This is a genomic window from Paenibacillus sp. FSL R5-0345 (assembly GCF_000758585.1).
Taxonomy (GTDB): Bacteria; Bacillota; Bacilli; order Paenibacillales; family Paenibacillaceae; genus Paenibacillus_AQ.
In genome coordinates, this window is sequence record NZ_CP009281.1 from 5,762,098 (window position 1) to 5,992,783 (window position 230,686).

197 protein-coding genes, 16 tRNA genes, 2 rRNA genes, 1 pseudogene, 2 riboswitches and 1 other annotated feature (1 of these 219 cut by a window edge) are annotated in these 230,686 nt (G+C 44.1%); of the genes and pseudogenes, 39 read left to right on the forward strand and 177 right to left on the reverse strand.

The features are described from left to right. The 24 genes from selD to R50345_RS25430 form a co-directional block, all read right to left on the reverse strand. Window positions 1-818 carry the 5' portion of a selenide, water dikinase SelD gene (gene selD / locus R50345_RS25320; protein ID WP_442950197.1) on the reverse strand. 244 nt of this gene lie to the left of the window's left edge, so the window shows 818 of its 1,062 coding nt (coding positions 1-818); its start codon is at window positions 816-818; the stop codon falls past the left edge of the window. Between the two features lie 369 nt (window positions 819-1,187). Continuing rightward, window positions 1,188-1,997, reverse strand: a complete 810-nt coding sequence (locus tag R50345_RS25325; RefSeq protein ID WP_042130958.1) for an alpha/beta fold hydrolase — start codon at window positions 1,995-1,997, stop codon at window positions 1,188-1,190. Window positions 1,998-2,103: 106 nt separating this feature from the next. Next, window positions 2,104-2,290: riboswitch (cyclic di-AMP (ydaO/yuaA leader) on the reverse strand. 221 nt (window positions 2,291-2,511) lie between these two features. Continuing rightward, window positions 2,512-2,685 carry a hypothetical protein gene (locus R50345_RS31760; protein ID WP_170880375.1) on the reverse strand — a complete coding sequence of 58 codons (174 nt, stop codon included), beginning with the start codon at window positions 2,683-2,685 and terminating at the stop codon, window positions 2,512-2,514. An 84-nt stretch (window positions 2,686-2,769) separates the two neighbouring features. Then, a complete protein-coding gene (locus tag R50345_RS25330; protein WP_231573931.1) occupies window positions 2,770-3,564 on the reverse strand; it encodes a Nif3-like dinuclear metal center hexameric protein in 795 nt (264 codons plus the stop codon). 104 nt (window positions 3,565-3,668) lie between these two features. Then, entirely contained in the window at window positions 3,669-4,688 is a 1,020-nt protein-coding gene (locus tag R50345_RS25335; protein ID WP_042130959.1) for an endo-1,4-beta-xylanase, read from the reverse strand. A gap of 42 nt (window positions 4,689-4,730) precedes the next feature. Then, window positions 4,731-6,266, reverse strand: coding sequence for a glycoside hydrolase family 43 protein (locus R50345_RS25340; protein ID WP_042130960.1), 1,536 nt, complete (start codon window positions 6,264-6,266; stop codon window positions 4,731-4,733). Between the two features lie 47 nt (window positions 6,267-6,313). Further along, window positions 6,314-7,216, reverse strand: coding sequence for a carbohydrate ABC transporter permease (locus R50345_RS25345; protein WP_042132472.1), 903 nt, complete (start codon window positions 7,214-7,216; stop codon window positions 6,314-6,316). A 59-nt stretch (window positions 7,217-7,275) separates the two neighbouring features. Next, a complete protein-coding gene (locus tag R50345_RS25350; protein WP_042130961.1) occupies window positions 7,276-8,247 on the reverse strand; it encodes an ABC transporter permease in 972 nt (323 codons plus the stop codon). 84 nt (window positions 8,248-8,331) lie between these two features. Beyond that, entirely contained in the window at window positions 8,332-10,035 is a 1,704-nt protein-coding gene (locus tag R50345_RS25355) for a type 2 periplasmic-binding domain-containing protein (RefSeq protein ID WP_042130962.1), read from the reverse strand. Window positions 10,036-10,150: 115 nt separating this feature from the next. Further along, a complete protein-coding gene (locus R50345_RS25360) occupies window positions 10,151-11,689 on the reverse strand; it encodes a response regulator (protein ID WP_042130963.1) in 1,539 nt (512 codons plus the stop codon). Window positions 11,690-11,704: 15 nt separating this feature from the next. After that, the gene (locus R50345_RS25365) at window positions 11,705-13,510 is read right to left on the reverse strand and encodes a sensor histidine kinase (protein WP_042132473.1); all 1,806 of its coding nucleotides are present in this window, start codon (window positions 13,508-13,510) and stop codon (window positions 11,705-11,707) included. Between the two features lie 25 nt (window positions 13,511-13,535). Further along, a complete protein-coding gene (locus R50345_RS25370) occupies window positions 13,536-15,068 on the reverse strand; it encodes a response regulator transcription factor (protein WP_042130964.1) in 1,533 nt (510 codons plus the stop codon). A gap of 207 nt (window positions 15,069-15,275) precedes the next feature. Continuing rightward, on the reverse strand, window positions 15,276-16,328 hold the full coding sequence (locus R50345_RS25375; protein ID WP_042130965.1) for a bifunctional transcriptional activator/DNA repair enzyme AdaA: 1,053 nt from the start codon (window positions 16,326-16,328) through the stop codon (window positions 15,276-15,278). A 7-nt stretch (window positions 16,329-16,335) separates the two neighbouring features. Beyond that, entirely contained in the window at window positions 16,336-17,124 is a 789-nt protein-coding gene (locus tag R50345_RS25380) for an isocitrate lyase/PEP mutase family protein (RefSeq protein WP_042130966.1), read from the reverse strand. 199 nt (window positions 17,125-17,323) lie between these two features. Next, window positions 17,324-18,250 (reverse strand): EamA family transporter, encoded by a 927-nt coding sequence (locus R50345_RS25385; RefSeq protein WP_042132474.1) that lies wholly within the window; start codon window positions 18,248-18,250, stop codon window positions 17,324-17,326. 223 nt (window positions 18,251-18,473) lie between these two features. After that, window positions 18,474-19,046: an S-layer homology domain-containing protein gene (locus tag R50345_RS25390; protein WP_042130967.1), complete on the reverse strand. Its 573-nt coding sequence runs from the start codon at window positions 19,044-19,046 to the stop codon at window positions 18,474-18,476. Between the two features lie 67 nt (window positions 19,047-19,113). Then, on the reverse strand, window positions 19,114-20,931 hold the full coding sequence (locus R50345_RS25395) for an FAD-dependent oxidoreductase (protein ID WP_042130968.1): 1,818 nt from the start codon (window positions 20,929-20,931) through the stop codon (window positions 19,114-19,116). 145 nt (window positions 20,932-21,076) lie between these two features. Beyond that, on the reverse strand, window positions 21,077-22,351 hold the full coding sequence (locus tag R50345_RS25400; RefSeq protein ID WP_042130969.1) for a MerR family transcriptional regulator: 1,275 nt from the start codon (window positions 22,349-22,351) through the stop codon (window positions 21,077-21,079). 198 nt (window positions 22,352-22,549) lie between these two features. After that, a complete protein-coding gene (locus R50345_RS25405) occupies window positions 22,550-25,237 on the reverse strand; it encodes a copper amine oxidase N-terminal domain-containing protein (RefSeq protein WP_052414738.1) in 2,688 nt (895 codons plus the stop codon). Window positions 25,238-25,449: 212 nt separating this feature from the next. After that, on the reverse strand, window positions 25,450-27,519 hold the full coding sequence (locus R50345_RS25410; protein ID WP_442950198.1) for an iron ABC transporter permease: 2,070 nt from the start codon (window positions 27,517-27,519) through the stop codon (window positions 25,450-25,452). Continuing rightward, window positions 27,516-28,538 (reverse strand): ABC transporter substrate-binding protein, encoded by a 1,023-nt coding sequence (locus R50345_RS25415; RefSeq protein ID WP_042130970.1) that lies wholly within the window; start codon window positions 28,536-28,538, stop codon window positions 27,516-27,518. The genes R50345_RS25410 and R50345_RS25415 overlap by 4 nt, the downstream gene beginning before the upstream one ends. Window positions 28,539-28,732: 194 nt before the next feature. Then, window positions 28,733-29,572 (reverse strand): BglG family transcription antiterminator LicT, encoded by an 840-nt coding sequence (gene licT, locus R50345_RS25420; protein WP_042130971.1) that lies wholly within the window; start codon window positions 29,570-29,572, stop codon window positions 28,733-28,735. 279 nt (window positions 29,573-29,851) lie between these two features. Then, entirely contained in the window at window positions 29,852-31,696 is a 1,845-nt protein-coding gene (locus R50345_RS25425) for a beta-glucoside-specific PTS transporter subunit IIABC (protein WP_042130972.1), read from the reverse strand. A 208-nt stretch (window positions 31,697-31,904) separates the two neighbouring features. Then, on the reverse strand, window positions 31,905-33,317 hold the full coding sequence (locus R50345_RS25430) for a glycoside hydrolase family 1 protein (RefSeq protein ID WP_042130973.1): 1,413 nt from the start codon (window positions 33,315-33,317) through the stop codon (window positions 31,905-31,907). Between the two features lie 113 nt (window positions 33,318-33,430). On the opposite strand from R50345_RS25430, the gene R50345_RS25435 reads away from it, so the two are divergent. The 10 genes from R50345_RS25435 (at window position 33,431) to R50345_RS25480 (ending at window position 43,704) form a co-directional block, all read left to right on the forward strand. Beyond that, on the forward strand, window positions 33,431-34,399 hold the full coding sequence (locus tag R50345_RS25435; protein WP_042130974.1) for a LacI family DNA-binding transcriptional regulator: 969 nt from the start codon (window positions 33,431-33,433) through the stop codon (window positions 34,397-34,399). Between the two features lie 330 nt (window positions 34,400-34,729). Then, window positions 34,730-35,227 (forward strand): DedA family protein, encoded by a 498-nt coding sequence (locus R50345_RS25440; protein ID WP_042130975.1) that lies wholly within the window; start codon window positions 34,730-34,732, stop codon window positions 35,225-35,227. Between the two features lie 36 nt (window positions 35,228-35,263). Further along, window positions 35,264-35,839 (forward strand): class I SAM-dependent methyltransferase, encoded by a 576-nt coding sequence (locus R50345_RS25445; RefSeq protein ID WP_042130976.1) that lies wholly within the window; start codon window positions 35,264-35,266, stop codon window positions 35,837-35,839. A gap of 19 nt (window positions 35,840-35,858) precedes the next feature. After that, the gene (locus R50345_RS25450; RefSeq protein ID WP_042130977.1) at window positions 35,859-36,539 is read left to right on the forward strand and encodes a response regulator transcription factor; all 681 of its coding nucleotides are present in this window, start codon (window positions 35,859-35,861) and stop codon (window positions 36,537-36,539) included. Next, a complete protein-coding gene (locus tag R50345_RS25455) occupies window positions 36,532-37,626 on the forward strand; it encodes a sensor histidine kinase (protein ID WP_042130978.1) in 1,095 nt (364 codons plus the stop codon). Before R50345_RS25450 ends, R50345_RS25455 begins: the two co-directional genes overlap by 8 nt. A gap of 162 nt (window positions 37,627-37,788) precedes the next feature. Beyond that, window positions 37,789-38,460 carry a response regulator transcription factor gene (locus tag R50345_RS25460; protein WP_042130979.1) on the forward strand — a complete coding sequence of 224 codons (672 nt, stop codon included), beginning with the start codon at window positions 37,789-37,791 and terminating at the stop codon, window positions 38,458-38,460. Then, window positions 38,457-39,536 carry a sensor histidine kinase gene (locus tag R50345_RS25465; RefSeq protein ID WP_042130980.1) on the forward strand — a complete coding sequence of 360 codons (1,080 nt, stop codon included), beginning with the start codon at window positions 38,457-38,459 and terminating at the stop codon, window positions 39,534-39,536. Before R50345_RS25460 ends, R50345_RS25465 begins: the two co-directional genes overlap by 4 nt. Beyond that, complete coding sequence (locus R50345_RS25470) at window positions 39,533-40,126, forward strand: GNAT family N-acetyltransferase (protein ID WP_081954191.1); 594 nt, start codon at window positions 39,533-39,535, stop codon at window positions 40,124-40,126. The genes R50345_RS25465 and R50345_RS25470 overlap by 4 nt, the downstream gene beginning before the upstream one ends. A 60-nt stretch (window positions 40,127-40,186) precedes the next feature. Next, window positions 40,187-41,944 carry an ABC transporter ATP-binding protein gene (locus R50345_RS25475; protein ID WP_042130981.1) on the forward strand — a complete coding sequence of 586 codons (1,758 nt, stop codon included), beginning with the start codon at window positions 40,187-40,189 and terminating at the stop codon, window positions 41,942-41,944. Next, entirely contained in the window at window positions 41,944-43,704 is a 1,761-nt protein-coding gene (locus tag R50345_RS25480) for an ABC transporter ATP-binding protein (protein WP_042130982.1), read from the forward strand. The genes R50345_RS25475 and R50345_RS25480 overlap by 1 nt, the downstream gene beginning before the upstream one ends. Before the next feature lie 72 nt (window positions 43,705-43,776). Here the strand turns inward: R50345_RS25480 and R50345_RS25485 are convergent, their stop codons facing one another. Next, window positions 43,777-44,565 carry a TrmH family RNA methyltransferase gene (locus R50345_RS25485; protein WP_042130983.1) on the reverse strand — a complete coding sequence of 263 codons (789 nt, stop codon included), beginning with the start codon at window positions 44,563-44,565 and terminating at the stop codon, window positions 43,777-43,779. A 333-nt stretch (window positions 44,566-44,898) separates the two neighbouring features. Continuing rightward, window positions 44,899-45,582 carry a potassium channel family protein gene (locus R50345_RS25490; RefSeq protein ID WP_331281342.1) on the reverse strand — a complete coding sequence of 228 codons (684 nt, stop codon included), beginning with the start codon at window positions 45,580-45,582 and terminating at the stop codon, window positions 44,899-44,901. 163 nt (window positions 45,583-45,745) lie between these two features. On the opposite strand from R50345_RS25490, the gene R50345_RS25495 reads away from it, so the two are divergent. Then, window positions 45,746-45,982 carry a small acid-soluble spore protein SspI gene (locus R50345_RS25495; RefSeq protein WP_042130985.1) on the forward strand — a complete coding sequence of 79 codons (237 nt, stop codon included), beginning with the start codon at window positions 45,746-45,748 and terminating at the stop codon, window positions 45,980-45,982. A 98-nt stretch (window positions 45,983-46,080) separates the two neighbouring features. Here the strand turns inward: R50345_RS25495 and R50345_RS25500 are convergent, their stop codons facing one another. Then, the gene (locus R50345_RS25500) at window positions 46,081-47,679 is read right to left on the reverse strand and encodes a peptide chain release factor 3 (RefSeq protein WP_042130986.1); all 1,599 of its coding nucleotides are present in this window, start codon (window positions 47,677-47,679) and stop codon (window positions 46,081-46,083) included. 1,478 nt (window positions 47,680-49,157) lie between these two features. Next, window positions 49,158-50,708, reverse strand: coding sequence for a glucose-6-phosphate dehydrogenase (zwf, locus tag R50345_RS25505; protein WP_042130987.1), 1,551 nt, complete (start codon window positions 50,706-50,708; stop codon window positions 49,158-49,160). Window positions 50,709-51,007: 299 nt separating this feature from the next. Here zwf and R50345_RS25510 point away from each other — a divergent pair, with 299 nt between their 5' ends. The 3 genes from R50345_RS25510 to R50345_RS25520 are packed head-to-tail and all read left to right on the forward strand — an operon-like array spanning window position 51,008 to window position 54,685. Continuing rightward, a complete protein-coding gene (locus tag R50345_RS25510) occupies window positions 51,008-52,435 on the forward strand; it encodes a spore germination protein (protein WP_042130988.1) in 1,428 nt (475 codons plus the stop codon). Window positions 52,436-52,466: 31 nt separating this feature from the next. Beyond that, a complete protein-coding gene (locus R50345_RS25515) occupies window positions 52,467-53,561 on the forward strand; it encodes a GerAB/ArcD/ProY family transporter (RefSeq protein WP_042130989.1) in 1,095 nt (364 codons plus the stop codon). After that, window positions 53,558-54,685, forward strand: coding sequence for a Ger(x)C family spore germination protein (locus R50345_RS25520; protein WP_052414739.1), 1,128 nt, complete (start codon window positions 53,558-53,560; stop codon window positions 54,683-54,685). The genes R50345_RS25515 and R50345_RS25520 overlap by 4 nt, the downstream gene beginning before the upstream one ends. A gap of 17 nt (window positions 54,686-54,702) precedes the next feature. Here R50345_RS25520 and R50345_RS25525 read toward each other — a convergent pair whose 3' ends face one another. The 22 genes from R50345_RS25525 to R50345_RS25630 form a co-directional block, all read right to left on the reverse strand. Further along, on the reverse strand, window positions 54,703-55,506 hold the full coding sequence (locus R50345_RS25525; RefSeq protein WP_231573933.1) for a YwmB family TATA-box binding protein: 804 nt from the start codon (window positions 55,504-55,506) through the stop codon (window positions 54,703-54,705). Window positions 55,507-55,677: 171 nt separating this feature from the next. Beyond that, on the reverse strand, window positions 55,678-56,331 hold the full coding sequence (locus R50345_RS25530; protein ID WP_036685532.1) for a response regulator: 654 nt from the start codon (window positions 56,329-56,331) through the stop codon (window positions 55,678-55,680). Between the two features lie 18 nt (window positions 56,332-56,349). Continuing rightward, window positions 56,350-57,384, reverse strand: coding sequence for a sensor histidine kinase (locus R50345_RS25535; protein WP_042130991.1), 1,035 nt, complete (start codon window positions 57,382-57,384; stop codon window positions 56,350-56,352). A gap of 30 nt (window positions 57,385-57,414) precedes the next feature. Beyond that, window positions 57,415-58,062: a cell wall-active antibiotics response protein LiaF gene (gene liaF, locus R50345_RS25540; RefSeq protein ID WP_042130992.1), complete on the reverse strand. Its 648-nt coding sequence runs from the start codon at window positions 58,060-58,062 to the stop codon at window positions 57,415-57,417. A gap of 286 nt (window positions 58,063-58,348) precedes the next feature. Then, a complete protein-coding gene (locus R50345_RS25545) occupies window positions 58,349-59,053 on the reverse strand; it encodes a PspA/IM30 family protein (RefSeq protein ID WP_042130993.1) in 705 nt (234 codons plus the stop codon). 2 nt (window positions 59,054-59,055) lie between these two features. Then, the gene (locus R50345_RS25550) at window positions 59,056-59,538 is read right to left on the reverse strand and encodes a PspC domain-containing protein (RefSeq protein WP_231573936.1); all 483 of its coding nucleotides are present in this window, start codon (window positions 59,536-59,538) and stop codon (window positions 59,056-59,058) included. Continuing rightward, the gene (locus tag R50345_RS25555; RefSeq protein WP_042130994.1) at window positions 59,522-60,199 is read right to left on the reverse strand and encodes a PspA/IM30 family protein; all 678 of its coding nucleotides are present in this window, start codon (window positions 60,197-60,199) and stop codon (window positions 59,522-59,524) included. The genes R50345_RS25550 and R50345_RS25555 overlap by 17 nt, the downstream gene beginning before the upstream one ends. A 44-nt stretch (window positions 60,200-60,243) precedes the next feature. After that, window positions 60,244-60,546, reverse strand: a complete 303-nt coding sequence (locus R50345_RS25560; protein WP_042130995.1) for a LiaF transmembrane domain-containing protein — start codon at window positions 60,544-60,546, stop codon at window positions 60,244-60,246. Window positions 60,547-60,774: 228 nt separating this feature from the next. Continuing rightward, complete coding sequence (locus tag R50345_RS25565; RefSeq protein WP_042130996.1) at window positions 60,775-61,797, reverse strand: sensor histidine kinase; 1,023 nt, start codon at window positions 61,795-61,797, stop codon at window positions 60,775-60,777. A gap of 2 nt (window positions 61,798-61,799) precedes the next feature. After that, a complete protein-coding gene (locus tag R50345_RS25570; RefSeq protein ID WP_042130997.1) occupies window positions 61,800-62,477 on the reverse strand; it encodes a response regulator transcription factor in 678 nt (225 codons plus the stop codon). 265 nt (window positions 62,478-62,742) lie between these two features. Further along, complete coding sequence (locus R50345_RS25575; RefSeq protein WP_042130998.1) at window positions 62,743-63,528, reverse strand: nucleotidyltransferase domain-containing protein; 786 nt, start codon at window positions 63,526-63,528, stop codon at window positions 62,743-62,745. Between the two features lie 245 nt (window positions 63,529-63,773). Next, complete coding sequence (locus R50345_RS25580; protein ID WP_042130999.1) at window positions 63,774-66,272, reverse strand: ABC transporter permease; 2,499 nt, start codon at window positions 66,270-66,272, stop codon at window positions 63,774-63,776. Then, window positions 66,272-66,946, reverse strand: a complete 675-nt coding sequence (locus R50345_RS25585) for an ABC transporter ATP-binding protein (protein ID WP_042131000.1) — start codon at window positions 66,944-66,946, stop codon at window positions 66,272-66,274. The genes R50345_RS25580 and R50345_RS25585 overlap by 1 nt, the downstream gene beginning before the upstream one ends. 217 nt (window positions 66,947-67,163) lie before the next feature. Continuing rightward, complete coding sequence (locus R50345_RS25590; protein WP_042131001.1) at window positions 67,164-67,991, reverse strand: MetQ/NlpA family ABC transporter substrate-binding protein; 828 nt, start codon at window positions 67,989-67,991, stop codon at window positions 67,164-67,166. 71 nt (window positions 67,992-68,062) lie between these two features. Next, the gene (locus R50345_RS25595; RefSeq protein ID WP_042131002.1) at window positions 68,063-68,725 is read right to left on the reverse strand and encodes a methionine ABC transporter permease; all 663 of its coding nucleotides are present in this window, start codon (window positions 68,723-68,725) and stop codon (window positions 68,063-68,065) included. Continuing rightward, window positions 68,718-69,479, reverse strand: coding sequence for a methionine ABC transporter ATP-binding protein (locus R50345_RS25600; protein ID WP_081954281.1), 762 nt, complete (start codon window positions 69,477-69,479; stop codon window positions 68,718-68,720). Before R50345_RS25600 ends, R50345_RS25595 begins: the two co-directional genes overlap by 8 nt. Window positions 69,480-69,852: 373 nt before the next feature. Further along, window positions 69,853-71,250 (reverse strand): ADP-ribosylglycohydrolase family protein, encoded by a 1,398-nt coding sequence (locus R50345_RS25605; protein ID WP_042131003.1) that lies wholly within the window; start codon window positions 71,248-71,250, stop codon window positions 69,853-69,855. A gap of 3 nt (window positions 71,251-71,253) precedes the next feature. Beyond that, complete coding sequence (locus R50345_RS25610) at window positions 71,254-72,207, reverse strand: nucleoside hydrolase (RefSeq protein ID WP_042131004.1); 954 nt, start codon at window positions 72,205-72,207, stop codon at window positions 71,254-71,256. A gap of 44 nt (window positions 72,208-72,251) precedes the next feature. After that, window positions 72,252-73,190: an ABC transporter permease gene (locus R50345_RS25615; protein WP_042131005.1), complete on the reverse strand. Its 939-nt coding sequence runs from the start codon at window positions 73,188-73,190 to the stop codon at window positions 72,252-72,254. Then, entirely contained in the window at window positions 73,187-74,233 is a 1,047-nt protein-coding gene (locus tag R50345_RS25620) for an ABC transporter permease (RefSeq protein ID WP_042131006.1), read from the reverse strand. The genes R50345_RS25615 and R50345_RS25620 overlap by 4 nt, the downstream gene beginning before the upstream one ends. Beyond that, a complete protein-coding gene (locus tag R50345_RS25625) occupies window positions 74,226-75,788 on the reverse strand; it encodes an ABC transporter ATP-binding protein (protein WP_042131007.1) in 1,563 nt (520 codons plus the stop codon). The genes R50345_RS25620 and R50345_RS25625 overlap by 8 nt, the downstream gene beginning before the upstream one ends. A gap of 102 nt (window positions 75,789-75,890) precedes the next feature. Next, the gene (locus tag R50345_RS25630; protein ID WP_042131008.1) at window positions 75,891-77,030 is read right to left on the reverse strand and encodes a BMP family ABC transporter substrate-binding protein; all 1,140 of its coding nucleotides are present in this window, start codon (window positions 77,028-77,030) and stop codon (window positions 75,891-75,893) included. 326 nt (window positions 77,031-77,356) lie between these two features. Here R50345_RS25630 and R50345_RS25635 point away from each other — a divergent pair, with 326 nt between their 5' ends. After that, complete coding sequence (locus R50345_RS25635; RefSeq protein WP_042131009.1) at window positions 77,357-78,106, forward strand: AraC family transcriptional regulator; 750 nt, start codon at window positions 77,357-77,359, stop codon at window positions 78,104-78,106. A 149-nt stretch (window positions 78,107-78,255) separates the two neighbouring features. On the opposite strand, the gene R50345_RS25640 is transcribed toward R50345_RS25635, so the two are convergent. From R50345_RS25640 to R50345_RS25730, 19 genes are all read right to left on the reverse strand, one after another. Further along, window positions 78,256-78,334, reverse strand: a tRNA-Leu gene (locus tag R50345_RS25640). A 14-nt stretch (window positions 78,335-78,348) separates the two neighbouring features. Further along, window positions 78,349-78,422, reverse strand: a tRNA-Cys gene (locus tag R50345_RS25645). Between the two features lie 12 nt (window positions 78,423-78,434). Beyond that, window positions 78,435-78,509 (reverse strand) — tRNA-Gly (locus R50345_RS25650). Between the two features lie 6 nt (window positions 78,510-78,515). Continuing rightward, window positions 78,516-78,590, reverse strand: a tRNA-Gln gene (locus R50345_RS25655). Window positions 78,591-78,609: 19 nt separating this feature from the next. Beyond that, window positions 78,610-78,685, reverse strand: a tRNA-His gene (locus R50345_RS25660). Window positions 78,686-78,725: 40 nt separating this feature from the next. After that, window positions 78,726-78,801, reverse strand: a tRNA-His gene (locus tag R50345_RS25665). Window positions 78,802-78,837: 36 nt separating this feature from the next. Further along, window positions 78,838-78,911 (reverse strand) — tRNA-Trp (locus R50345_RS25670). A 6-nt stretch (window positions 78,912-78,917) separates the two neighbouring features. Further along, window positions 78,918-79,003, reverse strand: a tRNA-Tyr gene (locus R50345_RS25675). 5 nt (window positions 79,004-79,008) lie between these two features. Next, window positions 79,009-79,084 (reverse strand) — tRNA-Thr (locus R50345_RS25680). A gap of 20 nt (window positions 79,085-79,104) precedes the next feature. Beyond that, a tRNA-Phe gene (locus tag R50345_RS25685) sits at window positions 79,105-79,180 on the reverse strand. A gap of 7 nt (window positions 79,181-79,187) precedes the next feature. Then, window positions 79,188-79,265 (reverse strand) — tRNA-Asp (locus tag R50345_RS25690). Between the two features lie 26 nt (window positions 79,266-79,291). Continuing rightward, window positions 79,292-79,368 (reverse strand) — tRNA-Met (locus R50345_RS25695). A gap of 17 nt (window positions 79,369-79,385) precedes the next feature. Beyond that, a tRNA-Val gene (locus tag R50345_RS25700) sits at window positions 79,386-79,461 on the reverse strand. A gap of 55 nt (window positions 79,462-79,516) precedes the next feature. Then, window positions 79,517-79,591: transfer RNA gene (locus R50345_RS25705), tRNA-Glu, on the reverse strand. Between the two features lie 18 nt (window positions 79,592-79,609). Beyond that, window positions 79,610-79,702: transfer RNA gene (locus R50345_RS25710), tRNA-Ser, on the reverse strand. 3 nt (window positions 79,703-79,705) lie between these two features. Further along, window positions 79,706-79,781 (reverse strand) — tRNA-Asn (locus R50345_RS25715). A 60-nt stretch (window positions 79,782-79,841) separates the two neighbouring features. Then, window positions 79,842-82,769, reverse strand: a 23S ribosomal RNA gene (locus tag R50345_RS25720). Window positions 82,770-83,001: 232 nt separating this feature from the next. Continuing rightward, window positions 83,002-84,559: ribosomal RNA gene (locus R50345_RS25725) — 16S ribosomal RNA — on the reverse strand. Together the 16S and 23S rRNA genes with 16 tRNA genes alongside form the textbook arrangement of a ribosomal RNA operon. Window positions 84,560-84,987: 428 nt before the next feature. Then, a complete protein-coding gene (locus tag R50345_RS25730; RefSeq protein WP_052414741.1) occupies window positions 84,988-85,872 on the reverse strand; it encodes a nucleotidyltransferase-like protein in 885 nt (294 codons plus the stop codon). Window positions 85,873-85,999: 127 nt separating this feature from the next. Between R50345_RS25730 and R50345_RS25735 the strand changes: the two genes are divergently transcribed. Next, window positions 86,000-86,365: a DUF2614 family zinc ribbon-containing protein gene (locus tag R50345_RS25735; RefSeq protein WP_042131010.1), complete on the forward strand. Its 366-nt coding sequence runs from the start codon at window positions 86,000-86,002 to the stop codon at window positions 86,363-86,365. Window positions 86,366-86,489: 124 nt separating this feature from the next. On the opposite strand, the gene R50345_RS25740 is transcribed toward R50345_RS25735, so the two are convergent. The 20 genes from R50345_RS25740 to R50345_RS25835 form a co-directional block, all read right to left on the reverse strand. Beyond that, complete coding sequence (locus tag R50345_RS25740) at window positions 86,490-88,205, reverse strand: glycosyl hydrolase family 18 protein (RefSeq protein WP_042132483.1); 1,716 nt, start codon at window positions 88,203-88,205, stop codon at window positions 86,490-86,492. A 315-nt stretch (window positions 88,206-88,520) separates the two neighbouring features. Then, a complete protein-coding gene (locus R50345_RS25745; protein WP_042131011.1) occupies window positions 88,521-88,952 on the reverse strand; it encodes a Fur family transcriptional regulator in 432 nt (143 codons plus the stop codon). Between the two features lie 126 nt (window positions 88,953-89,078). Continuing rightward, on the reverse strand, window positions 89,079-90,989 hold the full coding sequence (locus R50345_RS32110; protein WP_231573938.1) for a DUF4097 family beta strand repeat-containing protein: 1,911 nt from the start codon (window positions 90,987-90,989) through the stop codon (window positions 89,079-89,081). Window positions 90,990-91,036: 47 nt separating this feature from the next. Beyond that, window positions 91,037-91,507: a GNAT family N-acetyltransferase gene (locus tag R50345_RS25755; RefSeq protein WP_042131012.1), complete on the reverse strand. Its 471-nt coding sequence runs from the start codon at window positions 91,505-91,507 to the stop codon at window positions 91,037-91,039. 188 nt (window positions 91,508-91,695) lie between these two features. After that, window positions 91,696-93,141, reverse strand: coding sequence for an Asp-tRNA(Asn)/Glu-tRNA(Gln) amidotransferase subunit GatB (gene gatB, locus R50345_RS25760; RefSeq protein ID WP_042131013.1), 1,446 nt, complete (start codon window positions 93,139-93,141; stop codon window positions 91,696-91,698). An 11-nt stretch (window positions 93,142-93,152) separates the two neighbouring features. Next, window positions 93,153-94,610, reverse strand: coding sequence for an Asp-tRNA(Asn)/Glu-tRNA(Gln) amidotransferase subunit GatA (gatA, locus tag R50345_RS25765; RefSeq protein ID WP_042131014.1), 1,458 nt, complete (start codon window positions 94,608-94,610; stop codon window positions 93,153-93,155). 27 nt (window positions 94,611-94,637) lie between these two features. Beyond that, the gene (gatC, locus tag R50345_RS25770; protein WP_042131015.1) at window positions 94,638-94,925 is read right to left on the reverse strand and encodes an Asp-tRNA(Asn)/Glu-tRNA(Gln) amidotransferase subunit GatC; all 288 of its coding nucleotides are present in this window, start codon (window positions 94,923-94,925) and stop codon (window positions 94,638-94,640) included. Window positions 94,926-95,081: 156 nt separating this feature from the next. Further along, window positions 95,082-96,239, reverse strand: coding sequence for a DUF4179 domain-containing protein (locus R50345_RS25775; RefSeq protein WP_042131016.1), 1,158 nt, complete (start codon window positions 96,237-96,239; stop codon window positions 95,082-95,084). A gap of 24 nt (window positions 96,240-96,263) precedes the next feature. Next, a complete protein-coding gene (locus tag R50345_RS25780) occupies window positions 96,264-96,761 on the reverse strand; it encodes a sigma-70 family RNA polymerase sigma factor (RefSeq protein WP_042132485.1) in 498 nt (165 codons plus the stop codon). Window positions 96,762-97,104: 343 nt separating this feature from the next. Then, window positions 97,105-97,488, reverse strand: coding sequence for a hypothetical protein (locus R50345_RS25785; protein ID WP_042131017.1), 384 nt, complete (start codon window positions 97,486-97,488; stop codon window positions 97,105-97,107). A 244-nt stretch (window positions 97,489-97,732) separates the two neighbouring features. Beyond that, the gene (locus tag R50345_RS25790) at window positions 97,733-98,503 is read right to left on the reverse strand and encodes an ABC transporter permease subunit (RefSeq protein ID WP_042131018.1); all 771 of its coding nucleotides are present in this window, start codon (window positions 98,501-98,503) and stop codon (window positions 97,733-97,735) included. Then, the gene (locus R50345_RS25795; RefSeq protein ID WP_042131019.1) at window positions 98,500-99,414 is read right to left on the reverse strand and encodes an ABC transporter ATP-binding protein; all 915 of its coding nucleotides are present in this window, start codon (window positions 99,412-99,414) and stop codon (window positions 98,500-98,502) included. The genes R50345_RS25790 and R50345_RS25795 overlap by 4 nt, the downstream gene beginning before the upstream one ends. After that, window positions 99,414-99,605 (reverse strand): PLDc N-terminal domain-containing protein, encoded by a 192-nt coding sequence (locus R50345_RS25800; protein WP_042131020.1) that lies wholly within the window; start codon window positions 99,603-99,605, stop codon window positions 99,414-99,416. Before R50345_RS25800 ends, R50345_RS25795 begins: the two co-directional genes overlap by 1 nt. 52 nt (window positions 99,606-99,657) lie before the next feature. Further along, window positions 99,658-99,870: a hypothetical protein gene (locus R50345_RS25805; RefSeq protein ID WP_042131021.1), complete on the reverse strand. Its 213-nt coding sequence runs from the start codon at window positions 99,868-99,870 to the stop codon at window positions 99,658-99,660. Continuing rightward, window positions 99,867-100,202: a YxlC family protein gene (locus R50345_RS25810; RefSeq protein WP_042131022.1), complete on the reverse strand. Its 336-nt coding sequence runs from the start codon at window positions 100,200-100,202 to the stop codon at window positions 99,867-99,869. Before R50345_RS25810 ends, R50345_RS25805 begins: the two co-directional genes overlap by 4 nt. Then, window positions 100,189-100,734, reverse strand: coding sequence for an RNA polymerase sigma factor SigY (sigY, locus tag R50345_RS25815; RefSeq protein ID WP_042131023.1), 546 nt, complete (start codon window positions 100,732-100,734; stop codon window positions 100,189-100,191). Before sigY ends, R50345_RS25810 begins: the two co-directional genes overlap by 14 nt. 77 nt (window positions 100,735-100,811) lie before the next feature. After that, window positions 100,812-101,027: a hypothetical protein gene (locus tag R50345_RS25820; RefSeq protein WP_042131024.1), complete on the reverse strand. Its 216-nt coding sequence runs from the start codon at window positions 101,025-101,027 to the stop codon at window positions 100,812-100,814. Window positions 101,028-101,213: 186 nt separating this feature from the next. Next, complete coding sequence (locus R50345_RS25825; protein ID WP_042131025.1) at window positions 101,214-101,843, reverse strand: MBL fold metallo-hydrolase; 630 nt, start codon at window positions 101,841-101,843, stop codon at window positions 101,214-101,216. Between the two features lie 4 nt (window positions 101,844-101,847). Next, window positions 101,848-102,414: a thioredoxin family protein gene (locus R50345_RS25830; protein ID WP_042131026.1), complete on the reverse strand. Its 567-nt coding sequence runs from the start codon at window positions 102,412-102,414 to the stop codon at window positions 101,848-101,850. Further along, window positions 102,411-103,025, reverse strand: a complete 615-nt coding sequence (locus R50345_RS25835) for an undecaprenyl phosphate transporter UptA (protein ID WP_042131027.1) — start codon at window positions 103,023-103,025, stop codon at window positions 102,411-102,413. Before R50345_RS25835 ends, R50345_RS25830 begins: the two co-directional genes overlap by 4 nt. A 635-nt stretch (window positions 103,026-103,660) precedes the next feature. Between R50345_RS25835 and R50345_RS25840 the strand changes: the two genes are divergently transcribed. Together R50345_RS25840 and R50345_RS25845 are read left to right on the forward strand one after the other, a co-directional pair. Then, complete coding sequence (locus tag R50345_RS25840) at window positions 103,661-103,963, forward strand: autorepressor SdpR family transcription factor (protein ID WP_042131028.1); 303 nt, start codon at window positions 103,661-103,663, stop codon at window positions 103,961-103,963. Between the two features lie 2 nt (window positions 103,964-103,965). Next, window positions 103,966-104,619: an SdpI family protein gene (locus R50345_RS25845; protein WP_042131029.1), complete on the forward strand. Its 654-nt coding sequence runs from the start codon at window positions 103,966-103,968 to the stop codon at window positions 104,617-104,619. Here the strand turns inward: R50345_RS25845 and R50345_RS30530 are convergent. The 4 genes from R50345_RS30530 to R50345_RS25865 form a co-directional block, all read right to left on the reverse strand. Next, a complete protein-coding gene (locus R50345_RS30530; protein ID WP_052414742.1) occupies window positions 104,608-107,040 on the reverse strand; it encodes an O-antigen ligase family protein in 2,433 nt (810 codons plus the stop codon). The two genes, R50345_RS25845 and R50345_RS30530, sit on opposite strands and share 12 nt — an antisense overlap. Before the next feature lie 591 nt (window positions 107,041-107,631). Then, window positions 107,632-108,822: a class I SAM-dependent methyltransferase gene (locus tag R50345_RS25855; RefSeq protein ID WP_081954194.1), complete on the reverse strand. Its 1,191-nt coding sequence runs from the start codon at window positions 108,820-108,822 to the stop codon at window positions 107,632-107,634. 82 nt (window positions 108,823-108,904) lie between these two features. Continuing rightward, a complete protein-coding gene (locus R50345_RS25860) occupies window positions 108,905-109,714 on the reverse strand; it encodes a PhzF family phenazine biosynthesis protein (RefSeq protein WP_042131031.1) in 810 nt (269 codons plus the stop codon). Further along, the gene (locus tag R50345_RS25865) at window positions 109,714-110,385 is read right to left on the reverse strand and encodes a DUF6483 family protein (protein ID WP_042131032.1); all 672 of its coding nucleotides are present in this window, start codon (window positions 110,383-110,385) and stop codon (window positions 109,714-109,716) included. Before R50345_RS25865 ends, R50345_RS25860 begins: the two co-directional genes overlap by 1 nt. A 221-nt stretch (window positions 110,386-110,606) precedes the next feature. On the opposite strand from R50345_RS25865, the gene R50345_RS25870 reads away from it, so the two are divergent. Further along, on the forward strand, window positions 110,607-111,908 hold the full coding sequence (locus R50345_RS25870; protein WP_042131033.1) for an MFS transporter: 1,302 nt from the start codon (window positions 110,607-110,609) through the stop codon (window positions 111,906-111,908). Window positions 111,909-112,033: 125 nt separating this feature from the next. On the opposite strand, the gene R50345_RS25875 is transcribed toward R50345_RS25870, so the two are convergent. Both R50345_RS25875 and yyaC read right to left on the reverse strand, forming a co-directional pair. Beyond that, on the reverse strand, window positions 112,034-112,840 hold the full coding sequence (locus tag R50345_RS25875) for an alpha/beta fold hydrolase (RefSeq protein WP_042131034.1): 807 nt from the start codon (window positions 112,838-112,840) through the stop codon (window positions 112,034-112,036). 90 nt (window positions 112,841-112,930) lie between these two features. After that, the gene (yyaC, locus tag R50345_RS25880; protein WP_042131035.1) at window positions 112,931-113,458 is read right to left on the reverse strand and encodes a spore protease YyaC; all 528 of its coding nucleotides are present in this window, start codon (window positions 113,456-113,458) and stop codon (window positions 112,931-112,933) included. Window positions 113,459-113,601: 143 nt separating this feature from the next. On the opposite strand from yyaC, the gene R50345_RS25885 reads away from it, so the two are divergent. After that, window positions 113,602-113,826: a DUF1128 domain-containing protein gene (locus R50345_RS25885; protein ID WP_042131036.1), complete on the forward strand. Its 225-nt coding sequence runs from the start codon at window positions 113,602-113,604 to the stop codon at window positions 113,824-113,826. Between the two features lie 82 nt (window positions 113,827-113,908). Here R50345_RS25885 and R50345_RS25890 read toward each other — a convergent pair whose 3' ends face one another. From R50345_RS25890 to R50345_RS25905, 4 genes are all read right to left on the reverse strand, one after another. After that, a complete protein-coding gene (locus R50345_RS25890) occupies window positions 113,909-114,913 on the reverse strand; it encodes an asparaginase (protein WP_042131037.1) in 1,005 nt (334 codons plus the stop codon). 360 nt (window positions 114,914-115,273) lie between these two features. Then, complete coding sequence (locus tag R50345_RS25895; protein ID WP_042131038.1) at window positions 115,274-116,110, reverse strand: sugar ABC transporter permease; 837 nt, start codon at window positions 116,108-116,110, stop codon at window positions 115,274-115,276. Further along, the gene (locus R50345_RS25900; RefSeq protein ID WP_042131039.1) at window positions 116,107-117,411 is read right to left on the reverse strand and encodes a sugar ABC transporter permease; all 1,305 of its coding nucleotides are present in this window, start codon (window positions 117,409-117,411) and stop codon (window positions 116,107-116,109) included. The genes R50345_RS25895 and R50345_RS25900 overlap by 4 nt, the downstream gene beginning before the upstream one ends. A gap of 19 nt (window positions 117,412-117,430) precedes the next feature. Beyond that, window positions 117,431-118,765 carry a sugar ABC transporter substrate-binding protein gene (locus R50345_RS25905; RefSeq protein ID WP_052414743.1) on the reverse strand — a complete coding sequence of 445 codons (1,335 nt, stop codon included), beginning with the start codon at window positions 118,763-118,765 and terminating at the stop codon, window positions 117,431-117,433. Window positions 118,766-119,219: 454 nt separating this feature from the next. On the opposite strand from R50345_RS25905, the gene R50345_RS25910 reads away from it, so the two are divergent. The 3 genes from R50345_RS25910 to R50345_RS25920 all read left to right on the forward strand — a co-directional run bounded on the left by R50345_RS25910 (window position 119,220) and on the right by R50345_RS25920 (window position 122,073). Next, complete coding sequence (locus R50345_RS25910) at window positions 119,220-120,980, forward strand: glycoside hydrolase family 13 protein (RefSeq protein ID WP_042132488.1); 1,761 nt, start codon at window positions 119,220-119,222, stop codon at window positions 120,978-120,980. Window positions 120,981-121,086: 106 nt separating this feature from the next. After that, a complete protein-coding gene (locus R50345_RS25915; protein ID WP_042131040.1) occupies window positions 121,087-121,596 on the forward strand; it encodes a YtxH domain-containing protein in 510 nt (169 codons plus the stop codon). 144 nt (window positions 121,597-121,740) lie between these two features. Beyond that, complete coding sequence (locus tag R50345_RS25920; RefSeq protein ID WP_042131041.1) at window positions 121,741-122,073, forward strand: DUF5665 domain-containing protein; 333 nt, start codon at window positions 121,741-121,743, stop codon at window positions 122,071-122,073. Between the two features lie 215 nt (window positions 122,074-122,288). On the opposite strand, the gene R50345_RS25925 is transcribed toward R50345_RS25920, so the two are convergent. The 9 genes from R50345_RS25925 to R50345_RS25965 form a co-directional block, all read right to left on the reverse strand. After that, window positions 122,289-123,059 (reverse strand): sigma-70 family RNA polymerase sigma factor, encoded by a 771-nt coding sequence (locus R50345_RS25925; protein WP_042131042.1) that lies wholly within the window; start codon window positions 123,057-123,059, stop codon window positions 122,289-122,291. Beyond that, complete coding sequence (gene rsbW, locus R50345_RS25930; RefSeq protein WP_042131043.1) at window positions 123,056-123,508, reverse strand: anti-sigma B factor RsbW; 453 nt, start codon at window positions 123,506-123,508, stop codon at window positions 123,056-123,058. Before rsbW ends, R50345_RS25925 begins: the two co-directional genes overlap by 4 nt. An 18-nt stretch (window positions 123,509-123,526) precedes the next feature. Further along, a complete protein-coding gene (locus tag R50345_RS25935; RefSeq protein ID WP_042131044.1) occupies window positions 123,527-123,865 on the reverse strand; it encodes an STAS domain-containing protein in 339 nt (112 codons plus the stop codon). Window positions 123,866-123,964: 99 nt separating this feature from the next. After that, complete coding sequence (locus R50345_RS25940; RefSeq protein ID WP_042131045.1) at window positions 123,965-125,635, reverse strand: response regulator; 1,671 nt, start codon at window positions 125,633-125,635, stop codon at window positions 123,965-123,967. Window positions 125,636-125,656: 21 nt separating this feature from the next. Continuing rightward, entirely contained in the window at window positions 125,657-126,523 is an 867-nt protein-coding gene (locus R50345_RS25945) for a CheR family methyltransferase (protein ID WP_042131046.1), read from the reverse strand. Window positions 126,524-126,610: 87 nt separating this feature from the next. Further along, window positions 126,611-130,279, reverse strand: coding sequence for a response regulator (locus tag R50345_RS25950; RefSeq protein WP_042131047.1), 3,669 nt, complete (start codon window positions 130,277-130,279; stop codon window positions 126,611-126,613). Further along, the gene (locus tag R50345_RS25955) at window positions 130,276-131,448 is read right to left on the reverse strand and encodes a SpoIIE family protein phosphatase (protein WP_042131048.1); all 1,173 of its coding nucleotides are present in this window, start codon (window positions 131,446-131,448) and stop codon (window positions 130,276-130,278) included. Before R50345_RS25955 ends, R50345_RS25950 begins: the two co-directional genes overlap by 4 nt. 235 nt (window positions 131,449-131,683) lie before the next feature. Then, window positions 131,684-132,208 (reverse strand): hypothetical protein, encoded by a 525-nt coding sequence (locus R50345_RS25960; RefSeq protein ID WP_052414744.1) that lies wholly within the window; start codon window positions 132,206-132,208, stop codon window positions 131,684-131,686. A 60-nt stretch (window positions 132,209-132,268) separates the two neighbouring features. Next, window positions 132,269-132,775: a DUF948 domain-containing protein gene (locus R50345_RS25965; protein WP_042131049.1), complete on the reverse strand. Its 507-nt coding sequence runs from the start codon at window positions 132,773-132,775 to the stop codon at window positions 132,269-132,271. Window positions 132,776-132,964: 189 nt separating this feature from the next. Here R50345_RS25965 and R50345_RS30980 point away from each other — a divergent pair, with 189 nt between their 5' ends. Together R50345_RS30980 and R50345_RS25975 are read left to right on the forward strand one after the other, a co-directional pair. After that, complete coding sequence (locus tag R50345_RS30980; protein ID WP_042131050.1) at window positions 132,965-133,132, forward strand: DUF1328 family protein; 168 nt, start codon at window positions 132,965-132,967, stop codon at window positions 133,130-133,132. A gap of 126 nt (window positions 133,133-133,258) precedes the next feature. After that, window positions 133,259-133,633, forward strand: coding sequence for a hypothetical protein (locus tag R50345_RS25975; RefSeq protein ID WP_042131051.1), 375 nt, complete (start codon window positions 133,259-133,261; stop codon window positions 133,631-133,633). A 238-nt stretch (window positions 133,634-133,871) separates the two neighbouring features. Here R50345_RS25975 and R50345_RS25980 read toward each other — a convergent pair whose 3' ends face one another. Then, window positions 133,872-134,951 carry a C40 family peptidase gene (locus R50345_RS25980; RefSeq protein WP_042131052.1) on the reverse strand — a complete coding sequence of 360 codons (1,080 nt, stop codon included), beginning with the start codon at window positions 134,949-134,951 and terminating at the stop codon, window positions 133,872-133,874. 200 nt (window positions 134,952-135,151) lie between these two features. Continuing rightward, the gene (locus R50345_RS25985; RefSeq protein WP_042131053.1) at window positions 135,152-136,021 is read right to left on the reverse strand and encodes a cation diffusion facilitator family transporter; all 870 of its coding nucleotides are present in this window, start codon (window positions 136,019-136,021) and stop codon (window positions 135,152-135,154) included. 124 nt (window positions 136,022-136,145) lie between these two features. Here R50345_RS25985 and R50345_RS25990 point away from each other — a divergent pair, with 124 nt between their 5' ends. Continuing rightward, entirely contained in the window at window positions 136,146-136,331 is a 186-nt protein-coding gene (locus R50345_RS25990; RefSeq protein ID WP_042131054.1) for a hypothetical protein, read from the forward strand. Window positions 136,332-136,413: 82 nt separating this feature from the next. Here the strand turns inward: R50345_RS25990 and R50345_RS25995 are convergent, their stop codons facing one another. The 3 genes from R50345_RS25995 to R50345_RS26005 form a co-directional block, all read right to left on the reverse strand. After that, window positions 136,414-137,022: a histidine phosphatase family protein gene (locus R50345_RS25995; protein ID WP_042131055.1), complete on the reverse strand. Its 609-nt coding sequence runs from the start codon at window positions 137,020-137,022 to the stop codon at window positions 136,414-136,416. Window positions 137,023-137,137: 115 nt separating this feature from the next. Then, on the reverse strand, window positions 137,138-138,763 hold the full coding sequence (locus R50345_RS26000) for an ABC-F family ATP-binding cassette domain-containing protein (RefSeq protein ID WP_042131056.1): 1,626 nt from the start codon (window positions 138,761-138,763) through the stop codon (window positions 137,138-137,140). 156 nt (window positions 138,764-138,919) lie between these two features. Further along, window positions 138,920-139,885 carry an MBL fold metallo-hydrolase gene (locus R50345_RS26005; protein WP_042131057.1) on the reverse strand — a complete coding sequence of 322 codons (966 nt, stop codon included), beginning with the start codon at window positions 139,883-139,885 and terminating at the stop codon, window positions 138,920-138,922. A gap of 242 nt (window positions 139,886-140,127) precedes the next feature. Here R50345_RS26005 and R50345_RS26010 point away from each other — a divergent pair, with 242 nt between their 5' ends. Together R50345_RS26010 and R50345_RS26015 are read left to right on the forward strand one after the other, a co-directional pair. Continuing rightward, window positions 140,128-141,264 carry a virulence factor gene (locus R50345_RS26010; protein WP_042131058.1) on the forward strand — a complete coding sequence of 379 codons (1,137 nt, stop codon included), beginning with the start codon at window positions 140,128-140,130 and terminating at the stop codon, window positions 141,262-141,264. 103 nt (window positions 141,265-141,367) lie between these two features. Next, window positions 141,368-141,573: riboswitch (Lysine riboswitch) on the forward strand. Between the two features lie 201 nt (window positions 141,574-141,774). Then, complete coding sequence (locus tag R50345_RS26015; protein ID WP_042131059.1) at window positions 141,775-143,253, forward strand: amino acid permease; 1,479 nt, start codon at window positions 141,775-141,777, stop codon at window positions 143,251-143,253. A 475-nt stretch (window positions 143,254-143,728) separates the two neighbouring features. Here R50345_RS26015 and R50345_RS26020 read toward each other — a convergent pair whose 3' ends face one another. The 9 genes from R50345_RS26020 to xylA all read right to left on the reverse strand — a co-directional run bounded on the left by R50345_RS26020 (window position 143,729) and on the right by xylA (window position 158,685). Next, window positions 143,729-144,868, reverse strand: a complete 1,140-nt coding sequence (locus R50345_RS26020) for a transglutaminase domain-containing protein (RefSeq protein WP_042131060.1) — start codon at window positions 144,866-144,868, stop codon at window positions 143,729-143,731. Between the two features lie 140 nt (window positions 144,869-145,008). Next, window positions 145,009-147,381 (reverse strand): glycoside hydrolase family 95 protein, encoded by a 2,373-nt coding sequence (locus R50345_RS26025; RefSeq protein WP_156114874.1) that lies wholly within the window; start codon window positions 147,379-147,381, stop codon window positions 145,009-145,011. A gap of 115 nt (window positions 147,382-147,496) precedes the next feature. Further along, a complete protein-coding gene (locus tag R50345_RS26030) occupies window positions 147,497-149,254 on the reverse strand; it encodes an ABC transporter substrate-binding protein (RefSeq protein ID WP_042131062.1) in 1,758 nt (585 codons plus the stop codon). Between the two features lie 151 nt (window positions 149,255-149,405). Next, the gene (locus R50345_RS26035) at window positions 149,406-150,311 is read right to left on the reverse strand and encodes a carbohydrate ABC transporter permease (protein WP_042131063.1); all 906 of its coding nucleotides are present in this window, start codon (window positions 150,309-150,311) and stop codon (window positions 149,406-149,408) included. Between the two features lie 65 nt (window positions 150,312-150,376). Beyond that, on the reverse strand, window positions 150,377-151,312 hold the full coding sequence (locus tag R50345_RS26040; protein WP_231574304.1) for an ABC transporter permease: 936 nt from the start codon (window positions 151,310-151,312) through the stop codon (window positions 150,377-150,379). 643 nt (window positions 151,313-151,955) lie between these two features. Further along, window positions 151,956-153,500, reverse strand: a complete 1,545-nt coding sequence (locus tag R50345_RS26045; RefSeq protein ID WP_042131065.1) for a response regulator transcription factor — start codon at window positions 153,498-153,500, stop codon at window positions 151,956-151,958. Continuing rightward, complete coding sequence (locus R50345_RS26050) at window positions 153,497-155,284, reverse strand: sensor histidine kinase (protein WP_042131066.1); 1,788 nt, start codon at window positions 155,282-155,284, stop codon at window positions 153,497-153,499. The genes R50345_RS26045 and R50345_RS26050 overlap by 4 nt, the downstream gene beginning before the upstream one ends. A 250-nt stretch (window positions 155,285-155,534) precedes the next feature. Beyond that, on the reverse strand, window positions 155,535-157,031 hold the full coding sequence (gene xylB, locus R50345_RS26055; protein ID WP_042131067.1) for a xylulokinase: 1,497 nt from the start codon (window positions 157,029-157,031) through the stop codon (window positions 155,535-155,537). A gap of 337 nt (window positions 157,032-157,368) precedes the next feature. Beyond that, window positions 157,369-158,685 carry a xylose isomerase gene (gene xylA, locus R50345_RS26060; protein WP_042131068.1) on the reverse strand — a complete coding sequence of 439 codons (1,317 nt, stop codon included), beginning with the start codon at window positions 158,683-158,685 and terminating at the stop codon, window positions 157,369-157,371. Window positions 158,686-159,062: 377 nt separating this feature from the next. On the opposite strand from xylA, the gene R50345_RS26065 reads away from it, so the two are divergent. Both R50345_RS26065 and R50345_RS26070 read left to right on the forward strand, forming a co-directional pair. Next, window positions 159,063-160,223 (forward strand): ROK family transcriptional regulator, encoded by a 1,161-nt coding sequence (locus R50345_RS26065; RefSeq protein WP_042131069.1) that lies wholly within the window; start codon window positions 159,063-159,065, stop codon window positions 160,221-160,223. Between the two features lie 201 nt (window positions 160,224-160,424). Continuing rightward, complete coding sequence (locus R50345_RS26070) at window positions 160,425-160,625, forward strand: hypothetical protein (protein ID WP_042131070.1); 201 nt, start codon at window positions 160,425-160,427, stop codon at window positions 160,623-160,625. Window positions 160,626-160,767: 142 nt separating this feature from the next. Here R50345_RS26070 and R50345_RS26075 read toward each other — a convergent pair whose 3' ends face one another. The 7 genes from R50345_RS26075 to deoC form a co-directional block, all read right to left on the reverse strand. Beyond that, window positions 160,768-161,001 carry a glutaredoxin family protein gene (locus tag R50345_RS26075; protein ID WP_042131071.1) on the reverse strand — a complete coding sequence of 78 codons (234 nt, stop codon included), beginning with the start codon at window positions 160,999-161,001 and terminating at the stop codon, window positions 160,768-160,770. 72 nt (window positions 161,002-161,073) lie between these two features. Next, window positions 161,074-162,015 (reverse strand): thioredoxin-disulfide reductase, encoded by a 942-nt coding sequence (trxB, locus tag R50345_RS26080; RefSeq protein ID WP_042131072.1) that lies wholly within the window; start codon window positions 162,013-162,015, stop codon window positions 161,074-161,076. Between the two features lie 156 nt (window positions 162,016-162,171). After that, entirely contained in the window at window positions 162,172-164,136 is a 1,965-nt protein-coding gene (locus R50345_RS26085; protein ID WP_081954195.1) for a heavy metal translocating P-type ATPase, read from the reverse strand. A 344-nt stretch (window positions 164,137-164,480) separates the two neighbouring features. Beyond that, window positions 164,481-165,620, reverse strand: a complete 1,140-nt coding sequence (gene aroB, locus R50345_RS26090) for a 3-dehydroquinate synthase (protein WP_042131074.1) — start codon at window positions 165,618-165,620, stop codon at window positions 164,481-164,483. Between the two features lie 337 nt (window positions 165,621-165,957). Then, window positions 165,958-167,034, reverse strand: coding sequence for a hypothetical protein (locus R50345_RS26095; RefSeq protein WP_042131075.1), 1,077 nt, complete (start codon window positions 167,032-167,034; stop codon window positions 165,958-165,960). Window positions 167,035-167,246: 212 nt separating this feature from the next. Continuing rightward, window positions 167,247-168,539 carry a homocysteine synthase gene (locus tag R50345_RS26100; protein ID WP_042131076.1) on the reverse strand — a complete coding sequence of 431 codons (1,293 nt, stop codon included), beginning with the start codon at window positions 168,537-168,539 and terminating at the stop codon, window positions 167,247-167,249. Window positions 168,540-168,864: 325 nt separating this feature from the next. Continuing rightward, window positions 168,865-169,542: a deoxyribose-phosphate aldolase gene (gene deoC / locus R50345_RS26105; protein WP_042132492.1), complete on the reverse strand. Its 678-nt coding sequence runs from the start codon at window positions 169,540-169,542 to the stop codon at window positions 168,865-168,867. 324 nt (window positions 169,543-169,866) lie between these two features. Here deoC and R50345_RS26110 point away from each other — a divergent pair, with 324 nt between their 5' ends. Together R50345_RS26110 and R50345_RS26115 are read left to right on the forward strand one after the other, a co-directional pair. After that, window positions 169,867-170,208 (forward strand): hypothetical protein, encoded by a 342-nt coding sequence (locus tag R50345_RS26110; protein ID WP_042131077.1) that lies wholly within the window; start codon window positions 169,867-169,869, stop codon window positions 170,206-170,208. A 10-nt stretch (window positions 170,209-170,218) separates the two neighbouring features. After that, on the forward strand, window positions 170,219-171,208 hold the full coding sequence (locus R50345_RS26115; protein ID WP_042131078.1) for a ketoacyl-ACP synthase III: 990 nt from the start codon (window positions 170,219-170,221) through the stop codon (window positions 171,206-171,208). Window positions 171,209-171,334: 126 nt separating this feature from the next. Here R50345_RS26115 and R50345_RS26120 read toward each other — a convergent pair whose 3' ends face one another. From R50345_RS26120 to R50345_RS26145, 6 genes are all read right to left on the reverse strand, one after another. Beyond that, the gene (locus R50345_RS26120; RefSeq protein ID WP_042131079.1) at window positions 171,335-172,168 is read right to left on the reverse strand and encodes a prohibitin family protein; all 834 of its coding nucleotides are present in this window, start codon (window positions 172,166-172,168) and stop codon (window positions 171,335-171,337) included. A 105-nt stretch (window positions 172,169-172,273) separates the two neighbouring features. Further along, a complete protein-coding gene (locus R50345_RS26125) occupies window positions 172,274-173,098 on the reverse strand; it encodes a hypothetical protein (RefSeq protein WP_156114875.1) in 825 nt (274 codons plus the stop codon). A gap of 138 nt (window positions 173,099-173,236) precedes the next feature. Continuing rightward, a complete protein-coding gene (locus tag R50345_RS26130; protein WP_042131081.1) occupies window positions 173,237-174,235 on the reverse strand; it encodes an LLM class flavin-dependent oxidoreductase in 999 nt (332 codons plus the stop codon). A gap of 21 nt (window positions 174,236-174,256) precedes the next feature. Further along, a complete protein-coding gene (locus R50345_RS26135; protein ID WP_042131082.1) occupies window positions 174,257-174,739 on the reverse strand; it encodes an RrF2 family transcriptional regulator in 483 nt (160 codons plus the stop codon). A 187-nt stretch (window positions 174,740-174,926) separates the two neighbouring features. Beyond that, entirely contained in the window at window positions 174,927-176,369 is a 1,443-nt protein-coding gene (locus tag R50345_RS26140; protein WP_042131083.1) for a SulP family inorganic anion transporter, read from the reverse strand. A gap of 188 nt (window positions 176,370-176,557) precedes the next feature. Continuing rightward, window positions 176,558-177,637, reverse strand: coding sequence for a bifunctional 3-deoxy-7-phosphoheptulonate synthase/chorismate mutase (locus tag R50345_RS26145; protein ID WP_042131084.1), 1,080 nt, complete (start codon window positions 177,635-177,637; stop codon window positions 176,558-176,560). A gap of 670 nt (window positions 177,638-178,307) precedes the next feature. Between R50345_RS26145 and R50345_RS26150 the strand changes: the two genes are divergently transcribed. Continuing rightward, entirely contained in the window at window positions 178,308-178,853 is a 546-nt protein-coding gene (locus R50345_RS26150) for a glutathione peroxidase (protein ID WP_042131085.1), read from the forward strand. 99 nt (window positions 178,854-178,952) lie between these two features. Here the strand turns inward: R50345_RS26150 and R50345_RS26155 are convergent, their stop codons facing one another. From R50345_RS26155 to R50345_RS26190, 8 genes are all read right to left on the reverse strand, one after another. Next, window positions 178,953-179,294: a 4Fe-4S binding protein gene (locus tag R50345_RS26155; RefSeq protein WP_042131086.1), complete on the reverse strand. Its 342-nt coding sequence runs from the start codon at window positions 179,292-179,294 to the stop codon at window positions 178,953-178,955. After that, on the reverse strand, window positions 179,291-180,901 hold the full coding sequence (locus R50345_RS26160; RefSeq protein WP_042131087.1) for an FAD-binding protein: 1,611 nt from the start codon (window positions 180,899-180,901) through the stop codon (window positions 179,291-179,293). Before R50345_RS26160 ends, R50345_RS26155 begins: the two co-directional genes overlap by 4 nt. Window positions 180,902-180,980: 79 nt before the next feature. Then, window positions 180,981-182,039: an ABC transporter substrate-binding protein gene (locus tag R50345_RS26165; protein WP_052414745.1), complete on the reverse strand. Its 1,059-nt coding sequence runs from the start codon at window positions 182,037-182,039 to the stop codon at window positions 180,981-180,983. A 47-nt stretch (window positions 182,040-182,086) separates the two neighbouring features. After that, window positions 182,087-182,419: a 4Fe-4S dicluster domain-containing protein gene (locus R50345_RS26170; protein ID WP_042131088.1), complete on the reverse strand. Its 333-nt coding sequence runs from the start codon at window positions 182,417-182,419 to the stop codon at window positions 182,087-182,089. Next, the gene (locus tag R50345_RS26175) at window positions 182,416-184,023 is read right to left on the reverse strand and encodes an FAD-dependent oxidoreductase (RefSeq protein ID WP_042131089.1); all 1,608 of its coding nucleotides are present in this window, start codon (window positions 184,021-184,023) and stop codon (window positions 182,416-182,418) included. Before R50345_RS26175 ends, R50345_RS26170 begins: the two co-directional genes overlap by 4 nt. Before the next feature lie 23 nt (window positions 184,024-184,046). Further along, on the reverse strand, window positions 184,047-184,934 hold the full coding sequence (locus R50345_RS26180; RefSeq protein WP_081954196.1) for an ABC transporter permease: 888 nt from the start codon (window positions 184,932-184,934) through the stop codon (window positions 184,047-184,049). A 36-nt stretch (window positions 184,935-184,970) separates the two neighbouring features. Next, complete coding sequence (locus R50345_RS26185) at window positions 184,971-185,759, reverse strand: ABC transporter permease (protein ID WP_249923589.1); 789 nt, start codon at window positions 185,757-185,759, stop codon at window positions 184,971-184,973. A 120-nt stretch (window positions 185,760-185,879) separates the two neighbouring features. Beyond that, window positions 185,880-186,656: an ABC transporter ATP-binding protein gene (locus R50345_RS26190; RefSeq protein WP_042131091.1), complete on the reverse strand. Its 777-nt coding sequence runs from the start codon at window positions 186,654-186,656 to the stop codon at window positions 185,880-185,882. Between the two features lie 323 nt (window positions 186,657-186,979). Between R50345_RS26190 and R50345_RS31500 the strand changes: the two genes are divergently transcribed. Continuing rightward, complete coding sequence (locus tag R50345_RS31500) at window positions 186,980-190,063, forward strand: S-layer homology domain-containing protein (protein ID WP_042131092.1); 3,084 nt, start codon at window positions 186,980-186,982, stop codon at window positions 190,061-190,063. Between the two features lie 273 nt (window positions 190,064-190,336). On the opposite strand, the gene R50345_RS26200 is transcribed toward R50345_RS31500, so the two are convergent. Continuing rightward, window positions 190,337-191,620 carry an ArsB/NhaD family transporter gene (locus R50345_RS26200; RefSeq protein ID WP_042131093.1) on the reverse strand — a complete coding sequence of 428 codons (1,284 nt, stop codon included), beginning with the start codon at window positions 191,618-191,620 and terminating at the stop codon, window positions 190,337-190,339. Between the two features lie 149 nt (window positions 191,621-191,769). Next, window positions 191,770-193,110 carry a PQQ-binding-like beta-propeller repeat protein gene (locus R50345_RS26205; protein ID WP_042131094.1) on the reverse strand — a complete coding sequence of 447 codons (1,341 nt, stop codon included), beginning with the start codon at window positions 193,108-193,110 and terminating at the stop codon, window positions 191,770-191,772. A 242-nt stretch (window positions 193,111-193,352) separates the two neighbouring features. Between R50345_RS26205 and R50345_RS26210 the strand changes: the two genes are divergently transcribed. Continuing rightward, on the forward strand, window positions 193,353-194,438 hold the full coding sequence (locus R50345_RS26210; protein WP_042131095.1) for an LLM class flavin-dependent oxidoreductase: 1,086 nt from the start codon (window positions 193,353-193,355) through the stop codon (window positions 194,436-194,438). Window positions 194,439-194,917: 479 nt separating this feature from the next. Here R50345_RS26210 and R50345_RS26215 read toward each other — a convergent pair whose 3' ends face one another. Together R50345_RS26215 and R50345_RS26220 are read right to left on the reverse strand one after the other, a co-directional pair. Continuing rightward, window positions 194,918-195,151 (reverse strand): hypothetical protein, encoded by a 234-nt coding sequence (locus R50345_RS26215; protein ID WP_042131096.1) that lies wholly within the window; start codon window positions 195,149-195,151, stop codon window positions 194,918-194,920. Beyond that, window positions 195,148-196,155 carry a TIR domain-containing protein gene (locus R50345_RS26220; protein WP_231573941.1) on the reverse strand — a complete coding sequence of 336 codons (1,008 nt, stop codon included), beginning with the start codon at window positions 196,153-196,155 and terminating at the stop codon, window positions 195,148-195,150. The genes R50345_RS26215 and R50345_RS26220 overlap by 4 nt, the downstream gene beginning before the upstream one ends. 147 nt (window positions 196,156-196,302) lie before the next feature. Between R50345_RS26220 and R50345_RS26225 the strand changes: the two genes are divergently transcribed. Beyond that, entirely contained in the window at window positions 196,303-197,433 is a 1,131-nt protein-coding gene (locus tag R50345_RS26225; RefSeq protein WP_042131098.1) for an N-acetylmuramoyl-L-alanine amidase family protein, read from the forward strand. A 75-nt stretch (window positions 197,434-197,508) separates the two neighbouring features. Here the strand turns inward: R50345_RS26225 and R50345_RS26230 are convergent, their stop codons facing one another. The 10 genes and pseudogenes from R50345_RS26230 to R50345_RS26275 form a co-directional block, all read right to left on the reverse strand. Then, window positions 197,509-198,423, reverse strand: coding sequence for a glycine betaine ABC transporter substrate-binding protein (locus R50345_RS26230; RefSeq protein ID WP_042131099.1), 915 nt, complete (start codon window positions 198,421-198,423; stop codon window positions 197,509-197,511). A gap of 43 nt (window positions 198,424-198,466) precedes the next feature. Beyond that, entirely contained in the window at window positions 198,467-199,123 is a 657-nt protein-coding gene (locus R50345_RS26235) for an ABC transporter permease (protein WP_042131100.1), read from the reverse strand. Continuing rightward, a complete protein-coding gene (locus R50345_RS26240) occupies window positions 199,120-200,259 on the reverse strand; it encodes an ABC transporter ATP-binding protein (protein WP_042131101.1) in 1,140 nt (379 codons plus the stop codon). Before R50345_RS26240 ends, R50345_RS26235 begins: the two co-directional genes overlap by 4 nt. A 194-nt stretch (window positions 200,260-200,453) precedes the next feature. After that, window positions 200,454-201,089, reverse strand: coding sequence for a GntR family transcriptional regulator (locus R50345_RS26245; RefSeq protein WP_231573950.1), 636 nt, complete (start codon window positions 201,087-201,089; stop codon window positions 200,454-200,456). 88 nt (window positions 201,090-201,177) lie between these two features. Then, on the reverse strand, window positions 201,178-202,485 hold the full coding sequence (locus R50345_RS26250) for an Nramp family divalent metal transporter (protein ID WP_081954198.1): 1,308 nt from the start codon (window positions 202,483-202,485) through the stop codon (window positions 201,178-201,180). Window positions 202,486-202,701: 216 nt separating this feature from the next. Further along, complete coding sequence (locus tag R50345_RS26255; protein ID WP_042131102.1) at window positions 202,702-202,902, reverse strand: DUF2933 domain-containing protein; 201 nt, start codon at window positions 202,900-202,902, stop codon at window positions 202,702-202,704. Between the two features lie 75 nt (window positions 202,903-202,977). Then, a complete protein-coding gene (locus R50345_RS26260) occupies window positions 202,978-204,657 on the reverse strand; it encodes a glutamine--tRNA ligase/YqeY domain fusion protein (protein WP_042131103.1) in 1,680 nt (559 codons plus the stop codon). An 81-nt stretch (window positions 204,658-204,738) separates the two neighbouring features. Continuing rightward, window positions 204,739-204,999: a binding site (T-box leader), on the reverse strand. A gap of 71 nt (window positions 205,000-205,070) precedes the next feature. Further along, window positions 205,071-206,627: a tetratricopeptide repeat protein gene (locus R50345_RS26265; RefSeq protein WP_042131104.1), complete on the reverse strand. Its 1,557-nt coding sequence runs from the start codon at window positions 206,625-206,627 to the stop codon at window positions 205,071-205,073. A 49-nt stretch (window positions 206,628-206,676) separates the two neighbouring features. After that, window positions 206,677-207,336 (reverse strand): annotated as a pseudogene (locus tag R50345_RS26270) (copper amine oxidase N-terminal domain-containing protein); the annotation flags it as partial. A 10-nt stretch (window positions 207,337-207,346) separates the two neighbouring features. Further along, complete coding sequence (locus tag R50345_RS26275) at window positions 207,347-207,532, reverse strand: hypothetical protein (protein WP_042131106.1); 186 nt, start codon at window positions 207,530-207,532, stop codon at window positions 207,347-207,349. A gap of 170 nt (window positions 207,533-207,702) precedes the next feature. On the opposite strand from R50345_RS26275, the gene R50345_RS26280 reads away from it, so the two are divergent. After that, on the forward strand, window positions 207,703-208,914 hold the full coding sequence (locus tag R50345_RS26280; RefSeq protein WP_042131107.1) for an oxalate decarboxylase family bicupin: 1,212 nt from the start codon (window positions 207,703-207,705) through the stop codon (window positions 208,912-208,914). Window positions 208,915-209,001: 87 nt separating this feature from the next. Here R50345_RS26280 and arsC read toward each other — a convergent pair whose 3' ends face one another. From arsC to R50345_RS26315, 7 genes are all read right to left on the reverse strand, one after another. Further along, window positions 209,002-209,421: an arsenate reductase (thioredoxin) gene (arsC, locus tag R50345_RS26285; protein ID WP_042131108.1), complete on the reverse strand. Its 420-nt coding sequence runs from the start codon at window positions 209,419-209,421 to the stop codon at window positions 209,002-209,004. A 21-nt stretch (window positions 209,422-209,442) separates the two neighbouring features. Beyond that, window positions 209,443-210,732, reverse strand: a complete 1,290-nt coding sequence (locus tag R50345_RS26290) for an arsenic transporter (protein ID WP_042131109.1) — start codon at window positions 210,730-210,732, stop codon at window positions 209,443-209,445. Between the two features lie 120 nt (window positions 210,733-210,852). Next, entirely contained in the window at window positions 210,853-211,179 is a 327-nt protein-coding gene (locus tag R50345_RS26295; protein ID WP_042131110.1) for an ArsR/SmtB family transcription factor, read from the reverse strand. A gap of 257 nt (window positions 211,180-211,436) precedes the next feature. Beyond that, the gene (locus R50345_RS26300; protein WP_052414746.1) at window positions 211,437-212,762 is read right to left on the reverse strand and encodes a sensor histidine kinase; all 1,326 of its coding nucleotides are present in this window, start codon (window positions 212,760-212,762) and stop codon (window positions 211,437-211,439) included. After that, the gene (locus R50345_RS26305; RefSeq protein ID WP_042131111.1) at window positions 212,763-213,431 is read right to left on the reverse strand and encodes a response regulator transcription factor; all 669 of its coding nucleotides are present in this window, start codon (window positions 213,429-213,431) and stop codon (window positions 212,763-212,765) included. A 28-nt stretch (window positions 213,432-213,459) separates the two neighbouring features. Then, a complete protein-coding gene (locus R50345_RS26310) occupies window positions 213,460-215,451 on the reverse strand; it encodes an ABC transporter ATP-binding protein/permease (protein WP_231573952.1) in 1,992 nt (663 codons plus the stop codon). Between the two features lie 294 nt (window positions 215,452-215,745). Next, window positions 215,746-216,273, reverse strand: a complete 528-nt coding sequence (locus tag R50345_RS26315) for a DinB family protein (protein WP_442950199.1) — start codon at window positions 216,271-216,273, stop codon at window positions 215,746-215,748. A 113-nt stretch (window positions 216,274-216,386) separates the two neighbouring features. Here R50345_RS26315 and R50345_RS26320 point away from each other — a divergent pair, with 113 nt between their 5' ends. After that, window positions 216,387-216,761 carry a hypothetical protein gene (locus R50345_RS26320; protein WP_042131112.1) on the forward strand — a complete coding sequence of 125 codons (375 nt, stop codon included), beginning with the start codon at window positions 216,387-216,389 and terminating at the stop codon, window positions 216,759-216,761. Here the strand turns inward: R50345_RS26320 and R50345_RS26325 are convergent. The 3 genes from R50345_RS26325 to R50345_RS26335 all read right to left on the reverse strand — a co-directional run bounded on the left by R50345_RS26325 (window position 216,758) and on the right by R50345_RS26335 (window position 220,725). Continuing rightward, window positions 216,758-217,414, reverse strand: coding sequence for a response regulator transcription factor (locus tag R50345_RS26325; protein ID WP_042131113.1), 657 nt, complete (start codon window positions 217,412-217,414; stop codon window positions 216,758-216,760). The genes R50345_RS26320 and R50345_RS26325 overlap by 4 nt on opposite strands. After that, a complete protein-coding gene (locus R50345_RS26330) occupies window positions 217,392-219,779 on the reverse strand; it encodes an ATP-binding protein (RefSeq protein ID WP_042131114.1) in 2,388 nt (795 codons plus the stop codon). The genes R50345_RS26325 and R50345_RS26330 overlap by 23 nt, the downstream gene beginning before the upstream one ends. Window positions 219,780-219,915: 136 nt before the next feature. Then, window positions 219,916-220,725 (reverse strand): CPBP family intramembrane glutamic endopeptidase, encoded by an 810-nt coding sequence (locus R50345_RS26335; RefSeq protein ID WP_156114877.1) that lies wholly within the window; start codon window positions 220,723-220,725, stop codon window positions 219,916-219,918. A 248-nt stretch (window positions 220,726-220,973) separates the two neighbouring features. Here R50345_RS26335 and R50345_RS26340 point away from each other — a divergent pair, with 248 nt between their 5' ends. After that, window positions 220,974-221,153 carry a hypothetical protein gene (locus tag R50345_RS26340; RefSeq protein ID WP_076120322.1) on the forward strand — a complete coding sequence of 60 codons (180 nt, stop codon included), beginning with the start codon at window positions 220,974-220,976 and terminating at the stop codon, window positions 221,151-221,153. Window positions 221,154-221,217: 64 nt separating this feature from the next. Here the strand turns inward: R50345_RS26340 and R50345_RS26345 are convergent, their stop codons facing one another. The 10 genes from R50345_RS26345 to R50345_RS26385 all read right to left on the reverse strand — a co-directional run bounded on the left by R50345_RS26345 (window position 221,218) and on the right by R50345_RS26385 (window position 230,492). Next, on the reverse strand, window positions 221,218-221,802 hold the full coding sequence (locus tag R50345_RS26345; protein WP_197069716.1) for a dihydrofolate reductase family protein: 585 nt from the start codon (window positions 221,800-221,802) through the stop codon (window positions 221,218-221,220). A 59-nt stretch (window positions 221,803-221,861) separates the two neighbouring features. Then, complete coding sequence (locus R50345_RS32260) at window positions 221,862-222,860, reverse strand: globin-coupled sensor protein (protein ID WP_042131118.1); 999 nt, start codon at window positions 222,858-222,860, stop codon at window positions 221,862-221,864. A 271-nt stretch (window positions 222,861-223,131) separates the two neighbouring features. After that, on the reverse strand, window positions 223,132-223,719 hold the full coding sequence (locus tag R50345_RS26355; protein ID WP_042131119.1) for an NAD(P)/FAD-dependent oxidoreductase: 588 nt from the start codon (window positions 223,717-223,719) through the stop codon (window positions 223,132-223,134). 30 nt (window positions 223,720-223,749) lie between these two features. Beyond that, on the reverse strand, window positions 223,750-226,182 hold the full coding sequence (locus R50345_RS26360) for a heavy metal translocating P-type ATPase (RefSeq protein ID WP_042131120.1): 2,433 nt from the start codon (window positions 226,180-226,182) through the stop codon (window positions 223,750-223,752). A 207-nt stretch (window positions 226,183-226,389) separates the two neighbouring features. Then, window positions 226,390-226,719, reverse strand: coding sequence for a four-helix bundle copper-binding protein (locus R50345_RS31000; RefSeq protein ID WP_081954200.1), 330 nt, complete (start codon window positions 226,717-226,719; stop codon window positions 226,390-226,392). A 121-nt stretch (window positions 226,720-226,840) separates the two neighbouring features. Further along, on the reverse strand, window positions 226,841-227,077 hold the full coding sequence (locus R50345_RS26365) for a glutaredoxin family protein (RefSeq protein WP_042131121.1): 237 nt from the start codon (window positions 227,075-227,077) through the stop codon (window positions 226,841-226,843). Window positions 227,078-227,186: 109 nt separating this feature from the next. Then, window positions 227,187-227,507 (reverse strand): metal-sensitive transcriptional regulator, encoded by a 321-nt coding sequence (locus R50345_RS26370; protein WP_042131123.1) that lies wholly within the window; start codon window positions 227,505-227,507, stop codon window positions 227,187-227,189. 74 nt (window positions 227,508-227,581) lie between these two features. Further along, window positions 227,582-228,601 (reverse strand): cation diffusion facilitator family transporter, encoded by a 1,020-nt coding sequence (locus R50345_RS26375; protein ID WP_081954201.1) that lies wholly within the window; start codon window positions 228,599-228,601, stop codon window positions 227,582-227,584. 238 nt (window positions 228,602-228,839) lie between these two features. After that, window positions 228,840-229,556 carry a purine-nucleoside phosphorylase gene (deoD, locus tag R50345_RS26380; RefSeq protein ID WP_042131124.1) on the reverse strand — a complete coding sequence of 239 codons (717 nt, stop codon included), beginning with the start codon at window positions 229,554-229,556 and terminating at the stop codon, window positions 228,840-228,842. 114 nt (window positions 229,557-229,670) lie between these two features. Then, complete coding sequence (locus tag R50345_RS26385) at window positions 229,671-230,492, reverse strand: methyl-accepting chemotaxis protein (protein WP_042131125.1); 822 nt, start codon at window positions 230,490-230,492, stop codon at window positions 229,671-229,673. Window positions 230,493-230,686: the final 194 nt, after the last annotated feature.

Here is a 230,686-nt window from a genome sequence, read left to right on the forward strand (position 1 = left end):
GGAACAAATCCCTGCTCCGCCAGCTCTCTTACTCTTGACAGCATCGGTACATCGCCTTGACGAATAATCAGTCCGTGGTTACTTCCTTTAGCCATTTCCGAGGCATGTCCCAACAGCCCAAATCCAGTAACATCCGTACAAGCGTGCACATCATACGGCTCCATGATTTCAGCCGCTTTTTTATTCAATGTAGACATCACTGTGGTGAGGCGTGTGGTTTCTTCTGGTGATAGTTGATCCTTTTTAATAGAAGTTGTTAAGATGCCCACACCGATAGGTTTCGTTAGTATCAGCTTATCCCCCACCTGCGCGCCTGCATTCGTTCTTACTTTGTCCGGGTGCACCAGCCCCGTAACAGCCAATCCGAATTTAGGCTCTTTATCGTCGATAGAATGTCCACCTACAAGCGTCGCTCCTGCTTCCTGCACCTTGTCCGCTGCACCGCGCAAAATGTCACCGAGAATGCTTTTATCCAGAACAGAGATAGGAAATGCAACAATATTAAGCACTGTAAGCGGCTTACCACCCATAGCATAAATGTCACTTAACGCATTGGCTGCTGCAATTTGCCCAAAGGAATAAGGGTCGTCCACGATCGGTGTGAAAAAATCAACAGTTTGCACTAACGCGAGTTCATCGCTTAAACGATACACGCCTGCATCATCACTAGTATCCAAACCTACAAGTAGATCCGGGTTAGGAACGGTTGGTGGCAGACTGCGAATAACCTGCATGAGATCGGCGGGACCGATTTTGCAGCCGCAGCCTCCTTTTGAAGATAATGAAGTCAATTTTATAGTTTCGGCTTGAGACATCATAACTCAGCTCCTTTAGATAGTTAATATCGAATATCTTTAATCTTACATCAGTAGACAGCAATGTACAAAATGCATAGCTACCGATTGGATTTCATTATTCTGTTCTTTGAGAAGTGCTATGAGTGGTATTCTTTCGATTAATAGTATGCTAAAGGCTGGCTCATTCGTAGATTTCGCTACTTTGAGCCAGCCTTTATTTCGATACTCTGTACTTTAGGGAGATTTTCCCAATATTGCTATACATAAAGAACGTCCCACAGCCAGTTCATACTCCTAGCTATAGAACGCCCTCATTTCTTGCTTAAACGTTAGCCGAGCATTAAGACTCTGAAGAGGTTTATGCAATCTAAGGTGCTTTCTCCACTAGGATCAACTGATCTGCTGAGCATCCTGATGTTTCTCCAAAAAACGCTGAAGAATAGCATTAAATTTCTCCGGCTGACACAGATTACTAGGATCTAATGCGTTAGGAATGATCGCTAACTGAGCATGCGGCAGCTGAGACACCATATCCTTCATACAGTTGACTCCAAATTCACTAAAGTCACCGACAATACATAATGCGGGACGTTTAAAAGACTTTAAGCATCTAGTGTAATCCACATGACTCGTAGCCAGCCTTTGACGATACAATTCCCTTGGGCGTTTGTCGAGAAGTCCTCTTCTAATCTCGTTATAGGCCAGGTTCCAGCGTTCGCGATACATCATACGAATCGAAGGCAGTACAAGCTCGCTAGGAGCGTAATACATTAACCAACTACAATATGCAGCCATAAGCTGAATTTTACCTACTATTGTTGATGCATGACTTCTACAAAAGCTATCCGCGACAACAATCGCCTTTACCCGTTCCGGGTATTGTTTCGCAATATGTTGAACGACGAGCCCCCCATAGGCGCTCCCGACAAAAACCGCCTCACGAATGCCCAAATCATTCAATAGCATAATTATATCTAGGCATTGCGTTTCAATAATCTCGTTTGGAGCCTGCAGCAATTCACCTGATTTGCCATTCCCCCGTAAATCGCACAGAATCACTTTATATTTATCAGAAAAATACTCTAATTGTGGTTTAAACATGCTATGTGTTAATCCATGTCCATGGATAAACACAACCGGAGTCCCTGTTCCAATGATTTCGTAATAGAGCGAAGTTCCATTCAGTTTAGCAATAGGCAAAATTAACACCTCTTTCACAGGTAGGTTCTATATCTATATGTGCTTATAAACGCAGCAAAAAACCACAGAGGGATTCTCTGTGGCTATTCATCATCAAATACGCCATTCATCCTCTCTCCATACGCTTACGAGGTTAGCTGTCGGATTCGGGCAGTGAGAGTTGCCCTACCTGTATGGATGCACTATTAAGCATCTGTAACAGGATTCACCCCATAACTAGTACCGACTGTCATATCGATTTCCAGTTGTTGGTTCCCCCGCTTTCCTTAACGGAAATTAAGCGGACTTCTTATGTAATTGTCAGTTATGTGATGAATCATACTCCGTGTAAGGTTTCTTGTAAAGTTGAGCCCTGGGCAAAATAATGATGAAAGCCATGCTTTTCATTTCATATTGAGCATACTCTTCGTTTTCTCTTTCTATTGCTCTTGTTTACTCGGTTTATTAAGAAAAAGCCGAGCGGTCATCAGAGATCAATCCCTGAACCACTCGGCTTCTTTATACAATCATTCGGCTACAACAGATCGGCGTTTTTCAATGCATGCTCCCAGCTCGGAAAAAAGAACAGCGCACTTCTCATAAGATCAGGATCGCTTTGCTTCACTTGTTTTTTGCTGATCGAGCTTCCGTCAGTTTGAAGCTTTTTGATACGACTTAACACTTCATCAGCCTCCAAAGGAATTTCCATTGAAACACTCCTTTCTCAGTGACCTGGTTTCCAATCATTTTCTCCATAATATGCAAATTTATTCTTCATTTCGATTTATAAGGATTAAAGCAGCTGATAGATCGGTTGTTCTGCAATAAAATAAGTAGGAATCATTGGATATTTTTCTGCCAAAACTTCAGCTAAATATTTCATTCCCGGGGCTTCACTCTCCGCATGACCTAACATAATCAGCGCATTCGATCTACCTTGATGTACTGCATCCCTCACATATTCCGGAGTTTCCCATTCTGGCCCTTCGCCAGCAATCAGTAAATCAAGATTGTGCTGATTAAAAAGAGGGATAGCCATTGTCCCGCCTCCTCTGTAACCCACTGATATCCCCACATGTCTGCATACCTGGGATAGGTCACCGGCAACACGTACATAGGGGATTCCTAGTTTTCTTTTTATGTACTGAGCCGCTTCACTTACTGTCATGGCAGGAATCGTTAGGATTGTAGCAGCGGGTTGCTGCTCATCCACATAAGCTGACCACTCAAGCTCTCGCAGCAAGCCGACCATGATCCCATCCGGTTTATGACGATGACAATAATCATGATAACGAAAAATAGCCATTTCAGAACGTTTGATCAAACTCAGTTTCGTGAGATAAACAGCGTCATCCTTTAACCACTCACTTGTATCATGGTGACTGTAATACACACCTTCATGTGTGATCAGCAAATTGGCGTTCATAGCCATCGCTCGTTCCACAACATATTGCGTAGCGCAAAATGCTGTAACTATCCCTGTAACCACCGTTTCTGGATTTCCTGGCTTAAGTGTATCCACAGTCCCCTCTATCTGTTCCTCAGTTCCCATTAAATCTTCCAGTATTGTTCTTATCGTAATGTTCACCGTAACCCTCCCTTTGAGTTTCATTCTTCTGATCTACAAACAAATAACCCGCCCTTATTTAATATAAGGACGGGTTATTTTACTACTTGAGCAGCTTACCCGCTCTATAATTTTGGGGCAGAGCCGATAATACGGTGAAAGGCTGGCTTCGGATGATGCTCTTCATCGAATAAGAAGGGCCAGTTCTTCCGGCCACGAACAGGGAAATCATCTAGCCAGGTATAGTCATCCGCTGCTCCCCAGAACGTGACTGAACTAATCACGTCGCGGTATTCTCTCAGCAGTGCGAACATCGCTTCATATCGATCTGCTTGAAGTTCGAGCAGATCAGCAGGTACTGTCTTTAAGTCCATTCGTTTGTCTTCAAAACGGAACATGGATACATCCAGCTCAGTCAATTGAAGCTGCAGTCCTAACGAGGCATATTTCTCAATCGCAGCACGAATATCATCAAGATTCGGATCGTATAGATTCCAGTGTGCCTGCAATCCGACGCCATGGATCGGCACCTCTTGATCCAATAGCGACTTCACCAGTTCATAGATTTTGTCACGCTTTAAGGGATGGGATTCATTATAGTCATTGTAGAATAATAATGCCTTAGGATCAGCTTCATGGGCGAATTCAAACGCTTTAGCTATAAAATCCGGGCCAACAATGTCGAGCCACTTCGAATGGCGAAGAAGCTCTTCTCCTTCATCGGCAATAACTTCATTCACAACATCCCAAGCATAAATATCTTCCTTATAACGTCCTACAACGGTTTGAATATGTGATTTGACTCGTGCAAGCAAAATCTCTCTGCTTACAGGTCCTCCGTTCTTATCCTCAAACAACCAATCCGTAGTCTGATTGTGCCAGACCAAGGTATGTCCGCGCATCGCCATCTTATGTTTTCGGGCGAAGGCAACTAGCTGGTCTGCTGCCCTAAAGTTATAAATATCCTCAAGTGGATGTAGACTTTCAAATTTCATCTCATTCTCAGCAGTTATACTGTTGAAATGATAAGCAAGCAAGTGCTCCTGTGATTGTATCGTAAATGGGTTGACCGCTGCGCCAATCTTGAAATCCTCCGAGAACACTGTCTTTAGTGCAGGCTCTGAGTAATCGCTAGCTTGTCTCATCAATTTCCCTCCCTACAAAAGCGTACATATTTAGCATTCTACTCATGATGATCGATAGTCGAACCAATCAAAGTAAGCAGGAACCCCCGCCACTTTGCCATGTCCTGTCGCATATAAGCCAACCAGAACACCGGTAAATCCGTTTCCTTTGACAGCTTGAGGGGATAATGGATAGGCTAGAGCCCTAGATAGCTCGATCCATTCCTGACCATCCAAAGAATAAAGTAAAGTGTATTCCGTTAGCTCCGCCCGAATTTTCAGATATAAACACCCAGCAATGGTTGGAATCTCTGCAGCCACATGTATTGTTCCATCAACAGTTAAATAAGCTGTAATCACTCTATGTCCATTTCTTTGCGATAGTGCAATTTCATAATGTGCATTCTCGTCCAATCTAGCACAGAGTCCAGCCTCTTCACCGTCCACGGTAGGGTTAAAATCCAGTAATGTACTCCATTCAGCTGAAGTATGCTGCTGTCTTCTGCCTATAAAGGCTACCTGACCCACTTCATTAAGGTCTTTCGATTGCCCTCGAAGAGCTAGAAAACCCGGACGTTGGCTTAGTGACCAGCTTCCCTCTGCCGGATTCCGCAGAAAGGATAATCCCAATGGCAATACAGGGTCATCAAAATCATATCTTCCGCTAGTCTCAGGTTTTGGCGAATGACCCGGTACACGCGGAACCTTCATCTCCAGCCCGACAGTGTCTTCATTATTATCGATCATAGGCCAGCCGTCTTCATCCCAGCTTACAGGAGCAAGGAAAGTCTCTCTCCCTAGGACAGTATATTTTGAATCTACTAGTCTGACACCTAGGAATACAGCCCACCAATCCCCATTACGATCCTCAATCAAATCGGCATGACCCAAATACTGAATGGGACTATCAGTCCCGCGATGGGTCAATATCGGTTGCTCAAATCTTTCAAAAGGACCGTAAGGGGAGGAAGAACGACCGATAATTTCTCGGTGTTCCTTTGCCGTGCCGCCTGAAGCAGACATGATATAATACATTCCGTTAATTTTGTACAAATGTGGTCCTTCCGTCCAAGGTCCACCATCCCCAGTCCAGATGACAACTGGTTCTGTTAAAGCTGCGCCCGTAGCAATATCAATCTCATATTGAATGGCGTGGGAGTCATAATCTGCCCCCTGCTGGGTGGTTACATATACCTTTCCATCCTCATCAAACATTAGAGAAGGGTCAATTCCTCCATAAGGAATACTAATCGGGTCTGACCACGGACCCGCTGGGTCCGTAGCCGTAACATAGAAATTCCCCTTCCCGTGTATTTCGGTCGTTATCATGTAAAACGTTCCTTCATGATACCGGATCGTTGGTGCAAATATACCTCCAGAGCTTTTGCTCTTACGTGTATCTAGCTGACTTTCACGATTGAGCACATGACCAATTTGTGTCCAATGAATTAAGTCCTGGCTGTGAAAGATAGGTACCCCAGGAAAATATTCGAAGGAGCTACAAACCAAATAGAAGTCGTCTCCAGCCCGTGTAATACTCGGATCTGGATAAAAGCCTGGAAGTATTGGATTTGTGTATGTGATTAGGGATTGGTTCATAGTTTAACAAACAACCTTCCTATTCCTTAATAGTGATTGTAAGCTGCTTATTCCTTCACGCTTCCCACGTTCATTCCAACTACAAAATGCTTCTGCATGAATGGATACACTAGCAAAATTGGAACGGAGGCAACGATAGTAACTGCTGCACGAATGGACTTTGGAGTAACCATTGATCCTGCTGACTCCGCAGTCACCCCTTGACCGTTAGCTACACTTGCGTTACTGTTCGCATTCATACTAGATTGTATTAGTTTCATTAATTCATACTGCAATGTGCTGAGGTGCTGGCGGGAAGAGGTGTAGATAAAAGCATCAAACCATGCGTTCCATGCACCTACTGCAACAAAGAGGGCGATGGTAGCAAGAACAGGTTTACATAAAGGGAAGACTACTTTCATAAAGATTTTGAACTCCCCGGCACCGTCAATTCTCGCGGATTCCATAAGGCTTTCATGCAAGCTACCAATATAAGTACGAATAACGATCATATTAAATGCACTTAGCATGGACGGTATTATATATACCCAAAACGAGTTGAGCAGATGAAGCTCCTTAATAAGGAAATAGTTTGGTATCAGACCCGCATTAAAATACATGGTAAGGACGAAAATAATGGTAATCGGTTTGCGGAAAACATATTCTTTCCGGCTTAAAGCATAAGCAAGCATTGTGGTTAGGAATAGATTCAGGACCGTAGATAACACTGTTCGTGCTACCGAAATCCAAAAAGCAGGAATAATGGTACCTGAGGCAAAAACAGCTTTATAGTTTTGTATGGTCCACTCTCTAGGCAACAGATAAATGCCGCCACGGATCGTATCGTTCCCCGCATTCAATGAAACTGCTATAGTATTTAAAAAAGGATATAAGGTAACTATAACTATACACACCATAAATACAGTATTAAAGGTACCGAACAATACTGGTTCAAGACCTATATTTCTCATGCGTCTTCCGACATTACTTTTTGGAGATTTCTGAGGTATTAATTGAGTTTTCTCCATGATTATAACAGCCTCTCTTCCCCTAGCCGCGTCGAGGTCCAGTTAGCTAATAGCAGCAACGTTACACTTACGACTGTTTTAAATATACCACCCGCAGTGGCTAAGGAATAATTCCCTTGCCCAATTCCGTATTTCAATACAAATATATCTATCGTATCCGACCAGTCTGCAGTAAGACCGTTCCCTAACAAGAACGGAACCTCAAATCCGACATCCAGTACATGTCCTATGGACATGATCATCAGGATTACAATGGTTGGTTTAATTCCAGGTAATGTTACATTGAACATTTTTCTGTACCGGTTTGCCCCATCGATCTCAGCAGCCTCATATAAAGCTGGATCTATAGAAGCAATAGCAGCCAAGTAGATGATTGTACCCCATCCCACCTCTTTCCAGACGGTTGAAGCACCCACAATACCCCAGAAATATTTTCCTTCACTGAGCCAAAGGATTGGTGAGTCAATAAGATTTAATTTCATGAGTAAGATGTTGATAATCCCGTCGTTACCAACCGAAAGGGAGACACCTACAATCCCTGTTACAATGATCCAAGAGAGAAAGTGCGGCAAGTAGGATATAGTCTGCACGGTTCTTTTCCAAAATACATTTTTGATTTCATTAAGAAGTAAGGCTAATCCTATCGCAGTAATAAATCCTAGAATGAAATTAATTAAACCCATTGCCAATGTATTTCTAAATACCCTTAGAAAGGTATCGTCCGTAAATATTGCCTTGAAGTGCTTCAAGCCAACCCACGTTTGTTCGCCAAATGCCTTAGCTGGTTTATAATCCTGAAAAGCCATGGTCCATCCCCAAACAGGTACGTACGCAAATAGTACAATATAAAGTAGCAATGGAACGGACATCCAAATTAGTTGATTCTGATTCTTAATCAAAGACCAAGTAATAGGTTGCTTCTTTTTTCTTTTAGGATGCCGCTTTACTGTTTTTCCCGTTAAGGTCTCATCCATATAGTCTTCTCCCCACATCATCCATATATTTCAGAAAGTGGTTGGCTAATAAGCCACCACTTTCTGATTTTAAGCAAACTTAAATTATTTTACACTCCAAGTATCAAATCTCCATTTAAGCTGTTCGTTGATTCTATCTTCGTAGGCTTTGATATCCGCTTTATGAAGTTCTCCAACAAATTCAGTCCAAACTTTATCGAAATCGGAAGGGCTAGCCAAGATTGCTTTTGGCAGGTACTTGGTTTTAACTTCTCCCATCTTCGTATCAGCAATTTTTGCTGGAGAATTTTCAACTAGATCTATCGACCAAGCTGGGTAAGCCACTGGGTTCGGTCCAGGCTTACTGAAGAAATCTACATAACTGTCGAATCCATATGCGTCAAGGACTTCCTTGTCATACGCTTCCAACCCTGCTTTATATTCTTCCGGTTGGGCTGCCGCATCCGTTGAGTTACCGTCTGCAAAGTATCCTTGCATTTTAGGAGCAGTAGCATACCAAGCTTCTGCTTTGTTACTTAGCTTCCATGTTGCATCAACTGCGTTGTCCCGTTGTTCTTGGGTTCTTATAAAGCGACCGTCTTCCACTTGATAATCTTCGCCTTCAATCCCCCAAGTGAGGGTTTTTTGCCAATCTTCTTGAATTAATGTGTCCATAAGTTTAAGGATTCTCACTGGATCCTTAGCATTGACAGTGATCCCGAATCCATTATTCAAGTTAAGAGCAGGGCGATCCAGATAATAATCTTTGGTGTTAGTATCATATACAAGAGGCAAACCTACATAAGTGCTCATATCTTTCCCTTGTGTTTTGAGTGAATCTTCTGCTTTCTGGAAGTTCCAGTGCTGATCAAACATTCCCAGTACGGCTCCGCTAGACAATTTAGCTAAATATTGGTCATAATCCATTACAAATGCTTCTTTGTCAATAATACCCAATGCATTCATATCATTAAGCTTTTTATAGTACTGCTTAGCATAGTCTTTATCCGCAAAGATTTCTGCTACGTTATCCTTAACTACTACTCCGCCATCATTAGGATGCCCGATCAGATGCTGAGGAGCGTTGAACAATCCCCAGTTTCTCCAGTCTTTGTTATGAATCTCAAACCCAATTGTTGGTTGACCATCAATGGTTGGATTTTTCTCTTTATATTTCACGATAAGATCGAAATACTCGTCCAAAGTTTTAACGGTTGGATAACCGGCATCTTTAAGTACGGCTTTCTGAATCCAGAAAGCTGGGCCAGAGTAATAAGTTGTATTCATCTCACCGTTATACGCACCATAGTTTGGAAGTGTATAAATGTGTCCATCATTTGGATCCTTCATCATGTTCCAGTAAGCTGCGTAATGCGCTTTCAAATTCGGAGCGTGTTCTTCAATCAAGTCCTCAAGAGGAATAAATGCGCCTGCTGCCGTCAGTTGGGTATTGGAACTCATCAGATCCGGATAATCTGAACCGGCAATCATAACACCAAGCTTCTGTTTAAGATCTCCTGCCAAGAATTCGAAACTGAATGATGCACCTGTTTTTTCTTTGATCATCTTGTAAATTTTGTTATCTGGTGTTGGTTGTTGACCAGCTTCTCCAAGAAAGATACTAACTTCAAAAGGCTCTACCTTCTTGTCATCGGTTCCAGCTGCAGTTGCAGCTGTTGTTTCTGCCGGTTTGTTTTCCCCCTTAGCAGTATTACCGCTGTTATTTCCACCGCACCCTGCTAGAGCAAAACTTAGGGATAACACAGCAATCAGACTAAGTTTGAACTTTGATATTGACTTGCCCCCCATAAAGCACCTCCATATTTTGTTGGTGAAACCATATTGTAAGCCCTTACAAGTTAAATTATAGAGGTGATGATGCCATTGATAATACGCCAGAACTAAAGGTATACCCCCAAAAAGTTTAGGTATTCGCATGTTTAAATTCATTAGGGCTCATCTTCATCTTTTTTTCAAATTGTTTGAGAAACTGACTGTAATTGGAATATCCTACTTTCTCGGCGATCTCACTGTTTTTGAGCTTATTGTGTTGAAGTAAACGTGCAGATTCCTTAATCCGGAGGTCATGCAACTGCTCATTAAAATGAATGCCATTCTTCTTGATCAATAATTGTCCCAGATACACTGGATGCAGGAAGAATACCTCCGACAGCTTTTTAATTGTAAGATTTTCGTGATAATGCGCTTCAATATAGTTGTTGATTTCCTGTACAATCCCCTGTGATTTTTGGCTTTGTTCTTTTAGAAGAATATCAATACTTGCCTCACCACATGATAAAAGATTACGCATTAAATCGTTCAACTTCATCATCGAGTCCCGCATTTCGGGGATTGTTATTTGGGTTAACAGGGAGGATACTTGAACTTCACTAGCTTTCGAAGTAAACTCAACGATCTTATACATAATATGAATAACGATCTTCTTCACAACCTCAGGAGCAATGCGCATCTCACGAAAACTGCGAGAGGCTAAGCCCACAGCTTGTTTAAATCCTTTTATGTCCAGTGTGTTAATGGGTCTCATTAAGTCATCCATCAGTTGAATTTGATCATAGTGATAGCTGAACTGACTATCTTTGGTTCCTTGATAGGTCAAGAATCCTGAATGATCCGAATTATAAAAATAATACATTAGCGCTTCTTTCGCCGTTCGGTAGCTATTCGCTATTTGAAGCAAAGAGCCCACGCTATCCCCTACTGCAATATACATGGCTTGCTTAGGGTGTTCATTCAGCAAGGGAGCTACTGCATGATATATTGCAGCACCCTCATCAGACTCCGAAGGATAGCCGTATACGATTCCAAAGCAATAAGCCTCCAGATCGATCAGAAACATCGATTCCGTATTCGTTAGGAGAGCTACTGCTTTCTCTCTGATTTCCGTATACATCGTTGGGTCTGTCTGTAGTAAACAAATATTCCAAAGGCTTTTGTCTTCCGATAGACGTGTAAGTACTGTAAAGTCTGACTTATCTTCTGCCTTCTCATTCAATATGCTCTTAAGAAGAGAGACAACCTCCTCTGAGTTTGCCATTTGATTTAAGCTTCGCTTCTGAGTTTCCTGTTCTAATTCCCGATATATCTCCTTCAATTCTTCTGACGCCTCTTCTTCGAATAGCGGCTTCATCAGATAATGGTTAATGCCATAACGTATAGCTGTCTTAGCATATTCAAACTCACTATAACCGCTTAGTATGGCAAACTTAATCGGTTTAGTCTCCTCTTGCTGCCAGGCGGAAACCATTTCCAGACCATTCATTAGCGGCATATTTACATCGGTAATGACAAGATCCGGCAGTAGCTGCTTTATTAACTGTAAGCCCTCTTTGCCATTACTGGAGGTTCCACATACTTCAAAGCCAAGCGCCTGCCAGTCTATCCATAGCTGCATCCCTTCAAGAGCACTAGGCTCATCATCGATCAACAATACTTTGTATTTCATAGGCTCCCTCACCTTCTAGCTATTTTTTCGTTCCAGGAGCTTTAGCGGAATGCCAAACGCGACAACAGTTCCTTCATTTGGGACACTGCTAATTTCAAAGCGAACCTGATCTTCATAATATAGCTCCAGTCTGCGATACACGTTGCGGATTCCGATATTCGTTCCTGAGGACGCTTCTTCATTTTGAACATTAAATAAAATCTCTTTAAGCTGGCTTGGTTCGATCCCTTTACCGTTATCTGAAATCGTAACTTGCAAACGACTATCCTCGATTTCCGTCTTTACTTTAATGATACCGAGTCCTTCTATGGCCTGCAGGCCATGCTTACAGGAATTTTCTACTAAAGGCTGCATGCTTAGCTTTGGAATTTTATATTGCAGCGACTGCTCATCGATCTCAAATTGATAATCAAATTTATCTCTGAACCGGAATTTTTCTATTTTCAGATACATCTCAATGAACGTCATTTCTTCTTCCAATGTAACGAGATCTTCTTTCCAGCTAAGTAGTCTTCTGAGCAACTTGGATAAACTCTTAATGATGTCTGTAACGTCCGAATAATTATTTTTGGTACAGACCACTAAAATGGCATTTAAAGTATTGAAGAGAAAATGGGGATTCATCTGACTTTGCAAAAAATTCAGTTCAGCCCTTACTCTTTCCATCTCCAGGTTATTCTTTTGAATCTCTAGTTTGTATACGTCGTTAATTAGAGAATTAATTTTAGTGGTCATTCTATTAAAGTTGTGAATCAAGTCACCAATCTCATCTTGTCCTTCATCGATTTGAATAAGATCGAATTTCTCATTCGTTACTTTCTGCATATGCCTAGACAACCGTTTCACCCGATAATTGTAGGATCTTAACATCACATATAAAAAGGCGGTTGTGAGCAAGGTGACAATGGACGCCAAAATACCCGCATAAATTCGAATCTCCAGAATCGCCTGAGCAATACGCTCCCCCTGCGTAACCCCTATAATTCGCCAGCTTTTTATATAACTAGCTCCGCCAACGGGTACAATATGTATGTCTTCCTTGCGCTCATCATCCTGAAGCTCGAATACAGGATAAGGATCCTTCGCACCTCTCTGATAACCGCTCTGAGCAGACATAATGATTTCATCCTGCCCGTTAACCAGGTAAAGACTCAAATAATCCTTTTCTCTAATTATAATGTCATATATTTTACTGAGATCCAGGTCAATTCTAAGCAGCTTCTCATAGGTATTTAGTGAGCTGTATACATCCATTCGTTCAATTACACTTAAATAGGGGGCATTAGAAGCCACATTAGGCGCTGCGCTCATTTGATAAGCAGCAAGAAACATATGTTTATTCGCAGTACTGAACTGCTTATACCACTCACTTTCCCTTACCTTGTCCGTGATGACCTGATAGTTACTACCAGAAAAAATGGAGTCATTATTCGTAAATACAGTAATTCGTTCAAGCTGATTGTTAACTGGCATATAACTGTTCATCCGATCTCGAAGTTGTTCGTCGAAGGTGTCATAAAATTCGATCAAGCTCCCATACCTCCGCTCTAGCAATTCATACAGATTCTTATCGGAGGACAGCGTATAGCTAACTGCTACTCCACCCTCAATGAAATCCTGAATATCCTTTCTGGCCCTCTCTAAAGAGATTTCTAAGTTTTGCTGTTCTCTGGATTTGATCAAATCGGAAATCCGATCCAAAAAAACAAGGTTGATAATAATGATAGGGAGAAGCACACCTATAATATAAATGAGGGAAAATTTATAGTTCAGTGGAATGTCATTGACTACTTTTCTAAATCTGAATTTTTTTCTCTCCATACGAAACACCTTGCTTCCCTTAGAGCTATTGGTTTTTATTTTCATTTTTATAGACGGATGGGACTACCCCTACAATCAGCTTGAACTTGTCTATAAAATAGTCTGTATTTGAAAATCCCACCTGCACCGCAATATCCGATATTTTCAGCTGCGTTCGCTTAAGCAGACTTTTGGCTTCCTCAATCCTTTTGGCATTTAAATATTCACTAAAGCCCTGACCCGTTTGTTTCCTGAAAAGCTGTCCCAAATAGGTAGAATTGATATGAAATTGCCGTGCTAAATCCTGAAGCTTCAATTTATTCCGAAATTCACGATCCACATACTGAATCACCTTGTAAATCGTATTTTGTTCATTCTGCTGCTCTAATTCAGATAAATAGACCGTCGCCAGCATAGAAAGACTTTGAACATAGCGGCTTAATGCAAAATAATCATTTAACTCCCCTAAATTTCCATATTCTTGCTGAATCTTTATCATCATCGTATCTGGAGTACCATTCATTTGGGCTATAAGTGTACAAATTGTAAGCTCCAAATGAGCCACTTGGGCTTGCACGATTTCAATCGTCAATAGATTCTCTACGAAAAAAGCAAACGTTTCTTTTACACATGGCTGTATCTGTTCTATATCGTTTGCCAGGACCTTATCCAGCAGCAGTTTGAAGTGATCCTCATGGTGTTCATTCTTCTTTAGAGCCCTAAGCCCACAATAATAAAAAACCCCCTTCTTCTGCTGATGTGTCTTGCGTTTCCATACATCAAGCGCCTGCATATAAATTTCTCGAATCGAACACACGCCTACCCCCCTAGTGCTAATCGCCAGGAGTACCGGCTCATGTGATTGTTCAGCAAAATCCGAACGAATCTGGTTGACGATAGCATCCAGACTCTCATTCCCAATAGAAGCAGACTCAAGAATAATCCCTGTTCTTCCCGATCGATCTTGAAAGAAATGTATACTTTCCTGAGGAAAGTAGTCGACAGTTCGTGGAAGAAATGGATTCAAAGATGTGGCTGGTTCGATAAGAATACACATTAATTCTGCATTCGCTTGAAGCTTCAACGTGCTCTGGGTTAGAAGCTCTAAATTTTCGTTGCACTCACCTTGAATTAGACGGTTGATAATATTGTTTACGATAAAAAATTGCTTCTTATCAAGCTCTTCATTGGAAGCGATTTCATTTCGAATCATAGGCGTAATCCTGCTTAATAATGACTCTATTTCTTCATCATCAATAGGCTTTAATAAATAGTCGTTCACTCGTTGTTGCAATGCCGTGTGTGCATATTTAAAATCATTATATCCGGTCAATACCACAAATTTTGGAGGCTTAGGCATCAATTCATTCAGCTTTGTGATAAGCTCGAGACCATTAATAACCGGCATATTAATGTCCGTTAAGACCAATTCCGGTTTATATTCTTGAATAAGTCTCATCGCTTCTGAACCATTACGGGCTTCCCCGCACACTTCAAAGCCATATTTTTCCCAATCAATCATCGTTCTCAGCCCTTCAAGTACCCAGGGCTCATCATCCACGATCATAACCTTCAGCATGATGTTCGCTCCAATCTCCTTAAGATAAGGCTGTGCTTTCTTATGAAAATATATATTATGCTATCACAATTGGATATTGTTGTGATAGCATAAATTTTCCTTCTTTTGCTTGAACTAGTGCTTTTTTCACTTAATAAAACAATAAAAAACGATGTATCCAGACTTTCAGACACATCGAATTCAATCCATTTTTAGTTGATATACGCCCTACAAACTAATGGTTTTCTCATGTTTGATTAACCATTCTTTTCTTGCAATACCGCCGCCATAGCCTCCTAATTCACCGTTACTATTGATCACTCGATGACATGGAACCAAGATCGATAATTGATTCGCTCCATTAGCCCTTGCTACAGCGCGGCAAGCCGAAGGGTGATTTATATTCTCTGCAAGCTCCTTGTACGAAACCGTTTGACCTATAGGAATTCCTCGTAGTTGATTCCATACATTTTGCTGAAAATCAGATCCAAGATAACGAATCGGCGTTCTGAATTCTATAAGTTTTCCTTCGAAATAAAGATTTAATTCCTCTTCAATTTGCTCTAGCACAGCAACCTTTTCAGGCAAAATCGTTGCATTTAAGCGGGTGCGTAATTTCTTGATTTCATTCTCAAGTCCCTTTCGGTCTACAAACTCCAGCAGTAAAAGGTACTCTTCCTCTGCGATCGCAAGCATAGACCCTAATATCGTTTCTATCCAGGTACAGTGCAGCACTTTAATCTGCTTGGAGTGATTCGGGACGGTGCCCATCGTTCGTGAAAAGGCATCCCTAAATCCATTACTCGAATCGTACCCGCTATCCAGTTGTGCGTTAATGATAGAATCCCCATTCCTGATATGTTTGAATGCCAGTCCTAAACGTCTAGAACGTGCATATTCAATAAAGGTCATTCCGAATTGCTTCTTAAATTGTCTGCGTGCAGTATTTGCACTAATTGACAGCTCATCAAAATCTTTATCTGTCCATTTCCTTTCCGGGTTACGCTCTATAGCTTCAACAAGAAGCTTTACTTCTGAGGACATTTTCGTGGGATTGGACAAAGGCTGGCATCTTTTACACGGTCTATATGAAGCTAACAAGGCTTCTTTGGCTGTTGCGAAAAACTCACAATTTTCTTTATAAGGCTTTTTAGCCGGACAAGTTGGCCTGCACATGATGCCTGTTGTTTTTACGCCGACAAAAAATACACCTTCATAATTGGAGTTTTTTTCGACTAACATCTCATAATATTTATCGATTTGCTGTTTATTCGTGATCATAATGTCGTTAGCTCATTTCTGAATAATGTGCGGGTGGCTGCAGAATGGACCGGGCATCGTCTTGAAGATGATGCATTGCTTGAAAGTAACTATATGGACCATAGCTAATTCTTTTTACGCCAAGCTCCTGCAATTCAGCATTAGAAATCATACCATCCATCACCATAACATTTACAGGCAGTGGCGACTTTTGCACAAATTGTTCTATCAAACTTTGCTCAGTCAACCCCGGAATAAAAATCGCGTCTGCCCCAGCCTCAGCATAAGCATAGGTACGTTCTATAGCTTCATTTACTAGACCCAGCGAATGCTTCGTTTTTTTGAAAAAGAGATCGGTTCTGGCGTTAATAAATACGTTCTTCTGAAGCTTGGCTGCTACTTGCTGTATCGTTTGAATTCGCTGACTCTGCTCCTTGATTGCCCATAATTCATCGTCCGGATGATTCACCTTTTGATCCTCAAAATTGATCCCGCAGATGCCTAATTGGAATAATTGTTCCATGTTATTGGCTAAGGACTCTTCATCTACAGCATACCCACCCTCAATATCTACCGTCAATGGTACAGATACATGTTCTGCTATTCTCGAAACAGACCACAGTAGCTGCTCAAATGAGAGCTGTTCGCCATCCGAATACCCCCATGCATCCGCCATTGCAAAGCTGCTTGTGGCTATAGCCTTTGAACCGGCTTTTTCTATCGCTTTGGCCGAAGCTACATCCCAACAGTTATATAGCATTAGCGGTTTCTGTTGATTGTGCAGAGATTTAAAACAGTCATAGTCAATTCTGTTCATCAGTGGTCATCTCCATTAAATAGAATAGCACCACTATATAATAGGCATTGATCCGTCATACCAGAAAAATTAACACCAATCTTTTTTTGTACAAGCATAAACGCTTTCGGTGATATACACACTTATATTTTTAAAAAAAGCACCGAGGAATGATCTCATCCTGTAAGGACATGATTCAAACCTCGATGCCAGTTTGCACTTAAAGCTCTATTTTACGTAGTGGTTGTTTAGGGGATGGTTTGGGTGACTTTTTCCCTGTTCGCATCGGGATGATTTGTGGTGCCGCAATTCCAATTAGAACGACGAAAATTCCAACCCAGCGAAGCAAAGATACATCTTCTTGCAAAACTAATACGGAGGCGACTACAGCTGCCGGCAACTCCGCCGCACCAAGAATCGTTCCCAGGCCTGAGCCCAGTTTCGGAACACCAATAGAAAAGAAGAGTACAGGAATAACTATACCAAGCAGCCCTAAAGGAAGACCATACTTCCAAAGACCATCTGTAAGTGCTCCGTCATAAATAAAGGAAGGCGAAAAAACAACCATAATAATAATCATTGCACTTGTAGTCATATACAAGCTTTTATTCACTGCAGGTACCTGCGTAGCCACTCTACCACTAACAAAAATATAGAAAGCAAAAGACACCGCAGACATCAGACCGAAAACAATACCACTCGTAGTCATTTCGCCTACACTAGGTTCTAGAATCCCCCCAGCTAGTATGGTTCCTATCAGAAGGATAACCATCGAAATTATTTTCTCTCGACTAGGCCACTTTCTATCTACAATCGCCTCCAGAATCACACCAATCCAAGTAAATTGGAATAAGAGCACGATCGCAATCGAAGCAGGTAATTGTTCAACGGCAAACCCATAGAAAATACCCGTCATACTAATGGTAATCCCCGCGCCTAATAACGAAGCACCTACCTTTAACCCGAGTTTTTTTCGGGAAAATAACACAACTAACAAGAGCAGCATGCACCATCCAAAAAAGTATTGCGACCCAACCAGTTGCTGCATTCTAAAGCCATCATTCATTCCAAGCTTAACGATCGTGGAGAGCGATCCATAACTACATGCACCTACAAATACTAGTAAAGCATATTTGAGTAACTTCATATTCATCGTAATCTTCTTTCCTTTCTGTTGAACCTTCCTATTGGACCGTCCAAATCACATAATAAAGCCCCTTGTCATCGAAATGACAAGGGGCGACTGAAACCAAAGAATACATCTTTGACAAAATTCCGCCACTCCATCCACTGGATAGAGTTTGGTTTATTTACTTATAACAACACGAATTATAATATGATAAATCACACAGGGTGTCAACTTGAAATGTTTACATTAACTGAAACAACCGATACACAATTACTGCTGCCTGAGCCCGAGTAGCATGTGCTTTAGGTGCAAAGCTGTCCTTGCCAACCCCTTGAATGATGTTTGCACCACTCATAGATTGAACAGCCTCTAGCGCATAGCCCGAAATACCAGATGCATCTGTGAAAAGAGCTGGCTCTCCCCATCCTGTTACCGGAAGCTTGGCGAATTGTGCCGCACGATAAGCCATCAATGCCATTTCCTCACGGCTGATGGATTCATTGGCGCCAAAGGTTCCATCCGGTCTGCCCTGAACAATACCGAGCTTCGCGGCGGCAGCAACGGAGCTATAGTACCAGTCATTCAGCCCAACATCCTGGAATGTACTTACTGCGTTGACATCATCCAGTTCTAGAGCAAGCATCAACATCTTCAGGAACTGTGCCCGAGTTACATCCAACTGTGGCCCGAAGGTATGATCTCCTATGCCCAGCAGGATTTCTCTGGCGGCAAGAGCTTGAATACTATGTTGTGCCCAGCCTAGTCCAGCTATATCATTAAAGGTGTAACAATAAAAAGGCAAAAACCACTTCATCAAGCCCTTTGCTCCATGAAGGTTTTTTGCCTTATTGTTTATTGAATTCTATTTATCTGCACAAGATTCATTTTCCATCGACAACTGCTTTGGCAGCATGTTCTCCGCTCAGTCGACCGCTAGTTAAGGCATATTGCACAGCACTACCGGTCATGTACACTTGATTGTACAAATAGCGATTGGCTGCTTCTCCGCCTGCGTAAAGATTGTTAATGATAGATCCATCTTCTTTTACAACCCTATAGTTCTCGTCAATTTTCAAGCCGCCAAAAGTCCCCATCGTTCTAGGGTAATTCTTAATCGCATAGAAAGGTCCTTTGTTCACTGCAACAAGCGTTGCCGATTCTTTTCCAAAAGCATCTTTGCCTGAAGTGACGCCTGCATTGAAAGTATCCATTGTTGTTACTAGTGCATCTCCAGGTAGCTGCATGGCAGAAGATAATTCTGCAATAGTATTTCCAGTAGCAATCTCATCACTTGGAAGCTTAGCTTCCAGTGTTTTAATCACTTCCGCATTAGCAACACTAGAATCGAGAACCACCCACACTTGTTCATTCTTAGCTGCCTTATTTGTTACAAGGGCGTAATGGCTATTTTCATTCATGTAACGCTCGCCCTTTTCATTCACATATACCTTCGTTGTATCCCACTCTAGGGCACTCAAGCCAGGAATACGAGCAGTCATCCCTAAACCGATGATCCATGGGTCTTCATAAAGAGCAGCTCCTAATTTCTCTGCCATAAGAATTCCATCCCCTGTACTACCTGCACCTGCTGCACTGATATCCATGTTCTCAACAAATTCTGGCAAGAACTCCTTCATTAATTCCTCACTCTTAGCAAAACCACCCGAAGCAATGATCACCTTTTTAGCATGAACGATCAGCTTGCTTTCAGCATTCTCAGCCGTAACTCCGATCACATCGCCTTTATCATTCGTGATTAGCTCGGTAGCTTTGGTCTCCGTAAGGATGTCGATTCCTTTATCCCTAAGTGTCTTTTCCATATTTGCGATTAAGCTTGCTCCACCTGCTTCAGGAAAATGAAGACGAGCTACAGGATCAACGCCATAACCTTGTACAGTTGCATATTTATGATTCATGGTATCTACTAACCATTCTGTCGTATCTACAGCAGCATCCATAAAAGTACGCACCCGATCGTAATCTGGATACTTACTCTCTGGATTACTTGTGCTTTGACGTTCCTTCCACAGCTCTAACCATGACTCTGGTAAGTCTTCAATGCCTTGCTCTTTTTGAAAACGAGTGCCCGTTGCCCCGATTGCTCCACCAGACAAAGCTGTTGAACCACCTAGCGTTGCTAATTTTTCTAATACGATAACTTTGGCACCATTCTCAAAAGCGGATCCAGCCGCAGCAAGCCCTGTACCGCCTCCACCAATAATGACAACATCAGTGGTTAACTCCGTTGCCTTTTGCTCCTTAGCATCCGTTACAGCTGCCACCTTAAGCGCCTCTACATCTCCACCCGCTTGTTTGACGCAATCCTCCACTGCAGTAAGAATTGCCTTCGAGGAGTTCGTTGCACCAGATACAGCATCAACAGCCAATGTCTGTCTCTCAACAATTTGCTGCGGAATACGTTCGAACGGCGTATCACTAAGACCTTTGGTTTCACTTTGTTCCTTCACTACAACTGAGACGATCGATTGCTCGTCGAACACAACTTCAACCGTCACATCGCCATTGTTACCAGCGGCTGTCGCCGTATATGTCCCTGCTTTATATATAGCAGAAGATGAGGTGGTATCTGACTTGGCACTATTGGTAGTCTCTGAAGCAGATGGTGAACACGCCGCTAAACTTAGCAGCAATACAAGACCTAATAACAACAAGCTTACCCTTTTCAAATTCCTTTTCATTCTTGTTCCCCCTTGATCTATAAGCACGTAATGATTACTACCCTGAGTGTAAATTCTGGGGTCATCACCACGTCAAGGGAACTTTGTGAAAAAAAGCACATTAAAAATCACGAAAAAAAGAAAAGTATGGGGTTAACCCAATATTTTAGGAAATCAAATTTTGTCTTCTTTTCCGCTCAAATTCGTTCGCAGGTGAAATGTTATCGATCTGACTTTTTTTCCTGCCCGCATACAGCATTAGATATTGTTCTTTATCATTCATATCAATATAGGGGTTATTCTCAAGAACCGGACCGATTTCTGCAACCTCTAGCTGTGAAAAATACAAAGCATCCAATCTTTCCAATATTCTATTTTTATTAAAGTAATCTCTTAATTCAAGCGGAATGTTTATGAAGTCCTTGCTTTTCGTTCCGATATGAGGATAGGCACCCGTGAGAAGACCCTCTTCTTTTAAAAACGGCGATACAATATCTAATAGGGATTTATTCGTTGATTTAGCGTATATTCTGCTCATCCAATGATCGATGATGATATCCATAGAGGATTCTGCAATCGGTAATTGATCCATGGCACAGCAGAAAAAGATGAAGTTACTATGCTCATGCTGTTGCACTAAATTATCCTTCACACTCGTTATTCTGTCCTTGTCATGACAAATAAGCACATAAGTGCAGCCTTTAGGCAGGTAATCAATATACTGCATTAGAAATCTACCCACACAATTATCTAACTCCATGATATATTTAGGGCTATTTCCGTGGTTTAAAATATAGTCGATGATCGTATGAGTTCCGTTATACATAAAATTCACAAACTTCGGCGAAGTCACCTCGAGGAATTTTTTCTTCGAAGGGATCTCAATCTTTTTCCTTACCGCCTTCTTATCGATGTAGATTCCATCTTCTATCACAGCAATGTAACCGCATTCACAATGAACAGTAGCTTCGATCAGCATACTTTTTTCTACAATCCCGTCACTGATCTCCAAAGCTTGCTTGCAACAAGGGCAATATAATAATCCTGTAGAGGACAGAGGAAATCCCAGTCTTTTCTTTTCACTGATTCCATACCTTTTCAACTCATTGATTCGATCTTTCAGGAGGAAGTCAATCTCCTTACATCTTTGCTGTTCTTTCAGATTCTGCTCTTTTTTTCGCTCCAGTAAGGATAAATAGAAATCTCTGAACTCATCTGTCTTTTCACCGCCAATGCGATTGAAGCATAAAATCTCCTGAATTTCAGTCAGCGAAAAATCCAACTGCTTCAGCATCGTAATTTTTTCGATATCACAGCTATCTTCTTCACTAAATTTATACTGCCAGCCCTGTTTTTCAGCAACTAGAAGGCCCATATCTATATAATGGCGAATGGTATCTTGCGTCACGTTATTCTTTTTGGAGAATTCACCAATTTTCATTTTTCTTTGCTCCTTTTTAGTCATATGAGGTACAAGATTTCAGGATCGTAACATAATTAATTGTGAAAAATAGCACAAACTTCTCGGTTACTACTATATCATGAAACTCAAGGAAATTATGTACATAAAACAAAAGCCTGACCATTAGTGGCCAGGCTAAAAGAGCTAAAAGTCTCATTCCAATTCCATATCGTACGTTTAATCTCTTCCGTCACGCCCTGAGCTTAATTCAAACTCCTCCGTTGAATTTGAAAGACCGCCATTCTGCATACCGCTATTATTGGCTACAGCAAGAATATACACCTTATACTTAATACCTTTAACAATTGAATTGCCGTTAACATCCCTTATCGCAGTGAATGTTGAAGGATTCGTCCCGTTAGGGGTTACCGACGAATAATAGGAGGAATTCACCGCAAGTGCATCCGCCGTACCAAACCCTTGTTTAGACGGAACCACCAATACTCGGTATTCTGAGATGTTGGATTCATTGGCTGATTTGTCGAAACTGATCAGGATTCTACCATTGTCTTCTCTATACGTTACATTTGTTACAGAGATCACCGGACTTTTATTCGCAGATAACGTAATGGCTGATGATTCCCCGGAAATTGCATTTGGACCCGCATAATTTCCGTTGCCGGCAGATAATACATACACTTTATAACTAATTCCAGCCTTTATTAAATTACCACGTACGTCTCTGGCGGAAGAATCTAATACTTGACTGGTACTGCTGCCCGATGTGCTTACCGAGGTGTAATTAGCACTGGATACATTATTTGCATCAGACAGGCTAAAACTGCTGTAATCAGACGTAGGTACCACCATAATCCGGTATTGGTTGATGTAAGTTTCATCTGTGGCGTGGTTAAACGATACCTGCAAATCCCGGCCGTCGCCGTAGTCATTAACATCGCTAACATTCAAGTTTGTAACAGCCTTTAGGCTGGAATTATTAAACAATGTAACTATCGGTGAAGCGGAAGAGAGCTCATTAGAATCCGAATAACCTCCGCTTCCAACAGATAACACATACACTCTATAGCTACTCCCACTCTTAATCAGATCACCGAGAACATCTCTAGTTGACGAATACAAGACCTGATTTGTAGAAGACCCACTTGTACTAACAGCTGTATAGTTGCCACTTACTACATTATTAGCTGCGTATAAATCAAAACTGCCATAATATGACGTTGGAACTACCATAATTCGGTACTGACTGATATAGGTTTCGTCCGTTGCATGAGTAAATGACACTCTCAAATCTCGGCCATCTCCATAATCATAAACATCGCTGACACTGAGGTTATAGACTGTGCTCACACTGGAATCATAAATTAATGTAATTACTGATGAAGCATTCGAAAGAACATTCCCTCCTGAATTTTTTCCGCTTCCAATAGATAAGATATATACTTTGTAGCTGACTCCATTCTTTATCAAAGCTCCACGTACATCTCTGGCTGACGAGCTCAATGTTAGGCTGGTTGAAGTACCATTTGTACTAGCCGCTGTATAGTTGGCATTTGTTACATTATTGGCTTCGGCTAAACTAAAGCTGCTGTAATATGACGTTGGAACCACCATGATCCGGTACTGGCTAATATAGGTTTCGTCCGTCGCATGAGTAAATGACACCCTTAAATCTCGGCCATCATTATAGTTGCTAACGTCGCTGACAGTTAAGTTAGAGACACCTATGTTGGTCAGTGTTATTGCAGAGGAAACAGAAGACAATACATTATTAGCTGCATTGCTGTTATCCATCGCCATAACAAACACTCTATAGATTACGCCTGTTTTAAGAAGTGCTCCGTCTGTATCTCTGGATGCTGAAGATAAAATTTGAGTGATATTATTCCCTGTCTTACTGACTAGCGTGCTGTTCGCACTAGATACATTATTGGCTGTGGTTAAATTAAAATTCGAATAATTATTACCTTTAACAACGAATATCCGATAAGAACTTATCTTCGACTCATCTGACAGCTTATTGAAGCTGACCGATAAATCTCTTCCATCCCCATAATCACTTATATCATTTACTTGTACATTATTTATTGCTGTTACAGTCTTATTCACTAGTGTTATAGAGGAGGACCCAATAGAAAGTGCACTGGTATTACTTCCTTTGCCAACCGTCAAGACATACGCCACATACGCTTGATTATTCTTAATTGAATCACCATCAACAGTCCTCGAAATGGATGTTAATTTAATCGAAGGATTTGTGCCTGTCGGTAATACCGTAGAATAATTGTAAGAGGCTACCGCTTGTGCGGATGACAGGTTGAGAATATTCCCTGACTTCACAATCAGAACACGGTAATGATCTACTAGAGATTCATTAACTGCTCGTGTGAAGCTAACCTGAAGATCCCGACCGTCACCATAATCACTCACATCCTGCGCTACTATGTTAGATACTGGTCCAGCGTTTCCAACATTCGAGGCAGAAGTCGTTATAGTTACAACTTGCGTCTTAGGGTTCCATCCCACTTCATGGCCCAGCGCTTCACTGACGAACCTTGTTGGGACCATCGTTCTCCCCTTCAGATTTAAACCAGGCACGTCTAGCGTTACAGCCTTATTGTTAATGGTGGCTGTCTTTGAGCCAATCTTTAACATAATCGTTGTATTATCTTTAGTCGCAGTTACAGTTTGTGCCTTTTGATCCCACTTGATGGAGGCATTAAAGGCCTCAAAAATAGCCCGCAGCGGTACCATCGTCCGCCCGTTCACCATTACCGGTGCTTGATCTGTAGACAATCGAACACCGTCAATAATAATACTGATCGGAGTAGCAGCCTTCACTGAAGATTGAAACATCATCGGAAAGGCTACTAAAACCACTAAAATTGAAATCCATAACTTTTTCACAAATCCACCCTCCTGGAATGACGAATACATTTTTTACCTACTTATTTGACGCCTCTAAGTATATAAAAGTTTCATGATTTATAGGTTACAAAAAAATAATCTTCCCCATCAGTCCATGATGGAAGACGGGGTATGCGCTCAGAGAAAAAAGAGAGAGCGGTATTACCACACTCTCTCCTTCCAGTACTCAAATTATTTAGCTTGGCGAAGATTTACAATTTTCTAACCTGTGATCTATACATTAGAAATAGGAAATACGGAGCTCCGATCAACATAATAATAAGGCCTGATGGGATTTCTTTCGGTGCCATTATGGTTCTTCCCAGCGTATCCGCAATCACGAGCATCAATCCGCCAAGTAATCCTGACAGAACAATAGATCGTCTTGTGTGATGCCCAATCATCATCCGTACCGCATGCGGCGCCATAAGTCCGAGGAACCCAATGGTTCCTACACTTGCAACGGCTCCCGCTGCAAGCATCACACCGATAATCATCGCCCAAAGTCGAGTTCCGCGAACGGGCAGACCCAAACCTGTTGAACTCTCATCTCCAAATGCTAATAAATCGAATCTGCGTCCTAAATAATAAGCCATTGGAACAAGTACAATCAAAAAGATAAACAAGCTATTAAATTGATTCCAGCTTCGTCCGTAAGTCGAACCCGTTAACCAAATTAAGGAGCTGCTGCTCCATAAACTTCCCTTAACGATCATAACCTGTATTCCCGCAGAGGCAATGGCTGATACAGCGATTCCAAGCAGAATAAGGACCGATGGATTCAAGGCTCTACGCCATGCCATAACAAACACAAAGGCTGCAGCTAGAGCACCACCCGCAATTGCTGCAATGGGGACCGCTATTACCGTCAGTGCCGGAAAAGCGATCATCACAGTTAGCGCCCCCAATCCAGCACCCGAGGTCACACCAATAATGGAGGCATCGGCCAGCGGATTTCGGACAGCGCTTTGAATCAAGACACCGCTAATGGCAAGCGCTATACCGCCGCCAGCCGCAACAAGTGTACGCGGAAGTCGTAAATTCAACAGGACGGAATACGATCCATCTCCGCTGTGGACAAGACTGCTCAACAAATCCCTGATCGGTATTCTCGTTCCCCCAAGTGACAAACTCACAAGGATAACAACAATGAGCAGGACGGTCATAAATATGACCGTGGGAACAAAGCGCATCCGAAGCGCTGTTCCGCCTATATTCATAGATGACTGACCAGAGCCTGAACCTGAGATATTTTTCATCTTGGTGAGGACTAGCCAAATGAGCCAAGGCGCTCCAATGATCGCCATAACTGCCCCAACTGGCATCTCCCCTACACTGCTACGAACCACGCGCGCAAGCGTATCCGCTGCCGTAATGAGCAGGGCTCCCCACAACGCACTTGCAGGAATGAGCAGGTGGTGCTTTCGAATACCACTAAGCCGAACCAGATGAGGAGCCACTAGACCAACAAATCCGATCGGACCGACCACGCTGACCACGACCGCAGCCAATAATACAGATAAACCTAGACCTAAACCCCGTGCCAATCCAACACGTTGCCCAAGCGAGCGGGCAGTGGATTCATCAAGCTCCAGCGCATCAAATTGTCTACCTGCGAGCATAGCTGCTATAAGCAATGGAATTACAAACGGCCAGGCATACTTAACACCGTCCCAATCTAGCTGTATCAATGAGCCTGAGCCCCATAAGAATAGGTTTTGTGTTTCGTTCTTGTTAAAAATATGTAGGGCCGATGTAAAAGCTCCGAGAACCATAGACACAATCATACCTGATAATGCCAATCGGACAGGCGTAGCCCCTTTACCACCGCTCAACAAATAAGCGGCTAATGCGGCAAGCAGTCCCCCTGCTACTGCAAGCAAGAATGGGAACTGATGCTGCAAAGCTGGAAAAGTAACCATTCCAAGGACAACCATAAAATAAGCTCCGGCATTAATCCCTAATGTATCTGAGGAAGCCAGCGGATTCTTCGTTATCGTTTGCAGTAATGCTCCAGCCGCAGCCAGGGCGGCCCCAGCCAGTAGGCCTATCACCGTACGCGGCATCCGGATATCCCAGAGCAGATTATGTTCCATCACATCCTGGCGATTCAGCAATCCCTCCAACACCGTAGCTGCAGGGATTTTGGCTTCACCGAAGCCTAGGCTTAGAATGGACAGAACAAAGAGGGCGGCAAGGCCGCCCCCAAATATTACAATGATACGCCAGATCATTCCACTCGAGGCTTCTTTTCTGCTCTTCCCGTTCATAAAAGCACTCATTTCGTTAATGTATTTATAACTTCATCCACGATAACTTTGGAGGAGATCGGACCGCCGAAAACCCAAGTAGTACTGCTCAAACCGAAAGTACGATTCTCTTTCACAAAGTTAAGGCCGTTCCACACGGAATTATCCTTCAGCTCTTTCGTGAAAATATTATCATCCTTCTGGACGATATACATCAGGTTAGTATCCTGAACAGCCGGCAATGCTTCAACCGTTGATGTAGTGAAGCCGTAAGCTTCGAATTTTTCGGGTTTCCAGTCGTTCTTCAAACCAATCCGCTCCAATGTTTGTACAGCAAGTGAGTTATCTGTAAAAAGACGCAATGTTGCTGCATTCTGGTAGCTGTAAGCTTGCGTCAGCACGTAATTCAAGCCTTCTTTACCTGCTTCAGCCAGCTTTGCCTTCGCTTCCGCATAATGTGCATCCAGGTCAGCAAGAACCTTGTCGCCTTCCGCGGTTTTACCTACAGCCGCTGCAATCGTTTTGAAAGTATCTTCCATCAACGTATACTGATTGCCTTGTCCTTCTTCCGGATACAGACCGAAAATCAGTGTTGGAGCGATGCCTTTTAATTGATCATAAATTCCTTCGTGTCCACCCGTATTCGCAATAATCAAATCTGGTTTTAATGAAGCAATGGTCTCTAGATCCGGCTCGTCGCGTGAACCAACATCCGTTACGCTTGCATCGAGTGGTACTTCAGAAGTTACATATAACTTGTAGTTTTCGTTATCGGCGTTCCCCACCGGCTGCATTCCGAGCGCAATAATATCTTCTGTAAATGTCCATTCCAGAACTACAACCTTTTGCGCAGGTTTATCCAACTTAACCTCGCCTTTAGAATCTTTTAATACGATCGGACCGCTTGTAGATTCACTACTTGCATTTTCAGAAGCTGGTTTGTCATTTGCTCCCGCGTTCGATGTTGAATTATTCTTTTGGCTAGTACCACAGCCAGATACTACCAATATGATAGCAATAACCATAAATAAACTAATTAACCTTTTGTGCATCCTCTTTATCCCCCTGTATGTACCGCTCGAAGTTATATTCTATGATAATTGTTATCATTCTACTGATAATGATTATCATAGAGAACATAATAGTTATCTTATACGTGATTCCGCTGAAAGTCAAAGTTAAAATTTTATATTCTCTAAAAAAAATCCTAATAAATCAAGGGCTTCCTTGATCATTAGGATGTTTGCTACTCCATTTTTTGGTTGGTAATTCTTTCAATGTGTATGGTGAGATACAACATTTCATCATTTGTTAATTCACGATTGTATGTTTTATCAATATAGATTTTTATTTTTTCAACACTGGCGAAAGCATCTTTGTATTGCTCCTTCACTAAATTAAATAAGCCATTCTCATTATCCGGCGGCGGTGTACCGTTGATGAGACGTTGGGCAAAAAATTTCAAGTGAGTGATAAACCGGTAATAAGAGAGGGACTCCTCATCGTATTCTAGTCTGAAATGATGCTTCACAATATTTAATATATCATTCATTATCTTCGTAATATTCACCATATTGGGCATCTCTTCATTTAATTCAGCATTCACCAGATGGAGAGCAATATGTCCTGCCTCATCCTCGGGAAGCCTAACGCCGAACTTTGAGTGAATAATTTGAAGTGCAGCTTTCCCAACCTCGTATTCTTCCTTATAGAACTTTTTAATTTCCCAAAGCATAGCGTTTTTAATCTTCATTCCTTTTGAGAATCGCTCCAACGCAAAGCTGATATGATCGGTCAGACTAACATAGATGCTATCGTCCAACATTTTACCGAGTTGCAGTTTGGCAAAGTTGATAATCTCTTCTGAAAGCTCCATATGCTCTATTGGAATCTCGGAAAGAAGCGTTTTTAGCTTATCTGATAGTTTTTGATTGTTTAACGTAAATATTTTTTCAATTTTGTCTTCTTCTAAGATGTCTCCTCGTTTTTTCTTAAAAGCAAGGCCTCTCCCCATGATTACCAATTCAATATTTTGATCATCTATGACGGTAACTACATTATTGTTTAATATTTTTTCAATCTGCATGCTACAACTCCTTGTACCAAAAATTAAAAAAGGCAAAACCAAAAGTAACCATTAAACAAATGGCTTAACTTCGGGTTTTGCCTGCACGACCAGTAACAATCCACAATTATTAATTTATAAAAATCATACCATGGACTTATTTAATCGACAAGCATCTAGCAATCCTTTCCATTATGCGCAACTAGCTATATTTTTATTATGTTTTTCATAAAAAAATCGACCTCTCAGCATCCATACTAAGAGATCGATTTCGTTTTAATTCTTATGGCCTGCCACTAATCAAACTACTACCGTCAACAAATCTTCGCCCGGTGTGATCGCTGCTTTTTTAGTGCCAATAACGTCACTATAGTTAGCTGTATTGGTAATAATGATCGGTGTTGTACTTTGATAGCCTTCATTTTTAATTTGCTCGAGATCGAATTCAATCAGTAGGTCACCCTGTTTAACAGTTGCTCCTTCTTCCACCTTCACATCAAAGTATTTACCCTTTAACTTCACAGTTTCTATACCGATATGAATCAGAACTTCAACGCCATCATCCGATACGACTGCAATACAATGACCTGTTCTAAAAATGGTGGATACAACCCCGCTTACTGGGGAGTACAGCTTACCTTCTGAAGGTTCAATTGCCATCCCCTTGCCCATTGCTTCAGAAGCAAATGCAGCATCATCTACGGAGGATAATGGGATTACGTTACCGGCAAGAGGGCTTGCAACCGTTGTACTTTTCACAGCGTGAGGCAGAATAACCTCATTGTTCTCAGAACTCGTTGTTTCTTCCTCAGCGATCACTTTCTTTTTGTCTTCAAAACCAAAGAACATCGTAATCACCGTAGCCAATATAATCGTCCCAAGAGCTATGATCGCTTGAATAGCCAAAGGTGAGAATGCAGGAAGACTTAATACGCTAACAAATGCGAATACTTCCATTTTTACACCAGCAAGACCCGACATCGCTCCACCTAGACCACCGGCAATAGATACATAAATAAAAGTCCGTTTGTAACGTGTCAGCAATCCGTAAATAATAGGTTCAGTTACGCCTGAGAGCGCGCCAGGTAAAAAGGTACTTCCGGCCAATGTTTTCAACTTTTTGTCTTTTGTTTTCAAGAAAATACCTAAGGCAACACCAAGTTGAGCGAAAATAGCCATACCTGCCATTGCATAGATCGGATCTCCACCCTTAGCAATGTTTTCAAGAATAATCGGAACGAGTCCCCAGTGCAAACCGAGCACGGTCAGGTACGTCCAGGAAATCCCCACAATTGCACCCGTAATAATACCACTCTTACTGCTGAGGAACACAATAGCGTCTCCGATTAAGTTCCCTACATTCACTCCAAACGGTCCGAAAACCAAAATGGTTAAAGGAACAATTAACATCAAACATAACATAGGTACCAAGAACAATTGTAAATCCTTGTGTATAAACTTTCTTAGCTGCTTATCTAATAAAGCATATATACAGATAGCGATGAAAATCGGAAAAACGCTCGATGAATAATCCGACATTACTAAAGGAATACCTAGAAAATGTGGAGATTCAATACTGGCTAATCCCGTAATATTTGGTTCGAGTAAAGCCGCACCGATAGCGCCCCCTACGTAAGCATTTACACCAAGTCTAATCGATAACGTAATGCCTAGGAAAATTGGCAGAAAGTAAAACACGGCATTACTAGCGCCGGCTAGTACTTTGTAAGTCTCTCCATCCGCTGCTAAAACATTTAACGAAGTCAGTACAGTTAATAGCGCTTTCAACATACCCGCACCCGCTAAGGCACCAATTAAAGGCGAGAAGCTTCTAGAAATCACATCAAAAATCAGGGTTCCTATAGGTTTCTTAACCGTATTATCGCCAGAATTACTACTAGGGGATATGGATTTGCTTATCTCTTTATAAACATCAGCAACATGGGTACCCACAATAACTTGGAATTGTCCCCCTTTGCTAACTGCACCAATAATCCCTTCCATTTTATCCAGCTTTTCTTTATCAACTTTCTGTTCATTATTAAGCGTGAATCTTAGTCGAGTAGCACAGTGAATTACGTTGTTAATATTTTTCTCTCCACCGACAGATTGAATGATGTCTTTACCCAGCTGTTCATAACTCATTATCCTACACCCCTTTGGTAACCGATATATTAATCAATCGAGAAGGAATGAACGCAAAAAAACCTAAATCACATTTATGCACGAGAGAGAAATCTCCCGTAAACATAAATGAAACTTAGGTTTTGCCTGCTATGCAGTAGCAATCCTGATATCCGATTAATTGTTATTTACAAATTAACATGTTCAATTCATGATGTCAACCGACATCCTAGAACAGGTTCTGTCCATTTGATTCAATCACTTCTTTGTACCAGTGGAAGGACTTCTTCCGGTATCGTTCAAGAGTACCTGAACCATCATCATGACGGTCCACATAAATGAAGCCATAACGTTTCTTTAGTTCGGCGCTCGTTGCGCTAACCAAGTCGATGCAGCCCCAGCTTGTATAGCCCATGACTTCCACTCCGTCGGCAATAGCCTCCGCGACCTGAACCAGATGATCTCGTAAATAATTGATCCGATAGTCGTCGTTTATTACCTTTTCGCCGTTCCCATCTACTACCAGCTGATCGACAGCGCCAAGACCATTTTCCACGATAAACAGCGGTTTCTGATATCGGTCGTAGAACATATTCATAACATAACGCAAGCCTTGTGGGTCGATCTGCCAGCCCCATTCGCTCGCTTCCAGATACGGATTAGGCACCCCACCCAGCAGGTTCCCTTCTCCTCTGATCTGTTTCTCTGGATCAGCCGTTTCACAAGTGCTCATATAGTAACTGAACGATATGAAATCCACAGTATGCTTCAGAATCTCTTCGTCCCCTGGCTCAAAATGAATGTGAATCCCATTTTCTTTGAAGAACCGCTTCATATAGCCAGGGTAATACCCTCTAGCATGAACATCCGCAAAGAACATATTTTTGTGATCACTTTGCATTACCTTGATCAAATCGTCCGGATGCGGAGTGAGAGGATAAATCGGCATGCTAAGCACCATACACCCTATTTGGAAGTCTGGATTAATCTCATGTCCGATCTTCACAGCCAGAGCACTTGCTACGAACTCATGATGAATAGCTTGATACAGATCCTGCTTACTCAATTTCTCTAACGGCGTATTGATCCCGCCACTCATAAATGGAAACTCAAGAATGGAGTTAATCTCGTTAAAGGTCAGCCAATATTTAACCTTGTTCTTGTAACGATTATATATCGTTCTTACATAGCGCTCGTAAAAATCCACCATCTTACGGTTAACCCATCCATCATATTCTCTTGCCAGATGTAGCGGAGTTTCATAATGGGAGATAGTCACCAGTGGCTCGATGCCGTATTTATGACACTCATCGAATAGGTCGTCGTAAAACTGCAGACCATTTTCATTGGGCTCCAGCTCGTCCCCTTTCGGAAAAATCCGGGACCAGGCAATAGACGTCCGGAACACTTTAAAGCCCATTTCCGCGAACAGCTTAATATCTTCTTTATATCGGTGATAGAAATCGATTCCCACCAGCTTCATATTATCGTCAGTAGGAACCTCTGTAGGCGCAGACTTAATCCCCTTCGGCATAACATCTTGGGTGGACCATCCTTTACCATCCTCCTGATACGCCCCTTCAAGCTGATTGGCTGCTACAGCACCGCCCCATAAGAATCCTTTTGGAAATTGCAATTCCATATTTTTTCCCGCCTTTGCTATTGTGATAGTATAGGATTACTGCTCTAATTCGAATCCTAAACCTTGGAACGCGTTACATGTCAAGTATTATTCATGTGAAGGAGAACAAACCGATGTCCACTCTTGACGAAATTGCTAAGCTATCGGGCTTTTCCAAAGCCACGGTGTCCCGCGTCCTGAGCCAATCGCCTCATGTTAGCAAGGAGACTCGTGAGAAAATTCTCGCCATTATGAAGGAAACGGATTATGTTCCTAACCGAAATGCCATTTCTTTATCCAAAGGTCAGACGCAGCAAATCGGCATGATCACCATGGACTTAAACGAGCTTATTCTGAGCTTTATGAACAGCTTCGTCGAAATCTCCGGTCGTTACGGATACCAGACGATTATTTATACTACCGGTGGGGATAAGCAAAAGGAGCTTCAGGCTTTTGAGGATCTCAAAATGAAACGAGTCGACGCCCTGCTCATCCTGACCTCCGTTAACGAACAGAATGTCATCTCTTCCTACTGCAAATACGGACCCATCGTATCCTGGCAGCGCATGGACCATCCTGATATACCGTCCGTTGCCATGAACCAATATGATGGATACGCACTCGCTTTGGAGCATTTGATAGCGCGGGGTTATAAGCGTATCGCTAATGCCTTCGGCCGTCCCAGCAGCATTAATACCCAAAGCAGACGCCTGGCCTATGAGCACATCATGACCAAATATAATCTTCCCGTTGTCGAGAATTGGTATTACTCTACGATTTACAGCATCCACGACGGAGAGCAGTTACTGCGCACCCTTATGGATGAAACAGACCGGCCGGACGCGATTTTGTGCTCCAATGATTTGGTCGCGGCGGGCATTCTCAGCGAAGCACGCAGGCAGAAATTGGACGTGCCCAGGGATCTCGCCATCGTTGGTTTTGATCATTCAGAGCTGTCGCGAACCCTTGGAATCACCACCATTCTGAATCCGATTGCGGGACAGGCAGAGAACGCTTTTCTTCTGCTGGCTCCAGTGCTACTTGGGCGGGAGATGGAACTGCAGCCACTGTCGTTTCAACTAATTCAACGGGAGACAACCTAGTTTGCCCATTGTTATAGTATTACCCGGGTGTATGAAAATAAAAAAGTCCTGATTGATCAAAAGTTTCTTGATCATCAGGACTTTTTTGTATAAATACTAATATTTTGAATATCTACTCTCACCATCCATCTACTGAGAATTATTCACCTTGATAATCCAGACGAGACATTTTTATGATCTAGGAACACTTCGCTTTGCTTATCCCGGATAAACATCATCTTCATAGGATTCCCATACACCTCTTCAGGATTTCTTTAGAATTCTCACCACTAAATCCTCAGAATTTTTCGTTAAGATTTCTGTATTGAACTGAGCGAAAGAGGTGTCATATTGGCCAGTAATACGATCTTAGAGCTAATCAATCAGTATGGATATCTGATTTTTTATCTTGCTTTCACTCTAGGACCTTTTGGAATTCCAATCCCTAATGAAATTACAATCCTCACCGGAGCAACCCTGAGCCATATGGAGGTAATTAATTCATGGATGACTTACTTCTGCATTTTATCAGGGCTATTAACAGCCTTTACACTTGCTTATCTTGCAGGTAAATTCTCCGGTCAAAAACTGAAGAACAGATTCCAGCAGAATAGACATTTACAAAAAGCAGAGCAGATCTTGAAAAAATACGGAAATATGGCTATGTACATTGGCATGTTTATCCCAGTTGTACGATATATCATCCCTCTATTAATCGGACTAAGCGGTACAAGTTATAGACGATTTGCTCTTATTTCTTATACCAGTGCTTTAGGTTGGACCTTAATGTTTTTCTCGGCAGGTACGTACTTCGGGGATCACATTCTATCAAATTTATTCAATCCCTAATTTCAATTAAATCTTAAATTAATGGAGGGAAACTAAGTGAGCTTCAATGAAAACATTTTATTTTTACGAAGTTTTATTCAACATCCAAAACGGGTTGGTAGTGTTATACCAAGTTCACGGTTTCTCGCAGATTCCATGGTTAAAAAAGCGAAATGGCCCGAGGTTAAGGCCGTTGCTGAACTTGGATCAGGGACAGGTGCAATCACTCGTGCAATTAGTACTAAGATAAATAAAACAACAAAAGTATTATTGTTTGAAATGGATGAGACCATGAGAAATAATCTAAAAACAGAATACCCTGACTTCTCCTGTTATTCAGATGCTTCTCATTTAGTAGAAAGAATGAAGGATTTAGATATTCATCAGCTAGACTGTATTTTTAGTGGGTTGCCCTTTTTTAATTTTGAACGTGAACTGAGAGATACCTTAGTGGAACAGATTTATCAAGCGCTCAAGCCAGGAGGATTATTTGTCGCATTTCAATATTCACTTCAGATGAAGAAGCAATTATCCGAATATTTTAGTATTGAAAAAATAGAATTCGTGCCTTTTAATCTTCCCCCTGCTATAGTCTATGTCTGTCGTAAAAAGGGAACTATTATAAATAAATGAAGAAGGGGCGTTGTAGTTAATGAATACAATCCTTATTGCGGATGATGATTCTGAAATTCGAGATGTGATTCATGTTTATTTACGAAATGAAGGCTACCATGTGCTTGAAGCAGCAGATGGTCAGGAGGCCCTGATAGCAATACAAACAACACCCATTCAATTGGTTATCCTGGATGTTATGATGCCGCGAATGGATGGTATTATAGCCTGTCTGAAAATAAGAGAAATATCGAATATTCCTATTATTATGTTGTCAGCCAAGCAGGAAGACATTGATAAAATCACAGGTTTAACTACTGGGGCAGATGATTACATGATCAAACCCTTTAATCCTCTGGAACTACTGGCTCGTGTGAAAGCCCAATTACGGCGTCAGTCCTTAATTGGGAAGGAAGAATTCAATTCACTACTTATAATCAAAGACCTGATAATAGATAAAAATAAACATTCTGTGAAGATTAAGGGAGCCGATGTTTCATTGACTCCACTTGAATTTGCGATTTTGACTTTGCTTGCAAGTCGGCCTGGGCAAGTTTTTAGTTCGGAGCAAATTTACGAGAATGTATGGAAAGAACCTTATGGATATTCTGACAATACCGTAATGGTCCATATTCGTAACTTAAGAGAAAAATTAGAAGAGAACCCAAGAGAACCTTTGTATATTAAGACTGTTTGGGGAGTTGGCTATAAAATTGACTAGAATTAAGCGAAAACCAGAAAAAAACAAACGAATTCAAACCAATATTTTAATCAGGATGGTGTTGAGTTTAATCATTACCATAGCAATTAATACCTCACTTAGCCTCCTATTCTTTCACTTTGCCAATGTAACAAAATGGGAATGGTTGTTCAATTTTCTGGCCTATCTTCTTACACCAATGTTTTTAGTTATTTTTGTGATTACATTTTTTTCCTTGACCCGACGAATCGTCAAAGATTTAATTGCATTGGAGCATGGACTTCAAATTATTTCCGAAGGTAATTTAAGTTACCGGGTAGCTGTTGAACGACAAGATGAACTAGGATCGGTGGCGTTAAACATCAATCGGATGGCAGAGCAACTAGAAAAACAGATCATCAAGGAACGTGAAATTGAAAAATCGAAGATGGAGATGATCACGGGGATTTCACATGACTTACGTACACCTCTTACAAGCATTATTGGATACATTGAGCTCTTACGAACAGGTTCGTTTCAAGATAAAGAAGAATACACACGTTTCATTCAAAACACCTACAACAAAGCGGTTCATTTGAAGAAGTTACTTGATGATTTATTCGAATATACCAGGCTTACTTCAGTTGAATCCAGGATAAAACTAGAAAAAATCGATTTATCTCAGCTTTTAAATCAGTTGTTATTTGAATTCGAACCGATTGCTCAAGAAAATAGTGTACATCTCGTGAAAGGATTCTCCGATTTACCAGTATTCACTTTAATTGACAGCGAAAAAGTGGCAAGAGCTATCGATAATCTTCTCATGAATGCATTAAAATATTCCTACAAGCCTGGAAGCATTTACATACGGATGACAACAAATTGTGAACACATTTCCATAGAAATTGAAAATAAAGGGACTCCTCTTACACGAGATCAAGAGAAAAGACTATTTGACCGATTTTATAAGGTTGACCATTCAAGAAATAGCGAAGGAATTCAAACAGGAGCTGGACTTGGCCTTTCCATTGCTAGAAATATTGCTGAGTTGCACGAGGGAACCTTAACACTTAAACATACTAATGATGTCTTCACATTTCAACTGAGATTGCCCCTTAAAGAAGATTAATACCACTAAGCATAAAAGTGCCCGATCGGATACTTACACCGAGGGAGTTTAGGAAGAACGCAATGGAATCTAAAGAACCGCTAAAGATTTTGTCTTTAGCACTTTTATCCTTTAGAATTATGGGGATAAGCGGTTAAATCCGGAACCTATTGGAGTGAAACCATGATTAATATCCTCGTTGTGGAAGACGATAAGCATGTCAGAAAACTAATGAACGCTGTCCTAAAACGGGAAGGTTATAAAGTGTTAACAGCTGAGAATGGCATCCAGGCACTGGAAGTTCTTGAAGTCCAGCCTATCGATCTAATTATCCTCGATATCATGATGCCGGGGATGGATGGTTACGAATTTGCCGAAGAGCTAAGAAATGCGAACAACACAATTCCGATCCTCATGGCCACGGCCAAGCAGCTTCCAGAAGATAAGAAAAAAGGATTCCGCCTCGGAACGGACGATTACATGACCAAACCTGTGGATACAGAAGAAATGCTGTTGAGAATTCAAGCCCTTTTGCGCCGCTCACAGATTGTAAGCGCCCGTAAGCTTGTTGTCGGTAAAGTCATTCTTGATTTCGATGCGTTAACAGTAACTCGAGACAATGAAAAACAGACGCTTCCCCAAAAGGAATTCCATCTCCTCTATAAGCTTTTATCCTATCCGGAGCGCATTTTCACTCGCATCCAGCTGATGGACGAAATCTGGGGGATGGACAGCGAAACCACGGACACTACAGTTAATGTGCACATCAATCGCTTGCGAAAACGGTTTGAAAACTATCCGGAGTTCGAACTTGTGTCCGTCCGCGGTCTCGGTTATAAGGCGGTGAGAACATGATCAAAAAGCTAAGTAGCAAAATCAGTCTGCCGATCTACTTCTCGATTGGTGTATTCATCATTTTCCTCATTACAATGCTGATCACCGGAATCCTGACCTATCTGTCCCTAGTCTTCGGTCTGCTCGATGAGCGGATTCTCCAGGACAAAAAAATTCTCACCTTGATTATATTGATTGCCTGCACCATTATCGGTACCGTCATATCGATCATTACCAGTCGTAGAATGCTGAAATCAATCCATACCTTTATTGATGCCATTGACAAGTTAGCCGGAGGGGACTTCTCCATGCGGCTACAGCTCAAACACCCTCCGGAATTCAAGATTCTCTCCGAGAATATTAACCGGATGGCTGAGGAGCTGGGTGGCATCGAAATTCTGCGTACAGACTTTGTAAACAATTTCTCCCATGAATTCCGTACTCCGATTGTATCGATTAAAGGGTTCGCTGAAATCCTGAAGGATGATGAGCTGAGCAAGGACGAACGGAATGAATATCTGGATATTGTTATCGAAGAATCTACCCGCCTGGCCGCTCTGGCCTCAAATGTCCTGAACCTCTCCAAAGTGGAAGCACAAGCGATATTAAGCGATCGACAACCCTTCAATGTTGGAGAACAAATTCGCCAATGCGTCCTGCTACAGCATACTAAACTTACGAAAAAGCATATTTCCTTCAAAGCCAACGTGCAGGATTATGAGGTACCCGGGAATAAAGAGATGTTGAGCCAGGTCTGGCTAAATTTATTAGACAATGCGATCAAATTCACGCCCGAGCACGGCGAAATCGAAGTTACCATGAGGCGGTTGAAGGATCAGGTCGAAATTACGTTCCGTGATAATGGAGTAGGCATTAGTCCAAATGCACTCCCCAAGGTCTTCGACAAGTTCTATCAACAGGATACCTCTCACTCTACTGCCGGTAATGGCTTGGGGCTTACGATTGTCCAAAAAATCATTGAGCTGCACGATGGAACCATCACCTGCGACAGTGTTCCAATGCAAGGAACCACTTTCACTGTACTGCTCCCCGATTTTAAAAAGGTAAGAAAAGAAATGGGGGCTACAAATAAATGAGTGTAAAATTCAAAAAACTTAGCAGCTTTAATCGGGGAATTCTCTTTGAATTATTGACAGATGCGTATTCATTTGATCGAAGATATGAACAAAGCTCTATTTCTGATTGGCAGGATTGTGACAACTTTTTCTTTGACCATTTACAAATTGCTGATAAATATGCTTTTATCACAACTGTAAATGATGAACCCATCGGATTTGTGGTGTGGGACCCTAGAAACATGCCTGAGTATGCAGAAATCGGGCATAATTGCATTGCTTCGAAACATAAAGGCAATGGGTATGGTAAAATCCAGCTTCAAGAGGCGGTTAATAGAATCAGCCAGAATGATGTAAAAAAAATTATTGTGACCACAAATGATGATCTAAACCCTGCTCAACGGATGTATGAAAGTGTTGGATTTACAATGTATCAAAAAAGGAGAAATGAGAACAGCGCAGATTTTATTGAAGAATTCATAGATTATGTGTATTTTTTATTAAATGTTAAGGTGTTCACGTATATCCTGCTCAAACATAAGAGGCTATCCCAAGCAGTCATTCTATGGCTTAAGGGATGGTCTCTTCTTTCATTTCATAGCAAAAGTTAATTTTCAGTTTATCATTCTCCGTTACGATCATAGCAACGATAATGCAAAGGAGTCATTCTTATGTTGAAATTACTCAAGAATCTGGAACCCAAAGAATGGTTCTTATTCGGCATCAGCCTCATGTTCATTATCGCTCAAGTTTGGCTGGATTTAGAACTGCCTGACTACATGAGTGATATTACCCGGCTGATCCAGACACCAGGAAGCGAAATGAATGAGATCATTGTGGCAGGAGGCTGGATGCTGATCTGTGCTCTTGGCAGTCTGGCGACCTCGGTGGTTGTAGCAGGCATTGCTGCGAGAATAGCGGCCGACTTGTCTGCAAGATTGCGTTCCAATTTGTTTGATAAGGTGCAGTCCTTCTCCATGGAGGAAATCAGCAACTTCTCAACAGCAAGTCTAATTACCCGTTCCACGAATGACATCACGCAAGTACAAATGCTGATTGTGATCGGCTTACAACTGCTTGTGAAAGCTCCAATCCTTGCAGTGTGGGCGTTACTCAAGATTTCCGGCAAAAGCTGGCAGTGGACCCTTTCTACAGGTGTCGCGGTCGCACTCCTCGTAATTATTGTCGCGATCTGTATCGTGCTTGTCCTGCCTAAATTTAAAAAGCTGCAGTTGCTTACAGATAATCTGAATCGTGTGTCCAGAGAGAATCTTAACGGTCTTCGTGTCATCCGGGCTTACAATGCCGAACAATATCAGGAAAAGAAGTTCGCTGTAGCCAACAACGAGCTTACCAGTACCAATCTATTTGCCAACAATGTTATGACCATGTTGATGCCAAGTATTACTTTGATTATGAGTGGGTTAAGCCTCTCCATCTATTGGATCGGTGCCGTGCTCATTCAAGCAGCCGAGGGGACAGCCAAGATGGGCTTGTTCTCAGATATGATCGTATTCTCATCTTATGCCATGCAAGTAGTTATGGCCTTTATGATGTTGATTATGATCTTTATCTTACTGCCCCGCGCTCAAGTGTCGGCTAAGCGTATCAATGAAGTACTAGAAACAGTACCTAGCTTGAAGAATGGATCAGTAACTCAATTCCCTGTGAAGCGAGAAGATGAAATTGAATTCAGGGGGGTTAGCTTCAAATATCCAGATGCAGAGGAATATGTGTTGGAGAACATCAGCTTCACGGCAAAACAGGGAGAAACGATTGCTTTTATCGGATCAACAGGCTGCGGAAAAAGTACACTTGTTAATCTCATTCCCCGTTTCTATGATGCTACAGAAGGTGAAGTGCTGGTAAATGGCATCAATGTTAAAGAATACGACCAGCAAGCGCTACGGAATAAAATGGGCTACGTCTCCCAGAAGGCTGTTTTGTTTGGAGGAACAGTGTCCTCCAATATTGCATTTGGTGAGAACGGCTCCGGTCAGGTCCTCAGTTCAGATATTGTAGATGCGGTGTACACTTCCCAATCCTCTGAATTTGTAGAAAAGCTAGAGGGGAACTATGATGCCCATATCGCCCAAGGCGGATCAAATCTCTCTGGCGGGCAGAAACAACGGCTGTCGATTGCCAGGGCGATTGCACGACGTCCAGAAATATTAATCTTTGACGATTCTTTCTCGGCGCTTGACTATAAGACTGACCGCAAATTACGCAGTGAGCTAAAAAAAGACGCGCATGACTCAACAATGCTGATCGTAGCTCAGCGTATCGGTACAATCAAAGACGCCGATAAAATCATTGTTCTGGAAGCCGGACAAATCGCCGGTATCGGAACACATGACCAATTAATGCAAACCTGCAGCGTATATCAGGAAATTGCCTACTCACAGCTGACCAAGGAGGAGCTTGCCTAATGAAGATTAAGAATAAGAGTCAGAATACATGGAGCAAGCTGCTCCGTTACTGCCGCAAGTATGTTCCAGTGATCGTAATTGCGCTAATCTGCGCGGCGGCTGGAACGGTACTCACGTTATTCGGTCCGGATAAGCTCTCCGAGATCACCGACATGATTACAGCCGGCCTCGTCAGCGGCATCGATATGGACGGCATTACTGCCATTGGCATTACCCTCGTCGTGATCTACGGCGTCGGTGCGTTGTTGTCACTCTCACAAGGGTTGATCATGTCGAATATTACCCAAAAAGTCTCCAAGAAATTAAGAACCGACCTGGCTCATAAAATGAACAGACTTCCGATCTCCTACTACAACAAGTCGGCAACCGGGGACATTCTCTCCCGGGTTACCAACGATGTGGATACCATCGGTCAGGCTCTCAATCAGAGCATCGGTACTGTAGTGACCGCTGTCGCCATGTTCATCGGTTCCATTATCATGATGCTCCGGACCAATGTGATCATGACCATCACCGCTGTCGTTGCAACTATCATCGGCTTCGGTCTTATGGCGATCATCATGAAGAAATCGCAAAAGTATTTTGCCAGTCAGCAGGAATATTTGGGTAAAATCAACGGTCATGTTGAAGAAGTGTACACAGGGCATAACGTTGTAAAAGCATATAACGGGGAAGCGCAGATGCGCACTACCTTCCAGGAATTGAATCAAGGGCTGAAGAACAGCGCCTTCAAAGCGCAATTCCTCTCTGGACTGATGCCACCGCTTATGGGCTTCATTGGTAATCTAGGCTTTGTCGCCGTCTGTGTCGTGGGTGCTGTATTAGCCATGAATGGTACGATTTCATTCGGGGTCATTGTCGCTTTCATCATGTATGTACGTTACTTTACCCAGCCGTTATCTCAGATCGCCCAAGCCGCACAGAATTTGCAATCGGCATCCGCCGCTGGAGGGCGTGTATTTGAATTCCTAGAGGCTGAAGAAATGGAAGACGAGAGCTTGAAAGAACGCACGCTGGCAACTGCTGAAGGCAAAGTACGTTTTGATCAAGTACAATTTGCATATGAGACTTCAGAGAAGCTGATTATCAAAAACTTCTCGGCAGACGTAAAGCCCGGGCAAAAAGTTGCCATAGTAGGACCTACCGGTGCAGGGAAGACCACTCTCGTTAATCTGCTCATCCGCTTCAACGAATTAACAGGCGGAGAAATTTACATTGATGATACGCCGATCAGCAGCCTTACGAGAGAGAACATTCATGATCTATTCTGTATGGTCCTGCAGGATACCTGGCTGTTTGAGGGTACCATCAAAGAGAACCTGATTTACAATCAGCAGAATATAACAGACGAGAAGCTTGAAGAAGCCTGCAAGGCTGTTGGCCTGCACCGCTTCATTCAAACCTTAAGTGATGGTTACAATACTATCCTTAATGATAAGGTCAATTTATCCGCCGGCCAAAAGCAGCAGCTGACCATCGCTCGCGCGATGCTAAAGGATGCGCCGATGCTCATTCTTGATGAAGCTACAAGCTCGGTGGATACCCGTACAGAGCTGCTGATTCAGCAGGCGATGGATAAGCTTATGGAAGGCAGAACCTCTTTCGTTATCGCACACCGACTCTCAACAATCAAGAATGCCGATGTGATTCTGGTCCTGAAGGACGGCGATATCTTGGAAAGCGGCAGCCACGCGGAATTACTTGCACAGAACGGATTCTATGCAGAGCTTTACAACAGCCAATTTGAGCAGGCTTCTTAAAAACGACAAAAAAACTGCAACTCAATCATGAGCTTGCAGTTTTTTATCGTCCGTTCCTTTTTTAGAAGCAGCTTATGCCTCCCGCTGCCGCATCCCCTCAAACAGCAAAATCGTCGCTGCCATCGCCGCATTTAGTGATTCAGCGCGGCCTGCCATCGGGATGATGATACTCTTGTCCACGAGTCGAGCAGTTTCAGGCGAAATACCTTTACCCTCGCTGCCAATCAGAAGCCACTGACTGCCGTGAAAATCATGCTGATAGCAAGATTCTTCTCCTTGCAGCGAAGTACTTACCAGCAATGCCCCGCGTTCCCGGGCCTGTGGCAAAATCTCACTTAGATCTCCCTCCACCACCGGGAGATGGAACATTGAGCCCATCGTGGAACGGATGGTCTTCGGATTGTACAGGTCGGCACAGCCTTGACCGAGGATCACTCCGTCTGCTCCCGCAGCATCCGCACTGCGGATGATGGTGCCGACATTGCCGGGGTCCTGTACACCGTCCAGGACAACCACCAGACTATTCTTCTTCGCTAGGATAGCCTCTACTGCCTGCTGTTCCTTCCGCACGATGGCGAACACTGGCTGCGGTGTATTAGTGCTGCTGCATTTCGAGATAATGGCCGCTGACACGCCAATCACATCCATACCCTGAACGGACTGAAGAAGCCCCTTGAGTTCAGCAGGCATTCCTTTGTCGAGGTCATAGGCCAAACATTCCACATCTGCTTCAGCCAGCAGCGCTTCCTGTACCAGATGAACGCCTTCTACGATATATTTACGAGCCTTGTCACGGTGCTTTTTCTCCTGCAGCCCGGCCCACTCTTTAACCCGCGTATTTTGCGGAGACATGATTTCCATAAAGTCTTCCTTTCTTATGCCTTGCCATTTATTCTTGTTCTTATATCTTTGTTCTTTATCTTTATCTTTATCTTTGTTTTTTATCTTTATCTTTGTTCTTCTTCTCTTCTACTCCCCTATAAACCTGATGATTACGTTATGGAGAGGAAATTTGGAACTGTAGGAGCGTAAGCGTTCGCCCGAAAGCTTTACGAAGTAAAGCTCACTTCGAAAGCATAAGCAGTCTCGGGATTTTATCCGCAGCAAGCGGTTCAAATCAAAAAAATCTGGAGACAACAGCGACCGGAACTCCGACTTTCCTCGGAATAACGCTTATCATCAGAATCGCCCCACCTACTGATACGCGATCTCAAGCTTCGTCAGATTATCCTTATGCCCAACGATTACAAGAATATCCCCGTCGATCAAGCGATCCTCTGCGCGAGGGGAGATGTTCATCTCTTCACCTTGGCGAATAGCCATTACGTTACAGCCATATTTTGCGCGGATATCGAGCTCTTGTAGATTTTTTCCGATCATCGATCCGGATACCTTCATGTCCAAAATACTATAATCAGGCGACAGCTCGATATAATCCAATATATTAGGCGAAGCCAAATGATGCGCAACCCGCATTCCCATATCCCGTTCAGGATAAATCACCTTGTCCGCACCAATTTTACCTAATACTTTGCCGTGCAGTTCACTTTTGGCTTTTGCAATAATTGCTGGCACTCCAAGATCCTTCAGGATTAAAGTTGTCAGAATGCTAGCTTGGATGTCCTCACCAATGGCTACAACGACTACATCAAAATTGCGAATACCAAGTGCGCGTAACGCTTCCTCATCCGTAGAATCTGCAGATACGGCGTGTGTTACTATATTTGAAATCTCCTGTGTTCGCTGCTCGTCCGCATCAATCGCAAGTACATCATACCCCATACCGCTGAGCGCTCTAGCAACACTGGATCCGAAACGCCCCATGCCAATAATAGCATATTGTTTTTTGGCCATGTCTATATGTACCTCCCGTAGCATTCTATATCTCAAATAGTATAGCATAAGCCAAGAAGAAACGTCATTGTGGTCCTTTATGGATGACAACCGTTTCTCGTAGCAAAAACTTGAATTTCCAGCACCCATACAGGGTACATTAAAACGAAGTGAATATCACTACATTCCAAAAAGGAGGTACTTTTTCATGCCAGTTACCATTGACTTACGTCAGGCGATTATTCATAAAGTGCATGGTCAATCTGAAGAGGATTTGCGGCATATGATTGAAGGCTCGGTAGACGGACCGGAAGCAGCACTCCCGGGACTTGGCGCCGTGTTTGAAATGATATGGAAAGACCTGGACACCGCTAAACAAGATAATTTGGTCTCTATGCTGCATGATCACTTGGAGACAATTACCCCTGGCAATATCACTTCATAACTAGACGTAATTAGCCAAAAACCTCCGTCTTACCATAGTGAAACTCACCTATGGAGGCGGAGGTTTTTATTAACCATCAGGAAGTTATAGCTTCCTTACTATAGCAATGTTTTTGGAGCCATCTCCAGGAACGTAGCTGTCGGGTTCTTATCCATCGCTGTCCGCATAGCATATTCATTCTCGAACAACACGACAAAATTGCCCTTCTTATCTGTAACGAGCGTAGAGTTAATACGGAACTTACTCGCATCCGGTTTAGCATCATCTACGATCCAACGCGCGAACTGGTATGGCATACGCTGTAACTGAACATCTACACCATATTCACCTTTCATGCGGTACTCGAACACCTCAAACTGCAGCTGTCCAACTACGCCGAGCAGAATATCGTCAAAGTTAACCGTACGGAATACTTGAATCATACCCTCTTCAGTCAGCTGATCGACACCCTTTTGGAATTGCTTCGATTTCAAAGCATTTTTAATACTCACTTTAGCAAAAATCTCTGGTGAGAATGTTGGCAGCTCATCAAATTCCAAATCTCCGGCCTGACTCAGTGTATCTCCAATTCTAAAAATACCTGGATCAAACAGCCCGATAATATCTCCTGGATAAGCTTCCTCTACGATATCACGGTCTTGCGCCAAGAATTGTTGCGGCTGGGCCAGCTTAATGTCCTTACCCACACGCACATGCTTTACGCTCATCCCACGTTCGAACTTCCCGGATACAATACGCAGGAAAGCAATCCGGTCACGGTGAGCCGGGTTCATATTGGCTTGGATTTTGAACACATAACCAGTGAATTTCTCATTCATTGGTTCTACCAAACCTGTAGTACTACGGCGTGGTTCAGGCTTCGGTGCCAAATCCAAGAAATTATCGAGGAAAGTCTGTACGCCGAAATTGTTGATCGCACTACCAAAGAACACAGGTGTGAGTTCACCACTTAATACTTTTTCATAGTCAAAAGCGTCACCTGCTACATCCAGCAGCTCCAGATCCTGACACAATTGATCATGCAGATATTCTCCAGCCATTTCACGAATGATTGGATCACGATATCCATCAACCTTCTGAACCTTGATTACGGAATGATCGTCACCTTGGAACAGTTCTACCTGATTCTTCATCCGGTCATATACACCACATAATTCACGGCCACTGCCGATCGGCCAGTTCATTGGCACAGAGCGAATACCCAGTACCTGCTCCAGCTCTTCCATCAGATCAAACGGACTGCGTCCTTCACGGTCTAGCTTATTAATAAAGGTAAAGATCGGAATCCCACGTTTCGCACAGACCTGAAACAGTTTAGTCGTTTGGGTTTCCACACCTTTTGCCACGTCGATAAGCATGACTGCACTATCCGCTGCAGTTAGTGTACGGTAGGTGTCCTCACTAAAGTCTTGGTGACCCGGAGTATCCAAAATATTCACACGGTGATTCAAGTAATCAAACTGCATGACAGAGGAAGTAACAGAAATCCCCCGTTGCTTTTCAATTTCCATCCAGTCACTCGTGGCGTGCTTGTTCGCTTTACGGGCCTTAACGGTTCCCGCCAGACGGATAGCGCCACCGAATAACAGTAGTTTTTCCGTTAAAGTTGTTTTACCCGCATCCGGGTGGGAAATGATCGCAAAGGTTCTGCGTCTGTCCACTTCCTTTTGCAGCTTCTGATCTATTGCTTTGTTCATTACACATATCCCTTCATATATAAAATTCCTACTTCTGCTTCAATTACACTGGGGTTATCTTCAAATCGGTGCTCTGCTCATTGTTCATACCCCTTCATTTCTGAATGAATAGCTATCTTAGGTCTAGCTCCAGTCCGCTTCAAGTGAAAGCATCCTCTAAAGTATATCAAAATCCGACAGACATTATCTACTAAAAAGCTATTACAGCAAAATATCTCCCAAATCAGGTCTGTATCCTGTTCAGCAGTTCCCATAGCTCAATAAGAAAAACGCCTGTCGGCGTCCTTGGAGGTAGCGTTACAAGCTGAGTACATCCGTTCCATACTCGTATCCATATGCACCTTCGTAGTTAGATTCCGTTTACGGACCGTACGGATCTTTATTTCGATGAAATGAGCACATATATAAGGGACGAATCATATTCCACTTATTCCCTAATAACAAGTCCATTCCTGGGTGATTCAGGGCGGATAACAGCGCTAGCTCGTTTACGCTACCAGAGGCACATTGTATTCGGTTTTTCGCATACATCTGGCTCGTTTACGCTACCCGAGACACATTGTATTCGGTTTTTCGCATACATTTGGCTCGATTACGTTACTGGCGGCGCATTGTATTCGGTTTTTCGCATACAATTGGCTCGTTTATGTTACCGGAGGCACATTGTATTCGGTTTTTCGCATACATTTGGCTCGTTTACGCTACCAGAGGCACATTGTATTCGGTTTTTCGCATACATCTGGCTCGTTTACGTTACTGGCGGCGCATTGTATTCGGTTTTTCGCATACATTTGGCTCGTTTATGTTACCGGAGGCACATTGTATTCGGTTTTTCGCATACATTTGGCTCGATTACGTTACTGGCGGCGCATTGTATTCGGTTTTTCGCATACATTTGGCTCGATTACGTTACTGGCGGCGCATTGTATTCGGTTTTTCGCATACAATTGGCTCGTTTACGCTACCCGAGAAACATTGTATTCGGTTTTTCGCATACATTTGTCCGTAAGCTCGACTAAAACATGCATTTCGGAGGAAAAGGTCCGCTCGTTCCGTCCCAAAGAGGTGTGTATTAATTGGAAACAGGGCTCCCCATGGCCACCCGTTGAATACAGGCCCCTCCCTTGAATTCGTTTCACATTTCTCCGCAGTCTCTTATAGTAAAATAGTTGTATTTCCTACACTTATTTGAAGTATTAGCATTTCCAATCGCCTTTAGTTGTATTTGATGCAATTAAAAAATCAATGTGCTAGCTTTTCGGCCTTATACGGAGAAAATAGTTGCAGAAAATACACTTAAAACACTAATCTCCACCCAATATGTGATTTTAATTGTACAAAGTGCAGTTATTTGAAAAATGCTTCTGTCGCCCGAGCGGCATTTGGAGCCAGAGTGGCCTTGTGAAGCTGAGTGTTAATCTCAGCATTACAAAAAATCTCCCTGCATCCTCTGCAGGGAGATAGCATTAACTCAAAGTTTAGTTATTCTTCAACCATACTACATTATCTTCTTCCTGACCGTTTACCGGCCACCAATGGAAGCCATCCTGAGCAAGCAGTTGATCCGCTTCAACCGGACCCCAAGTGCCAGCAGGATAAGACGATAGATCACTCGACTCTTCCTTCCAAGCCTTCGCAATACGATCCACGAACGACCATGCCGACGATACCTCATCCCAACGCGTGAAATAAGTAGAATCTCCGCGTGCCGCGTCATGAAGCAAACGCTCGTAAGCTTCCGGGGAATTGATTCCAACCAAGCAGCTTTGACAGAAGTCCATAGCGAGCGGTTGAATTTCAGACTCAGAACCCGGCTTCTTGGCATTAATCTTCACATAAATGCCTTCCATAGGGTTCACACGGATAACAAGCAGGTTAGGCTCCAACGTATGCTTTTGTCCCAAATAAACATTGGTTGGCATGCCCTTGAACTCAACTACCACTTCCGTTGTCTTCACCGGTAGACGTTTACCTGTACGAATATAGAAAGGAACTCCAGCCCAGCGGAAGTTATCTACAAACACACGGGCAGCAAAATACGTCTCGGTACTCGATTCAGGATCAACCTTATCTTCCTGACGATAAGCAGGAAGGGTCTTGCCACCATGCAAGCCTTGAATATACTGTGCTCTCACGACGTTCTCACGAACCTCGTCAGATGTACCATAAGGACGAAGGGAACGAAGTACCTTCACCTTCTCGTCACGAATATCTTCTGCAAGCAGACGGCTTGGTGGTTCCATTGCGATCATAGTCAGCAGTTGCAATATATGATTCTGGCCCATATCCCGTAACGCTCCAGCATGGTCATAATAACCACCACGCTCTTCAACACCTACGGTTTCGCCAAGTGTAATTTGAATATTGGCAATATGCTTATTATTCCAAAGCGGTTCGAAAAAAGCATTGGCAAAACGAATGACTTCAATATTCTGAACCATTTCTTTACCAAGATAATGATCGATCCGGTAGATTTCCTCTTCCTTGAACACCTCACGGATCTGCTCGTTCAGCTGCTCAGCTGACTCCAGATTATATCCAAAAGGCTTCTCGATGACGAGGCGATTCCAACCTGTGCTATCCAGCATACCGCCAGCCTTAAGGTTGAACGAGACACTACCGAACAATTCAGGTGCCAGCGCAAGATAGAACATCCGATTGCCCGGAATTCTAAACTTCTCTTCAAGCGCTTCTGTTTGAGCTCTTAATTCACGGAAGCCATCAATATCGTTGATGTCCAGAGATTTGTATTCAAAATGCTGTACAAACTCATTCCATTCGCTCTCTTCTCCCGCTTTATAACGGCAGAATTCAAGGATGGATTCCTTCACATCACTTCTAAATTCTTCCTGAGTACGCGGGCGCCGCGCCACGCCAATTACCGCAAAATCATGTGCCAGCTTACCTTCACGGTACAAGCTGTAAATCGCCGGGAAAAGCTTACGCCGGGCTAAATCTCCGGTTGCCCCAAAGATAAAAAAGACAGCACCGGGTGTGTGCAGTGCATCAAGGGTTTGATTTTCAGCCATGGCTCCTCATCTTTCTGTATGTAATATAGTTTATTGACATTCTCAGCGTCGAGAAAACGACGTTATGTCATTTTAGCATATTCCTAAAAAGGATGCTATCAGATTCCTGACAAATACTCTCGGGATTTCGCAAATTTCAATTAAAATTTCTTATTACTAATTATACTTCACCTTATAAAACTATCTATATTGACGAAGTGTTTGTCACTTTATCCATTAATAGTTACTTTCATTCAGGAATATTCTGCAAATCATTCGGGAACGTTAAAGGAAAATAACTCGAAAGTCGAGCACCCTTAATGACTGACCAAACACAGATCTCATTCACTACTGTAGATCAAAACGCCGATTTCATCGAAGCAGCTTTGTTCTATTCAAATGATCTTAAAAAAAGAAGAATATCCTTTAACGAAACTGAAGGAATTCTCTTTTATCTAGAGTCCATGGCAGACACGGAACTGGTTGAGCAGAATGTGATTGCTCCTTTTTACAATAGCAAAAAAAAAGAGCTTTCCAAACTATTTACAACGCTCAGCTTCGATGTGGAAACAGAACTAAATAAAGGTATTCAGGGACTTATTAACGGAGGCTGCCTCTACTTTGTTGAAGGAATATCTGAATTTTATATCCTCTCTACTCCTGCCAAACACGAACGAACCATAGCCGAACCTCTTAATGAAGCAGTTATTCGGGGGCCGCATAACGGTTTTATTGAAGATATGACGGTTAACTTATACCTGATACGTAAACAAATCACCACTCCAAACCTTACTGTTCGCTACTTTACCCTTGGGAAAATCGCTCCCAAAAAGGTAGCTTTAATCTATATGGAGAACCTTGCCAAACCTGAATTAGTAAAAAAAGTAGAATCTAGAATACAAAAAATCATTCTTGATTCGGTACTCTCCACCGGCTTTATTCAGGAATTAACGGAGGATAATTCGTACTCTATATTTCCACAACATATCAATACAGAGCGCCCAGACCATACCTCCTTCTACTTGCTGAAAGGATACGTCACAATCCTGCTGGATGGAGATCCCACAGCTCTGATTGTACCTGCCAGCTTCTTCACCTTCTATCAGACGCCGGATGACTATAGCAATCGATGGCTGATTGCTTCCTTTGTCCGTTTTATCCGTCTGATTGGTTTTGTAACAGCATTCCAACTGCCCGCGCTCTATATTGCCACCGTTTCTTTTCACTCCAGCGTCCTTCCCTTGCAATTGTTCTTCACAATTCAAGGTTCACTGACCCGGATCCCATTCCCTCCATTGGTAGAAGCGATGCTGCTTGAACTCATATTCGAACTGCTGCGGGAGGCAGGGCTCCGTCTGCCCAGCCGTGTAGGTCAAACCATTGGGATTGTAGGTGGTTTGGTCATCGGGGATGCCATTGTTAAAGCTGGATTGGTCTCTTACTCAATGATCATCGTTGTCGCATTGACTGCCATATCATCCTTTCTCATCCCTTCCAACGAGATGAGCTCCGCGATCCGATTTATGCGGTTTCCACTTATGGTTGCTGCCTCTTTGTTCGGATATATTGGCATATCATTTGGGTTGACACTTATTTTTATACATTTGTGTAAGCTTGAATCTTTTGGACAACCTTACCTTACGCCTCTAAGCCCGGTAAATATTCAAAGCTTGAAAGACACCTTTTTGCGCCTTCCGATATGGTCCATCCGCAAGAATACAAGCAAATCAGAGGCAGAAGAAGAATAATCATTTACTCTGAACGACAGGAGTTATAAGAATGACTCAAAAAGAAAAAATGATAACGAGGGGGCAGCTTTTCTGCTTTATGATTCAAGCCCAAATCGGGGTTGGCATTCTGTCTCTTCCCTTCAAGCTTAACGAAGCGGCCAAGGGTGGAGGAGCGCTCTCTGTTTTGATTGCGGGCATCATTACCCAACTTGTTATCATTCTTCTATGGGTTCTGCTGAAAAATTTCCCCGGACTCAACTTATTTTCTATATGTTTAAAGCTCGGAGGTCCAATTATAGGTAGAATACTTATAATCGCTTACATCAGTTACTTTGTTCTGCTTGGCTCCAATATTATGTTCAGTGCGGTGGAGGTGCTGCAGAGGTGGATTCTGCAATCCACACCAAGATGGGCTATATTAACCCTTTTCTCGATCATGACTCTCTATTTGGCAAGAGAAAAGCTTACAGTGTTGGCCAGATTCTATACATTGGCAACATTTCTTTTTGTTCCGCTTATACTATTTGTCAGCTATGGTTTAACTCAAGCTCATTTTGAATTTATGCTCCCCCTTCTGGAGAATGGGTTCTGGAATGTCGTGAAGGGAGCACAGGAATCAACTAAATCTATGTATGGTTTCGAAATGATGATGATCGTCTATCCGCTTTCCGAAGGTACAAATAAACAAAAATTAATGACCATTAGTCTAGCCAGTTGGTTCGTAACCCTGCTCTATGTCTTTGTGGTATCCACCTGTCTGATGGTATTTAACTCTGAGCAAATCAAAATCATGCCCGAACCCGTCATTTACTTAGTAAAATCTCTTAACTTTTATATCGTGGATCGTGCAGATATCCTGTTTCTGCCGATTTGGGCCATCACGCTTGTTTGTTCTATTGTTAGCTACTGCTATGCAGCATCCATTGGACTCAGTGTTTTATTTAGTCGAAAAAGCCATAAACATTTTGCTCCGTTTGTAAAAATCATTTCTTTTATGATCGCACTTGCACCTGTAACTCCTGCAGGTGTACATCTTTTTGATACGGCCGCTAACTATGCGGCCTATGTGTTTATTGCCGGATTATCGATGTTATTGCTGATGATTTCCCTATTTATGAAGAGAAAGCCAGGTGGTCTTGCATGAAGTTTGACATGAAATTCAAGTCGCATTTACTTTTAATTGCCCTTGTTTCCATCTGTCTTACTGGATGTTGGGACCGGGAATATTTGAAAGACCTGCATCTGGCTTATTGTGCTGCAATTGATTATACAGAGAACGGAGAGATCAAAGAAACCATCGAATTAATCATTCCCCCCGATATTGAGCAGAAAGCTACCAAGAATGAAATCCATTCGAGTATCGGATCGACTGTGCGCAATGCGAGCAATCAATTGCGAAATAAAGTTAGGGGAAACATTAGATTTATTAAATATGGGTTTGAGCTTATGGGAAGGACTACGGCTGAGCGTGGCCTGTACCCTATTCTGGATGTGAATTACAGGGATCCAAGCAATCCAACATCCAACGTTCGGCTAATTATTACGGAAGGAGAAGCTGCCCAAATTCTTGAACAAAAAAAGGTTGGGGAATTAAAGATCGGTGAATTCATTAAGCAAAAGATCGATAGTCTGGAAGAAATGAGTATTTTTCCAAAAGAAACGGCAGATACCGTGTTCCGATCCCTGATGGATCCAGGGCATGACTTTGCTCTTCCATATCTAGGCAGAGATGGGGGCGAAATAATCACGAAAGGGGTAGCTCTCTTTCATGACCAGAATTACAGCGGAATGTTGAACCCCGATCAGTCAATCATGATGGTTCTGCTGATGGGACAACAGGGGAAAAATGCCCGCTTCACTAAGAAACTTGATTTGGGACATTCCGATGATATTCGGAATTTCATTACTATTAATGTGGGTTCAAAAAAAATAAAGCGGCAATTCAAGGTAACCATTGCTGATGATGAAAGCATTGATGTAAATTTGGGCTTGGAGCTGCAAGCCGTCGTAGAAGAGTTTACCGATGTACTCGACGAGAAAGAACTTAAAAAAGTCAGTCAAGATCTTTCAGATTTACTTACAAAGGAAGCCAAGACAGTTGTTAATGAAATCCAAAAGGCAAACTGTGATATCTTTGGTGTAGGAAGAAAACTTATTGCTTATCATCACAATGTCTGGAGCAACAAAAATTGGTCTGAGGATTACCGGAAAGTAAAATTCCATACCAAGGTTGATGTTAAAATTGTAAGTACGGGCATTCTACAATAGATCCTTGATTGGTCTTTTCAATATTCTATTGTTATTAATGGTAATCCAATCGTAACGCGGCTGCTGCCCTCTTTTGCATCCTGATGAATAGCTGCCTGTAGGACTACCTCGTGGTTTCCGCTGATTACGGAATGCAACAATGCCGATGTGCTATAAGTATGGCTGGCTGTTGTTTCGTCTTCGTAGCTTTCCTGTACTTTAAGATCGGGCAGCTGTGCGTACATATTCTGCTCCGTTAACAGTAGAGCCTTCTGAGGATGCTCCTGCTCCTTCGCAGCCCCCTGAAGCGAGGTATTCCATTCCGCTGTGATGCCGACCTTCTGTAGTTTCGCGCCAGCCTCTTCTGCTTCAGCTTGCAGATCCGGAGTATTTAACAAATCAGGTGTCTCCAGGGTTACAATCACATAACTACGTCCGTTTCCCAGCTCACTCCAGAACATGGTGGTTTGCAAACCGGCTCTGTCGGCAGACGAACGGTAAGTAAGATGTTCCCCCCCGTCTTCCCGGCTTGTTTCTCCCAACCCAAGATCATCGGATAGGTTAGTTGCAGTGACACCAGCCTCTAGACCATCACCATTGAATTCTCCCTGCCATTTTAAAACTAAACGAAGAGGGGATCCGGGTACTGTAACACTTTTACCAAGGGAGGTCAGGAGAGGAAGTGACTTTTTCAATTGGGCGATCTGGCTGCTCTCTTTTTCACCTTCGCCCCGAAAACCTGCCAAAAGTAACGCAGTACAGCATAGAATAAATACCAGCAACATTCCTTTAATACCGCTTTTTCGGCCTGCATCGTGTCTCTTTCCCTTACTTTCTTCCACATACCCCACAATCCAACACCCTCTCAATCCGGTCTATTAATCTACTAAACAGGATGTCCACTTTACAAGATTTTATACGGAGACAAGTATTTTCATATACTCGTGCACACAAAAAAACCAGCCCTTCTTACTCTGGCCAGTTCTTGTACTCACACCAATTGGGATATCCAATTATTCAGCTAGTCCATTTTTATATGCATAAATTGCTGCTTGGGTTCGATCTTCCACACCCAGCTTCGCGAGAATATTCGTTACATGAAATTTCACAGTTTTGATCCCAATAATTAGTTGATCAGCGATATCCTGATTCGATTTACCTTGCGCCAGCAGACGTAATACTTCCATCTCGCGCTCGGTAAGCTCTTTATAAGCAGGGGATTCACCCTTGGCATTGTTTCGAAAACGATTCATCATTTTTGAGGCGACTTGTGACTCGAGTACAGACTGCCCTCTTGCCGCAGCGCGTATGGCATCCGCAACTTCACTAGCTCGCGAGGTCTTTAATAGATAACTAAACGCACCCGCCTCAATCACCGGATACATTTTTTCATCATCCAGATAGCTTGTTAACACAATCACTTTGATTTCGGGATATTGCTTCATTAATTGTTTTGTCGTTTCAATCCCATCCATCCCGTCCATTACGAGATCCATCAGGACTACATCCGGATTGTACTCTTGTGCCAGGCGGATACCTTCTTCTCCACTTCCAGCTTCACCTACAACTTCAATCCCGTCTTCAGTCCCAAGTACAGCAGCTAGTCCGATCCGTACCATTTCATGATCATCTACAAGTAATACCTTAATGGCTTCCTCCATCTCCATGGTCACTCTTTCCTCCTATTATTCATTGACTAACGGAACGGTTATTTCAATCCGCATTCCTTTACCCGGAGCGGTAATAAACTGAATGGAACCCCCGATTTCATTCATCCGCTCCTGCATGTTCGACAAACCGTAGGAAGTTTGTTTACTCTCATCCAATTCAAAACCAATCCCATCATCACGGAGCGTCAAACGAACCGTATCTCCTCGCCGATGCAGTCTGATTTCCATCTTCTCTGCTTTCGCATGACGAAGCGTATTGGAGATTGCCTCCTGCACAATTCGGAATAAGTGATTCTCTACCCCTTTTAACAATTGTACATCAGGATCCATCTCGAACACGATTTCAATCGGAACCTTAACCTTAAGCTCCTTGATCAACTCCTGCAGCCCCTGCGCTAATCCCTTACCTTCCAAATAAACAGGTCTCAAATGCAGCAATAGTGCTCTCATCTCTGATTGCGCTACAGCAGACATTTCTTCAATAAGTGCAATTTGCCTTTGCGCCTTGTCAAAATCCTTCTCCAGCGTCCGGCCTACAGCCGTGGCGGTCATAGAAATCGCGAACAGCTGCTGGGAGACAGCATCATGCAATTCACGCGCAAGCCGCTGACGCTCCTCCATAATAGCAGATACTCTGGCCTGTTCCGCGAGCTTTGCGTTATTTGTAGACAAGCGCTGTAGCGTTGTCACTTGGTTTTCCCATTTTCCGCTGATTCGGCCCAATTGTTCTCCGAGCCTTCCCAGCTCATCGTCACCCAAGTCAGGCATAGATAGCGTTAGGTTGCCCTTCTCCCACAATACGAGGGTTTCTCTCAAGCGTTCCAACTTTCGCTTTACACGAAAGCTCTGATAGAACCCAAAGCCAACTCCGAACCCCATGGGTAACAGAATTAGTGTGAATGCCGTGCGTAATCCAATCATCCAGCTTTCAAAAGGCTTCAAATAGCCATATGTATACATGGTGTACAATATCACAAGCAGCATGACAAAAGAGAACAGAGCCCCCTCACCCATACTGCGTGACATCATGTTTTTGTTCTTTTTTTCCATATGGGGACCCTCCCTTCTGTATCAAACTAATCAGGATAATCGCACATCCAAATCTCCCATCAAATAAGACACACTAAACTTCACCTTATATTCACTGCTATCATAGTTAGGGGATTTCCAATTCAGACGGTTCAGCATACCTGTATCGCGCCCATTACCGAATTCAATCGATCCAAAAAGCACAAAGGCTTCAATTTCCACACCATAATCATCCGACAATTGAATGTCCATATCACCAAAGATCCCTTGAAACAGCATAACTGTTTCTTTTTGCTCCGCCATAGCCAGCGAAAGATCAAGATCAGCTTCCCCGAGGATATGCCATGAACTAAGACTGTGCATCACCCAAGGTGAGCGATCCCAGTCAAATCTAGACGAGAAGTTCTGCTTCTGCATAAACCCTTCCTTACGCTGAACTCTTTTGGATTTAGTAAAAAACATTCCCAAAGAGATCAAACAAATCCCCAGTACGAGCACTAAATGATCCAGCAAAAGCAGTATAGCGCCAATTCCGAGCAGCTTATAACCCTGCTTCACCTTGCCTGACGTTGTACGGTAGACCCCTAGAAGCAGGAATAGAAGCGCGACAATGGAGAAAAAGCCGAGCCATCTACCAAAAATCATCATGCAGCCAACACCGATCAGTCCGATGGCAATCAAACGGTTTCGTTTATCCATTTCGCACCTCCCAAAAGTTTTGCTAAGCAAAACTTTCTTCAATAGTATCCGTGAACTAATAGTCACTCCGAGGAATGTTTGGACTTTCGTTCGCTGTTGCTCCTACAGTTCCAAACTTCCTCTCCCTGACTATTCACCGGATTAAAGTTAAAGTTTTGCTTCGAAAAACATACTCAGTAATATATTATAGCCAGCCGCTATAAAAGCCATATCGGTATGGAGATCCATACCGTATGGCTTCTTCTTGTCCAGCATATCATATCTACTTAAGTTTTAGGAACAGGATTTATTCTTCTTTTTTGTTTAAAGAAGGAGCCGCTGGTGTATCATTCAGCTTGCTTTTCAATGCAGCCAGTTGCTCATCCACTTTCAGTTGCTTCTCAACATCCACTGGTTTAGTGTAAGCCGCGGATGGGCTGTAAGGTGCACGCAGTACATCTGCTTCTGCTTCAAGCTGCATAATTTTTTCTTCCATCCGGTGGAATCCGAGTGAGGCACTGCCACTTTCGATGGAATGTACACTGCTGATTTGCGACATTTGTTTCTTCGCTTTAGCCATTTGAGCACGGGATACGAGCTCGTTACGCTTGTTGCGCAGCTTGTAGAATTCATCCTTCATATCGTGCAGCTGTCCTACCAATTCCTTCGCTTGCACTTCAGCTTGAGCGTGAAGATCGCTGTATTCCGCTTGTTTTTGATCGAAGTAGATTTTTTCCTCCAACAGTTTGCGAGTCACTTCTTCTTGGCCGTTTTTCAATGCCAGTTCAGCTTGTGCTCCGCGTTGTGCAGACATTTTTGCTGCTTCTTCCACGCGTTGCTTCATGCGGCGTTCGTTCGCCATTTGTTTAGCAACTGTAACTTCAGCTTCGTGAATTTCAGCCTCCATATCGCGCAGATATTGGTTAAGCATTACGATTGGGTCCTCTACCTTATCCAACAAGTCATTTACCGACGCCTTAGTCATATCTTTAATTCTTTGAAATACTCCCATGATTACAATTCCCCTTTCTCATATTTAGACAGTTTTTGTTTTAGTTCTTCTACTTCTTTTTGCAGAGCCTTCTTCTCGATATCCTTCATCATCGCATCCAAACCGGAATCCGGAGCGGAATATGCGTTATTCTTCTCAAAATTAGGATTGTAGTTAGGTTGGCGTCCATAAGATCCATGTCCGCCATGCGGTCCGTGTCCATGTTCGGGTCTACCTGAGTAAGGACCATCGAATGGACCACCAGGTGCACCAGGGCCTGGTCCGAAAGGATTATAATGCGTAGGCTCCTTCGGAATAACCAATGCTGCAATGAAATACACTGGAATCACGGCGCCTCCTGTAAACGGAATGCTGACCAGTAACAGAATCCGGAATAGCGTGGAATCAATACCGAGTGTCTCAGATAATCCACCTGCAAGACCCGTCATCACTTTATCTCTAGTTGAACGATACAATCGACTCATAGCGCTACTCCTTTCCACCATTGTTCAGTTTCTCCTTTAAGCGAGCCATTTCTCTTTCGAGTACGGTTGCTACAGTCTCACCTGCTTGCACAGCATATTCCTGTCCCATGCGCCGCACATCGCGGAGGCTCTTCGCTTCTAATTCCCAATCTGACATCCGATCTTCCAGACGTCCGAACATTTTGGGAACATCACCACCGTTGCCATAAGCACTTGCTCTTTGATTCATACGTTGCTGTAGTCTCAGCGACTCCATCCGTGCTGCATAATACTGACGTTTGCTGTACACCGTCTGATACTCTATTTTCAGCTCATTCAGCTGTCCTTCAAGTTCAAACAAGGATTGCTTACTTTGTTCAAGTAGCCCGCTGTACTGCTCCAACTTTTCCTCGTGGATAATTTTTTCTTGTAAAGCCAGCTTTGCCAGATGATCTTCGCCCGCTTTTAGTGCGAGTAGCGCCTGTTCCTCACGTTTGTTTCGCATGGCAGTCGCTTGATTCACTTGCTGCTGCAGTTGCTTCGTATGGGAAGCGTATTGCTGATACAATCTTTCAGCTTCACTGATTTCCTCACGAGTTGAATGTAGAAATTGATCAATCAGCTTCACAGGATCTTGGCTTTGCTCCAGACGTTCATTTAAATTAGCTACGGTAATATCCCTCATGCGACGAAAAACACTCATAATCTCCTGCTCCTTCCCTGCTTCTTATTTAAGTACAATCCTTCTTAATAAGTACCATTTCTTCTACCCTTTAAGGCATACACGCCCCATACGATCAACGCCACACCTAGCAGTGGTCCGATGATCCAGGAAAGCTTCGCGATCAAGGTCATGACACCAATGAACATTAATACCCAACCGATAATCTTGCGTCCGCTCTTAATCCCATAGTACCCGAGAACAACCAGCAATACTGGGAACAGTAGTCTGAAAATACCGTGAATCAGAGGAAGCGCTAAACCGAGCAGCATTACCGCACCAATCACAATCAGTACAACCGCCAATCCGTTTCCTTGTCTTCTTTGCATTATTTTCTCACCGCCTTTCGTTGTCCTTAACCTTATAGCCTTATTCTAGAGCAATTCGCAGACTTTCAAAACAGACCAACGACGGTTTTTGGTACTGGACCTTAGTCGAGGTAGCTGTGCGACTGCAGACCACTACAGGGCTAGCAAAGCACTTTTCCTCAATGAAATCGCAACTTTAATGAGAAAAAGCCCCAATTTCGGGGGCTAAGCCTTCGAGTACATTCAGAATCAACGTATCGGCAAAAATATAGAAAAAACACTCCCTTTACTTAGCTCTGATTTCACCTTTATATATCCACCCTGCTCAGCAACAATTTTGCGGGCTAAATAAAGCCCAATGCCAACACCTTCAGTTCCATTGGAACCCGCTCCTCGATAAAACCGTTTAAAAATGTCATTGATCTCAGCGGAAGGAATTCCGATTCCACCATCGGCAACATCAATCCTTGCAAACAGATCATACCGCTGAAGTGTAATCCTAATACTGCCGGGCCCAAGTGTATATTTCAGAGCATTATCGATGATGTTATAGATAGCCTCCCCCATCCATTTTGGGTCATGTTGCAGCGCAATCCCCTGATCCGCTTCCAGTAAAATCTCTATATTCTTTTGTTCAGCTGCTGGAAATGCCTGTTTGATGGCTGACAGCACGGTGTTCTCAAGATTAAGCTTCTCCGCATGGAGCTCTATAATACCGGATTCGAGCCGTGATAACTTGATCAGATTCTCCATGAGCCAAGATAACTTCTCAATCTGGCTTCCCATATGGCGAGTAAATTCACTGCGTTTTTCAGCGGGGAGCCCTTCATCCATCAGAAGACTGTTATACATTCCTAAATTAGCTAAAGGGGTCTTGAGTTGATGAGAAATATCAGAAATTAATGTTTTGACCTCCTGACTCTCTTCACGGTAACGCTGCTTCTGCGAAGACAACAGCTCAGATAGCTGAATGACCTGATGCTGTAATTTGGAGAGTAGTGTATCCTCCTGCACCGGGAACATTTGAGTCATTTGTCCATTGATAAGCTCTTGAATCAATCCCGACAATGATGATAGCGTGTTTAGCATTTCTTTACGAAGTGCGAGCACAAAACTTATAAACAGCAAAGCCATCATGCCAACAAACACCATAGCTCCTATAATTACAGATCGCTCAGGCTTATAATAGATAAGCAAAGAGCCGAACAAAGCCACAATAACAGCAAAAAGGACGAAAGAGCTCCAAATAATTTTTGAAAAAGGGTTCTTCATCCTTAATCTCCCCATGTGTAACCAATGCCGAATACGGTTTTAATGTATTGACAATCTTTAGGATCATCCTCAATTTTAGCGCGCAGCCTACGAATGTTTACGCTTAGTGTATTCTCATCCACGAAATTACCTTCTATATCCCATAGCTTCTCCAGCATTAACCTCCGGGTAAGAACCTGACCCCTATTCTCGGTTAAGATGGCAAGTAGGCGATACTCATTGGTGGTTAGTTTGATCTCCTGCCCATATTTGTAAACCTTCATTTTAGCTGAGTTAATTGTAATAGTCTTATATTGAAACAGCTCCGAGCTTCCATCAGTACCTGTTCGTCGAAGTACAGCTTTCACACGTTGTAAAAGAACGACCATACTAAACGGCTTTGCAATATAATCATCTGCACCGAGCCCAAATCCAGTGACCATATCCTGCTCAGTATCGTTGGCAGTCAGAAAGATTACCGGGATGGAGCTCATTCGCCGAATTTCCTGACACAGTGCAAGACCACTCCCGTCTGGAAGATTAATGTCCAAAAGGACCAGACCGAGGGTCTGATCCTGAATTTTAGAAGCTGCTTGTTGATAAGAGTAGGCTTGAATAATATTAAAGTTTTCTTTTTCAAGCATGAACTTTAGCCCCTCGTTTAAGAGACGGTCATCCTCTACAATTAGAATGGTTGTCATTGAAATTCACCTCTATACCTATCATTGTAACAAGCAGAGGAAGGCTATGCTGTAAATTAATTAGCTCTATTTGTCAGCAGAAAATAAAGTATTAGACGGGATGGCTTTATTCCACTTGGGTTTTCTAATTGTCATACCGTTAGACTCCATAAAATAAGTTATAGACTGAGCGTTGAAATTGAAACAGCGACAGCCAAGGACAAGAAAATAAAGTTCTAGACTGTCGCTGTTTTATTGAACAAACGTGTCCCGTTAGCGGAACAGTTTATAAATCGAGAACCGGAACCGGTCCGTCCATCCAGTTCAGCTGGCTATCCATCATAAACTGAACCGACCAATGATGCTCTGCCTGATACCAGTTATTAAATTCCACAATACTCTCGTACAGATTCTCGACGGCTTCCGGCGTTCGTTCTTCCAGTACCCGATGGACGTCCGCCAACAAATTCTCCGGCTTCTTTTCAACCCCTTCCAGAACCTTTAAGAACCACTTATAAGAAGGGAACAGCGTTTCGTTGTGTACCAAAATCAACCTACCTGCGAAAAAGGCATAGTGGGTCAAACAGTAGTCGATTAATAAACGATTGTTGCGTTTCAGTCCTTCGTAATAATACCATTTCCAGGTTTCGAATTGTGCATAGAACTTCTGCATGTTCTCTGCCTTTTTCTCCACCGGATATCGGGGAGCGTATTGGACCAACTGTTCCAACCCCTCGATATTGGAATAGGTGACGAACGCATCCTGGAATGCGAACTTAGCAGGATCGCTGCCGGATTCGGCCACTTGCTTGATGTAGGAAGCGGATACAACTTTCCCGTCCACGTAACCGCCTTCATAAGAACAGGATTCCGTTTCGAAATACCCAAGATTATGGATGGAACAAGCTTTTTTGTAATCCTCTTCAGAAAGGACGATCATAATGTCGATATCAGAGGTTTCGTTGGCAAAGCCATGCGCCACGGAACCTCCGATGATGATCCCTTGTACGTCGGGTCTGGCTTTAAGCTTGTTGGTGATGGCATCAATGGCAGCTTGATGATGGGGATACATAATACATCAACTCCGATAAAATTAATATAAGAATTAATTAGTAAGCAAATACGTTAATCATAATTAAATAATATTCCACTTTTGAAATTCCCGCAATCCCCCGAATGAATCAATCGTCTTATAGATAACTGCCCGTTAGCGTAATGGGACGTTACCAGTCTAATTATTTATTTTCTTAGTCTATAACTTTATTTTTAGAGTCTAACACTTTATTTTTCAGTCTAGAACTTTATTTTCTTTTGACACTATTCCATTTGCCGCAGACGTTCCACAATGCTGTCCTTTTTAATTTGCTTGTAAGCAATTAGCGGAACACTCAGGCAAACCGCAAAAACGAGTACAATTGCAATAGAAAGCGGAAGGGTTGGGAAGCTAAACACAGCATAAGTAGCTTCTTGGCTAAACAGGCTATAAGCACCGTAACTGATTAATGTGCCTATTGTTGAGATTAGCAACGTCGATAGGATCGCATAACCTGCCCCTTCATACAGTAACAGCTTTCTCATCTGCTTAGAGGTCATCCCGATACTCTCCATCACTGCGAATTCCAGCTTCCGAGCTACAACACCTGTATACATAATATTTACGTAATTCAAAATTCCAATCAGAGCTAGAATGAGCGCAATTCCGCCACCCATAATGTAAAAGGTTAGCTTAGCCGATTCCATGAACTTTTCCATATACAGCTTCGACTCCAGCTTCAGCTCACCATCTCCGCCGATGAGTCCTTCCAATTGATCGGTAATCTGCTTCCAGTCTTTTGGATCAGCATTAATATACACTTTACTTATAAGCGGGTTACTCATGAATTTCTTTATAGCAGTTTGGCTGATATAGACATTCGGAGCCACAAAATGTGAAGATCCCAGTGAGCTGAAATCACCAAGCCCTCCAATTTCGAAAGATTGTGCGGCCTCGCTTTTTATAGGACTGATTTGAAATGGATCTCCAACCTTAAGACCACCGAGACTAAAATTGTCCAGCAAGGCAATCTCACCTTTTTCAAAACGTTCCATATCTACAGTAAACCCTAATTTCTCCTCCAACTTTCTGACCTGATCTGAGTCTAACCCGGTAACACGGGTCATTGAGAACATCCCTTGCCCCTTAGCCAATTGTTCATCAGCAGGGCGTTCTGTGTGATATGATTTTGCAAATTCATCTACATACTTTCCGAATACCTTAGGGTCATATTTCATCTCAGCCATTCCAATATAAGCCTTGAAGACCTCTTTTACTCCCTTCATATCCTGAATTTCCTTGATCATATCCTCTGAGATCTTGGCCTTCTCTTCCCCCTCAAATCCAAAGGACATCGTCTGATTCGACAGCGTGAAGTCATTATCCATATATTCCGATATAAAATGATCTGTACTCATACTAAGCACAAGTGTATTGATTACCAGAAAAGTCGTCAGCCCAAGAAATAAAGAGAGAAATACAACCATTGCCCGTTTCTTCACTCTGAAAATATTTCGCCAGGCCAGTCGATGCAGCTTAGAACCGCCAGTTCCACGCTTCTTCTTAGCTTTAACCATCGTCCCTGTATATCTTACTGCTTCTATTGGAGAGACTTTACCAGCGATGGAGGCAGGTTTAATAGCACTGAACATGGTGGTCAGCCAAGCAAACAACGCAGCTCCAATAAAGATTAATGGGTGAAACGAAATCTCCACACCCGTATCCAATTCAGCGGTACTCATAGCCAGCGGAACAAGTACGAAAGAAGTTACAGCTCCTGCGGCAAGTCCCAGTGGAATTGCTATAAGTGCTAACCTTGAGGCTTGAGCTCTGACTATTTTTTTAATCTGCCGCTGTGTAGTTCCTAGCGTTCTAAGCAGACCGTAGAACCTTGTATCCCGTGAGACAGAAATGTAAAGCACATTATAAATCAATAAATAACCGCTCAGCATAACAAATAGTATTATTCCGGCGTATCCAATCAAAGTCGCTGTTCTGTCCGAAGAGGTAGTAGACCTGTAAGAGACTGGTTCAAGCTTCTGACTTTCTCCCAAAGTGATATCCTGTTGCAAACGTGAGAGGAGTTCATCCGTATTTTTCTCATGAAAAAGAATAGTGGCATTTTTGGGATTCTTAAGATCTACACCATGAGATGTAGCAAAAGCCCCCGATACCAGTAGCGCTCCAGTATTTCCGGTACGGACATGACTGTAATCGGTAAACCATCCACTTAGTATGAAGGTGTTGCTCTCTTCCAATTTCACCCCATCGCGGGTAACGGAGTAAGTTAACGGCAAGCTCATACCAATCTTTGGAGCATCTATCCCCATCGACTGTAATATCCATAAAGGAACAGCGATTTCATTTTCCTTCTCTGGATATGTCCCCTCTAGACCATCGATTACAGGCTTACGCATGTCCGTCCATTCAGTAGAGTCATACCAGAGCAGAGCTAAATTAAGATCTCCTATTTCTGGCGTATGGATCACATTACCTACTCTGGACTGAAGTCCGATGGACATAATATAGGAAAGTTCCTTTAACTTGTTTATTTGTTGTTCTGACGGGGAGGTTAAGTAGGCATTGGCCATCGTCCCGGTTATTTTTAATTCCTGCATTTCGAAGGTTTTGTAGTTGCTCAGCCCAATACTAAAAAAAGAAGTAATGAGCCAAGTGGTGAGAATTATCGCCAGAATCACAAAACGATTTCGAGTCCGATTGGCTTTCAGACTTCTACTCGTCAGCTTTTTAACAATAGGCTTATTGCTGTTTGGAAACATCATCACAATGTCCCTCCAGTAATTTTACCGTCCTCTATCCGGATGGTCCGGTCTGCAAGCTGAGCAATCTCTTCATTATGAGTAATCATTAGAATCGTCTGATTAAACTGTCTGCTCGTTACTTTGAGTAATCCAATGACCTCCTGGCTGGTGATGCTGTCCAAGTTTCCTGTAGGTTCATCGGCTAGGATAATGGAAGGTTTTGCAGCCAAGGCCCGTGCTATAGCTACTCTTTGCTGCTGACCCCCTGAAAGCTGACCGGGGAGGTTGTCCAACTTTTGCGAGAGTCCTAACGTATTCACAATATGATCCACGAATTCCTTATCTATCTTGTTTCCATCCAGTTCAATAGGCAACACAATATTCTCGTATACATTCAGAATCGGCACCAGATTATAGTTCTGAAATACAAATCCGATCTTTCTTCTTCTAAATACCGTCAACTCGTCATCCTTCATTCCGAAAATATTTTTACCATCTATGATCACCTGTCCATCAGTTGCTCGATCAAGTCCGCCAAACATATGTAATAGCGTTGATTTCCCGCTTCCTGATGTCCCGACAATCGCTATAAATTCACCGTTATTAACTTCCACGTTAATTCCATCCAATGCCTTAACCAAGTTAGTTCCCTTACCGTAATGTTTCGTGAGATTAATCGCGCTAAGTACTGCCATATTCACATCTCCATTCCGCTTTGTTATTCTACAACCCATTATATCTAGCAGTTCTTACATTCTAGTGACACACTAAAATATCCCCACAAAGTGGGGCTTTGCTTCGATGCAACCTCAGGTACTTTGTGAGGGCCCCCAATATATGCTTTCTGAATGCAAAAAAAGACTTGCCCATAATGGACAAGTCTCATTGAATTACTAATTTAACTATTTAAGCTTATTTAAAAGCAGGCAATGCGATATCCGCATAATTATCTTCAAGGAATTTCTTCACTTCAGGGCCGCTAATCCGTTTAGCTAGCTTCTGAATCGCATCAGAGTCCTTGTTGTCTTCACGCGCAACCAAGGTGATTGTGAATTCAGAATCGGCACCTTCAGTAATCAGTGCATCTTTCTTCGGCGTCAATCCAAGCGGGCTAGCATAAGCCGGAGTCATTGCCACTAGATCGCCATCATCCAGCATACGAGCCAACATCAATAGATCTACTTCCTCAAACTTAAACTTTTTTGGATTCTCAGTAATGTCTGCTTGTGTAGCTTGAATACCTACGCCTTCTTTTAGCTTAATAAGATCAGCTGCAGCGAACATTTGTAAAGAACGACCAATATTCGATGGATCATTAGCCATTACTAGCGTTGCACCTTCAGGAAGATCAGCTACATTCTTGTAACGCTTGGAGTAACCACCGTAAATAGCGTCATATACAGGCTGTACCTCTACCAGATTTGAGCCTTTGCTTTCATTAAATTGCTTCATATAAGGAACGTGTTGAAAAAAGTTAGCATCTACCTCTTTATTCGCCAAAGCCTCATTAGGCTGTACATTGTCAGATAGCACAACGATTTCAAGATCAATGCCATCTTCCTTCAGAAGTGGCTTCACAATATCCAGAATTTCCGTCATTGGTGGAATCAAAGTAGCAATCTTTAATTTCGTTAGCTCATCGCTACCTTTTGCAGAATTGTTCTCTGCTGCTTTATTAGAGCCACAACCCGCTACGACCAATACCATTAACATAAGCACAACTATCATTGATTTTTTCATTACTACAACTAACCCCCAGTTTATATATTCAATCATTTTGTATTACAAAATTTGATGTACGGGTTGAACGATTAACGCTTATCTAACAGCCGTGAGATCGTACCTCCTGTGAATTGAACCAACTGAACCAATATAATCATCACGATAATCGCATAGACCATCACTTCAGTCTCAAAACGCTGATATCCATACCGGATCGCAAAATCACCAACCCCGCCCCCTCCGACAACCCCCATTACGGTTGAGTATGAGATAAAACTAATCGTAGAGGTAGTGAGACCGAGCACTAGCCCCGAACGTGCCTCAACATACAGGAATTTAAAGATCAACCCTAGCTTCGAAGCTCCCATAGACAACGCCGCCTCTATGACTCCTTTAGGAACCTCCAACAAAGACTGCTCCACCAGACGGGAGTAATAAGCAATGGCAACAATGGATAACGGAACCGTGGCTGCCATGGTTCCAATCGCAGTTCCGACTAGGAAACGAGTGACCGGAATGAGTGCAACGACAAGCAGCAGGAATGGAAACGATCGGATAATATTAACAATGCTGTTGAGCACCAGAGATAATGCTTTATTCTCATAGAGTTGACCTTTTCGGCAAAAAAACAACAACGTCCCGAGCGGAAGGCCAAGCAGCAATGCGGCACCGACAGAAATACCGACCATGATAAAGGTTTCCCCGATCGATTCCCACATCTGTGCCTGATATTGAAGTACACTATCAAACATGTATTTCCCCCGCTTTACCCAGAATTTGATCCCGGTACGAGCCAGTACGAACTGCAGCAGGTCGGAAATCACCGTCTTCGCGAGAGAAGGAATCTACGATTCGTCCATTTTCCATCACGGATACGTGAGTGCATATGCTTTTGACAACATCCATCTCATGCGTAACAATCACTACTGTAACCCCGAGACTTGAATTAATATGCTTCAGGACGTCCAGAATATCCGCAGTTGTTCCTGGATCAAGGGAGGAGGTGGGTTCGTCACATAGCAATAGTCCTGGACTGTTCGAAAGCGCCCGGGCGATCGCCACACGTTGTCGTTGTCCTCCGCTTAGCTGTGCAGGATATTGCGCTGCCTTATCTGCCAATCCGACAAAATCAAGACATTCCTTTACCCGTTTCATCCGTTCACGCTTCGGCACCCCTGCCAATTCCAATGGAATCGAAATATTGCGGCTTACCGTGACGTTATTGACCAGATTAAATTGCTGGAAAATCATCCCAATCTTTTCCCTAGCTTTCCGTAGTTGTTTACTCGGCATTTCGATTAAATTATACCCTTCTACGGTAACTGTTCCTTGATCTGGCTTTTCCAGCAGATTAATCAATCGCAGCAGCGTGGATTTCCCTGCCCCGCTTTCACCAATGATACCGTGAATCGATCCTTTCTTCACATCAAGCGATACATCATCCACAGCCTGATACATGCCGTCCTTCAGCTTGAATCCTTTACTCACCCCACTCAGCGATAGGATTGCAAACTCCCCCTTCCTTTCCATTTATTCTGAAACCCTCTAAGCCAAGGTTTGTACTATAATTATTTAAAAACTGTTTTACTAAAAATCTCTTTAAATAATAAGGCATTTTATGTTCTGTGTCACCATTTTTATTTAAATGATATATCAGTAAAAAGGATTACTGTATAAAATCCCTTTGCACCAGGCTATTTTCACATGTTTAACTACCAAATAAATGACTAAACTTAATCCCTCTTCAAATCAGGATTCTCCTGTTACCTAACTCCTAAACCCCTGTTGCATCTATTTCAAGAACTAGGTCACCACGAAAAAAAGGATGCTTAAGCACGGTGGCTTAAGTCATCCCTTAATTATTTTGCGTATCCCTGATCTAAAACTTTCCGCCGAGCTCCTTGCGAATCTTCAAGAACACCTGATAGCTGCGTTCCGCGCATTCCGAAATCGCTATCGGATGAAACCCGGGTAAATCTGCATATAGTGTATCATGGAGCGGTTCAACCCATGTAGCCGGCAACACACTTGCTCCAAGCTTCGCTCCCATAATCGACCCCACTGTAGCTCCATTACAGTCTGTATCCATTCCTCCGTATACGGAAGTAACGACCGCTTTTTCGAAATCATTCCCGCCATAGACCAGCGAAGCAGCTACAAGGGCAGCATTATTATTGGTATGCACCGCATCATAGTGGCTGAATGTATCCCAAATCTTACTCACCAACTCACGCTCACTCTTAGCATTGTGCGCAATATCTATGCCTCGTAGTACATCACTTGCCAGACGACTAGTACTAGGGATCTCACTAAGACCAATCTCTAGGATACGCTCGTTATCTTTTTCAGCAAAAGCCGCCGAAATCATCGCTGCATTAAACATCTCGCCATAGATCCCGTTCTTCACATGTGAAAAAGAAGCATCGCGCCAGCCTAGCTCCGCCGCAAGCTCAGGATGGCCTGCCGCGCCATACGCCAGTCCGTCTGCGCGTATAGCCGCACCAATCCACTCCCGGTATGGATTTAAGTGCATCCGCACTCTTTCCTGCCGCGCCAGCCAATCCGCAGGCTTCTCACCATGTAAATGAGATGTCTCCTGCGCAAAATTCATATACGACTGTGTCTCAGCCGTACATACCTGAGCATATGTCAGATGTTTATGCCAGAGCTTTCCGATATCCCAAGAATCCCAATCCAGTCCTTTCTGCTCCAGCAGCATAAGGCCCAAAACCGTGTAACGAATATCGTCATCGCTTTCCATAAACTTGATTGTCTCTTGGGTACTAGCATAAGTCCAATCACTTAAACCAAGACCATATTCTGCCTCTGCCCGTGAATGACCAGGCGTATAGCCGGTAATTGGCCATGCATCCGCACCTCGGAACCACAGCTCAATATTCTCCCAGCCCGGGCGTCCATCTTTACCGTAGAGGTAGTCCCAATACTCCAGTGGTTTTCCGAGTGCACAGCCAACACTTCTACCCAGCCAAGCACCATAGAACTTGTCTCTCCACTCCGCCTCGCTCCATTCTGGATGCAGCTTACGTGGACCTTCTGGACGTAGACGACGAATCTCTTCCAGTGAAGACGGCTCTTCATAAGGAAAGTCCTCAGCAACCGTGAGCTCCATCAACTCATTGTATACTTGCATCAGCTTAATTTCATCGGCACCTGCAGCAGCTAGTTTATCCGCGAAGCCGTCAATCTTGCAGCCTTCTTCTCCACGCTGAACCAATTCAAACTGAACCGTCTCCTGAAGTCTCTCCCATCCTGCCATAGGTTAGTTCCCTTCAGCCGCAAGCAGCTCTTGATCTAGCTTTTCCAGTGAATCAAAGATCAGTTTCATAAATGCTTCCCGGTCTACTCCCACCAGAACTTCTACATTTGCTGGGCGAACCGTCTTCTTTCGTTTGTCTGCAACCGTCATTCCACGTGTTAGCTTGCCTTCTGTCTCCACCGTTACATACAGATGCTCGGATTCAAACAGTTCAGGGTGCAAGAGCCAAGCTACTGCGCATGGATCATGCAGCGCACTGCCAACATAGCCCATTTTCTTTCCGTAAATCGAATAGAAATCTAGCAGCTCTCCGACCATAGTGGACACTGGCCCACGCTCTTTCAATGCTACGATCTCATCCTCGAAAATCGCTGCCTTATCGGTCACATCCAAACCACTCATCGTGATCGGAATACCCGATTCAAACACGATACGAGCGGCTTCAGGATCTACATAGATATTAAATTCCGCAGTAGAGGTTACATTTCCATAAGAAATTCCTCCGCCCATTAATGAGATCTTCTCAATTCTGTCTTTAATCTCCGGATATGCTGTAATTAATAGCGCAATATTCGTTAAAGGAGCCATCGGTACGAGCGTAATTTTCTCCTCCGAAGAACGGATAATGTTCAGCATAAATTCCACAGCGCCTTCTTCTACAGGGCGGAATTTACTTGGCGGCAATAGTGGGCCGTCCATGCCAGATTCACCATGCGCTTCCTCACCTGTAACAAGCTTGCCGAACAGCGGACCCGCAGCCCCTTTGGCTACAGGAATATCCGCATTCACGAAACTGATCACTTTAAGTGCGTTTTCTGTGATTTTATCGAGGATCTGGTTTCCTCCAACCGTTGTAATCCCGCGCAGATCCAGCTTCTCCGAATTTGCTATTGCAAGCAGGATTGCGATAGCGTCATCATGCCCTGGATCGCAGTCAATAATAATAGGTGTTCGCATAGTCATTCACTCCTTAGTTGTATAAATCCTCGTTACTCCTATCGCTATTTCACTAGCGGGCTCTTTAGCTTTTTGTTCTTCTTCCGTGTCTCAGATACAGCATAAATCACTAGTCCAATTACCGTTGCTACATAAGGAAGCGTCGCGATCAGTTCTGCAGGAATCTTCAGGACTTGTAGCGCATTCGACAAGGCGTCTGCCGTACCAAATAATAGAGAGGTTAGCGCCGTGCCTACTGTCGTACTTCTACCCATAGACTCTGCGGCAATCGCAATCCAGCCCCGACCAGCGATCATATCGCGAGTGAACAGTGACAGGTAACCCATCGACATGTAAGCCCCGCCCAAACCAGCGAAAAATCCACTAAGCAGCAAAGCCATATACTGTATTTTCACAACACTTACGCCTACAGATTGAGCAGCATGTGGATTTTCACCCACTGAACGAATGCGCAGACCAAGCGGTGTACGGTTTAAGAGATAGTAGACAACAAACACAGCAATAATAGATACATACGTCAAAATGTGATGACCTGATAGGATAGGCCCAAGCACCGGAATATCCTTCAACAAAGGAATCTCTACACTAGGTAGCACTTTACTTGCCAGAGAAGTAGAAGAACCCTTGTCTCCGCTAAGCAGATAAAGAATAAACACGGTTCCTCCCGAAGCGAACATATTAATAGCTACGCCGCCGAGAATGATATGTGTTTTGAATTTCAGTGTGAAAAAAGCTAATATTCCAGCGATCAATGTTCCGGACATCACAGCCCCAAGTAAACCTACCCACGCGCTATGCGTGTAGCTGCTTACAATGACGCCAGCTAAAGCCGCGACAAGCATGATGCCTTCCATACCGATGTTGATGATACCCGCTCTATTAGAGATTAACGCTCCAAGCGCAGCGAATAGAATCGGTGTTGTCACTCGAAGGACAGAGAAAGCAAAGTCAGTCGTAAAAATCACATCAAACAAACTGTTCATGCTTCCTTCGCCTCCTTCAAGAGCATCCGATTTTTCCAGAACTTCAGGAATTGCTCAGCCGAAATCAGAAGAATGATAATTGCCTGTATGATAGAAATCATCTCAGAAGGTACATCAGACAGACGTGCCATCATATCGGCTCCGATCCGGATATATGCAAGGAACAATGCAGCACCGATTACGGATAGCGGATTATTCTTGGCTAACATCGCTACAAGAGCACCGTCTAAGCCATAGCCTGGTAACGAAGTCCATTGGAATCGGTTATACATCCCTAGCACTTCTACGGAACCACCCATCCCCGCAATAAAACCAGCAATCAAGTGAACCAGTATAATAACCTTCGCGGTCTTCATGCCTGAATAACGTGCAAAGTTCCGGTTGATGCCTGTCATACGCAGCTCGTATCCCCATTTAGTCTTGTATAGAAATAGATGCGCTGCAATAATAAGCACGATAACGATGATCAGTCCGGTATGAATACGAGTGCCAGGTACCATCTTACTCAGCAGTGCCGTTTTCTCGAATTTGTAGGATACATTGGCGAACGCTTTTGCATCACGTAAATGATAGTTCAGTAGATATAAACCTACTCCAAACAAAATATTATTGAACATCAAGGATGTAACCAGCTCATTGGCATTCCATTTGGCTTTGAGGATCCCGGGAATTGCAGAGAGCAGCGCCCCTACAATAGAACCCGCAGCAATAGCTACGATCGGATGCAGCCACCCGTCCAGCGTTAAATGAATAGCCAACACGGAGGTTACAACACCGGAGAAATAGAAAATTCCTTCAGCGCCCAAGTTGAACATATTCGCCCGGAATAACAAGGAAACTGCTAGCCCTGTGAACATGAGCGGAATAGCCATCTCAATGACGTTACCGATATGACCTTTACTGGATAACGGCTCAAATAGGAATATACCAATCGTCTTCACCGGCTGATTACTGACCAATGAGATGATCAGAAAAGCAATGGCGAGTGCAATAACGATTACCGCCGATGTTCGAATGTATTCAAAATATTTTACTTTAAACATGATTTACGGCCCTCCTGATGTGCTCCTCGTCCTGTCGATGAATCCCTAGCATATAAAGCCCTAATTCTTCTTCACTAACCTTAGAAGGCTCCTCGAAAAAGGCAACAATCTTTCCTTCATACATCACTAGTAGACTATCGCTGATCTCTAAGATCTCATTTAAATCTGCTGACACTAGCAAAATCGCACAATCGTCTGAGCGTAGCTCCAAAAGCTTCTGATGTATGAACTGCGCTGCGCCTATATCCACACCCCGTGTCGGCTGCTCTGCAATAAGCAGTTGCGGTTCAGTAGAACACTCTCTAGCTACGACAACTTTCTGCATGTTACCACCTGATAACATACCTATTGGCTGAGAAGGTCCAGAACAGCGGACTTTAAATTCCTCTACAAGTGATACGGCTAGCTTAGCAATTCGTGATCCATTCAAAAAAGGACCTTTATTCATTTCCTTTGTACGATACTGAGTGGACAGCAGATTATCCGCTATGCTCGCATCACTAGCTATCCCTTGATGCATCCGATCCTCTGGGATATAAGAAACACCCAACTTACGAATATCCAAAATATCCGATTCTCGAATATCCTTTCCCTTCACTAGCACAGAACCCTGGCTTGAAACCCCTCTTAAGCTCCCTGTAAGAGCCTCAATGAGCTGTGTCTGCCCGTTTCCTTCTACACCAGCAATCCCGACGATCTGTCCTCCGCGTACCGTAAAATTAATATCTGATAGCAACGCTTTGCCGTGTGCATCATTTACACCTAGACCTTGCACAGTGAGCACCGCCTCACCAATAGACAGAATCTCCTTGTCATATTTCAACACAACATCTCTACCCACCATGAGTCGGGAAATTTCTTGCTCCGTGACATCCTTCGTTTGGAAGACACCTTCACTACGTCCACTACGCATAATCGTAATTCTGTCGCAGATCGCTTTCACTTCTTTCAACTTGTGTGAAATAAACACAATCGTATGTCCCTGCTCTCTTAATTGCTTAAGCTCACGGAACAATTCTTCTGTTTCCTGTGGGGTTAACACCGCGGTCGGCTCATCTAGAACTAGGATTTTCGCACCACGCAGCAACGCCTTCAGGATCTCAACCTTTTGCTTCATACCAACCGTAAGATCCTCCACTTTTGCTTTTGGATCCACTGCCAGATTGTATTTTTTCGCAGTCTCTTCGGTCATGCGCACGGCTTCAGCATAATTGATGCCGACTCCCTTACGGGGCTCCATGCCCAGCACCATGTTCTCTGCTACCGTAAAAGAAGGAACCAGCATAAAATGCTGGTGAACCATACCGATCCCTCTATCAATGGCATCCTGAGCCGATTGCAGCTTCACTTTTTCTCCCTTGATATAGATCTCACCTTCACTAGGCTCTTCCATGCCGAACATGATCTTCATTAAAGTTGATTTACCCGCGCCGTTCTCGCCCGCAATCGCGTGAATTTCTCCCTCACGTAAAGAAAAATGCACGTCTTTATTTGCAACGACGCCATTGGGATACACCTTCGTAATTCCCCGCATTTCCAACAGAGCTTTGTTCATCGGTCTCAACGCCTTTCCACTTGGAGGTCTGCAAAAATATACAGCTGGAATTCTTCTAATAGAAGAATCTCCAACTGTAGGTTTATCACTTTATAGCTATACTTAAGGCTTAACTGCGTTACGAATGGCTTCTACTTCTGAGGTTTCCATTCCCATCGCGTTATCTACTGTAATTTCTTTATTGATCAGCTTTTGCTTCACTTCTTCAACTTTAGCCTGAAGATCCGCTGGGAAGACATTTTTATATATCTCATTCTCTGCAATGCCTACACCATCATCTACGAAGCTCAATACATCACGTTTACCCATTTCCAGCGTACCCTCTTGTAATTTCTTCACGGCACCCAGAATAGCACTATCAATCTTTTTAATAGAAGAAGTAACGATCAAGTTTGCTTTTTCGCTATCTGTTTCATTAAGTAACATCGCCTGATCAGAGTCTACGCCAATAGCATATTTCTTCTTCTCTTTAGCTGCATCAAAGATCCCAAGACCTGTACCCCCAGCTACGTTAAAAATAACATCCACACCGGAGTTATATTGAATCAGTGAAAGCTCCTTACCTTTAGCCGGGTTAACGAAATCACCAGCATACGATACAGCTACCTTCACATCAGGATCAACATATTGAGCGCCCTGAATGTAGCCAACCAAGAAAGCGTTAATCCCTGGAATATCCATACCGCCTACAAATCCGATCACATTCTCAGGATTAGCATTAGGCATATCGGATTGTGTAGCTAGCGCCGCTACAGCACCTGCTAGAAAAGATACTTCATTAGTCGCATAAGACATGTTGTACATGTTCTCTGGTGCTTCATCTATATCGGTATCATAGTTAATGAATTTTTTGTCTGGATATAATTCAGCCGTTGCATTAAACATCTCTGTAATTTCCGATCCGCCAGAAATAATAACATCCCAATCCTCAGCGGCGATATCGTTAAACGTAGGCTCCCATTTCGTTTTATCGACACCCATTTCTACAACCTTTGTTTCTGCACCCAGTTCATCCTTAACCTTTTGCAAACCGCTATTCGCAGAGTCAAAGAAAGATTTATCTCCAAGCGTTCCTGGAATCAGAAGCACAACTTTGAGTTTATCTCCTGAACTTGTTTCTCCACCTTCAGCTGCATTAGATCCTGCATTCGTGGAAGATCCATTACTCGACGTATTATTTCCACAAGCTGTGACCATTACCATTACTACTAGTAACAACAAAGAAAGAACTTTCTTATTCATTTTTCTATTCCCCCTATTTATAGTTGGTTAGTAATTTGAGAGATTCTCCTTCTTAGTCCGTTGTATATTTCACGATTTAGATGGAAACTCTCATATTTCATGTAACATTGTCAAAATTTTAATGATTTTAACGAATACACTCAAAAATAGAGAGAAAATTATAATTTTTACGAATAATCCGACTAATTTCCGAACGAGATGGCCAGTCAGGTTGCTAATCTTCGGATTTATTGATACGATCATATCAAATATTAATGAAAATAATTATATGATTTCGGTCATAATTTTGTACGATTCGGCTAAAACATAATTATTGGAGGCTCATCATGGATCGTGTTCTATATATTGTAAATGCAGCACATGAGGTTAATACCTATATTCCACCACACCAGCATGAATGTTATGAACTAGTCTATTATTTAAACGGATTAGGAACTACCAATGTAGGTTCGCGAAGTTATCATTTTCGTTCTTCTTCATTCGCGCTAATACCACCCAATCATAAACATGACGAGAATCATCGCGAAGACGCTACTATACTATTTGTAGGCTTCCATTCAAATCACCCGAATATGGAGAATTTGCAAGGCGTATATGAAGATGATAAAGACCATACTGTTCTACAGATCTTGCTTCGAATGAAAGCAGAGTTTACGCGCAAACAAGATGGATTCTCTGAACTATTGAACCTTCAAATGAGCGAAATCACTGTTCATCTGATACGGCTTCTTAGCGCCTCTGGGTTTCAATCGCCAACGGAAGACAGAGTCCAATATGTTCTAAACTATATGAATGAGCATTACCGCCATAAGCTATCGGTCGCAACACTCTCTGAGATGTCTGGATACAGCTATGATCGTTTCCGCCATTTATTTAAAGAGCGATTCGGCTCTTCACCTCTTCGCTATCTACTATTGAAACGTCTGGATTATGCAAAGTCTCTCTTACAACATACCCAAATGCATATCTCAGAAGTATCCGCTGCTGCTGGGTTTGTCAATGATGCTCAATTCTGCAATATGTTTAAACGTGAAGTTGGTCTCACACCGCGGGCATTCCGACTAAGCAGTCAATAAAATTACAATTCAATTCACTCCGCTTCACATAAAAAAGCCGTTGAATTAGAAGTGTCTCTAATACAACGGCTTAAGAATAAAAGTTCATAGACAAAGAAAAAAGGTTTGTAAAGTTGCTTATACAAGCGACTTTACAAACCTTTTTGATATACCGGCGAGAGGACTCGAACCTCCACGGTTTCCCTCTCGATTTTGAGTCGAGCGCGTCTGCCATTCCGCCACGCCGGCACATATGAAATTAATGGAGGCGCCACCCAGATTTGAACTGGGGATAAAGCTTTTGCAGAGCTTTGCCTTACCACTTGGCTATGGCGCCATATGAAAACATTGGAGCGGACGACGGGAATCGAACCCGCGACCCTCGCCTTGGCAAGGCGATGCTCTACCGCTGAGCCACGTCCGCATAAAATGGCTGGGGATATAGGATTTGAACCTATGCATGACGGAGTCAAAGTCCGTTGCCTTACCGCTTGGCTAATCCCCAATAACATTTTAAAGTAAAATGGGGCGACTGATGGGTCTCGAACCCACGAATGCCGGAACCACAATCCGGTGCGTTAACCCCTTCGCCACAGTCGCCATATTAAACTGAATTTGTTGCTGTTCTTCTTAAAGTAAATGGGGCGACCGATGGGACTTGAACCCACGAATGCCGGATCCACAAACCGGTGCGTTAACCCCTTCGCCACGACCGCCATATTAAACTTTAGAGAAAGACTCTGGATAAAGATTGGCAGGGGCAGCAGGAATTGAACCCACACCAACGGTTTTGGAGACCGTTGTTCTACCTTTAAACTATGCCCCTAAAAAATGGTGGGGGATGATGGATTCGAACCACCGAACACGTGAGTGAGCAGATTTACAGTCTGATGCGTTTGGCCACTTCGCTAATCCCCCAAAGATGGTGCCGGCGAGAGGACTTGAACCCCCAACCTACTGATTACAAGTCAGTTGCTCTACCAATTGAGCTACACCGGCATATTAAGTTGTATACTACATGGTGGCTCGAGACGGATTCGAACCGCCGACACGAGGATTTTCAGTCCTCTGCTCTACCGACTGAGCTATCGAGCCAAGAAAATGGCGGAACCGACGAGATTCGAACTCGCGATCTCCTGCGTGACAGGCAGGCATGTTAGGCCAACTACACCACGGTTCCAAAAGATATAATTACTTGATGAAAATTGGTTGCGGGGGCAGGATTTGAACCTGCGGCCTTCGGGTTATGAGCCCGACGAGCTACCGGGCTGCTCCACCCCGCGTCGTTCTTAAATGAATATGGTGGAGGCTGAGGGGATCGAACCCCCGACCCTCTGCTTGTAAGGCAGATGCTCTCCCAGCTGAGCTAAGCCTCCGTAAACAACAATTGTTATTGTACCAAAGTCCACTATACAAAATCAAGTGAAAATTTGGTGACCCGTATGGGATTCGAACCCATGTTACCTCCGTGAAAGGGAGGTGTCTTAACCCCTTGACCAACGGGCCATACTAATTAAAAATTTGTGGCGGAGAGAGAGGGATTCGAACCCTCGAGACGCTTGTGGCGCCTACACGATTTCCAATCGTGCTCCTTCGGCCAAACTCGGACACCTCTCCATATGGCTCCCCGAACAGGACTCGAACCTGTGACAACTCGATTAACAGTCGAGTGCTCTACCAACTGAGCTATCAGGGAATATTCATACCAGGCTTGATGCCTGAAAACTGAATCCGAATTGAATTTGCATTTTAAGTATAGGATAAGCCCTCGACCGATTAGTATTGGTCAGCTCCATGCATTACTGCACTTCCACCTCCAACCTATCTACCTCGTCGTCTTCAAGGGGTCTTACTAATTGGGAAATCTCATCTTGAGGGGGGCTTCACGCTTAGATGCTTTCAGCGCTTATCCCGTCCGTACGTAGCTACCCAGCCATGCTTCTGGCGAAACAACTGGTGCACCAGCGGTACGTCCATCCCGGTCCTCTCGTACTAAGGACAGCTCCTCTCAAATTTCCTGCGCCCACGACAGATAGGGACCGAACTGTCTCACGACGTTCTGAACCCAGCTCGCGTACCGCTTTAATGGGCGAACAGCCCAACCCTTGGGACCTACTTCAGCCCCAGGATGCGATGAGCCGACATCGAGGTGCCAAACCTCCCCGTCGATGTGGACTCTTGGGGGAGATAAGCCTGTTATCCCCAGGGTAGCTTTTATCCGTTGAGCGATGGCCCTTCCATGCGGTACCACCGGATCACTAAGTCCGACTTTCGTCCCTGCTCGACTTGTAGGTCTCGCAGTCAAGCTCCCTTATGCCTTTGCACTCTTCGAATGATTTCCAACCATTCTGAGGGAACCTTGGAACGCCTCCGTTACTCTTTAGGAGGCGACCGCCCCAGTCAAACTGCCCGCCTGACACGGTCCCCGTACCCGGTAAGGGCACTAGGTTAGAACCTAGATACGATCAGGGTGGTATCCCAACGGCGCCTCCACCGAAGCTTGCGCTCCGATTTCTACGGCTCCCACCTATCCTGTACAGATCGTACCCAAATTCAATATCAAGCTGCAGTAAAGCTCCATGGGGTCTTTCCGTCTTGTCGCGGGTAACCTGCATCTTCACAGGTATTAAAATTTCACCGGATCTCTCGTTGAGACAGCGCCCAAGTCGTTACGCCATTCGTGCGGGTCAGAATTTACCTGACAAGGAATTTCGCTACCTTAGGACCGTTATAGTTACGGCCGCCGTTTACTGGGGCTTCGGTTCATAGCTTCGGGTTACCCCTAACCACTCCCCTTAACCTTCCAGCACCGGGCAGGCGTCAGCCCGTATACTTCGCCTTGCGGCTTCGCACAGACCTGTGTTTTTGCTAAACAGTCGCTTGGGCCTTTTCACTGCGGCCCCCTCGTGCTATTCACACTACCGGGGCACCCCTTCTCCCGAAGTTACGGGGTCATTTTGCCGAGTTCCTTAACGAGAGTTCTTCCGCGCGCCTTAGAATTCTCTTCTCGCCTACCTGTGTCGGTTTGCGGTACGGGCACCTTCTCCTGGCTAGAGGCTTTTCTTGGCAGTGTGAGATCATGACCTTCGCTACTACAATTTTCGCTCCCCATCACAGCCCAGCCTTAATGATGTGCGGATTTGCCTACACATCAGCCTCACTGCTTAGACGGACATATCCATCAGTCCGCGTCACTACCCTCCTGCGTCACCCCATCGCTCATAGCGGATTACGGTGGTACAGTAATTTCAAACTGTTGTCCTTCGACTACGCCTTTCGGCCTCGCCTTAGGTCCCGACTTACCCTGAGCGGACGAGCCTTCCTCAGGAAACCTTGGGCTTTCGGCGGATCAGATTCTCACTGATCTTTTCGTTACTCATACCGGCATTCTCACTTGTATGCTGTCCAGCGCTCCTTACGGTACACCTTCAACCCACATACAACGCTCCCCTACCCCAGATACATAGTATCTAGCCATAGCTTCGGTGGTGTGTTTAGCCCCGTTACATTTTCGGCGCAGAGTCACTCGACCAGTGAGCTATTACGCACTCTTTCAATGGTGGCTGCTTCTAAGCCAACATCCTGGTTGTCTGTGCAACTCCACATCCTTTCCCACTTAACACACACTTGGGGACCTTAGCTGATGGTCTGGGCTGTTTCCCTTTTGACAATGGATCTTAGCACTCACTGTCTGACTCCCGGCAATAAGTATATGGCATTCGGAGTTTGACTGAGCTTGGTAATCCTTGCGGACCCCGCACCCAATCAGTGCTCTACCTCCACTACTCTTATACCGAGGCTAGCCCTAAAGCTATTTCGGGGAGAACCAGCTATCTCCGAGTTCGATTGGAATTTCTCCGCTACCCCCACCTCATCCCCGCACTTTTCAACGTGCGTGGGTTCGGGCCTCCAGTGCGTGTTACCGCACCTTCACCCTGGACAGGGGTAGATCACACGGTTTCGGGTCTACGTCCACATACTAAATCGCCCTATTCAGACTCGCTTTCGCTGCGGCTCCGTCTTCTCGACTTAACCTTGCATGTTAAACGTAACTCGCCGGTTCATTCTACAAAAGGCACGCCATCACCCATTAATAGGGCTCTGACTTTTTGTAAGCACACGGTTTCAGGTTCTATTTCACTCCCCTTCCGGGGTGCTTTTCACCTTTCCCTCACGGTACTGTTTCACTATCGGTCGCCAGGTAGTATTTAGCCTTAGCAGATGGTCCTGCTGGATTCATACGGGGTTTCACGTGCCCCGCACTACTCGGGATCCGTCTCGGAGAGAACACAGTTTAGGTTACAGGGCTTTTACCTCTATCGCGGGCCTTTCCAGACCTCTTCGCCTACCATATTCCTTTGTAACTCCATGTGAGACGTCCCACAACCCCTAAGAGCAAGCTCTTAGGTTTAGGCTGTTCCGCGTTCGCTCGCCGCTACTGACGGAATCACTATTGTTTTCTCTTCCTCAGGGTACTTAGATGTTTCAGTTCCCCTGGTCTGCCTCTACATACCCTATGTATTCAGGTATGAGTAACTGCGAATTACCACAGCTGGGTTTCCCCATTCGGACACCCCCGGATCAAAGCTTGCTTACAGCTCCCCGAGGCAGTTTCGTTGTTCGCCACGTCCTTCGTCGGCTCCTGGCGCCTAGGCATCCTCCGTGTGCTCTTATTAGCTTAACCTTGATTTTTCTTTCGAAAAATCTCACTAATAACATTTACTTGTTTACACAAGTTGCTAAAAGATGTTCTAAAACGCAAATTCGTTTCGGTATCCAGTTTTCAAGGATCAAGTCTTACTGAGAGCTTAAACTCTCAAAACTGAGCAACGAGTGAGTAACAGGCCTAGACCTGAGATTGTGGAAGTTTAACTTCCGATTTGAATGTCTTCATTGCAGAAGACGATTCTCCATAGAAAGGAGGTGATCCAGCCGCACCTTCCGATACGGCTACCTTGTTACGACTTCACCCCAATCATCTACCCCACCTTCGGCGGCTGGCTCCCTTGCGGGTTACCCCACCGACTTCGGGTGTTGTAAACTCTCGTGGTGTGACGGGCGGTGTGTACAAGACCCGGGAACGTATTCACCGCGGCATGCTGATCCGCGATTACTAGCAATTCCGACTTCATGCAGGCGAGTTGCAGCCTGCAATCCGAACTGAGACCGGCTTTGATGGGATTGGCTCCACCTCGCGGCTTCGCTTCCCGTTGTACCGGCCATTGTAGTACGTGTGTAGCCCAGGTCATAAGGGGCATGATGATTTGACGTCATCCCCACCTTCCTCCGGTTTGTCACCGGCAGTCACTCTAGAGTGCCCAACATTACTTGCTGGCAACTAAAGTTAAGGGTTGCGCTCGTTGCGGGACTTAACCCAACATCTCACGACACGAGCTGACGACAACCATGCACCACCTGTCTCCTCTGTCCCGAAGGTCGCCACTATCTCTAGTGGATTCAGAGGGATGTCAAGACCTGGTAAGGTTCTTCGCGTTGCTTCGAATTAAACCACATACTCCACTGCTTGTGCGGGTCCCCGTCAATTCCTTTGAGTTTCAGTCTTGCGACCGTACTCCCCAGGCGGAGTGCTTACTGTGTTAACTTCGGCACCAAGGGTATCGAAACCCCTAACACCTAGCACTCATCGTTTACGGCGTGGACTACCAGGGTATCTAATCCTGTTTGCTCCCCACGCTTTCGCGCCTCAGCGTCAGTTACAGCCCAGAAAGTCGCCTTCGCCACTGGTGTTCCTCCACATATCTACGCATTTCACCGCTACACGTGGAATTCCACTTTCCTCTTCTGTACTCAAGTCACCCAGTTTCCAGTGCGACCTTAGGTTGAGCCCAAGGTTTAAACACCAGACTTAAATGACCGCCTGCGCGCGCTTTACGCCCAATAATTCCGGACAACGCTTGCCCCCTACGTATTACCGCGGCTGCTGGCACGTAGTTAGCCGGGGCTTTCTTCTCAGGTACCGTCACTCCGGTAGCAGTTACTCTACCGGACGTTCTTCCCTGGCAACAGAGCTTTACGATCCGAAAACCTTCATCACTCACGCGGCGTTGCTCCGTCAGACTTTCGTCCATTGCGGAAGATTCCCTACTGCTGCCTCCCGTAGGAGTCTGGGCCGTGTCTCAGTCCCAGTGTGGCCGTTCACCCTCTCAGGTCGGCTACGCATCGTCGCCTTGGTGGGCCGTTACCCCACCAACTAGCTAATGCGCCGCAGGCCCATCCCTCAGTGACAGATTGCTCCGTCTTTCATTCTTCCTTCAGGAGAAAAAAGAAATTATCCGGTATTAGCTACCGTTTCCGGTAGTTATCCCAGCCTAAGGGGCAGGTTGCCTACGTGTTACTCACCCGTCCGCCGCTAAGTCATTTTGAAAGCAAGCTTTCAAAATGACTCCGCTCGACTTGCATGTATTAGGCACGCCGCCAGCGTTCGTCCTGAGCCAGGATCAAACTCTCCAATTAGTATTGAAAAGAGCGATATGCTCATTTTGAAACATCTGACGAGAAAATTAATTCTCTAATTTGGATTTCACTTTCGTGATTTCCTACTCACTCGTTGTTCAGTTTTCAAAGATCAAGTTCTTTATTTCGTCGTTGTTGTTGTTCAGCAGCGACCTTTATAATATATCACAGCGTCCTCGTTTTAGTCAACCTTTTTTTTAATTTCTTTTTTTCGGTTGTCTTTCGAATGTTTTCGAAAGCACATCTCTGTGTCAGAGGGACGAGTTATAATTTAACACATGAACAAGGAATGAGTCAACCATAAATTTATTAGAATAAATATGAGCCCATCCTAATAGTGAGCAAACAAAAAAGAGAGTGCTTAGCCTCTCCCTATCCCTACTTACTTTATCTATAGATTACCGTGAAACCCTGCATCTAATTCTTCTCTATAAGGTATATCGGATCGCATGACCCTCTCCCCCGTATCCAGCAGTCCATAAAGTAATCTCACGGATTAATGAACGAGAAACAAGCTTTCGTAATACCAATGGCAACTCAGCCTCTAATTGACATAGGCCAGAATGCTGAAGCAATTCTTTTATGCTCCACGCTTCCTTGCGGCTATTCAAAATATTAAAGAGCAACGCACAACAATCGGTCATTTTGGACATAATTCCAAATTCACACGCTAGAAGAACAAGCTCAACTCTTTGCTCTAAGGTCTCCGTGCTTATGGTTAGTTCCTCATATAATTTATGGACCGAAGTATTCAAGCTTTTAACTTGCTCCCAAACAGCGGGCTCTGGAAATAAACCAGCTTCACTCACTTCTATTCTTGCCCAATGATATAAAGCCATCAATACACAGTTATACGCATCCATAATGCAGCCGGCTTCTATATACCTTTTAGATTTCACATACAAATGCAAGAATCGCGCAAACTCCATGAACTCGACTCGTTCCTTTAGAGGGCCTTCGAATTGCAAAATTTCCCGGCGCATATCCCCTAATATTCCTTTGGGATCCCAGATCACTTCCCCAATCATCAAACTAGTAAGGAGTTCGTTATTATCGCCCGCCATGACAGCCCGCTCCAAAGCGGAAAGGCCAATATGGACTGACTGTGTCCGTTTGTCACCGGCAATGGTGTGGCGAACAATATGTTCTAAATCCTGTTCCTCGTGCAAAACTAACACAACCATATCAAAATCGTGAAGTAGCGCGCTTTGAAATGGAGTACTTCCTTCCTGCCGCAAAGCGACAGCTCCTAAAACATTCTCTTCAAACGTTTCTCCACTCAACAAAGTTACATTGGACAATGACAATTCCATGCTTCCCTCCATTAAATTTGGCGAATTTGCGTCCAGTCAGTTATAATTCAGTTATAATTATTATTCTACATATGAAAGACAGTTCCTTCTGGACAACCCAACTATATTTAGTTAGGAGCAAACACTCATGAAGTTTAAAACGGCTAAGATCAACGCTTTTCGCACATGGGGATTACTGCTCACAATGCTCGGAATGGGACTTATGGTTTTGGGTACAGCAGGCATAGTATTCTGGGGATCAACCGGAAAAGTATTCGCTGGAATCGGACTTGTAATCGGTTTAATTTCCATGATGTCAAGTCTTGCGATCTATTTCTGGGCTGGCATGCTGTCAACGAGCGCAGTTCAGCTAGAGTGCCCAGAATGTCACAAGCTAACCAAGATGCTCGGCAAAACAGACCGCTGTATGTTCTGCCACACGATCCTTACTATGGATCCGGCAGAGGCCAATATTACAGCAGAACAGCTTGAGCAGCAGCAACTTAACCACTAAACACATCTTACACAAGTTCATTACTAGCCAAGTATATGTACTCTATTAATGTTTCACCAAGCATTACTTAGAACAAAAAAGGGCCCCATTCGGGGCCCTTTTCGTTATTATCTAAGATAAAAAATTATTCATGGATTCCTTGTAATGCTTCCCATGCGGATGGATTACTAAAGCTGCGATTCCATGACCCAATGCCTCCAAGCCCCATGGACTTAGCAAGCTCAACTCTTGATTTTAAGCTCACCTCATCTTCTATCCATATTTTCTTAAGAGCGCCATCTTCCTTGTATTCTACGTAATTCTGCCCAGCATCCTTATCAAATGTCGGGGTTAGCTTCTTCTCTTTAATAATTTTTTCAACGGCATTCATACTAACCGATTTAGAGCTTACCTTTGTCTTGCCATCTACTTGAGCCTCAGTCCAGATGCGGGTGTACAATGGGATCCCCAGAATCACCTTCTCAGGCGGCACATTGTCCTCCTCTATGATCCGGCTTATTGAATTCTCTACCCAAGGTAAGGAGGCAATAGAGCCCGCGATAGGGCTAGCCGCCCAATGTTCATCATATGCCATCACTATCAGATAATCGACTAATGTCCCAAGAGCCTTGCGATCAAGGAACGCAGACCACATCTCGCTATTGGATTTAGGTGTCACGTCTATGGAGACGATTAGATTCTTAGCCTGAGCCATAGGCTTTAACTCTCTCATAAATTGAGTGACATTCTCTCCGTCTTTCGTATACACATTCTCAAAATCGATATTAATTCCATCCAAATTATATAAATCCGAATATTCTAAGATCTGAACGATTGCATTCATCCGTTTTTCATAGGTAGACAATGCCTCAGTAGTCATGTCTGGATCGAAGCTATTGCTGAGCAGTCCCCATACCTCTAACCCGCGCTCATGTGCCCACTGCACATATGCACTGTCGGCCTGACTGCGCACATTGCCATCACCATCGATAATACTGAACCAGGTTGGGCTAGCCACATTGACGCCTGGTAGCTCACCGAAGGTTTCTGGGTTAGGTTTGCGTTGGTAAACAGCCTCCCAATACAAATTCACTGACTTCCCTTTCCAGTTACGTTCAGCGCGTGTTGGCGTGGATTTTTTTGGTTCCACTGTCTTTTGACCATCCGGAATAATGTCACTTGCCTTGGCATAACCTGCATACCCGCTGCTTAATTGTACAAACAGCCAGTCCTTATTTTCCTCATTCCAAATATTCACGACTGCCCCAGGAGACATATCCGCAACGATAGGTGCGTGAATAGATGCCTCATTTCGAAGAGCTACTGACTTGCCTCCTTCTTCACCTTTAACTTTCCCAAGCGAGACAGTCTCTCCTGCCGTCATAAGTAGTATTGCGCCAGTATTTGTATCCTCCTGAATTTCAAACCCATACAGATCTTCTAATACATCCGCGGGAAGGTATGTTACTTTCTCCTTCACTTCAGGCGCTAACCGCAGCTGTAATGGACGATTGTTCAGACTGGCATCAGTATTATTCTCCTGCATGTATAGCAGCTCGCTATCCGTTGATAATATGACCGATTTCGTCTTCTCTTCATAACGAATGGACGGATCCACATACTCTTGCAACAACGGTAATGGTAACAACATGCTATCCCCAGTCCCGCTGGCAGAATAACCTGTGTGCTCTCCTTTTACAAATATGGGATGCTCTTGAGCTTTCCAGTCCACATCTATATACTGACGATTTGGCAATACATAAAATACTATCCAGTAAGCTGCAGCTGCAATAATTAAAAGTCCAAACAAGCGTCTAAAAAAACCTCCGCGCTTTTTAACGCGTCTATGTCCCTGTCTTATGTCCAAAATATATCCTCCAGATAATGAAATGATTTTTAATAGAGTTTAACATTACGATTATAACATCCACTTGGTTTCGTATAACCAGTATAAAAAAGTAATTATTCCTATAAAATGTTATTTCAAAGAAGAAATGACGTTGTCTCCCTTTATAGATGACAAGCGTTTCTCGTAGAGAAATAAAAGGATAATGCATAGCGTGAAACTTATATGTTCTTATATTTAAAAAATAAAAACGTGAGTCCTCCGCTTTCGGATTTCTCACGTTTATTGTGGTAACTTGGCAATATTGCCTTGACATATTCTATTCTAGTCCTAATGCTGCTTCTCTCTACAACATTCGCAAATTCCATGCAGCTCCATACGCAATCCTGTAATCTTAAAGCCTGTAGCTTGCTCAGCATGCAGCTCTACATCCCTAAGTGAAGGATAACTGAAATCCTCAATCTTACCGCATTGCTGACATATAACATGATAATGATCAGACACATTAGCATCAAAACGACTGGAGCTATCCCCATAGGTCAACTCACGAACCATGCCTGCTTCCATAAACATCTTGAGATTATTATATACGGTTGCTACGCTCATGCTCGGAAATTTAGGCTCTAATGCCCGATATATATCGTCAGCTGTAGGATGATTCATTGCTTCCATTAAATACGTAAGAATCGCATGACGCTGGGGCGTTATACGGACACCTGTTGTTTTTAATTGTTCCAATGCATGTTGTACGCCACTCCCCATGACTGTCACCGCCTTTTGAATTTAAAAATAAAAGAAATATTTCTTATAATTGTAAGACTGGGTTTTTAATCTTGTCAACGGAGTCGATACATTATATTCATTATTATATAAGAAAAATTACTTTTTTCAATAACCTCTAACATTTAAGTTGCTGTTTCCCTCAACCTGAACTTTGAATTCACCTGTGCCCACTTCACCAGATATCTTCTTCTTATCAATGGTTAAGCTAGGTAAATCCGAAGTGATATCACCATATCCACTAGAGCCATTCAACTTATAGTTCCCTAAAAGCGGCAAATACAAATGGATATCGCCAACTGCGCTATAAATATCCCAGTCTCCTCCGACTTCCTGTGAACGAACATCTATGATGCCATTCAGGGATTCTGCATGCAGCTTCGATCTGGCTCCATCAATCTCTAAATTACCATTTTTGCTGGAAATATCAATCTCGGCTTCATTCCCGATTGCACCGATATTGCCAACTGCCGTTGATAATTTCAAAGCCCCTGTAACGCTCCAAGCATTCATGTTGCCACCGCTCGTCGATAAATCAACACTGCCCTGGACAGATCTGGCACGCACAGCTCCATTCAATGTTTTCCCCTTCACATTACCAAAGACACGATGAAGAATAAGTTCTCCATTTCCTGTTTCAAGTGAAATATCTTCAATCGCTTCTATGTTCTGCAGGGTGATCCCGCCATTCATTGTACGAACATCAAGGTTAAACCGACGATCTTCCGGCAAGGTAATGTCTAGATCCATTCGCGGCTGACGTTTGCCGGATTCTCCATACGCCTTACTATTCGAAGTGATTTTTATGGTTGGTCCTTCAACAACATCCACAAAGGATTGTTCCGAAATGGCTTCAGCCATCGGCCCCTCCAATTGATCTACCCAGATTGTAGTAGTAATTTGAATGTTATCTACTGGAGCACGGTGCAATAAAACATCACCATTAATACCATCAATGGATATTTTGGCCGTATTTAATTCGACGGGAACTATAATAGGAGCTTTCTGAAATTTGCTGCCCTTAGCCTCGCCATAGTCCACTGCTGCTGCAGTAAAGTTAAGACTGACATTTTTCCAGAGATATAAATAATGCTCTTGTTCCGCAACGATAAACACACTAACAGCAAGCACTATAGCAGATAAAAGACCGCGTAAGTCCAATCTGATTCTTGTTCCCTTTTGTACTGAGCCTGAACGACCGGAGAAGAAATACATGATCAAAAACTCAATCCCCCATAACACTGGGATGACTGGCCACCACTTCAAGAGCAGAAGCATATAATCGGTTCCGTCTCTCCAATCCAGAAACAACGGGATGGCAATAGCAATCAGCAAGACCGATGCCGTATACCTTCCTACACGCCGGTTATGAGGCTCATTTTTTTTGCGCCAAACGATTCCTCTAACAATCTCTCTCGTTCCTATATATAGACCACCACATAATAAAATGGCAGCTACGGTCACTTCGGAGTAATGCTCAATAAAGAACTGCAGCCAAGCTGGCTTTTGGCGAAACAGAATGAGTAATGCTCCCCCTAAGAGAAGCAGAAATCCAAAGGATATGCCAGGTTCAGTGACGATACTGCGACGCTTTGGAGATGTAGTTACTGTTGCCGCAGGATCATCAAGCTCTTGATCTTCAGGGTAACGAATAATCTTGTCCGCTGATTGAAGCACATCATAGACATTGTAGAAATATATCACCGGAATAATTAGTGCAAGTAAAATAAGTAACGGTACATTAATCTGCATTCCAATGGATGAAAAATATAGTAACGCCGAAATATCCAATAGAATCAAGAAGATAAAGGTTATTCCTTTGCGGAGAAGCCCAAAGTACAAATGTCCTGTTCCTGGGATGAGAGCTGCCAATAGTCCAGCGATAAATTTGCGTTTGCGGGGACGCCGTTTCGGACGCGGAGGAATGATCTTCTTCTGTATCTCATTCTCCGTAGTCTCTAGGTCGACAGAACCCTCCTGCTCTTCCTGCGCCGCGAACGTTGCAGAGTCATTCGTCATATTCTGGACTCCTCCTTTCGTAAATACTTGTCTGTGCATACGCTTCTTCAAAGTGAACCACTCCGGTAAAAGTCAATCAATTCCACGCCGGGGGCAACCTCCTGCGACCCAGTAGGCACAAATCCATGCTTTCTGTACAAAGAAACAGCAGGCAAGTTTAGTTTTCCCGTAGATACGATGAATTGCTCCATCCCTGAAAAATGTTCGAATACATATTCCAAGAGTCTGCTAGCAATACCTCTACGAAAAAAGTCCGGACCTACCATCATTCGTGTAATCGTGAGTTTGCCTGGGGATTCCTCCTCTATAGCAATCGCACCCATCAGCTCTTCCTCTTCATCGAAGCAGCCATAAAAGTCCTCTTTAGAGTGGCTGAGCATCTCTCTCGTCTCTATAAGTGGGGGGATCTCACGAAACCCTATTAACTCCGCTTCCAGTCGGTAGGCCTTGTGCTGGAGGCTCCATAGTTCATTAACGGTATTATCATCCTGCAGATTAAGCTTAATAATTGTATTCATCCCTACCAGTCCCCTTATATGCCGCGAAAGGCCTGCCGTTGCCGACAAGCCCTTTGCTTATTACATAAGTATATTACCCCGAATATAAACTCCTCAGCGTCCTTTTTATGGACGGCAAGCGTTTCTCGTAAAATATAAGGATAAAGTATAGTGTTAAACTTATACTTTCTTATATTTCTGATAAAGGCTTAGTTGCCCAATACCTCGATCAGAAGTTTATTCGCTAGACCTGGATTAGCCTTGCCTTTACTTTCCTTCATTACTTGTCCTACAAGGAAGCCAATGGCTTTCTGTTTTCCTGCTTTATAATCCTCAACAGATTGCGGGTTAGCAGCTACGACAGCTTCCACAATTCCTTTAATGGCACCTTCATCGCTGATTTGTACCAGACCCTTTTCCTCAACGATTGCTGCAGGCAGTTTACCGCTCTCTAGCATTTCTTTAAATACCGTTTTAGCGATCTTACTGCTGATGGTTCCGCCTGCAATAAGGCCGATCATTTCCCCGAGCCCTTGCGGCGTAATCTTGACCTGAGACAATTCCAGGTTATTACTATTCAAATAAGCCAGCAGATCACCCATGATCCAGTTTGCAACAGCCTTGGCATCCTGCGTATAAGCAAGGCAGCCTTCGAAAAAGTCCGCTAACGGTTTAGAGGACGTAATCACACCAGCATCATAAGCTGTAAGGCCCAGTTCTTCACTATAGCGAGCTTGTCTTGCGTCCGGCAGTTCCGGGATCGTCGAGCGAATGGATTCTTTCCAGGCATCGTCAATATGCAGTACGATCAAATCCGGATCTGGGAAATAACGATAATCGTGTGCTTCTTCTTTACCACGCATAGATAAAGTTTTTCCTTGCGCTTCATCCCAGCGACGAGTCTCTTGCACAACTACTCCACCATCATCCAGGATCTCAGCCTGACGATATTGTTCATACTCCAGTCCACGCAGCACACCACGGAAGGAGTTCATGTTCTTAAGCTCTGCTCTAATGCCGAATTCCTCTTGTCCTTCTGGGCGTAGACTGATGTTCGCGTCGCAGCGCATCGAGCCTTCTTCCATCTTTACATCAGACACATCACAATACTGCATGATCGCACGGATTTTCTCCAGATAAGCACGGGCTTCTTCTGGGGAGCGTAAGTCTGGCTCGGATACGATTTCGATAAGCGGTGTTCCCACCCGGTTAAAATCGACAAGAGACGCAAACCCACCATCTACGTGTGTCAGCTTACCTGCATCCTCTTCCAAATGAAGTCGAGTAATACCAATCCGTTTTGTTTCTCCATTCACTTCAATGTCGATCCAGCCGTTCAAACCGATAGGCTGATCGAACTGCGAAATCTGATAGGCTTTCGGAGAATCCGGGTAAAAATAGTTCTTACGGTCGAATTTACTAACATCACCGATGGTGCAATTCAGCGCCATCGCTGCTTTCATAGCGTAATTTACCGCTTGTTTGTTGAGTACTGGCAATACGCCGGGGTGACCCAGGCAGACGGGACAGGTATGCGTGTTAGGCGGGGCTCCAAATTCAGTGGAGCATCCGCAAAAGATTTTGGAGTTGGTATGAAGCTCTACGTGAACCTCTAAGCCGATGACCGTTTCGTATTTAGACATAAGTAATTCCATTCCCTCCTTTACTACAGCTGTGGACGCTGCTTGTGATGATCTGTATTTTGTTCAAAAGCATGAGCAACACGCAGAATCGTGCTCTCGTCAAATTCTTTACCAATAATTTGTAGACCAACCGGCATACCTTCTGCAAAGCCGCATGGAACGCTAACGGCAGGAATGCCTGCCAAGCTCACAGGAATCGTGAGAATATCGTTCAGATACATGGTCAGCGGATCTTCAGTCTGTGAACCTAATTTGAATGCTGTCGTAGGCGCTGTTGGGCCGATAACCACATCATATTTTTTAAAGATGTCATCAAAATCCTGTTTAATCAGAGTACGCACTTTTTGTGCTTTTAAATAATAAGCATCATAATACCCGGAGCTCAGCGCATAAGTCCCTAGCATAATACGACGTTTCACCTCAGGACCAAAGCCGCGACTGCGGGAGTTTTGGTACAGATCGAGCAATCCTCCACCTTCATCTACACGTACGCCATAACGCACACCGTCAAACCGTGCAAGGTTAGATGAAGCTTCCGAGGAAGATAGCAAATAATAAGCCGCTACTGCGTATTCCGTATGTGGTAATGAAACTTCCTCCCAGACAGCACCCATTCCTTCCAGCACCTTAAGCGCGGACAAGACCGTCTCACGAACAGAAGCATCGACACCAGCTCCCAAGTATTCCTTAGGTACAGCAATACGAAGACCGGAAACATCACCAGTCAGTGAACTCAAATAATCAGGAATTTCTACCTTAGCTGAAGTAGAGTCCTGTGCATCATAACCAGCAATAGCTTGAAGCACATATGCAGAATCTTCTACATTACGTGTAAGCGGGCCAATCTGATCAAGAGAGGAGGCAAAAGCCACCAGTCCGTAACGCGATACAAGACCGTATGTAGGTTTGAGACCTACGACACCGCAATAAGAAGCAGGCTGACGGATGGAACCCCCAGTATCCGAACCTAGTGAGAAGAACACTTCACCTGCAGCTACAGCTGCAGCAGATCCACCACTAGAACCTCCAGGAACACGTTCAAGATCCCAAGGGTTACGCACAGGTCCAAAGCTGGAGTTCTCGTTAGATCCGCCCATCGCGAATTCATCCATATTCAATTTACCGATCGTTACAGCATCTGCCTGTTGCAGTTTAGATGCTACAGTTGCGTTATAAATCGGCTGAAAATTATTCAAAAATTGGCTGGCACAAGTCGTGCGCAATCCTTTAGTTACAATATTGTCCTTGATTCCGGCAGGAAGACCAAACAGCAGCCCACGTGCTGCTCCAGATGCCAGTTTGTCGTCCAAAGCGCGTGCAGTGCTACGAGCGCCCTCCTCGTTCAAGGTCAAAAATGCATTTACTTTCTTATCCCGTTCAGAGATAATTGCTAGCGATTCTTCAGTCAGTTCACTGACTGATACTTCTTTAGCAGTCAACATACGATGTACTTCTGGCAATCGATTTTGAAACAGGCTCAAGATTCTTCCCCCTTTCTAATTATGTAGTTATTCCAAAACAGCTGGAACCTTGAAATGTCCGTCTTCATCATCCGGCGCGTTAAGAAGTGCTTCCTCTTGCGTTAAGCTTTCCTTCACAACATCATCCCGCATCACATTACTGACCTGCAGTACATGCGTGGTCGGCTTCACATTCTCCGTATCTAGCTCATTCAACTTCTCAGCATATTGTAAAATAGCATTCATTTGTTCTGTAAAGGTTGCCTCTTCTTCCGGGCTCAATTGCAGACGAGCCAGCTTGGCCACATGCTGCACATCTTTAACGGTAATGCTCATAAGTTAAATCCCTCCTGTTTAAAGGGCTAAAGCGCCCGGATAACGTTTTTAATTATATTGTAGAAACTTGGACAATTCAATGATGGGCTGTAAAACAAACGCTCCTTTATCCAAGTGAAGGGGATTCCAACACTTTTTAAAGGAGCGTTTCATTCATTATCGTATAGGGATTGTCATTTCCAGCTGTAGAATATATTCGATTGCCGGGTAACCGTTACTGTCCAGTAAATTTCGTTTATCGCTTCCCTCACCAATATATTTGTAGAGATATGGTTTGACAGTTAGTGCTTTTACATCCCTTGGCAACGGCACAATATTAATATCCTCTTTAAGACTATAATGGATTGCATCATCTACCTTCTTCGAATCTGACCAACCATTGCTACCATTCACATATTTCAACAAGTTGCCTTTATCATCGTAGAATTCATAATGGATTGCCAGGTTGTTTGTATCTGTTAGGTAAGTATCAGGAATATCACCCACGGCTTGAGTACTCATTTGTATTTGTGTGGTTGCCGGAGTCTGAGTAATCTTTTCGATAATGGTCGTTACATGATTATAGGTTCGACTGATTCCGGGCTGCTGAACAATATTATGACTCGTATCCTTCTTTACAGGGATTTCAATTTGAAAATCATCCTCCATTCCGGACAGCCGGCCTTTCACTGTCATTTGGAACTGATCCGGTAAAGTAGTTCCCCCCTCATCATAGGATTTCTCTGAGAATTGCAAAATTAACGATTGCTCATCAGTCCCGGGAGAAATAATAATCCCAATATTGTGTTTAAAAGAATTCTCTATTTCTTCCCCAGCGTTTAGAGGTTGTCCATCAATGAATACCCGAAGATCCTGAACAGATTCAGTGAATGCTCCCTCTTCACCTTCACGTGTCAGCGCTACAGAAAGCCGTGTACCATCATATATAACTTCACTAGCACGGATAGTAACACCTTGAACTTCGTCGCTTTTATTAATTGAGGTCGTTAAGCCTTGGCGACTCGCTGCTTGAAGCCCCATATCACCAGCAAACTCAAAAATACTATTTACTAAGGGGATACGTTCGAGCGACCTAGCGAGAGCAGGAGAAGCAAAGCCGCTTCCAAGCACGATAACTCCTAAAACTAGAGCTACCCCAAATCCAATCGCTGTCCGCTTCAAAATATTAAATTTGTACATAGGCTTCGTTATTTCATCCAACATCGCATACGTTTCCTCTTGGCGTTGGCGAATCACAGTCGGTAGCTCATTTGCCGGGAGAAGATTCATATTTTTCAAAAGCAACTCAAGCTGTTCCGATGTTCTCTTCTTCATGTGTTTCTTCCCTTCTAAATATCATTAGAATCCATTCAATAAGCTTTTTCTTGCCCTATAGAGACGCGATTTAACTGCCGTTTCGGAAATATTCAGAAGATCTGCAATCTGCCGAATAGGCATATCCTGAAAATAATGCATCGAAATCACAGTCTGCAGCGGAGTATCTAGCCGCTCCACTGCTTCTCGCAACTCGATTTTTTCGTATTCTGCATCGGAGGAATGGCATTCCAGAGCCGTAATGGTATCTCCAACTCCCACGATATTTGTCTGTTTGCGCTGAAGCTTGTGACACTCATTTATAAGAATTCGAATCATCCATGTCTTGAAAAACTCCGGCTGTCGTAAGCCTTGGATAGACCGATAAGCCTTTAATGTGGCTTCCTGCATGGCATCTGCGCAATCCTGATCCCTGCCCAAAATAGATCGGGCCATGCCATACATTTCAGGTTCAATCTGCCGGCACAGCTGAATAAAAGCTTCCTTATCGCCTTTTCTCGCTTTTTGAACAGCGGTTATCATCTTCACTAGAGGTTCTCCTTTATATAGGTTAAAGCGCCTATACCGCAGATCTGCATTCTCGTATTCGGCTCTCAATAATTTAGATACATAAAATTGGCAGTTGGTTGTACCCCGAAAAAATAAAAATGAGCGTTCGAAAATTATAAAGTAGGAATTAAAAAAGTTTTTGAAAGTGATGTGTCCATTCAGGGGGGTATGATGAGGGGGAATTCTCTTTATGACACAAGTAAAAACGCCTTCGGGGTCCATATAAGGATGCTAAGCGTTTAAGGGAGAAATATAGGACATAAAGTATGGTGCTTTCTTATATCAAAACAAAAAAGCCGGCTTGCGCCGGCCTTCCTTAAATCCAAGCTCTAAGATTCACTTGTTTAATGAAATCTGCTTGGGACATGCTTTCAGTTGACGTTGTTTCCGTCTCTTCTGTATCCATATCTTCACCGTTCATCAAATGATGGAACAGCTTCTCATTGTACGTGGACAAAGCATAATCAATTAACGCTTCATGCGTTGCTCTTTCAGCCTCAGCTACTAATAAATGTTCTTCCGCCTCAATGTCTTCAGCCGGAACATAAAAGTTCCTGTTGGCTTCCGGTACACGTATAACATAGTCAAACGCATTATCGGGATTGCGGTCGTAAGCAATTAGGTAGCCGTATTCCCCGATAGGAAGACTCTGCTCAAAAGCGTCCGCAACAATGACAATCTTTTCTCCTAAACGCAGCATCGCCCTACCTCCTGACCCCAAAATCTATCATGATTTTGCTTGTTTCAACAGTCTACTAAAAAAAGATAGAACTGTCTAGCAGCAGTCCGGGTGATCCTGAAAATTCTACCAAGCAATAACACCTTCGGCGTCCCCTAAGGACGATATGCGTTTATGCGAGAAATAGAAGGATAATGTATAGTGTGAAACTTATACTTTCTTATATTTTAAAATATACTATATTCGATACCCCACAGCTTAATAATCAGTCGGGAAAGTTGTTCTTCCTTGTCAAAAATGAGGCCACAGCAAGGCATATCATGATCAATATACTGGCAGACAGATATGGACCTGCTCTAAAACCTTCTCCATCTGTTAGAATTCCTGCTGACAGTCCGGAAAGCCCGGCGGGTGTCCAGTCAAACCATGTAGGCAATAAACTTAAACCTAGTGAAAATCCAGCCATTAACGCCAATGCTAGAAATGCGGCTACTGGAGGTCTTAAAAAGGCACTAAACAACAAAGTAGTCGAGACAACACATAATAGCCACAAACCATACACTCCAGAAGCTACGATAACATTGCCCCATGATAGTGAGCCAATTAGCTGTTCCGTGTAGTATCCAGCACCCGCTGCACCCAGTCCAAGAGCAACAACAAGCAAGGTCAATTGGGCTGCCCATTTAGCGAACACAATTGCTGCCGGAGAAACGGGTCTTACTAGAATTAACTCCATAGTTCCGCTATATCGCTCACCCGCTAAAGTGTTCATAGAGCCAAGCGCCAACACGAGCATCCCAATCGTTCCATACTGTCCTAGAGCTTGCGCCATCACAATTGCGGCACTCGGTATTTCATAACCCTCCAAAAGACCCGGGGGCACATCACCTGAGGCTTTTAATATTTCTGGCAAATAATAAGTACTTAAGGGCTGCATAATACCTAAGATGATGAACACGACAGGTATCCAGATTAGCTTATAATTACGAGCCATCTCGAGCATTTCTTTTCGATAAAGGATCCATGTGCTGCTCATACGCCCACCACCTTCATAAATAAATCCTCTAATGTGGAAGAACCTGCTTCAAATTGCAGCAATGGAACTTCGAGCTGCGCCGCTTCGTGCAAAATCGTCCGGCGAGCCATTTCTACATCGTTCACATTAAAGACGGCATGATCTCCGAACAACTGAGACTCCAGTACAAATGGCTTGGAGGCAAGAGATTCCAGCCACTGAATGGCTTCTTTGTGCTTCTCGGTACGTAAACGAATAACAGGAAGACTGTATTGTGAACGAAGCTGCGATAAAGACCCCTGCTCAGCGATGAGTCCATGATTCATTAAAATAATATCATCACAAATCTCTTCTGCATCATGCAGCACATGTGTGGAGAAGACTACCGTTGTCTCTTCACGTATTTCTCGTAGCAATTCCATTACTTCCCTGCGGCCAATCGGATCAAGTGCAGATACAGGCTCATCAAGCAAAAGAAGTCGAGGGCGATGCACAAGCGCCTGTGCGAGACCCAGCCGCTGCTTCATCCCACCGGAATAGCCACCAATCTTGCGACGAGCATCGTCTTTGAGGCCTACACGCTTAAGCGATTCTAATGCGCTGGTTGTCGCTTCTTTAGTGCCCATCCCACTAAGCTTTGCAGCAAATACTACATATTCCTGTCCAGTCATCCACCCGTAAAAGGCCGGTGACTGCGGAACATACCCTAATCCCTTGCGATATTCTGATCCAGGACGGCTCCCCTCAAAAGAAATTATTCCAGAGGTAGGTTCTAAAAGTCCAGCCAGCATACGTAGTGTGGTCGTCTTTCCAGCACCATTAGGCCCCAGCAAAGCTACACACCGTCCTTTTTCAATCTCAAAGCTTATATCCTTTACGGAAATAAACGCCCCAAAGCTTTTGCGTAAATTTGTAACTTGAAGGAGTGACATTAGACATCTTTCCTTCCTATCGTAAAGTAAGCTATGCTGCCTAGCATATTTCCAAAAATAATAATGATGATCCACATCCATTTTGGGCCACGCACGCTATCGGCTTTGGCTAATGAAATCAAACCGATAATTGCCAGTAAAGCCTGTAAAATGATCAACGGCATAATTAAACCCCAATTTACATCTTCCATGAAGTACCACTCCTTTAGTGTTATGAAAGGAACGAGCTCATATTCTAGATTCTTATAATTTCTTCCTCCTACGTCTTTCCGGTAGAATGACAACAAGTAAATAGACCAGAGCGGGAGACGGTACTGTAGTAATAGCCCATAGTCCCCAGAACCAAGCTTTTCTTCCGCGTCGTCTTGCGTCCCGGAACAAAAACGTGCCTTGCAGCATTAAAAGAACAGCTATCAGTAACCATAACCATAGAGGTACATCTTGCAGTTCATTCATTCTTGTGCACCTTCTCTATTCCTCCTGATCCTCGCTATCCCTAGAGCACTGAGTCCCGCAATAGGAATGATCGCTTGAATAATCCAGTAGATCATCGGAGCAGAACCGAGAATGGATAGAAATACGCTGATCAGAATCAACGATATCCCCCAGAATAGCAGCAGCTCTTTACGTTCCATGCTCTTTCTATGCACAGAGGCATCAACCATTAACCTCTCCAGTTCCTGTAATGAAGGTGGTGTGATGTCATTATATTGTGCATCTAACCGGTCAAGCTCATCTGCAAGCTTATGCAAATACAACTCAGGCTCCTTATCTTTATCCTTCTCCATCCTCATTCAGCTCCTTTCGTAGTTGGTTAAGACCAAGCGATACACGCGACTTGACTGTGCCTGAAGGAATTCGCATGATTTCACCGATTTCATCGTAGCTATAGCCATAATAATGCTTCAGTAACACAGCTACCCTTTGTGCAGAAGGCAATCTGGAGAGGGCATCCAGCACTCCACTCCATTCCTCCCCCCTGCTCTCAAACCGCCACCGAATCGAACGTATCCCCTGTTCCTGTTGCTCGCGCTGCTTCCACTCCGCCTCACGCTTCCAGCGTCGCTTTCGATCAATGAATATTCTGGTAGCTATTGTGATTAACCATGAGGAAAACGAAGAGGTTCCGTTATAGGTGTTGATTTTTTCCATACATCTGACCATAGTGTCCTGTACAAGATCCTCTGCCAGCAACGGGTCCATAGTCACCTTGATTAAATATTTAAATAAAAAAGTATAGTGTTCTTGCAGCAGTGAAGACAGTGCTGAAGTATCTCCCTGCTGTGCCCGTCTGATTCTCTCCAGCGACTGATCGCTCATCTGCCCCTCCATTCAAGATTTCGTTCCTATATTTGTAGTACGAATATGTATTGTGAATCGTTCACTTTGCTTAATAATTATTTTTTGAGATCCCACAACTTGCGCCGCCAGGGCTGAATGATCCCATCCCTTGCCGGAAAACGCCAAAAAAGCGACGCACTTCTGCACTCGCCCCTTGAATTCACTTGTACTTCCATGTAATCCACACTGCCCTCTTGGAGCAAGGATTCACCATAATTAACTATGGAATCATACCAACCGCAGTCCAACGGGTAGTATATATTCTTCTCCATTCTACTTCCCTCCATGCTTTTAAGCCTATATGAAGACAAAAAAAAGAACGCAAACCGGGATTAATTCCGCAGTCTGCGTGCTTCGCGAGGTAAATGTTACATTTAATTAACCTCATTGTAGTCCTTTTGTAGTCTTTTGTCTATCATAACTTCCTCGGTTTTTGTCGGTTCTACTAGAACCAACGTCTATTGAGGAACATAAGGGTTGCGAATCTTTTCAAAGCCAATAGTTGTCCGTGGGCCATGCCCTGGATAAACCTTCACTTCATCATCCATTTTGTATAGCTTGCCGCGAATAGAATCGAACAGATCTCGTTCCCGACCACCGGGTAAATCTGTGCGTCCAACCCCCATTTTAAACAGTACATCACCGGAGAACAGATCATTTCCACAAAGGAAACTTACACTGCCTGGAGAGTGACCAGGTGTATGGTACACACGGAAGGTGTGTCCGATGAACTGCAGAACTTGTCCTTCTGCCAGATCATATTCCGCAGGATCTGTAGTTAAAGGAGATGACACTTCCGGCCACATTAGTGAACCGTTCAGCTTGGGGCTGCTTAGCCATTCACTTTCAAGTGGATGTAAATAAACAGGGCATTTCTTAGCTTTACGAATTTCGTCTACACCGCCCATATGGTCAAAATGCGCATGTGTCAACAAAATAGCTTCGATTTCCATCCCTTCGATACTCCGCACTAATGCAGCTGGATTCATACCGGGATCTATAATGATACCCTTCGTAGGATCCGCACCTGTCAGCAAATAGGCATTCGTCTGAAGCGGACCTAGATTAAATGAACGTATATTTAACATCGGTCTAGAATCCGGAAATCAGACTACGCAGTTCTTTTGCGATAACTGTCTGATATTCCGTTCCTTCCCCATAGGCTTGCCCCATGGCCTTACGTGCTTCTGCGATTTTGCTGTCGTAATCAGCGGCCTCACGATCAGGATTGTCACGTTTGAACTCTCTCATAATACTCTGCACATGCTCTGGTCTAGGACCCCAATGTCCGAGCACATATCCGCCGGTGTCCGCAAAAATCACAACAGGGACAGATCTTCCACCCATGGTCAAGAAATCATCCATAAGCTCCGGGTTCTCTTCCAAAATGAATACCTCTGTCTTCATTCCTGCGGTCTCCAGAATACGGAATACAGCAGGAACGTTGCGAACTACGTCTCCACACCAATCCGCTGCAAGAATAAGTACCCGCAAATCATCGCGATGGTTCAGACTTTCGAAATATTCCTTATCGCTCTCATCTTCCCAATTAAACTTCTCATACCAGGATTCAAAAGCCTGTTGATTCTTCGTCATACTTTCTACGAATTGGCGCGGTGTTAGGCCTTTTCCAAACTTATGAGCTACATTCCGCTTCATTTTGTAGTCCCCTTTTTCTTGGATTTGTACCATTTAAACACAAAGTAAATGATGATCAGAGCGATCGCTACAAGTATAATTTCGTTGGTATACTTAGCTGCTACTTTGTCAATATCTTCCCACTTATTCCCTAAGGTCATACCCAAATATACAAATAACGCACTCCATGGAATAACAGCAAGCGTAGTCAGCAAAGTGAACTTACCTAAAGGCATTTTCGATATCCCGGCTGGAACGGAAATGGCATGGCGAACAACGGGAATAAAACGTGCTGTAAAGATTACGCCAGTCCCGTATTTATTGAACCACTCTTCTGAATGGTCAATATGCTTCTTTTGAATAAAAATATATTTCCCGTATTTCTCCAGAACAGGTCTGCCACCATAACGACCAATCCAATATACAAAAATCTGTGCGATGACTCCGCCAATCGTGCCGAATAAAACGGCACCAAAAAAGTTAATATCTCCACTCCATACTAAAAAACCACCGAAAGCCAGTACAATTTCACTCGGAATGACTTCAATCATAAGTCCGATCATAATCCCAAAATACCCAAGACTCTGAATCCATTCAAACAATGTCGAGATCAGATCAGAAATAAAATGCAACCGTACTCCTCCTCCCTTTTCCGCAGAATATGGCTATGTATCAAGCGTAAACATCTTCGGCATCTATATTAAGACGCTAAGCGTTTAAACGAGAAATATAAGAATATAAAGTATTGATGCTAAACTTATGCTTTCTTATATTTTCAAAAGCTCTGCCGCTCTGCTCTATTTTCCAGTTTCTCTTAGCCTATTCTAGCACAAGCAACCTTATCACATCTACTTACAGCGGCAAGGCCGTCACCCTATTTCGATCCTCTCTTAAAAAGAGTTGGAACAACACGTATAACCCAAAAAGGTGTGCACTTCCACCAATGAAGATGGAAATGGACACCTTTTCAGCTAAAATCTAAGAGCTAACAATTATTAGAATTTCAAGAAAAAACATTACCTTGTTAATAAGCGGTACATCCAGCATCATGTGTCCACTCCACCTCTTGTTTGATTCGATCTATTTATCGACTACATGCCCACAGTTAGTATTAGCATGGACAGAGGCTCAAACGCCGATAATTTCAAAGATTCGATGACACTTTTGTTTGCAGTTATAAGGAGGCGAATACACATTGACACATCATATAATAAGTGGTTATTATATATTTAGATAATTACCTAAATGTCGAAAGGCTGGGTGGAACATGAATGAATCTTTCAAAGCACTAGCTGACCCAACCCGTCGCCAAATCATTCGGTTACTAAAGGAGAAAGACCGAACCGCAGGTGAAATTGCCGATTTTTTCAACATGTCTAAGCCAAGCATTTCTCACCATCTGAATGCACTGAAGCATGCCGATCTCGTACAGGATGAAAGAAAAGGTCAATTCATTATGTATTCATTAAATACGACGGTTCTCGAGGAGGTTCTTGGCTGGATGCTTGAGCTAACAGGTACGGGAAAGCAAAGTCGTCAGAATACTGATTCTGAGAAGGAGGCTGATTGACGATGAAGGATTTTAAATGGAGATGGCAAGATACACTGATCGTAATCTTAGGTTTAGCTTCACTGTCTTACGCTTTAATCAATTACGGCAAGCTCCCACAGGAGCTGCCCGCGCAGTGGGGAATTACGGGTAAGGTCAACCGGTACTGGGATAAAAGTATAGCTATTCCCTTGTGGGGTATTTTAGGCATTGTGCTTCCGCTGATCATGCAGTTCACCCGCAGCATCGATCCTAAACGGGAAAATTACAAGAAGTTCGAAAATGCCTATGCCATGAGCAGACTTGCTATTGGTGTGCTTTTTAATCTAATGCTCGTGCTCACGGTTACTTACGGTCTGGGTAAAGATATTAATGTGGGCAAAATTGCTATAGGAGCTGTCGGAGTGATGTTTATTGCGCTCGGCAACTACATGCCACAGGTAAAAGATAATTATTTATTCGGTGTTCGTACAGCATGGACACTCTCCAGCCCAGAGGTGTGGCGAAAAACACATCGCCTTTCCGGGAGAATGTGGATGGTCGGTGGGTTGCTTATTTTTGGGGGAGCCTTCTTGAGCGGAGTCTTGTCTCAGGCCCTTATTATTGCAGCACTTGTGCTTGCTATTATTGTCCCTGTTCTGTATTCCTGGATCATCTCGCGTCAGTTAAAATCTTGAAGCTAATACACTAAGCCGCCGACTAAGGTCGTCGGCTTGTTCTGTCATATGGAATTTTCGATCATTATGCTGCTCCCCTTTGCTAGCCTCGAATTCCGCCAACACTCTATACTGCCGCAAAAGCTCATTCCCCGAGGCAATACAGTTCATAGCTTCCGTTCGATTCCCTTCCGCTAACTTTTTCCGGCCCATCATAAGCATGCCTTCAATCCCTTTAACCCACTTCGCATTGTTGTATTTATCTAGTCGAAGACTTCGGCGTACCCAATATAGTGCGGCTACCTGATCATCACTGTACATCCATCGTCCAGCCATTTCCCAGCTCAAACCTGGATTCTCTGGGGAGTATTGCAAGCTATGCCAGAGTATTCTCACGCTCTTTTCGCCCGTAAGCAGCCTAGATAATACTATAGCTGTTCTAGAAGACCGAGGATTCCACGCTAGTGATTGTTGCAGCAAACTAACCTTCTCCAAGGAATCAACCGTCTGAACTGCTTGCCGGTAGTACCTCTCTCCTTGGGCGGCCTGAAAGGACAACACGAATAGCACGAGACAAAAGGAACCGGCTACAGTAATGAGTAGCCCGCGAAAATATGGGTAGACGGAATTAAGCCGGTTCGCGAATGCGGAATCCATGGTCTGCATATTCACGGACGTAGAATGCATGGTCTGCAAGTTCGCGGAAGGCGAGTGAGCTGGCGGCAGGGTCGCGGATGCGGAATGAGTTATGAGTGAACTTTTGGTTATAAAGCGGGTTGTCGCTGATTGATATTCCTGCTTATATTCAGCTAGCGCAAGTGCTGGCAGCCAAAAAAGCAGCAGCCAGATTAATCCGTAGCTCCAGTCAAAATCGACTGCGCTGTGTAAAACGATAACCAAAAATGGCGGCAGCAGCCGCGGCACGCTCTTAGCCAGCAGCCAGCCTGCTGCTAGCAGCATAAGCAGTATGGCTGCAAGGCCGACAAATCCTAGGTTCAACAGGATGTCGAGATAACCGCTATGCACCTGGCTGCCTACATAGGGGCGAGACTGGGCGGCGAGGTATGAGCTACGCCAAGTCTCGCCCCCGCGCCCCAGCCAAGGTGCCTCTGCCGCCAGCCGCCAGGCGTCGCGGTAGAACAGACTACGCGCGGATACCGTCGATGACGGACCGGTGATCCGCTCGCGCACGTGCAAGAGGACGGCGGTGCCCGCCGCCGTCCAACCTGCCGCCGCCAATGCCAGCATGGCGGCTCGGGCACTGCCCGCCGCACTGCGCTGGCGGCGGCACAGCCATAGGCCGGCTAGCAGCGCGCCGGCCCAAAGCCCGGCCAGCAACAGCAGGCCGGGCAAAGGCTCTACCGCCAACCCGGCACGGGCCAATTGGCGGTAGAGCAGCGCCGCGGCGACCACAGGCGCGGCGCCAGCGGCAAGAAGCGGCGCGATGAGCTGCCGCTTCCAGAGCAAGACGGCGGCGCAGGCGCAAGCCGCCGTCAGCCACGCGCCGCGCGACTCGCTGAGGAGCAGCGCGGCGGCGTACGGGAACAGCGGCAGCAAGCGCAGCAGCGCGGCGGCCGTGCTTCCCGTTTCTCGCTGCTCCACGCCTACGCATCCATCCCCTACGTTAATGCTCACCGTGTCACACTTTGACCATTTCATTCCACTCCCATGTTCCACCTCTACGCACTTTGAACCTGTCTCGTTACTCCGTAGTCCTCCCCCAGCATACTCTATCCCTGTCTGTTCACACTCTCGCCCAATCCCCCGCTCTCCTGCTACCCGCTTCTTCGCACTCTTCTGCGGAGTTACATAATAAGCAGCGGCAGCAAACAGCCGCTCCAGTAGAAAGATAGCCATCACAGCTCCAAAAGCATTAGGATATTCCATCACCCCTGCTAATCTGGCACCTGTGATGCTTACTTCCGATGAATTACTATAGGCTACAGCAAAAGGTAACTCTACCACCCCGCACACTGCCAGCAGAGCACTCATGCTTAAGAACATACCCAAAATGAACCAAGACGCAATGATAAGCTGACGCCCCACCCGATTCAACGCGCAAAAACAAACCAAAAATGCAAAGCTGGCATACAAGCCCCAACGTAACATTTCATTCATTGTTCCCTGTGCCGAAAGAGGTTCTCCTAGCCAATGAATCAGATAGAGTGATAGAACTAGCAAAGGTACGATCAGAATTATTCTCACAACTATGGGTACCCCACTTATTCCCCACACGCTGCCTCTCCACTTCCCCACTCCAATGTACAAATAAAGCAAAATCGCAGAGCACATCACAAACCATAGGACCAGAAAGGGATACATCTCCTCCGTAAAAAAAAATCCCCGCAGCAAACAAGCTCCTACTCCGGCTGCGATTACTAAGGCTGCACTAAAATATATGATTAATGAATCCAGACTCCGCGCTTTGTTAACGTTCCACATATAGATACCCCTGTAATCGTTAAGTTATCTTTATCCTTTCCACATTTCCCCTTTGCAAAACTAGAATACAAAAAGGACGATACCTCTCCACGAAGGAGCTGCACCGCCCTAATGCTCAACATGAGCTATTTAGTTGTAAAAAGTACAATAGATCTGTTTAATTCGCTGCCTAGTTTCATTTTAATTGTATTATGTGCAACCGTTTCGCGAAAATACCGCCAAATACGGAGTATTATTCGTTTTAGAGTGTACAAAGTGCAATTAAATCCTTAAAAAGTAGCTTCAAAGCATATTCTGTTGCACAAAATACAACTAAATTACCTCGCCTTAACAGCCCACTATCTTTTACGATTCCAATTCTCATTAAAAAAACTATTAAGTTGCAAAAAATACAACTGACCTCTGATATTCGCTACGGCTTCCTAGTTTAATTGCATAATATACAACTATTTTTCGAGAATCCTGCCAGATGAGGACAATTATCCGTTTTTAAGTGTACAGAGTGCAACTAATTCATAGTAAAGCACCTTCAGAGCTTATCTAGCTGCATAAAATACAACTAAACCAATTTACCGCTCCTAAAATGTCGTGTTACCCCTCCACCGAACTTTCACCCGGAAGCAGGTCAGCGCATACGCGCTCAAGATAAGGCTTCGCCCCTATAAAGTCACGGAATGCGGTATATTCACGCCATTTGACGGAGTTATCACCGCCTGAGCTCTTAACGGCGCGGATCAAAATGTTCTTAGGTGTATTCTCCAGGTCGATGAATTCCAGCAGCTGGCTGCTATAGCCCATCATATCGAGTAATTTGGCACGGATGGCATCCGTAGCCAAGGCGGAGAAACGCTCCTTCAGTATCCCATGCGACAACATAGGACTCATTACTTCATTCTCAATCTGTGCGAATAATTCGTGCTGGCAGCAAGGGACAGACAGGATGACGGAGGCCCCCCAGCGTACTGCTTTTTCGAGTGCAGCATCTGTAGCAGTGTCACAAGCATGAAGCGTTATAACCATATCTACCTGATCCAGCTCATTGTACTCGGCAATGTCACCCACAAGGAACTTCAAGTGATCGTAACCGATCTTCGCAGCAAGCTCGTTGCAATGCTCAATGACATCAGCTTTCAAATCTAGTCCTATAATATTGAGATCCCGCTTCTTGCGAACGGTCAGATAGTGATAAAGCGCAAAGGTCAAATACGATTTACCACAGCCAAAATCAACGATCGTCAATGGTCGCCCAGTTGGAAGATCGGTAAGTACATCCTCGACCATCTCCAAGAATCGGTTGATCTGCCGAAACTTATCATATCGTTTAGCAAGCACTTTACCTTCTCTATTCATAATGCCGAGCTCCACGAGAAAGGGTACAGGGTCCCCATCTTCCAGCACATAACGCTTACGGCGATTATGCGCTAGATCCGGCTCTTCTTTTTTAGTGGGAGACTTGGTAAGGATCGATACTTTAAATTTCTTGCTAATCAGTACCTGATAATCCGCTTCTACTGTACATAGCAGACCTTGGCGGAATGTCTCTCTAAATAGAAGAGTCATTTCCTCCGCCGCTAATTCAGCCGGTACGTTACGATGTTCAACCTTTGTACCAATATAAGATGCAAACTGATAATGCAGCTTACCCTTTAGTTCAATAGGTTTAACCTGTACTTTCGTACAAGTCTCCCCTTTATAACGTACTTGACTTAGGGTTGCCATAATCAAAGTACGGTCACTTATCAGTTGTTCAATAAGAGCTGTTAAAGATTCCACAACGCACATCTCACTTTCGGGATTAAAAATGGAGAATCTATGTCTCCTAACCATCATCGTTTCATTATATCACGGCTCTACAAGAGTTATCCTAGCAGGGCTTCACATGCAGCTCTCCACTAACGATAGTTATTGCACGGCCAGACATCTTAATCTGATCTTTGCTTACCTCAAGTTGAAGCAAACCTCCCCGTTCGGAAGCCTGATAGGCGGTCAACTGCGTACGGTTGAGTCGAGTAGCCCAAAAAGGTGCCAGCGCAGTATGCGCTGAGCCTGTGACCGGATCCTCATTTACCCCCATCTTCGGTGCAAAGAACCGTGACACACAATCTATGCCTTCCGTGGAGCTAACTGCAGTTACCGCGAAGGCTCTCCCTTCAAGTCGGGATAAAGCCCCGAAGTCGGGGCTAAGTTCGCGAACTAGGGATTCCTGATCGAGTCGCACAAGCACATTGTCAGCATATAACATAGTTTCCACTATATTTTCCTCTGTAATACCAAGTGCTTCTGTAAGACCTGGAATTGTAGGAGAAGACTTAAGCTCATAAGGCGGAAAGTACAGTGAGATCAGATCACCTGCACGAGAAGCTCTAAGCAACCCGCTGCGTGTATAGAATCTAGCCTCCACATCGGGGTCCAGCAATCCCGCTCCCCACAATACATGTGCACTAGCTAGAGTAGCATGACCACATAAATTAACCTCAGTCTTGGGCGTGAACCAACGCAGGCGATATCCATCATTCTCTGGCCAGAGAAAGGCCGTCTCTGACAAATTCATTTCTGCTGCTGTCTTCAGCATGAATACCTCATCAACTGGATGCTTCAGCAAGCATACTGCCGCCGGGTTTCCTGAATAAGCTTTTCCTGCAAAGGCATCGATAATAAATAAAGGTGTATTCACTAGGCTTCCGACTCCCTCCGAACTTCTGTGATCCGGTTCCACTCTTTCCATCCTTGTTCCACTTCAAGTATAGGAAGCGAGCCTTGTTCCAATTCTTCCGGTGATTTAAGCAGCAGACGTCTGTACAATTGATCGCCTTCCAGCGAGACATTCTCCCCCTGCTCCCATAGTCGGTACAGACTGTCCTCCGCTCTGCTGTAATGCCCGATCGACTCCATATAAACTAGCAGCAGCCGTTCCGTCTTGGCCGGGAGACGATATGCTTTGACTTCCTCCAGGAGTTCATCGATATCAGCTGTCATCTGCAGCAGTTCTCGATCAGCGCCCTGCAAATCTGCGTACAAGTATAAATGCAGTGCCCTCATGCTTCTGAATAGCGCTGCATCATGATCACCGCTAGCAGCATAAATGCTGCCCTCTTCCTTAAGCAGTTTGGCAACACCTTGAAGCTTATCTGACTCCAACACCCCGTTAAAACGGAACATATCTATGATATCTTCTACAGATAGTGAGTTTAAAAGACGTGAGTTCAGTGGAAAATGTCGGTTCAACAGCTCATCAATTTCCCATAAGGCTTCCGTTGTCTTCCGCTCCTGCTTCAGCGTTAGAACCTTTGCAACCATCGCCGTCATATCTTCGATCATCCGGACAATATAGTCTCTTCGGAACATGAACTTCCCCCTTTTCCATACTGTAACTGTAAAGCTTGTGTATCCGGCTATTATATATGTTCTATTCATTTATCTTAAACCATTGCACTACGCTATGCCACTAAAGCAATTATAAGAAAAGGAATGATCAAGACCCTTCTTCTTATTTACACAAAATGCCAAGTTAAAATATACTTGACCCCACCAATCAAGGATGAATACATAGGAGGCAATACCTATTCATGATCTCTGCAAATACTACTGAATCTAAAAGCCGTAACCCATTCCGGGGATTCGCTGCTCCATTTGCCGAATCACGTGCTTTCCCTTTTCTATGGCTAGGTCACTTGATTTCATTTCTAGGAAGTTCAGTTACGATGGTTATTTTACCTGTCTTAGTCTATTCCTTAACTGGATCTACAACGATTATGGGCATCGTAATGGCCGTCTACATGCTGCCAAATATAATAATGCTTCCTATCTCTGGCCATATCGTAGACCGCTATGACCGTGTAAAGATTATGATGCTGGCTGATATTGCTCGGTTCTTAATCATGCTGGCAACTGCCGCTCTTTCTTTGATCGGGGTTTTGACAATCCCGCTTCTACTTGTATTGGTAGGCTTTTATGGTTTGCTTGATGGTCTGTTTCAACCTGCTTATGCAGCAGTCCGTGCAACAATCTTCACGCCAAATATTCGTGTTGCCGCTAATGCGCTAACTCAAATGACTACTCAGACCGTACGCCTTATTGGTCCTGCCCTTGGCGGGATATTGATTACTCATTTATCGGCAGGTGTAGGATTTGGGATGGATGCTTTTACTTACTTAATGTCCCTAGTCTGTCTGATTTATTTACGAAAAGTACTACTAAACAAATCAAATTCTGAAATAGCTAAGCCCCCTACATCATCTATTGCACAGCCCTTGGAATCTTCTCCGAATTGGAAACAGGATTTCATGGAGGGGATCGCGGTATTGCGGAGTCAGCCTTGGTTGTGGATTACGATTTTGGCTTTTTCATTCATCAACATTTGTTATGCCGGTATTACAAGTATTCTTGTACCTTGGCTTTTTAAAGTGCATCATGGCTGGGAGCCCTATATTTATGGACTTGCAGTCACTTTCTCAGGAGTAGGTGCGATTATTGGAGGACTGCTGTTCGGCATGAGACCCAAGTGGAATCATCGAGGGTTCATGGCTTACGGAGGTGCTTTCCTAAGCGGTCTGGCGCTACTACTTCTCCCCTTTGCTCCGAACGCCATTAGCGCAATTGCCCTATTTGCTCTCGAAGGTTTCGGTCTAATGATCTTTGGGCTCATTTGGGAGATTAGTCTGCAAGAGCTCGTACCTCAGGAAGCATTCGGCCGTGTTGCTAGTCTAGATCTGCTAGGCTCCTTCGCGTTGCTGCCCATTGGGTATATCCTTGTAGGTTGGTTGGCTGACCTCATTGGAGGCGTAACAACCATAGCTATCTTTGCCGGACTAGGAATGACATGTATTGGGGTGGTGTTAAGCGTTCCCTCCATCCGCAAATTTCAATAGTCTCCCAAGATGAAACGACGTTGTCGTACTTTAGAGATATAATAAATTATTTTTCAGAAAAAGAGGCAGCCCACGCCAGTTACTTTGACGCGGAGCTGCCTCTTTTTGAATTATTATTTCAGCGATCACGAATGACTGTTAATACTACCCGTAGCTTGGGTGAATTCCTTGATAACCTCAGCTAGCCGTTCAGGAGCTTCAAACAGGCTCATGTGGCCTGCTCCAGAAATCGTAGCTTGCGTTATATTTGGTTTATCCGAAGTGAAGGTGCGCTCCGCAGGAATCAGTTCATCCTGCTCGCCAGCAACAAGTAGTACCGGCAACGTGGTAGCTGTGATCACATCACGTCGATCCGGACGCTCGCGCATCGCCAGTGCAGCTCCCGCTGCTCCTTGTGGAGGTGTTTTGTAACCAATTTCTTTTGCTCGCTCCAGCAAGTGCGGTGATGTAGAAGCGGTTGCTTTAGCAAAAATCCCCGGGACAAAGCTGTCCACAAAAGGAGTAATACCTTCATTTTGAATCCTGCTGACACTTTTCAATCGATTCTCCCGAGCTTCTTCACTATCCGGATATGCCGTAGAATGGATTAATCCGAAGCCCTTCAATCGAGAGGCATACCGCTGCGCGAACGAAAGTGTAATATATCCACCAAGTGAATGTCCCAGCATGGTGCATTCAGAAATTTCCAGTGTATCTAACAAGCCCAGAACATCGTCTGCCATTTGTTCAATAGTATAGGGGCCTAGTGGAGCCTCAGAAGCTCCATGACCACGTAAATCGGGAGCAATCACTCGGTAGTCGCTGCTTAAGATGGGAATGACTTGTTCCCAGTATTCAGCACTTCCACAAAAGCCATGCAGTAATACAATAACCTCGCCTTTCCCCTGATCGCTATAGCAAATATTGCTTCCGTCACAACGTACTCTTTCCATGGCTGCTTCCCTCTTTCCAAAATACTAAGATATATTAACTAATATCTATTATTAAGCAAAACAGCTCTCCTTGAAACCGGCATCGTATTCTTAATACCCAATTCCAAACCCTTTTGCTGCTGCGGCGGCAATTTGTTCAGCCATAACCATAACTCTATGTAGTGGAGTCGTCTGCAGCGTCCGATAGGGTTTTGGACCGTTGATATCTACAATCGCCGCCAAGCTATAATGCCCCACTGCGGGAAGGCAAGCCCCCACTGATTGTGCTGGCTGAAGCGGCTCATTCGAAACGAAGAAATAACCGAGAGCTACTGGTGGTCCTAGGCAGGCATCCACAGCAATAATGATATGCTCCGATGGAATCTCAGCTACTCTGGCCATCAAGTTATCTGCATCGCAAGGAGATGGCAACGTACCGATTACGTGTGGAAAGCCATATTCCAGAAGTTTGCTCCCTGTTAACGGACCGAGGGCATCACCTGTAGAACGATCCGTTCCGATACACAGAAATGTGACTTTCTCAGCGGAATGCAGTGCAGCAATTTCCATAAAAAAGGACACTAATCCTACATCGTCCAATTTGCTTCGTTTTCCGCTTCCTTGTTCTCTAATTGCCAATCCCTTTCCTCCCTTCGATGATATTTTTGATTTCATGCCTTTAATTTAACATGATTTCTGTGGGCTCGACAAAAAAATGGTGATCAAGCTCACAATCATGGTAAAATACATGGATCAGTATACAGAGAGGATGTTAATAACCAATGGATTTAACACAACCTAGTCAGGAAAATGTTGAATATATGATCGAGGCCATCAAGAACAAGCTGAAAATGGCTAGTGCTGCAGCGATGCAAGCCTCTGCTTTTTCAGTAGATAAATATGAGGATATCTTCGATGTCTATGAGGTAGCCATGAGCAGCGATAGACTCAGTATTTCTCAGGTGGAAGCGCTCGTCTCTGAACTCGGACGCCTACGTCAGAAATAATTGTTCTGCAGGTAAAAAAAGAGCCTCTCGCTTACGTATCCAGAGGATGGATACGTAGTCGAGAGGCTCTTTCCCTATGCGCTTATTTTATGAAATGAAGCTGGAATTCTGTATCGGCATGGCCTACCCGTGTACCACCGTCATTGTAGATCACACCTGAAAATGCATGACGCAGCTTTTCCAAAGTATTTTTCTGACTGTATCCAATCTGATTTAGAATCCCCTGTACAATAAGTCCCCACTCTTCTTCTGATCCATCCAGAATCTTAAAGGCAATACCCAGTCGTTCACGGCGCAAGCCGAAGCAATATACGCCCTTAAATCCACCCTTAGCAATAATATTGTCATCTTCTAAAAGAATTGAATCGAGTCGTCCGTGACCAGAAACCATTTCCGGATGTGCATTCATCGCCGCCGTGATCGTAGAAACCGCCTTGCGGGTAGCCTCGTCAGCAATTAAATGAGGATTGGCTAATTTCAAATACGCGGTCGCCAAAGCTGTCAAAGGCATAGCAAATACCGGCAGACCGCATCCGTCCGTACCTAGGCCAATACTATCTGGGGCTACGCCAGCCATATAAGCAATGGTATCTATAATCTCACGCTGAACCGTTTGCTCCGGCTGTGAGTATTCCTCAAGCGGCAGCCCTTTGAGCTTACTATACGATAAAATCCCCATATGCTTACCTGCACAGTTATGATAGAACTTTCTTTTGCCCGCGCCGCGAATGGCATTCTCTCTACTCGTATAATCCAGAGGATAGCTTGTGGCACATATCATTTGTTGCTCATCGATGCCAATCTTGGTGGAAATGCTCTCAAGCGCAGCAACATGATAGCTCTCTCCACGGTGCGAAGCAGTCATTAGGGCAATCTCAGCGGGTGTAAAACCATAATGCTCCGCGATTCCTCCACGTATGCCTGGAATAGCCTGAAGTGGTTTGGCCGCTGAACGAGTAAAGGATACAAACTCAGGATCACCTGCATATCCCTTCACATCACCATTTTCTCCTACGATGGCAATATGTCCACTATGAACACATTCCAGCAAATCTGACCGATATTCTCGTACTAATACTGTTTCCATTATATTTCTCCTCTTTTCTCATGGTGCTCTATAACTCACAAGGATTTATCAGGATTCTACATTTAATTAATGCTAGAAAATAACCCCGTGCTCCGGGGATTTATTTGTACAGACATACTCCCTTAAGTGTTAGTTCCATGAGGAATTCTACTCCTATTTTCATCATTCTTCAATCCTCTCCACACTAAGAAGATTTTAGAAGCTACACAAAAACAATTACAACAGCAATATATTCCGAATGACAAATGAAGCTTTCAAATAAAAAAAACCACTTCCTCCTCAGAATTTTGATTTTCTGAAAAGGAAGTAGCCTATATGGAATTCGGCACTGCTGTAGTGTGGGAGCATGCACAAATCGATCTATCCCTTGCTTGCACCCGCGGTCAGACCATCCACCAAAAAACGCTGAAGGAAAATGAACAACAGCGTGACCGGCAGAGCAACCAGCACCGCTCCAGCGGCGAACAACGTGAATTCGGTCGAGTTGCTTTGATTCACCATCCGGAAAAGCCCGACAGCTAGCGTCCTCGTCTCTTCCGTACGTAATACAAGGTCAGCGAAAATGAAATCCACAAAGCAGCCGTTAAATATCATTAGACTGGCATAGGTAAGCATTGGTTTGGACAGTGGGATCATTATAGAGAGAAAAACTTTCATATGGCTCGCCCCGTCCATCCGCGCAGCATCTTCCAGACTTTTGGGAATGGTATCAAAAAAACCTTTAGCCACAAATACATTCGTGATAATGGCCCCGCTGCTGTATACAAGCACAAGCGCCCAGTGAGAATTCAGCAGCCCAAGTGTATTCAGCAGCACGTAAACTGCAATCATAGCCATGAATCCCGGAAACATCTGCAGAACAAGGAGCGCGGTCAATGTTGTTTTTCTGCCTGTAAACCGATACCGAGAGATGGCGTACGAAGTCAACAGCAGCAGAAAAGTGCCAAGTAGCGTAGACAGCGCTGCAACCTTTAGCGTATTCATGAACCATATCAAGTATTTAGTTTGCTCAAACAGTTCCTTGTAATGAATGAACGTGAAATTTTTAGGAATCAACGAGTCACTGAACAAACTGTTACCCGTCTTGAATGAAGACATAATAATCCAAAACGCTGGAAAAAGACTAATAAAACTGAGCACAATCAGTAGCAGATGGCTTCCAATCGTTTTAAACGCTTCTGTCAGTTTTGGCTTCATGCAATCATATCCTCCTCTTTGTAGGATCGCGTTCGACGGTAGCTCCAGATGGAGAAGGTCGCTACCAACAGGAAGATGACAATCCCGATGACAGAAGCAAAGCTGTACTGCGACTGGTTAAGCGCCAGTTTGTAGAGCCAAGTCACCAGTAGGTCGGTGTGACCCGCGTACTGGTAGTTTGGATTGACCGGTTCTCCGTTGGTCATTAGGTAAATGACGTTAAAGCTGTTAATGTTACCGGCAAACTGCATGATCAGGATCGGAGCGGTTGCGAACAGCACCATAGGCAGTGTAACCATGCGAAACTTGTAGAATGCCCCAGCTCCGTCCACTTCAGCCGCTTCGTACATATCCCTTGGAATTGTTGTCAGTACCCCAAAGGCCAGGATCATGGTGACCGGAATTCCGATCCACATATTAGCCAGAATGACGGTCGCTTTGGCCCAGAACGGATTAGTCAGCCAAGCCACACCGTCCAGTCCCATAGCTCTTAAATAACTATTAATCGGTCCAAACTGATTATTGAACATATTGCGCATAACGAGCAATGAGATCATATTCGGGATGGCGAAGGGAACAATCAGAAGTGTCCGCCATAGCTTTTTGCACCGAACACGAGGCTGGTGAATAAGCACGGCAATGAGAACACCCCCGATGTAAGTCGTCACGGTAGCAATAATCGCCCAGATCAGTGTCCAAATCAGCACTCCGCTAAAGGTAGAACTCCATACATCCAAACTTAGCATCTTCATGAAATTTCCAAACCCCACCCAATCCACCAGGTGCGCTGGCGGAAGAATCGGATCAGCAAAGTTCGTAAATGCCAAGAGTACTGAGAAAACAAGCGGTAGTATCGTCAGAAAAACAACTGCCACAAAAGGAATTACAAGTACAAGATAAGCAAAATTTTTGCGACCCATATGTCTGAGCGATTCACCAAATGAATGAATTGGCTCTCCTCTGTCGCGTGCCGCTCCAACCAGAAAAGCATCTCTAATGTTCAAAACATGAAAGGCTGAGTAAAAAAGCAGTGCCAACAAAGCAATCAAACCATCGATCATCATAAAAATGGAATGATCGCCTTCCACCATCCGGGTCAGCTTTCCGACCTTGACCATACGACTAGGAAATTCACCGAGTGTGACCAATCCATGTAAATATCCAGTCAGATTAAAGACGATAAAATAGATCCCGACAGCCCCTACCAATAGAAATATTAATCCTTTTAGCCACTGACGGTTATAGAATTGGCCCAGTCCCGGAATAACCGAGAGTAGCGCTGCGCCCTTTTTTTTGTGCATAGGTCAAATCACCCGTCCTTTACTTCGACGCCAGATCGGCCTGAATCGTTGATACGGTCTGATCTAGTGTCTTCTTAACATCAAGACTTGGGTCATTCCACAGGGATACAAATGCTGCCTTTAGCGGGTCCCAAACAGATTTGATTTCTGAGATGGAAGGCATCGGCACGGAGTGTTGGAACTGCTCGAAGAATCCGCTGATAATTGGATCATCCTTGATTTGCGGCGCTTCTCCAGCTTCGATGTTTGCAGGAATAGCTCCCGTCATTTCAAAGTTTTTGAGCTGATTCTCCTTATTGCTTGCAAAGTGTGCAAACAGACGGCCAGCGACCGGATACGCTGTATAGGAATTAACATAATACGATTTGACGCCAGAGAAAGAAATACTGTCCTGTCCGTCAGGTCCTTTTGGAAGCGGAGCCACACCCAGATTAACATGATCCTTGAATGCCGCTACAGACCATGGTCCGTCGATGTTCATCGCCAGTTTACCTTCCTGAAACAATTGGGTCTTAACGTCATAGGTGATATCTCCTGCGTTCAATGGCAGAATGCCCTTTAGGCTTTGAAGAAAGGTAAATCCTTTGACAGTACCTTCGTTATTTAATCCGATATCCTTGGTATTTGTATTGTTATCACCGTAGATGTATCCGCCGAAGCTGCCGATGAATGGATAACTGTAATACCCTACGAATTCCCACATGATCGCAAATTTGTTCTCCTTCGGCTTGTTATACGTGTTGGCAAAAGCAACCACATCATCCCAGGTTTTTGGAGCCTCAGGGATCAGGTCCTTGTTGTAGAAAAGTGCATAGGTCTCTACCGATTTAGGATAGCCGTACAGGATGCCGTCATAAGTCGATGCTTGAATGGCTGTCTCCACCATCGTTGATTTCGTCTCTTCCTCAAACACATCATTAGGCAACAGTAGCCCCGCTTTTACAGCCTGACCGATCTGGTCATGCGGAAGAGTCAGCACATCGGCAGCTAGTTTGGACGGGCCGTCTGTTGCCAGCCTTGCACCCTGATCTCCACCCGCCATTTCCTCCACCTTGACAGGAACACCGTATTCCTTTTCGAAATCAGCGGCTAGCTGCTTCATGTATTCAACCTGCTCCTTGGCTTCCCAGACGGTCAATTTGGCCCCAGCTTCCGCTTTCAGCTCTTCTTCGGCAGGATTTGTCTCATTTGTAGTCTCCGCCGGTTCGTTTACTGCGGAATTCAGGCTTGCGTTCGGTTCTGTTGCAGAGTTCCCATTGCCTGAACCGCAAGCCGTAACGGTCAATGCCAACAGCAGACATAAGACTGTACTAAATGATACCGCTTGCATTTTTGAACGTTTACTCTTCTTCATTTGCTCATCTCCCCTTTTTTCATAAGTGATCCGACGTAACACGCATAAAAAGAAGCATACAAAAAAGGTACAACCTCATTTGCACAAAGTGCCGAGGTTGTACCCTGTCAGGTAACATTGCCTTTAATTTGTATGCGTGTTATGAAAAATCAAGTTCATTCGCCCTCATTCTATAATACCCATAATTTGGATTGCAATAAGAATATAGACCCAAATGGGACGATTTAATAATGTTTTTCAGGTTCTTCCTTATATTTTCTCTTTATTTCAACCGCATACTTAATATTCCATATCGTGGATTTATGTGAAATTATCTCTTGCTTTGATCTTGAGGGGTATGATAAGATTCAGACAAAATTTAAAGGCAATGAAACCGCCAAGGGTTCAACCTCTGAAAATCATGAGGTTGAACCCTTTTTTGCGTTTACTTGCCGCGAAGGGATGGAAATTGAATATGATTCAACCAGAAGCCGTTTATCATCGTATGGGGCAAAATTGGTCATATGCCTACAATGAGTCTACACTGCATATTCGCATTAGAACTAAACGTGATAATGTGTCCCGGATCGATCTTTTATGCGGAGATAAATACGGGTGGGATAAAACCCATGAGATCATTCCTATGCAGATCCTTGCTTCTGATAGCTTATTCGATTATTGGCAGGCTGCGGTCCGTCCTATTTATCGAAGACTCACTTATTACTTTGGACTTTATGATGGAGATGAGGTCCTTTATTATTTGGAAAAAGGCTTCTTCTCAGAACCTCCAGTAATTATATATGAAGGCCTATTCGACTTTCCTTTTTTAAACCGTGAAGATGTACACTCCCCTCCAGCATGGGTGAAGGATGCAGTATTTTATCAAATATTCCCGGAGCGTTTCGCAAATGGTGACCCTACCAATGATCCGGCAGATGTGCTGGAATGGGGTGGCACGCCGAGTCCACGGAATTTCTTCGGAGGCGACTTGCAAGGTGTGCTAGATCATTTAGATTATCTCTGTGAACTGGGCATCACTGCTATATATTTCAATCCTATATTTGAGGCAACTACCAATCATAAATATGACACAAAGGATTATTTCTTGGTGGACCCTCATCTGGGAACCAACGCATTGCTAAAAGAACTTGTAGACGCCTGTCATTCCAAAGGCATTCGCGTCATTCTAGATGGTGTCTTTAATCATTGCGGCCATACCTTCCCTCCATTTGCTGATCTGCTCGCCAATGGGCAATCTTCTCGTTACGCTGACTGGTTTCATGTACGGGAGTGGCCACCACAGGTTGTCGACAAAGTTCCTACCTATGACACGTTTGCTTTTGAGCCTATCATGCCAAAACTCAATACAGAGAATCCTGAGGTCAATGAATATCTTCTGAATGTTGGTCGCTATTGGATTGAGGAAATTGGTATAGACGGCTGGCGGCTTGATGTCGCGAATGAAGTCTCTCATACATTCTGGCGACAATTCCGTAATGCGATCAAAAGCATTAATCCAGAAGCCTATCTCGTAGGAGAAATTATGCATGATTCCTTGCCGTGGCTTCTTGGTGATCAATTTGACGCTGTAATGAATTACCCGCTAACCAATATTCAGATTAATTTCTTCGCTCACGGACAAATCAACGCTGCACAATTCTCTCTATCGATTGCTACTATGCTAGCGAATTACCCTCAGCACATTACAGAGGCTACCTTCAATCTATTAGACAGTCATGATACAACTCGTTTCCTGACCCTTTGCGGCGGTGATGTCCGAAGATTAAAGCTGGCTGTTTTGTTTCAGATGACCTTTCAAGGAGCACCATGCATTTACTATGGCGATGAAATCGGTATGGAAGGTAGCTATGACCCAGATAACCGAAAATGTATGGAGTGGGATCCCCAGAAACAGAATAATGAACTATTCAATTTCTACCGCTGGACGATTGAACTTCGTAAATCACATACAGCATTCCGGAATAGCGGCTTTAAATCGCTGGACATCCCGGATCACCCAAGGCTGCTTGTATATGAGCGTTGGGACGAACATGGCCGTTTCTTAATCGTGCTCAACAATGAAGACTTGATAGTCGACGCCAAGATTCCCTGCCCTGTGGCGCACTCTATATGGGTAAATCTAGAGACGCAGAAACGCACAGAAACTATCACCTCATGTCTCTCTTTGAATCTGCCTGAATTCGGCTACGCAGTGCTCCAAGCCGTTCATCATTAGTCCATAATAAGCGTCTCTCGCAATCTACGCCTTGCTTATCCATTGTTTCAGCCTATACTCCAAAGTTTATATACGAAGTAAGATAACTTATAAGGAGTGATTGGTGATGAGTAACGTAGAACATAAAGTAGAGCATGAAGTAGAAAACGGAAGCAACTTTTTCAAGGGCATCTTTATTGGTAGTTTAATAGGCGCTGCAGCAGCTCTATTATTTGCTCCAAAACCCGGTCGTGAAATGCGCAGTGATCTGTCTGACAAACTTACACTTGCTACTGACAAAACAAAAGAAGTTGCTGGTGTAGTAACTGACAAAACTAAAGCTATTGCCACAACGGTAGGTGAAAAGGCAACCGACCTGGCTAGTACAGTTTCAGTTAAAGCCACGGATATCTACACTACGGTCAGTGACAGCAAACAGCAAATCGCGGCCACCCTTCAAGACGCAGGCAGCAAAATTGGTGACACTGTAAGTGAAGCCTCAAATCATGTAGCCTCTGATGTTAAAGACGCTTCTAAAGAAGTGGCTGACGAAGCCAAAGCATCCTCTAAAGAAATTGCTGATGAGGCTAAAGATGCGAAAGAGGATGTTAAATCTTCTTATAAATCCAGTTATTAAACTGCGGCCATTACACAGCTATATCAAACAACAGCCAGCTGTCCGCAGCTGGCTGTTGTTTAGTTATACCCTCTATAAAGTTTCATCTGATTAAATAGATCCTTAATGAATGCCCGTTCGGGCTACAGAAAGCAGGGGTGCTCCATGGGAGAATCAAATGGCCAAACAAAAACATATGAAATTGATGAACATCCTTTTGAGCTACGACATGAAGTAAAACGCCTAAACCATCGCCTCGATAAGATTGCTGAATCACTGGAGAAATCAGAATTCAAAGATATTCTCGAAAATTACTCCGATCCCAAAAAAAGAATCATCACAAACTTGATGGCCGGCATCTCCCGAGGTCTCGGACTGTCGCTCGGAACATTCGTAGTCCTTGGTGTACTGGGCTATATTCTTAGCCTGTTTCTTGATGTTCCTGTGATCGGTGAGTACCTTGGCGAGATCAAAAAATACATCGATGCAAATAGCTAACAGATGCGTTATCTATCGCCCATCTATCACCTCTCCCCCTTACCCCGCTTGACCGTCTATCCTTTAGGGTTAGACGGTCAAGCGGGGTAAGAGCTTTGTAAAAACATAAAACACAAATAAAGGACATGCTATTCTCCAGGTGCGGAGAGAGGCATGTCCTTATCGTCGAAAAGTGGCGTTCAAATCAAAGTAATGTTTATTACACATAAAGGAGCTCAATAGGATGAGTTAGCCATAATCTGCTTTAACTTCTCAGTGGCCCGCTTCTGTATCCGTGAAACACTCATCTGTGAAACCCCCAGCTTCTGAGCGATTGCCCGCTGGGATTGACCATCTTGGAAGGCTAGTAGCAACACTTGCTGCTCTTGCTCCTTCAATTGTCCTAGTGCTTGCTGAAGATCCATTCGTTTCTCTACCGTCTCGTAATCGTTCGCATCAGAGCTGATAAGCTCCCCTAGCGTAGCTCCAGTCTCCTCTTGGGAAAGTGGTGAATCAAGAGATACGTAATGGTAACATTCTCTGCCTGCCAGTACTTCTACAGTTTCTTCAACAGACAGATCAAGATAATGAGCAATCTCATCGACCGCAGGAGAACGCTCAAGCTTCACTGTAAGTTCATCAATCGCGTGTTGAACAAGCGCTCCTTTTTCTTTAATCCGTCTAGGAACCTGTATGTACCAAGATTTATCACGCAAATAATTCTTCATATGTCCAATCATGCTTTTCATCGCATAGGGCTCAAAAGGGATTCCGAGACTGATATCATATTGCTGCAGTAACCGGATGAGCGCCATTTGCCCGACCTGATATAAATCCTCATACAAGTCGGGGCGATTACGGGAAATTTTCCCGGCAGCCATCTTCACCATAGGCTCATATTTCTGTATCAGCAATGTCGCCTGATCGTTATCCTTGGTCTGCTGATACTCCCAAATTTGGGTGACTGCTTCATTCATGGACTCGGGGGGAGTCACTTTGTCACTCATACTTTCTCCTCGCTAAAATTAAGGTGCTTCTTCAAAGTTACCACCGTCCCTTTTCCGGCTTCACTTACGACACTCACGTCATCCATCAACGCTTGCATTAAGTAGAACCCTAACCCGCCAACCTGAACGTCACTTAACTCCTTATCGTGCAGTGTCATACGTTCATTAGAATTGTCCAAGCCGTCAAAGCTCTCCCCTTCGTCTTTGACTGTAATGGATAAGGAGCTTTCTTCTACCTCAAAAATAACATCTACCACTCCGTCTTTTTGGCCATAAGCATATAATACTGAATTGTTACACGCCTCTGACACTGCCACTTTCATGTCTTCTATATCCTCATAGGTGAAACCCATTTTCGAGGCAATGCCGTATAAATTCAACCTAACAATATCCACATACTCTGCGCTAGCAGGCAACTGAAGAATTACTTTTTGCACATCATCACTCATTCTTTGTTCTATCCTTTCCTAGTGGGAATTCTCTTGGGAGGCAAAAAACTTGGAAATACCAGTCATGTCAAACAGCTTCTGAATTTGTGGAGGAACATCCTCAACCATAAACTTAACGTCCATTCCTTGTCTTGACTTCAAGATCGAAAGTAGAATACCAATCCCTGTGCTATCGATGTATTTTAATTCCTTAAGATTAATAACTAAATCTAGTTTGGTATCTCCTACAAGCGGCTCCATCACCAGGCGGAAATCCGAAGCAACTGATAAATCAAGTTCACCACTCAGGAAAACGGTGCATACATTCCCTTTAGTTTCTGTCTTCGCATGGAACTTGTTACTTTTATGCGTATTCATTAGACGATCTCTCCTGAACAAATATTTTCTATATTAATAACCTTAATGATATACCTTTGAATCAAACAACGTTAAAAAAAACAATTGGTAAATACTAGATTACGCCTGGAAAATAGATATATCAGGTTCAAGTATTACATTGTCATTGCTAGAATATCGAGAAATCATTTGTTTTATACTACTCATCTTCAGCGGTTTGCTGATGTAATCATCCATTCCTGAGGCCTTACAGCGATTCTGAATTCCCTCCATGACGTTCGCCGTCATTGCAATAATAACGGTCTTCTTGGCAGCAGGACCACCCTCTCGCCGAATTTGAGCGGTCGCCTCCAAGCCATCCATCACTGGCATTTGAAGATCCATAAAGATAAAATCATAAGGATGCTTAATTGCCATTTCCACAGCCTGTTGTCCATCTTCAGCCATATCCGCCGCATAGCCCAGCTTATCCAGCATACTGACCATTAGACGCTGATTAATCGGATGGTCATCTACAACAAGGATTCTGCTTCTACCCTCTTGATTTGGAACAGGTTGCATGGATTCCTCTTCTTGATAACCGCCTATCAAATCTTCTCCTGGCATAGATGCCTGAATCGTAAAGATAAAGGTAGCTCCCTTTTCCTCCATCGATTCTACCCGGATTTCTCCACCCATCATTCCGACAAGAGATTTACATATAGCTAGTCCCAGACCTGTTCCCCCATATTTCCGTGTCATAGAAGAATCAAGCTGCGAAAAGGGTTCAAATAATCGGTCACATTTTTCCGGAGAAATCCCAATCCCTGTATCCATGATCGTGAATTCAACTTCCATCTTATGATCAGCAATGCTCTTAATGGAGGCGACTAGATACACCCCACCTTGATTTGTGAATTTAACGGCATTAGCGATCAGATTAATTAGAACTTGGCGTAAGCGAGCCATATCTCCATATAAAAGTCTAGGCAATTTCTGATCAATAAAATACGCGAGTTCCAGGTTCTTCTTTCCCGCTTCAATCGAAAAGAGGCTGAACACCTCTTGAATACAATTTCGGAGTTCAAACAAATGCTCTTCAACTTCCATTTTTCCGGATTCCATTTTAGTAAAATCAAGAATGTCGTTAATAACCGTAATCAACGTGTCGGCACTTTTCCGAATGATCTCCGAATATTCCTTTTGCTCAGAAGTTAGATCCGTCTCCATTAATAGATCGATCATGCCAACTACGCCGTTCATAGGTGTACGAATCTCATGACTCATCATAGCTAGAAATTCCGACTTTGCTTTAGAGGCAATCTCCGCCTCTTCTTTTGCCTTAATAAGCTCACTGTTAATAATTTCTAGTTCTTTCGTCTTTTGCTGCAGCAGCATGGTTTGAGTCTGATGTTTCTTAGTCGTGATGTACATTTCGACAAAGCCTTGTATCTTAGAGTTCAAAATTTGTGGAATGAAAGGCTTGACCATATAATCAATAGCCCCTGCCGAATAGCCCGCGAATAAATGCTCCGCTTCTTTGCTATTGGCAGAGATAAAAATAATCGGAATTTCTTTCGTTTTCTCTCTGGCCTTGATCAATTTTGCAGTTTCAATTCCATCCATACCCGGCATCTGTACATCTAGTACAATGACAGCAAAATCATACCTTAACAAACAGCGCAACGCTTCTTCACCGGAGGTAGCTTTAATTAGCTCGTAATGCTGGCTCTCAAGCACCGCCTCCAGCGCCAGCAAATTTTCAGGACGGTCGTCTACTAGTAGTATATGAATTGGTTCTTGAAACCCCATAGGACCACCCTCCTACATGCGTTATTTTATGTTACGGTATATTTTCTCCACTCTGTCTAAAGATTCATAGCAATCGCTATATTTCGTAAAGTGAATGGACTCTTTGGAGCCCAAAACTAGGATTCCAAAGCGACTCAGACTTTCATGAAACAACCCGTGCACATGATCACGAAGCTCATCATTGAAATAGATCATTACATTTCGGCAGAAAATAACATTAAACTCATTAAAAGAAGTGTCAGTAGCTAAGTTATGCTCAGCAAAAATAATATTTTTGCGTAAATAAGGTTGTAAAATAACGGAGTTATACTTCGCAGTATAGTATTCGGAGAATGCCCGAGTACCTCCTGCCTCCAAATAATTCTTTGTGTATTGCTTCATTCTGCTAATATCATAGACGCCTTCCTTAGCCTGCTGTAAAGAACGCTCATTCATATCTGTGGCGTAAATCCGAGCCTTATCATAAAGCCCCTCTTCATGTAGCAGGATGGCCATAGAATAAACTTCTTCCCCCGTGGAGCATCCAGCATGCCAGATACGAATATAGGGATAAGTTCTTAACAAAGGGACTACCTTCTGGCGAAAAGTTAGAAATAATCCCGGATCCCTGAACATTTCAGTAACAGGAATAGAGAGACTGTAGACAAATCGTTCAAAACAAGCGCGATCATGCAGCACTTTCTCTTGCAGCGCGGATATACTGAGGACATTCTCCGCATGAACATGATGCCAGATACGTCGTTTCAATGAAGGTAACGCATAATTCCGGAAATCATAGCCATATAAACGGTGTACCCCATCAAGAAGCAGCTCAATCTCAATTTGCTCCAGTTCTTCACTTCCCGCCAGAACGGGCTGCTCCTCATATCCGTGTTCTATTGCTTTCATTGTTATCCCGACTCCCTTATCAACACGCCGTACTTTTGAAGAATGGCTTTTTGTTAGTTCTTTTAAAGTATTACCCCAATATTGAGGTTACGAATACAGCCAAACTCGCATTAAAGATAGAAGTTGACCTGTAGCGATTGGCTTCTTCATATAGTCAGAGGCTCCAGCTTCAATACATTTGGCACGATCCTCTTTCATCGCTTTGGCGGTAAGTGCAATAATTGGCAGCTTCTGATACTGCGGCATCTCGCGGATCCGGCGCATAGCCTCATATCCGTCCATCTCCGGCATCATCATATCCATAAGCACAAGATCGAAATCTTCTTGCTCTACCAGCATTTCCAGCGCTTCGCGTCCATTCTCGGCAAACTTCACTTCCATATGATACTCTTCGAGTACGCTGGAGAGCGCAAAGACATTACGAATATCGTCATCAACGAGCAGGATCTTCTTTCCTTCAAACAATTCTTCTTTATTATGAAGCTTCTGCAGAATCTTACGTTTATCTTCCGGAAGATTGGCTTCTACCCGGTGTAAGAACAATGTAGTCTCATCCAATAACCGTTCTGGCGAACGTACATCCTTGATAATGATTGATTCCGCATACTTGCGTAGCTGTGTCTCTTCTTTACCATCCAAATCCTTACCTGTATAAATAATAATAGGAAGATCATTTAATTCCTCATCATCACGAATCTGATCCAGCAGATCGAAACCTGTCATATCCTCAAGCATCAGATCCAGAACCATACAATCATATCTCTGCTTCCGTAGCTCACTCAGTGCCTCCCCGCCAGTTGAAACTGCGGTTATGGCCACATCGTCGTGACCGATCAATTCCATGATAGAACGACGTTGAATTTCATCATCCTCAACAATCAGCAAGTACTTCAACGTACTGGAGGTATAGTTCTCGATTTGCGAGAACGCCCGCTCTAGAGCCTCTCTAGAAGATGGTTTTCTTAAATAAGCCATAGCCCCCATCATAAGCCCCTGCTTCACTTCATCATTCACAGAGATGACATGGACAGGAATGTGGCGGGTCTGTGATGCACTTTTTAACTCTCTAAGGATGGTCCAACCGTCCATAACGGGCAGCTGAATATCTAGAATAATCGCATCAGGCAGATAAGTCTTCGCCATCTGCAATCCGGTATCGCCTTGGAGGGCTACCAGTCCTTTGAATTTGCGGCCATGAGCCATATCCAGCAATATTTTAGCAAAGCTCTCATCGTCTTCAATAATAAGCAGAACCTTATCATTTGCAGTCAAATGATCCCGGTCATCATCGATCATCAATTGTGGGATCGGTGCATGGACCGGCGTGGGTACAAGGGTTGGAAGCCTATCTCCGAAATATTCCTCAAAGGGTGCATCCTCTACAGAAGCAGCAGCTTCTATCACTGCAGGTTGCCTACTATAATTTCCTTTAACCGGCAAATACATAGTAAAGGTACTACCTTGGCCCTCACGGGATTCCAGCACAATGGCTCCGCCCATTAAACGTGCTAACTCACGGCTGATGGACAAGCCTAAGCCTGTCCCCCCAAACTTACGACTGGTTGTTCCATCCACCTGTTGGAAGGCTTCAAACACGATATCGGTTTTGTCCGCCGGAATACCAATTCCGCTATCCTTCACAGCAATAGCAATATAGTCAGCTTCTCCTGGCAGATCTAGCGGAATAAGATTATCATCTGCTTGGCTAACAGAGAACTCAATAAATCCTTCCATAGTAAACTTAAAAGCATTAGAAAGCAGATTTCTTAGCACCTGCTTCAACCGATGACCATCGGCAATAACGCTATCTGGCAGCGGCTCGTTAAAGGTAATCCGTAAGGAAAGACCTTTTTTAAGTGCTTGCGGAGCAAAATTCTGCTTCACAAAGCTCTTCAGCTCAGTCAATTTAATTTCTTCTTGGTTTAGTTCCATTTTGCCTGCATCAACCTTGGACAAGTCCAAAATCTCGTCAATCATCTTCAGCAAGTCCGCACCTGACATATAGATCGTATGCGCAAATTCAACCTGCTTCTCTGACAAGTTGCCATCCTTATTCTCCGTAAGTAGCTGGGATAGGATCAAGAGACTGTTGAGCGGAGTTCGCAATTCATGGGACATGTTCGCCAAGAACTCAGATTTATATTTACTAGTAACGGATAATTGCTTAGCCTGTTTCTCTAATTGAATTTTTGCATGCTCAATCTCATCTTTCTTCTCTTCTACCTCTTGTACCTGTTCCTCTAAAGCACGGGTCTTGGCAATAAGTTCTGTATTATAATGCTCCAGTTCTTCCTGCTGACGCTGAAGCAGTTCTTCCGAGCGTTTAAGCGCATCTGTCTGCTCCTCCAAATTCTCATTGGAACGGCGCAATTCCTCTTGCTGAGTCTGTAATTCCTCGGATTGACACTGTAGCTCTTCCGTAAGTGCTTGGGAATCACGTAACAATTTCTCCACGATCAAACGGCGGCTAATATTATTAAAAATAATACTTAAATTATTTGCGAGCTGTTGCAGCAAATCATTTTCCAAGCTGCTAAAAGGCTGGAATGAAGCAAATTCTACTACGCCAAGCAGTTCGTCTTCAAATATAAGCGGATGGATAGAAATATATCCAGGCTGTGCATCCACGAATCCGGACTTAACAGATGAATAGTCTTCCGGGGCCTTCTCCAGTCTGATCGGGTGCATATCGAGCGCACTTTGACCTACGAGCCCTTCTCCAATCACAAAACCGTCCTTAGGTTTCTTATCATTGTCTACTGCATAATATCCACTGCTTCGTAAAAAATCAGGACGATTGGCATCTTTTAAATATACAGCTCCGAACTGTGCTCCCAGCACAGGGGTAAACTCATTGATGAAGGTCTGTGAGACCTGGTCTAAGGAGCTAACACCTCGCAATAGTTCCGTCACCCGAGCAACATTCGCATTCAGCCAGGATTGGTCATTCTGCGCTTGCGCATAGGCCTGTTCCATTTGCTGCTTCTGTTCAAGATCTAAAGCCATCTTTTTAAAGACAAGAGCAACCTCACCAATTTCATCTTTAGTAGTAACCTTTATGCGCCGTATGGCCCTCACCTTACCGTTGCCAAAGCTGGTAATCATCATCGAAACGACATTAAGCCCCCGAGTGATGCTTGGGATGATCCATAGAACTACTCCAAGTCCGAGAAGTAAGCCCATAATCATCATTAGAACTACCATCTGAGTCGAACTTTTATAAGCTTCGTTGGCCTTCGTACTCTCTTCATTCATAATAAAAGCATTATAATCAGAGAGACTGTTCAGAGCGTTTAACACGGCATTCTGAATCGCTTGTCCCTCTGTGTTGGAATACGTGCTAGCATTCTGAAAATAACCAGCCGATAGCAGTTTCAATACCTTTTCCTGATAATTTAAATAAGTAGTGTACGCACCATCTATTTGACTGACCATTTGCATTTCTTCAGCGCTAGTCATCGACGCTTTTATTTTCTCGTAGTGCTCATTCGCTTTAGTAATCTTTTTACCAATCTCATTCTTTTGAGATTCTACCGATGATGCATCGGCACTTAACATGGTCGTGGTCAATATTCGTGCCATATCATTGACTTCTCCACGCATCCCCGAAGAAGACCGCCCCTTCATATATCTATCCTGATATCCTTCCAGTTGGTTATTCATATAATTTAAGCGGTCGTATCCTATCATCGTAAGTGCAAGCATAATCGCTAACATGGCACTGAAGCCAATTAAGAGTTTAGCCTTTATCTTCATCCTCTATCTGTTCCCTTCTTCAGTGAGATCCACACAATACACTTATCATCATCACGCTCTTTAGGAACCTCAACATTGAAAAAAGCAGCTCGAATAGCTTCTTCATTCCACTCATGTTCAACATTTAAATGTTGAATCATAAACTTCAACTGCTCTTCTTGTTCGCCCTCAACCAGTTCCAATAGACCATCTGTATAAAGAACTAGATGCCCTTCATCTTCATAGGTTAAGCTCTGTGGCTGAATATCAATCCGTTCAAACAGACCTACCGGGTGACAGTTACTTTCCAGCATGACTGGAGTCTTAGCCACACCTTCGAAAAACAGCGCAGGTGGATGCCCGGCGTTGACGTAGTCAATACGTTTCATACGGGTATCTATCACGAGATAAATAGTCGTAAAGTAGTATTGAATCAACTTTTTTTCAATATACAGCTGATTAAACCTTCGATTGAGCTCCTGAATAACCTTTTCCGGTTCTACATACGTAGTTACCGTGTCCTTTAAAACAGATGCAAGAAACATACAAAAAAGTGATGACGATATTCCGTGTCCCATAATGTCCAGCAGAATCACGCCATATCGGCCATCACCAAGGGGGTACCATGCGTATAAATCACCGGCAAGCTCAGAGGATGGCTGATAGATGGCATTGACCTCAAAATTCTCTTCCTGAAGCGGTAAGCTCAACACAGCATTCTGAACAAGTGCGGCCAGTCTCAATTCTTCCTGAATACGCTGATCCCGTTCCTTATGCCAATCTTTCTCTCGCTTCAACCGGAGCGCAAGCCGAATTCGGGCCATGAGCTCCACTTTGTTAATCGGTTTCGTAACATAATCTACTGCACCTGCATCCAGTGCCTCAGCCAGCTTCTTGGAATCACCAACTGCTGTAACCATTATTATTGGAATATCCTTAAGATGTTCGTATTGCTGTACAACACGACATGCCTCGATTCCATCCATTTCCGGCATCATCATATCCAGTAAAATCAGATCGATATCTGACATCCGAGGACGTCCATCTTCACTAACAGTACCGATTCCCAGCCGTGTAAGCATCTCTTTTGCAGAGGATGCAGTTACGAAATTTCGGTAATCTTCTTTTTTCAGGATTTCACGGATAATGATAACATTAGTCGGATTGTCATCTACGATTAAGATTCTCATCATCTTCACCTCACACAAATTGTATTACGACCGTAAAATTCTGCGACTCATTACCTATATCATACGCTATTTAAAACCGTTATATCTATTTTTATAATATGTAAATATAGTAATAGGTTCATTTACGTGTTCAGCAAAGTAACCTCCCGAACCACTACACCTAGTGGTTCGGGAGGTTACTCTATGGTAAAGACAGCCGCTGATTATTAACCAAAATGATCAAAAGTGAAACACATTAAGAAGAAATACTATCAAATAAATCGATACCTTCGAATTCACCTGCCAAATTTCGATATATTTTGAGCGCATTATTTCCTCTCATATATACGTCACCATCTTCAGCTATAAAATACGGTTTCCCCAAGGTTGATTGCACATTATCCTTCACGGGATCAATTCCTACCCCATCTACCTGCAGACCGAACTGCTGCGCTTGAGAAGGTGAGACATGCACATATAATACAAAGCCCTCGCCAACACCGACTGTCACATCTGTGTAGTGGTACTCCACTGTCCCTTGCAATGGATCATTTGTTACCGTAAGGGGATTCCCCTTGCTCAGAAGCAGTTCTTCCTTTGTGGCATATAAAGAGACTCCTTGCAGTGAATCAAACCGATTTATAGAAGGGCTGGATTCTGCAATATGCTCAAAGGCCAGAACAGACTTAGGCTGTTCAATAAATGTTGAGATAGGTGTCAACTGTGGAGACGCATCAAAGTATGGGGAAAGAAGACTAAACAAAAGAATGATAATGTTCATGTTGTTATCCCACCTTTCTTATCTGCAGCCGCCATTTACAGAAGACTTGCTGCCTTAAGTTTAATGACGGAATTTTTTCCAAAGAGTTGCAGCTACATCTACACCTTTTAACACAGTAGCTATTTTCCCCGGTGCTTTCTCGGCATTAACAGCATCATAGGAGTTAACCGTACGTTCCTCGGCTGCAGTCAGTGGAACTTCTTTTACGGATACTCCCTTACGCTTCTCCCTCAGTTCATGCGATTTACGATATCTCTCAATCACAGTTACTGAGACTTGCTTAACGGTTAAGGTTAACTCATTCATAACTTCTCCCAAATTCTTCACAGAATCTATGACAGGATCAATCTTCTGAATTTTATTCTGTACATCAGCGGTAATTTCATTGGCATGTCTGACTGTAGTCTTCACTTCATAAGTCAGTTCATCCATCGTCTTCTGCACTTCCACCAAGGTCTGGCTTACTTTGTCGAGAGATTGCTTCGCTGACTGCAAAGTCTTAATTAGAAAGAAAACAAGTATTGCAAATGCGATAGCAACGAGAGCTACACTAAGTTCAATAATCATATTCATAACCCCTTCCAAATCTCATAAATAGCGGCTTTTCAGCCTTGTATACTGCATAGTTACCCCTAGTACCATAGGCCGAAACATTCTGTCGAGCGTTGTCAAAACTCCCTTCTCCCCTTTGTTTCAGAATCAAAGTCCCCGTTTATACAATGACTACAAATACAAAAAAAGGATAGGTGATATGTAATGTTAAAATGGTCCGCAATTCTACTAGTTGTAGCTGTAATCGCTGGTATATTTGGTTTCTTTAATCTTGTAGCAGCCGCTGCAGGTCTTGCAAAGATACTATTCTTCGTCTTCTTGGTTCTGTTTGTTGTTTCCCTCTTCACGGGACGCAGAGGTCGATCGATGTAGCCTCCTCCCATAAGTATCCATATATCTTATTCATCATGCAGAAAGTATAGGTCATTCGCACACAGATGTCACTTGAGAAAATAATAAAAATTTATGAATCTGGTTCATAATAAGGAGGAACTAAACATGAAAAAATTCGCCAGCATTACACTAGCCTTAGGACTTATGGCTTCAATAGCCGCTACTGCATCAGCCGCTGAGGTAACAGGTACAACTACAGACGCTACGACAGTTAATGGAAGCACTTACACTAATACTTTCGAAACGATCATTACGCCATCGGATATTACTCCAGCAACACCACAAATTGTTCTGACCGAAAAAACAGCCTTCCACTTTTCAGTCGGCAGTATGATTCCCGCAGGCTGGCTTAGCCCTCAAATGCTTGACACTACAGGTGAAGTGATTACGGATACTTGGGGCAATGAATGGAGAGAAATTTATACTTGGCTAGGAAAAGCGTGGGTTAAGGTTCCTGTGGCTGCCAATGTAATTATGTAATTAGCTCCGAAAAGCTGATAACAAGCATAAACGCCTTCGGCGTCCCTATAAGGACGGCAAGTGTTTATGCGAGAAATATAAGGATAATTTATAGCACGGAACGTATAAATCCTTATATTTACCAAAAGATACCCCCTCAGTAGATATGATTCTACTGAGGGGGTATCTTTTGCACTTACGCCGCCTTTGTTCACCCGTCACAAACATGCGATGCTGCCGCTTCTGTGTACCTATATAATTATCGGATGACCGATCCCCCAAAGAGGAAACGATTCGTCCAAGAAGCGCTTAACTGATCTACTTTTACCCCGCCTGAAGCTACGGAATACGTATGAATAATTTGTCCATCTCCCAGATACATAGCAACATGTGATATTCTAGCCTTGGATTTATCAATCCCTGCATAAGCTGAAGCAGAATTCCCTTTATAATCCATGAAGAACATTAGATCACCGCGTTTTAAACCTGAGGTAGACGTAACCACCGTACTGTTTGATTTCACCCAATCTCCCTGTTGACGAGAATCAGCAGGTAGTTTCAAATTCAGAGCATCCATGAAAATTTGGCGAATAAAATCAGAACAATCGAAGGTACTTGTATCATTTCTGCTAGATCCAAACTCATAAGGTGTACCAAGATAGCCCATCCCTGCTGAGATTACACTCTCGATTTGGGCCGAAGCCCCAGGTGTCGAAATAGGTGGTGCTGGTGGTACCGATGGTGTTGGTGTCGGCGTTACCGTCCCAGTCCCCCCGTTACCAGCAAACGAAATATATTGATCACTTGAACTTATATATCCAATGCTACCATCAGAGGTTTGAATTTGATACCAGTAGCTGTTCGGCTCTGCCAGAAGTTGTACTTGTTCCCCCTTCTTCAGAAGTCTCAGTACTTTTCCGCTTGTAGAAGGAGTAGTTCGAAGATTCACTCCGTACTTAATAGTTCCCGTTTGTGCTGATGGTGCAGTTGGTGTACCTACTGAAGATGAATTTACGCTGATATACTTATCATCCGTGCTTGTGTAACCTACGGATCCATCTGCTGTCTTCACTTGATACCAATAGTTATTCGGTTTTGCCACAATCTGCACTTGATCGCCCTTTTGCAAATACTTCACTACTTCTCCACTTGTAGAAGGTGTGCTGCGAAGGCGAACACTTGCCTCGATGACCGCGGTTTGACCGGCTGCTGCCGCCATAACTGAATTTGATGGACTTGAGGCTGCTGCTGCATTTCCAGGAGCAGATACTCCTAAACCTGCAACAATTGCAGCTGAAACCAACAAGGATGCTGTTAATTGCTTATGTGATTTAATCATACGTTCCCCCAATACCATGATGAGATTTCAACAAAGGTGTGTACTACATTCCTTTATGCCCTCATTATAGGCTTGCCCGGGATTTGGAACATGCTCCAAATTGCACATATAATCATGCCACTTTATGGTAAAATACAGGACTAAAGTCTTGAATCCTCCTTAAATATGTTTGTTTCTTCCTTAAATTAGCATTTTTAAGTTTAATCTTTAGGTTCCACATGCACCTGCACATTCATAATATTATGCAGCTTGCTCATTCTCTCTTCGATGGAATCACTGATTTTATGACCCTCTACCACTGTAATATTTGCGTCAACCTCCACTACAACATCCACGTGCACATGGTTCCCATGCACCCGTGCCTTTACATCTTTAATTCCCTCTACTCCCGGTGTACGAGCGATCGTACTGCGGAGATCCATCAACCGATCTTCATCAAAGCCATCCGTAAGCCGATAAGTTGAGTCACGGAAAATATCCCATGCTGTCTTTAAGATAATCAGACCGACAACTACGGCTGCCGCAGAATCAATCCATGGCAGTCCGAACTGAGCACCCACAATTCCAACAGCAGCCCCAACACTAACCATAGCATCCGAAAAATTATCTTTTGCCGCTGCCATTAGTGCGCTACTATTTATCTGCTTAGCCAGCCTTTTGTTGTATATGTATACTCCCATCATTGCCACTGCACACACTAAAGCCACACCCGCAGACCATAGCTGCGGCGTTTCTTTTGCACGATCGAAAAAAGAACGCACCGCCTCCACAATGACCTGAATACCTACTACCGCCATAATAAAAGAGGCCAACAATGCAGCTACTGTCTCTGCCCGAAAATGTCCATAAGCATGGTCAGAGTCAGGAGGCTTTCTCGAAATCCGCAGACCAACCAATACGGCTGCCGATGCCACGATGTCAGTTAAATTATTGACCCCGTCCGCGACCAATGCATTAGAGGCGAATAGATAACCGCTAATCAGTTTGAATGTCGATAAAATGAGGTAAGCCGCTATGCTAACCCAAGCTCCACGCTCGCCTTTACGTATATCTTCGTAAATATCAACCATTTTGGCTATCTCCTCGTTTTCTGTTTGGTTAGAAAAGAATTCTTTCAATTATTCTTGCCCTTGTAGCAGCATTTAAAAACAATTAGAATAAAGTGAAGGACTTGCTTCGAAGGAGGTTATCATAATGAGCGAAAGCAATGAAAAAGGAAAAATCAATTTAGCTGAAGCTATCCGGCAAAAGCTGGAGCAGAAGAAACAACAATCTTCCTCCAAACCTGGATCAACTTTTCAGGCCGGCTCCGCCAAACCGCTAAAAAGTCAGAATAACAAAAAGCCTAACAACCAACGCCGTCGTACCGGCGGATCCTAGTACTATCTTATAAACATAAAAGGCTGCCTATCCCTCAGGGACAACGCAGCCTTTTATGCGTTCGTCTCCCTTTAAGGATGGGCTAGAACTCATCAAATTCATTACTGATTCTCTTTATTGTACAATTAGCCAACTGAAAACATGCGCTTTGGGAAACCTCAAGTGCTAAGGTCTCCTGTCTTGTAAGCCCCGCGTATACTCCGCGTAGAATTCTACTTGTTAATCCATGTGTGACCGCTATGACCTGCGGAGAAGAAGACACGCTATCCAGCCAGTCTGCGACACGCTCTTGAACCGCCTCGTAGCTCTCTCCGTCTGGGGAGTGAAAGTACCAATCATACATAGTAGTTCCAGTAAGTCTATTGGCCCAGTCCTGTTCAATCTCTTTGAGCGTTAACCCTGACCATGATCCGACGGATACCTCACTTAGCCTGGAATCCGTTTCTACTTTATTGAAATCGTAACCTAAGATTTCACACAAAATCTGTGTGCTTTGCAGCGCTCTCCCAAGAGGACTTGAAATCACCCTCCACTCGGAGGATTGATCTACGGAATAACGAAGCAGCCTCGCCATTTGTCTGACTTGTTCCACTCCATGCTCAGTCAGAGGTGAATCCAATTGGCCTTGGTAACGACCTTGCGTATTAAACTCGGTCTCCCCATGCCTCATAATAAAAATTGCTCTGTCCACAGCCTTCACCTACCGTTAACTTTTCGAAATTGAAATTATAAAGACAGCTACCCTAATCCTATAAGGATTAGAGTAGCTGCTTAACGGGTTCCTTCCGCTTTGAGGAAGGCAAATATTATACTTCTACAGGATACATGCGTTGGCGCATTTCCTTAATTTCAGGATTCTCCAAATACTCATCGTAAGTCATCGTGCGATCAATTACACCTGTAGGTGTGATTTCGATGATACGGTTAGCAATGGTTTGGATGAACTGATGGTCATGGGAAGTAAAGAGAATAGTCCCGTCGAAATCGATCAGTCCGTTGTTCAGTGCCGTAATGGATTCCAGATCCAAGTGATTGGTAGGTTCATCGAATACAAGCACGTTCGCACCGTTCAGCATCATTTTCGCCAACATACAGCGAACCTTCTCGCCCCCGGACAGTACACTTGCTTTCTTCAGTGCTTCTTCTCCGGCAAACAGCATCCGTCCAAGGAATCCACGCAGGAACGTCTCATCCTGATCTTTAGAATACTGACGCAGCCATTCTACGAGATTCAAGTCCACGCCATCGAAATAGCTGGAGTTGTCTTTCGGGAAATAAGCTTGAGTTGTAGTGACTCCCCATGCATATTCACCCGCATCCGCTTCTTGCTCGCCCATGATCACATCAAACAGAAGTGATTTAGGCTGAGAGTAAGGGCCCACGAAAGCAATCTTATCGCCTTTGTTAACTACAAAGCTAATTTCATCAAGAACCTTCTCACCTTCAACCGATTTGGTCAATCCGCTGATCGTCAGCAGCTGCTTACCTGCTTCACGTTCAGGTTTGAAGTTGAGGAACGGATATTTACGGTTGGATGGACGAATGTCATCCAGTGTAATTTTCTCAAGTTGTTTCTTACGAGAAGTTGCCTGTTTAGACTTGGAAGCATTGGCCGAGAAACGCTGAATAAAGGCTTGCAGTTCCTTGATCTTGTCTTCCTTCTTCTTGTTCGAATCACGCTGCAAAGCTTGAGCAAGCTGACTGGACTCGTACCAGAAGTCGTAGTTACCAACGTACATCTGGATTTTGCCAAAATCAATATCCGCAATATGCGTACATACTTTGTTCAAGAAGTGACGGTCATGGGATACGACAATAACAGTACCTTCATAATCCATGAGGAAGTTCTCTAACCAGCCAATGGATTCGAGATCCAAGTGGTTGGTAGGCTCATCGAGCAGGAGGTTATTTGGACGGCCAAACAAGGCTTGTGCCAAGAGTACCCGTACCTTCTCATTGCCGCTCAGTTCGGCCATTTTCTTATCATGTAGTTCACGCATAATGCCTAGACCGATCAGCATAGCCGCCGCATCAGGCTCTGCATCCCAGCCATTAAGTTCTGCAAATTCGCCTTCTAGCTCACCGGCACGTAGACCATCGGCTTCCGTGAAATCAGACTTCGCATAAAGCGCGTCCTTTTCTTTCATGATTTCATAAAGACGAGTGTGACCCATAATAACTGTTTCAAGTACTGGGAATTCATCGTACTCGAAATGGTTTTGCTTCAGAACTGCAAGGCGTTCACCTGGTGTTATATGAACATCACCCGTGTTCGCTTCAATCTCCCCGGACAGAATTTTCAGAAAGGTTGATTTACCAGCACCATTGGCACCAATCAAACCATAGCAGTTACCAGGGGTGAATTTTATGTTTACATCTTCGAAGAGAGCGCGTTTTCCGTAGCGGAGTGTTACGCCGCTTGTGCTAATCATTACGCATTACCATCCTTTTCACTTTAGGGTTTCGGCTCATTATAGCATAAAATCAGTGCAAAAATCCCGTGAAATAGGCATTTAAGCTGATCTCTCTCCTACGAAACTTATTCCAACTGTTTTAAGGCGACAACTTTCCAGGAGGAAATTTTTCAATTATTGTCCAGACGTGCGATTCTCCGATTGTACAACCAGTGTTTCTCCATAACTGAGCGTACGAATTCGGTTCTCAGAAATCCCGTGTTTAACTCGGGCGCTTTCCATGCGATCCAATGCTTCCCGGGCGGTATCATCAGCAAGTCTGAAGGTACCATAATGCATCGGAATCATGGTCTCCGCTCCTACATCTAGGAAGGCTTGTATCGCCTCCTCTGGATTCACATGCTGAGAGGTCATGAACCACTCCGGTTCATAGGCCCCAATCGGCATAAGCGCGATATCAATCTTATAACGGTTTCCGATCTCCTTAAAACCTGGAAAATACCCGCTGTCCCCAGCGAAATAAAGGTTCGGAGAAAGCCTCTTGTTCTCAGACTCGGCGGGCTCCAAGATATACCCACCCCAATGAGAAGTATTCGTATCCCAAGGCGTTCTCCGCGTCCAGTGCTGGGTAGGTACAAAAGTAAGCTTGATTTTTCCTAGCTTAATCTCCTGCCACCACTCCATTTCCATACAGTTGCGGAACCCTTTGCGAAGCATTTTTCGCTTCAGACCTACAGGAACTACAAGCGTCGTCCCTGCCCGATATAATTTGCGGATAGAGGCTATGTGCAAGTGATCATAATGAGAGTGCGAAATCAGAATCAGATCAATCGGCGGCACTTCACTAATCGCGATCCCAGGTTGTCCCAATCTTTTCTCAAAGCCTAGCCTTCTTGCCCAGATGGGATCTGTAATGATATTCATCCCCTCATATTGAAGGAAGAATGTTGAATGCCCAATCCACGTAATGGTAGACTCCAAACTATTCTCCGACAGATAAGATAATCTGGGCGGCGTATTTGGCACAACATATGAATAGTCCTTCTTCTTGCGACGACGCTCCTCACGCCACTGGCGAAATTCTTTTAGTGTTTTATCTGTACTTACATTGTCGACATTATGGTAACGAGTTTTAGGCATAAAGCACCTCTTCTACAGAGTTTGCCGCGCAATCCTAGCTTTAGCGAATATACTACAACTATATTGAACAGCAGCGCATTTTGCAAAATATACAAATAGCATAAGAAAGGTTCGCCCTTTTATTCATCGCATTGCAGAACTTAGCGAAATAATAGAAGTGTTATTTTGTGTTTCACGCCAGAAATGAGATAATATGTGTATAAAGTATGACGGTCCATATACCGTTCAAGGGGGAGCTACGTATGAAGATTACATTTATTGAACCGACTCCTAGTCCAAATACGATGAAGCTTCATTTGGACGAAAGTTTAGAACCCGGAATTCGCAGAACCTATACGCCAGAAAGCGAGCGTTCCGCACCTGCTTGGGCACGTGAAATGTTAACGATACCGGGCGTTACTAGCATTTATCATGCTGCTGACTTCGCAGCACTTGAGCGCAAAGGCAACGCTGATTGGGCGGCCATTCTAAGAGAAGTTCAAAGCCGCTTCGGGAGTAGTGACGGATTGACCGGAGATTGGAGCCTAGCTGACGAGGATGCCGGTGCGCATTTTGGGGAAGCACAAGTCTTCGTCCAAATGTTCCGCGGAATACCGATGCAAATCCGCGTAAAAACAGGCGCGAATGAGGAGCGCATATCCTTAGCTAACCGCTTCACGAAAGCGGTTATGGATGTAGCCAGCGCCGTAATGATCAAAGAGCGCAAGCTCACCGATTACGGCGTGCGTTATGGCGAGCCCGCGGACATTGCGCGCGAGGTCGAGCAAGAGATCGAAGCGGCGTATCCGCAGGCACGCCTCGACTCCCTCGTGCAGCAAGCCATTGCGCACGGAGCCGAAGGCGAGTTCGTCGAGCAGAGACGAACTCGCACTCAGGATGAGCTGCTGCGAGACCTGAAGCATGAGGATTGGCGCGTGCGCTACGCCGCGCTAGAGGATCTTTCGCCGACGGCGGAGCTCCTGCCGGAGCTTAAGGCGGCGCTACACGATCCCAAGCTGCATATTCGCAGGCTTGCGGTCGTGTATCTGGGCGACCTTCGCACGCCCGAGGCGATGGAGCTGCTCTATGAGGCAATGGCAGACAGTGCGCCAGCCGTAAGACGTACGGCTGGCGATACCCTGTCCGACATCGGCGATCCTGCCGCCACGCCAGTGATGACGGCGGCACTAACGGATAAGAGCAAGCTTGTCCGCTGGCGCGCGGCTCGTTTCCTTTATGAAGTCGGCACATCCGAAGCTCAAGATGCGCTCACGCTTGCTGCGGATGATCCAGAGTTCGAGGTTGGACTTCAGGCCAAGATGGCTTTGGAGCGCATCGCCTCAGGTGAAGCTGCAGCGGGCACCGTCTGGCAGCAGATGTCAGAACGCCGCCGCAATTAACAGTGAAGTACCTGATTTTGTCATTGCTTTGAGATGTAAACTTGCTTTATACTAATTCCTGTTGTTTATAAATGAATGAAGTAAAGATAGCCTCGTCATACTAGGATGAGGTAGAGGTCGCGGATATAAAGAGTACGCGTGTGGAGACGTTAGAGCCGTCTATGAATCACGCCGAAAGGAATATCTGCCGAAGCTTGCGCTGTAGCTCTTACAGCGGTGCAGGCTGGGGCCGTTGCCGAAAGGCACGGAACTGTCACATTGTAGAGCCTGCGTAAGTAGCAGACTGCAATGTGTTGCGCTATCTTCACAGGGAGTATGATGCGGAGCTGTATAGATGGAGGCCGCAGACATAGTTTGCGGCTTCTTTGCGTTTACAGAATTTGTATGTTTCGTACAATCATCCATAACCTTCTGGAAATCACGAAGTATACCTCCCGTTTTGCGGGAGTCAGCAGCTCAGCACTCCCCGTTCATGAACAGTAAGATTAGATCATAAGGAGTGTCATATTCATGCAGGGCAATCAGCAAAACCCAGCGCAAGGCAACATTAATCAGCCTGCGCTAAAAAAATCGTTCAAAGCAAGACATTTGACCATGATCGCGCTTGGCGGATCTATTGGTACGGGTCTGTTTCTAGCCAGTGGCGGTGCGATCGCTTCAGCAGGACCTGGTGGAGCGCTTCTAGCTTATACGGCTGTGGGTGTAATGGTTTATTTTCTCATGACTAGTCTTGGGGAGCTTGCCACCTATTTACCGGACTCCGGGTCTTTCAGTACCTACGGTACTCGTTTCGTCAGTCCCGCCTTTGGCTTCGCCATCGGGTGGAACTTCTGGTATAACTGGGCGGTTACGATTGCAGCAGAGCTATCGGCAGCTACCGTCATCATTAAATATTGGTTCCCGGACAGTCCTTCCTTTCTCTGGAGTCTGGTGTTTCTACTGCTGATGTTCGGCCTTAATTTCCTATCTGCTCGTGGCTACGGGGAATCAGAATATTGGTTTGCCATTATCAAAATCATTACCGTTATCGCCTTCCTCGTTGTCGGAGTCCTCATGATATTCGGCATTATGGGTGGAGAAGCCGTAGGCTTCAGTAACTTCCAAATCGGGGGCAGCTCCTTCCATGGTGGCTTCTTCGCCTTCGTCGGGGTCTTTATGGCAGCCGGATTCTCGTTCCAGGGTACCGAGCTAATCGGTGTTGCTGCTGGTGAGAGCGAGAACCCACGCCGCAACGTTCCAATTGCGATCCGCCAAGTATTCTGGCGTATATTAATCTTTTATATCCTTGCTATATTTGTAATCGGAATGTTGATTCCTTATACGAATCCTGATCTTCTACGCGGGGGTATCGATGATATCGGAGTCAGTCCGTTTACGATCGTGTTCAATAAGGCAGGGCTTGCAATTGCTGCATCCGTAATGAATGCCGTCATTCTAAGCTCCGTATTATCAGCCGGGAACTCCGGGATGTACGCCTCTACCCGTGTCCTGTATGCAATGGCTAAGGATGGCATGGCTCCACGCGCACTGGGCAAGCTCAATCGCCGTGGTGTCCCTGTTGGCGCTTTGCTAGTAACTACGGCTGTCGGAATGCTCGCCTTTCTCGCTTCATTCTTTGGTGACGGAGCCGTATATAACTGGCTACTGAATGCCTCTGGTATGTGCGGATTTATTAACTGGTTGGGTATTGCAGTCTGCCATTACCGTTTCAGACGAGCATTTATAGCACAAGGGCATTCGCTAGATGAACTACCTTACCGAGCTAGATGGTTCCCATTCGGACCTATCTTTGCCTTAGGACTTTGTATTGTAGCTATTCTCGGTCAGAATATGGGCGCCTTCTCAGGCGGAAATATCGACTGGTATGGTATCGCCGTTTCCTATATCAGTTTGCCGCTGTTTGTCTTGATCTGGGTCGGCTATCGCTGGTTCCGGAAGAGTAATATTATTCCTTTGGATAAATGCGACCTAAGTACTCACCCAGAATAAATAGACCCGTTAAAAGTGGGTGTCTCAAAAGTAACTTTGGGCAACCTCTGAGTGGTAAAATATTGTTAAAATGCAAATAAAGGAGCTAAGCAGTCTGTAGACGCCTAGCTCCTTTATTTTTGGCTTTCCCTGCAGCTAAGCTAGGTGAGAGGAATTAGGGAAAATCTCCCTAAAAGTAGATGGAAAGCTCTTTAATTGAATGCAATTAGGGAATTACTCCCTAATAATTGAGTCAATTATATATATTTACCACCAAATAGGGTGAATTTCAGGGAGGAATTCCCTGATTATTAGTCTTAAGAGCTGAAATCGCTGAATTTCAGGGACATTTTCCCTAATTGTTAATCGGTGGTAATCCAGTTTGTAGGCATTAATGAAGTAACACACAAAGAGACTTACAAACAAGAACCATTAAAAGTCAAGGGACGTCCCGTAGCCATTTAGGCTTATGGGATGTCCTTTTTTTGTTATCCTTCTATTCCCAAGTCACAAACACTTTGAGATCACCCGTATTGTCAAAAGCAGAACTGGAGTAAGATACATCCTCTAGTCCAAGCTTGTATAGCTCCTGCAGGTCATTCTTAAGCTTGGTCCCACTCCCTTGATAACGGAATAATATAGACACTTCACCGGAGGCAATTGCCTTATTCGCTAGCCGAGTCAGATCTCCTACCGAACGTACAATTAGCTCCTCGGCATATAGCTCATAATTGAGATCCTTCTGAAGCTGTTTATAGACAGCCGCATTCTGTCCTCCACGCTCCACAAGCGCAGTCAAGGTCTTATGATAACCTACAGAAGCTGCCGGATAAGACTTCGTCCAGCTATGGTCCTGACGCATCTGGGCATCCGTTCTCAAGTAGTATGCTGTGCTAACCACACCTGCCTTATCAGGTGTCGGGTCATCCCAAGTTGTGTCGAGATGATACCACCGTCCATCTAACAGCACAAGATTCCAGGCATGCAACTGGCTGCGTCCTCCAGGCTGTTTGGCTGTACCCTCAACGATCTTATTCGTGAATCCAGCCTCCTTTAACAGCTTATAGGTCAACAGCGAATACCCTTGGCAAACGGCGCTGCCACTCTTCAACCCTTCATAAGCTGTGTACTTGCGATATGAGGTATCATACTTCAGATGAAGCACCACCCAGTCGTGGATAGCCTTCACCTTCTGATGATTGTTCATGCCCGGCGTTATGATCTTCTTCAACGCAGCCTTCACTTCTTTGTTCACAAAAGCCGTCTGCTCCAACGTCTCCAAATATTTCACTTCCACCGTAACTTTTACAGAGCTTGAGCTTCCTCGATAAGTATATCCGTAGCTGTCTATAATGTAATACAAATAAGGGTCACTAGCCATCGCTTGATCCAGGGCCGCTTGTATTTTCGTTTTCAAATTTGAAGCTTTGCTCTCATAAGTAAAAGTAATGGTCTCTCTACGATTGTTCATTGCACCCGTTAGCTTCTGCGCTACTTCGTTTACAGAACGAAGGGTGGGTGAACTCGAAGCCGCATAAGCATGACCCCAGCCCCAATAAATCATTGGTGGAATAGCAGCGAATATAATCACTCCTCCCAGAATGATCTTTACTAGTGTAAAGCGTTTTTTCCACATATATATTCCGTTCCTCCGGCTCCTATAGACTTATAATGAACCCTACCATTTAATAGATAATGAGCGTTTAGGTAAAAAAAGACTGCTCCCTGTAGAATAATTCTACTCTGAGAACAGCCTATATGCTAGAAAGATATGTTTTATTCGCTTTGCGGTGTAATAATATAGCTCTCTCCTATTACGGTTTCAAATTCCATTTCTAGCCCTACTTGTGAACCATCAGAACTTTGAATGAGCAAAGGCTGATGACTATAAATCCTGCACAGTTGTCCATGAGTCGAGGTCAGTTCTGCCTTCGTTAAGCGCCCCTCACGCCATTCTATATTTGTGATAAAGCCGCCTCGGGCTACCAACCCTTTCACACTACCGTCAGACCATCCTTCTGGAAGAGCAGGCAATAATTCAAGCCCTTCCTGATGACTCTGCAAGAGCATCTCAGCAATCCCGGCTGTAGTTCCGAAGTTACCGTCAATCTGAAATGGAGGGTGATTACCGAATAAATTGGGCAGACTTGAATCTTGCAAAATACGACGTAAACAGCTATACGCACTCTCTCCATCCTTCAAACGCGCATACAGATTAAGTAGCCAGGCTGCACTCCATCCCGTGTGTCCTCCTCCACCTTCTAAGCGCTTCTTAAGCGATAACGATGCGGCCTCCGCTAGCTCCGGTGTGGAGGAAGGACTAATTACATTCCCGGGATATAAATCATACAAATGAGAGACATGGCGATGCCCAGGCTCTTGTTCAGCAAAATCCTCATTCCATTCACGAATACGTCCGTCCGGTGCAATCCCCGGGTGGGCAAGCAGCTTTTGCTTCTGCAAGAGCTCTTGACGCAGTTCATCATCGGTATTCAAAACCTCAGCAGCCTGAATACAGTGTTTAAACAATTCAGCGATGAGCGATAAATCCATGGCTGAGCCAGCCGAGACACTGCATGGCGTGCCGTCAGCAGTCAAGAATACATTTTCCGGTGAGGTAGACAGACCCGTTGTCCATCTTCCATCAGGTAGCTCTACCAGCCAATCCAGACAAAATAACGCGGCTCCCTTTAACAAAGGATAAGCTGTGTTGCGCAAATATTCCTTATCTGGACGAAAAGCATAACGCTCCCATAGATGGCGAGAGAGCCAAACACCCCCCAATGGCCAAAATGCCCACATCGCCTTGCCGTCTGACGGAGACGTCATACGCCATAAATCTGTATTATGATGCACCGTCCAGCCACGTGCGCCATAATGAATATTTGCTGTACGGCTGCCAGCCACACTAAGCTCCGTAATAAAATCAATTAAGGGTTCATGGCATTCACCCAAACCACATAATTCGGCTGGCCAATAATTCATTTCAGTGTTTATATTGGTCGTATAATTGCTGTTCCATGGCGGCTGGAGATAGGGATTCCAAATCCCTTGCAGATTCAGAGCTTGCGTCCCAGGCCGTGAGCCAGCAATCATCAGGTAGCGGCCATACTGGAACAGCAGCGCTTCTAGCGCAGAATCTGCTTGACCTTCGCGGTACCGTGTCAGTCGCTCATCCGTGGGAAGCTCTATTTCGGAGGAAACTGGTGCAAGTGTTAACTCCACGCGCCGGAATAAAGACTGATGGTCCTCCAGATGGCGCTGCTTCAGCTCTGCATATTCAGTAGAGGATATAGCCAGTTGTTCTAGGCACAACTCCGAAGGCAGCTTACCGCCGCTTCCTGGCTTCCGGTCATACCCGGCAAAATCGGTTGCTGCAGCCAGACGGATGGTAATGGAGCGAGCGCCAGAAATCGACAGCTTGTCGTTCTCCGCTACACAACCTCCACCTACCGTCTGGATCTCCATAACAGCAGCAAAACTTATACCAAGCCCCTCTTCATATAATACGGCGCGCGGATGATCCCCTACATAGTTATCAGCCACATGTGACGGAGCATGGCCGGTCATCATCAGCGCACCATTCGGAGTAATCTCCGAGCGAGAAGGATGGGGTGAGGTCAAATCCACCCAAAAATCCGGTAAAACCTCCACACCCTCACTCCCCACAGCAAGGATATGAATGGCTATAAGCTCATCCGGCCTGCTAGCCAACACTTCGCGCACAATCCTTACATCCCCAGCAGTATAGGATACCGTAGCAATCCCTTGATCCAAATCAAGCTCCCTCTGATAACCCTCTACAGGACCAGCAAGATTGAACTTCATTCGCAAATCCCCGAGCGGTTGATAGGATTCGGTCCGTCTGCCTAGCATCTTAGCATCCACCAGCGCTTCCGCTTCCTTGTATTTCCCCTCTGCCACTAACTGTTTGGCCGGAGCCAAATGACGCAACACCTCATAATTAGCTGTATCCCGCGGAAAGCCCGACCATAAGGTGTCTTCATTGAGTTGAATTAGTTCTTCTTCCGTTCCTCCAAAGATCATACCGCCCAAACGCCCATTACCCACGGGCAGTGCCTCTTCCCATACCGCCGCCGGCTGCTTATACCAGAGCTCATTCCGTCCAGTGCTTTTGCTCTCTCCCACGTATATTCCTCCTATCCTGTAATTACAGATGAAAAGAAATCGGCGGGAAGCCCGGACTTTCGTTCGGACTTCCCGCCATCTTCATGCTTTTATTGTATTAGCCGTGATTCAGCAATTAATCATTCCAAAGTTTCACGCGTTGTTTAACCAGCTCTTCACGTAAATCTTCGGCTTTTGTTACACCAGCTTTATCAAGCTCAGCCATGTAGGCATCCCAAACTTTATCGAAATCAGCCGGTTTGGATAAGATTGCTTCTGGAATTCGTTTCCATGTGATATCTTTCAGCTTGTTGTCGAGAACGACAATTTCGCTATCGCCAGGAATCGTGATATTCCATGCCGCACCCCATGGTTTAACTTTGAAATCATCTTCACTTGGGAAAAGGTCTTTCCAAGTTGTTGCATTATAAGCAGCAAGTGTTTCTTTTTCAACTGCGTTGTAACCTACAGTTACTTGCTCTGGGAAGCGAGTTGTATAGTAGTTTCCAGTTGGGTCCAATACACCGTCGCCATAGTGAGCGCTAAGCAATGCGTAGTTTGATCCGACATTGCCAAGTCCTGTTTCTTTTTGGAAATTGGTAGTGTCATTATATTTACGGTTGTTTACATCTTCAGGAATGACGCGTTTGCCATCTACAACGTTGTAGTGCTTGCCTTCAATACCCCAGTTAACCAATACTTGACCTTCGTCGGAAGCGAGGTAGTCCAGGAATTTAATCGCACGAACTGGATCTTTAGCATCTACGCTGATCCCAATACCGTTACCACCCATGAAGCCTGTAGGCCAGAAGGAAGTTTCTTTGTACTCCTCAGACAAGGTTACAGGATAGTGTCCATATCCTTGATCCAGCTTACCTTCAGCTTTCAATGCTCTTTCTCCATCGCCATAACCCCAGTCTTGGTCAATCAGACCAATAACACGGCCGGTAGCGATTTTTGCTTTGTACTGGTCATACTTTTGAACGAAGCTTTCCGGATCAAGTAATCCGATATCGTTCATATGGTTGAGCCAGCGGAAATATTCCTTCTCAGCAGGACGACGGAAGTGATACGTTACTTCTTGTGTGTCGATATCAATGGCATATTCACCATCGTCAGGGGAGCCTGTTGTAGTGAAAGCCGGGTTAGTTACTGTAATGTACATGTACCAATCATCTGCATTCAGCGTCAGACCGATGTTTTTATTACCATTTTCATCCGTTGGATGTTTTTCCAGGTAAGCTTTGATTACGTTCTCATAATCTTGAACCGTTTTGATTGCAGGATAGCCAGCTTCTTTAACCGCACGGTGCTGTAGTTCAAATCCGCCGCCAGCATCAAAATATTTGTTATCCACACCTGCATAGGTAGGGATAGCATAGATCGCATGATCATCGTCACTGTAACGTGAGCGTTTCAGGCCTTCTTCGCCCAATACTTTTTTGATGTTCGGTGCATATTTATCAATCAGGTCTGTCAGATCGAGCATTGCTCCTGCATCTACCAGCTTACTAACGTCAGTCTTGGCACTGATCAGATCCGGATAATCACCGCTCGCTGCGATTAGTGCTACTTTTTGAGCAGGGTCACCCACCGCGTATTCAGCATTTAAGGTTACTCCTGTTTTTTCTGTAATTACTTTACCTACTTCATCTTGCATACCTGTCCAGTTCGGGTTAGGGTCAGCACTGAAGAAAGTCATCGTGAGCGGAGAAGTATCCTCAACCGCATTGGCCGAATTAGCCGTATTCTCCTTATTAGTTGCATTTCCTGCCGCATCTCCAGCTGCATTATTGCCGTTGTTACCACCGCAGCCTGCGAGCATGCCAAGCATCATAATAGAAGTGAGTGTAAGTGCAGTTGCCTTAGCTTTTATTTTTCTATTATTCCCCATTAAATAAACCCTCCTTAAAATTGTTTATCTATCGTATCACAGGTGAATTCCTGTTAATACTCGTCCCAGCTTTCCAAAAGGAAAAGAAAACGGATACAAAATACTCTTAAAACTTAGGGGAGACTAAGCTCCCCTGTAACTGAAATTGCGATTAGCTCTTCACAGCGCCAAGTGTCATACCTTGAACAAAGTACTTCTGAATGAACGGATACACCAGCAAGATTGGCACGGTTACGACAATCGTAATCGCCATTTTAATAGACTCTGGCGAGACCTGATTAGAAGCTAATGAAGCAATGTTGGAGCGGTAATCGCCTCCGTTACCACTAGTTGTACTCTGTAGAACCTTCATCAGTTCATATTGTAGTGTTGTCAGATGAGGGCTCGAGCCATTATACAAATACGTATCAAACCATGCATTCCATTGACCCACTGCTAGGAACAGCGCGATTGTTGCTAGCGCCGGCTTCATCAGCGGAAGGATAACACGCCAGTAGATGGTAAAGTCATTAGCTCCATCTAGCTTCGCCGATTCTTGCAGTGCATACGGCAGGCCGTCAATGAAGGAGCGGATGACGAAGACGTTAAAGGCACTAACCAGTCCAGGTAATACATAGACTGCAAAGCTATTCATCATATGGAGATCCTTGATCAGCATGTATATTGGAATCATTCCTCCAGAGATATACATGGTCATCGCCAAGAATGTGGAGACGAACTTGCGGCCTGCAAAGTCAGGGCGACTGATCGTGAATGCTAGCATTGAGGCACTAATCAGTCCGAACAACGTACCAACGACTGTCCGCAAAGCGGATATTTTGAACCCGGTAATCAGTCCTGAGAAACTGAAGATTTTCAAGTAATTGTCCCAGGTAAATTCCCGAGGATAAATGGTGATACCGCCGCGCACACTATCCACTGAATCATTCAGCGAGATCGCAAGCACGTTCAAAAACGGGTAGATCGTGATTACAACCACGAACAGGATTACAAAGTAAACAATGAAGTCAAAGATCCGGTCTGACCACGACTTTCCGGTGATAGCTGTGTTTCCCACTGTAACGCTCTCCTTTCAAGAAAAGGGCAATTTTGCTGCCACGATTGTTAGAAGGGCCCTCTGTATTACAGAAGGCTCTCTTTAGTTGTACGTTTGAAGATTCCATTAATCGTAAACAGCAGGATTACACTGATCACTGAGTTGAATATATTGATCGCGGTACCGTAGGAATATCTCGCCATGCCTAGTCCATATTTCAGAGAATACAGATCCAACACTTGAGAATAGTCGGTAACGAGGTTATTTCCAAGCAAGAATTGCTTCTCAAAGCCGATATTTAGCAAATTACCGATCGACATAATGAGTAGCACTGTAATCGTCGGGCGGATACCAGGAAGAGTAATATGCCATACCTGGCGGAGCCTGCTGGCACCGTCCACTCGAGCCGCTTCGTACAGTTCAGGTCCAATACCCGAGATGGCCGCAAGGTAGATGATCGCATTCCATCCGGTTTCTTTCCAAACATCAGATAATGTAACGATTCCCCAGAAGAGATGGCCCTGAGCCATGAACTGGATTGGCGAGTCTATAAATCCAATTGTTAACAAGAGATCGTTTACAAGACCATTTTCGCTAGATAACATTTTAGTTACAATTCCCGCTGCAACCACCCATGATACAAAGTGAGGCAAATACGAGACGGTCTGAGCAAATCGTTTAAAAAATCCAAGACGCAATTCATTGAGCAATATTGCAAATGTTATCGGAAAGATAAAACCTGCGATGAGGCCCATTCCGCTCATCGCCAGCGTGTTCCGTAGTGCCAGTAGGAATTGCGAATCGCTAAACAGTGTCTTAAAATGTTCGAAGCCTACCCATTCTTGTTCAAAAAAGCCGCGTGCGGGCTTGTACTTTTGAAACGCCATCGTCCAGCCCCATAATGGGAGATAACTGAAGACGAATGCCCAGATCACAAAGGGTATCGACATCATCCACAAATACTTTTGATTCTTAAAGCTTCTCCAAAACCGTCCTCCTGAAGCAGGCTTTTTGTTGCGCATTCGGGTGTCCGGCGGGATTTGAGCAGTTACTGTGTCCGCTTTCATAAAGCCCCTCCTCTCTATGTCATCATTCTAAATCTTTGTAAGCGATTGCAGTACCCTATAAATTCGACTTAAAATCAGGTGAAAATTAGAGATTTTTGTCCAGGGTGAATTCTCATTTCGGCTCATCGACACAGGGGGGGCTAATGCTGCTGACGTCTGCATTATTCTTTGGATTGAACTCCTAAAAACACTTTGCTTGCTGGATATTAGTCACTACGAGGAATATTTGAACTTCCGATCGCTGTTAATCCTCAGATTTCCTGATTTGAACCGCTTCTCGCAGTAGAAATCCGAGGATAGCATATGCTTTCGAAGCGAGCTTTTCTACGAAAAGCTTTCGGGCGAACGCTCCGCTTCTACAGTTCCAAATATTCCTCTTCGCTCCTTTACCAGCAGATGTTTAGAACCCTGATTCTAAAGAAAATGCATTAGCCTCCCACCCGCATAAGCTTAAGCAGGTGTCTATTTAACTACATTAATACTTCACCACGTACAATTGGTGGGAGTAGGGAAAACAAAAAAAAGACCCGTGGACTGAAGTTCAGAAAACCGCCTGAACTCAGCCACGGGTATAACAGACAAGAACACCACACCAACCTTAAATGCTTTTACGATAAGAAGTTGGTGAGATTCCTACATATTTACGGAACTTAGCGTTGAAATAATCGGGGTTCATATACCCTACCTTCTCGGCTACCTCATATACTTTCATTCCTTGCGTCAGAAACTCTTTCGCCTTCTCAATCCGCACTTTGTCCACGTACGTATTAAAGTATTCTCCTGTGGTGTTCTTAAACATCTTACCTAGATAAGCGCTGTTGTAGCAGAATAATTCGGATAAGGTCTCCAGCTTTAGGTTCTCATTGTAGCGGCGGTTGATGATCTCCGTGATCTTCTTAATTTCATTTCCGCGCCCACTAGTCATCTGACCCGCAATTTCTTCGAGAAATGAGACAGCCTGATCCTGCAAATCGGACAAATAATAACTTTGATAGAGCTCCCCTATTGGTGGGGAGTGCTCTGCTGCATAGGTACGAATTTCCGGATACGTAGGCTCTAGACGGGCCAACACAGTACTAAGAAGTCTAACAAACGTCTCCTTAATTCGTAATTCGTCACTGCCCGCGGCTATAAGCTCAGCACAGATGGTCTGCACGATCGGTCGAATCGCGCTCAGACTTCCGGTTTCTACTGCAAGCAGCAGACGACTCTCCGTCTCCGGATCATCCTCCGTCTTCTCCTTCAACTCCATCAGAAGTCCTGAAGGATCTGTATTGATGAGGATCTCCTTCTTGAAGAAGAATGCGCGTCTAAGCAACTCCCGTGCTACATTCAATGATTCTCCCGCCATTTCAGGCCGAGACACCACTCCCCCCGCTGCTGCAATGAAGTCGTATCCCTTTCGTTCTATCGTTGCAGATAATCCCTTGTATAATTCTTCTCGCTTGCTCGCCCTTTGATCCGGATCCTTCATAAGAATGCCCAAATACTGTGACAACGTAAAGAATGAAGCATTAGGATCATTATTAAACTGCTGTTCCATCACTGTTTTGATTCCCCGGAGATCCTCATCATTTACACCAGCTGTTTTTCTTAGCTCAATGAGAATAACTTCGTAGTTTCCCTGTTCCAGTCCTAGTGCATCCACATGTCTACTAAGGTCTTCCATCTCCAGTTCTTCCTCTGAAGTTGGCTGCAGTAGCGCCCGAAGTAAAGTTTCCCTGTTACGAGCGGGCTCCTCCTCATTCCAGTCACTGAACCGCTGCTCCTGATCGATGGTTTCATGCAGCTGTTCCAGACATACGATCATCTCATCTTCATCGACTGGCTTCAGTAAATAACCGTCAATCCGATAACCAATCGCTCGCTTTGCATATTCAAAATCTGCATGTCCACTCAAAATGAGCACATGACTTTCGGAGCCCTCTTTGCGAAGCTCACTAATCATTTCCAAACCATCCATACCAGGCATACGAATATCAGCAACTATTAACTCTGGATAGAAGGTATGATACTTTTCAAGCGCTTGCAAACCATTAGCTGCTGTAGCTACCACCGTATAACCAAGCTTCTCCCATGGGATCAGACTTCGTAGTCCTTCCCGCAGCTTCGGCTCATCATCGACAATCATCACTTTTATCATAGATTGTTGTCCTCCATTGGTATGCAGAAGAAAATAACCGTTCCTACATTAGGTCTACTCTCAATAGTTAGCCCATATTCTGCACCGTATGATAGTTTTAGCCGGTCGTGGACATTACGAAGTCCAATTCGCTCACCTTCACGCTCTTCCTGGTGCTCAAGCGTTTTCAGTAATTTCTCCAGCTTAATTGGAGATATCCCTACTCCGTTATCTGTAATCGTAAATTTAGCGTGATCCCCAACTTGTACAACTTCCACCGTCACAAATGCTCCTTCCATCTTATTATCCAGTCCGTGGATTACTGCGTTCTCAACAAGTGGCTGAATAAGGAGTGGGGGCATATAAAGAGATTCAACGGCAGGGTCTACAGTAAATTGATATTTCAACCTCTCCTCATAACGGAATTGCTGAATATCTAAGTAACAACGTACCACTTCTAATTCCTGACTAAGCAAGATCTTACTTCGGCCTGCCTCTAGATTACTGCGCATCAATTTACCTAGCAGACGTACCACACGAGCAATTTCCACTTGCCCCTTCATGTGAGCCTCCATCCGAATTGCTTCCAGTGCATTGAACAAGAAATGCGGGTTGATCTGGCTTGCCAGCATTTTGAATCGTATATCATTTTGCTTTTGTTCCAACAGACTATTCTGAGCATTGGATTCCTGTACCTCATACATCAAATCATTAATGCTGCGTACCATGGAATTAAATTGACGAGCTAACAGGGCGATTTCATCCTTGCCATCAATCTTTAATGCCGTATCAAAATCCCCGGTACTGACTCGATTAATATGTCTGCTTAAATGCAGCAAGCGTCGTGAGAACAACGAGGAGAAGCTATATATTATTAAAAAGGCCAATAGAACACTTATCGCAACCACAGTAATCGAAAGCTTAATCACTTGATTGGGTTCTTTAACTATACTTTCTATAGAAAAAACAGAGATAATTCGTAGCGCATTTCGGCTGGCTTGCGGTTTAAGCTCCTCGATCACAATTTTGGAAGCTTCACCATCTACTACGGCTTCATAGCTCCCACTTCCCTGCCCCAGGAGCTTCGTATCAAAAGAAACATCCGCCAGCTTTTTGCCTGTCCGATCTTTCCGGTTCGCTGCAATGATATTGTCCTGATCATCGACAATCATGGTATCAAAAGATTCCTGGCTTAGAATGGATGCAAGCTGCTGACTGTTCACATTAATAACGAGTACACCTATTTTGCTGGAGCCCTCCAGCTCAATTTTGCGAACAAGACTTAAATAATTCCGCTTATCACGCTCATCTTCAATATATTCCCAACCGACAAGACTATCGTACCGCTGTGCTCTCTGATACCACTGGCTCTCCTTAATCTCAGATGAAGGATTGATCAGCTCCCAGTTGTTAAGCAGCGTAGCGTTGTCAGTGTACAAGCGAATGTTGGATATATCTTTATACAACCTTAGATACTCACGCATATCTGAATAATCGCGGTAAGCTTCCACGACATCATAAGTGCTAACATACTGACGTATGGCAAGTTTCTTCAACCGTGCGTCATTGCTCAAGCGATATGCGATATCTTGAGACACACCGATAACTTCTTCCGTTCTTTTCTTTACCCGATCTACGTTGATTGAAGCTTGCTCCAGTGCGCTCTGGAACGCCATGGTCCTCATCTCAAATGTAAGATAACCGCCTACCAGTAATACCGGAAGTAACGTGGTGAGTAAAAAAGCAAGCAACAGCTTATTGCGGATTTTGATGTCATTCAACAGCTTAACAATCCATTGGAACATGGCCTTCCGCCCCCCAAAACCTTCACTATCTCCTACAGCATCTAACTCTGCTCTGGAGATACCCCATACTTTACAGAAGAACAATAGGAACGGCAACCATTTCGAATACAGCCTATCCTCATATTCATAGACGAAATGGTCATAAAAAGGTCCTCCGCCATATGCGAAAGACCCTTTTCATCAGACATATCAAGCATAAACGCCTTTTGCATCCTTATAAGGATGGTAAGCGTTTAAATACAATGGCACTTTATTGGCGGTATGCAGCCAGCTTGTTATTCAGTTCACGAGTCTGACCGTAGACTTCCTGATAGAGGTTGAATAAACCGTCATAGATTGCCGCTTGCTTTGGATCTGGTGTATACACATCCGCAGGACGGATGAAGGCTTCTGCACATGCACTAAGGGATGCGAACCATCCGCTTCCATAAGCTGCCAACATCGCTGCTCCCATGGCCGGACCTTGCTCACTTTCAAGCTTCACGATGGATGCATTGAAAATATCTGCTTGCATCTGGAGCCATGCCTCATTTTTAGCCCCGCCGCCGATCGCAATGATTTCTGTAATTTCTTTGCCTGAATCACGTACAATCTCGATGGATTCACGTAACGAAAAGGTAATACCTTCTAGTACGGAACGTGTAAAATGAGTCAATGTATGCCCTGAATCCATACCAATAAAGCTTCCGCGAATATTCGCATCTGGATGTGGTGTACGTTCTCCTACTATATAAGGTGTAAAGAGCAGTCCGCCGCTACCCGCTGGAATGGAAGAGACTCCATTTAGCAATTCATCAAAGCTCTTGTCTGCCGCAAAGGTTTCTTTGAACCATGTAAGGCTATGACCCGCAGCTAGAGTAACACCCATGATATAGTAGGCATCCTTTTCACCATGGTTGAAGAAATGGACTTTACCTTCGAGATTTAAATCTTTGTTGCTCTCATAGGAAAGAACCACGCCAGATGTACCAATACTGCACATCGTCCGGCCTTCACCTAGAACCCCTGCTCCAAGTGCTCCACATGCATTATCCGCACCACCAGCAAATATCTTTGTTGATGATAAGAGACCAGATGCTTCAGCAATATCCGGCAATAACGTTCCTGTCTGTTCAAAGGACTCTACCAGTCTAGGACAAAGGGAAAGTGGAAGTTCAAAAGCTTCAGCAATTTCAGCACTCCACGTTTTAGAACCTACATCCAATAGAAGCGTTCCAGCAGCATCAGAATAATCCATCGCATAATCACCAGTCAACCGGAGACGCACATAATCTTTTGGTAAAAGGAACTGGTACGCTTGTGATAATACCTCTGGCTCATTCTCTTGCACCCATAGAATTTTAGGAAGCGTGAAGCCTTCTAACGCACGGTTTCTAGCGACCTCAATAAGCGTTGCTCCAAGCGTCTTCTCTATTCTTCTGCACTGTGCAGTAGTACGTGTATCATTCCAAAGAATGGCCGGACGAAGCACTTGACCTTCCTTATCCACTAGTACCAATCCGTGCATTTGCCCGGAGAAGCTAAGACCATCAACTTGCGATGGATCTATGCCCGATACTTCGATTAGGCGACGAAGGCTGACCAGCGTTCCTTTTACCCAGTCCTCTGGATTTTGTTCGCTCCAGTTCGGCTGTGGTCTGCTTAGCGGGTAGGATTCAGAATGCTCAAAAGCAACCTTGCCCTGTGGGTCCACTAGCACAGTCTTCACTGCGCTAGTGCCCAAATCTACACCTATAACGTATTTCATTTTTGACCTCCTAAAAGTTTTATGGAGCTTAGCTACTTGATTCTCTTCGCAATAAAACTTACTTCGTAAGCATCCTGCTTAGTTTTGTGAGCATAGGCTTCATTGAATTACTTCGAGCAAAACTTACTTCGTAAGCATCCACTTAGTTTTATGGAGCTTAGCTACTTGATTCTCTTCGCAATAAAACTTACTTCGTAAGCATCCTGCTTAGTTTTGTGAGCGTTTCTAGAATTTCTTTGTACAAAAAAGGAGCTGCCGAAGAATGCTCTCTTCAGCAACCCCCGTTGCATTTGTTCAAACTGGAATCAAAGCCTAAGCTTCAAGCTCCCTGTAAATCCTACTCAGCCAAAATGTATTGGTTAAGTGTAGCTCTCAAGTATTCTTGACGTCCGGATTGGTTAGGACGTGGGTTCTCATTGTTCAAAGCATATTCAGCCAAGGAAGCCAGTGTTGCTTTGCCGGATACGATATCCGCGCCAACACCTTCATTGAAGCTGCTGTAACGTTTTTCAACGAAATCTTCGAATACGCGATCTTCGATCAATTTAGCAGCTACTTTCAAGCCTTTTGCATAAGTATCCATACCAGCGATGTGTGCTAGGAACAAATCCTCAGGCTCGAAGGAAGGACGACGTACTTTAGAGTCAAAGTTGATACCGCCTTTGCCAAGGCCATCATTCTTGAGTACTTCATACAGTGTGAGTGTTGCATCGTAGATGTTAACTGGGAATTCATCCGTATCCCATCCGAGCAATGTATCACCTTGGTTAGCATCAAGCGATCCGAGCATACCATTGATACGAGCTACACGAAGCTCATGTTCAAAAGTATGACCAGCAAGTGTAGCATGGTTAGCTTCAAGGTTCAGCTTGAAGTGCTTGTCGAGGTTGTATTTTTGCAAGAATGAGATCGTTGTTGCTGCATCGAAATCATATTGATGTTTCGTAGGCTCTTTTGGTTTAGGCTCGATCAGGAATTGACCATCAAAGCCGATTTCCTTAGCGTAATCTACAGCCATGCTGAACAGACGAGCAATGTTATCTTGTTCAAGGCCCATATCTGTATTCAGCAACTCTTCGTAGCCTTCACGGCCACCCCAGAATACATAGTTGCTCGCGCCTAGACGTTTACCCACTTCCAGACCTTTCTTCACTTGTGCTGCTGCATGTGCGAATACATCAGCATTTGGAGTGGAGCCTGCACCGTGCATATAACGTGGGTTAGTGAACATATTAGCTGTATTCCACAGCAATTTCTTGCCGGAAGTCTTCATGCCTTGTTCAAGGATATCAACGATGGTGTCGATGTTGCTGTAGAATTCACGCAAAGATGCGCCTTCTGGTGCGATGTCCACATCATGGAAGCAGAAGTAAGGCAGGTCCATCTTATCCATAAATTCAAAAGCTGCTTCAGCGCGAGCCTTAGCTTTGTCCAGACCGTTCAATTTGTTCCAGCTACGAATAGCAGTTTCAGCGCCAAACGGATCGGAACCGCCAGCAGTTAATGTATGCCAATAAGCCATTGCAAATTTCAGATGTTCTTCCATAGTTTTGCCGGCTACGACTTCTTTAGGATTGTAGAATTTAAATGCAAAAGGGTTGGTGGAACGGCTTCCCTCGTAAGAGATTTTGTTCACTGTCTCAAAATAAGCCATTGTGTAATCCTCCTCAAATTGTACTTCGCCCGCAAGCGTTTACAGGATCATCTTAACACATCTTTCGGACTTTGTATATTGGTTAAACAAAGTTTTGTTTAAGTTTTTTTCGTCCATTTTTTGGAGCTCTGTCTAGCTTCCTCTCTCCGCTTCCCAATTATAGGAGATCTATCTTGGAAAATTTCCTCTAGACGCTATGTATTGCAATTTCCAGCACATCACTCTAGACTAAGTGGCATACAACAAATGGGAACTATGCCAAGCTAAAACGCCTTTAGCGTCCCTTTAAAGACGGTAAGCGTTTATGCGAGAATTATAAGGAGAAAGTATACCGTGAAGCTTATACTTTCTTATAATTTAAGAAGGATGTGTGATTTGTGAAGGTTACTGGAGACCAAGCGCTGGTCAAAAAAATAAATAAATCGATCGTACTACATACCATTCGAAGACACTCTCCACTCTCTCGCGCGAAGGTTTCAGAGATGACCGGATTGAATAAAGCTACTGTGTCCAATCTGGTAGCTGAGCTGTGCACGCAAGAATTGGTAACTGAAGTCGGACCTGGGGAATCAAGCGGCGGCCGTAAACCGTTAATGCTGCATTTCAACACAATGGCTGGCAGTGTAATTGGCATAGAACTGCGGGTAAAGCAGCTAACAGCAGTCTTATGTGATCTGAGTGGGGGCATTCTTTACGAAAGCGATTTCTCCTTAGACAATCATGATCTCCCTTACGTACTGGAACAAATGAAGAAGCTTATCTCCGGCTTGATTGTCAGCGCTCCTCAATCGCCTTATGGCATCGTCGGCATCGGAGTAGGCGTCCCCGGCATGGTGGATGAAAATGGTGTTGTACTCTTTGCTCCCAACCTTGGCTGGGAAATGGTCGACCTGCGGGCGATACTGGAAGCTGAATTTTCTGTCCCAGTCACCATTGATAACGAAGCGAACGCAGGCGCACAGGGAGAACTCAACTTTGGTGCGGCAAGAGAGGTAAGGCATCTGCTTTACATCAGTGCGGGATCAGGGATCGGATCAGGAATTATTATTGGTGGAGAGCTATACAAGGGTGCAAGAGGATATGCCGGTGAAACCGGACATATGACGATTGAAGCACAAGGCAAGCCTTGCAGTTGCGGCAGTCGTGGCTGCTGGGAGTTATATGCCTCTGAGAAAACCTATGATAATCCCGACCTCCCCCTACCTGCCCATACTACGCCAGAGCTGGTTCGTTATGCGGCTGGGGGACAAGAAGACGCCCTTCATCACTTCTCAACGATGGGCGAATATCTCGGTATCGGGGTGACAAATCTAATCAATAGCTTCAATCCAGAGCTTATTGTAATCGGTGGAGCATTGTCTGAGGCTGAAGAATGGCTTGGTGAGCCGCTGCGCCGGGTTGTAGCTGAACGTACTCTTCCTTACCACAAGCAGCAACTCGAAATCACATTCTCTAAGCTCGGCAGCCGTGGAACGATGATCGGTGCAGGTTTCTCTGCCGTTATGCAATTCCTAGGCGACATTCGAGTGACCCTATAATTATTAGTTTGATGGATCAATTGTGTTCATTCACTGAACATCTTTATAGGCAAAAATTCATAAGATAAATAATTGACGTAAAATTGACGCATTTGAGTGAATCAAAAGTGCAGTAAAAGGAACAGAAATCCTATATAATAAAGGCTAAGCTAGTGTGACATTTATCACTACAACCCCTTTTTTGAAATGGAGAGCGAGTCCATGACCTATGTTGATACGTCTGATATCTCGGCACAGATGTTCATCACTGTGTTGCTTTTTCTGCTCATTATTGCCCCTTTGATCAGCCTCGGTGTGCTCCGTTTTTTTCAAGCTAAAAAGAAATCAGGATTTATTCTTATTGGCAGCGGCGCTGCTGTATACGTACTATTTCAGATCATTACATCTTTCACTCAAACCTAACTCTACTTCTAGATCTACTTTCATAAAAATAGTCTGCGCACTAAAGCGTCAGACTATTTTTTGTATACTTAAAGATCATAAAAAAGACCGCCTCCTGATCGGAAACGGCCCCTTACAATGTCCTTGCGGAAATCTTATTTACTTAAACAGTCGCCAGTGCTTTGTCGAACTGAGTTTTGTTCATGCCCACAATTTTATGCTCACCGATAACAGTTACAGGAATAGCTCTCATTCCCATGTCCCATACTTGCTGCGCAAAATCATCATTCTGCTCGACGTTGCGTTCTTCGTAGGAAACGCCTTTTTCGCTAAGAAAGCTCTTAACCTGACGGCAATGCGGGCAATTTGTTGAGGTATATACAATAACCTTCTCCATGGTATGACCTCCTCCTATAAAAGATATACAGTGAAGATATCTAATGTAGCATTGAGTTTTTTTCAAACCAAATTATAGAATGACTGCACTGTGCTCCAAGCTTTCGATATATTTCTCAGCATCCATAGCTGCCATACATCCACTACCTGCTGCAGTAATCGCTTGTCTGTAACGAGTATCCTGCACATCACCACATGCGAACACGCCTGGGATATTGGTTTCGGAAGTGCCTGGGTTCGTCATGATATAGCCATCCGCATTGGTTGTGATCTGTCCACCTAAGAAAGAGGTGTTCGGGTGGTGACCAATCGCAACAAACACGCCGCTTGCTTCGATGATTTCTTCTTCTCCGGTCTCATTGTTAAGCACTTTTAGACCATTGACGCCTCTGTCGCTCGAAGTCACTTCCAGTGGAGTGCGATTTAGGTTCCAGTCTACTTTAACATTAGCACGAACGCGATCCTGCATGATCTTCGAAGCACGCAATTCTCCACGACGATGCACCAAAGTTACTTTGGAAGCAAAACGAGTCAAGAAGCCAGCTTCCTCAAGTGCGGAATCTCCGCCACCAACAACCACGATCTCTTTATTACGGAAGAAAAATCCGTCACAGGTAGCGCAGGTGCTTACACCGCGTCCCACATTATCTTGCTCCCCTGGGATACCGAGGTATTTTGCCGTAGCGCCTGTGGAAATGATCAATGTATCTGTAGTAAGAACGCCCATTCCTTCAACATTCAACTTAAAAGGACGCTCTCCAAGTTCTACACTGTTCACCCAGCCCGTACGGAACTCCGCACCAAAACGTTCAGCTTGTTTACGCATATTATCCATCAAGTCAGGACCCATAATGCCTTCAGGAAATCCAGGGAAATTCTCCACTTCTGTTGTAGTGGTCAATTGTCCACCGGGTTGGGGTCCTTCGATTACTAGTGGGTTCAAATTGGCACGAGCCAAATAAATAGCGGCGGTTAATCCTGCCGGTCCAGTTCCAACAATTATTGATTTATACATATCTATGTCCTCCTTGAGCTAGACGGCAATGACGTCGCTTCTTAATTAAAATAATTATAATGTAGTGTTAATTATGATAACTGAAAGCAAATATGTCAATATGCCAGACTCCCTCACCCCAAAACTATTTTGTGAACAATTTAATTTCGATAAATCTTATCGCAATAATCTTAGTCCATTAAGAATCACTAATATCGTACTGCCTTCATGACCTATTACGCCAAAAGGAAGTGCGATCCCTTGCACAAAGTTGCTGATCATAAGCACTGCAATCACAGACACAGCAAAAATCATATTTTGCTTCACAATACGCTGTGAACGACGCGCCAATGATATCGTTGAAGCGATCTCTTCTATATTATCATTCATAAGCACTACATCGGCTATTTCGAGTGCAGCGCCGCTCCCTTTCATGCCCATACCCATGCCTACGGTTGCTGTCGCCAAAGCAGGTGCGTCATTCACACCATCCCCTACCATAACAACGTGACCATACTTTTCACGAAGTGCCTTGATATGCTTCACTTTATCCTCCGGTAAAAGGTCAGCAAACACTAGATCTACCCCTGTTATAGCTGCAATGACCTGAGCCGTAGCGTCACGGTCACCCGTAAGCATTGCCACTTTAATCCCAAGCTCCTGTAGCTTCCGCACTGCGGCTTCTGCTTGTGGACGAACCGTATCCTGCAAAGCAATCATTCCGGCAATTTGCTCGCCGTCCAGAATGATGGAGACGGTCTTCCCTTCTTCAGCCAACTGCTGCCGCTTAAGTTTCCAATGCTCCAGTTCAGGATTCATAGCAGACTGAGCCAGCTCATCGAGCAAATTAGACTTCCCGATTCTCCAGAGATGTCCATCGATTTGACCTTCAATCCCCCAGCCTGTGATGGTTTTACTGTCTTCCACTCCCCGTAGCTCCAGGCCTTCCTCTTCCGCTTTACGCACAATCGCTTCCGCCAGTGGATGACGGGACATATTCTCAATGGATGCACTAACCGTTAGCAACTCTTGACGACTGTAGCCTTCTCCTGCAATAAAATCAGTTACTTGTGGAGTTCCTTCTGTAAGCGTCCCTGTCTTATCGAACGCCACAACCGTTGTGCGTGCCATATTTTCCAGATGGACCCCGCCTTTAAAAAGAACCCCTTTTCGCGCACTTTTGGAGATCGCCGACAGCATCGCTGGCATAATGGAGGAAACCAAGGCGCAAGGTGAAGCTACTACTAGAAACACCATCGCTTTATAGAAGGTTGCGCTCCAGCTCCAGTCCAGCAAAAATGGTGGAAGGAGAATCAGTGCCACGGTCGAGGCTACGACAACCCTTGCATAGATGGCTTCGAGTCTTTTTATAAAACGCTGCGAATTGGGAACTTCCGTTTCTGCCTCTTCTACCATTTTGATGATTTTGGCAAAAAGGGTGTTCTCAGCTGCTTTCGTTACTTCAATATAAAGGGGACCTTCTCCATTCACGGTGCCTGCAAAAACTTCGCTACCGACATATTTTTCAACGGGTACGGATTCTCCCGTAATGGAAGCCTGATCTACTGCCGACTCCCCCCGATATACCTTACCGTCTGCCGGAATCAAATCTCCCGGGCGTACAAGCAGCAGATCTCCGATCACCAGCTGGTCGATATGGACCTCATTCATACTTCCTTGTTCAATACGCATAGCCGTTGCCGGCTTGAGTGCCATCAGCGAGGAAATATCCTTTTTGCTGCGTTCCATCGTATAACTCTCTAAGGCTCCACTGAGTGCAAAAATGAAAATAAGCATGGCGCCTTCATTCCAGTACCCAATGGAAGCTGCACCTAGTGCGGCTGCAATCATTAATAGGTTCACATCGAGATCCCGTTCTTTGACGAGCGTTTCTACGCCTTCTTTTGCTTTATTCCAACCACCAATCGTATAAGAAATGACATAGAGTGCTATGGAAAGAATTTCTGACCATCCACCAACAGACCATGCTAAAAGCATAAGCAGTCCGCTGCCCAGAGCAGCCTGCATTTCGGAATTGCTAAGCATGGCACGCGGATCGAACCGGCGCTTTGGAGCGCCTGGCTTCTTCATACTGCCGGAAATAGATGATTGCTGAGGTAAATGTTTTGATGTTGCTTGCATAATAATCGCCGTCCTTTAAAGTTTTGTGTAGCGTTCCTTCTGTGACTCTTCTTCGCAACAAAACTTGCTTCGTAAGCATACGCTTTGTTTTGTGGAGCCTAACTTCAGCCAAGTGAGAATGAGAGCCATTATTAAGACCCCTAAAATGACACATGCTGCCCCGGCTTAGCCGGGACAGCATGATTGATAACTATAGGTAGTGAGAATGATAATCATTGTTGCGATAGTACAACTATATTTCCTTAGTGCAACTTATATTTTAATCATACCACCAGGAATGAAAAAGTAAAGCCTATCTGTTCAGCTAACCGCCCTAAATTTCAGAGTATATGTCAGCTGCTTGCTTAATGGCGGATTTTATCTAACAGTTCTGTTAGGACATGTTCCTCGACTGGAGTCGAATAAGATCCATCCTCAAAACGTTTCATCGAACCGATCCCCTCTTGGAATACAAACCGTATGCGCCCTTTGCGTACTTTTTTATCTGTATACATTTTATCGATTAGCATTCGGTTTGTAATGGTTGCTGGAATTTCAGTAGGCAGACCCGCCTTCTGTAGTAATGCAATCACCCGCTGAGTTTGGTTCGGAGTTACATATCCCAAGCGCTCTGCTAACTGCACCTGAATAGCAAGACCTATCGCAATAGCCTCACCATGTAACAATTCATAACCGCTTAAAGCCTCCAGCGCTCGACCCGCAGTATGCCCTAGATTAAGAATTTGCCGCAGATTGCTCTCCAATTCGTCCTTCTCTACCACACCGTACTTGATCTCACAATTATAAAGTGCAATCCGTTCGCAGACCTCTCGGTTTAATATAAGCTCTCCCTCTAAAGAAACAACTTGTTCCAAATTCTGCTCCAAATACTCAAAAAAACCTGCATCCGCCATGCAGGCATGTTTGATCGTTTCAGCTAAGCCGCTACGCAACTCACGAACCGGAAGTGTTCTCCATGTCGCTAAGTCGATGTACACCTTGCTGGGTTGATGAAATACACCGATTAGATTGGTAGCGACCGGTGTATTTACGCCTGTTTTTCCGCCAATGGATGCATCTGCTGCTGCTAATAAGGTGGTCGCATAGTTCAAACTCGGCACTCCCCGGCCAAATGTCCCTGCCAGAAAACCTGCCAAATCTGTTACCGCCCCGCCTCCAATCGCAATAATACAGCAATCTCGTCCATAAGAACGGCTTAATAGCTGATCCTCCAGCAACGCCTTCGTTTCACGGGTTTTGGATTTCTCTCCGGCGGGGAAAGAAAAAAGCTCCGCATGAAAATCATTCTGAATCAGCTGTTCCAGCAAGGCTTGTCCATAAAGTGCTTCAACTTTGGAATCCGTAATTATCACAAATTTGCTTACATTTTCTACGATACCTCGTTTTAAGTCCTCTATTAGTGCGCTAAATAAAGTTTCTCCGATCTCAATGTCGTAGGAGTGGTCAACAACCTTCTTCAGGGCAACTCTAAAATTTGCGGACATGTGCAGCGCCTCTTTTCAGTAGGATGCTAATAGATTCGATCCGCTAATATAATTATCCTTTTTATGTAAAATAAGTGAGAGTGCTGAAGGAACATTGTTCGCACAGCTTCTATTGAATAATGTCTCTGGAGTCCGAAGCTGTGCTCCAAAAGCATAAATCATACAAATAGGGTCCTCCGATTCCGTGTGCCCAAAGCAATGATGAATATTCTTTTAAAGGAAGCAGTCAAAACGCACAAAATGAAGAGCAGTGATCCTCCCATAACGGGAGAATCACTGCTCTGTCGTCTCACTTAGAATCGCAAGTGGCATATGGGACAGCCACTTCGTTGCTGTGTTACTGCCTTCCACCGGCGGCAGTATCCAGTGTTTCCTGCTGCCTGGCGATCCAGATCAGACAGGCTGCCCTAAGCAGCGCTTCGGTCCGCTGACCTGCGCTGCAAAAAATCCCGCTGAGGCCGATCTGATACAGATCAGCCAAAGCCGACGCCGCCGGAGTCCCCGCGGCGAGCACTACCGCCGCCGGCTTCACGCTCCGCACGGCGGCAAGGATCTCCCCCGCCGCCAGGGCGAAGCCCTCTGCGGCGGCACCTTCCGGCGCGAGCTCGCTCGCCGCGCCGTCGAGCACTAGGAAATCGGCGATGCGCGCGATTTCCGCGGCGGCGGCGGGCTCCACATCGGGCGCGATCAGCGCCCCGATGCGGCACGTCGCCGCATAAGCGTGGCCGAGTGTCTGATCGGCCACGAACTCGATGAATTCGCGCTTTGCTGCGAATTCGGCTCCGCTTGCGGTGTAGGCGACCAGCAGGTCAAGGCGACAATCGCCGCCTTGACGCTGGCTCTCCGCCACCGCAGTAAAAAGCGCTTCGAGCTGCGCGTCCTGAAGCGCGGCGAGCTTTGCGGGCTGCGCCGCAAGCTCCTCTGGATGCAGCAGGGTGACTGCTGCCCATTCACCATCCGGTGATTCCAGCAGAGCTGTGGTGGCTGCTTGCAATCGGTAATAGATCCGCTGCAGCATTCGATTAGCCTGCAGCTCATCCTCACTGGATAACCAATGCTCATAAAGACAAAACAGTTCAGGTTCAAGCAGCCATTCCTCACTTCGTATCAGACAAGGACCGGCTTGAACGGACCTTGCGCCTTCCCGTGTAATCGGACGCTCTTCTCGTTCTTCACGTCCTTCACGCAATACTAAGAAGGCCGACTGTTCTCCAGGTCGTTTAAAATAAGAACGGTTCAAAGGTTCTACAACATCCTTCTGCTCTACCCCGGTAATAAATTCTGCGGCAGCGGAGGCTACGGATCCGGCTTGGCTCATTTCCATCCCTACAGCCCGATCACCGGCCTTATACATGAACTTGAACGGGCGCTCTTCACTACTCCGAAAACCATCCTGCTGACGTTCACCCTTCATCTTCGCACCCACCCTTTATCTTTGGATTGCTGCCGGTACGCCAAGTTAATAAACATCATGCCACCGACATCTTATTACCACACTTATAAATACGGGAACCTCCCATGAAATATGCAAGCGTTGCCAAATGATGTGAATAATTTAGCCTTATTAAATAACAAAAAAAAGGCATCGCCGCATAGCAGCAAATGCCTTCCTTGAATTTCATTGTTCTATTGTTGACTGGCGGCGATTGCCTGCTCCAGATCATAAATAATATCATCAATAGATTCCGTACCAATCGATAAGCGGAGTAATTCCGGAGTTACTCCCGCTGTGGTTTGCTCTTCATCCGACAGCTGTGCATGTGTTGTGCTTGCAGGATGGATAATCAATGACTTGGAGTCACCGACATTCGCCAAATGCGAGAACAGCTTCACATTTTCAATCAGCTTGCGTCCCGCAGCACTTCCACCTTTAATACCGAAGGTAAGGATCGCTCCTTGACCTTTAGGTAAATACTTTTGCGCTAATTCATGAGATGGATGAGTAGGAAGTCCAGAATAACTTACCCATTCTACATCTGCGTGTGCCTCCAAATATTGCGCAACCTTCAGCGCATTCTGGCTGTGACGTTCCATCCGCAAATGGAGTGTTTCGAGCCCTTGCAGCAGCATCCAAGAGTTAAATGGTGAAATAGAAGCCCCTAGATCACGAAGCAGTTGAACACGGGCTTTAATAATATAAGCAATCGGACCCACAGCTTCCGTATAAACAACACCATGATAACTTGGATCAGGCTCTGTAAGTCCTGGGAACTTACCGCTTGCCTTCCAATCGAACTTACCACCATCCACAATAATTCCACCGATAGATGTACCATGCCCGCCGATGAATTTAGTTGCCGAATGAACAACGATGTCAGCTCCATGCTCAATCGGACGCAGTAAATATGGACTTGGGAACGTATTATCCACAATCAGAGGAATTCCGTGTTCATGCGCAATTGCTGCAACGGCTTCAATATCTAATACATTCCCCTGTGGGTTACCAATGGTTTCTGCATACAAAGCTTTGGTTTTATCATTAATCGCAGCACGGAAGTTCTCTGGATTGTCTGAATCCACAAAATGTACCTTAATGCCGAGCTTAGGCAGCGTTGTAGAAAATAAATTATAAGTTCCACCGTATAGGCTTGCCGCAGATACAATTTCATCCCCAGCACCAGCAATATTTAGAATAGAGAAAGAAATAGCCGCTGCCCCGGAAGCTGTAGCAAGTGCACCTGCTCCACCTTCAAGTGCTGCCAAACGCTGTTCAAATACATCTGTAGTCGGATTCATCAGCCGAGTGTAAATATTACCGAATTCTTTGAGCGCAAACAGATCCGCTGCATGATCAGCATCACGGAATCCATAAGACGTGGTCTGATAAAGCGGTACAGCACGTGCGAAAGTAGTTGGATCAATTTCCTGGCCTGCATGAACAGTCAAAGTTTCAAATGACAGCTTACGGTCTTCTGACATAGGTATTTCCTCCCTTTATAAATAAGAATAGAAATCTTTAACAAATAATAATTGTACTCATTCTCTCATAAACGACATCATTTGAAAAGAAAAAAATCTTATTATTCCGGTGTGAATTATTACAATTTTATTTTGCGAATGAAAGCCTGTTCGATAAAAATCAGATAACGCTTTCAATAACAGTTTTTAAGCTAAAAAAACAGGTATACCCTATGTATCTAGTAGAGAGCTTCTACGCATAAAAAACAGAATAGCGGCGGACAAAGCTTGTCCACCTTATCTCACCGCTACTGGTTTACTTATCTTCTATTAGTAACTGCTTTGATTAGTAACTGCTTTGGCTTGTTTCTCCCTTAGCAATCGCTACACCGCCGCTAGTACCAATACGACTTGCGCCTGCTTGTACCATTACATGAGCGTCTTCCGCACTACGAACACCGCCGGAAGCTTTCACACCCACATTAGGTCCAACTGTTGCACGCATCAGAGCGATATCTTCCTTCGTTGCTCCACCTGTAGAGAATCCTGTGGATGTTTTTACGAAGTCTGCTCCAGCTTCAACAGAAAGCTTGCAAGCACGTACTTTTTCTTCTTCCGTTAATAAACAAGCCTCGATAATGACCTTAGTCAGCGCTTTGCCGCGAGCTGCTTCTACAACTGATGCAATATCATGTTTAACCAGTTCATCGTTACCATCTTTCAGCGCTCCGATATTGATAACCATGTCTACCTCACCTGCACCATTCGCAATAGCATTGGTAGTCTCGAATACTTTAGTCTCTGTTGTCGAAGATCCGAGTGGGAAGCCGATAACTGTACATACTTTAACTTCAGGCGTATCCTTCAATACTTCATGGGCAGTAGCTACCCAGGCAGGGTTTACGCAGACCGAAGCAAATTTATAGGCTTTTGCTTCTTCTGCCAATTTAATGATATCTGCTTTCCGTGCATCTGCTTTAAGCAGTGTATGATCAATGATCCCCGATAGTGTAATTTCGCTCATTTCTGTCATTCCTCCATGATTTGGATAGTAAATTTTTTTCATCTCTGTAATCATACCAATAGAACTCTGCTTTGCAAAGTCGACAGGGCAATCAAGCCCACTCCAATCTCGGTTAACTCATTATAAATATACTTGGAGCAGGTCATTATTAACTTAATTATCTTTTCAAGTTAAATTTATACCTTCTTGTATTTTTTAAAATATAAATAACAATCTCCCTAAACTTTCCCATTTAAAAATACGATAATAGTTATATATAAATGGGTTTTTTAGCCTATTTATTAAAATTTTTCTTCAAACTTACTTAGGAGGAGACTGTTTAAAATGGGAAACTTTAATTTCGCCTCAAACGCTGCAGCCCAGAAACTGAATGTACAAGTGGAAGGTTCTATGTCACCTGAGGACGCCGGACGTTTCATTCAGGAGTACAACCAAATCATAAGTACCTTTGACCCGACACAATTTGAGATCATTTTAGATTGCAAGACACTAAACGTATCCTCGCCGGACACTCTTCCTATGCTTGAACAATGCTACATACTGTATAAAGAATCTGGATTTAAAAAAGTGACCTTCATTATTGCCAAAAGCCCTGTCCTAAAAATGCAGCTGAGCCGAGTAGCCCGGGCAACGAAATTAGAGAATTACGAAATTATTGAAGCATAGGAGGTTTCATTTGGGACATATAACCATCCGCCAAGCTGCTTATTACCATCCGGAGCATGTCGTAACTAATGATTATTATTTGGGGCATTTCCAGAGTATGGGCAAGGACATCAAGCGATTCCTGGAAGTCATGGGTCGTGACCGGAGATACATCGTAAAAGAAAAGGATGAGAATGCCCTAACGATGGGATTCAAAGCCGCCCAAAAAGTGTTAAATGAAGCCAATTTGCATGGGGAAGATATGGACATGATTACGTTCGCTTCTCAGACACCGGAATATACCTACCCTACCAACGCACTTCTGCTACACCGTATGCTGCAAGGCAAACACCGGACCATTACACAAGATTCCAATGCCAACTGCGCAGGAATGGTATCCGCCGTGGAGCAGACAAGTCGTTATATGCAAGCTAATCCTAGCATTCGGTACGCGCTCGTCGTGGGCAGTGACTATAGCTCGGTAAATTGCAATACAGATGATGAAATTACTTACCCTAACTTCGGAGATGCCGCAGCAGCTGTCATTCTGGAACGGAGCGAGCAAACTGGCTTCATTGACTCCCTTTATTACACTGATTCTGAGGGCTCTGAGAACATTATGTTCCCTGCTTGCGGTCTTTCGAATATTTATCATGAAGACATTACACCGGAGCAAATTCGGATACGCTGGACCCCCTTTGACGGTACAGTATGTGTAGATGCGGCCGTTGCAGACATGAAGGAGCTTCTCTCAAGAAACGGCCTGACTACAGATGATATATCTGCCTTCTGCCTTTCACAATTCTCTCTCAAAAATATCGAACTCATCCAAGAGGGTCTTGGACTTACTGATGAGAAATTCATCTACGTAGGTGACGAGTTCGGGTATACAGCAACAAGCAGTCCTTTTATCGCCTTTCAACGCGGAGTCGAAGACGGACGAATCAAACGTGGCGATTATGTCTTCTTTTGGTCAGTCGGCGCTGGCTGGCAAATTCCTACAATGCTTTATCAATATTAATAGTATAAAAAGCCCTACTTCTATAGAAGTAGGGCTTTCCCATCAGAGGAGCAGATGTTGAAGCAGACAGCCACGAACTCAAACAGAACAGCAATTGGAAAAATAAATCAGAAATCCAACAATGAATTATTTCGTCAGGGATTGAATATCCACAAATGGAGTCGCTCCCCCTGTTACTGACGGCAGCACGCCGTTCCATTTTTCTAACGCTTTCTCTTGGACCTCAATTTGCTTCAGCTGCACCAGCTCAGGTGTAACCTCCTGCTTCTTAAGTCTTAGAGATTCAGCCTCTGCTTGCGCCTGGGCGATTTTTTGCTTCGCTTCGATTTCAATCCTACGAAGATCATTCTCCGCTTTTAGCGCCTGCTGCTGAGCAACCTGCTTCGCTTCAATGGACTGATTGAACGCCTCCGAGAATTTAAAGTTAACGATGTTAATATCGTTGACGATCAGGTCATATTTTGCCAGCCTAGCAGTTAAATGCTCACTGATCTCACTAGACACTACATCACGGCGCGTAATCAAATCTTCTGCTGGATATTTTGCCGTCACTTCCTTGACGATTTCCTGAATGGCCGGATTGATAATTACATTGTCAAAATTACCTCCGATATTGTTCATCAGATTAAAGGCGGAAGCCTTGTTTACGGAATAATTCACTGCTACATGTGTGGATACAGGTTGAAGATCTTTTGAAGAAGCTGAAGTATCGGTCTCCGCCTTCGTTACCTGCGTATTGACCTGAATTACCGTCTGAATAAATGGAATTTTAAAATGAATGCCGGGTGACAACGTGTTGTCATTTAATTTACCAAAGGTTTTGTACAAACCTACATGCCCATATTCCACAGATACAAAAGAGTTTGCGCCAATCAACAATACAATGAGCACTGCTGCAACACCGCTAACTATTTTTCCCGGACGCAGCTGTTTCAATTTCGGATTCATTTGCATATTCATCCAATACCCCTCCTAGATTATGGATAATCATTTAAGCTTAATCGTCTATACGGAGGTTTGAGGGAATTGGTCGCAGGAAATATTTCAGCAGCACTGGTCATGACGTTATTGCTCTTGGATCAGTCCTTCTAAGGTCAACCGGAATCTTTTGCTCTGCTTGTCCCCGATATTTAAAGCTTCATATATTCCTTCATCCGTTAGCACCACGGAGTCTGCCTTTAAAGCATCATTAACGAAAGTTACCTCAGCGTGATCAACATTCCAGCGGTAAATGTAGGCACTCATCGGATTTCCATGTGCAGCTACACCCTCAATAGATCCATCCCCATCAACATCCAGCTCTTTGGAATGTCCGGTATCTATCTGCAGCAATCCCGAGGGGTTACCACTCTCGTCGATTAAATAATAGTTAGTGAGCGAATTATTTGCTCCTAGTCCACCGGTGATTTTCAGCACCTTTTCGCTAAAAATCCGCACCACTTCTACCTTGATATTCTCCGGCTGACGATAATTATAAGTCCCTATCGCCCCTAGACTGTATTGTCCTTGGGATGAAGAAACTCTGGCATATACATAGTCTTCGTCACTAGCCATTGTATACACACTCACTTTGACTCCTCCGAAATCATCAAGCTTCTTCTCTGTAATCAAAGTAGCGCCTGTAGGTGGAGCACTTAGTTGAGAGACTACAGGGATTGTATCCACCAGCTTCCACTCCAGCTTAATGAGGTTAGCAGCGGTGTCTGTTGGCCTTGGTCTTGATGTGTGGTAGTCGTTGGCCGATTGAAGGGGGGCTGGATCAGCCTGATGTTGGCAACCCGCCAGCAGATTCATTAGAAGCAAAGCTATCAGCGTAACGGATTTATGTAAAGGAAACATCTCTTGATCACTTCCAATCCTCTTTTTCAAATTAAATCTTTCATTAATCATAGATGAAGTTAGATATTCAAATGTTACTTTTAGGGGGCGGGAGGGTTAATTTATTGTCTTTTGAGGGCATGTGTCGATCAAAAAGCTAAATTGGGCATACAAAAAACCCGCATCAAATGCGGGTTTGAGAGGAAAGAATCAAGAACCTAGCAGTTCACGCGCCAGTAACCGGTAAACCTCTAGCCGTTTTTCCTGCGAATGCGGAATGCTGCATATCATCGCTTCCTGGAATCCATATTGTGCTTGTTCTTCTTGCAGGCGTACGGCGATGTCTTTAACCGCACCGACCAAATGAATCTTACGGCCTTCCTTGATTGCCATCCGGTCAATTTCTGATAACGATATGTTCTGAGCTTCTTCTGGTGTCAGCACCTGCGTAATTCTGCCCTTACTCATCATCAAGCGGAAAATATCCTGCGGTAATGCCTCATACTCAGCTTCTTCCTTCGTTTCTGCTGTGGTCACCATATAGGATACACTGATCTCAGGTTTGTCCATGAAGATAGAAGGCTGATAGTTATTCCGATACTGGTCCAAGATCTCATTACTCATCGCACCGTTAAAAAATTGCGCAAAAGAGTATCCGACTCCCATTTGTGCAGCTTTTCGCGCACTGTTGCCGCTCGAGCCTAACAACCATACTTCTGGGAGCGCCACCTTCGTTGGAGCAGCGAGATTTTTGGCATACAGCTCATCTTCCGGAATCTGATCGCTAAGCAACTGCATAGTAATGCCAAGCTTATCATACATGTTATGCAGCATTAACTCGCGGCCTTCAGACAGAGCGTACATGGCACTTGTATCGCCGCCAGGCGCTCTTCCCACACCGAAATCAATTCTCCCCGGGGAAAAAGCACTTAACGTTTTAAATACTTCCGCCAGCTTAAGTGGAGAATAATGCATCATCATCACACCGCCGGTGCCGATTCGAATACGGTTGGTCTTGGCGGCTAAACGGGCTGCCGTTACTTCAGGAGCCGAGCTAGCAAATGTATTTCCGCCATGGTGCTCAGCCATCCACATTCTGCTATATCCCAACTCATCTGCTAAAATAGCCAATTCTTCTGCTTTATTCAAAGCACCTTCCGCTGTGTTACCACTAGTCACGGGTGCCTGATCCAATACGCTTAATCTCATGCGAATACATCCCTTCTTTGGTTAGATGACCATTTTATTGCGGATCCATTCCTCTAAGGCTGCAATCTTATCTTTAAAACGTTCACCGCGCATTTCCTCCGACAACGAAGCAATAGTCTCCCGCTTTAATACAGCTTTCCAGGAGGATTCAGCTTCTTCCATCAGATTGGTTAGCAGGCAGCAGCTATCTTCTTTTTCTAAATCCAACATGTCTACCAGAATACCATTGGATGAATACAGCGACTGCTGTCCCTCCACCGCGAGGTAAACGTCATATACACGAATATCCTCAGGTCTCTTCTTTAATTTAAAGCCGCCTTTAATGCCGGGAACAGATGTGATGATGTCTGCGGTAACCAGCTTTCTTAACAGTTTCTGAAAATAGGTCGCCGATGCTCCGAGCTGCTGGCTAATCGCTTCCCCAGACAGAACCGCCTTATCCGGCAGCATGTTGAGTAGAACTAGTGCATATACTGACTGTTCTACCCCTGTTTTCATATGCATGTACAGCACCTCGATTTACGTAGATAGCTTGAATAGAACTGTAGATGATAACATCCGCGTATAAAGCGGATAAACATTATCCACTTTATACTTTATATCAGTTTACACCAAAAGTAAAACCTTACTCTTCTTCTATTACGGTTATCCCTACTATAAAAAAAGATCGCGCATATAGCGTAATCTTTTTTCATAATGATAATCCCACCCGCTGAACCAGCTGCGAGCTCTGGTCATTAAGTCCGGTAATAGTGACTTTTTTGCCACGCTCGGCGTATTTGCTCATCGTCTTCCCTATGGCATGAACTGCGGATTGGTCCCACACATGAGAGTGTGAGAAATCGATAATAATATGATCCGGATCGCTATCGTAGGCGAATTCATGAATGAAGTGGCTTGTCGTGCCGAAGAACAGCTGGCCGGAAACCGCATATGTTTTGGAAGAGGCAGCTTCCTGAACAGTTAGGCGGATCGAAGCTATTTTCCAAGCAAACGTTAGAGCACTTAACAGAACTCCAAACAAAACACCAATAGAAAGGTTGTCCGTAGCCACCACGGTGACCACCGTCACAATCATAACCAGCGCATCACTGAGCGGGACACGGGTTAAAGTTTTGAGCGAGCCCCATTCAAAGGTGCTGATACAGACCATTATCATTACGCCGACCAGTGCGCCCATCGGGATCTGCTTAACGACATCGCCAAGTACAATAATTAGGAACAATAAAAAGATCCCTGACACAAACGTGGACAGACGCGTGCGTCCTCCAGACTTCATGTTAACCATTGACTGTCCGATCATCGCACAGCCTGCCATCCCTCCGAAAAAACCAGTGACTACATTCGCAAGCCCCTGTCCCTTCGCCTCTCTGTTCTTATCACTACCTGTGCCCGTAATATCGTCTATTAAGGTGGCAGTCATCAGTGATTCCAATAGCCCAACTACGGCCAGTGAGAGTGAATATGGCAAAATAATAAGCAGAGTATCTAGCGTGAACGGGATTTGCGGAAGATGAAATAATGGCAAAGTTGCTGTAATATTCCCCATATCGCCTACGGTTCTTACATCCAGATGAAGAGCGATGCTAAGAACAGAAACGATAACAATCGCTACAAGTGCTGAAGGTACGGCTTTGGTAAACCGAGGAACCGTGTAGATAATAAGCAATGTCAGAGCTACCAGGCCGTACATCACCCAGCCCTGTCCCTTAAAATGGGTAAGCTGCGCCATAAAAATCAGTATTGCCAGCGCGTTGACAAACCCCGTCATAACCGGCTGTGGCAAAAACGTGATGAAGCGGCCAAGCTTTAGCATCCCCATCAATATCTGAAACACACCAGCCAGTACAGTTGCTGCGAACAGATACTCTATTCCGTGTTCTAGTACAAGACTTCCGACTAACAGAGCCATAGCCCCTGTAGCCGCCGAAATCATTCCGGGTCTGCCTCCGGCAAGTGCTGTTACAATCGCAATACAGAAAGAGGCGTATAAACCAACCATCGGACTTACTCCCGCCAGGATTGAAAAAGCGATCGCTTCAGGAATCAGTGCAACGGCTACAGTCATCCCCGATAAAATATCGGTTCGAGTGTTAGAAAACCACCCATTATTTAAGGTAAGCTGCTTCAAAATCTAATTTCCTCCTGTGACTATTAAGGTATATAGGCCTTTTTCCAAAAGACCCGGGGCCGGTGCAACGCTAATGTTGCTTATTGTACTCGACCCGCCTTCACCTTCACAAAAAGATTAGTTAGACTTGTAAGCGCTTATTCACCTCATTTTCTAGCCAATCCTTGAAATATCATTCAAATTCTATATTTCTAGATTCGGTACAGTCCGGATGCTTTCACTTCGTTAAAGAAGGTGTTGAACTCATCAATATTCAGCTGCTGTGCGGCATCGGACAGCGCGGTTGCAGGATCAGGATGCACCTCGACCATAATCCCATCGGCTCCGGCTGCGAGCGCGGCTTTTGCGCAAGGGATGAGAATGTCTTTACGTCCTGTAGAGTGAGTAACATCGACCAATACTGGCAAATGGCACTCCTGCTTGAGAATAGGCACTGCTGAGATATCGAGCGTGTTGCGGGTCGCTTTTTCATAGGTACGAATTCCGCGTTCAATCAACATGATTTGTGTGTTACCACGAGACATAATGTATTCCGCAGCATGTATGAATTCATCAAGTGTGGCAGCCAATCCGCGTTTCAGCAGCACTGGCTTATTAACTTCTCCGACTGCCTTGAGCAGCTCGAAATTATGCATGTTCCGTGCACCGATCTGGATGATATCTACATAATCTAAAGACTCTTCAATATGTCTTGGATCTACGATTTCACTAATGGTCAGCAGACCATAGTCATTTGCAGCTTCACGTAATATTCTTAGTCCGTCCATACCTAGACCTTGGAAGTCATAAGGAGAAGTCCGGGGCTTGAAGGCACCGCCACGCATAACACGTACGCCAGCCTTTTGCAGAGCAGCAGCTACGGTGCGGGTCTGTAGTTCGCTCTCCACGGAGCAAGGGCCAGCTACCATCAGTGAAGAAGAGCCGCCAACCGTAACATCTCCCGGCAAAACAATCACTGTATCTTCTTTGTGACCCTTGCGTGCTACTAGTAAGGTTTTTTTATGTTCATCGGATTGTAAGTCCAGAGAAGCTGAAAAAATTTGTTTGAAGAGGCTGCGGATGGTCCCGTCAGTGAAAGGTCCTTTGTTGCTCGCTACGAGCTGATCCAACATTTTCTTTTCACGTTCTGGATCGAACTTAGGCACACCTTGCTTTTCTTTAACTACTCCAATCTCCTGCACAATCTTAGCCCGCTCGGAGATCAGCTCCAGCAATTGCCCATTGATTTCATCCAGACGACCTCTAAGAACATCCAATTCCACGTTACTCATTACCCTTCCACTCCCTCTTCTTTGTTATAATTTGAAACGCAAAAAGGCCCCCCGTCGCAAGGGACGAGGAGCCGTGGTACCACCCTTATTTAGAATTAACCCGAATACTAGCACAAAGGAATAGAATATCGAATTCCTTTGACTAAAGATTAACTCTATCTTAAACCCGGTAACGCGGGGCGCGGGCCTCCCTACTCATACCTGTCACGACCTGTGACAAACTACTTCAGGGGCCGACTCGGAAGTGAACTTCGGCATTAATCGTCTCATAAGGGTGCTCTCAGTCTCCGGCACGCCTTCCCTGTTAAGATCCGCTATAATGCTTACTCTCTTCGTCATAGTCCTTGTTTATGTCAGCGCGTCTTTTGCGCTGGTTTCTGCTATCTTAATCAAAAAATGTTTTCGATGCAAGATAATAATGGAACGCAGAGTAGCTTTAACGCATTAAAACAATATGAGGTAGAATTATTCCTATAACAGCTGCTTTGAAATATGAAATAACCCATATCCATACTATTCTAGTTCTGCTTTAAAGGTTCCACTCCCTTTCTGGGTATGAAGTTGACAGTGATATTTTCATTGTTTACAATTAAATCATTGAAAATTTTTCCTGTTCTTATTCACTGGCAGCTTTAGGGTTTACAATACATAACTGAAGGGATGTAGCAGCATGAGCATTTATCCATATACGGCACGCAGTATTCGTGGAAAAGATATCGAACTAGAACAATACAAAGGTAAAGTACTTTTGATTGTGAATACAGCAAGTAAATGTGGCTTTACCCATCAATATTCCGACCTGCAAAAGCTCTATGAACGATACGAAGATCGTGGCTTCCAAATTCTCGGTTTCCCTTCCAATCAATTTGGGGAGCAGGAACCTGGCAGCAATGAAGAAGTGAATGTCTTTTGCCAAATCAATTACGGCGTTACGTTCCCTCTCTTTGAGAAGGTTGAAGTAAAGGGCGAAAATAAACACCCCCTCTTCACTCACCTTACGGAGCAGGCTGGATTTGAAGGCTTCGACATGAACCATTCTTCAGGAAAGCTGCTTCAAAGCATGCTTGAGAGCAAAGATCCGGAAGCACTGAACAATGACGAAATCAAATGGAACTTTACTAAATTTCTAATTGATCGCGAAGGCAATGTAATTACAAGATTCGAATCTACTGTGGATCCGCTGGATATTGAGCCAGCGATCGAAGCACTGCTATAGATTTTTCTAGTAGAAGATGTGTAGCTACAATACCGAATTAAAAAAAGCCGCTCAGACTTGTAAGTCTGAGCGGCTTTTTAGTGTAGAACATTCGTTTTTTCACGTACGGTACTGCTCGGTAAACACTTCAAAATAAGGGGTAGTATCCCTTTCAGCCATTGAGCCATTAGCGCCCGGTCCCCAGCCGATCTCAGCCCGCCAGCTCCCTAGCAGCCCTGTCTGGATTAGCGCCTCCTCATTTACACCGATCAGCTGATCTGCCTGCGGTGCTACATAGAGTGCATCTACAGGGCAATAAGCTTCACACATAAAACAAGTCTGGCAATCTTCCTGACGCGCAATAACCGGAATCTTCCCCTGCATTTCGAATACGTTTGTCGGACATACTTTCGTACACAGTTTGCAACCCACACAGCGTTCCAAGCTGATTAGTTCGATCATATCGCCTGCCCCTCCTTTAGTAGATTCAGTTCATGAGCATGGGGCACAGCTTCGGTACCGATGCTTATTTGCTCTATACCGGATACAATCAGCCGGTGGGTTTGACGCGGATCAAGCTCCGGATATTCCGCGAGCTTTTGCAGGCCGCGCGTCTCCTTCCGAGCCAGTGCGGCGGTGTACATCCACCTGCCGGCCGCGAGCATAGCCGCGGCTTCACGCGCTTGCACGATGCCCTGTACGGTGGCGGGGACCCGCCCGTTCAAGAAGGGCATCAAGGCATTCAGCCGCTTCAAGGCTGAAGAAATGCCCGGCTCGCTGCGGAAATAATTAATCTGCAGCGGTAAGATTTCACGCTGGATCGCCGCGACTAGCGGCTTCACCTCCAGCGTCTCCGAGGTGTCGGCGCCAGCCGCCAGACCGTAGCGTCCCGCTGCGGTAAGGTTGCGGCTGTTCGCCTGCCCTCGGCAGGACCGCGTATGCTGCGCGGCTCCCTGGCCTGCCCAGCTTCCGCTGCATATGGCCCAGGAAGCGTTGTAAGCCCCGCCGCCGGAGATGGCGCCGGTCACTTTCTCGCGAGATGCGGCATCTCCGGCCGCATAAAGTCCGGGCACGGTCGTCCGGCAGTCCGTGCCGCTCAAGCGCAACCCCCCAGTTCCGCGCATGGTTCCCTCATAGCGCAGTGTGAGCGGGAATTTCTGCTTAAACGCATCAATCCCCGCCCGCTCCAGCGGCATAAAGAAAATCGGATGCGCTTTTCGCAGAAAATCCTGTTTCTCCGCTGTATCTGCCATATCGAGCGAAGCATAAACCGGAGCTTTGAGCATCATTTCAGGAATGCTGCCAAAAGTCCGATCCCCTTTATGCAGCGGATGACCGTCCGCGTCATAAAGCGTTGCCCACGCCAGCATACGGCCGCGGGTTACGGTTCCATCCGCGAAGCTCGGCGCGTATTGGCGGCTGAATTCCATACCCGACAGCTCGGCTCCCACTTCAGCAGACATCAGCAGCCCTTCGCCTGTCAGTACGTTGCAGCCAAGACCTTTGCTGAGAAAAGCGCAGCCACCGGTTGCCATCACTACGGCATTAGCCTTCACTTCCCAAGACTCCCCTGTCAGACGGTTGATTCCACGTGCACCGCCAACCCCATGTTCATCATAAAGAAGCTCTAGCGCTGGCGACTGATCGAGGATCGTGACCCCCGCTTTGCGGACAACCCTTCGCATAATCCGCATGTATTCTGGTCCATGCAGATGTGTACGAAGTGAGTTGCCTGCCTCATCCTTTGGAAAAGGATAACCCCACTGCTCGACTAGAGCCAGATTCTGCTCTACCTGATCCAGCACTCGGTGAATCCAAGCATTCTCCGACAAATATCCACCGGATTTCAGCCTGGATTGAACCGCCTGCTCTCGCAGTTCGGCAATCGGTGGGATAACGAGCAGCGTTGTACCGCCTGGAGCAGTAGCCCCGCTTGTGCCCAAGTAGCCCTTATCGGCCAGGACTACCTTTGCACCTTGCGACGCTGCACTCCATGCCGCCCAAGCACCTGCGGGGCCTCCTCCAAGCACGAGGACATCCACTGTCATTTCCTTCTTAAGCTGCGACATTTGACTTCCTCCCAAAAAAATTAGCTAGCACATGCTATTTTAGACCGCTTCAAATTCAGGTTGTTCTTCCCAGCCATCGTTATTTCAGCTGCCAATCACTAATATTAAAATCCTTTTTCGCAAGCTTTTCTTCGACAAGGAAGTTTTTAGTACCCTCCAGCAGCTTGGTTCCCTCATCAGTAAATGCGGTATCCTTGATATCGCTGATCGGATTTACTTGCTTCGCCAGCTCAGGGGTTGTATCTCCGATTTCGGCGAGGAATTGATAATATTCATCTTCATGTTGCTTCAAGTCAGCCAATGCTTTCTCACGAGCGGCATTCCATACCTTAGGGAAATCAGGGAATTTCGCCAGATAATCCTCAGACACAACGGTTGCGCTAGTGCCAAGCAGGTTCGGATGCTTCGAGGCGTCATCCAAGTGAGTATAGCCTTGGTCAATTAACTTCAGCGCAGGAACACCCAAGTTCGTAGTAGCATCTACATCTCCACGGGCTAAAGCTGCGGTAGCATCCGGAATGAGCATATGCACGAGTTTGTAGTCGGTCACGCCTTCTTCTTGTAGTAATCCGACCACATAGCGGTGCATAAAAGAGCCTTTTTGAATCGCGATAGTTTTACCTTGCAGATCTTTCACCGTCTTAGGCCCATCCTTCTTACCGATTAAATAACCGATAGTGTTGGCTGAGGATTGTGAAATCAGACGCGTCTTGGCGCCAGAAGCATAAGCAATAATAGCAGGTGTATCCCCAAGACTGCCGATATCCAGCCGACCACTAATTAAGGATTCTGTCTGATCGGGACCGTTTGGAAAGCCCGTAAGCTTCACCTCAGTAATGCCATATTTCTTTAACTCTTCCTGAATGATCCCCTTATAAAAGCCCCAGCCCTCCGCGCCACCTGGCACATTCAGCTTATTGGAGCCGATAAAACCAAAATTTAGAACCGCTGGAACATTACTCGCGGTCTCTCCTCCAGATTTCTCTGTATTAGAGCCGCCGGATGCAGATGCTCCATTGCCCCCAGTGTTATTTCCGCAAGCCTGAAGCACCAGCATGATCATCATTATCGTAGTTAAAAGTGCAAATCGTATCCTTTTAGATTGTTTCCCTTGAATCTCTCTGTACGCTTGTTTCATTACTTTCTCCCCCTAGTAAATGTTATTTATTTAAATCTTAATCAAGATCAGAACCCTGCCCTCGACGCCAATTTGTACATATAGTCATGGCTTGCTACCGGCTGTCTGCCTTTGCCCCAGCCTACTTTTTCACGATAACCACCAAGTAGACCCTGCTCCTCTAGCCCTGCCTCTGTCACCCCAATCACTTTCTCTGAATCTGGCGCTACATAAAGAGCATCCACAGGACAGTACAGCTCACACATAAAGCAAGTCTGGCAATCGCTCTGCCGGGCAATAACAGGAATACCATCCTCTACCTGTTCGAAAACATTGGTCGGGCAGACCGATACACATTGGTTGCACTCTACACATCTGGCAGCGCTGATCACCTCAATCACGATAAAACACCCTCCTTGGCCACGGCTTCTGTCTTCACCCATACCTGATCCAATCCACCGCTAATCAAGCGATGATGCTGATCTTGATCCGTTCCCTTAAAATCTTCACGCTTATGCATGCCCCTCGTCTCAGTACGGGCAAGCGCAGAATTGTACATCCAGCGGGCGGTTGCTGTCATGGCTTCTGCTTCACGCGCTTTAACCCCTTCAGGTGTACGCTGAATCTCACGGCTGCGCTGATCTTTCCACAGTTCATCCAGACGACCTAATGAAGAGGTCAGCCCTTTGTCCGTACGGAATAAATTAATGTCATACGGCTTCACTTCAGCCTGCACAGCAGATATAACCTCTGTCGTTTGAGCAGTCACTCCTGGCTTCACTTCTTGATGAACCAGTGGGGAAGACGATAAGCCGACTGGATTACGGTGCGCTGCATGTGAGCCAAGGCTCTGCGCATAGACAGCTGCCCCTTCTCCTGCAAAAGAGCCGGATGACATAGCCCAAGCCGCATTATGGCTGCCACCACCAGTAAATCCCCCGCAAATCAGCTCACGGGTTGCTGCATCTCCTGCCGCATAAAGTCCCGGAACACCTGTGCCACAGCTTTCGTCTGTGATATGAATACCACCCGTCCCGCGAACCGTTCCTTCGAGACGAAGCGTAACCGGAAAAGCATCCTTGAACGGATCGATCCCTTGTCGATCAAAGGGCAGGAAAAAGTTCGTCTGCGCCACCCGCAGCAGCGGTCTTAAATCTTCGGGCGCTCCATCCAGTTTGGCGTACACCTGATTGCCTGCCAGCAAATTCCGAGCGATCACTGAACGCCCTTTCTTGGAACCTGCCCCTTCCACAATGCTCCCATCCTCATAATAAAAGCTGGCATAGCTGTAGTACGCCGTCTTGGTCACCGATGAGAACGTAGGGCAAATCGCGTAGGCATTAGAGAACTCCATACCTGACAGATTTGCTCCGGCCTCAGCAGCGAATAAATAGCCGTCACCAGTAAGCACGTTGCAGCCGAGTGCCTTACTTAAGAAGGCGCATCCCCCAGTAGCAATAACGACCGCTCCGGCTTGAACCGTCCAGGTCTCACCACTCTGCGTATGAACGCCAGCCGCTCCGGCTACGCCATGCTCATCCGCAAGGAGCTCCATGGCTGGGCTATGATCTAAAATTTTAACGCCCGCCTTTTTCACCAGTTTACGCATTAATTTCATATATTCCGGTCCCTGAAGACTCCTGCGAAACTGATTGCCCTGCTCATCTACAGGGAATGGATATCCTGAAACGCCAAGTTTGTTCATATTGACATAGGTACGGTCTAGCACTCGGTCCATCCAGCGGGATTCAGCCAGCTGACCGCCCAATATATATCGACTTGCCTTAGCTTCCTCGCGGAGCTTTTCATCCGGCTTGACATACCAGACCCCTGTTCCCGAAGGCGCAGTTGCACCGCTCGAACCGCAATAGCCTTTATCTGCGAGGACAACTTTCGCACCCTTTGCTGAGGCCGTAAGGGCTGCCCATGTTCCTGCCGGTCCTCCGCCTATAACGAGCACATCCGCCACCAAATTCAACGATCCTTTTTGTATCGATCTACTCATGTCCCAAGACCTCCTCAATTGGTTTACCCTTCGTAACTATCGCGCCAGAACAAGAACTTGCGTTCAATGATTCGGAACAAAGAGTCGATTAGCTTACCGACAATAGCAAAAATAATAATGCCTACAAATACAACCTCTGTATTTGAATTCTGCTTCGCCTCATTGATCAGGAATCCGATGCCGGACTGTGAACCAATGAGCTCAGCTACAACAAGACCAATCCATGCTACAGCCAATGACAGCCGCAATCCTAACAAAATTCCGGGTAATGCTGCCGGCAATATCAGCCTGCGCAGCTTCTGATACGGGCTAAAGCCTAACACCCGAGACACTTCAAACAGCTTGTTATCCACATTGCGGATGGCCATAAACGTATTAATATAGAGTGGAAAAAATGACCCTGTCAGAATGATCACTACTTTAGACATCTCCCCAAAGCCAAACCACAAAATAATCAGCGGTGCTATAGCTAAATGCGGGACAAGCCGCAACACCTGCACACTAGGATCTAGCACATATTCCACACTGCGAAATAAACCAGTCAGGACTCCGAATAAAAGGCCTAGAACACCTCCGATGAGAAAACCAATTCCCGCTCTCCCCATACTGACACCTAGATGATGAGTTAACTCTCCAGTAACCAATAGGTCTGTAAACGCTCTGGCGATCGACAACGGAGTCGGCAAAAACTGCGCGGAGATCAGTCCGGTGCTTCCTGCCAGCTGCCAAAGAACAATCGTCACCACCGGTATGATAGCGCCCGTTCCCCAATCTGACAGTAGAGATTTCCATGCTATAGGTACCGCGGATCTCTCCGATTTCTTAGTCGATAAAGGAGCAGTATCACTGCTATCTAACGATTCCCGTGCTCTTGTAGCGTTTTTTAAAATAGCTTCTACTCCATCGCTCATGGTGCATCCCCCTTTCGTTTCTTGCGCGTTTTCTGTTTATCCACGATAGTTGTCCTGCCATCTGAGCAGCCGTCGTTCAATGTAGCGGACAATAGAGTCACTCACCATTCCTGCAATAGCAAAAATAATAATTCCCACGAACACCACAGGGGTATCCGCGAATTGACGCGCGTCCGACATCATATACCCAATGCCTGAAGTGGAAGCAATCAGCTCTGCTACTACCAGACCTAACCAAGATAGCCCCAAGGAAAGGCGCACTCCGAGAATAATGTTCGGCAGCGCCGCTGGAAGCACTAATCTTACAACTTGCTTAAACCGACTGAACCCAAGCACTCGAGAAACTTCGAACAGCTTATTATCCACACCGCGAATGCCCATAAACGTATTAATATAAAGTGGGAAAAATGCGCCTTTAGCAATCAACAGCACTTTAGATTCCTCGCCAATCCCGAACCATAAGATGAACAGCGGCACTACCGCCAAGCTCGGTATCATGCGAATCATTTGCAGGGAGGGATCTAGCAATTTCTCTGATCTGCGGAACAGACCTACAAGAATACCTAACAGCAGTCCAAGTCCACCACCGAGCAGGAAGCCGGAAAGAGCTCTCACCAAGCTGATCCTAAAGTTCGGCCATAAATCCCCTGAGACGGCCAAGGATACAAATGATTCTGCAATGGTATACGGTGTCGGAAACAGCATTTCTGAGATCATTCCATAGTGTCCTAGGGTCTGCCACAGAATCAGCACAGTGCCCGGCAACAGAAGACCCAGTCCCAATGTTGTTACCTTTCCGGGGCGTTCGGAAGTTCTTACGGCCATAGCCCGATTTGTCATGCTCTGCACCCGCCTTTTTTTAGCTTTACAATCTCTTTAAATAACAAAAAGAGACCCTCGAATATTGAACACTTTCGGAGGTCTCCATTGGTATGGTCGACTTATTTATATTCCTGCCCCGTCAATAAGCTCAAGCTCATCGACTTTTTCAAAATAACTCAGCACCTTCAAACGTAGCTCTTGAAAGGAAGACGTTGTTTTTTTACGTGGATACGGCAGATCAACCGGTACAACCTTACGTATCTTACCGGGGCGCGGTTCTAGAATCACTACCCGATTGCCTAGGAATACAGCCTCATCAATATCATGTGTTACAAAAATCATGGTTGTTTTATTCGCACGCCAAATGTCCAGTAATACCGTCTGCATATGTGCTCTGGTGAACGCATCCAGTGCACCAAACGGTTCATCCAGCAGCAGGATTTTGGGATTTCGCAGTAGTGCACGGGCTATCGCCACCCGTTGGGCCATCCCTCCTGATAACTCCCGGGGATAGGATTTCTCAAATCCATTTAACTTGACGAGATCAATCAACTCATCGACCTTCCGTCTAATCTCCTTGTTCCCTAGCGGTAAATCGGAAGCAATATTCTTCTCTACGGTGAGCCAAGGGAAGAGACGATGTTCTTGAAAAATAAACCCTTTATCAATTCCGGGACCTCCAATTTCCGTCCCTCCTAGGGTAACACTCCCCGTATAACCGCTGTCCAAACCAGCCACGATGCGCAGCAGCGTGCTTTTGCCGCAACCGCTGGGGCCGATGACCGTAATGAATTCACCTTCTTGCACATGGAGATCAACATTATACAGTGCCTGAACATGACCCCCTGCAGACTCAAAACGTTTATTCAGATTTGAAATAGACAGCAACGCTTCTCCCATCCTGACCCCTCCTTCAATTCTGTATACAAAAAACAGAGGTATTGCGCTTTTACATTCGCAATACCTCTGTAGGAACAGTCGGTAATTTTTATTCAAAGTAAATCAATTGGAATTATAATATTTAAAATATCATCGTTTTTATTAGCTGTCAACAAAAAACAAGCCCTTTTATGGAACGATGTGGAGTTACTTTTAGTCCGTAAGTTATAAAAACAATGATTTTAATCACTTTTAGTAGGATGAAAGTATTAAAAATTCTTGCTTTTGCGTCGATATAATGAAGTAAGTTTATGAAAAATTGGTTCTAAGGAAGGGGTTTTTGCTTGAAAAGCATATCATTAAAATGGGGAGCAACACTTGTTGCCCTTAACACCTTATTCAGTGGTACACTCTATGCATCTGCAGCTGAAATCACTCTACCGTTTTCTGATTTAACAGAAATACAACAGACGAAAAGTGCCGCAATCCTCGAGGCTGCTCGTCTAGGATTGCTTAAAGGTGACCCGAACGGACAATTCAGACCCACTGCCACAATTACTCGCCAAGAGCTGGCAGCCATTCTAGCGAAGACCTTAAAGCTAGATTCCTCAGTGAACCCCGCTTCTTCCTTTAAAGATGTATCTGACTCCAGTTGGAGTGTCTCCGCTATTGAAGCAGTGAAGAAGGCAGGATTTATGGAGGGTGATCTTACAGGTAATTTTAATCCATTCAGGCCTGTAACCAGAGAAGAGCTTGCAGTTATATTTGTACGTGCTATCCATGGAATTGGGGCGCAAGGTGGACATGCCCACAAGGTTAATGATGAATCCGCAATCAGCAATTGGGCAAAAGAGTACACCGATGTCGCACTTCGCCTTAAACTTATAGATTCTCCCGAAGATATATTCAGCCCCAAAGGTACTGTACAGCGCCAGGATATAGCTTCTTTTCTGCTGAATATTTTTAAAGAAGAACAACAAACGGCAACGATCGACAATATCGATGGAGATTTCGTAACGATCAATGGCACACCTTACCTCATTGAAGATAGCCTTAAAGAATTAATGACTGTTAACAACCATGATGCTTTAAAAGGAGCTGTTCTTAAGTTCAATTCCTTGAATCGTCATGTGCACGGTTTACAGGAGCTAGAAATTGTACAAAAAGGGGTTCAACTAAATACCTCCGGCTTACCTTCTAGTTCTTTACTTAACATTTCAGGAAATGATGTTGTTATTAAAGGTGATGTTTCCGGTGATTTGAAGATCAAAAATGGCGTTTCGAGTATAACCTTTCAGGGCCAAGTGGGGCAGATCATTGTGGATTCTATAACTCCAGTTACTATTCATGGTAGCTCTTCCCTGCAAACCTTAAAAATAGTTGAAGGCGGCGCTAAGATTACCCTCGATCCAGCCCTGTCTATTCAAAATCTGCAGTTGCCCGGCAACAGTCTGCCTTCGCATTTCATAACAAATTACACAGCCATTCAAGGTAATATCAAAATGGTTCAAAATACATCCGGAGTTATTGCTCCTGCATATACTCCGTCCACGTCTGCTAACGCCGTGAGCGATTCGACTCCTGAGCCTTCTCCGGTGGCCACTCCGAGTCCTTCTCCGGTGGCGACCCCGAGTCCTTCTCCGGTGGCGACCCCGAGTCCTTCTCCGGTGGCGACCCCGAGTCCTTCTCCGGTAGCGACTCCGAGTCCTTCTCCGGTGGTTACTCCGAGTCCTTCTCCGGTGGTGACCCCGAGTCCTTCTCCGGTGGCGACCCCGAGTCCTTCTCCGGTAGCGACTCCGAGTCCTTCTCCGGTGGTGACCCCGAGTCCTTCTCCGGTGGCGACCCCGAGTCCTTCTCCGGTAGCGACTCCGAGTCCTTCTCCGGTGGTTACTCCGAGTCCTTCTCCGGTGGTTACTCCGAGTCCTTCTCCGGTGGTGACCCCGAGCCCTTCTCCGGTGGCGACTCCGAGTCCTTCTCCGGTGGTGACCCCGAGTCCTTCTCCGGTGGTGACCCCGAGTCCTTCTCCGGTGGCGACCCCGAGTCCTTCTCCGGTAGCGACTCCGAGTCCTTCTCCGGTGGCGACTCCTGAGCCTACACCTACCCCGACTCCGGTGAACCATGCACCAGTCGTGCAAAAAAATATTGATCCAATATCTGCTCTGATCACCAGTGGCACTCAAAACGTTGATATCAGCAACGTGTTCATTGATCCGGATGGCGACCCGCTTACATTCGTGGCTTCCTCCTCTGATGCTGGCGTCGCCACTGTATCTGTAAATGGTAATCGTCTCAACCTTGTTCCGGTCCATTCAGGTACAGCCACGATTACCATAACAGTAATGGACGGTCGAGGCGGCATTAACACCGCAACTTTTGTATTCACTGTAACGTCTAATCAGCCGCCAATTGTGATATCTGAAATCACTACTCAGCTCTTAACCCCAGGTATCACGGCCCCACGTACATTTGATCTGGGGCAGCTTTTTCAAGATCCAGACAATGACAGGCTTACTTATTCAGCTTCTATAGATAACGTAAATGCTGGCACACTTAGCCTTAATGGCAACATTCTGACGGTAACTCCGGCAGCTAATAGTTCAGCGAGTGGTTTAGTGACCCTCATAGCAAGCGATGGTAAAGGAGGTTCAACTACCACAGCTTTCACCTTGATTACAGCCCAGCTTGTAAACAACGGCTTTGTGCCAATAACCACCAAGCAAGGTATACCGAATCTTTCCTTCGACATTTCCAAGCTGATTCCTAACCAGAACCAATTTAAAGTGTACACAGAAAACATCAAGGGTTCATTAAGCGGACCAGTAACTCTGAATGGAGTTATATGGAATGGCCCTACAAGTCCAGGAACGGTATGGATAGTAGGTTCTGATGGCAATGCGGTTGTATTATCCATAAGCGTGGCTTCACAGGGTACCTCTGAGCTATTCTTCTCAGAGTATCTGGACGGCGGGAATGGCAGAATTGCAGTCGAACTGTATTACAGAGGAAATGGTACTCCCAATGATATGGCAGAAGGCTACACTCTAGAGGTCCACCAATTTATGAAAGCAACCCAAAGCAAACAGGTTTATTCCCGTCCATTATTTCCTGTATTCCCAACAATGCCGTATATTTTTATAGATTCTACTTTTGGGGACGCATTTGATTTATTAAATATCTTCTATTACAATGACGATCTGAGTCTATATAATCCAGGAGCATATAATATTACAGCATTAGTACTGAAGAAAAACGGCCAAATCGTAGATGTTCTCGGTGATCCTTCTTCTACTCAGCAATTCCTCTCCACAGGTGGAACTATTGTCCGAAAATCTGGTATATACACTGGATCACAGCAGTTTTCACTTGAGGGTGAGTGGAATCAATATCCAAAAGGAACTTACTATTATTTCGGAAGCCATACTCCTTGAGCACAGGAAGGAACTCAACTCTCAATACTAAACATTCCAGCTATAAAAAGCGGCTCTCCAAAGCAGCCCTATTAATGTAAAAAACAAGAAGGCAGTGATCCTCAGATATTAGAGAATCACTGCCTTCTTGTTTATCTGCATTGCATAACGTTAAGTGCACGTTGGGCAAACTTCGGAAACCTTTGAGTTCATTGCATTCTGTACACTTATTTCATAACCTCTTCCACATATCACTTCAAACCTATCGCTCCCTCGGTTCTTAGCTACACGGTTTCACATCAGATATCTTAAATATAAATATACACTTGAGATCACAATGGACAACAGCATCAAAGGAAAACCCACCTTCAAGTACTTCATGAATGTGATTGGGTAGCCCTCTTTACCAGCTAGACCCGCAACGATCAGATTGGCACTGGCACCGATTAATGTACCATTTCCGCCCAAGCAAGCGCCCAAGGCCAAGCTCCACCAGAGGGGCTCCAGATTGGTAATCCCCATCTGCCCCATCTCCTGAATCAAAGGAATCATCGTTGCTACAAACGGAATATTATCAAGAAATGCAGAAGCAATTGCACTCACCCATAAGATCATCATTGAGCTCTTTAGTACATCTCCGCCCGTTAATTCGATTGCTTTGGCAGCCAGCTCTGCGATGACGCCCGTCTCTACGAGTCCTGATACGAGAACAAACAGCCCGATAAAAAAGAAAATCGTAATCCACTCCACGCTGTGAAAAGCTTTCTCCAGCATATGTTCTCCCCCGGTCAGCAAAAGCAGTAAAAAAGCCCCTGCCAAGGCCACTGTAGCCGATTCCAACTGTAGCAGCTGATGTAAAAAAAAGCCTGTAATCGTAAGGCCAAGCACGATCAAGCATTTTCGCAGTAGCTTATGATCCGTAATCATTGCCTTTTCATCCATGTCCATAATGCTTTGCTGCAATTCCGGAGTGGATTTAATTTGCTTCCCAAACATCAATAGGAAAAGCGGGATATACGCCAACATAATGATAATAATCACGGGTGTCAGATTGCTGATAAAGGACATAAACGTCAGCTCTTTCACCGCACTGCCAATCATAATATTCGGCGGATCTCCGATCAATGTTGCTGTGCCGCCGACATTCGATGCGATAATTTGTGACATCAAAAAAGGCAGCGGATTTATGCGCAGTTGTCTTGTAATACTGAAGGTAACGGGTACCATAAGTAGCACTGTTGTAACATTATCCAAGAAGGCAGAAGCCACAGCAGTAATAACAAATAAGGCAATCAGTATCCGTCTCGGCTTCCCTTTCGCCAGCTTAGCTGATTTCACGGCCGCATATTTAAAGAGCCCTGTCTCTGCAGTAATTCCTACAATCATCATCATGCCTACAAGTAATCCAATGGTATTAAAATCGATGTGATGCAATGCCGTCTCCTGATCCACAATGCCCATCGCTACCATAACAATAGCACCTAACATCGCTAGGATCGTACGGTGAATTTTTTCAGATATAATCAGTCCATAAATCAGTAGAAAAATACCTATCGCCCAAATTGCTTGCTGTTCCATAAAATCCCCCGGTCCTTCTATTTAATTTCTTAAATCTATATCCTATTAATCATAAATTAGAATTGTGTTTTTCGCACTGGGATTTTAAAGTCCAATTCACAGAAAACGGCTCTACCGAATATTCTTCGGCGAGCCGCTTATGAATTCTATTATTTCATCTTCAGTGCCTGCGGCTCCTTGAAAGCAGTTAGCTTCCCTTTGCTCTGTACAATAATCATCCCGTTCTCCAGCAAGGTTGGGCCAAATACTCTATCTGGTGTTTTGAGCTGTAAGATCGGTTTTGCGGTAATCAGGTCTATCGCGATTAATTTTCCGTCAGTCTGGGCCACATACATACCATGTCCGAGCAGATCAAAGCGTGCAATCGGATTGCTAATTCCACTATACTGAACCACTGATTTATTCGCCATTTTAACACCATAAATACTTTGTCCCTTACTAAAAAGAATTCTTCCATCATAAGGACCAGCTGCGTATTCTAAATTCGATCCGATAGATGCATACGAGTAATTATCTCGTGTTACGGTAGCAGGATCTGCATTCAGGGGGTAACTAAAAACACCCTTTTCCCCTGTTATATAAATTCTGTCACCGTCACTCCAGGCACTGCCTCCCTTAAATGCTTCGGGATCATTCGGGTCAATATTAGCAGGATTATACTCTACGGTTTTTACCACTTTCCCTGTCTTAACATCCAGACTGTCGAGTGTCGGAAGTGGGTAAGTATCGAATAAGGTAGCTTTCCGTTGTACGACAAGCGTTCCATTAATCTCTGCAATCGGAAGATCATAATCTCTATTATTCCAAAGCTCCTTACCCGTTGTTCGATCAAACGCATGCAAGATGTCATACGTATATGCTCCAGATACTGAGTTTTGAGCTAGTACCAGATTCCCCTCAACCATAAACGGTTCAAACAGCTGATCTCTGAAGTTATCACGCCACTGCAACTTGCCATCCTTCAGATTGTAGGCTTGAATATCACCATTGGCTGCGGCAAATAGCTGATCTTTATCAAGAACCAATTGACTGACACCTTTACTATTTGCTGACGAGCTCCATTTATTTTTTCCAGTAGCTGCATTCACTGCATAGATGGTACCCGCCTCAGAAGTCGCGTAAACCACGCCGTCTTGATAAAGCATCGGTGTTTTTAATTTAGCACCGTATTTCCACACAACTTTTCCTGTCTGAGCGTTAACGGCAAGCAGTTGACCCTTTTGAAGCATAAAAACTTTACCTGCACCAACAGAAACAACCCCCTTCCCCATGAGGTAATCCGTCGGTACATTTTCTAATGCTGGTAAATCCATCGTTGTTGACCACTCTACCTTCGCAGAAGGCAGATTTGCATAATAATCCTCAAAGTTTGAGCCTATATACGAGGTGTGTGAATCAATCCCAGCAGCTTGTACCGGATTTACCATAAGCAATACCCCTAAACCAATAACTGCAGTACGAAGATGTGATTTTAATAATGTTCCTCCCACTACCACACGCCTCCTCATATAAATGCTATCTTTGGATATATTTTTAAAATGAAATATAATACTAATGACAATTATAATGTAATAACATGGATTAATCTTCCTCATTTTGTAATTTAAAAGACTGGAATTCAAAACATTTACTCATAAACTTACAATTTGTAAGTTATTGTGTTATAATAATCACATTCTTTCATAAACGAACAAGCTTTATCAAATATATGAATAACAAGGGGTTTGTGATCATGAGTAACGAGGTAACCACAGCATCAGCAGCCGATTTTGAATTCGGTATCTACACCTTAGGAGACATAGTAGCTGATTGTCATACCGGCAATAAGATCAGCCCGAAACAACGACTTGACGAAGTTGTAGCTGCGGCGAAGTTAGCGGATGAAGCGGGGCTTGATGTATTCGGTGTAGGTGAGCATCACCGTCTTGATTTTGCAATTTCTTCGGTTCCAGTCGTTCTGGCCGCCATCTCTCAGGTTACCCGTAGAATCAAACTGACGAGCGCCACCACCGTATTAAGCACCATTGATCCCGTGCGCGTGTTCGAGGATTTCGCCACGCTTGATTTACTGTCGAATGGACGTGCAGAGATTATTGCTGGACGTGGTGCTTTTGTGGAATCTTTCCCGCTCTTCGGGTATGAACTTGAAGACTATCATCGACTTTTCACCGAGAATATCAATCTGCTTCTCGAGCTTAATAAGCATGAAATTATGAACTGGGAAGGTTCCTTCCGTTCATCCTTGAAGGATTCTGAGATTGCTCCACGCCCTCTTCAACAAAGCCTGCCGGTATGGATTGGTGTAGGAGGTTCTCCTGAAAGCGCGGAGAAATCCGGCGTACTCGGAACTGGAATGGCCATCGCCATTCTTAGCGGTAGTCCAGAACCTTTCCAAGAGCTTGCCGCAACTTATCGACGCGCTGGAATGCAGGCGGGGCATTCACCTGAAGCATTAAAGATTGCAATTACTAGCCACGGCTACATTGCCGAAACTTCACAGCAGGCACTCGATGAATATTACCCTTACTATTATAGTTATCGTAATTCCATCAGCCCAAAACCTGGACAAGAATACAGCGTCTCTCGTGACGACTTTGGCCAATATGTATCTGCTGATAACACGATGGCTGTGGGCAGCCCGCAGCAAATTATCGAAAAAATCCTTTATCAGCATGAGCTGTTCGGCCATAACCGTTTTATGACTCAACTCGACATCGGTGGCCTTCCTTACGCCAAGGTAGCCAAGGCAATTGAACTATTGGCAACAGAGGTTGCACCTGTCGTACGACACGAAATTGCCAAGAAAAGCAGTCGATAGAGCTGAAGGCTGTCCCAGTAAGCATAGAAGCGCTTCTCCTGTTAATGGAGAAGCGCTTCTATGTGCTGCTGCAGCATTGTTTGTGGCTTGGTGCACTATGTATGACTTGCTACAACACGTTGTGCAGAGCGCCCTCACAACGGCTGAAGAATTGAAACAGAAGCTCTGCTTAGGAATTAGGGAATATCTCCCTAATAATCGGAGATTTCTGCTCATTATTCTAACAATTAGGGAATATCTCCCTATAATTGACCTGATTCGGTGCTAAATATAGATATTCCCCCGATTTTTAGGGAGGAATTCCCTAATTCCATTCATTTAGAGTTATTACCAGCTATTTTTAGGGAGTTTTTCCCTAATTACTCCAAAAATTTCATTAGTCCCACAGCTTAATACCTCAATCGAGCGTTACATTTACGCAAAAAAAAGAAGCTGCCCCTTAAGTAGATTTCTACTTTTGAGACAGCCACTTATGCTTATCACGCAAAGGAAGGTTTATTATTATCTACCTTACCGCTAATAAGCTTCTTATATTCATCGTCTCCGCCGTCTAAAGAAGGCGCAGTATAAATTTGAGCTGAAGCTGGTTGCTGAGCAGTATGGCTCGAGCCTGCTTTACTTGAGGTGTTCTTATCTCCTGAACTACTGCTTCCACCACTTGCAGATCGGAGAACAGCACCCGTTAAGTTATTCATGCCCTTTATTCTCTTCATGCTGAATCCTCCCCTACTAAATGATTGATGGTACGGAATAAATCCTGATTATGCCCAACTACCGCCTTAAGATCATCCGCAGATAACCCATCACTCCCTGAAAAATGTACGGAAAGAACATGTTTCTTACCTAGAGGATAGCATAGGATATATACCTCTGCAACTTCTGTTCGTTGAAAAAAAGTCCATTTGCTCGATAAAAATGCATCCACCACACTAGGCCGCTTCTCATTCCCTCTCGTTACAGACAGGGGGTAAGAGTGACCACGCCCAACATTCCCTCCGACCTGAACAAGAGTCTCCTGCTCTTGAGCCTGCCAAATCGCTGCACCGATTACACGACAATGCTTCGGAGGTAAAAAGGAATTGCGTATCGCCTCGCTGAGTGCGTGATACTTCTCTCCATTTTCGGAGATGGTCACATTACTATTATATTGCCAAAAGAAATGAAGGATACTTTCTTTGCGCCTTAATTCTATCTTTAGCTGCTCTAAATCTTTAACCGGGTCCCGGAATCTACCACGCTCTTGAATACTATCAATAATCTTACCACAGCTCACATCTACAGCAGCTGTAGGATTATCATGATGCACTTCATACTCTAGAGATGTAATTCCTGATAAATCAGACAACAGATGGTACTCTTCAACATTCTCTCCAGGGATTAAATCATCACGGGCAGTCACCTGATCAGGCACTAGACAAAATACGCGGCTACGCCGTAATCTAGCCCAGAATAAACCCATTTCAAACCCCGTATTATCACGTGTCACATAATAAAATTTACCGCGTATTTTGGCAACATCATCTGGCGAGAACACAAATACAGCAAAATCGCTCTCATCCAAATTTCGCTCCAGTGCCTCCATTGTATATTCATTCGCTCGAAAGGCATTGGCATACCAAGGATGAACTTCAGCATCCCTCTTTAGCTGCTCATGAATCGCTCTTGCATAACGTATGGATTCCCTGGAAGATCCAATGAATAGCTTTGGTTTAGTCACGGCAGTCTCCTTCATCCTTTTCCCATTATGTAATAATTATACAAGTCTTTAGACAGCTGGAAAAGAGGCCTTATTCTCAAAAAATATTATTCTAAACCTCGTAAAGTGGGTAAAAAATTACGACTACTTTGAAAAAGCGAGGATACTATGAATAAAATGATAGGTGTCACATTACTTGCGGCAAGTCTTATGGGTATGGCAGCGTCACAGCCTGCTGAAGCTAAAACAGCAGCCAGTTATACCGCTCAGGTATACGCGAACTCTTTAAATGTACGCAGCGAGCCGGCTAAGAATGCAACTGTAGTAGGATCTATTAAGAACGGTGCCAAAGTAACTGTGTCCGATGAGCATCACGGTTGGTTAAAGGTGAAGACCGGAAACACCTCTGGTTGGGTAGCCGGCTATTACCTTAAAAAGGTGAACAGCAGCTCCCAGCAATCTGGCGCTTCTAAATCTTCCAACACCAGTAATGCTTCTTCCACCTCAACCAGCCCTTCGGGTAACACCACAAAGGCTACCGTAACGGCAGATTCATTGCGTATCCGAAGCGGTCCGGGAACACAATATAAGATGCTTGGTTCTTTAAAAGCCAAGGATACTGTTACCCTCCTCCTTCGTCAGAACGATTGGGCGCGGATTCGAACAGCTAGCGGTGACACCGGTTGGGTCGCAGCGCAATATATCCGTACCGGAGCAACGCAAAGCATCACAAACACCGTTTCGCGCACAGGAAATTTACGAGGAAAATTAATCGTCGTAGATCCCGGTCATGGCGGCAGTGATCCAGGAATGCTCGGCACTACATATAACACCATGGAAAAGGATTTGAATCTGCATACTGCCCTTTATCTCCGCGATGCCCTTTTAGCTAAAGGTGCACGGGTTGAGATGACACGTACCCGGGAGGACCAGAAGCCTACACTCGCTCGGCGAGTTCAAATGACTGAGGCTCTGCATGCTGATGCATTTGTAAGCATTCATTATAATTCCTCACCTAAAAAAGTGTCCGGAACACTGACCTTCTTTTACTCCGAGTCCGATGATCTGAAGCTGGCACGGGCGATAGAATCCCGGCTAGGCCATGGCATTGGTCTAAAGAGCAACGGGTTATCCTTTGGCGATTATCACATCCTGAGGGAGAATCGAATTCCAGCTACCTTAGTTGAACTCGGATTTCTTACCAATCCTACAGATGAGTCAATTGTCCGCAAATCCTCCTATCAGAAAAAAGCAGCCAAAGCCATCGCGGAAGGATTGGCAGACTACTTTAGAAACTAGCCAGACCTACAAACAAATAACAGAAAAAGAAGCAGGCTAGAAAATTCCTAGCCTGCTTTAGTTTGCATCTCATATTTAACCTTCTATTAATCCCTTCTTGATCAGGAAATTACGAGCTACATCCTCTTCCTTGAGTGCATCCACATCAACTTCTGCGTTCAATTGTTGCATTTCTTCATCACTGATCTGTCCGTTCAATTGATTTAAGATACCCTCTAGTTCAGGGTATTTATCTAGCGTTTCCTGACGAATAATCGGTCCTGCATCATAAGGAGGGAAGAATTCCTTATCATCCTGCAGAATCACCAGATCATGTACTTTAATTTGCGCATCCGTTGCATATGCATTGGTTACATCAGTTTCCCCATCGTCGATCGAACGGTACATGATACCATGGTCCATTCCTTTGCTCTGCTTGAAGTCCATACCGTAGAGTTTTTGGATACCAGGGTATCCGTCCTCACGATCCAAGAACTCGAACTCTACGCCAAGAACCATTTCTCCAGATACTTTCGCCAAATCGCTGAAGGTCTTTAGATTGTACTTCTCAGCCGTTTCGCGACTAACAGCTAAAGTGTAGGTATTATTTATGCCGAATGGATCCAGAAAGGCCAGTCCATCTTTTTTAAGCAGTTCTCTTGTTTTAGCCAACGATTCCTCGGAGTTTCCTGTCTTCTCCTGATAGTAATTAGCTACAATGGTACCGGTGTAATCCGGATATAGCTGAATGTTATTATTCTCAAGTGCACTCCAAGCTACATTAGAGCCTCCCAAGTTCATCTGGCGCTTCACTTTGATATCTGTTTTATCTTCTATCAGATCTGCCATCATATGAGCGAGTAGAACATTCTCCGTGAAGTTTTTGGAGCCAATTGTGATTTCTCCACTGTTACCAGCAGCAGCGTTATTATTCCCGCCACCACATCCAGCAAGTAGCGCCCCCATTAATACTGTAGTTAAAACGCCTGTCATCAATTTTGGAATTTTCATATATAATCTCCCCTTTTATATTCTTTCTAGACCAGAGCTTAAGTTATACTTTCAATCCCTTTGGAGTCGTAAGGCGTTCGAGCAATCCGAGTAGATAATCCAGTACGAGTGCAAGAATCGCGGCCGGAATAGCTCCAAGTAAGGTTAGAGCTTCGATGTTCCGTTGAATACCCAGGAAAATAAATTCACCCAATCCGCCAGCACCGATAAAGGCTGCCAGTGTTGCTGTCCCGACATTAATAACTGCAGCAGTACGGATCCCTGCCATAATTACACTTAAAGCTAAAGGGAGTTGGACCCGGAATAGAATCTGCCAGTTCTTCATACCCATTCCCCGGGCCGCTTCCACTATAGATTGGTCCACATCAGTTATTCCGGTGTATGTGTTGCGGATAATTGGCAGCAGTGAATACAGAAATAAAGCTACAACCGCCGTCTTCATCCCTATGCCGAATAGAGGAATCATAAATCCGAGCATCGCCAGACTAGGTATCGTCTGAAGAATCCCAGCCGCACCAAGCGTAACACCTTTCAGAGGTTTAACCCTTGTAATCATAATTCCTAGCGCAATGCCAACAATAATTGCAAATAACATGGACAAGAGCACAAGTTGCATATGCACGCCCATAGAATGAATCAAATCTTCCCTACGTATATCTAATTGATATATGAGCTGTTGCCATAATGATTGATCTCTCATATAGACATTTCCTCCTCTTTCACGCCTCCCCATTGTGCGGCAAACGCCGTCAGAAGACTGCCTCTTGTAACAATCCCGGCAATGATCCCCTCAGCGGTTACAATCGGAATAATGCCGTAAGGAGCTTCCGTAATCAATGATAATGCGTCTCTTGCTGTTGCTGTATCCTGCAGCACCACTTGAGGTGGTGTCATAATTTCTTCGATAGTAAGGCTTTGTTCCATTTTGGCGGTAACATCATAAGCGGAGACTATGCCAAGCAGCTTACCTTTCTCGTTTCCAACCAGTAATGTATCCATTTTGCGTTGACGCATAAAGGTAAGAGCTTTGCCCAGCGTCCGCCCTGGAAGCGATGTAGATGGATTGTCGCGCATAACTTCTGTTACGGGGATATACTCAGGGTTTTGGTAAATACGGTTTTTGCCGATAAAAGATTCTACGAAATCATTAGCAGGCCGGCTGAGCAGCTCATATGGCGTATCCAGTTGAACGATTTCACCGTCTTTAAGAATAGCGATCTTATCTCCAAGCTTCAGTGCTTCATCCATATCATGCGTTACAAATACAATGGTCTTCTTTACTTCTTGTTGCATGCGTAGCAGTTCATCCTGCAGCTGCTCACGGGTAATAGGGTCCAAAGCACCAAACGGTTCATCCATCAATATAATCTCAGGATCAGCCGCCAATGCACGGGCTACTCCTACACGTTGCTGCTGCCCACCTGATAATTGTTTCGGATAACGTTTGGCATATAGGGTCGGATCCAGTCCGACTAGACGGAGCATTTCTAGCACCCGTTCTTTTTTCTTATTAACATCCCACCCCTTTAGGTCGGGAATCAGGCCTACATTGTCTTCTATGGTGTAGTGCGGAAATAAACCAGCTTGTTGAATAACATATCCGATGTTCTTGCGGAGGGTTACAGGGTTCTCCTTGGTGATATCTTTGCCGTGGATATAAATATGGCCTGAAGTATGCGGAACAAGACGATTTATCATTTTCATCGTTGTTGTCTTTCCGCAACCACTAGGACCGATCAGCACTAGTATTTCTCCAGCTTCAATTTCAAAGCTAATGTTCTTAACTGCTTCATAACCATTAGGGTATTTCTTACCTACTTTTTCAAATTTCAGCATAGGGTCTCTCCTTCTTATCTCTATCGTCAGATCATCTCGCCGGGCGACTCTGTAAGTTAAACTATAACAAACAACTCCCAAACTGACAACCTACAATGATAATATAGGTTGTTTGTAATTTATTGTAATTTAATAATCAAAAAAAAGGCTATCCAGTGATAAACCCCGCTGGATAGCCTTTTTTCGACCTATTATTATAAATGATTCTCAGCATTTTTATTAATAAATTGCTCTGTTCTTTGGTACATTTTCTCATCACCAACTGCTACAAGTACATCATTTTCTCTGAGTATGACATGCGGACCTGGGGAGATTGTTACGTTCGCCCCTCGGCGAAGCGCTATAATAGTAGCCCCTGTATTCTGCCAAAATTGTAGTGTGCCAATGGTTTTACCGACCACATGTGATTGTTCATGGATTGTAATTTCTTCCGGGTGATAAGGTTTCAAATTCTTCATCCGGTCTGACGCCTCGATAATTCCAGTGAGCAGCTTCTCAAATTTGCTGTCGAGCTTCTTCTTTTCCAGCAACAATTGCTGTAGATCCTCTTTCAGTGAATAAACTGATTTCAAATAATTATTTCTAGTGATATACTCATACGCCTTTTGATCAGAGATGACAATAATCTCTTTCCCCTGCGAGACAAATACTATATTCTCATCCTTCAATAATCCCATAGCTTTACGGATCGTCTCAGGAGAAACATGGTACTGGCCTGCTAATAGAGAACGCCCCGAAAGCTTACTCTGTACGGGGAATTCCCCGCTTACAATTCTTTGTGCAATATCAAGGGCTATAGACTTATAACCGGATATTTCCTGCATGGACATTGTCGATCTCCTTACTTTGGCGTGAATTATGAATTATAAACATGCTCCAGTATACCTTTTTTCATTCACCAAATAAAGATGTCCTGCCTTATACAAACATTTGATAGACCAAAAATAAATTTAACGATACAACCAGTCCGGAGATAAGCCAGCCGAGAGCAGCTGTCATCTTACGATTCACTAACCCGCCCATAATCTGACGATTGCTAGTAAACATAACCAGTGGTACCAGAGCAAATGCAATCCCAAAGGATAAGACCACCTGACTGATAACGAGTGCCTTCGTTGGATTTACACCAAAACCGATGATCGCCAATGGCGGAATAATCGTAATCGCACGGCGTAAGTACAGATTAATTCTTTTGTTGATAAAGCCTTGCATCACCACATCACCAGCCATAGTACCTACAGAAGAGCTCGATAGTCCCGCGATAAGTAGTCCTAAGCCAAACGAAATCGCCGTTACAGGTCCAGCCAAGTGACTAAATTGCTGAAACGCGACATCCAGGTCCTCAACTACAAGACCATTTTTGAAAAACAATGCCGCGGAGACAATGACCATCGCCAGATTAACCGCACCTGCAATAATCATCGCAATAATAATATCTATGAATTCCAATTTAAAAATTTGTTTTTTCTCCGCTTCATTCACCCCTACGATGCGGTTCTGAGTAAGTGATGAATGTAGATAAATGGCGTGTGGCATCACGGTTGCGCCTAGAATTCCTGCAGCCAAAAGGATACTGTCCACCCCTTCAAACTTAGGTGTAAACATGCCTACAGCAACCGCACCCATATCCGGTTTAGCTACAATAACTTGAAAGGCGAAGGCTAAAACGACAATAAGAATCATTGCAGCAATTCCGGCTTCAAGTGAGCGGTATCCCCTACGCTGAAGCTCTAAGATAGCAAAAGAACCCACGGCAGTGATCATTGCTGCAGGCAGCATAGGGATATCAAACAATAAATAAAGTCCTAATGCTGCCCCGATAAACTCCGCCAGATCCGTAGCTATTATTACCAGTTCACTTTGAATCCATAAGAAGATCGATACACTCTTCGGGAAACGATCATGAGCGATCTCCGGAAGGTTCTTCCCTGTAGCAATACCAAGCTTAGCGGACAACGCCTGAATAAGAACAGCCATTAAGTTCGAGGCTACAATGACCCATAATAAGAGATAGCCATATTTTGAACCCGCCGTAATGTTGGTGGCAAAATTACCTGGATCCAGATAAGCAACCGCAGCGATAAACGCTGGACCTAAGAAAGGCAGTAATCTTCTAATTCCTTTGGTCTCCCCGTTAAGAACGGCTTGCGCTGAAATCGAGTTTTTATGTTGTTTTATATGTGGTTGTTCTATATGTGGTGTTTCCACTAAAGTTTGTTCTAGCATGTCAGTTCCTCCTCTTGCCCAAAAAAAAGTTGTCTATATACACGAAAGTTTCCTCTGTGCAACTTATATTTAAAGTATATGCTCATTTCTGAAAAATGTAAATATGTTTCATTAGGAATTTTCATACGCTTGTACACTTCTGATCGACAAAAAAAACCGGACAACATCAGGAATTACCCGATCTTTGCCCGGCTTAAGCCAATTACTCCGCATTGCTTATGGTGTGAGACTTTGAATATCTCTTCTCATTTGTTCATTCTGCGTTTTCAGCTCATTCAATTCTTTCTGAAGCTCCTGATAATCAGGTGACGCTTGCTTTCTCGACCCATGCCCGTGTCCATGCTTCCCGCCCAGTCCAAACATCATAAATATCATCATTAAAGGGCAGATCAATGTAATTAACCAAGACCAATTCATAGCTTTTACCTCCTAGAAATTCTTTATGACCTCTATATCATAAAGAATACTTGTGGAGAAAGGATGTGCTGTGAATTACGAATTCTTCTTCCATGTATCCTTCAGCGGTACAATCCGGTTCAGTACCAGCTTATCTGCTGTCGTATGCTTCTTATCCACACAAAAGAATCCATGGCGGATGAATTGATATTTATCTTCTGGAAGTGCACTATCCATGGAAGGCTCCAGCAAACAATCCTTCAGAATCATTAAAGAATCTGGATTAAGATACGCGTCCCAGCGCTCATCGTCTTCTTTAGGACCGTCATTCTCTTTTAGCAGCCGCTCATATAGATGAACTTCCGCCTTGATTGCGTGTTCTGCCGATACCCAGTGGATGGTCGCTTTGACCTTACGTTCATTAAATCCACTTCCACTCTTCGTTCTCGGATCATAGGTACAGCGAAGCTCCATCACTTCTCCGGTTGCTTCGTCCTTGATCACCTCATTGCACTTAATGAAGTAGGCACCTTTTAACCTTACCTCATTCCCTATAGTCAGCCTGTGATAACCTTTAGGCGGCTCCTCCATGAAATCCTCTTGTTCAATATAAAGCGTACGTGAAAAAGGAACCTCTCTATCCCCAAGCGTCTTATCTTCACTGTTATTCTCAATCGTAAGCCATTCGCTTTGATTCTCGGGATAGTTAGTAATAACCACCTTTAGCGGCTTTAGAACAGCCATTACGCTAGGTGCCTTCGCCTTCAAATCTTGTCTAAGCGAATGCTCTAACATGGCTATATCTACAATGGTGCTATGTCGGACAAATCCGATTTCTTTCACAAAATTCCGAATACTCTCCGGCGTAAAACCTCTTCTCCGAAGTCCGCGAAGCGTGGGAAGCCTTGGATCATCCCAACCATCCACATAATGTCCTGCAACCAATTGTCTAATGTACCGTTTGCTAGTAACGACACCGGTGATGTTTACGCGTCCAAACTCCCTTTGCTTTGGAGCTTCGGGGGTATCCAGCTCATTTAGTACCCACTCATACAGGGGCCGATGATCCTTAAACTCAATGGAGCATAGGGAATGCGTAATCCCTTCGATCGCATCTTGTATAGGATGTGCAAAATCGTACATCGGATAGACGCACCAATCGTTGCCTGTTCTATAATGTTCCGCATGGATAATTCTATAAATCACCGGATCACGCAAGTTGATATTCGGTGAGCGCATATCTATTTTGGCGCGTAATACTCTGGCACCCGTAGGATAAACGCCATCCCTCATCTCTGCGAATAACTTCATATTTTCTTCCACAGAACGCTCCCGATAGGGACTGTTCCTTCCCGGCTCTGTAAGCGTCCCTCTATATGCTGTCACCTCTTCAGGTGATAAATCGCAGACATAGGCTTTTCCTTTTCGGATTAGCTTTACTGCGCTATTGTAAATTTTTTCTGAATAGTCTGATCCATAGAAAATATGGTCCGGTGAGTAGCCCATCCATTCAATATCTTCGATGATGGCATTTACATATTCCAGATCCTCTTTTAAAGGATTCGTGTCATCGAAACGCAAGTGGAACTTTCCGCCATACTTTTTTGCAGTTGTATAATTCGTGTCAATGGCATACGCACTGCCAATATGCAAATATCCGTTAGGTTCCGGTGGAAATCTGGTACAAATGTCTCTACTGTAAGTTTCAGCCTCAAGCTCTTCTTGAATAAATCTGTCGATGTAACTTCCTGCCACTACTTCTGATGGCTTATTCATTGTTGTTACCTCCTGTATATTAGTGATATCCGCCTTGTTTATCTGCAAAATAAAAAGAACCTCACCTCCAAGACTTATGGTCTTGGGGACGAAATTCTCGCGGTACCACCCCAGGTTCATTAATATGTCGCCATATTAATCTCATCAAGTACGGCAATGCATCTTTCGCAGTGCTTATACTCTAGCTCTATAACAGGAGCTCCCGTCATACCATCCCCGTCACCCGGTTCCGACATGCCGCTCAGAGGCTTGTTTCGATAAAATCCTCCTTACCCCGTTCTCATCATCCAGGGCTCTCTGTGAAGGAATGATTTTATTTACTCTTCTCGTCATCGCGTTTAATTATTTTGTATAGGATACCAAATAGATGGTCCTGTGTAAATGATGTGCTTTCTCTTCTGTCTGCTTACAATCTATTCCTCGCTCAGAGCTGTTATCAGTTCCAGCACCACTTCATTATCCGGCTCTACGGCCAAAGCTCTACGCGCGTATTCCATTGCAGCCCCTTCAGCTCCAAGCTCATAGTTACAAATCGCCATGCTATAGAGCACCGATGCTAATGGTTCTTCCGCATTGGCATGCATAGACCGCTCTAAGTAGACTAACGCCTCCTCGAACTTATCCATTTCATACAGCAGTAACCCAGCATCCAGTGAGAGGTCATAGCTCTGTTCCATCGGATAATAACCTGTCCACATGAGCTGAATCCCTCGCTGAAGATCCAGCATTTCTTCATCACTGGCATCCGGCAGCAGCTCCGAAATCTGTTCAGCACTATGGATAAACCATTCTGCATCATACCCACCTAAGCGCCAAAAAGCCAAAATCTGCTGAAGTCCCATCGTATCTATTTGCTGATCCATCCATTCCTTCATACTGAAGAAATCATCCGGGCCAAAACGCTCTATAAACCGCTTGTAGCCTAACCGAGTGTTCGTATAGCTCATCGGCGATTCCAGCATAAGAATACATCCGATGTTCAAGTTTTTATAATGATGTGAGGTAAATAAGGAATGCGCTCCTCGTTGCTCCAACGTATGCTGAATCGCATGATAGTTCGCTGTTAAGGAGAAGCTACCATGATGAATTAGCATAGGCGGCTCCGCAAATTCCCAATTCTCTATTCGGTGATCACCCTTATCCGCTGTAAGAAGTACAAACCCTCCTGTAGATAACTTAGCTAGCCGCTCCAGACAAGTAAGCCCCACCACTGGAAACAAAATATGCGAATCCTCCAGCTTCTGCTGATAGAGCTTTATAACATCGTGATAGGGATAAGTTTCCGCTTCGTAATCAGCCGCACGACGATAATGATATTGCGGGATGATTGTACCGAGTACCTCTGAGGGGTTATCCGAATCTGCATCCTCAGAATACTGAATCGACATCTCACATTCAAATATTTTACCTTCATCCACATAAATCAATTCCTGCGGGATACTGTCAAAAAAATAATTCGCCACAAGCAGCAGCGGCTGCTGTAAATCACCAGGTTTGATGCTGAGCTTAGCGTGCACTAAATACAGTTCAGTATCCTGTACAGCATCAAAACGTGCGAAATCCAGTATACCCTGCTCTACGAATGGAAGTAAGCTTGGGTGCTGCTGCCAGCTGGTTATATTTTTAACGGGTAAATCACTCATCACATAACGAAATGGAGGAAGCGGAGTCCCCGCATAATCTTTGATTTCGCATAGCTTCTTAAGGATATGGAACGCTAACCGCCCCGCTCCCGCTCCCAATTCCAGTATAGTGACTATTTCAGAGAGATGTCCTTGTCCAGCCCGATCTTGCAGGAATCCGAAGATCATTTCCGCATATGCAGTCGCAATCATAGGATTACTCGTAATATACTGCGGAACCTGATCATTATTCCAAGCCTTTAAACCCTTTTCTTCATAATAAGCCCGCTGTAATTCCCAAATGGGTGCTTCACTGAAGCGATAGTGCTGCCCTTCGTTACCTGTCATCTATTTCTTAACCTGCTCTCTGTATATCTTGTTAGAACACCTATGATACTTATTCCGCTCTCAATGTGCGTGACCTGAAAAGGACGTATTCGGCCTCTGCCGGAATGGAAACGGAAAATGACAATAATCCCGCTTTGGAGGTTAACGAATCAGGTCCTTTTAACGTTTGGTAGTAAGAATTGCCTTTGCTGTCCACACTCACCAGCTCCAGTTCCGCATTCCCTTTAGGGATGACGAAGCCGGAGGTATTTTGCACACCTAAGGTTAGTTTGTATTCTTTCCCGGATGGAGTCTGTGTCAGCGTACAGGGATATAGAGGATATGGATGTGCTGTTGTTTCCACTGGGTAAGGAGCAAGCGCTCGATCTGCCTCAGGCTTCGCCCATTCCTCCCCTTTTCTCGCACCAATGCCAAGGGTTAGTTTATTCACGTTATTGAATTGGGTTTCCCAGCGAAATGTCTTTAAACCCTCTAGGATAGGAGATGCTGGAACAAATAGGATTCCATCCTTGATCTCCGGGGCAATCCCTAATGAATCTTCTGTCTCCCCATTAAATTCTGCCTCTAGCTGTCCTGCTTTAATCTTCCCAACCGACCGGTCAAGCAGTGAAACCGTAACACTATTCGTTAGTGCGTCATAGAGCAAATCTGCACCAATCGCACTCGAAAAAGCCCGAATCGGCACCATTAATTTACCTGATTTAAAATAAGGAGCGAGTTTACCCGGAAAAAGGACGTAATACCCCCCCGTATGACAGTGGCATTACCTGAGTCCCTAACTGGACAGCCGCCGACACCGATGTAGGTGTAACCGCTGAACCTGCGGCGAACATGATCACTAACAGACCGATGACATAAGCTCTTATTTTTCCTAGTCGTTGTAAGGACTCCTTAACATGATTCATCTTAAACCCCTCTCCCTCTCTACTCCGTTTAGATCCTCAATCTATATAAGTAATAATCAATGATCCCTTGGCGCATGTCAACTTGTTCCACTTTTGTTATTCATCATAAAAGACAGGATTCTGCATATATTTTCATTGGGTTATTTAGAATCAAGAAAGGAGTGCGATGGATGACCGATGCTGGACAGGATTCACCAAGAAAGACAAATATCCCCCAGCCCGTTCGAAGCGATGGCGCAGGGGGATTAGATAAAGGACCGCGTGATATTATGCGGGATTTGGAGAATCCGGATATGTTTGTCCCTCCCGTGACCGATGCCGGTCTTGTCCCCAATTTAAAATTCTCTTTCTCTGATGTGCATATGCAGCTTAATCATGGCGGCTGGTCGAGAGAGGTGACGGTCAGGGACCTCCCCATCGCCACTACACTAGCTGGCGTAAATATGAGCCTTACCCCCGGTGGAGTACGCGAACTCCATTGGCACCAACAAGCAGAATGGTCCTATATGCTGCTAGGTCGAGCTCGAATTACTGCCGTGGATCAGAATGGCCGAAACTTCATCGCCGATGTGGGACCAGGCGATCTTTGGTATTTCCCTCCGGGTATTCCCCACTCAATACAGGGTCTTGAAGAAGGCTGTGAGTTTCTGCTTGTATTCGACGATGGAAGTTTCTCTGATCTAAACACCTTGTCCATTTCTGATTGGTTTGCCCATACTCCGAAAGAAGTGCTTTCGGCTAACTTTGGGGTGCCTGCCGCTGCATTTGACTCTATTCCCACCGAACAGGTCTATATTTATCAGGATCAGGTTCCGGGTTCATTGCAAAGTCAGAAGGTAGAATCTCCATACGGAGAGATCTCACAAACCTTTAAACATTCCTTATTGGCTCAACCTCCGCTGAAGACTCCCGGCGGGAGCGTCAGAATTGTCGATTCCAGTAACTTTCCCATCTCCAAAACCGTAGCTGCCGCATTGGTAGAAATTGAACCCGGAGGGATGAGAGAGCTGCACTGGCATCCAAATAACGATGAATGGCAATATTATCTTACCGGAAAAGGACGAATGACTGTATTTGCCGGAAACGGTGTAGCACGAACGTTTAATTACAGAGCAGGCGATGTAGGGTATGTTCCTTTTGCTTTCGGACATTATATTCAAAATACAGGCGAAGATTCCTTATGGTTTCTTGAAATGTTTAAGAGTGACCGCTTTGCTGACGTTTCTCTAAACCAATGGATGGCACTCACTCCTCATGAATTGGTTCAAAGTAACCTAGACGTTGGACGAGAGGTTATAGACGCCTTAAGGGAGGTGAAATGGCCCGTAGTAAAATACCCTAAGCCAAGCAAAAACGCCTCCGGTGTCCCCAAAGGGCGGTAAGCGTTTTTGCGAGAAATATAAGGATAAGGTATCGGGTGAAACTTATACTTTCTTGTATTTTCTTAAAAAGAAAGCTTCATCTAATAACTATTCGCCAGACTCCGCAAATTGTTTGATTCTTTCCTCTATCTGGTCACGCACACGCTGGAACACTGCCCACTTCTCTTCATCGGTGCCTTGCGCTTTTGCCGGATCATCGAAGCCCCAGTGTTCCCGTATCACCTTCGGTGGTGTCGTTGGACATTTATCCGCAGCATCCCCGCATAAGGTAACGACTAGATCAGCGTTATTCAGCAGATTAGAATCAATCATATCCGAGGTCTGTCCGGTGATATCAATTCCTACTTCGCTCATGGCTTGTACAGCTTTTGGGTTTAGACCATGGGCTTCAATTCCAGCGCTATACACGTCCCATTCCTTCCCTAAATATCGCTTAGCCCAGCCTTCGGCCATCTGACTCCGACAAGAGTTTCCTGTGCATAAAAAATAAATGGTTTTTTTGTTCATCATGATCTTCCCCTTTTCAAATTAGGTAACCAATAACCACAAATAAAGACCTAGAAGCGTAATAAACAACGTCGGGATGGTCAATATAATCCCTGTCTTAAAATACGTTCCCCAGGATATCTTCACACCTTTAGCCGACAGTACATGCAGCCACAGCAGCGTGGCTAATGAACCAATTGGAGTGATTTTAGGACCTAAATCCGAACCTATAACATTCGCATATATTAAAGCTTCTTTAATGATTCCGGTTGTATGCGTTGCATCAATTGCGAGTGCGTCAATCATTACAGTAGGCAAATTGTTCATCATCGATGAGATCAATGCGGCAATGAAGCCCATCCCCATGGTTGCAGCAAACAGACCCTGATCAGCAATTACGCCAATCGCTTTAGCAAGTAAATCTGTTAGACCCGCATTCCGAAGTCCATATACCACGACATACATTCCGATAGAGAAGAACACAATTGCCCAAGGAGCTCCTGTAATCACTTCTTTCACCTTGACGTAAGGGCTTCTTCTCGCAAGGAGCAGGAACAAAATTGCAATAATTCCCGCAATCACTGATACTGGAATATTCAAAAATCCACTGACGAAATATCCTATTAGAAGAATAGCCAGTACCATCCATGACAGTCGGAACAATTTCTTATCCTTGATAGCCTCTTGCGGTTCTTTTAGCTGAGAGTCATTAAATTGCTTCGGAATACTTTTGCGAAAAAAAATATAGAGCACCACGATACTCGCCACCAAAGAGAATAACGTAGGTACGATCATCTTCCCTGCATACTCCATAAAGGTAATCCCAAAAAAGTCGGCCGATACGATATTCACAAGATTGCTAACCACAAGTGGCAATGAGGTGGTATCCGCTATAAAACCACTGGCGATAATGAACGGAAATACTTTTTTCTCATCAAAATTCAGCGCCCTTACCATCGCAAGCACAATAGGCGTAAGAATAAGGGCCGCTCCATCGTTCGCAAAAAAAGCAGAAACCAATGCACCAAGAACGATAACATACACAAACATTCGTGTTCCGTTCCCCCGTGCCGCCCGCGCCATATGTAACGCAGCCCATTCAAAAAATCCGATACTGTCTAGAATTAATGAAATTAAGATAATTGCGACAAACGCCAAAGTAGCATTCCACACCATCTGTGTTACTTCGAGCGCATCATTAAAGCTGACGACACCTACTAATAAAGCGATGATAGCCCCGCCGCAGGCTGACCATCCAATCGATAAATTTCGAGGCTGCCAGATCACAAAGATTAAAGTTACTATAAATATAAGTATGGCTAGAAGGGCCACGTTGCCATCCCCCCTGAACTGTACAACCACATCTTTCTCAACACCCCTATAATCTACGAATAACACATCACCATATAACTATATAGTTATATATAGTCTAAAAAAATCCACAAAATAATTTTAGTCGCAGCACGTTGCTTTAAGTTCTTTATTCAGAGCAGCCAATATTGATTCAGAACTAGGCATCTCTTGAAGAACAGCTCTAAGATGCGGTTTATCCTCTACATTTAACGAATAATGTACCCACTGTCCTCGTTTGCTTTCCCTTACGATCCCTCTACTCTTCAGTTTTCGTAAATGCTGACTAATCGCCGGCTGGGATATATCAAAAATATCAACAAATTCACACACGCACCATTCCCGTTCCTTCAGAAGAGAAAGCATAGCGAGACGTGTCTTATCTCCTAGTAGCTTCAAGTCATCAGCAATATTCGTAAGTGAATCCATTTCTTCTTCCCCTCCCTCCAATGCTTATATAAGCGGACGCTTATATTATAATGATCTAGATAGGAAGACGCAAGAATTTTATGTAATTGCTTCTCTTAATTGTTCTCAGAGTTTATATTTTGATTCAGTCCTTAACTATTCATATGACTTAATATTACGTGTAAATTTGTCAGATCATATTTATAAAAAAAGACCGACAGCTCTCTCGCGAGAGCTATCAGCCTTATCTATTTCTATGGACTTATTTAGCATGTGATTTAGGTTCTTGGGATGGTTACAATAAACTGAGTACCTTCTCCTACTTTGCTCTCTACATCAATATTACAATCATGTATTTTCAGAATCTTCATTACAATGGAAAGTCCTAGTCCATTCCCTTTAAGGGCACTGCTCCGCGCTTTTTCCACCATATAGAATCGATCAAAGATGAGCGGAAGTGCTTCCTCTGGAATCCCTCGTCCAGAATCTTTAATATATACCTTCACAAACAGCTCAGATACCTCGATTTCCACATGAATGGTACCCTCTGGTTCCGTATATTTAATAGCATTATTTATTAAATTCTGCCAGACCTGATCAAATAAATCTTTATCCACGGTAATCTCGCAAGGCAATAAATCCAATTCAATTGTAATATCCTTCTGCTCCCACTGCGGTTCCGCAAATACAATCGCTCTTCTTAATTGTTCGTCTAATTGGAAGGTGGTGGGATTCACCGGATGATGTTCCGAATCGAGTGACGCTAACCGGAGCAGATTATCACTAAGCCTAGAAAGGCGTAATGTTTCCTCATAAATAATATCCAAATGCTCCTTTTGCTCTTCCAGTGGAATGACACCGTCTTGCAGCGCTCTTGTAAAGCCTCTAATCGATGTAAGGGGTGACTGCATTTCATGGGAAACATTGCTGACAAAATCATCACGAACAGAGTCCATTTTCTGCAGCTCACTTGCCATACGATTAAAGCTTTCCATCAATTCACCTAACTCATCTTTATTACGATAAGTTAATCGGACAGATAAATTGCCTGACGCCATTTCCTTAGCTGCATCTGTCAGCTTGTTGATAGGCTTCACTATATACCTGGACATGAACAAGATAAGCAAGCTTCCAATGATTAGTACAGCTAAAAGTGTAGACAAGAGCGTAATTCTCAACCCTTTTACAATCGATGAAAAATCAAGCTTGATGATGAAAGCACCTTTCGCATCATCTATCTTAGGAATCCCTACGATAGCAAGTCCACTCTTGCCCGATAGAAAAACGGCATCGCTTGTGTTTGGTTTGAACAGGGTTGCGATTTGTTCCTTATTTAACGAAAATACAGCGTTGCTTGGTTCATTAACGATCGCTATATCTATACCAAATCGATTAAGCAGGTCTGCAAACGCATCTACTTTTTCCGGATCATCGATTAAAGTTATCACCTTAGCTATATCTTTAGCTATATTAATGAACATATGGTTTGGGGTATTATTTTTTTCTGAAAACTGCGTAAAAAGAACAAAGGAAATAATTAAACTGACTAAAACAATACCAATAAAAGTAGCAACGATTCGAAGACGAAGGCTTTTTCTCAGCATCTAGGCTAGCTCCAAACGATATCCAAGTCCTCTTACCGTAGAAATAATTAGCTGCGGAATGGGTTCAAGACGTTCTCTCAAGCGTTTGATATGCACATCAACCGTCCTCTCATCGCCCTCATAATCCATTCCCCAGACATTTTCTATTAGCTGAGTCCGTGTGAAAATTTGCTTTGGCGAACCCGCCAAAGCAAATAACAATTCACATTCCTTCTTTTTTAATTCAACCGTTTGATCGGCATTAGTGACTGTTAAATTCCCTAGATCAATCGTTGCTCCCCCTAATTGAATAACATTCGAAGGGGTCACATGATATCTCTTCAATAATGATTTTACACGGAGAACCAATTCTATGGGATCAAACGGTTTTACTAAATAATCGTCTGACCCGGCATTAAATCCCCTTACTTTATCCTTAGACTCTCCTTTGGCTGTAACCATAAGGATTGGCATATCGATATAAGATCGAATATCTTCTGTCAGTTCAATACCATCGATATGCGGCATCATCACATCCACAATTGCTAAATCAATTTTCGTATGAGCTAGAATATCTAATGCCATTCGACCATCTTCCGCTTCCACTACGGAAAACTGATTTTTTTCAAGATATAATCGGATTAATTTTCGGATATGGGAATCATCATCAACCACTAGAATTGTGCTCATACATCAATGTTCCTTTCCAAAGTTGTATTTATTCGTATCTTAGAGATTCCATTGGATCGAGCTTGGCCGCCTTCGATGAAGGCATCAAACCAGCGATAATACTAATCCCTGTACTTACAACTAATCCGAATACGATATAAGATCCAGAGAGATTAATAAGCTTGACTCCGAAAGCATTTTCCAAGAAAATATTTAATCCATAGCTAATGACTGCTGCAAAGACTACCGCAATAATACCACTAAATATTCCCAATAATGCAGATTCGGAAAAGAATATTCGCTTGATATCTTTCTTTCTTGCCCCAATTGCACGAAGAATTCCAATTTCTTCAGTCCGTTCGACTACACTAATATAAAGCACAACCAAAATCATAATCCCTGATACGATGAGTGAAATCCCTGCAATACCAGACAGAACGATCGTAGCCATATCCACATAAGTCGTAATACGCTCCATGATTTTTGCTGTTTGGGAGCCCGAGAAGCCCGCATCAACAGCCGCTTTATTAATATCATTCACATATTTCATATCCGTTGCAAAAGCATTAACCTGAATCGGCCCAATGGTAATCCCTTTATCGGCATACATTTGCTCCAGTGTCTGTGTTGGAATATACCCTGTCGGTGACATTTGCGCTCTTGGATCAGTGGCTTCATAAACACCAGAGACAGTAACTTCTTTTTCCAACGTTATCGGTTTATGTTGAGCATCCATTTCAGTAATATACAGATGAATAGACTTCCCTACCATAGTATTCGGTTGGTCATTTCCGCTTAATTGGCTCGCTATTTTCGTTGGTAATAACATTTCATTTTCTTTTGGTAATGCCCCTGCTTTAATCGTCGCTTTATCAAACGTATCGTTTAAGGTGGTTAATTGTGTGAGACTACCCGTTTGATCACCAAAAACCGTAGTAGATTTGCCTGTAATGGTTGTAATGGTCTCCACATGATCTACATTTGGAAGGTTACGAATCGTTTCAACATCGGCCTTTGTAAACGAAACGCCTGGTAACATCATCGCTTCTGGACCTTTCATGTCCTTGGCTTCTGGATTCGGCTTAGTGATATCCACCAGTAAAGGGTCCATACTTGAATTAATTTCGTTATTAATATAGCTCGTGATCCCATTCCCTAAGGAAAGCATCAAAAGTACACTTAAAATCCCTATCGAACCGCCCAATGCTACCAATACATTACGTTTGGCGTTGAGCTTCATATTTTGAAGGGCCATTTTGAAAGAAGCCATTAAGCTGAGGTTTCGGGCTGAACCATCACCCCCATCGTAGGTAGCCATGGAACGTTCCTTCAAATGAATATCGTCTTTCACCAATCCCTCTTCAAGCTTAACGATACGGCTACCGTAATCAGCTACTTTTTGTGAGTGGGTCACAGTAATGACCAAAATCCCTCTTTTCGCAATGCTGTCCAACAAGACTAATATTTGATCACCTGTATCTTTATCCAGCGCACCCGTAGGTTCATCGGCCAAAATAATGTCTGGATTATTCGACAATGCACGTGCAATGGATACCCGTTGCTTCTGTCCACCGGACAGTTGATTCGGACGTTTTTTCAGATGATCCTTTAATCCTACCTCAGTCAAAATCTCTATAGCACGCTTATTCCGTTCCTTCTCACTCGTATTCGTCATCTGCATCGCAACCGTAACATTCTCCAATACTGATAAATGGGGGATCAGATTGAAGTTTTGAAATACGAAGCCGATATTATTCTTCCGATAATCATCCATTTCCTTTTCGGTCATCTTGCTCAGGTTCTTTCCGCGAACAAGGACATCGCCCTCATAATCAGAGTCCATTCCACCGATGATATTCATCAGTGTGGACTTACCACAACCGGACTCACCGAGGATGGAGACAAATTCACCTGTCTCAAAGCTTAAGTTGACATCATGGAGTACTGGAACTTTTTCCTTACCATACAAAGTATACGATTTCTTAACATTCTTAACCTCTAATATGTTCATTTTGATTTCTTCCTCTCTTGGATCACGCACTTTTTCTCTTCCTTTGATGTTTCCAATCCTAACAAATTTATGTGAACTGAAAATGAACTGAAAACTTTCATGATTTCCACAAAAAAAGACAACCTTCATTAACTGAGGTTGTCTTGTCCGGATTATTAAGAACTTAATGAGTCAAATTATAAGCTAAACGGCCAATTTCTTTTCCTGCATAATAAACAATATCTATAATTAGTACCGTTACTATAACTTTCGAGAGCAGCGGATAATTTTTAAATAAGGGCATTATACTTTCCTCTATGAACTTCATTTATGTTCCTCTTTCATTTAAGCTAGCGCTCTTTTTCGTATTAATCTAATTTGACCTCTGTGATTGATTTCATCTTCGAATACATGAAACCACATGAAATAGCGATTCGCTGGTTTGTTATACCAGAACTCTTCTTCTACATCTAACCAGTCATCATTCACGTTTGAAAATAATTCGTAAGTTCTTTCTCTTACTTCATTTAAACGGTCTAAATAATAACTAAGCTCATTTCCTTTAATAACCGATCGACCTTCATCCCCTAAGTTCAGTGCCGGTCCCCAGACTGTTAACTCTTCTTCGGATAAATCTCTTCCCTCAAACGTTGACACTTGATACGCATATTCCACGGCAGCGTAGTGTAATAATAATGCGCCAATAGAGTTACTCTCCGAATCCAATAAATAGTCTAGCTGATCAACACTTAAGTCCTTAACAGCCGCTAATGTTGTGTGTCTTGCATAATTCATCATAGATAAAAGACGACTAATTTGCGGTGAGTAACCAGGAATATCTGAGATAAGATAAATTCTGTTCATATCGATCATATTGGAATCTCTCCTTCATATCTTTGGAATTATAAATCCACATCCCTGAATGGTTCAGAAGCATTCATTACAGGTAATGACAAACAAGAAATCAAAGTGAGGTGCTTAACACCATGAATAAGACTAACAAAACTATGTATTGGGTCGTATGGATAATTGCTCTTATAGGAATTAATTGTTATGCCTTTCCACTGGCGATTTGGTCCACCTTTGCTGGAACAGAAGAAGCTAAATGGCTATGGATACTTATAGCCGTTGGAATTTATCTTCTATTAAACTTAGGAATCATTCAGATGTATATTGCCATCAAGCAAGACAAATTTCGGTTTGTATGGATAGGCTTGATCGTTGCCGTTGTTCAGTTTATTGCAATGATGATTCTAGGTGGCGAATTTGAAGGAGATATGCCTCTTCTTTTGGGGACCCTTGCCGTCTTCATCATTCTGATAATTGCTCAGCGATATGATAACCACACAGCAAGATATTAAAATTGCTCTGATCTAACAAGTCCCAGACGCTTTCCCTCCACGATTGCTTCGGATCTGGAATGTACACTCAGCTTCTCGAAGATTCTCGTCAAGTTATACTCCACAGTCCTTTGTGACATTAAGAGCTTGCTGGCTATGTCTTTATTGCTTTTTCCACTGGCTACTTCTTGGAGTATTTCTTGTTCCTTTTGATTAATAGATACCTCTTCAATGAGTTGAGTACCACGATTGTTAGTTATCTTAATATCATTTCTTCTTAGCTGCTTAAGTAAGGAAACTGGAATGACAGCCTCATTTCTTAATGCGCACCGAATGGTATTTAACAACTGCTCTCTGGAAGCTGTTTTAGAGATAAATCCCGTAACCCCCGACTCTATCAACAGGTTATAATGGGCACTGATTTCATATCCGGTGTAAATCACCACTTTAGATTCGGGATCACGCTGAACAGCCCTTTTAGTGAATTCAAGTCCGCTAATTGTAGGCATATTAAGATCGCATAAAATCACATCAAATTCTTGCTGCTCTAGCCTATCGAAAGCTTCCATCGCTGACAAAACAAAGGTTACCTCCATATCAGCATCCTGCTCAATCATATTCCTGGTTCCTTCTCCGACTGAAGGATGATCATCAACCAACAAGATACGTATCATCGCCATCGCCTCCTCTGTTCTTTTCTTCCGCGAAAGTCGTTGTCGGTAAATAAATAATGACCTCTAGCCCCTTACCCTTCTCAGAGTTAAACGTGCATTTTCCTTCTAAACTCGCTACACGCTCTTTGATACCAGACAAGCCCATATGCTGAAAGGATTCCTTAATATCCACGATATTCATGCCTACTCCATCATCCTTGTAACGGAAATAGAGATACTCTTTCTGATCAAGCTCAAGCTCAATCTGATTTGCCTTAGCGTGCTTCGCGGCATTCCGTAAAAGCTCCTGTACAATTCGATAAATGGTGATCACTAGTTCGTCATCCAGCTCGCCTATCGGACTTGAAGTAAAGGTAATAGTATAATTGGACTGTAACTGAGCATACTCAAACAAAATCTCCAGCGCCTTCACAATTCCAGCTTCTCTAAGAAGCGGAGGACGCAGTTCATTGCAAGTCTCCCGAATCTGATAGATGACATCCAAAAGCCCTTCTTTAATCTGAAGCAGCTCCGGTAAGATTTCCGTTGAAATGTCGTGATCGGAGATCAGTGTTTCCAGCCTACGAAGCCAAATAAGCTGATCCTGAAGTGCAGAATCATGTAAATTCGCCGCCAACTTTCTACGTTCATTCTCTGATAAGTTAAAAATCAGGCGCAAAACCCATGGGGTCCCATGGTGTTCTTTTTTCATTTCAGCTTCAAGGTCTTCAATTAGGCCTTCAATCAGATATAAATTTTCATAGACGATGCTTGCATAGTTTGCGATGGTACTTAACCAATTTATCTCTTCTCTGTTAAACTTGATATGATTCTTCTTATGATCGATCCATAAGAGATGAACACTCTTTTTATGACGGCCTATCACTAGTAGGATCCCTTGCTGGAGTTGAATCACCTCACCTACTTTAAGAACAGGAGATTGTGATACAAAATGCAAATGGATTTCTTGGCCTGAATCGTCCACAAGTGGATGAAGAGTACGCAAATTCTCAGCCTCATCTATCTCAAAAAAAGCTGACCGATTCACCGGCAGAATCTCATTGATCTCCTTGTTGAGTGCAGCTTCCAAATCAGATATCTTCATAACCTTTGAGATTTGCTGAGAGAATCGTTCCAAACTTCCTTGATAATGGTGAAGTTCACGGAACAGCTTAGGCCGGAAATAACAATCTATTTTCTCCTTGAAGAATAAGAAGGTCGTAATCGATAAATATACTACCAAAAACATCTGCACCCATTTGATCCAATCATATTCCGGTCTACTCTGAATGATCGCAAGCACTGCCACAATCATTAGCGCCGGAATAAAAGCAATGAAAAGATCATATTTAAATCGACTAAAAGCAAAATCAATATCAAAAAGCTGTTTAGCAGTGAGCAGATAAAAATAGGTAACCGGCATTAAAAACAAGAAAATCGTAGTGATTTCGTAAGGAATCAAATCGACCCCAAAAACTATCGGCACCGCTGATAAAAGAATAAAAGGTGTAAAGGAAAGGATCTGTCCGGTGAGCATAATTTTAAACATCGATTTAAGTGCACTGCTCTTATAATTGATGTATAAATAGAGCAGCTTAAATATGCTGTATAGGATGCCAACTACAAAGAAACCGATAACAATCAGACGTATCAAGGAATATAAGGACCTATCCCAGGAGTAAATAACTAAACTTAAGGTTGCCAGCATCCCTAACAAAATGACGAACCCATAAAAAATCTTAATTAGAAAAGTCGAAAGAAATAGAACATTAAATCGTTTCAGATGCACTTGGAGAAAATGGATAAACACCAGCGGGATTAAAGGTAACAGGCAACTCATAGTAATTCTAGCGATGAGGTCTGATCTGCTTGAGGCATATCCCGCAAAGTACGTCACGCCCACCAATAAAAAGAACAAAATTAGTAGTTCTGCTGCGCGTTCTCCACTTTTTCTACGGTATAAAAGAAGACTCAACACGGCCAAAAAAACAAAGGTCGCTCCAGGAACTACAAGCTGAGTAAACGTATGATATACGGAGGATTTATTCTTGATATCATAATGTTCTGCCACCAGAGCACCCTCTCTAGAAATACGGAGGAGGTCAATGGAATGAACTTGCGTCAGATTTCCATATCTCACGGGTCCATCCACTTTCTCAATCGGTGTTCCATTAACCGCTACTATGATATCTCCTTCTCGCAGATTCTGTTTATAACCTTCACTGGAAGCATCAATCTCTGCGATAAAATATTGTCCTTGTTCATTCTGCGCCAAGCCGACTTCAAGTAAGAGGTTGGAGTGAATGATCCCCACAAAATGAATGATAAGAAACGCAAAAATACAAAGTGATCCTGATATGTAAACATAACGGAGCTTCACTCTCATTTGAATCCCCCGGAACAACAAAATTATACATATTTGTAATCCAATCCGTGTATTCTCTACCATTTTAAATGAATTCAACAGGGAATAATATACTTTTATGCATGATATTCCTTCATTTATAGACGAACGCGCAAAGCTATTGCCCTAAACTGATCGACTGCCGTTTTATCTTGAGGTTTCGATTCAGCATCCAGATGGCCACAGCGCCATATAAAATCACTGGGACCCAACCACTCTCTCCAGCTACATACTCCAGCATCGGTGATGAACTGGAAGTAATATTGCGCAACACACTATCCACCGCATTATTAGCTCCATGCAAAAGCACTGCCGGCCATATGCTGCCAGAGGTCAGACGCAGTTCATTAATAATGATTCCCGCAAATACAACGGATAAGGTGAACAGGGTCAACACAAGCCAGCGGTTTCCTGAAGAATGATAGGCCCGCGGGCCAAGAATCGCCGGATAATGCCATATCGCCCAGATTAAGCCCATTGTTATACTGGAACTAACTCTTCCCATCCATTGAAAGCGCGGGAGCAGCCAGCCTCTCCAGCCTATTTCTTCACCCAAAGCGGATAGCGAACCCAGAACAATATAAACGATCAAATATATAGCAGTCTTGATCCATGAATCTGGAGGCACCAAGCTTGATGCCCATCCTGTCCAATAGACAGCATATCCCGCTCCCAGTGAAATTACAGGAATGACTAAAGCCAATACGTATTCTTTCCCTCCTCTAAATTTGAAGCCTAATCTCCTCCATCCCTCAGCATGATAACCGTCTCGCACAATCAAAAACATCATGAGACATACTGCCAGTAACGGAGTGAATCCGTACAAACCTTGTGCTGATTCTGGGAGTAGCAGCATTCCAAGCGCCATTGCCCACACGATAAAAATAAATAGAAGAGATTGTTTCTTGTCCGAGAGCAATACTCTCACCTCACTTTTTTCGTTTTATAGCTTCCTATTTTTCCTATATAATCCAATTCTACAACGACAGTCAGGACCTATCACCGAAAACAACTGCCGTTAAAACCACAAATATATTGCGGTGGTACGTGTGTGTACCGCAATATAAAGACTTTTGCACTTCACAAAAAAAGTCGATTAGCGCTCCTGGATCCGTAGCAACCAAGGGCTGGCATAAAATTCAAACTACCTTCTCATACTATGGGGAGAATATGGAGGTGAATGTCATACCTAAAAATAATGCCAGTCCCAAAGGTGAACCGGGAAAACATCAACCGAGTAAGAAAAACAACGCACAGAATAACAATAATTTTAATGAAGCGGCTCAGATGGTAAACATCGATAAAGCTGCCGATTACGTCCCCAGCTTAAACGGTGTCTCTAAAACAGACGTCTAAAGTGCATTGCTAAACCAAAAAAACACTCCTCAGAATATTCTGAAGGAGTGTTTCAATTCAAAGATTATATGCGATACGTTAAGCCTACCACACCGTTGCTGTAAGCTTTTGAGTCCACAAGCTGAAGAGGAACCAGATTCGTGATTTCGTCAAAAAGCCGCATTCCAGAGCCAACGACTACGGGACAAATATTAAGCCTAAGCTCATCTAGCAGTCCATTCATCAATAGGGATCGAACTAATCTCGGACTGCCAGGAATCTGAATGTTCTTTCCAGGCTGTTGCTTTAGCTTCGTAATTTCCTCGAAGAGCTTCCCCTTAATCAACGTCGCAGGTTGCCATTTGAGCTTATCCTCCGTAATTGTACTTGAGACCAGATATTTAGCAGAACGGTTCAGAAATCTTGCCATAGGCAGATCGTCACTCTGATGCTGCCAGAACTGGGCTAGCATTCTGTAAGTACGTGGTCCAAGCAGTACAGTGTCCGCCTGAGCGACACCTGCAGCAATCGTCTCGTTCATTTCAGTACTCCCCCACTTCTTAGGTGAGGCTTCAAGCGAGTCTACCACTCCATCCAGCGACATGAATAATCCTGCCACGATCTTTCTAGTTGAAGCTTCTGCATCTTGTACATAATGTTCTACGGACACACTCATCGCTCCCTGTATCAGGAATGGAGACTTAATAAATCAATCAGCAACTTGCTTGTTCACTTCAATTTTTCTAACTCAACGGTCACTTTTTCAATCAGACTCACGAAAGATACCAGTTCTTGAGAGCCCTTCACCTGATCTCTGGAATACATAGAATTGTGTTCCGACTCTTTTTTCACCTTGGACAGTGTGGAGTTGATATTATTCAGCTTCTCATCAATCGTACCTACTGAATCTTTAGAGCGACGCGCTAACTTTCTTACTTCATTCGCAACAACTTCAAAGCCTCTTCCATGCTCCCCTGCTCTTGCCGCTTCAATCGCCGCGTTTAAGCCCAAAAGATGCGTATGATCAGCCACTTCTCTAATCATTGTACCCACTTGATGAATAGACTCTACCTCTTTGTCGAGATATAACACAGTTTGATGTGTTTTCTCTTGATAATCAGCATTCTTACTAGCTAATTCCTCTATAGATTCACTGCTGTCTTTTAGTTGAACCATTAAGGATACTAATTCTTGAACCGCAGAACTAACCCCTGTAAGCAAGTGGTTTTGCTTTTCCAATAAATTTTCTATTTTCGCTTTTTCATCGACTTCGTAGGCTTCAAGAACCAACTGAGAATCCAGATTAAACATCTTAGTTAATGCATGAATGACGGGTTTCCACTCGGTCGGTAATATCCGTTCAAAATAAGCTGTAGCGAGATCCAAATATAATATGTAAGTGCCCAAATACCAATTCGTTGTCAGACCAATACGCGAGTGAATTTTACCAATAAGCAGGCGTCTTTCAATAAATGCTTCATCAATCACACCCGATGCCATGGATAAAAAATACCACTGTTGCGTTTCCTTCAATCGATCAAGTGTACTGTGCTGTTCAATGATGTGGAGTAGCTCAGGCTCCTCAATCATCTGTTTATACAATTCATCTACAAGCGAGCTAACGATTTGCTTGAATTCTTTTTCCTTACTTTTCAATACATTTAAATCAGCCTCAGTAATCCCAATATAGCTAACTTGCTGTTGTCGCTCTGAACTAAGATTGATCATAATTTGGTCAACTTCCCTCTCATACTGTTTATATAATGATCATCGCATCTTCCATGCCATCCCCTATGGCATCTATTTATCTTGATAATAAAGGTATTATTTTAATAAATTTTAACACTATATTTACTTAAATAGTTTATTAATTTTACAAACTTTGCATTTCGCAGCATTATTCTTAGATCACACTAAAAAGAGGAGCTCCTATAAAGGAAGCCCCTCTTAAAATTATAATTTTACTATACTGCAACAACTTGTTGCATCGATTCTAATGTCATCCTGTCAATAAACTTTCTGATTTCTCTTTCCCTTTGGCGTTGGCCTTATAGTAGTTAATCAATGACAAAATCAGTGGAATGAGTTGATCCTCAGTCAGCCCTGATCTAAAGGATTGTGCGATTGAAGTCTTAAGCCCCTTAGGTTCTCCTCCAACAAAAACCTCATAAGTATTACGCATTTTCACAACGCTGATATCTTTCAACAAGGGTTCACTTGTTCCGAGTGCACAGCCCGCATAACCAATCTTCAGTGGCAAAGGTGTTTCAATCCCTGCTATAGACTGATTTAATTTCTGTGCAACTGCCAGCCCCGCATCCTCGGCCCCTCTGCAAAAATTACAGGCAATCAGGCTTTTCGTGACAAATCCCGCTGGATATACTTCCAATCCTGTACGCTCAAGTTGTTCCACTATCTCTTCTCGTTTCTCCAGAGGCACCTCCAAATAAAGCTGTTTAAAAGGTGTCATTTCAATTTTCGCATTCTTCCCTACAATAGCCCCAATTGTAGCCAGCTGCTCTGGTGTAAACAGGCTTCCCCCCACTTGAATTGGCGGCGCAACTGCTATTTTCGTTATCTCTCCCATACTTATCCCCGTCTCCATTCCTCTAGCCATTTAGTTACGGATCTTCACACGTTGCAGACGAAGTGCATTAAGAACAACGGAAACCGAGCTGAGAGCCATTGCCGCCCCCGCTACCCATGGAGCTAAGAAACCCAGTGCTGCAATCGGAATGCCAAGTGAGTTGTAACCAAGTGCCCAGAATAGATTTTGTTTAATATTAGTCATCGTTTTACGGCTCATGTAGATAGCATCTGGAATACTGGATAAATCGCCACGCATTAAAGTAACATCCGCAGCTTCCATAGCCACATCCGTACCGGTACCGATTGCCATCCCAATATCTGCAGTAGCAAGAGCAGGAGCATCGTTAATGCCGTCCCCAACCATGGCTACTATTTTTCCTTCCGCTTGTAATTTTTTCACTTCCTCCGCTTTTCCTTCTGGAAGCACTTCAGCGCGTACATGATCAATGCCAACTTGGGCTGCGATCGCCTTTGCTGTACGTTCGTTATCACCGGTGATCATGATGACCTGGATTCCCATTCCTTTCAAGCGACTGACAGCAGCCTGAGAGGTTTCTTTAATCGTATCCGCTACAGCTACCATACCCACGTACCCTTTATTTATAGCAACAAGCATTGCTGTTTTACCGGATTCTTCTAAGGTAGACATGATGTTATAGGCATGACTTGCCTCTACTCCGTATTGGTCCATGAGACGCCGAGTACCAATTAACAGCTCTTTACCTTCCACGACAGCCTTGATCCCAAACCCCGGAATGGCTTCAAAAGATTCGGTCCCTGGCAATTCAATATTTTTATCCAAGATGCCTGCGACAATAGCTTCTGCAAGTGGATGTTCTGAATTCTTCTCCGCTGCACCCACCAGTCTAAGAAATTCTGTCTCATCACCTTCAACCAAAATATCGGTAAGCTCAGGTTTGCCCTTTGTTACTGTACCTGTTTTATCTAAGATGATCGTGTCAATTTTATGCGTTTGCTCTAAATGTTCTCCGCCTTTAAACAGGATTCCCCATTCAGCTGCACGTCCGGAACCAGCCATAATGGAGGTTGGCGTAGCCAGACCTAAAGCACAAGGACATGCGATAACCAGAATGGCGATTGCTTTTTCCAAGGCTCCTGCAAAATCACCCGGTGTTACGAAGAAGTACCACACTAAGAATGCAATAACTGCAATCCCGACAACGATAGGAACAAAAATACCGGAAATGACGTCAGCGACCCGTTGAATAGGGGCTTTCGAACCCTGCGCTTCTTCAACCACTTTAATAATCTGTGCAAGAGCAGTTTCTTTACCTACTTTGGTTGCTCTGATTCGAAGCATTCCGTTCTTATTAATTGTCGCTCCAATGACGGAATCTCCGGCTTTCTTTTCAACAGGAAGGCTTTCGCCTGTCAACATGGACTCATCTACCGACGAGATCCCTTCCAGAACTTCACCATCCACAGGGACTTTATTCCCTGGACGAACAAGGACTATATCACCTGCAATAACTTCCTCTACAGGAATACTTAATTCTTCACCATCGCGGACAACCAAAGCCGTCTTAGCTTGCAGTCCCATCAAGGATTTAATCGCTTCCGATGTCCGTCCTTTTGCCAAGGATTCGAACAATTTCCCCATTAGAACGAGAGTAATCAATACTGCACTTGTTTCATAATACATTTCTGGTCCATGATGCGCGCTCCCACCATCAACAGCCCAAACTATGGTTAGGTACAAGCTGTAAAAAAAGGCTGCTGAGGTCCCCAGTGAAACCAGTACATCCATATTCGCACTGCCGTTACGTAGAGCTTTGTAGGCACCGATGTAAAACTGTTTACCAATATAAAATTGAACCGGTGTTGCCAAAACCAATTGGAACCATGGATTCATAAAAAGATCGGGCAGCCATATCCACGAAGTGAACGAAAAGTGGCTCACCATCGCCCACAGTAGTGGAAACGATAGAATTGCGGAGATCAGAAGCTTACGTTTTTGCTTGGATAAATCTTGTTGTCGCTGCTCTGAGGGGTCACCTTGCTCCTGTTTGGGAACAGCTTTGTATCCAAGCTTCTCTACCCGCTTCTGCATATCAGATACAGAAACTTCAACGGGGTTATATTCGACATGGGCTGTTTCCATCGCAAAGTTCACATTAGCCGTGCTTACGCCTGGTAGCTTATTCAGAGTCTTTTCAATTTTCAGCGCACAAGCGGCACATGTCATACCTACAAGCTGTAAATCTACAGCTTCTTTAGCCGTGCTATACCCAAGCTTCTGAATACTTGCTTCCATCTTACTTACGTCCACTATGTTCGGATCATAAGTCACTGTAGCCCTCTCCATTGCAAAGTTTACGTTGGCTTCACTTACACCTTCAAGTTTATTCAAGCCTTTTTCTATACGGTTTGCACATGCTGCACAAGTCATCCCTGTGATCTGAAGTGACGTTTGTGATTGCCCCGCCCCAGTAGTAGCCATTATATAAACACCTCTTCCACTTTTGTGATGATTTTCATGGTTTGTATCATCTTCTTCTTGATGTAAGTATACCCCCCTACCCTATATTATGTCAAGCAACAAGCTCTACTGCAAATACCTAAAAAGGAGCATTCTCAGTAACAGAAATCCTGTTTCTGAGAACACTCCCTTTTTTCATTCGTCTGATTTGAAGCACTCTCTACTAGGTTAAGCGGCCATTTCACGACAAACTCTTGCACAGGCAAAACATGCTTCTGCACATTGCTGGCAATGCTCGTGGTCATGTCTTTTACATTCGTTTCCACAGGCTTCACAAGCCTCTGCACAAGCTAAACATAGGGCTTTAACATATTTACTATTCATCGACATGGCATGCGCCGTGAATCCGCATATCTCTGCACATTCACGATCAAGACGAATGCACTCCTTCATCATGGCAACATGGTCTTCCTCCAAGCAAGATGAGTAACAGTGATTACAAGCAACCATACATTTTAAACACTCTTCAATACACGCTTTATAATCTTGATGTGACATCGTATAAGCTCCTCTCAAGATGTAATTTAGGATAGTCCCCTACTCTATATATACCCAATCTTGAGCTAACTTATCATGCTCTGAGAAATTGCCGGATGATGATTATATAAAGTCCTGAGCCTTAGACAAGAAGCTGCTTCTCAATTTCTTGACGATTGAACACAAATCCGAAGAATACCTGATTGTTAATGAAAATGGTAGGAACCAGCCTTTTTCCTGTTCGATTAAATAGTGTATCTGCGTGCTCAGGATGATCTGCAATATTAAATTCAGTAAATGGAATACGATGCTCATTTAAGAACTTTTTAAAACTTCTGCAATCCTCACAGGTCGGTGTTGTAAATACCTCTACATTCATATGGATCTCCTTCCTTCAGTATATTTTCTAATATTGTTAGTATACCCCCCTATACTATATTTGAATCTAACAAAAAAGGATTCCACCAACGAATCCTTTCTATTATCCATTATTTAATTAATTTATTGATGGTAATTAATAACTCGTCTAACACTTCATTTTCACCATCTTGGATTCGTTCCACGACACAGCTCTTCATATGATGTTCTAACAAAAGCTTTCCTACGCCGTTCAAAGCAGATTGGACCGAAGAGATTTGATGCAGCACATCATCACAATAGGTGTCCTTTTCAATCAATCCTTTTAGCCCTCTTACTTGTCCTTCAATTCTATTGAGACGGCTAACCAGGTTCTTTTTAGTCTTCTCAGAGTGATGACTTTTTCGTTCACCCGTGCTACATGATTCGTGCTCGTGCGTATGATCTTCCATGCACCAATCACTCCTTTCCATATAGTTTTATTATACTATAGCCCTCCTATTCTATTCAAAATATAAAATACCGTTTAGACTTTCATCACTTCATGGAATATCGCCGATGTCTCAATTTGAATAGTAGTATGCTGGATTTTGAAGCGTTCCGCTATTAACTGAATAGATTGCTGTAAAATACGTTGATCATCCTCCTGGTCATTGATTAAGAGATGGCAACTTAGTGAATCAAGTCCGGAGGTAATCGTCCAAATATGAAGATCATGAACATTTATAACGCCTTCGATATTTTCTAGAACTGCCTTCACCTCAGATGGATTCACTGTAATCGGAGTACCTTCCATAAGAACATGAACGGTATGTTTGATGATTCCCCAAGCGCCTCTAAGAATTAACAAAGCAACTAGTACACTTATAATCGGGTCGGCAATATACCAACCGAAAATCATCATGACTAAACCTGCGATAATAGCCCCTACGGAGCCTAAAGCATCGCCAAGCACATGAAGATAAGCACTGCGAAGGTTAATGTTATTCTTTACATCCCCTTTTCTCATAAGAGACCAAGCACTTGCAACATTGGCTAAAAGACCTATACATGCGATCAGCATCATAGAACCACTTGCAACCGTAGGCGGCTCGAAGAATCGGCCATAAGCTTCCACGATGATAAAACCAGCAACTACAAATAAGGTGACCCCATTCAATAGTGCCGCTAGAATTTCAAACCGATGAAATCCATATGTTTTATTAGGAGAGGCAGGTTTAGTTGCAAACCAGACCGCTACTAAGCTTAATGCTAAGGAGCTTGCATCGTTTAGCATATGCCCACTGTCCGATAGCAGCGCTAAGCTGTTAGTGACCAGTCCGCCAAAAAACTCCAAAAACATAATTCCTACTGTAATTATTAATGCAATCATTAGTCCTTTTTTGTTTCCGCTAGAATCAAAATGATGATGACCGTGAGGTCCATGGGAATGATCGTGTCCTGCATGGGAATGATTGTGATCGCTGTGATCGCTGTGATCGTGATCAGAGTGTTGCCCGTCTACATGCTCAATCTGATGATTGTGATTATTCTTCTTGTTCTTCATAATTTACCTCCTATTTACCTTCAGCAAGATATTATTTGTATGCGCGTGCAGTGGTATTCAAAAGCTCCAGATCATAATAACATATGAACAAGTGCTCATATGTTATTATGATCTGGATTTTTCTTCTTGTCAATAATTAACCTAAAGGGTATAGTCTCTTGAATCTTGAAAACGCAAAAAAACATCTTTATACAATTTCTGTATAAAGATGTTTTAGCTTATCTTTCACTTCTTAATCTTAAAGAGAAATCGCTGCTTCTAATGCAACTTCCATCATGCTGTTGAAAGAATTTTGTCTTTCTTCTGCCGTGGTTACTGCATGGGTAACTAATGAATCCGAAATGGTAAGAATACATGCTGCTTGTTTACCTAATACTTTCGCATTATGGAACAGTGCATAGCTCTCCATTTCTACACATACACAACCATGCTCATTGTAAAATTCATTGTGGCCTGGCACGTTGTCTTCATGATAGAACACATCGCTGGAATGAATTCTTGCAGTCAAAAGTGGCTTATTAATGCGTTTTGCTGCTGCTTCAATGATCTCATTCAATTCTTTACTTGGCAGTTGCACGTCTCCTTCTACACCACTTTGCACATAGGCGTATGTAGATTCACTCCAAGCACTATCCGCCAGCACTACGTCAAATAAGTTCAATTTATCTGTGTAGGCACCTGCACTACCGATGCGGATGATGTTCTCCACACCATAGTTTTTGTATAGTTCATAAGAATAAATACCGATACTTGGCATTCCCATTCCCGAACCCATTACTGACACTTCTTTACCTTTGTAAGTACCTGTATATCCAAACATATTCCGTACCGTATTAAATTGGGTTGGGTTCTCCAAATAGGTTTCTGCGATATACTTCGCTCTTAACGGATCTCCTGGCATTAATACTGTTTTGGCGATTTCACCATTCTGTGCTGCATTGTGCGGTGTTGACATGATTTATTCCTCCTAAGTTTGTTACTCCACTACTATCTTACTATACCATCCATGAATTTAAATATACGTTTAAAATATTCTTTTGTTTCAACAAAAAAAGAACTGATTCTCTTACTACAATTTATTCGCAAACTCGTTAAGCTTTTGGGACATCATTTTTATTTCCTCAATAAATGCAGAAGTATGCTGAACAGATGCCGCCTGTTCTTGTCCGATCGCAGCTATCTTCTCTATCGAGTTAGCCATTTGGTTCGTAATCCCCTTAATCTGTAGCATGGTTTCATTTATATTTTGTGTTGAGGAAACGGTTTCCCGTGAAAATTTTCGAATTTCCTTGGCTACGACTTCAAATCCTCTTCCCTTCTCACCTGCATGCGCCGCTTCAATGGCTGCATTTAGCCCGAGTAAATTCGTTTGGTCAGCAACCTTTTTAATAATCGATAGGACCTCTGTAGTATTCTCCACATCTCTTCCAGCTTGCTGGGATTGTATAAGTAGTTGCTGAGTGTACTCCGCAAGTGAACTTGCGCCATATGAAATATTATCAATTTGCTCATTGGCTTGGGTTAGTGATTCTGAGATCTGTTCTACAATAGCTTTTAATTCACTTTGTCTGCGAATCTGAACTGCAATCCCGCCAATGACTTGACCCGTTTGATCGTGAAGAGGTGTCGCAGTACCCGTAAACTCGAATCCATAGAAGTTGGCCGGCACATCGGACTTCAAAGCTTGATTATCTCGCATAGCTAAGTAAAGTGGTTCTTCTTTGTTTAACAGTTGACCTTCATTAATGTTTAAATCAATGGTGTCGCCAGGAAAATAAGCAACAAACCTTTCCAGATCACAGATGGCTATGGATAAATCAGCCGGAATAGATAATTTAATAATAGGTATAAACGAGATAAATTTGTTTAAGGATTCAATGTTGTTAATCACAAAAATCTAGTCTCCATTCCAGCAAAAAGAATTTTCTAATCATGCTAAATTCTAAATTTTGCTTAGTTCATATTTGAAATATGTATTCGAGAAATCCTCATAAAATCCTCCAAAAAAGTTTACAAATCCCCTTTTTTCTCATACAACATACGGATAACATAACAAAAGCCCCCACTTTGAAGTGAGGGCTTTTG

What these genes read in the sequence shown, in the direction of transcription:
- R50345_RS26245 (WP_231573950.1), bottom strand. Translation starts at nt 201,089, where the DNA reads ATGTCCATGCAGGAAATATCCGGTTATAAGTCTATAGCCCTTGATATT.
- R50345_RS26355 (WP_042131119.1), bottom strand. Translation starts at nt 223,719, where the DNA reads ATGGGAGAGATAACGAAAATAGCAGTTGCGCCGCCAATTCAAGTGGGG.
- R50345_RS25520 (WP_052414739.1), top strand. Translation starts at nt 53,558, where the DNA reads ATGAAGTTTGACATGAAATTCAAGTCGCATTTACTTTTAATTGCCCTT.
- R50345_RS26215 (WP_042131096.1), bottom strand. Translation starts at nt 195,151, where the DNA reads ATGAAGAGAATAAAGGGCATGAATAACTTAACGGGTGCTGTTCTCCGA.
- R50345_RS25940 (WP_042131045.1), bottom strand. Translation starts at nt 125,635, where the DNA reads ATGGGGTTTCAAGAACCAATTCATATACTACTAGTAGACGACCGTCCT.
- R50345_RS25890 (WP_042131037.1), bottom strand. Translation starts at nt 114,913, where the DNA reads ATGGAAACAGTATTAGTACGAGAATATCGGTCAGATTTGCTGGAATGT.
- R50345_RS26020 (WP_042131060.1), bottom strand. Translation starts at nt 144,868, where the DNA reads ATGTGGAAAAAACGCTTTACACTAGTAAAGATCATTCTGGGAGGAGTG.
- trxB (WP_042131072.1), bottom strand. Translation starts at nt 162,015, where the DNA reads ATGTATAAATCAATAATTGTTGGAACTGGACCGGCAGGATTAACCGCC.
- R50345_RS25630 (WP_042131008.1), bottom strand. Translation starts at nt 77,030, where the DNA reads ATGAATAAGAAAGTTCTTTCTTTGTTGTTACTAGTAGTAATGGTAATG.
- R50345_RS25485 (WP_042130983.1), bottom strand. Translation starts at nt 44,565, where the DNA reads ATGGAAATCATGTCTCCGCAAAATACGCGGGTTAAAGAGTGGGCCGGG.
- R50345_RS26145 (WP_042131084.1), bottom strand. Translation starts at nt 177,637, where the DNA reads ATGAGTAACGTGGAATTGGATGTTCTTAGAGGTCGTCTGGATGAAATC.
- licT (WP_042130971.1), bottom strand. Translation starts at nt 29,572, where the DNA reads ATGCAGATTGAAAAAATATTAAACAATAATGTAGTTACCGTCATAGAT.
- R50345_RS25495 (WP_042130985.1), top strand. Translation starts at nt 45,746, where the DNA reads ATGCCAGTTACCATTGACTTACGTCAGGCGATTATTCATAAAGTGCAT.
- R50345_RS26005 (WP_042131057.1), bottom strand. Translation starts at nt 139,885, where the DNA reads ATGCCTAAAACTCGTTACCATAATGTCGACAATGTAAGTACAGATAAA.
- R50345_RS31000 (WP_081954200.1), bottom strand. Translation starts at nt 226,719, where the DNA reads ATGTCACATCAAGATTATAAAGCGTGTATTGAAGAGTGTTTAAAATGT.
- R50345_RS25570 (WP_042130997.1), bottom strand. Translation starts at nt 62,477, where the DNA reads ATGACAACCATTCTAATTGTAGAGGATGACCGTCTCTTAAACGAGGGG.
- R50345_RS25635 (WP_042131009.1), top strand. Translation starts at nt 77,357, where the DNA reads ATGGATCGTGTTCTATATATTGTAAATGCAGCACATGAGGTTAATACC.
- R50345_RS25865 (WP_042131032.1), bottom strand. Translation starts at nt 110,385, where the DNA reads ATGTTCCGAAGAGACTATATTGTCCGGATGATCGAAGATATGACGGCG.
- R50345_RS26040 (WP_231574304.1), bottom strand. Translation starts at nt 151,312, where the DNA reads ATGCGCAACAAAAAGCCTGCTTCAGGAGGACGGTTTTGGAGAAGCTTT.
- R50345_RS25410 (WP_442950198.1), bottom strand. Translation starts at nt 27,519, where the DNA reads ATGAGTGCTTTTATGAACGGGAAGAGCAGAAAAGAAGCCTCGAGTGGA.
- R50345_RS26230 (WP_042131099.1), bottom strand. Translation starts at nt 198,423, where the DNA reads ATGAAAATTCCAAAATTGATGACAGGCGTTTTAACTACAGTATTAATG.
- R50345_RS26135 (WP_042131082.1), bottom strand. Translation starts at nt 174,739, where the DNA reads ATGCATATGAAAACAGGGGTAGAACAGTCAGTATATGCACTAGTTCTA.
- R50345_RS25555 (WP_042130994.1), bottom strand. Translation starts at nt 60,199, where the DNA reads ATGAGTGTTTTTCGTCGCATGAGGGATATTACCGTAGCTAATTTAAAT.
- R50345_RS25730 (WP_052414741.1), bottom strand. Translation starts at nt 85,872, where the DNA reads ATGGAATTGTCATTGTCCAATGTAACTTTGTTGAGTGGAGAAACGTTT.
- R50345_RS25480 (WP_042130982.1), top strand. Translation starts at nt 41,944, where the DNA reads ATGAAGATTAAGAATAAGAGTCAGAATACATGGAGCAAGCTGCTCCGT.
- R50345_RS26300 (WP_052414746.1), bottom strand. Translation starts at nt 212,762, where the DNA reads ATGCTGAGAAAAAGCCTTCGTCTTCGAATCGTTGCTACTTTTATTGGT.
- R50345_RS26305 (WP_042131111.1), bottom strand. Translation starts at nt 213,431, where the DNA reads ATGAGCACAATTCTAGTGGTTGATGATGATTCCCATATCCGAAAATTA.
- R50345_RS25460 (WP_042130979.1), top strand. Translation starts at nt 37,789, where the DNA reads ATGATTAATATCCTCGTTGTGGAAGACGATAAGCATGTCAGAAAACTA.
- R50345_RS25875 (WP_042131034.1), bottom strand. Translation starts at nt 112,840, where the DNA reads ATGGAAAGAGTACGTTGTGACGGAAGCAATATTTGCTATAGCGATCAG.
- R50345_RS26190 (WP_042131091.1), bottom strand. Translation starts at nt 186,656, where the DNA reads ATGGGAGAAGCGTTGCTGTCTATTTCAAATCTGAATAAACGTTTTGAG.
- R50345_RS25590 (WP_042131001.1), bottom strand. Translation starts at nt 67,991, where the DNA reads ATGAAAAAATCAATGATAGTTGTGCTTATGTTAATGGTATTGGTCGTA.
- R50345_RS25915 (WP_042131040.1), top strand. Translation starts at nt 121,087, where the DNA reads ATGAGTAACGTAGAACATAAAGTAGAGCATGAAGTAGAAAACGGAAGC.
- R50345_RS25955 (WP_042131048.1), bottom strand. Translation starts at nt 131,448, where the DNA reads ATGAGAATCTTAATCGTAGATGACAATCCGACTAATGTTATCATTATC.
- R50345_RS26045 (WP_042131065.1), bottom strand. Translation starts at nt 153,500, where the DNA reads ATGATAAAAGTGATGATTGTCGATGATGAGCCGAAGCTGCGGGAAGGA.
- xylA (WP_042131068.1), bottom strand. Translation starts at nt 158,685, where the DNA reads ATGGCTTATTTTGAGACAGTGAACAAAATCTCTTACGAGGGAAGCCGT.
- R50345_RS26000 (WP_042131056.1), bottom strand. Translation starts at nt 138,763, where the DNA reads ATGATTAGCACAAGCGGCGTAACACTCCGCTACGGAAAACGCGCTCTC.
- R50345_RS25610 (WP_042131004.1), bottom strand. Translation starts at nt 72,207, where the DNA reads ATGCGAACACCTATTATTATTGACTGCGATCCAGGGCATGATGACGCT.
- R50345_RS26225 (WP_042131098.1), top strand. Translation starts at nt 196,303, where the DNA reads ATGAATAAAATGATAGGTGTCACATTACTTGCGGCAAGTCTTATGGGT.
- R50345_RS26165 (WP_052414745.1), bottom strand. Translation starts at nt 182,039, where the DNA reads ATGAAACAAGCGTACAGAGAGATTCAAGGGAAACAATCTAAAAGGATA.
- R50345_RS25620 (WP_042131006.1), bottom strand. Translation starts at nt 74,233, where the DNA reads ATGTTTAAAGTAAAATATTTTGAATACATTCGAACATCGGCGGTAATC.
- R50345_RS32110 (WP_231573938.1), bottom strand. Translation starts at nt 90,989, where the DNA reads ATGACGAATGACTCTGCAACGTTCGCGGCGCAGGAAGAGCAGGAGGGT.
- R50345_RS26315 (WP_442950199.1), bottom strand. Translation starts at nt 216,273, where the DNA reads ATGATCGATATGAACAGAATTTATCTTATCTCAGATATTCCTGGTTAC.
- R50345_RS25805 (WP_042131021.1), bottom strand. Translation starts at nt 99,870, where the DNA reads ATGAATGAACTGCAAGATGTACCTCTATGGTTATGGTTACTGATAGCT.
- R50345_RS25895 (WP_042131038.1), bottom strand. Translation starts at nt 116,110, where the DNA reads ATGAAGCCAAAACTGACAGAAGCGTTTAAAACGATTGGAAGCCATCTG.
- R50345_RS25550 (WP_231573936.1), bottom strand. Translation starts at nt 59,538, where the DNA reads ATGGTGGAAAGGAGTAGCGCTATGAGTCGATTGTATCGTTCAACTAGA.
- R50345_RS25430 (WP_042130973.1), bottom strand. Translation starts at nt 33,317, where the DNA reads ATGGAATTGCAATTTCCAAAAGGATTCTTATGGGGCGGTGCTGTAGCA.
- R50345_RS25515 (WP_042130989.1), top strand. Translation starts at nt 52,467, where the DNA reads ATGACTCAAAAAGAAAAAATGATAACGAGGGGGCAGCTTTTCTGCTTT.
- gatB (WP_042131013.1), bottom strand. Translation starts at nt 93,141, where the DNA reads ATGGAATTACTTATGTCTAAATACGAAACGGTCATCGGCTTAGAGGTT.
- R50345_RS25990 (WP_042131054.1), top strand. Translation starts at nt 136,146, where the DNA reads ATGAGCGAAAGCAATGAAAAAGGAAAAATCAATTTAGCTGAAGCTATC.
- R50345_RS25360 (WP_042130963.1), bottom strand. Translation starts at nt 11,689, where the DNA reads ATGAAATACAAAGTATTGTTGATCGATGATGAGCCTAGTGCTCTTGAA.
- R50345_RS25335 (WP_042130959.1), bottom strand. Translation starts at nt 4,688, where the DNA reads ATGAGACAAGCTAGCGATTACTCAGAGCCTGCACTAAAGACAGTGTTC.
- R50345_RS25500 (WP_042130986.1), bottom strand. Translation starts at nt 47,679, where the DNA reads ATGAACAAAGCAATAGATCAGAAGCTGCAAAAGGAAGTGGACAGACGC.
- R50345_RS25800 (WP_042131020.1), bottom strand. Translation starts at nt 99,605, where the DNA reads ATGGAAGATGTAAATTGGGGTTTAATTATGCCGTTGATCATTTTACAG.
- R50345_RS26180 (WP_081954196.1), bottom strand. Translation starts at nt 184,934, where the DNA reads ATGAGCGATGGAGTAGAAGCTATTTTAAAAAACGCTACAAGAGCACGG.
- R50345_RS25840 (WP_042131028.1), top strand. Translation starts at nt 103,661, where the DNA reads ATGAATGAATCTTTCAAAGCACTAGCTGACCCAACCCGTCGCCAAATC.
- R50345_RS26070 (WP_042131070.1), top strand. Translation starts at nt 160,425, where the DNA reads ATGACCTATGTTGATACGTCTGATATCTCGGCACAGATGTTCATCACT.
- R50345_RS25925 (WP_042131042.1), bottom strand. Translation starts at nt 123,059, where the DNA reads ATGAGTGACAAAGTGACTCCCCCCGAGTCCATGAATGAAGCAGTCACC.
- R50345_RS25615 (WP_042131005.1), bottom strand. Translation starts at nt 73,190, where the DNA reads ATGAACAGTTTGTTTGATGTGATTTTTACGACTGACTTTGCTTTCTCT.
- R50345_RS31760 (WP_170880375.1), bottom strand. Translation starts at nt 2,685, where the DNA reads ATGGAAATTCCTTTGGAGGCTGATGAAGTGTTAAGTCGTATCAAAAAG.
- R50345_RS25390 (WP_042130967.1), bottom strand. Translation starts at nt 19,046, where the DNA reads ATGAAGTGGTTTTTGCCTTTTTATTGTTACACCTTTAATGATATAGCT.
- R50345_RS32260 (WP_042131118.1), bottom strand. Translation starts at nt 222,860, where the DNA reads ATGATCAATCTTAGTTCAGAGCGACAACAGCAAGTTAGCTATATTGGG.
- R50345_RS25985 (WP_042131053.1), bottom strand. Translation starts at nt 136,021, where the DNA reads ATGGTTGATATTTACGAAGATATACGTAAAGGCGAGCGTGGAGCTTGG.
- gatC (WP_042131015.1), bottom strand. Translation starts at nt 94,925, where the DNA reads ATGAGCATTACCGTTAAAGATGTGCAGCATGTGGCCAAGCTGGCTCGT.
- R50345_RS30980 (WP_042131050.1), top strand. Translation starts at nt 132,965, where the DNA reads ATGTTAAAATGGTCCGCAATTCTACTAGTTGTAGCTGTAATCGCTGGT.
- R50345_RS25870 (WP_042131033.1), top strand. Translation starts at nt 110,607, where the DNA reads ATGATCTCTGCAAATACTACTGAATCTAAAAGCCGTAACCCATTCCGG.
- R50345_RS26075 (WP_042131071.1), bottom strand. Translation starts at nt 161,001, where the DNA reads ATGGAGAAGGTTATTGTATATACCTCAACAAATTGCCCGCATTGCCGT.
- R50345_RS25415 (WP_042130970.1), bottom strand. Translation starts at nt 28,538, where the DNA reads ATGCACAAAAGGTTAATTAGTTTATTTATGGTTATTGCTATCATATTG.
- R50345_RS25490 (WP_331281342.1), bottom strand. Translation starts at nt 45,582, where the DNA reads ATGCTACGGGAGGTACATATAGACATGGCCAAAAAACAATATGCTATT.
- R50345_RS25950 (WP_042131047.1), bottom strand. Translation starts at nt 130,279, where the DNA reads ATGAAGATAAAGGCTAAACTCTTAATTGGCTTCAGTGCCATGTTAGCG.
- R50345_RS26325 (WP_042131113.1), bottom strand. Translation starts at nt 217,414, where the DNA reads ATGATACGTATCTTGTTGGTTGATGATCATCCTTCAGTCGGAGAAGGA.
- R50345_RS26155 (WP_042131086.1), bottom strand. Translation starts at nt 179,294, where the DNA reads ATGATCGAACTAATCAGCTTGGAACGCTGTGTGGGTTGCAAACTGTGT.
- R50345_RS25885 (WP_042131036.1), top strand. Translation starts at nt 113,602, where the DNA reads ATGGATTTAACACAACCTAGTCAGGAAAATGTTGAATATATGATCGAG.
- R50345_RS25595 (WP_042131002.1), bottom strand. Translation starts at nt 68,725, where the DNA reads ATGTTTGATAGTGTACTTCAATATCAGGCACAGATGTGGGAATCGATC.
- arsC (WP_042131108.1), bottom strand. Translation starts at nt 209,421, where the DNA reads ATGAACAAAAAAACCATTTATTTTTTATGCACAGGAAACTCTTGTCGG.
- R50345_RS25755 (WP_042131012.1), bottom strand. Translation starts at nt 91,507, where the DNA reads ATGAATACAATTATTAAGCTTAATCTGCAGGATGATAATACCGTTAAT.
- R50345_RS25580 (WP_042130999.1), bottom strand. Translation starts at nt 66,272, where the DNA reads ATGATGTTTCCAAACAGCAATAAGCCTATTGTTAAAAAGCTGACGAGT.
- R50345_RS25735 (WP_042131010.1), top strand. Translation starts at nt 86,000, where the DNA reads ATGAAGTTTAAAACGGCTAAGATCAACGCTTTTCGCACATGGGGATTA.
- R50345_RS25475 (WP_042130981.1), top strand. Translation starts at nt 40,187, where the DNA reads ATGTTGAAATTACTCAAGAATCTGGAACCCAAAGAATGGTTCTTATTC.
- deoD (WP_042131124.1), bottom strand. Translation starts at nt 229,556, where the DNA reads ATGTCAACACCGCACAATGCAGCACAGAATGGTGAAATCGCCAAAACA.
- R50345_RS25385 (WP_042132474.1), bottom strand. Translation starts at nt 18,250, where the DNA reads ATGAAGTTACTCAAATATGCTTTACTAGTATTTGTAGGTGCATGTAGT.
- R50345_RS25585 (WP_042131000.1), bottom strand. Translation starts at nt 66,946, where the DNA reads ATGGCAGTACTTAGCGCGATTAATCTCACGAAACATTACGGTAAGGGA.
- R50345_RS26050 (WP_042131066.1), bottom strand. Translation starts at nt 155,284, where the DNA reads ATGTTCCAATGGATTGTTAAGCTGTTGAATGACATCAAAATCCGCAAT.
- R50345_RS26120 (WP_042131079.1), bottom strand. Translation starts at nt 172,168, where the DNA reads ATGAATATGCAAATGAATCCGAAATTGAAACAGCTGCGTCCGGGAAAA.
- R50345_RS25820 (WP_042131024.1), bottom strand. Translation starts at nt 101,027, where the DNA reads ATGGAGAAGAATATATACTACCCGTTGGACTGCGGTTGGTATGATTCC.
- R50345_RS26095 (WP_042131075.1), bottom strand. Translation starts at nt 167,034, where the DNA reads ATGAAGGGTGAACGTCAGCAGGATGGTTTTCGGAGTAGTGAAGAGCGC.
- R50345_RS26125 (WP_156114875.1), bottom strand. Translation starts at nt 173,098, where the DNA reads ATGATTAATGAAAGATTTAATTTGAAAAAGAGGATTGGAAGTGATCAA.
- aroB (WP_042131074.1), bottom strand. Translation starts at nt 165,620, where the DNA reads ATGTCCGCAAATTTTAGAGTTGCCCTGAAGAAGGTTGTTGACCACTCC.
- R50345_RS26085 (WP_081954195.1), bottom strand. Translation starts at nt 164,136, where the DNA reads ATGCAAGCAACATCAAAACATTTACCTCAGCAATCATCTATTTCCGGC.
- R50345_RS25780 (WP_042132485.1), bottom strand. Translation starts at nt 96,761, where the DNA reads ATGATAACCGCTGTTCAAAAAGCGAGAAAAGGCGATAAGGAAGCTTTT.
- R50345_RS25785 (WP_042131017.1), bottom strand. Translation starts at nt 97,488, where the DNA reads ATGCTGCGTTTAGGAGAAAAGATTGTCATTGTTGCGGACGCTTTTGAG.
- R50345_RS25575 (WP_042130998.1), bottom strand. Translation starts at nt 63,528, where the DNA reads ATGTATCCCCATCATCAAGCTGCCATTGATGCCATCACCAACAAGCTT.
- R50345_RS25450 (WP_042130977.1), top strand. Translation starts at nt 35,859, where the DNA reads ATGAATACAATCCTTATTGCGGATGATGATTCTGAAATTCGAGATGTG.
- sigY (WP_042131023.1), bottom strand. Translation starts at nt 100,734, where the DNA reads ATGAGCGATCAGTCGCTGGAGAGAATCAGACGGGCACAGCAGGGAGAT.
- rsbW (WP_042131043.1), bottom strand. Translation starts at nt 123,508, where the DNA reads ATGAGTGATGATGTGCAAAAAGTAATTCTTCAGTTGCCTGCTAGCGCA.
- R50345_RS26280 (WP_042131107.1), top strand. Translation starts at nt 207,703, where the DNA reads ATGACCGATGCTGGACAGGATTCACCAAGAAAGACAAATATCCCCCAG.
- R50345_RS26295 (WP_042131110.1), bottom strand. Translation starts at nt 211,179, where the DNA reads ATGGATTCACTTACGAATATTGCTGATGACTTGAAGCTACTAGGAGAT.
- R50345_RS25910 (WP_042132488.1), top strand. Translation starts at nt 119,220, where the DNA reads ATGATTCAACCAGAAGCCGTTTATCATCGTATGGGGCAAAATTGGTCA.
- R50345_RS25935 (WP_042131044.1), bottom strand. Translation starts at nt 123,865, where the DNA reads ATGAATACGCATAAAAGTAACAAGTTCCATGCGAAGACAGAAACTAAA.
- R50345_RS26010 (WP_042131058.1), top strand. Translation starts at nt 140,128, where the DNA reads ATGAAGATTACATTTATTGAACCGACTCCTAGTCCAAATACGATGAAG.
- R50345_RS25900 (WP_042131039.1), bottom strand. Translation starts at nt 117,411, where the DNA reads ATGCACAAAAAAAAGGGCGCAGCGCTACTCTCGGTTATTCCGGGACTG.
- R50345_RS25810 (WP_042131022.1), bottom strand. Translation starts at nt 100,202, where the DNA reads ATGGAGAAGGATAAAGATAAGGAGCCTGAGTTGTATTTGCATAAGCTT.
- R50345_RS26030 (WP_042131062.1), bottom strand. Translation starts at nt 149,254, where the DNA reads ATGGGGAATAATAGAAAAATAAAAGCTAAGGCAACTGCACTTACACTC.
- R50345_RS25795 (WP_042131019.1), bottom strand. Translation starts at nt 99,414, where the DNA reads ATGTCACTCCTTCAAGTTACAAATTTACGCAAAAGCTTTGGGGCGTTT.
- R50345_RS26330 (WP_042131114.1), bottom strand. Translation starts at nt 219,779, where the DNA reads ATGAGAGTGAAGCTCCGTTATGTTTACATATCAGGATCACTTTGTATT.
- R50345_RS25905 (WP_052414743.1), bottom strand. Translation starts at nt 118,765, where the DNA reads ATGAAGAAGAGTAAACGTTCAAAAATGCAAGCGGTATCATTTAGTACA.
- R50345_RS26360 (WP_042131120.1), bottom strand. Translation starts at nt 226,182, where the DNA reads ATGGCTACTACTGGGGCGGGGCAATCACAAACGTCACTTCAGATCACA.
- R50345_RS25345 (WP_042132472.1), bottom strand. Translation starts at nt 7,216, where the DNA reads ATGAGAAATATAGGTCTTGAACCAGTATTGTTCGGTACCTTTAATACT.
- R50345_RS26250 (WP_081954198.1), bottom strand. Translation starts at nt 202,485, where the DNA reads ATGCTAGAACAAACTTTAGTGGAAACACCACATATAGAACAACCACAT.
- R50345_RS25625 (WP_042131007.1), bottom strand. Translation starts at nt 75,788, where the DNA reads ATGAACAAAGCTCTGTTGGAAATGCGGGGAATTACGAAGGTGTATCCC.
- R50345_RS25380 (WP_042130966.1), bottom strand. Translation starts at nt 17,124, where the DNA reads ATGAACAGAATTGACTATGACTGTTTTAAATCTCTGCACAATCAACAG.
- R50345_RS25350 (WP_042130961.1), bottom strand. Translation starts at nt 8,247, where the DNA reads ATGGATGAGACCTTAACGGGAAAAACAGTAAAGCGGCATCCTAAAAGA.
- R50345_RS25465 (WP_042130980.1), top strand. Translation starts at nt 38,457, where the DNA reads ATGATCAAAAAGCTAAGTAGCAAAATCAGTCTGCCGATCTACTTCTCG.
- R50345_RS26100 (WP_042131076.1), bottom strand. Translation starts at nt 168,539, where the DNA reads ATGTCAGAAGACCGTAAGCTGTCATTTGAAACTTTGACTGTTCATGCA.
- R50345_RS30530 (WP_052414742.1), bottom strand. Translation starts at nt 107,040, where the DNA reads ATGTGGAACGTTAACAAAGCGCGGAGTCTGGATTCATTAATCATATAT.
- R50345_RS25355 (WP_042130962.1), bottom strand. Translation starts at nt 10,035, where the DNA reads ATGGGGGGCAAGTCAATATCAAAGTTCAAACTTAGTCTGATTGCTGTG.
- R50345_RS26240 (WP_042131101.1), bottom strand. Translation starts at nt 200,259, where the DNA reads ATGCTGAAATTTGAAAAAGTAGGTAAGAAATACCCTAATGGTTATGAA.
- R50345_RS25830 (WP_042131026.1), bottom strand. Translation starts at nt 102,414, where the DNA reads ATGAAGCGGAATGTAGCTCATAAGTTTGGAAAAGGCCTAACACCGCGC.
- R50345_RS25965 (WP_042131049.1), bottom strand. Translation starts at nt 132,775, where the DNA reads ATGATTATTGAACTTAGTGTAGCTCTCGTTGCTATCGCATTTGCAATA.
- R50345_RS25545 (WP_042130993.1), bottom strand. Translation starts at nt 59,053, where the DNA reads ATGGGAGTATTTCAAAGAATTAAAGATATGACTAAGGCGTCGGTAAAT.
- R50345_RS25920 (WP_042131041.1), top strand. Translation starts at nt 121,741, where the DNA reads ATGGGAGAATCAAATGGCCAAACAAAAACATATGAAATTGATGAACAT.
- deoC (WP_042132492.1), bottom strand. Translation starts at nt 169,542, where the DNA reads ATGAGCGAAATTACACTATCGGGGATCATTGATCATACACTGCTTAAA.
- R50345_RS26320 (WP_042131112.1), top strand. Translation starts at nt 216,387, where the DNA reads ATGAATAAGACTAACAAAACTATGTATTGGGTCGTATGGATAATTGCT.
- R50345_RS26160 (WP_042131087.1), bottom strand. Translation starts at nt 180,901, where the DNA reads ATGTCGCAGCTTAAGAAGGAAATGACAGTGGATGTCCTCGTGCTTGGA.
- R50345_RS25425 (WP_042130972.1), bottom strand. Translation starts at nt 31,696, where the DNA reads ATGAGTTATGAACAGCTGGGTAAAGACATCATTCAATCTGTCGGTGGA.
- R50345_RS25435 (WP_042130974.1), top strand. Translation starts at nt 33,431, where the DNA reads ATGTCCACTCTTGACGAAATTGCTAAGCTATCGGGCTTTTCCAAAGCC.
- R50345_RS26275 (WP_042131106.1), bottom strand. Translation starts at nt 207,532, where the DNA reads ATGAATCATGTTAAGGAGTCCTTACAACGACTAGGAAAAATAAGAGCT.
- R50345_RS26130 (WP_042131081.1), bottom strand. Translation starts at nt 174,235, where the DNA reads ATGAGATTAAGCGTATTGGATCAGGCACCCGTGACTAGTGGTAACACA.
- R50345_RS26150 (WP_042131085.1), top strand. Translation starts at nt 178,308, where the DNA reads ATGAGCATTTATCCATATACGGCACGCAGTATTCGTGGAAAAGATATC.
- R50345_RS26260 (WP_042131103.1), bottom strand. Translation starts at nt 204,657, where the DNA reads ATGAATAAGCCATCAGAAGTAGTGGCAGGAAGTTACATCGACAGATTT.
- R50345_RS26255 (WP_042131102.1), bottom strand. Translation starts at nt 202,902, where the DNA reads ATGAATTGGTCTTGGTTAATTACATTGATCTGCCCTTTAATGATGATA.
- zwf (WP_042130987.1), bottom strand. Translation starts at nt 50,708, where the DNA reads ATGGCTGAAAATCAAACCCTTGATGCACTGCACACACCCGGTGCTGTC.
- R50345_RS25470 (WP_081954191.1), top strand. Translation starts at nt 39,533, where the DNA reads ATGAGTGTAAAATTCAAAAAACTTAGCAGCTTTAATCGGGGAATTCTC.
- R50345_RS25535 (WP_042130991.1), bottom strand. Translation starts at nt 57,384, where the DNA reads ATGGAAAAAAAGAACAAAAACATGATGTCACGCAGTATGGGTGAGGGG.
- R50345_RS25855 (WP_081954194.1), bottom strand. Translation starts at nt 108,822, where the DNA reads ATGTGCGTTGTGGAATCTTTAACAGCTCTTATTGAACAACTGATAAGT.
- liaF (WP_042130992.1), bottom strand. Translation starts at nt 58,062, where the DNA reads ATGGATAAACGAAACCGTTTGATTGCCATCGGACTGATCGGTGTTGGC.
- R50345_RS25605 (WP_042131003.1), bottom strand. Translation starts at nt 71,250, where the DNA reads ATGGCAGGATGGGAGAGACTTCAGGAGACGGTTCAGTTTGAATTGGTT.
- R50345_RS25775 (WP_042131016.1), bottom strand. Translation starts at nt 96,239, where the DNA reads ATGAAGAAGAGAACATCGGAACAGCTTGAGTTGCTTTTGAAAAATATG.
- R50345_RS25395 (WP_042130968.1), bottom strand. Translation starts at nt 20,931, where the DNA reads ATGAAAAGGAATTTGAAAAGGGTAAGCTTGTTGTTATTAGGTCTTGTA.
- R50345_RS25375 (WP_042130965.1), bottom strand. Translation starts at nt 16,328, where the DNA reads ATGATCACGAATAAACAGCAAATCGATAAATATTATGAGATGTTAGTC.
- R50345_RS26175 (WP_042131089.1), bottom strand. Translation starts at nt 184,023, where the DNA reads ATGAGTAGATCGATACAAAAAGGATCGTTGAATTTGGTGGCGGATGTG.
- R50345_RS25530 (WP_036685532.1), bottom strand. Translation starts at nt 56,331, where the DNA reads ATGGAGATGGAGGAAGCCATTAAGGTATTACTTGTAGATGATCATGAA.
- R50345_RS25340 (WP_042130960.1), bottom strand. Translation starts at nt 6,266, where the DNA reads ATGAACCAATCCCTAATCACATACACAAATCCAATACTTCCAGGCTTT.
- R50345_RS25825 (WP_042131025.1), bottom strand. Translation starts at nt 101,843, where the DNA reads ATGTTAAATATACGTTCATTTAATCTAGGTCCGCTTCAGACGAATGCC.
- R50345_RS25960 (WP_052414744.1), bottom strand. Translation starts at nt 132,208, where the DNA reads ATGAACATTATCATTCTTTTGTTTAGTCTTCTTTCCCCATACTTTGAT.
- xylB (WP_042131067.1), bottom strand. Translation starts at nt 157,031, where the DNA reads ATGAAATACGTTATAGGTGTAGATTTGGGCACTAGCGCAGTGAAGACT.
- R50345_RS26370 (WP_042131123.1), bottom strand. Translation starts at nt 227,507, where the DNA reads ATGGAAGATCATACGCACGAGCACGAATCATGTAGCACGGGTGAACGA.
- R50345_RS25565 (WP_042130996.1), bottom strand. Translation starts at nt 61,797, where the DNA reads ATGAAGAACCCTTTTTCAAAAATTATTTGGAGCTCTTTCGTCCTTTTT.
- R50345_RS25370 (WP_042130964.1), bottom strand. Translation starts at nt 15,068, where the DNA reads ATGCTGAAGGTTATGATCGTGGATGATGAGCCCTGGGTACTTGAAGGG.
- R50345_RS25510 (WP_042130988.1), top strand. Translation starts at nt 51,008, where the DNA reads ATGACTGACCAAACACAGATCTCATTCACTACTGTAGATCAAAACGCC.
- R50345_RS25400 (WP_042130969.1), bottom strand. Translation starts at nt 22,351, where the DNA reads ATGAAAATTGGTGAATTCTCCAAAAAGAATAACGTGACGCAAGATACC.
- R50345_RS26210 (WP_042131095.1), top strand. Translation starts at nt 193,353, where the DNA reads ATGAGTAACGAGGTAACCACAGCATCAGCAGCCGATTTTGAATTCGGT.
- R50345_RS25980 (WP_042131052.1), bottom strand. Translation starts at nt 134,951, where the DNA reads ATGATTAAATCACATAAGCAATTAACAGCATCCTTGTTGGTTTCAGCT.
- R50345_RS26110 (WP_042131077.1), top strand. Translation starts at nt 169,867, where the DNA reads ATGGGAAACTTTAATTTCGCCTCAAACGCTGCAGCCCAGAAACTGAAT.
- R50345_RS25975 (WP_042131051.1), top strand. Translation starts at nt 133,259, where the DNA reads ATGAAAAAATTCGCCAGCATTACACTAGCCTTAGGACTTATGGCTTCA.
- R50345_RS26265 (WP_042131104.1), bottom strand. Translation starts at nt 206,627, where the DNA reads ATGACAGGTAACGAAGGGCAGCACTATCGCTTCAGTGAAGCACCCATT.
- R50345_RS25845 (WP_042131029.1), top strand. Translation starts at nt 103,966, where the DNA reads ATGAAGGATTTTAAATGGAGATGGCAAGATACACTGATCGTAATCTTA.
- R50345_RS26185 (WP_249923589.1), bottom strand. Translation starts at nt 185,759, where the DNA reads ATGGCCGTAAGAACTTCCGAACGCCCCGGAAAGGTAACAACATTGGGA.
- R50345_RS25945 (WP_042131046.1), bottom strand. Translation starts at nt 126,523, where the DNA reads ATGAAAGCAATAGAACACGGATATGAGGAGCAGCCCGTTCTGGCGGGA.
- R50345_RS26365 (WP_042131121.1), bottom strand. Translation starts at nt 227,077, where the DNA reads ATGAATGTAGAGGTATTTACAACACCGACCTGTGAGGATTGCAGAAGT.
- R50345_RS26200 (WP_042131093.1), bottom strand. Translation starts at nt 191,620, where the DNA reads ATGGAACAGCAAGCAATTTGGGCGATAGGTATTTTTCTACTGATTTAT.
- R50345_RS26375 (WP_081954201.1), bottom strand. Translation starts at nt 228,601, where the DNA reads ATGAAGAACAAGAAGAATAATCACAATCATCAGATTGAGCATGTAGAC.
- R50345_RS25560 (WP_042130995.1), bottom strand. Translation starts at nt 60,546, where the DNA reads ATGCAAAGAAGACAAGGAAACGGATTGGCGGTTGTACTGATTGTGATT.
- R50345_RS26235 (WP_042131100.1), bottom strand. Translation starts at nt 199,123, where the DNA reads ATGAGAGATCAATCATTATGGCAACAGCTCATATATCAATTAGATATA.
- R50345_RS26015 (WP_042131059.1), top strand. Translation starts at nt 141,775, where the DNA reads ATGCAGGGCAATCAGCAAAACCCAGCGCAAGGCAACATTAATCAGCCT.
- R50345_RS25365 (WP_042132473.1), bottom strand. Translation starts at nt 13,510, where the DNA reads ATGGAGAGAAAAAAATTCAGATTTAGAAAAGTAGTCAATGACATTCCA.
- R50345_RS25790 (WP_042131018.1), bottom strand. Translation starts at nt 98,503, where the DNA reads ATGAGCAGCACATGGATCCTTTATCGAAAAGAAATGCTCGAGATGGCT.
- R50345_RS25745 (WP_042131011.1), bottom strand. Translation starts at nt 88,952, where the DNA reads ATGGGGAGTGGCGTACAACATGCATTGGAACAATTAAAAACAACAGGT.